A 226,785-nucleotide genomic window follows, 5' to 3' on the forward strand; every position below is an offset into this window, starting at 1 on the left:
TGTCCCAGTACGAGACGCCCTGGCCTGTCGAAGCCTATGTACTGCCGAAGTTGCCAGCCTTGCGAGGGGAATACGATCAATCGCTGAAATGACCGGGACAAAAGGAGAGGCGGGGTGGAGACGGAATTCAAGGAGAAAACGTACGAGAAATACTTTCCCCATGAAGTGGCACGTTTAACGAACATTATGTTCTCACCGAACCCCTGCGACGAAGCGCTGCTGGGGGTTGATGATGCCCTCTGGCTGGAAACGCGCCCAACATTGCACTAACAATCAAAAATGGACCCGCCATTGGGGACTGATCACCGTCAGCCCAATGCTCGGATAATTGCATAGAGCGCAACGGCGCCGAAAATGATCCAGCCCCATGGAATCTCGGCCTTTGGTTGTCGCGCGGGCCGATGGGGCCGAAGCGTGGTCGGCTGCGAGGATGATCCGGTTGATTGCCGAATCGTATTCAGAACGGCTTGGTTCCTGGACTGCGGCGGGATGGGCGACCGTGTTGGGCGAGGCACGGTAGATGTTCTGCCGGGCGAGCGGCTCGAACCAGGCCGCGACAGCGTGCCCAATCCTTCCAGGATGTGTCGATTATCGGTTACTTTCGATCCGCTGGAACTGGGGCTCCTGAGACGATGCCGTGCTTCGGTTTCAGTGATCTTCCGGATCTGGCTGTTCGACGTGATCGTGATCGACAGCGACGTGCCATAGCGGCCGGTGTATGCTGGATCGACTAGCCCTTGCACACTCAGCCACATTCCCACCCACGCCTGTGACGGTGCATCCGGCAGTTTGGCAAGTCCGTCGCTCCAAATGTTCAGCTTGACCGACTGCCGGGCATTGTCGAAGAAGACAAAGCAATAGGGCTTGCTGTATTTGGTCTTGGCTGCATGGACCTTCGTCACCTTGCCGACGAGTTCGATTCTATTGCCCACCTGTTTCGCCAGCAAGGCGAAGCTGGTCGCGTCGACCACCTCATAAGCACCGACATAGGCCGCCTCCTTCTTCCCTGCCCGCGCCTCCGCGGGCGTGCGGATCATGATCGCGGCGGCCGGGATGTTCCTGGCGGCAAGGAAATCTTCGAGCGTCGGAATACCTTTCACCGGTGCCGCACAGATGCTCGCGAGATTGGTGGTGTCGCGTGCCAGCGCAGGAACCGCCTCCAGATCGGCGAACGCGGCGGAATTTCCGGGATCGATGAAATCGTTCGCTGTGAGGATGATGTTTTCGCCGTTGGAGTATTTGGAGAATAGCTTTGGATCGTGAGCGATGGCCCGGAGGCTCAAATCGATCACGATGAACGAAAACCGATCCATGTCCGGTCCGAAGTCAGCTGCCGAGCGCTTCGGGTGCTGGAAATGCTTGTGCCCGAGTTCGGCGCCTTGTCCGGTTGCCATTGTCGGCACATAGATTCCGTCGTAATCGATAAGCTTCAGGCCCGACTTTACCAGCACGTTGCCATTCTGAAGATCGCCGTGCGCAAGCCTCTTTGACCGCAGGAACCGTTCAACGTCAATGAATTGCAAGCGCAGGCGTTCGATGCGTCCCTTGTCGGCATAGTTGTCTTCGAGGAACGATCCGAGCGTGTCGCCTTCCACCCAGTCCATCTTCACGATGGGATAGCGCCTGCCGTTCACCAGAATACCCGTCGGCTGGTATTCGAAGCCGACGAAGTACGAACCGCCCGCCGTCCGCAGACCTTTATCCACGTGCCCATAGCGGGCTTCCAGGCCCTTCGCTTCCTTATGGAAGCACCGGATTGCGAATTTCCGGTCCTGTGCCATCGCAGTGTAGGTGAGCGCGAATCCGCCGCCAAGGGCTATGGGAAGGCCCATGCCGTTGGTGGCGATCTTCGCTTTCTTCAGGACGGCATCGCCGAACGCGGTCTGCGGGTGCTGAACCGCGTCATTGTACTGGTCCATGGTCGGGTAGGCGGACACGGCGCCTCCTAACCGATCACGAGCAGGGTGGTGTCATCCCGCCGCATCGTGCCATCGCCGCGCGCGTCGTCGACCAGAGCGACGAAGTCAGCGCGCGTCCGAAGGGTCCGCAAGCGTTCCATCCGCTCGGGCCGGTCGGACAGAAGCCAGGCGCCAATGGCATCCGTCATGCAGAAGAGCTTCGACGCGCCGTCCAGCTGCCAGCGCGTCGTGAAGTCGTCGTCGAGGATCTCCCTGTTCCTGTCGTGGATGGTGGAAAGCAGAAGCGGGTTTGCCCGGAATTGCTCCGGTTCGCTGTAGGGGAACGTCGCGCTGATTTCCGTGCCGTCGTCCAGCACGGCAAGGGAATCTCCGATACCCACAATCGACACCCCGGCAGGATCGAACCGCAGGCCAAGGAGCGTGGCGAAGCTGCCCCGGTCGAACGCGGCTTGCGCGCTCCACGACATGGCGGCACGGTCGAAGGCCGCATGGTAGGAGGTGATGGCACGCGCCAGCCACGCTTCGTCAATGACCGGCTGTCGGACGTATCGGGAGACCAGAATGCGGGCCCACCGGCGTGACGCGAAGGACTCCGACGCGCCATCGCTGACGGCATGGATGCCCCTCAAATCGGAACACGCGATGGCGTCTTCGTTCAGGTGAGAATCCGCAATTTGCCTCCCCACCGTCCAGCGATGAAGGACGCGCATCGCATCACCGCAGGTTGCTGGCGCGTGTGCCTATATCGAAGAAGTCCACGATGACTTCATAGCCCGCCTTGTAGCCGAAGAAGCGTGACTCGCCGCTGACCGAGTCATAGCCCTTGTCCCGAGCGACCTGCACGAGGTGATCGGGGAAGGCGCTGGACATGCGGAATAGCAATCGACCGTATTCATCAAGGCCGCTGTCCGAAGCGGGAAACACCACCGGCTGACCACCCGTCGTCGAGATGTGCAGATTGAAGAGCAGGCATTCGCCGTCGCTAGTGGACATCTGCTTGAGGGCGTCCGCAATCGCCGACGGATCGCCATCGGTCGAAGCGCCGTCGGTGACGTGGATGATGGTGGGCGGATAGGACGACGGGTGCGCATCGCACCATTCCGCGATGGCTTCCGCCGCTGTTCGCATGGCCGCCGTCATCGGCGTGCCGCCCAGGCTTGTCGGATCAAACCAGACCGGAAACTTCGTCGGCTGGTTCACCAGCCCCCCGGCGCCATCGGGAACGCGCTTGACGCGCTCTTCGATCCGCAACGGATTGGCCTCAATGTCAGACAGGGAATGCAGGATTTTGCCTCCTAGCGGAGCAGCAAAACCCGAACGCACCGAATCCCCATAGGCGATCACGCCAACATCGAAATAATTCCGGACGCCGTCTGCGCGAGTGCACCGAATGACAAGCTGGTAGAGGGTCTTGTTCAGTACATCGGCTACGAATTGTGCCTTGGTTTGCTCCGTTTCCATCCTTTCATCCATCGATCCAGACTGGTCGATAACGAACAGGAACGCAGATGGGCTGGTTCGGCTGATTTCTGCTGTGTACATAAAGCACCCCGGTCATTCCCTTATGCCGTGTCAGGCCGTCGAATTTTGGACAAATTCAAACGTTGTCCTGCCAACACGGTGGACCATCTAGCGTTTAAGTTATCGGTGACTTGCACGATAATTTCAAGATCACGGTGCGTCTGGGAGTCGATCTGCTGATAACGACGCTGCGATGAAGATGCTACATCTTGTTCTCAACCACACGGTCGAGAAGGGAAACGACGGCCTCCCGAATGGTTCGAGACCCAGACCCAATTCGCCGCCGCCTTCGGCAAGGGGCTTGTGAGTAATGGCCGAGAAGGCTTCATGCACGCATTTTCTGACATGATAGGCCGACTGTGAATGTCGAGATTGAGCAGTGTGTGGTATTGCTGTTAATAGTTTCGGTAATATATCGCCTTCGCTTCGTCGTCCCGGCGGTGATCTATCTGCGCTTTTCCCTGCAAGCCGCCGCGCATTCCCTGTTCCGAGAAAATTACTCCCTGTTCCGGGGCATAGGGAATTTGCTTAAAATATATCGTAATTTCAATACGATAGTTGAGTAAAAAGTCCCGAACGGCGCCCGCAAGCAGCCGGGTTCCCTGTATTTTCCCTGATGATCAGGGAGCTCCCACAGAGACCGGTTCGCTGTCGATTGCGTCCGCCGCCATAACTATCTGGTTTTTCAGAATTTTCTAATTTTCGCCTGCCCGCCTGTGCGGGTTCAGCAGCAGCGAAAGCCGCCCTTGCCCGATCCGCCGTAGCGCGCGTTCTGCCGGTCGCGGAAGAATGCCGCATATGTCATCGGCTCCTGATCGGGATGGGTGCGGCGCACGTGGGCCACATAGGTCTCGTAGTCGGGAATGCCGACCATGAGGCGCGCGCCCTGGCAGAAGCACTTGCCGAAAGTGGCGAGGCTCTCGCGCAGGGAAACGGAGAGGGCGCCCTGATCGGCCGATACCGGCGGCACGCCCCTGCGTGTTTTGAGAAACGTCATGACACAGGCCTCCTTCGGGAACCGCACTTGAGACAACGGCTTCCCCTTCCTGACAAGCCGATGGCGGGGAGGAACGGCGCACGGGCCGCGCCTCCCCACGGGGCCGGTGAACTTGCGCCCACCGGTCCCGGCATCAGGCGGTAACGGTCGGCGCGCCGATTTCGTGCGCCGTCCAGCGGTCGGCGCGCCACGCACGCCAGCAGGAAACGATTCCGAACGCCAGAATGCTGACGACGACGAGCACGAAAAACCCCGCCAGGGCCGCGTCGATCCGGTCGTTGAACACGATCTGATGCATCTGGTCCATGTTCTTGGCGGGTGCCAGCAGTTCGCCGCGGTCGATGGCGGCGTTGAAACGATCCGCATGGGAAAGGAAGCCGACGCGCGGATCGGGATGGAAGATCTTCTGCAGCCCCGCCGTCAACGTGCAGACCATGAGCCAGCTCATCGGAATGATCGTCACCCAGGCATAGCGTTCGCGTTTCATCTTGAAGATCACGACGGTGCACAGCATCAGCGCCACAGCGGCGAGCATCTGGTTGGAGATGCCGAAGAGCGGCCAGAGCGTGTTCACACCACCCAAGGGGTCCGTCACGCCCTGATAGAGGAAGAAGCCCCAGAACGCGACGCAAAGCGCGGTCGCTACGACGTTACTCACCCACGAGGAGGTCTCGCGCATGGAAGGCACGGCCAGTCCCAGCAGGTCCTGCAGCATGAAGCGGCCGGCCCGCGTTCCCGCGTCCACTGCGGTCAGAATGAAAAGGGCCTCGAACAGGATGGCGAAATGATACCAGAACGCCATCATGGCCTTGCCGCCGATGACATTCGAGAAAATCTGCGCCATGCCGACCGCGAGCGTCGGCGCGCCGCCGGCCCGCGAAACGATGGTGTGCTCCCCGACATCCGCCGCCGTCTGCACGATCGTTTCAGGCGAGATCGGGAAGCCCATCTGCGTCACCGCCGCGGCCGCCGTTTCGGGCGTGGTGCCGAGGATGGCCGCCGGGCTGTTCATGGTGAAATACACGCCGGGGTCGATGATGGAGGCGGCCACCAGCGCCATGATGGCGACGAAGGATTCCATCAGCATGCCGCCATAACCGATGTAGCGGGCGTTGATCTCGTTATCGATCAGCTTGGGTGTCGTGCCTGATGAGATGAGTGCGTGGAAGCCGGACACCGCACCGCACGCAATGGTGATGAAGAGGAACGGGAACAGCGCGCCGGACCAGACGGGGCCCGAGCCGTCGACGAACCGCGTCAGCGCTGGCATGCGCAGATCAGGCGCGACGACGAGAATGCCGAGCGCAAGGCAGGCGATCGCGCCGATCTTGAGGAAGGTGGAAAGATAGTCGCGCGGCGCAAGCAACAGCCACACGGGCAGGATCGAGGCAACGAAGCCGTAGCCGATGAGCAGCCACGTCAGCTCCACGCCGGTGAACGTGAACCAGGCGGAAAGCGTCGGATCCTCGGCGATGTTGCGGCCGTAGATGATCGCCAGCATCAGCAGTACGAACCCGATCACCGAGACCTCGCCGATAGCGCCCGGCCGCAGGAAGCGCATGTAGATGCCCATGAACACGGCGATCGGAATGGTGGCGGCGACCGTGAACGTGCCCCAGGGGCTTTCCGCCAGCGCCTTCACCACGATGAGCGCCAGGACGGCCAGGATGATGACCATGATCATGAACGCGCCGACAAGCGCGATGACACCGGGGATCGGGCCAAGCTCGGAGCGCACCAGCTCGCCGAGCGAGCGGCCGTCACGGCGCATCGACACGAACAGCACCATGAAGTCCTGCACCGCGCCGGCGAGCACCACGCCGGCCAGAATCCACAGCGTGCCCGGCAGATAGCCGACCTGCGCGGCCAGCACCGGCCCGACGAGAGGTCCGGCCCCCGCGATGGCCGCGAAGTGGTGGCCAAACAGGACGTGCTTGTTGGTGGGCACGTAATCAAGGCCATCGTTATGGCGCACGGCGGGCGTGGGCCTATTGGGATCCAGCTGCATCACCTGGCGGGCGATGAACAGGCTGTAGTACCGGTATGCGATGAGATACACGGAGATCGCGGCAGCGACGATCCATAGCGCGCTGATGTGCTCGCCACGTTGCGTTGCAACGATGGCGAGGCTCAATGCGCCGATCAGGCCGAGAACGACCCATGGCCCATGTTGCCGTATGTGTGCTGACATGACGATATCTCCAGACGTAGCTGCTTTGTTGCTTTCATTGTCTGGGCGCCTGGCCCGGCAAGCACGGTATCATATTGTCGCAGCTTGAGAAACGTCGCTCTGGCGGGTCCGGCTGGCAGAAGGCGGCGACCGGACGGCTGGCGGGCACGGGTCGGGCGTGCTGGCAGCCATGGACAGACAGCCGTGCCGGCCCGTTCCGCGCACCGCGTGCCGGCAAGTCCGTAGAAGAGAACGGCCATGCCGTTCGTGGCCGGCACCGGTTCGGGATGGATGGCATGCGCGGAAAGACGCGGCCTCTCGCGGTCCGACTTGATGTCAACACGCGCCACAAGTCTGCCGTCGGGAAGGAGGGGGAGCACGTAATAGCCGCTGGCGCTATTCGGCCGGAACATAAATCTCGATCCGGCGATGGTGCTGACATATGGGCAGGGGGAGGCACCCTTCGGTGACCTCCCCCTGTACTGTTTGTTGTATCGCTGGGCTGACCGGCTTATGCGACCAGGTCGTAGCCGACGATCTGGCCGAGGTCGCGGATCGCGGTCGTGCCCACCAGGTCGAGTTCGACCACGTTCTCGATCGACAGGTTGCCTTCCGCCATGTTGCTCACCGTGCGCAGGCCCGTGGGGTTCAGCATCGTCAGCGCGTTGCTCAGCCCGTTGATGTTGCCCGTGCGGTCGCCCGTCTGCACGACATACCAGTTGTCGTCGAAGCGGAACGCCGCCACGCTGTTCTGGCCCATCACGCTCGCCACGTAGGTCGTCGCCAGCGCCACGTCGTTGGTCAGCGAACTCAGCATGTTCGAGATCGTGTTGGTCAGCACGCCGTTGGTGAACGCCTGCGAGGTGCCGCGGCCGCTCGCCTGCTGGTGCACGCCAAGGCCGTCGAACGCCAGCTTGTCGCCTTCGCCGATGTTGAAGTCGGTGACGAGGTCGATCTGGCGCGCGCCGGACTGGTCGGCGGCATCGAACAGGAAGGTGTCGGCGCCCTTGCCGCCGGTCATGACGTCACGGCCGGCGCCACCCCGGATGACGTTGTCGAAGGCGTTGCCGGTGAGCGTGTTGTCGCCCGCGCCGCCGAAGAGGCGGCTGTCCTTCGCGGCGTCGAGGAGGGTGCCCTGCTCGATGTTGTCGGGCAGGACGACGGTGGCCTTCTCGCCGTCGTAGAACACGCGGTCGATGGCGTCCGTGCCGAGGACGGGCACCAGCGCGTCGGCATCGTGCAGGTAGATGTCCTTGCCGCCGAACTGGTTGGCCGAGATGTCGTAAAGTACGCCTTCCTCCTGGTCACGGATGTCGAACTGGATGTAACCCGAGGCCATATCGCCATCGGTGTCGGTGACGGTAAAGCTGATGCGCAAGCGCAGCGCATCATCCGCGCCCGACAGGCCGGCATCGGGGTGGTCGAGCGTGCCTGACAGCGAAACAGTGTAGGCACCGGTCTCGGTCGCGGAAACGCGGAACACCTCATTGCCGTCCGAGGCGCGGCCGATCAGGGTCAGCGGGCCCTTATCCTCGTGCGATACCGAAACCGGCAGGCCGTTGGAGGTCAGCGGCACCACCGTGGTGCCGTTGCCCACGTCATAGGCGCCGCCTTCCGGTCCCCAGCCGAGGTCCGTCACCACGCCGTTGTTGGCCCCGCCGTCGAACTCGAACTGGCCAGTCTTGCTGGTGACCGCGTCGCCTTCCAGGAGCCAGACATCGCCGGAATAGCCCGCCGTCGGCACGGTATCCAGCTCGGCGACCTGCACGGTCACGGTGGCGTTGGCCGTGCCGCCCTTGCCGTCGGTGACGGTGTAGGTGAACGTCGCGCCACCCGAGAAGCCCTCCGCAGGGGTGAAGACGACATTGCCATCGTCGTCCAGCGCCACGGTGCCGCCGGCACCAGCCGTGACCGACCGGATGGTGAGGGTGTCGCCGTCGGCATCGGTGTCATTGGCCAGCAGAACCGAGGCCTTGATCGTCAGGGCCGTGCCGTACTCCGTGTCGAGGTGCCCGTCGTCGGAAGCAACCGGGGCACTGTTCGGAGCGCTGACGGTCAACCTGACCTTGGCCTCGGTGCTGCCGCCACGCCCGTCGTTCACCAGGAAGGTGAAGCTGTCCTCGCCAGTGAAGCCGGTCGCGGGCGTATATTTGTAGGTGCCGTCCGTATAGACCAGGACCGCGCCATGGGACGGCTCTTCCCGAAGGCTGAAGATCAGCGATGCGTCACCATCCGGATCCGACGCCGTGAGCCGGCCGCTGATGACGGCATTCCTCAGGCCCTCGGCGTTGACGTCCACGGCATCCGGCGCCCGGTTGTCCGGCAGGGAATCGCCCACGTTGGCGATCTTGACGAAGTGAACGTCGTCCAGCGCCACGCCCGCGCCCCACGAGTCCGGCGCGCCGGTGTCGATGAATTCCAGCCTGTTCGAGCCGTCGCCGGAACCGCCGACCACGTCGAAGCTGTAGGTCGTCCAGCTGGCGCTGGTCTGCGGGGGGAGGCCGTTGAAGATTTCCACACCGTTCCAGAGCACGCGCACGCCGTCGTCGTCCCGCACGTTGTCGGAGTCGGAGAGCGAGAACGTCACCCGATAGGTGGCGTCGGTTTCGACGTTGGCGATCGACTGGCCTATTCTGTGGCGGGCGGCGAGATTGGAGCTGTCCATATCGATCCAGAACCGGCCGTCCTTGGCGGTGACGCCGCCGTAGTTGTCCCAGTGCTGCTCGATGCGGTTGTTGTTGACGTTGGTCCAGCCGAGAATGGTGCCGTCGAGGTTCCGGTATCCCCAGTCGGAGGGACCGTTGTTGCCGGAGGATTCGCTCACGTCCTCGAAGCTGCCGTTGACGATGAGGTCGGTGCCGATCGCTACGCTGCTGTGCGCATTGGCGGTCTTGACGAAGTGGACATCGTCCAGCGCCGCGCCCGCGCCCCACGAGTCCGGCGCGCCGGTATCGATGAATTCCAGCCTGTTCGAGCCGTCGCCGGAACCGCCGATCACGTCGAAGCTGTAGGTCGTCCAGCTGGCGCTGGTCTGCGGGGGAACGCCGTTGAAGATTTCCTCGCCGTTCCAGAGCACGCGCACGCCGTCGTCGTCCCTCACATTGTCGGAGTCGGAAAGCGAGAACGTTACCTGATAGGTGGCGCCGGTTTCGACATTGGCGATCGACTGGCCGATCCTGTGGCGGGCGGCGAGATTGGAGCTGTCCATATCGATCCAGAACCGGCCGTCCTTGGCGGTGACGCCGCCGTAGTTGTCCCAGTGCTGCTCGATGCGGTTGTTGTTGACGTTGGTCCAGCCGAGAATGGTGCCGTCGAGGTTCCGGTATCCCCAGTCGGAGGGACCGTTGTTGTCGGAGGATTCGCTCACGTCCTCGAAGCTGCCGTTGACGATGAGGTCGGTGCCGATCGGCACGTTCACCGGCGTCGGCGACGAAACGGTCAGGCTCAGGGTCGCCGTATCCGTCCCGCCATGCCCGTCATTCACCAGGAAGGTGAAGCTGTCCTTGCCGATGAAGCCGGCCGTGGGCGTGTATTTGTAGGTGCCGTCCGTATAGACCCGGACCGTGCCGTGAGCCGGCCCTTCCCGGAGGCTGAAGACCAGCGAGGTGTCGCCATCGGGGTCCGATGCCGTGAGCCGGCCGCTGATGACGGCATTCCTCAGGCCTTCGGCATTGCCATCCACGGCGTCCGGCGTCCGGTTGTCCGGTGCGGGCTCGCCCACGTTGGCGGTCTTGACGAAATGGACGTCGTCCAGCGCCACGCCCGCGCCCCACGAGTCCGGGGCACCGGTGTCGATGAACTCCAGCCTGTTCGAACCGTCGCCGGAACCGCCGACCACGTCGAAGCTGTAGGTCGTCCAGCTGGCGCTGGTCTGCGGGGGGAGGCCGTTGAAGATTTCCTCACCGTTCCAGAGCACGCGCAGGCCGTCGTCGTCCCTCACGTTGTCGGAGTCGGAGAGCGAGAACGTCACCCGATAGGTGGCGCCGGTTTCGACGCTGGTGATCGTCTGGCCGATCCTGTGGCGGGCGGCGAGATTGGAGCTGTCCATATCGATCCAGAACCGGCCGTCCTTGGCGGTGACGCCGCCGTAGTTGTCCCAGTGCTGTTCGATGCCGTTGTTGAGGTCGGTCCAGCCGACGATAGCACCGTCGAGGTTCCGGTATCCCCAATCGGAGGGACCGTTGCTGTCGGAGGATTCGCTCACGTCCTCGAAGCTGCCATTGACGATGAGGTCGGTGCCGACGGGCACGTCCGCCGGGGAGACGGTCAGGCTCAGGGTCGCCGTATCCGTGCCGCCATGCGCGTCATTCACGACGAACGTGAAGCTGTCCTCGCCGGTGAAGCCGGCTGCTGGCGTGTATTTGTAGGTGCCGTCCGTATAGACCCGGACCGTGCCGTGAGCCGGCCCTTCCCGGAGGCTGAAGACCAGCGAGGTGTCGCCATCGGGGTCCGACGCCGTGAGCCGGCCGCTGATGACGCCGTTCTGCGGGCCTTCGGCGTTGCCGTCCACGGCATCCGGCGCCCGATTGTCCGGCGCGGGCTCGCCCACGTTGGCGATTTTCCGCAGCGACACTTCGTCGAGCGCGGCGCCAAACCAGTTCGCTGCTCCCGTGCCCTTGAAGATCAGCGTGTTCGAGCCGTCGCCCGCGCCGCCGACAAGCTCCAGCGCCACGGTTGCCCAGGCGTTGCTGCTCGGCATACCTTCAAAAATGACCTTGCCGCCCCACAGCACCTGGACGCCGTCATCGTCCGTCCTGGCGTCGCCGTCGGCGATCGAGAACTTGAGTTCGTAGATCGCGCCTTGCTCGACGCCGACGACCGTCTGGCCTATCTCGCTGAGTTTGCCATAGCCGTCCAGGTCGAAGAAGAAGGCGCCGTCCTTGGGCTTGACGTTGTTCTGGTTCTCGGGAGCGTTGACGATCTCGACGCGATTGCCGTTGATGTCGGCCCAGCCGGCGACGACGCCGTTGTCGTTGTAGTAGCCCCACCAGGCGGGACTCAGCTCGCCGCTGACCTCTTCGAAGCTGCCATTGATGCTCACATCCTCGAAGCTGCCGTTGACGATGAGGTCGGTGCCGAGGAGGACGCTTTGCGCGACGGTGAGGTTGACGGTTGACTCGACAATGCCGCCGCGACCGTCATTCACCAGGAAGGTGAAACTGTCGGCGCCGCTGAAGCCGGGAGCCGGCGTGTAGCGATAGGCGCCGTTCTCCTTGAAGACGAGCGTACCATGAGCCGGGGCCTCGCTGAGGCTGTAGGTCAGCTCATCGCCGTTGGCGTCCGTGGCCGCGACCTTGCCGATGAAGGGAATGCCCGGACTGATGAGGAGGTCGGCGCCCGGGGCTTCCGGCACGACGTTGCTCGGCGACGGCAGCATCGGGTCGGAGAGCTTCACGAGATGAACGTTATCGAGCGTGGCGCCGAAGCTCTCCCCCGCGCCCTCGAAGACGAGTTCGTTCGAGCCGTTGCCGGCCCCGCCGTTGACGATGAAGTGGAGCTTGCTGCCGGTGCCGGACGGGATGCCCTCATAGATCACCTTGCCGCCCCACAGCACGCGCACGCCGTCGTCACCCGTCGGGAGATCGGTCAGCGAAAAGCTGAGGCGGTAGATCGCGCCGGTCTCGGCGTCGGCGATCTTCTGTGCGAGGACGCCGTTGCCGAAGTCGCCGTCGGCGACGAGATCGGTGCCGATCGGGATCGTCGACGGAGCGGCGAGGGCAGGGGCGCTGGCCAGTTTCGCCTCAAGGTCCGGCAGCAGGGCGGCGACTTCGGCATCGGTCCCCGGCACGGCGAGCGCGGCGAGTTCGGCGCCGGTGAGCTTCAACCCGTCGGCGGTGGTGATCGAAGCGGGCTGGTGTGCGGGGTCGACGCCGTCGCGAAGAATGAGCGCGTCGCTGCCGGAGCGGATGATCAGGTTGTTGCCGTCGCGGATGACGGAGATATCAGCGGGAACAATCCCCTCGAACCGGATCGTGCTGGTGCTGTCGAGCGATACCAGATCGATGCCGTCGCCGGCGCGGAAGATCACCTCGTCGCCGGTCGCGACGATGACGTCGTTGCCTGCTCCGCCGTCGAGCACATCCTTGCCCTCGCCGCCGGAGAGGAAGTCATCGCCGCTGCCGCCGACAAGCCGGTCATTGCCGGCGCCGCCGAAGAGCAGGTCGTTGCCGCCGTCGCCATAGAGCACGTCGTCGCCGTCCCCGGCGCGCAGGATGTCGTCGCCCTGCATGGCATAGAGCCTGTCAGCGCCGGCGGTGCCGTTCACCACATCCCATCGTTCCGTGCCGTAAACCACGGTGGCGTCATTGACGAGCTTTTCGAGCGCCGGACGGGACCACTGCGTATTGTCGGCGATAATGCCGTCGACCCCCAGATTGAGGGCGTTCTGCACGTCGGCAAGCGTTCCGTCGACGGTCCAGCCGTTGACGACCAGGCCGGCCGCATGGGCGGCCGCGACCAGCTGCGGCGTGAGCAGACTCATCACGGGCGCGACGCCATCCGCATAGGTCGCATAATAGGCGATGTTCTCGGGGGTGAGGCTGCCACCCGTCAACTGGACCAGCGGGAGATTCACGCCATATTGCGGCATGAGCTTGTTGCGAACGTCGGGCAGCTCCGAACCGAAGCTCTGGATGATGATCCGCTCCGGATCGGCGAAATCGTGGGCGATCAGCGTCTTGATCGCCGCTTCGTGGGTTGCGTAGTCGGTGGACTTCGTCTCGATAAGGATGCCGAGCTTGCGACCGGTGTCGATGGACATTTCTTTCGTCAGCGCGATGAGTTCATCCAGCGTGACGATGGTGGGCACCTGCGCGCGCACTTCCGCGTAGGTCATGTTCGCGATTCCGAGTGCAAGGTCGTCATGATAGCTGACCAGCACGCCGTCCTTGGTCAGGCGGAAATCGGTCTCGGCATAGTCCGCGCCGTAGTTGAACCCCCATCTGTAGGCGTCGATCGAGTTGTCGAGATAGGGATTGGTGCCACGATGGGCGAAGAGAACAGCATCATCAGACATGGCTTCATCTCCAAGAGGCAGCAAGGGAAAGAGGCAACAAAAGACCGGCCCTGTCGCAGCGCTGCGACAGGGGGAGCAAGTGAAAGACTGGATGCGATCAGCGCGAGCCACGCCCTCCCGGGCGCGGTCTCCTGTCGGGGAGCTACGGCCTTATGGCCGCCTCCGAACTCCTGATGAACTGGACGCCGGCCCCGTCCAGCATGCGTCGAATGCGTGCGGGTGGATCGGCTTCGCAGAACACCATGCTCACCTCATCGATCCGGCCGCCATGCACGTAGGCAGGGCGGGTGAATTTCGAGGAGTCGAGGACGAGATAGGACCTGCGGCAGTTGCGAAGCATCGCCTGGCGCACGCGCACCTCGTCCTCGGAGAAATCGAGCAGCGACCCGTCCTCATCGACACCGGCGACCCCGAAGATGGCGATGTCGACCTTGTAGGACGCGAAGAAGGCATCGGCGGAGGGGCCGCAGACATCGAGGTCGCTGCTCCGTACGGTGCCGCCGGCGATCGCGACCGTGAAATCCGAGTTCTGTCGCGCCATCAGGGCGAGCGGCAGGTTATTGGTCACGATCTTCAGGTTGCGATGCGAGAGCAAGGCCTCTGCTACGAACTGCGGCGTGGTGCCGATGCCGAAAGACAGCGACACGCCATCGCTGACATGTCGCGCGACGGTGGCGGCGATGCTCTGTTTCGCGTCACTGTTCCACACACGACGATCCTTGAAGGCGAGGTTCTTGCCTTGCGTGATTTTTTCTATGCCGCCGTGCCGACGACGGGCGATGCCCTGGTCGCACAGGGCGACCAGATCGCGACGGATCGTCTGCGTGGCGACGGCAAAATGCACGGCCAGCTCCTCGACACTGATGAAGTCCCGGCTGCGCAGCATGTCGGCAATGGCCATCTGCCGCCCGCTGGAACCGGTAGCAATATTCGATTCAACATCTGCGGTGTTCATATGAGCTGTATACCTTCGAGGTGTGACGATCGCGCGACAGATTATGGTTACGGAATTTTTACCATACAGACCGTCTCTGGCCGGAATGGAGGAACAATATGCAGCCGCCGGGATGGCGTTGCAGCTTGTCGCGGTACCGGTTCAAGAGCTTTATGACGCCAGCAAAAAACCTGAAATTTATGGAGACCGTGATCCGGTTCACGCCCCTTTCCTATTATAGTGTAGCAGGGCTAACGTCTTATGGGGCCGCGATCGTATCGGCTGCACCTGTTTTCGGCCTTGTCGTTCCGGTCTGCAAAGCTGTGCAAAAATGAACATGGCGATGATAGAAATGTTCATTTGAAATTCATATGAATGTCATCGACGCGCTGTAGTCACGTCGGCAGAAAGTCCTCCGAGGGCAATCGTTGGCAGGGCGGCGTCGAGGCGCCGCCCCTGGACATGTCACCTGCGGCTTACCGCTATCGAGACCATTCATGAACGCCTCCACCTTCCTGAACATCCAGGGGCTCAGCCGACGCTTCTCCGCACGCTCCGGAGTCGGCGAGGTCTCGCTCGCGGTCGGGCGAGGGCAGTTCGTGGTGCTGCTCGGGCCCTCCGGCTGCGGCAAGTCGACGACGCTCCGGCTGATTGCCGGGCTTGAGACGCCCGATGCAGGGTCGATCGAGATCGACGGGCGCGATGTCACCGCGCTGCCGCCTTCCGACCGCAGCCTCTCCATGGTCTTCCAATCATACGCGCTCTTTCCGCACCTCGACGTGGCCGAGAACATCGTTTTCGGCCTGAAGGTGCGCGGCGTCGCGCGCGCCGAGCGCCGGCGGCGGCTCGATGAAGCGCTCGCCGTCACCGGGCTGGAAGGGCTGGAGGACCGCAAACCGGCGAAGCTCTCGGGCGGCCAGCGCCAGCGTGTGGCGCTGGCGCGCGCCATCGTCGCCGGGCACCCGCTCTGCCTCATGGACGAGCCGCTCTCGAACCTCGACGCGCAGTTGCGCCACAGCGTGCGTCAGGACATCCGCGCCTTGCAGAAGCGGCTCGGCATGACGGTCATCTACGTGACGCACGACCAGACCGAGGCCATGAGCATGGCCGATGTCGTCGTGCTGATGCGCGACGGACGCATCGAGCAGGTCGCCAGCCCGGCCGATATCTATGAGCGGCCGGCGACGACCTTCGCCGCGGGCTTCATCGGCTCCCCGCCCATGGCCATGCTGCCGGCGGATTTGCTCGGAGCCGCGGATTTGCCCGGCGCTGGAGCGGCGGCGGACCTCGTCTTCGGCATACGCGGCGAAGACATTTCCCTTCGCCGGCCGGGAGAGGGGCGGCTGGCTGCCCGGGTCCTCGGGCAGGAATTCCTCGGTGCCGAGACCTTCGTGAATCTCGAAGTCGCGGGGGCCGCCCGCCTGACCGCCCGTGTGCCGGGGCGCGTGGACACCGGGCAGGGCGAACACGTCTCCCTCGACTGGCCCCGCGAGGCGACCCACTGGTTCGAGCGCGCAAGCGGCAGGCGCTTCGCTCTCCCATCTTCACCCATCGATCCGCCGCGCGGCTCGCCGGCGGTCGTCAGACCAGCGAAAGGTTACTGACCATGAAAGCGCTTTTTTCCGGCCTGCTCCTCGGGCTGGCCGCCGTGGCGACGCCCGTCGCCGCCGCACCGGCCAAGCTCACCATGTATTATCCGATCTCTGTGGGCGGACCGCTCACTCAGGTCATCGACAACATGATCAAGGGTTTCGAGGCCGAGAACCCGGATGTCGACGTCGAGGCTGTCTATGCGGGCAATTATGACGACACGCGCATCCGCGCGCTCTCGGCCCTCAAGAGCGGCCAGCCGGCGCAGCTCTCGGTGCTGTTCTCGATCGACGCCTATGACCTGATCGAGCAGGACCTGATCGTGCCCTTCGAGGACGTCGCGACCTCCGAGGACGACCGCAAGTGGCTCGACAGCTTCTATCCGGCGCTGATGGCGAACGGAAAGATCGACGGCAAGACCTGGGGCGTGCCCTTCCAGCGCTCGACCATCGTGATGTACTACAACAAGGACATGTTCCGCGAGGCCGGGCTCGATCCCGAGCAGCCGCCGCGCACGTGGGACGAACTGGTCTCGGCCGCCCGGAAGCTGACCAAGGACGGCCGCTGGGGCCTGATGGTGCCCACCACCGGCTATGCCTACTGGATGTTCCAGTGCTTTGCCATCGAGAACGGCAAGGAGCTGATGAGCGCCGACGGCACCAGGACCTACTTCACCGATCCGGCTGTCGTCGAGGCGCTCGCCTTCTGGCGTTCGCTCTCGGCGGACAAGAAGGTCAGCCCGGAAGGCGCGATCGAGTGGGGCACGCTGCGTCAGGCGTTCACCCAGGGCCAGACCGCGATCATGTGGCACACCACCGGTAACCTCACCGCCGTCAAGAAAGAGGCCAAGTTCGATTTCGGTGTCGCCATGCTGCCCGCCAACAAGCAGCCCGGCTCGCCCACCGGCGGCGGCAACTTCTACCTGTTCAAGCAGTCGACGCCCGAAGAGCGCGCTGCCGCGCTGAAGCTGATCAAGTACATGACCGCCCCCGAGCGCGCCGCGCAGTGGTCCATCGCCACGGGTTACGTGGGCGTCAGCCCCGCCTCCTACGAGACGGATGCGCTGAAGCAGTACGGCAAGGAGTTCCCGCAGGCGGTCGTGGCCCGCGACCAGCTCAAGGTCGCGATCTCCGAGTTCTCGACCTATGAGACCGGCCGCGTCCGCGAGGCGCTCAACAATGCCGTGCAGGCGGCGGTGGTCGGCAGCAAGACCCCGCAGGCTGCACTGGAGGAAGCCCAGGCCATCGCCGACCGGCTCCTGAAGCCCTACCAGAAGAACTGATCCCGACCCGGGTTGCGGAGCCGGCGAAAGCAGTGTCCGGCCGTCTCCGCAGCCCTTTTCGCGCGAGGCAAGTCATGACGCACATGGTGAAGCAGGAGCGGCGGCGCGCCGCCCTCTACGGCTGGATGCTGCTCTCGCCGGCTCTTGTGTTGTTCACGACGTTCGTTTTCGCCCCGACCGTCGCGACGCTCTGGCAGAGCCTGTTCTCCGCCGGCACCCGGCGGCGCCCGCCGGCTTTCGTCGGCCTCGACAACTATGCCGATCTGATCGCCGATCCGGTGTTCTGGCGCGTGGTCGGCAACAATCTCCTCTACACCGGCATCGCCGTTCCGGCCTCGATCGCGCTGGCGCTCGGCATGGCGCTGTGGGCCAATGCCCGCATCCCGGCCCGGGCTTTCGTGCGTGTCGCCTATTTCACGCCGGCCATGCTGCCGATGATAGCCGCGGCGAATCTGTGGCTGTTCTTCTACACCCCGGGCTTTGGCCCCCTTGCCGCCCTCGGCCTCGGTTCCGTCAACTGGCTAGGCCAGCCCGAGACGGCGCTGTGGGCCGTCACCGTCGTGGCGGTCTGGAAGGAAGCCGGCTTCTTCATGGTCTTCTACCTCGCGGCGCTGCAGACGATCCCGCCCGACCTCAGGGAAGCGGCGCAGATAGAGGGGGCCGGCCGCTGGACCTACACGCGCCGCGTCGTGCTCCCGCTCCTGATGCCGACGACCCTTTTCGTGCTCGTCAACGCGCTGATCAATTCAGTGCGGCTGATCGACCAGCTCTTCATCCTGACCAAGGGTGGGCCTGACAACGCCTCCAAGCTCATTCTCTACTGGATGTGGGAGCTTGCTTTTTCCTATTTCGATGCACCGCGCGCTGCGGCGATGACCGTCCTGGTCCTGATGGTGCTTTGCCTCGTCGCGGTCGTTCAGTTCACCCTGATCGACCGGCGGGCTCATTACCGATGAGAGCGGCAATGCAACGCTGGCTTACCTTCGATACCTTCGGCGCGCTCGTCCTCGCGCTCGTCTGGATTTCCCCGCTGGCCTACGCGGCATGGGCGGCGTTCCACGACGTGCATGCGGCGGTGGGGCTCGATCTCTCCGCCCCCTGGACGCTGGAGAACTTTTACGCCGTCTGGCAGCAGGCGCCATGGCTCAGCTATCTGTTCAACACGGTCCGGCTCGTCACGATGGTGTTGGCCGGCCAGCTCGTGCTCTGCACGCTCGCGGGCTTCGCCTTCGCGCGTTTCGCGTTTCCGGGGCGCGATGTCGTCTTCATCGTCGTCCTGATGCAGCTCTTCATCCTGCCCGAAGTGCTGATAGTCGAGAACTACGCCATCGTTTCCAGACTGGGGCTGTTCAACACGACGCTTGGCATCGGGCTGCCCTACATGGCGAGCGCCTTCGGCATATTCCTGCTGCGGCAGGCGTTCAAATCCGTGCCGAAGGAGCTGGAGGAGGCGGCGCGTGTCGAAGGCTGCTCGTGGATGGGCGTGCTCTGGCGCGTCTATATTCCGGCCGCGCGCCCGGTTTACCTCGCCTATGCGCTGGTGTCGGTCGCGACGCACTGGAACAACTTCCTGTGGCCGCTGATCGTCACGAACTCACCGCAGACGCGCCCGCTCACAGTGGGACTCTCGTTGTTCGGCGCGCCCGAGAGCGGCGTTGACATCTCGCTGATCAGCGCGGCGACGCTGATGACCATCGCCCCGTTGCTCGTTGCCTTCATCATCTTCCAGCGCCAGTTCATGCAGGCTTTCCTGACGTCGGGCATAAAATAGTCCGGCCCGTCGAAGCGCCACCTCCGACAGGTGCCCGTTCATGTCCTGCCAGGTTTGCGTCACAACCCGCGAGCGGCAGTCAGAAATCGCTATTGCGCGCGAGCACGTCCAGAAGCTGGCTCGTATTGTCGACCGAAAACTGAACCCGCTCGCCCGGCCAGACGCTTTCCGAATAGGCAATCGGCGTGCCTTTCATGTCGACATCGACTTTTTTCGAGACGATCACCGGTTTGTCGAGGGATAGGTCAAGATGGCGTGCTTCTTCCGGTGTCGGCATCCTGACCAGAATATCGGTGCGCAGGCGGATATAGTCCGGAATGCCGTATTCGGCGAGGATGAGGCTGACGCTTCGCCCGTCGCGCCGCGCCTTGTCGAAACCGGGGAAACGGCGGACAGGATAATAGGCGTTCGAGAAGTTTATCGGTTCCTCGTCTGCAAGACCGCGCCGGACGATGTGATAGACCGGCTCGCCGCGCGGCAGCCGCAACGCCTCGGCAACGCTGGCGGAAGCAGGTATCTCCTCTTCACGGATCGCCTGCCCGAAGGGCTCCCTGCCTTGGTCGAGCAGGTTTTGCGAGAAGCGTGTGCGCTCGGAAAGACGATATTCGAGGCGTCCATCCCTCACGAAGGTGCCTCTGCCTTGTTCGACCTGCACCAGGCCGCGACTCTGAAGGCGGGAGATGGCCCGGCGGATGGTATGGCGTCCGACGCCGAACCGCTCCATCAGATCCGCCTCCCTGGGAAGCTGCGTCTTCGGAGACAGCCGGCCGGTCAATATGTCATGGGCAATATCTTCCTCGACCTGCTGCCACTGCCCGTGAGACGGTTTGCTCGTCATTCCTTCTCCGATTGATTCGGCTTGCTTCAAATTCATTCGGATATTCAATACCTTTTGAATGACTCAGTTGCAATCGCCGCTACATTTCCGTCACTGTCATTCCTCCGAAAAGCCCGGCAAGTAGGATAAAAACAAGAGCTGCCGAGCCGGGCGGGCTTCACACGGCTGTTATCATGCGGCGCTAGAAGGCATCCGAATGATATATGCATCATTCGGATGCTCAGGAGCGGAAAATGTTCGAAATCAGTCGCCGCCAATTCATGGCCGGCGTGGCGGTGTCAGCGGGCGCGGGTGTGATGAAGAGCGCGCCGGCGCGCTCGGCCGATGCGGCGGTCGAAGTCTCCAGCCCCTGGGGCGCCGACAAGCCGTTTCAGAAGGTCGTCGATGCCTTCAACGCCAAGAAGCTCGGCGTGACCGTGACCAATCGCTTCGACGGCGATTACGAGTCGGCGATCGCCAAGGCCGTCGCCAGCACCGCCGCCGGCCGCCCGCCGGCGATGATGATCACGGGCTGGAAATTCGGATATTTCGCCAGGCGTACCCTCGGCGTGCGTGACCTGCGCGATATCGATCCTGCCCGCGCCGGGGCGATCCTCGCCAACTTCCGTCCGTCCGTGCTGCCGCTCGTGACCATCGACGGCGCCGTGATCGGTCTGCCGTGGGCGATGTCCACCCCGATCACCTTCATCAACAGCAGCTTGTGGCGGGAAGCGGGCCTCGACCCGGCGCTGCCGGAAAATCCCGATACGCAATGGCTTTATGAAAACGCCCGCAAGCTCGATGCGGCGCTCAAGGGCAAGCACCCCACCTACCGCTCGGCGCTGGCGCTCTCCAACAACGAGTGGACGAGCCAGTCCTTCATCCAGAATGCCGGCGGCTACATCATCGATCCGGACGGCAAGCTCGCCCTCGACAGCCCGGAGGCCGTTATCGGCATGACGGAATACTGCGCGCCGGCGCACGAGGGGCTGTGGATCCCGGTCAGCGGCAAGGAGCAGGACGCCTCCTTCGAATCCGGCGCGCTGGCCATCTGCACCACGAGTTCGACGCGCGCGGCGACCTTTCCTTTCGGCCACGCGAAAGCGGTCACCGCCAAGTTCCCCGGCCTTGCCGGCCATCCGCGCAGGCTCAACAGCGGGGGCAACTTCCTGGCCGTCTATGCCCGCAACAAGGAGCAGGCCGAAGCCTCGCTCGCCTTCCTCGAATTTTGCGCCTCGAAGGAGGGCCAATCGATCTGGGCGGCGGTCGGCTATCTCAACACCTCGCTCCACGACGTGCCGCTGATCAACGACTTCATGAAGCCCGCCGCCGCCCAGCTTGCGGATGGCCTGACGGCCGAGACGATCTGGCCGGGCAAGCGCGGCCTTGAAGGGCAGGAGGTATGGCGCAAATGGGTCTCGCGCATGCTGCTGAAGGAAGTGACGGTGCCCGACGGGCTGAAGGGCGCCCATCAGGAACTGGACGTGTTGATCTCCGGCTGATCGGTCCGGCCATGCGTATCAGCCTGAGAAGGCTGGCCCCCTATTTCTTCGTGGGGCCAGCCGTATTGTCCGTCGCGGTGTTCCTCTATGGCCCGCTCATCGCGTCCGCGGTGCTGTCCGTGCTCGACTGGAACCTGCTTTCCTCGGACGTCAGCTTCGTCGGCACGAGGAATTATGCGGCGATGTTCAGTAGCGTCGATTTCAGGCTGTCGGCCTGGAATACGCTGCTCTATTGCGCCATCCTCATCCCGGCGCAGATCGTGCTGCCGCTCCTTCTGGCGGTGATGATCCATGCGGTGCGCCGTTCGCCGCTACAGGGCTTCTATCGCGGCAGCCTGTTCCTGCCGACGATCGTCGCCTATTCCGTCGCCGGGGTGGCGTGGTCCTGGATGCTGAATCCGGTCAACGGACTGTTCAACGAACTGTTCGGCTATTTCGGCTTTCCGAAATCGCGCTGGCACACCGATCCGGATCTGGCGCTCCTGTGCGTCTGTCTCGTCACCTTCTGGAAGACCTTTGGCCTCAACATGCTGCTGTGGCTGGCGGCGCTCGCCAATATCCCGCCGGAGCTGCGCGAGGCTTCGCAGCTCGACGGGGCCGGTCCGGGCCGCCATTTCTTCACGATCAGCCTGCCGCTGATGACGCCCACGGCCTTCTTTATCAGCGTCACGACGCTGTTCCATGTCCTCGACGACATCGTGGGCGTCATCGATGTGCTCACCCACGGCGGTCCGGCGGGGCGGAGTTCGAGCCTGCTCTATTTCCTCTGGCAGCAGGGGTTGCAGTTCTTCCAGTTCGGACAGGCGAGCGCGGTCGCCGTCATCATCATCGTTGTCGTGCTGGTCGCCACCTGGCTGCAGTTCCGTCTCGGCGAAAACAAGGTCCATTACGGATGAGCGCCGCCCTGTTTTCCCGCGCGTTTCACCGGGCGGTGCTCCACGGCGTGTTGCTGATCACAAGTCTGGCGACCGTCTTCCCGCTGATGTGGATGATCACGGCGGCCTTCACGCCGAACGACCTCATCACCGCGCGCGCCATCCGGTTGTGGCCTGAGGAGCCGACGCTTGCGAACTTCGCGGAGGCCGCGAGCCGCCATCCGATCTGGACATGGCTCTGGAACTCGATCCTCACCGCCACGCTGATCACGGTCGGGAAACTCGTTCTGGCCGTTCCCGCCGGCTTCGCCTTCGGCCGGATGTCCTTTCCGGGTCGGCGGACGCTGTTCTGGTTCGTGATAGCAACCATGTCCTTTCCTACGGTGCTCGCCATCATTCCCACCTATATCGCCGTGGTGAAACTGCAGGCATTCGACACCTACGGCGCCATGATCGTGCCGTCGATTCCCTATATCGGCTTCTATGTCTTCTACATGCGGCAGGCATTCCGGTCGTTGCCGTCCTCCATGTTCGAGGCGGCGCGCATGGATGGCGCCGGGCTGTGGCGGCAGTTCACGGAAATCGGCATCCCGAACGTCCTGCCGGCTATTGCGGCGCTGTCGGTGATTTCATTCATGGGCGCATGGAACATCTATCTGTGGGGCCAACTCGTTCTCGAAGACCGCTTCAAGAAGACGCTGACCACGGGCATAGCCGCTTTCGCCGATCTGGAGGGCGCCGACCGGGTCTGGGGGCCGCTGATGGCGACCAGCCTGCTTTCGGTGGTGCCGGTGCTGCTGATCTTTCTGCTCGCGCAGCGCTTCATCGTCGAGGCGCTGGCACCGGGCGCGGACGAGCGATAGGCAGGACGATGCACCGGGTCGTCGTCATAGGCGGGGTCCATCACGACCGCATCTGGCAGCTCGACGAACCGCTGACACGGGGGCGGCGGCTGCGGTTTTCGGCGCGCGGCATCCGGATCGGCGGCGGTGGCTTCCACACGGGTTGCCAGCTTCTCGAACGCGGCGCGGCCGTCACCATGGTCACGTCCCTGGCGCAGGACGAAAAGGGCCTTGCGGCGCTTGCGGCGCTGAAGGAGGCGGGCTTCGATACGCGCCACGTGACGATGACGCCGGGTGAGACCGTGCCGCTGGAAATCCTGCTCGAACCCGACGGCGAAAGAACGATTCTCGCCCGCGCCCACCGTTCCGCCAGGCTGTTCTCGGCGAACGGGCCGCTTATGGGGGACGCCGTCTATATCAACGCGCTCCGGCTTGACGAGGCGCTGGTCGCGACGCTCCGCGACATTCCGCTTGCGGTGTCGCAATTGCCGTTGGGGCCCGCCGTGCCACGGCCGGTCGACTATGTCGTCTCATCGCGCGCCGACGCCGGCGCCGATCTGCCGTCCGCGTGGCAGCGTGCCGTCGCGATCGCCGGGCCGCGGCTGAAAATGCTGGTGCTGACCGACGGGCCGCGCCGCATCGCCCTTCATGACGGCCACCGGACAGTCGAGGTCGAGACGGCGCCCGCGGTGACGGGTGTCAGCACCATCGGCGCCGGCGACCGTTTCAGCGCCGCCTTCCTCCTCGGGCTGCTCGACGGTCTCGACGAGGCCTTGGCGGCGTCGACGGCCAGCCGGACGATCGCCGACTGGCTGCGCCGGCGGCAATTCCCCTGAAGCACGCCGGCGGCTTCTCTCCTGACGAATTACACATAACTGTCACCCGAAATTGCTACCGAAAAACATCCGAATGATTTAATGATTCATCCGAATGATAGAGGCAGGCATAGAAATTTCAGGCCGCCCCGGGAGGGGACAGTGGCAGGCCGTGGACGGGCGGACCGGCCGGGCGGACGTATCCGCTTCGCGATCACGCATGTCGACACGAAATCGCATGAAAGGACAGGCAATGATTGAACCAGGGGCCGGCGATCCGGTCATCGGGCGCTACCGGCATGGCGAGGCGCTCGGCATTTTCGCCGCCAGCCGGCCCGATGCCATCAAGTCCTGCGCGGAAGAGGTGCTCGCCGATCTCGGCGAGGTCTCCGTGCTCGCCAACCGCACCGGGCTGGCGATGCTGCCTTTCACCGACACGGTCCGCAACACGGCTTTCCATCTCGGCGAGGTGCTGGTGGCGGAGGCCCATATCCGTGTGCCGGAACGCGGCGTTGAAGGCTATGGCGCCGTTACTGGCCGCGATCTCGAACATGCCATGGCTATCGCCGTCCTCGATGCCGCCATCGCGGCCGGACACCGGACGGATGCCATAACCGTGTTTCTCGACGGCGAATGGCGCCGTCAGCAGGAAGACGACCGCGAAAGGCTGCGCAAGGTCGAGGCAACGCGCGTCGAGATGGAGACCTTCTGACCATGAGCCTTGAGCTTCTCCCGACGGCCGCGGAAAGCCGCACCAACGCCGCTTTCGAGGAACTGATGTGGGCGCTTGCCCGGCCCGGCCTCATCCGGCGTCTTCCGCTTGCCGGTTTCGCGGCGTTGGCCGAAAGCCTGATCGACCGTGAATGCAGCTTTCATGTCCGGCATGATGCGGCGCTGGCCGAAAGGCTTGCCGAAACCGGCGCGCGGGCTGTTTCCCTCGCTGACGCCGACTATGTCTTCGCGCCGGCCGGCTCGCCGGAGGACGTGACGGCACTGGCGGGGCTGCGTGTCGGCACGCTCTCCTATCCGGACGAGGCGGCGACGCTGTTCGCGCCGGCGCATTTTGGCCAGGAGCCGGCCGGCCGGGGGCCGCGCCTGCGCCTTTCCGGGCCGGGCATCAGGGAAGCGATCACGCTGCAAGCGGGTGGCGTCGATCCCTCTTTCTGGCCGATGCGCGAGAGCGCTATCCGCTATCCGCTCGGCTTCGATCTCTATCTTGTCGACGGCGACGGGCTGATCGGCATTCCCCGCTCCACGAAAGTCGAGGTATTGTAATGGCCTATGTGGCAACCCGCGGCGGCGAGCGCGCCATCGAACAGGCCGAGAGACTCTACCGCGCGGATATCGGCGCGATCGGCCGCGAACGGGTCGAGGCGGTGCGCGACGGCCTTCCCTATCTCGTCGACCGTCTCATGGGCGAGGCATCGCTGTACGAGCCCGATCTCGCGGCGCTCGCGCTCGCCCAGTCCGGCGGCGATCTCTACGAGGCCCTTCTGCTCCTGCGCGCCTATCGCACCACGCAGCCGCGCCTTGCGGTGGCCGAGCCCGTCCGGCAGGCAGACCTTTTCACAGTGCGGCGCATCTCCGCCGCCTTCAAGGATATTCCAGGTGGGCAGATTCTTGGGCCGACGCTCGACTACTCCCATCGCCTCCTGCAGGTCGGCGTGCTGAACGGGGAGGAATATCGGCCCGCGCCCGTGGAGCCGGCGGCTGAACCCGCCCCGGCCACCCAACCCTCGCTCGCCGAGTGGCAGAAGGCGCAGGACCTAATTCCGGACCATCCGGCCGAATCCGTCGAGCCCGACGAAATCCCGGACATCACCCGCGAGCCCCTGCTTTTTCCCGTGAGCCGCGCCCACAAGCTGCAAAGCCTGGCGCGCGCGGACACCGGCGGCACGCTGGCGCTCGGCTATGCGACCATGCGCGGCTATGGAGCGGTGCATCCCACCGTCAACGAATTGCGTCTCGCCGAGGCTCCGGTCAGGATGCGCCACCCGTGCGGCACCGTCTTCAGCGCCGGGCGTGTGCGCGTCAGCCAGACGGAGGTGGTCTCCAAGTCGGGCGGTAGCCTGCAGCTCGGATTTTCCGCCACCTTCGGCTGGAACGAGGTGAAGACGATCGCCGCCGCGACGCTCGACCTGGCTTCCGGCCAGCCCGATCCGCATCCGGCCTCGAACGAGGAATTCATCCTCTATCACACCGAAGCGGTCGAAAGCTCCGGCTTCTGCGTGCATTTCAAGCTTCCCCATTATGTCACCTTCCAGTCCCACCTCGATGCGTTGCGCCGCGTCAAGGCGGACCGGCAGCAGGCTGCCGCCATCGCCGCCGAAGAGGAAAGTCGCCACGAAACGAACGAGGCCGTGCCGTGAAACTCAGTGAACTGACCAGGCCGTGGTCCGCCTTCAGCTACGGCTTTCTCGACGAATCGGCGAAACGGGAAATCCGCCGCCGCATCCTCAAGGCCATCGCGGTACCGGGCTATCAGGTGCCTTATGCCAGCCGCGAGGTGCCGATCGCGCGCGGTTGGGGAACCGGTGGGCTGCAGGTGACGCTGACGCTCCTGAAGCCGGACGCGGTCGTCAAGGTGATCGATCAGGGCGCCGACGATTCCGTCAATGCCAGCAGCATCCGCAAATTCGTGAGCCGCGTCGGGGGGACGGTCGAAACCGGGGACACGACGCAGGCGACGCTCATCCAGTCGCGCCACCGCATCCCCGAGGAAAAGTTGCGCGAGGACCAGATCCTCGTGCTGCAGGTGCCGAACCCCGAGCCGCTGCGCCCCGTCCAGCCGGATATGTCCGTGGCCCGCGAGATGCATGCGGACGCCGATTATGGCCAGCTGTGGCTGATCCTGTACGAGCAGCTCGTCAGGTCGGGCAGGATCATGCAGGGCGCGAGCTATCCGAGCATGGTTAACGGCCGCCATGTCATGACCCCTTCGCCGATCCCGCGCTGGGACGTGCCGAAGCTGAACCGGGCGGATCACCTGACGATCCTCTCGGCGGGGCGCGAGAAGCGCATCTACGCCGTACCGCCTTATACCAGCGTCGAACCGCTGGTGTTCGACGACGTGCCCTATCGCGTCGAGGACCATCAGGACAAGGCCTGCTGGCGCAGCGGCGTCAGGGGCTTCTTCATGAACGAACTGCCGCAGGAAGACGGCTCCTCGCTTTACGAACTCTCCGACAGCCATTTCGGCATCAAGCATATCCGCAAGGCGGCAGGAGAGGCGGTCTCGATCGGTGAGACCTGGTACAGGAACGGAAGGATGGCTCGATGACTGCTCCCGGTGTCGCTGCCCCGACGGGCCTCGAACGTCAGCCGCCGCGGCTGATGCTCGCCAGGCCGATCCTGACGATGCGCGGCGTCGCGCGTCGCTACGGCGACGTGCAGGCGCTCGCCGGCGTCGATGTCACCGTCTATCCGGGTGAGGTGCTCGGCATCGTCGGTGAATCCGGTTCGGGCAAGTCCACCTTGCTCAGGATGATGAATCTGGAGGACACGCCGGACGCCGGCACCTATCATCTGGCGCTTGCCGGCCGGGAACCCGCGGGTCCCGATGGCCGCAACCTCTTCACCCTCGACCGCTTCCAGAGGCGGATGCTGCGCGCGATTCACATCGGCATCGTCTACCAGAATCCGCATCTCGGGTTGAGAATGGGCCACACCAGCAGCGGCAATGTCGCCGAACGTCTGCTGATCGCCGGGAATCGCAACTTCGCCGAACTGCGCCAACGCGCGCGCGAAGCGCTGGAGGCATCGGAGTTTCCGGTCGCGCGCATGGACGCGCGGCCGAATACGCTCTCCGGCGGCATGCAGCAGCGTGTGCAACTCGCCAAGGCGATCGCGCTCGAACCGGCGGTGCTGTTGCTCGACGAGCCGACCACCGGCCTCGACGTCAGCGTGCAGGCGCTCGTCCTCGACACGCTGAAACGGCTGCAGCGCGACCGCGCCATCACCATGGTTCTCGTGTCCCACGACCTCGGCGTCATACGCACAATGGCCGATCGTGTCATGGTGATGCGCTGCGGGGAGGTGGTCGAGGAAGGGCTCGCGGACCAGATCTTCCAGGATCCGCAGCATGAATATACGCAACAGCTCGTGCACGCGAAGCTCTGAAGGAGGACGCCATGAACATACACGCCTCCACATCGCGCGCGCCCGCACCGGTGCTGCGCGTCGAAGGGCTTTCCAAGCAGTTCGAGATGCACCACCTGCAGCGCACGCTGTTTGCCTTCGACAACATCGGCTTCCGGCTCGACGAGGGCGAGTTCATCCTGCTCACGGGTGAAAACGGCGCCGGCAAGTCGACGCTGCTGCGCACGCTCTACCGTTCCTATCTGCCGCGTGCAGGCCATGCTTACTATCACACGCGCGAAGGCGTGATCGACCTCGCCGCGGCAGCCGACGTGGATATCGCCGTCTTGCGCCGCCGCGAAATCGGCTTCGTGACGCAGTTTCTCAATGCCCGCCCGCGCGTGGCCGCCGAGGAGATCGTCGCCGAGCCGCTGCGGCTCGCCGGCACGCCCCACGCCGAGGCGCTGGAGCAGGCGCGCCGATGGCTGACCGCCTTCGGGGTCAAGTCCCAGCTCTGGCCGGCCTATCCGTCCACCTTTTCCGGCGGCGAGCAGCAGAAGGTCAATCTCGCCCGCGCCCTGATCCTGCCGCAGCGTCTGCTGCTGCTCGACGAGCCGACCGCCTCGCTCGACCGCGACGCGCGGCGGGCGCTGGTCGAGCGGCTGGCGGAACTGAAGGCGTCCGGCGTGGCGATGATCGGCGTCTTTCATCATCCGGAAGACGTCGCCAGCCTGGTCGACCGGGAAATCAGACTGGAAACCATACGGATCGCAGATGGGGCAGACGATGTGGCTGAGTGATCTCGAAATCGTGCTTGCAGACCGCGTCATCGAGCGCGGGGCCGTGAGAATCGAGGACGGATGGATTGCCGAGATCCGCGAAACGCCGGTTACGGGCGCGGATTTCACCGGCGGCGGACGGCTGTTGTTGCCGGGCTTCATAGACATGCACGGCGACATGATCGAGAAGGAGGTCGAGCCGCGCCCGAACGTCCGCATGCCGCTGGAACTCGGCATCTATGAACTCGACAAAAGGCTGGCGAGCAGCGGCATCACCACCGCCTATGCCGCGCTTTCCTTCAACGCCGGCAATGTTCAGGGCCATATCCGCTCGGAAGACAATACCCGCAGGCTGATCGAGACGCTGATGGCGATGAAGGGCGAGCTGCTCGTGGACCATCGCGTCCACGCGCGCTTCGAGGTCACCTTCACCCGCGCGCTCGGGGTCGTCGAGGCCCTCCTGCGGCAGGGCGCGGTCGATCTGATCTCGCTGATGGACCACACCCCCGGACAGGGTCAGTATCGCGACATCGAAAAGCACATCGCCCATGTCGCCGCAGCCCGGAAGATCGGCACGGCGGAGGCGGCCGAACACGTCCGCCAACGCATCGCCCAGCGGGACGAGGCGGGTGACAGTATGGAAGTGGTGCAGGGGCTGGCCGGACTTGCGCGCGAGCATGGCGTCATCCTCGCCTCCCATGACGACGACAGCGCCGCGAAGGTGGCGCTGCTGCACGGGCTGGGCGTCACGATCAGCGAATTTCCCGTGACGATGGAGGCCGCCGCCGAGGCGCGGCGTCTCGGCCTGGCAACCGCGATGGGCGCGCCGAACGCCCTGCGCGGCCTTTCCTACTCCGGCAACCTGTCGGCGCGCGAAGCCTTCGCCGCCGGTCTGCTCGACATTCTCGCCAGCGATTATCATCCCCCGGCGATCCTGCCGGCCGTGCTCGCCCTCGGCGAGACAGGCACCGGCGGCCTGCCCGCGGCTGCGGCGCTGGCAACCGCCAACCCGGCCGCAGCCCTCGGCCTTTCGGATCGCGGCCGGATCGCGGAGGGAATGAGGGCAGACCTCGTCATCGCCGAAAGGGGGCGCATCCCGCGTCTTCGCGCGACCATCAGGGGCGGGCGGCCGATCTGGTCGGACGGGGTCATCGGCCCCTTGCCCGCAACGACAGCCTGACGATAGCGGGCATGATCCCGGAAGGTGCGACTGCAGGCATATCCGGAAAGGCTGAGCAAGGTTCTCCTCAGAATACGGACCAGTTCATCTGCCTGCACAAAATCTCGAGCGCTTCGGTTCCCAGCAGCGAATTGCCCTGCTGATTGAGGCCCGGCGACCAGACCGCGATGGAGGCAATGCCGGGCACGATCGCCAGAATTCCGCCACCCACGCCGCTCTTGGCCGGCACGCCGACGCGGAACGCGAAGTCGCCGGATCCGTCGTAATGGCCGCAGGTCATCATCAGCGCGCTGATGCGCCGGGTGCGCTCGGGCGCCACGACCTGGCGGCAGGTCACGGGATGCCGGCCGCCCGAGGTCAGGAAAAAGCCGGCCCGCGCCAGTTGCCGGCACGACATCGACAGCGCGCATTGGTGATGGTAGACGCCGAGCACATGCGTCGGCAAATTGTCGAGGTTTCCGTTGGCCTTCAGCAGGTTCGCGAGTGCCGCGTTCGCGAAGCCCGTCGCCATTTCAGCCTGCGCGACGTGGCGGTCGACGGAGATGCGGTCGTCGTCCGCGAGCGATTGCACGAAGCGCAGGATTTCGCCGATGGCTTCCTTGGGTTGATGCGTCGCAAGCAGCACATCGGCGATGACGATCGCTCCCGCGTTGATGAACGGATTGCGGGGAACGCCCTTTTCGTGTTCGAGCAGAACGATGGAGTTGAATGCGTCTCCCGAGGGCTCGCGCCCGACCCGGCTCCACAATCCGTCGCCCTTCTTGCCGAGCGCCAGCGTCAGCGAAAAGACTTTCGAAATGCTCTGGATGGAAAATTCTTCGTCCGCATCGCCCGCCACCAGCACCGAATTGTCGCGCAACACGACCGCGATACCGAATTTTCGTGGATCGATCCGGGCGAGCGGCGGAATGTAGCGCGCCACCTCTCCGCGCTCGACGCGGCTGGCCATCTGCTGGACGATGTCCGGCAGCATTCCGGCCAGACGGGCGTTCAGACCGCCGTCCGCCAGATCGCTGTCCGTATGCTGTCCCGCGTGAGGCATGGCGGCCGTCCCGGTCGATGGTCGCTGCCGCGGCGTTCCAAACCGGCCGCCGCGGCAAAATGGGCGCATTCAGCGCCTGACGTCATAATGCCGCGTTTCAGGCAGCATGGCCATCGCCACGAGGCTGATGATGCTGGTGCCGACCACGTACCAGGCCGGCGCCACCGCGCCGAAAACGCCGATCAGCCAGGTGATGATGAACTGCGTCGTGCCGCCGAACAGGGTGGCGCCAACGGCGTAGATCAGCGAAACGGCCGTCGCGCGCAAGGCGATCGGCATCATCTCCGGAATGGCGATGAGGCTCGCGGCGCCGGTCATCGACGTCAGCGCCGTGATCGTCGCCGTGACGAGCAGCAGCACCGAGGCATCCTTCGAATCCGACAGCCAGGTGAACAGCGGCACGATCGCGAGAAGCAGCAGGACGCGCGGCCAGATCATGACGTGCTTGCGGCCGTACTTGTCCGCCAGATAGCCGGAGATCAGTGCGAAGACGAAAGTCGCCGTGCCGCCGAGTACGGTTGCAGCCTGGGCGAGCGTCGGGGAGAGCTTCAGCGTCTGGATGGCGTAGGTCGTCATGTAGTTGCCGACCTGGGTGGAGACCGTCGTCCCCAGCATGACGAGAATGCCGAGCGTGAGATAGCGTGCCTGTTGCCTGACCACGGAGGTGACGATCTCCGTGCCGCTCTTGTCGCTCGGCTTTTCCAGCGTCTCGGGCAACGAGCGGCGAATGTAGAGGGCGATCGGAATGAGTGCCAGGCTGAGGAGGAACGGCACACGCCATCCCCACGCCGCGAGGTCCTCGGGGGAGAGCGACCACGAGACCAGAACGCCCATAAGGCCGCCGACCACCACCGCGATGCCCTGGCTTGCGAACTGCCAGCTCGCATAGATGCCGCGCTTGCCGCTCGGTGCCGCCTCGATCAGCATGGAGGATGCCGGGCCGACCTCGCCGCCGAGCGCGAGGCCCTGCAACAGACGACAGGCCAGCACGATGATCGGCGCGGCGATGCCGATGCTGGCATAGCTCGGCGTTGCGGCAAGGCCCAGGGTGCCGACAGTGATCAGCGAGACGGTGAGGATCATCGCCGCGCGGCGGCCCGCCTTGTCGGCGAAAGCACCGATCAGCACGCCGCCCAGCGGGCGGGTGAAGAAACCGACGCCGAAAACCGCGACGGAAGCCAGCAGGCTCGCCGTTTCGCTGCCCAGCGGGAAGAATGTCTTGCCGATGTAGACGGCAAAGAAGGAATAGACGATGAAATCATAAAATTCGAGCGCGTTTCCCGCGACCGCCGCGGCGACCGCCTTCACCGGGACGGGCGTCGTGCCCGCACCGGTAAAGGCGCCCCCTGCCATCGTAGCGGTCGCTACGTTATTGTTGTTCATGAGCTTGCCCCGTAATAGCCGTTTCAGGAGAAGGAGCCGGGCCTCCGTCCGGACGAAGATTGACGAACGGGAGCCGTTTTCCGATCCCGGTTAATGGAAAACGGCCCCATGCCTTGCACCTCAGGCCGGCGAAGCGGCCTCCAGATATTTTTCGACGAGCGCCGTCCAGTAGACCGCGCCGGGGACGATGTTGGCGTCGTTGAAGTCGAACCGGTCGCTGTGAAGCGCGAAGTCCTTCGTCGCATCCGCGCCGGCGTTGCCGATGAAGATGTAGGAGCCGGGCCGCTGCTCCAGCATGAAGGCGAAATCCTCGCTCGCCGTCAGCGGCGTCGTCTGCTCGACAATGCCCGCATGGCCCGCCGCCTCGCCCGCCACCTCGCGGCCGACCCGGCGGGCGAACGCGGTCTCGGCGGCCGTATTCACCAGCGCGGGGTAGCCCCGGCGATAATCGACCCGCGCCTCTACGCCGAAACTGGCCGCCTGGGCCTTGACGAGCGCCGTGATCCGCTCCTGCAGCAAGTCCCTGACGGCGGCGCTGAACGAGCGCACGGTGAGTTCAAGCCTTGCGGTTTGAGGAATGACGTTGTCGGCCGTGCCCGCCTGCATCACGCCGACCGTGATGACGCCCATCTCAAGCGGATCGACGTTGCGCGCCACGATGGTTTGCAGGGCCATGACGATCGCCGCCGTCGCGACCACGGGATCCGCGGCCTTGTGCGGTGCCGCGCCATGTCCGCCGCGTCCCTCGATCGTGATGATCACGTTGTCGGAGGCAGCCATCATGGCGCCGTCGCGAAAGTTGAGCTGCCCCTGCGGAAGGCCCGGCATGTTGTGCATGCCGAAAATGGCATCGCAGGGATACTTGTCGAACACCCCTTCCGCGATCATGCGGGCGGCGCCGCTGTCCGGCTGGCCATATTCCTCCGCCGGCTGAAAGATCAGGTTGACGGTTCCCTCGAAACGGCTCCGTTCTGCAATCGCTTTCGCCGCTGCGAGCAGCATCGTCGTGTGGCCGTCGTGCCCGCAGGCATGCATGACGCCGGCGTTGACGCTGGCATACGGAAGGCCTGTTTCCTCCGCGATGGGCAGCGCGTCCATGTCGGCGCGCAGGCCGATGGAACGCGGACCGTTTCCGCGCCGCAACTGGCCGACAACGCCCGTCCCGCCGATATTCCGCTCGACCGCATAACCCCAACGGGCCAGAAGATCGGCCACGATGCCGCTCGTCCGATGCTCGTGAAAGGCAAGCTCAGGATGACGGTGAAGATCGTGACGCAGCGCGATGAACTCGCCGGCGTTCCGCCGGACCAGTTCGCTTATCTCTTCCATGACTGAAACTCATCCTTTGAGAGCGGGACGATCTGTCATCATCTCTCTTCCTCCCGCCTTTTTTTTTTTCTATGCAATTGCTTACAGGAAATGGCATCCGCTTTCCGGATGACGCGCCGAAGCATGTTCCGATCATTCCCGAACGAAAAACACTTCTGATCGAAGAGCGCTCGCACAGAATGGCTCACGCTAAGATCGGCCTTCCTATTTGTCTAATGAATAGTAATTTTATATATGATGCATATCAGGAATGGATTTGAAGGGTCGGCATGAATATCCAGCAGCTACGACATTTCGTTGCGCTCGCCGAGCGGGGATCGTTCACACGTGCCGCCGCTCACGCCCATCTGACGCAGCCGGCGTTGTCGCGCAGCATCGCGCAACTGGAAGCCGAACTCGGCATGAAGCTCGTGGACAGAATCGGCCGGCGCTGCGAGGTGACGGCCTTCGGAAGCGTGATTCTCGAACATGCGCGGCGCGTTCTCTTCGAGGCGGATGAACTGGTGAAGGTGGCCCGGCAGCAGATTGCCGGTGAGGCGGGCCGTATGCTGATCGGGCTCGGGTCCACGCCGAGCGCGCTTCTGACGGCACCATTGCTCGGCCGTTTCGCGGAAGCCGGCCGGCCGCTTCACGTTCTGCTCCTGCACGGCGCGATACCGCAGCAGGTCCAGGCGCTGCGCGAGCGTAAGCTCGATATGCTGGTGGTGGAGGTGCGAGGTGTCATGCCGACAGTGGATCTGCAGATCGAGCCCATGCCGATCCTGCGAACCGGCTTTCTCGTCAGGCCGTCCCACCCCCTGCGACATCGCCCCGCCGCGTCGTTCGACGATCTGCAGCCGTGGCCGCTGGCGACGACGCTTCTGGCGGAAGAGCAGATCCGTATCCTGACGACGCTTTATGGCCCGCATGCGCATCCCGACGAGAGTGTCGCCTTCCATTCCGACGCCATCGATGGACTGCTGCAGACTGCGAAGACCAGCGATACCATCTATTATGGCGTGCTCGCGCCGGCCCATTCGGCCATCCTCGGCGGCGAACTGGTGGAGCTGCCGATCCATCCGGCGCCCGATCCCTCGCAGTTCGCCATCGTGCGTCTGGCGGGGCGCTCCATGCCACCCATGTTCCCGTTCATCCGCGAACTCGTCCGCAGCCTGATGGACGAATGGAGCGCCATCTGACTGCACCGGTCGGCGCCGGCAGTAAGGATTTCAGATCAGTAGGTTACCGGGACACCGCGCCGGCCGTGCGTTGCCTCCGGTTTCCGGATCGCCGGATCGGGCCTTGAGGGCCCATCGCGCCGTGCAAGCGTTGGGCGCGTCGATCGCGGGCGCTCTCCGTTTCAGCGTCCCGCGCCGGCGCGGCCACGGCCGAGCAGCCAGATCAGATATGGGCCGCCGAGCAGGGCGGCGAACAGGCCGAGCGGTAGCTGGTAGGGAAAGGCCACCATGCGTGACAGCCAGTCGGACAGCATCATCAGCCCGGCACCGATCAGGACACTGCCCGCCATGCAGGGGAGGGGGCGTGCGAGGCCGATGAGCCTCGCCAGATGGGGGGCGATCAGGCCGATGAAACTCAGCGGACCGACGAACAGCGCGGCGGTCGCCGTCAGCAGGCCGGCGAGCGCGATCAGCGCCGCATGGCTTCGCCGCACCGGAACGCCCAATGCCCGTGCGGTCACGGCGCCGAGCGGCAGGATGTCGAGCCAGCGGCTCATGAACGGAAGCGGCGCGAGCAGCGCCAGCGCGGCGAGCCCCGCCAGCAGCGCCTGTTCCGGAGCGGCCATGTTCACGGAGCCGCTGATCCAGCGCAGCAGCGCGAGTGCCTGCACACCGCCGGTGGCGATCACCGCCGTCAGCACGGCCGAACACAGCGCGCCCATGGCGACGCCTCCGAGCAGCAGGCGCTCCGGGCCGAAACCGCTGCGGGCGGCGATCGCGAGCATCAGCACAAGGACGATGACGGCACCCGACGCGGAGGCCGCGAACTGGATGCCGATGCCGGGATCGTCGACGAGATAGAGTACCGCAGTGAGCCCCACGCCCGCGCCGGTGCCGACGCCGAGGATCTCGGGACTGGCGAGGGGATTGCCCGTGACCCGCTGCAGCAGCATGCCGGCGCCGGCCAGCATCGCGCCGCTCGCGGCGGCGATACCCATATGCGGCGCCCGCCATGTCAACAGGTCGGCGAACAACGCGCCGGTGGCGATCGTCCAGCCGTCCGGTCCGCGGCCCGCCACAAGGCCGACAGCCGCCATGCACAGACAGGCAACGACGATGACGGCGACCAGTCGCCACGGCCGCTCGCTGCGCGCTCCCGCGGCAAGGGCGGCGTGCAGCGACGGCCACTCGGCCATGCGGATGCGCGGCAGAAGCCACAGCAGCAGCGGGCCGCCAAGCAACGCCGTCGCCGCGCCGGTGGGGATGCGCTCGCCATTGCTGCCCGCGGTCAACTGGATGCAGCCGTCGGTCAGCCACAACAGGATCGCACCGATGAGCGGAGCGGCGACCATGCGCGCCCGCAGCGTGCGGGCGCCGCCGAGATGTGCAAGCGTGGGCGCGGCCAGGCCGACGAAGCCGATCACGCCCACCTGGGCGGTCACGGTCGAAGCGAGCCATACCGCGAGCGCGATCACCATGAGCCGCATGGTGTCGACGGCCAGCCCGAGACTGCGGCTCGCCGCGTCGTCCAGCCCGAGAATGGCGAGTGGCCGCAGCAGCAGCGCGGCAGCCGCCGTCACGATGACCAGCCGGGTGGCGATGGCCGTGGTGGCACCCCAATCCTGCTGGGTGAGCGAGCCGCCGCCCCAGATGAACAGCGAGAACATGTAGTCGCCATTGGCGAGGATGAGCGCCGTGCTGGCGGCTGTTGCCGTCAGCGCCGTCATCATGCCGGCGAGCACCACGGAAACGGGCTCCAGCCCCCGCCGCCAGGTCAGCGTCAGGATGAGCGCCGCCGCGCCGAGGCCGCCCGCCAGCGCGACCCCCTCGCGTGAGATCGCCATCAGTCCCGGGGCTGCGATGGTGGCGGCCGCCATGGCGAGCTGGGCGCCTGCGGCGATGCCGAGCGTCGACGGTTCGGCCAGCGGGTTGCGCAGCACCCGTTGCAGCAGCAGGCCGGCAAGGCCGAGCGCCGCCCCCGATACGAGCGCCACGGCGGCGCGGGGAAAGAGACCGTGCGTGAGGATGACCCGGCCGATGTCCTGCATGGGCGGCGCGGCGAAGGCGGGATCGGACAGGTGCAGCACTATCCGCGCCGCGAACAGCGCGGCCGCGAGCAGGGCCATCGCACCCCAGAACAGCCATGGGCGGGCGGATCGGCGCTCACGTGCGAGATTCTCGGCCAGACTTTCAGCCAGACGTTCACCCATGAGAGCGTCCGCCATCAGAAACGCTCCCGTCGCCGTTCAGGGGGGCGGCGAGGAGTTGCGCGAAGCGGCGGGCGGACGGCAGCGCGCCGAAATGATTGACGGGTGCCATAAACGTCACGCGCTTTTCCCGCACCATGGGCAGCGCCCGCCACAGGGCGCTCGTCGCCAGGACGCGGCGGACTTCGGGAGGCGTCGGCTCCACGACGACCAGCCGTGCCTCGGGCACGCGCGCCAGCGCCTCGATCCCGACAGGAGCGGCGGCGGAATAGCTTGACGCGCCTTCCCATGCATTGGCGAAGCCGAGCATGCCGAGCACATTGCCGAACAGGCTGTCGTCGCCGAAGGCGCGGAAATGGCGCGCATCGCCCAGGCTGACGACGAAGACCGGGCGTCGCTCCGCGCCCGAAAGACGCTCGCGGATCGCGGCGAGTTCGCGGCGGGTGCCGTCGACGACGTTTCTTGCCTCGTCCGTCAGGCCGAGACGCTCGCCCAGCGCCGCCGTGACCTGCTCGGCCCGGGGATAGGGCGGCTCGCCGTGTCGGAACACAGTTGCCGAGAACACCGGCGCAATGCGTTCGTAGAGCGGCCTCATGTGTTCATAGAAGTTCGAGATCAGGATGAGGTCGGGCTGGACGATGCGCAGCAGCTCGAAGTTGGGCGTGCCGCGCAGTCCGAGATCGGTGACGCTGTCGGGCACGGCCGGCACGATCACCTGCCTGCGGAACTGGATGAGTTCTGTTGCCGCCACGGGTATCATGCCGAGCGCCAGCGCCGTTTCCAGCGTCGCCCAATCGATCGCCGCGATGCGTTGCGCCGTTCCCCGCGCCAGCGCGGCATTCCCGAAAGCCATGCCCGCCAGGGCAAGCGCCGCGCGGCGCGTTATCGCGTGACGATGCATGGCCGTTCACTCAACGTAGGCAATCGGCCTGCCGGTTCCGGGATGCGGAAATATCCCCATGCGCAGGCCATAGAGTTCCTCCAGCACGGCAGACTTCATGATCGCCTCGGGCGCGCCGCGTGCCATCAGCGCCCCGTCGCGCAGCGCGAGGATGTCGTCGCAGATCGCGGCGGCCATGTTGATGTCGTGCAGCACGACCACCGCGCCAAGCCCGCGCGAGCGGCTGAGTCTGCGCACCAGCGACAGCATCTCCGCCTGATGGGCGACGTCGAGCGCCGAGGTCGGTTCGTCGAGCAGCAGGCAGCGGGTATCCTGCGCCAGCATCATCGCAAGCCAGACCCGCTGGCGCTCCCCGCCCGACAGGCGGTCGACGAGCCGGTCGCGAAAGCCCGCAAGGCCCGTATCGGCCAGCGCCTCGTCCACCTTCAGCCGGTCGCGCGCGGTGAAGCGGCCGAGCGCTCCGTGCCACGGAAAACGGCCGAGCGCCACGAGTTCCGTCACCGTCATGCCCTCGGCGGGCGGCGTGAACTGGGGCATGTAGGCGACGGAACGGGCAAAATCGCCCGGGTTCCAGCTCCGGATGTCCTGCCCCATGAAGCAGAGACGTCCGCCGGTCGGATCGAGTTGGCGCGCCAGCATCCGGATGAGCGTGCTCTTGCCCGAGCCGTTGGGACCGACGAGACCGTGAATGCGCGCGGGTGCAATCGACAGCGTGAGGCCGGGAAGGATCGTGCGGGAGCCCGCGGAAAAACCGACCCCCTCCAGCTCGTAGAGGGGGACGGTTGAAACATCGGCGCTGTCGATACGGGATGTCATAAATCGATATGGGCCTTGAACTTGAACACGCGCCCCTCGGCATAGCCGCACGAGAACTGGGTCTGGCAGCTCGCGACGTACTTCTTGTCGAAGAGGTTCGTTATGTTGAGATCGGCGCCCCAGTTGTCGCGCTTGTAGCCGATCCGGGCATCGAACACCGTGGCCGACGGCACCTTCAGCGTGTTCGCATTGTCGACCCAGGAGGAACCGACATAGCGGACGCCGCCGCCCAGCACGAGGCCCTTCAGCATGCCGCTGTCGAAGGTGTAATCCACGCCCAGCGCCGCCTGCTGCTCGGGGACGATAAAGGGTGTATTGCCGATCAACGACGTGTCGGCGTCGTCCGTGATCTCAAGATTGAAGGCGGTGAACGACGCCAGCACGCGCAGGTTGTCGGTGATGTTGACCTTGGCTTCCAGTTCCACACCCTGGGAGTTGACCTCGCCGATCTGGGTTTCGGCAAGATAAGGCCCGGTGATGACGTTCTGGCGCGTGAGATCGAAGAAGGACACCGTGAACAGGCCGTCGACGAAAGTAGGCCGGTACTTGACGCCGACTTCGTACTGATGCCCGCTCTCCGGTTTGAACATGTTGGTGGCGAGCGAGGAACCGACCGAGGGCAGGAAGAAGGTCGCGACGCTCGCATACGGCGTGATGCCGTTGTCGAACTCATAGGCGAGACCGGCGCGGCCGGAGAATTTCGCGTCCGTGCCCTTGAATTCGGGCGTGCCCTTGGCCTTGGTGTCTACATAATCGTAACGCCCGTTCAGCGTCACGATCCAGCCGTCGCCGAAACGCAACTGGTCCTGCACGTAGAGACCGACCTGATTCTGCTTGATGTTCTGATCGATATACGCGCTGCGCAGGCCCTGCAACGCGCCGTAGACGGGAAATACGGCGCTGATGGGCGTTGCCGCGCCCGTGGCCTGTATCTGGTTCATGTCGACATACTTGTAGTCGAGCCCGAACAGCAGCCGGTGATTGATCGGCCCGGTGTTGATATCGCCCTCGATCTGGTTGTCGACGGTCACAGTCGTCAGATCGGTCTTGTGGCCGAAGTTGATGCGCTCAAGGAGAAAATCCGGGCCGGCGGGAACCGCGGAAAAGCCCTGATAGCCATAGGCATAGAGCGAGCTTTCCTCGATGTCGGCGTAGCCGAACCGGAAGTTCTGCCGCACGGCCCAGCGATCGTTGAGGGCGTGCTCCAGCTCGTAACCGACGCTGACCTGCTGGCGTTCGTAGAAATCGATGTCCGGCTCGGTGAAGTTTGCGTCGCGGCGGATGCGCCCGAAGGGTGCCGGGCGCACGGTGCCGATATAGGGAAGGAAGGCACCGCCGCCGTGGTTCTGGTCGAAGAATGTATAGTTGCCGAGCACTGTCAGGGTGGTGTCGCCCGTGGGCCGCCAGGTGAAGCTCGGCGAGAAGGAGCCGCGCAACTCGTCGGCGAAATCCGTATAGCCATCGCCGCCGATGAAGATGCCGGAAAAGCGGTAGTCGAACTTGTCGGTCAGCCGGTCGCCGATGTCGACGCCGAGATAGGCGGTGCCCGCGTCGTTGATGCCGGCCTCGAAGTAGCGCTTGCGCTCGCCCGTGGGGCGCTTGCTGATGTAGTTGACGATGCCGCCCGGATTGCTGCCGCCGTAAAGCACGGAGGCCGGCCCACGCAGGACCTCGATACGCTCCCGATTGAAGGTGTCGATGTAGAAGCCGGCGAAGGCATAGCTGAACAGCGGCAGGCCGTCGAGATAGGTGCCGCTCTGCGTCGCCTGGAAACCCCGGATGAACATCCAGTTGGTATCGCTGTCAGGCCCGAAAGGCTGTGTGAACACACCTGGCGTGTAGCGCAGGGCCTCGTCGACCTTCTGGGCGCCCTGATCGTCGAGCTGCTGGCGGCCGATGACCGAGACCGACTGGGGAATGGCCTCGATGGGTGTGCTGATTTTCGCGCCCGTCGCGGTGCGCCGCGCGACATAGCCGTTGACGGGACCGGTCGCCGATTCGCTGCCTGCGGTCGCCTCGATGACCACCGGATCCAGTGTGGTCCCCGACGCGGCCTCCTGCCCGAACGCGGACCAGGACAGGCCAATCGTGAACAAAGCGGTCGTATACAGGAGTGTAAAGCTTGAGCCGGGGCGCGCTGCCATCGTCATTCTTCCGCACGTCGCCAGAAGCCGTCACGCTGCGGCGCAACCGTTTCATGGCAGTCCATCTTGTCGCACGGCGTGTGTAGCATCGACCGCCGGATACTGGATTGAACGTTCTTGTGCTGGATCGGACGATTCTGGCTTGTTGTGGACGCCGGGGCGGAACATTCCCGACGGCGGGAGACGGGAAACGGAGCGTGCGGCGACGTGGTCGCGCTTCCAGGCTGCGGGTGTCGTTCCAACCATCTTGCGGAAGATGCGTGTCAGATGCGCCTGATCCGCGAAGCCCGTCATGGCGGCGACATCGGGCAGCGAGGCATCCTGATGTTCAAGCAGTTTCTTGACCTTCTCTATCCGCGCCCGCATCAGCCAGCGATGCGGCGGGAGGCCTGTCGACGCCTTGAAGGCGTGGCTGAAATAGGATTGGGACAGTCCCGTGAGTTCCGCGAGTTCCTCAAGCCGGATCTGACGCAGGCAATTGTCCTCGATGTAAGCGACGGCGCGGCGCAACTGCCATTGCGACAGCCGGCTGCGCGTGCGCGGCTCCTTCTTCTCCAGCTGAAGAACCGCCGTCAGCAATGCATTGATCAGGCCGTCTCCGTACATGTCGTCCAGACCGCTCGGCTGCATGCATTCTTCCGCGGTCAGGCGCGCAAGCCGGAGAACCCGGTCGTCGGCGAACATCAGGCGCGGCGTTTCGAGGCGCCGGCTGTCGACCTTCTCGCCCATCCGCGTCTCAAGGGCACGCCTGTCGAAATGGAGATCGAGATGCCTCAGTCGCCGCAGCGGCTCGGCGCGCGACCAGATGCGCAAGTCCGCCGGAATATAGCAGATGGGGTTCCCGCCGGCGCTCGCGGCGTGATGGACGGCGCCGTCGGCCGAGTCGACGATGTCGATCCCCGCATCCGCCATTCCGGTGCCGGCGGTCTGTTCCAGAACGATGAACAGGCGCGGGTCTGGCGATACGTACTCGCCCCAGGCGCCCCCCGGGCAAGCAACCTCCCAGACATCCGCGACCACGCCGCTCCACGAACGCCAGCTCAGGGGGGAGACGACCTCGACCCCGACATGAAAGCTCTGCATCCGGGGGCGGAAAGACATGGCAAGAATCCGTTTGGCTCACAGAATTTATTTAGAATAGTTATATTTATGGTCAGCATAGCTCAACTAGTCAGCATTCGTTATCACAACGAGCGGCGGTTGCAAATCTATATTATATTTTAATTATAATTCATCTAACTATAGTTATACGAGAGCGGGTGCGAAATTTCGGTGGGGAAGTTTCTCTCACGCCGGAGGTGAAATTCCGGTCCGGGTATCGACAACCACGCCATCATCTCTCAAGAAGAAAATATTGTTTCAGGCGCCCAAAGAAAAAATGCGTCAACGACCTTCTGCAGGCTTCGGCTTTTTTGACTACGATAGTTTTTCCATCGTCTTTGCCAAACAAGCCACTCTATTGCGAGCCCTCTTATGGAACTGAACCGTCGTCATTTCTCGTCTCTCCTTGCTGTTTCCGCGGCTTCTCTGGCCGGTGGCCCATGGTTTTCCCGGCCTGCGCGTGCCGAAGAGCCTGTCCATGGCGGCACGCTCGTCTTCGTGCAGTCGGAGCAGCCGACCAATCTGGTCGCGCTGCTGAGCCCGGACGTCTCGCGCGACGTCAGCGGCAAGATCGTCGAGGGATTGCTGGACTACGATTTCGACCTGAAGCCCATTCCGCAGCTCGCGGTTGCATGGGAGGTGAGCGAAGACGGCCTGCGCTATACGTTCAGGCTGCGGCAGGGCGTCAAATGGCATGACGGCAAGGACTTCACGTCCGCCGACGTGGCGCATTCCATCGGCATTGTCAGCGAGAGGCATTCCCGCGCGCGCAGCACCTTCGCCAACCTCGCCGAAATCCAGACGCCGGACGACCATACCGTCGTGCTGCTGCTGTCGCAGCCGGCGCCGTATCTGCTCGGGGCGCTGCCCGCGTCGGAGGTTCCGATCGTCCCGAAACATCTCTACGAGGGCAAGGATCCGGGCACGAATCCGGTCAACGCGCGGCCCGTGGGCACCGGGCCGTTCGTCTACAAGGAATGGGTTCGCGGCAGCCACATCCTGCTTGAGCGGAACCCGAACTATTGGGACCAGCCGAAGCCTTACGTCGACCGCATCGTCTTCCGCACCATCACCGATCCGGGCGCGCGCACCATTCTGTTCGAGACCGGCGAGGCGCATATCGCATCGACGGGCTCGGTGCCCCTGAGCGAGTTGAAGCGGCTTCTGGCGCTGCCGCACCTTGAGATCACCACGAAAGGGCAGGCTTTCAACGCCGGGGTGACACGGCTGGAATTCAACCTCGACAACGATTATCTGAAGCGCCTGCCGGTGCGCCAGGCGATCGCCCACGCCATCGACAAGCAGGCAATCCTCGATACCGTCTTCTACGGTTATGGCGCCGTCGTCGACGGGCCGATCAGCGTGGATCTGCCGACCTTCTTTTCCGGCGACCTGCCGCACCATGCCCACGATCCGGCCAAGGCCGAGAAGCTCCTCGACGAGGCGGGACTCCCGCGTGGCGAGGGCGGTACCCGCTTCAAGCTCATCGCGGACCCGCGCAACCTCTACAACACGGATGTCAAGATCGCCGAATACATCCGTTCGGCCCTGGCGAACGTCGGCATCAACGTGACGATCCGCTCGCAGGATTTCGCTTCCTATATCAAGCGCGTCTATCGCGACAGGGATTTCGAGCTGATCATCAATTCTATGACCAACACGTTCGATCCCACAATCGGTGTCCAGCGTCTTTACTGGTCGAAGAACTTCAAGCCCGGCGTGCCGTTCTCGAACGCCTCCCATTACAGCAACCCGGAGGTCGACAGGTTGCTGGAGGAAGCAGCCGTCAGCCCGGATCAGACGCGGCGCGTGGCGCTTTTCAACAAGTTCCAGCAGATCGTCGCCGCCGAACTGCCGGACATCAATCTGCTCAGCAATTATTCGTACACGCTCTCGCACAAGAGATTGCGGCAACATACGGTTTCAGCGACCGGCATATACGGCAATTTTGCCGACGCCTACTTCAGCAAGGCCTGAACGCCGCTGTGCAAGTCCCTGTCGCGACGGCGGCCCGGGCCGCCGCGCGCCTTGTGCCCGCGACCGGCACGCCGAGAGGGCCGGCGGCGCCGTTTCACGCGCGGAACACAAACGCGGCGCCGCAGGCAATCAGTGCGAACCCGATGACATGGTTGACGGTTATCGCCTCTTTCAGCCACAGGACGGAAAAGCCGGAGAATACGGCAAGCGTGATCACTTCCTGCATCGTCTTGAGCTGGGCCGTCGAATAGACCTCGCTGCCCATCCGGTTCGCGGGGACGGCAAGGCAATACTCCATGAACGCAATCCCCCAGCTCGCCAGGATGGCGATCAGCAGCGGAGAGGATTTATATTTCAGGTGGCCGTACCATGCGAATGTCATGAAGACGTTCGACACGATCAGCATCACAGGGGGCAGCAGCGTGTTCAGGTTGAGCGACATGGTTGGCCTCGGAGGTTGCGTCACAAGGCCATAGCATCGGAATTACATCGGGCGGAAGCAGGGGCAACCACGAAATCCGGATTGCCCGTCAAGGCCGAGAGCGGTCCGGACGGCGGCGTCGATATCGTGCCCGCCGCCGAAGCCGGCGCCAGGAGTATCGCGCGCGTATCCTCTCCTGAACGCGGATGCTTGACGGACGGCCCTCGGGGATGTTTGCGTTCCTGGCGGAGGGCACCCGACAATTTCCGCATGAAGGAGGAAACAATGACAGTCCTGAAGGATCCGACGCTTTTTCGCGAGGCGGCGCTCGTCGCGGGTGAGTGGATCGAGACCGGCGAGGAGGCAATCACGGTCACCGATCCGGCGACCGGCGCGGCGATCGGAAGGGTACCGAGGATCGGCGCGGCCGACGTGCGCAGGGCGATCGCAGTAGCGGCCGCCGCGCAGCGGGAATGGGCGAGCCGCACCGCCAAGGAGCGTTCGGACGTGCTGCGCCGCTGGTTCGAGCTGCTGCAAGCCAACAAGGAAGACCTCGGGCGCATCCTGACGCTTGAGCAGGGCAAGCCGCTGCCGGAGGCGATCGGCGAGATCGGCTATGGCGCGAGCTTCATCGAGTGGTTCTCGGAAGAGGCGCGGCGCGTCAACGGCGACATCATTCCCGGCCACCAGCCCGACAAGCGCATTCTGGTGTTCAAACAGCCCGTCGGCGTGGTGGCGGCTATCACGCCGTGGAACTTCCCCAACGCCATGATCACGCGCAAGGCCGGGCCGGCGTTTGCCGCCGGTTGCGCGATGGTGCTGAAGCCCGCCTCGCAGACGCCGTTCTCCGCCATCGCGCTCGCGGTTCTGGCGGAACGCGCGGGGCTGCCGGCCGGCCTCTTCAGCGTCGTCACCGGGTCGGCCTCCGAGATCGGGGCGGAGTTGACGGCCAATCCGACCGTGCGCAAGCTCACCTTCACGGGGTCGACGGAGATCGGCGTTGCGCTCTATCGTCAGAGCGCGCCGACGGTGAAGAAGCTCGGACTCGAACTCGGCGGCAATGCCCCCTTCATCGTGTTCGACGACGCGGATATCGCTGCGGCCGTCGAGGGCGCCCTCATCGCCAAATACCGCAACAACGGGCAGACCTGCGTCTGCGCCAACCGCATCTACGTGCAGGACGGTGTCTACGACGCTTTCGCGGAAAAGCTCGCGCAGGCCGTGTCGCGGCTCAGGACGGGCAACGGTTTCGACGAGGGCGTGACACTCGGCCCGCTCATCGACGCGGCGGCGCTGGCCAAGGTCGAGGAGCATGTGAGCGACGCCGTGAGCAAAGGCGCCCGCATCCTGCTGGGCGGCAAGCCTCACGCTCTTGGCGGCACGTTCTACGAGCCGACCATCCTCGCGGACGTGACGAAGGAAATGGCGGTGGCGCGGGAGGAAACTTTCGGCCCGGTCGCGCCGCTGTTCCGCTTCGCCGACGAGGCCGACGTCATCGCGCAGGCGAACGACACCGAGTTCGGCCTCGCCTCCTATTTCTACGCGAAGGATTTGTCGCGCGTGTTCCGCGTGGCCGAGGCGCTGGATTACGGCATGGTCGGCGTCAACACCGGGCTGATATCGACGGCGGAAGCGCCGTTCGGCGGCGTCAAGCTCTCGGGGCTGGGGCGCGAGGGATCGCGCTACGGCATCGACGAGTTCCTCGAACTGAAGTACGTGTGCCTTGGGGGCGTCAGGCCGGCGTGAGATCAGACGCCCGCGCCATTCAAAGCCGGGTCTTCGGCCCATCCAGAGCCGTGCGACCCGGCGTATGCCCGATCGACTTATGACGTCTTGCGCACTAGCAGCCCGTCGAGCCGGTTCGCCAGATCGTCGGAGATGTCGAAGCCTTCCTTCGCGGCGCGGGTGCGGTTGGCGTGCCGGCGTTCGCCGGGCAGGCGCACGGCGGGGTCCGAGTGCAGATGTGCCACGAAGGCTGCGAAGCGCTCCGCAACATCCCCGCCGGACGTGGCCTCGGGCGAGAGAACGAGCAGGAACTGGCCGGCGTTGGAGCTTGCCGCCCCCGGATAGGCGGCGGAACGGTCCTCGAAGCCGAAGGCGGCGCCTGTCATCGCCGCCGCCATTACCTCCACCATGACCGCGATGGAAGCGCCCTTGTGGCCGCCGAACGGCAGTAGCGGCCCGCCCGCCAGGATTTCCGCCGGGTCGGTCGTAGGCTCGCCTGCGCGCGTCAGCCCAACTCCAGGTGGCAGCGGCCGCCCCTCTTGCGCGTGCAGCCGCACGTCACCCAGCGAAAGCTGGCTCGATGCCTGATCCCAGGTGATCGCACCGCCCTTTCCGTCCGGGAAGGAAAACGCCATGGCGTTGGTGCCGATCAGCGCGCGGGCCGCGCCATACGGCGCCATCCGGGGGCGGGAATGGACGAAGTTGAAGGCCACGAAGCCCAACTCGGCAAGCGGTTCGACATCGCACCACAGCGCGCCGATGTGATGCGAGTTGCGCGCGCAGAGGGCGGCCATGCCTTCCGCCGCCGCCATGGCCGCCAGCCTGTCGCGTGACAGCCGTGCCGCGACGGGGGTGAAGCCGTTGTTGCCCTCGGCGCGCAGCAGGCCGGGCTTCACCTGCCGGATGTCCGGCTGGGCGGCGGGGTCTGCCCAGCCGGCGCGGATGGAGGCGACATGGTCGGGGAGGCGTGCGAGGCCATGGCTGCGGCTGCCGTCGCATTCGGCGCGCACCAGGCAGTCGGCCACGATTTCCGCCACGTTATCCGCCGCGCCATGGAGGATCAGGATATTCCGCGCAAGCGCCAGGGCGTCGGTGGGCATGAAATGTCTGGCCATGAGGCTGTCCTTTCGCAAATCGGTCTGGGCCGTTCGGGGCCCGGCGCGATCATAGGCGCATTGGCACACAATCGGATATGGCCTTCGCGGCCCGGTTGATCGCGCCCTGTTCACGGAAACTTTTTTACTAAATTTGTGGGAAGGAGGTATTTTTTCCATGCGTCCGCGCGGCGGCGCGTGTAAGCATGGCGCCCGGACAGGGACGCCTTCCTCCGGGATGCGGCCGCTCCTGTCTTCGCCATGACGATCCGGTGCGTCCATGAATCCAGATTTCCTGTTGTCTCCCCGGCAACAGCCCGTGAGCAGCTATTTCGACAGGCGGGCGGAGCCCGCTCCGGCCACGCAGCCGTTCGCGGCCGGAACGCGGTCGGATGTGATCGTCGTCGGCGCCGGCTATACCGGCCTGTCGGCGGCGCTTTCGCTGGCTGAAGCCGGGACGGAGGTGACCGTCATCGACGCCCGGCATGTCGGCTGGGGCGCGTCGGGCCGGGCCTGGGGGCAGGTGGCGGCGTCCGCCAAGTTCATGCCCGCGCAGGTGGAGGCCGATTTTCCGCCCGATGTCGCCGCGCGGATCAACGCGGCCGGCGCGGGCGCGCCCGATCTCGTTTTCGGCCTCGTCGAGAAGCACGGCATGGAATGCGATGTCGTCCGCTCCGGCAACCTGATCGCCGCGCATGTTCCCTCGCGGGAAGCGGGCCTCGCGCGCACGGTCGCGGACCTCGCCCGCCGGGGTTATCCGGTGGAGCTGCTGGAGGGCGCGGCCTGCCGCGAGGTCATCGGCAGCCCGCGCTACCGGGTGGCGCTCCACGACCGCCGGGGCGGCTCGCTCAATCCGCTGGCCTACGCGCGGGGGCTCGCCCGCGCGGCGATCGCGGCCGGCGCCCGCATCCATGAAGGGGTCGCCGTCACCGGCCTGCGGCGGGAGCAGCGGGACTGGGTCGTCGCCACCGGCAGCGGCGAGGTCCGGGCGGGCGCGGTGCTGCTGGCGACGAACGCCTTCACCAGCAGCCGGCTCTTCCCCGGCATCGGGGAGGAGGTGTTCCCGGTCCGCGCCTATCAGCTGGTCAGCGAGCCGCTGACGGCGGAGCAACTGGCGACGGTGCTGCCCGCCCGCCAGTCGCTCAACGATACGCGCAAGCTCTTCTCGGGCATCCGCGTCTGGCCCGACGGCCGGCTGCAGATCGGCGTCGACGGCCCGCCGTTCGACATGGCCGGGCAGGCGTTCCTGCGCGCCGGCAGCAGACGCATCGAAATGACCTATCCGCAGTTGAAGGGTCTCAGGTGGCAGGAAGGCTGGGGCGGCTGGGTGGATATGACGTCCGACGAGTACCCGAGGCTGCATGCGCTGGCGCCGGGGCTGTGGTCGGGATACGGTTTCAGCGGCCGGGGGATCGCCATCGGCACCGTCATGGGCCGGGATCTGGCCGCCTTCGCCCTCGGCCGCCCGCAGGATGCCGTGCATCCGGTCACGCCGCTGCGGCCGAAAGTCTATCATGCGATCCATCGCCAGCTGATCGGGGCGCTCGTCATGTGGTACCGGTTACACGACGCCGTTTCCGACGCGCGTTTCCCGCGCCTCGGCGAGCAGGCTTCGCCCGCCCGGGCCACACACTGAATTCGCCGCCCCGTCCACCATCCGGGCGTCCGGCGTCCCGACGCAATGCAGGAGAACAGGCATGTATCCCATCATCGAATTCGACCGCTCCGAAACCCGCAGCGCCGCCTTCCTGCCGTGGGTGGATTCGGAGAATGCCGACCTCGCGAAAAATGCCTTCTTTTCGCGCGGGTTTTATTACACACGCAACGACGCCCACGGCGCCTTCGCCGGCGAGGCCGAGTTGAAGGCTTTCGACGGCCCGGTCGACGGGCTGTCCGTCGACCTGTTTCTCATCGTCGTGGCGGGTGAGATCACCATTACCGACGCGAAGGGCCGGGTCACGAAGCTTGCGCCGGGCGATACGGCCGCCGTGCCGCGCGGCCTGAAGGCGACGTGGGCGCAGCCGGCGGGCACGCGGATTTTCTTCATGCTCCACGCCGACCTTCCTGCCAGCCCTTCCGTGCCTGTGGAGAACGCCGACGATCTGGCGGTCATCGTGCCGAAGCTCGACGCCGCGCTCGACCCCATCGACGGTCCGGCCGCGGATCTCATCCTGACGTCGCCCCATCCGACCGTCGGCCGCAAGGTCATCTATACGGGCGCGGACGGCCGGTTCAGCGTCGGCCTCTGGGAGGCGTCGGCGTACACGCGCAAGCTCGCCGCGTTCGGCGACTACGAGCTGATGTACTTCGTGCAGGGGGAAGTGGAGATCACCAACGCCATCGGCGAAAGCCGCCTGTTCCATCCGCATGAGCCTTTCATCGTCGACCGTGGTGTTTCGAACGCCTGGAAGACGACCGGCTATGTCCGCAAGGTCTATTGCAAGGTCAGCCCGAAACCGGCAGTGTGACTGCCGCTCTCGCGATGATACGGGCTGCCGTTTTCGCTGTCGGGCGAGATGCCCTTTCCGGTGGGTCCCGAGTGTCCGCAGCCATCCAGTCAGGAGCAAGAAATGAAGAGACGTGAATTCATGGGAGCGATCCCGCTCGCCGCGGCGGCGGTGCCGTTCGCTGCCGGCCTCGTCACACCGGCCGCCGCCCAGAGCGCTGCCGGCAGCACCTGGGACAAGGTGGCGCAAGGCAAGGTGCTGCGCATCGGCGCGGCGCTGCTGGAACCGTGGTACTTCAAGGACACCACGGGTTCGGACGCGCCGGGCGGCGTCGTCGCCGGTGGCACGACGTGGCGTGGCATCTGCCCGGCCTTCGCGGCGGAAGTCGCCAAGGTACTCGATGCGCGCCTCGAAATCGTCGAAACCACCTGGGGCAACGCCGTCGCGGGCCTTCAGGCCGGGCAGTTCGACACGATGTTCATGCTCGACGCCACGCCGACGCGGGCGCTCTCGGTCGATTTCGTCCAGACGCCGATGCTCTGGTATCCGATGTCGCTCATCGCCACCGATGACATCAACGTCACCCGCTGGTCCGATCTCAACGACCCGAAGTTCTCCATCGGCGTCGCCCTCGGCACGAATTCCGACGAGTACCTCACGTCGATCGCGCCGAAGGCCAACATCTCGCGCTTCCAGAACAGCGCCGAAATCTTTGCCGCCTTCCAGTCCGGCCGCACCAACGCGGGGGTGATCTCGGCCGTCTCCGCCGACCTTGCCCGCGCGCGCATGGGTGTCGGCAAGACCATCGTGCTCCAGCCGGCAGTGTCGATCCCCGGCGGCATCGCCGTGCGGAAGGAGCCGGACTCGCGCTGGCGCGAGTTCCTGAATGTCTGCGCCGCCTATTACTACAACACCGGCAAGACGCAGAGGCTTTACGAGGATTTCCTGCGCTTCCGCAACATCGACCCGGCGACTGCCGTGCCGGTGCAGCGCGAACTCTGGTAAGGCCATCGCGGCGCGGTGCCCGCGCTGCGGTTTTCAGACGGGACGGGGTTTCGGGAACAGCATGAATTATGAATGGGACTTCGCTCCCGTCTTTCGTAACATCGATCTGCTGGTGCAGGGGGCGTACGGCACGTTCGTGCTCGTCGCCCTCTCGCTCGCCGTCGCGCTGCCGCTGGGGCTCGTGCTGGCGCTGCTGCGCATGTCGCGGATTCCCGTCGTCGGGCACCTGGCGGGATGTTACGTCGAGATATTCCGTTCCGCCCCGGCGATCGTTCTCATCTACTGGTTCTTTTTCGCCTTTCCGATGGTCGTCGGGCTGAGATTCAGCCCCACCACGGCGGCGGTGCTGGCTGTGGGCCTTCAATCGGCGGCGTTCTTCTGCGAGGTGTTTCGCGCCGGCATCGGCGCCGTGCCGCGCGGCCAGTGGGAGGCGGCTTCCGCGCTGGGGATGCGCAAGCGTACTCTTTTCGTGTCGATCATCCTGCCGCAGGCCGTGCGCAACATGCTGCCGATTTTCCTCAACCGGCTCATCGACGTCATCAAGACCACGGCGCTCGCTTCCATCATCGCCTATGGCGAAATCGTTTATCAGGCTTCGCAGATATCCTCGCGCACCTACAGGCCGATCGAAACCTACACGGTCCTCGGGGGCATTTTCTTCGTCGTGATCTTCATCATCAGCCTGATCTCGCGGCAGTTGGAACGCCGCCTGCAAAGGGCCCACGCCAGATGACCTACAAGTGGGATTTCTCGTTCCTGTGGAACTATCGGCACGTGCTGGCGGAGGGGCTGCTCAACACGGTCTACCTGTCGCTCACGGTGCTTGCCTGCGGGCTGGTGCTGGGTGCCGTCCTCGCGGCGGCGCGCATCTCGCGTTTCGCTACCCTGCGCGCAGTCGGCTCGGTCTATGTGGAACTCTTCCGCAACGTGCCGGCGCTGGTGCTGCTGTTCTGGTTCTTCTACACGATCCCGGTGCTGACCGGCATCCAGAACGGCCGGTTCCTCACGGCGGCCGTGGCATTCTCGCTCTACAGCGGCGCCTACTTCTGCGAAATCCTGCGCGGCGGCATCCAGTCCATCGATCGGGGGCAGTGGGAGGCGTCCATCGCTCTCGGCATGACGTTCCGGACGGTTTTCGGCAGCATCATCCTGCCGCAGGCGATCCGGCGCACGCTGCCCGCGCTGACGAACGAGGCGATCGAGGTGTTCAAGATCAGCGCCGTCGCCGCGACGATCGCCTATCCGGACGCGCTCTACCAGGCGAAGCTCATCAGCGACACAGAATATCGCCCGGTGGAGGTTTACACCGTCATCGCCGTCCTGCTGACGGCCATCATACTCGTGCTCAGCGGCTTGTCCTACGCACTGGAGTACAAATTCAGCAAGTCGAACTGAGGTTGCCCGATGAGCATGATCGCCGCGCGAAACATCCATAAGAGCTTTCAGTCGCAGGACGTGCTGAAGGGGGTCGACCTCGACATCGGGAAGGGAGAGACCGTCGTCCTGCTCGGGGCGAGCGGTTCCGGCAAGAGCACGCTCTTGCGCTGCCTGAATTTTCTCGAAATGCCGACCTCCGGCGAGGTCTGCCTGGACGGCAAGCGGGTCGGCACGCCGGACGCGGGCGGCCGCATGCGTTACTCGGAAACCGAGCTGTGCCAGCTGCGCCAGCGCGTCGGCATGGTTTTCCAGCAGTTCAACCTCTTTCCGCATCTCACGGTCGAGTGGAACGTCATGATCGCCCAGCGGAAGGTGCTGGGCCGCAGCGAGGCGCAGGCGCGGGAGCGGGCGCGCTACTATCTGGAGAAGGTCGGGCTGGCCGAAAAGATCAACGAGTATCCGGCGCGCCTTTCCGGCGGCCAGCAGCAGCGCGTCGCCATCGCGCGTTCGCTGGCGATGGAACCGGATGTCATGCTGTTCGACGAGGCGACCTCGGCGCTCGATCCGGAACTCGTCGGCGAGGTTCTGCAGACGATGAAGAACCTCTCGGGCGAGGGCATGACGATGCTGATCGTGACACACGAACTCGGCTTCGCGTACAATGTCGCGCACCGCATCGTCTTCCTGCACGAAGGCACCATCATCGAAGAGGGCACGCCGGACGAGATACTCGTTCACCCGAAGAGCGAACGCACGAAGGCGTTCCTGCGCGGCCACACCGTCTTCCGCCTTCCGCAGCCGGAGGAAACAGCATGACAGCCACGAGCGCGACCGACACCGACACGGCGCTCCCCGGAGAGCCGACGCTTCTGCATCATCTGGCGATCTTCGCCCGGGCGGTCGCCGTCGGGCGGTTTTCCGATACCGTGCTGACGGAAGCAAAATACTGTCTGCTCGACACCGTCGGCTGCATGATCGCGGGCGCGCGCCTTCCGGAGGGCAGGGCGTTCGCGCAGGCAGAAGCCGGGATTTCTCCAGCAGCGCCCGGCATTCCGGCCGCGCACGTGCTGGGCTTCGATCTTCGCCTCACGGAGGCGGGCGCCGCGCGCGTCAACGGCTATACCGGCGACATCCTGGAACTGAACGACCTGATCGGTGGCCACGCCAGCATCGGCGCCGTGTCGGCGGCGCTCGCCCTTGCGGAGACACAGGGTCTGTCGGGCGTGCAGACGCTGCGCGCGCTGATCGCCGGAATCGAGATCACCGCCCGCGTGAACATGGGCTATCGCGAGAGCAACGACGGCCGCGACAATCGGCCCTTCACCGACGTGGGAATTTCGTCTGAAGGCATTCCCTCCACCATCGGCGTCAGCGCCCTTACCGCCGTCGCTCTCGGGCTCGACGAGGTCCGGACCTGCGCGGCGCTGGGCATTGGCGGCACACTGGCGGGCTGGTGTCCGGTCGAGGTGCTGTTCGGTGTCGGCGGCACCATCAAGCCTGTCATGTTCGGCGGCTGGCCGGCGACCGTCGGCATGCTGGCGGGACGCTATGCCGCTGCCGGCGTCACCGGGCCGACGCATCTTCTCGAAAGCCCGGTAGGGCTCTACGCAACCCTCGCCAAGGGCCATGATCCGGAAATCGTCAAGGGCTCACGGGGCTGGCAGCTCGAACGTCCCCGGCGCAAATGGCACGCCTGCTGCGGTTTCATCCATGCTGGTGTCGACGGGGTGGCGGCGTTGCGCCATCGCTACGGGCGGCAAATCTTCGAGGGCGCGACGGTCGAAATCGGCGTCGTCCCGCCCGTTGCCACGGTGATCTCTTCCGCCAAGCTGCCGGAGACGGAAACCGAGGCGCGCTTCAGCGGCCGCTATAACGTGGCGCTCGCCGCCGCCGGCGCGGACCGCATCGTACCCACCCATGCGGCGAAGGCGGCCGAGTTTCTTGCCGATCCGTTCGTGACGGCGATGATGGCGCGAATCCGTTATGTCGGCAACGACGAACTGCCCCATTTCTCGCATTCGCATGTGCGCGTGCTCGGCCCGGACGGCGAGGCGAGGGCGGAACAGCGGATTTCGGGCTACAAGGGCTCCGCCGCACAGCCGCTCACCCACGCCGAGGTAATGGAGAAATTTCTCGATCTCGCCTCGCCCGGGCTGAAGGAGCCGCGGGACTATATGGACAAGGTGCTGACGCTGGAAACGCAGCAGAGCCTGTCTTTCCTGTATGATGACATCCACGCCCAACGGATTTGAGCGGCGTGCCTGGAATCTGTCCTGTTTACGTTGAAACAGGACAGATTCCAGGTTCCTTATCTTGAGCGAATTCTGATCGGAACAGCGCCTATAGCATTTCGACATTTCATTGAAACGCCAGAATAATATAAGTTTTTGATATTACGCGCTTTCTTCACGCAAACCGGTATCCGCTTTGCTTGAAAACGCTTTAGCCGACGATGCGGGCGTCCAGCACATTCGTGCCCGCGAGTGCGGCGACGAGCGCGGGGGCGGCTGTTGCCAACACGACGAGGTCGAGCCGTTCAAGTCCCGCTCCCTCTTCGAGCAGCAGGACGTAACGCGCCCGTTCGCTCGCGCACTTCCTCGCGGGATCGAATGGGCCGCGCGTCACCTCCGCCCTGAGCGGGCGCCGCACCATGACGTTGAAATCGAGGAGCCCGCCGCCCTCCAGCAGCGCAGCGGCAGGAACGTCGCCCGGAAAGGCGAGGGGATTGCTGGCCGCGTCCAGGCGGTGCTCGTTTTCACCGACGGTCAGAACCATAGCGCCGTCACCGTCCACAACCGACAGGACGCGGTCTACGCCAGGAAAGGCGGAGAAAGGGCCGGAGGCCGCCACAATGGCCGTGCTGATACGCCAGGAGAAGCTCTCGAAATCCGCGCCGGGCGGTGCGACGACGATCTCGGCTGTTTCGCCGCCGCCATTTTTCCAGGGGCGGAACCGCCTGTCCGCGGCCCGAAGAACTCCCGAAGCTGTCATCCCGTTCAATCCTCCGATAAATATCCCGTGCAATTGTGCCGCCGCAACGCATTGTCCTATCCTTGGGGGGCGGTCGCGGCGGTTCCCCGGACAGCGAGCCTGTCCCCGGATCAACTGCTCCGGTCATGGCCGCTTTCCGTGCTGACGCGATGGCCGGGGCGGAACGCCACCCGCACGGTAGTGATGGGGCCGAGATCGTTCCAGGTGGTGCGGTGCAGGATCAGCAGTGCCTGCCCCTGCCGGGTCTGCAGCAATCTCGCATCACGGCGGTCGGCGTTCTCGGCCGAGAATGTCAGCTCGGCCCGCAGATAGGGTGCGTTGCGCACCAGCCATTCGTTGGCGTTCAGATGGCGGAAATCGGCCTGCTCCAGTCCGGGTGCCGCCTGCGGATTGATCCAGCGGTCCTCCAGCTGGAAGGGGAGTCCGTCGCCATAGTGCACGGCCCGCAGGTGAACCAGGATCCGGCCTTCAGGCAGGTCGAGCCGGTTTGCGATCTCCGCCGGGATGGGGCTGCGCCGCTGCGCCACCACGCGATGGCTGTAGGCCATGCCCGCCTGCTCGACCTGCTCGCGCACGACGGGAATCGAGAACGTGGCCTTGCGGACCGGATTGACGGTGACCCGCGTGCCTGCACGGCGCCGGCGGTCCAGCAAGCCCTCGTCCGCCAGCAGTTGAAGCGCCTTGTTGACCGTTGCCCGCGCGGCGTCGAACTCCGTGGCCAGATCGGCCTCGTCCGGGATTCTGTCGCCCTGGCTCCATTCGCGCTCGACGATGCGGCGCCGTACCTCGTTGGCGATGCTTTGCGCCTTGGGTACGGTCGCGCCTGCTTGCTTGTCCGTCACATCTGCTCCCTCACTTTGCCGATGCAGGCCAGATAGCCGGCCACGATCCGGTCGCGCTCCACGTGGCGCCCGTCGCGAACGACGTGACGTCCCGCCGCCCAGACATCGCGTACCAGCCTGTCGTCGCCGGCGAAGATCAGGCTGTCCAGCATCTCGTCGCCCCTGCGGCCGAACATTACCGCATTGTTCAGCGATACGGCACAGAGGTCCGCCCAGAGCCCCTCGCGGATGGCGCCGGTGTCGCGGCCGGCGGCCGAAGCGCCGCCGTCCAGTCCCACTTCGTAGATCACCCGCCCGGTCGAGCGTTCCGGCTCCGCCAGAACGGCACGGGCCGTGTCGCGCAGACGCTGGCTGTACTCAAGCGTGCGCAGCTCCTCGACAAGCGAGATGCGGATATTGCTGTCCGAGCCGAAGCCCAGATGTCCGCCCGCGTCCTTCCAGACCGTGCCGTTGAAGATGCCGTCGCCGAGGCTCGATTCGGTGATCGGGCAAAGGCCCGCCACCGCGCCGGTCGCGGCGAGGCGACGGGTCTCGTCCCCGGTCATGTGGGTGAGATGAATCAGCGTCCAGCGCCGGTCGGGGGCGTGGTTGTCCAGAAGCCACTCGACAGGGCGGCGGCCGTAGGCGGCGCTGATTTCCTCGATCTCTGGGATCTGCTCGGCCAGGTGCATATGCAGCGGGCGGGCGGGGCGAAGGCTTTCGCACAGCTTCAGCGCTTCGGGCGATACCGCGCGCAGCGAATGGGGCGCGACGCCGACGCCCGCGTCGGCGGGCAGGGCGCGCAGCGCGGCCTCGGCGCCGTCGAGCAGGCGCTGGAATTCCTCGGGCGTTGTGCCGAAGCGGTTCTGGCCAGGGCCGAGCGGGCGACGGTCCACACCGCCAAACTGGTAATGCACCGGAAGCAGCGTCAGTCCGATGCCGGTCCTCGCCGCCGCCGCCGCGATGCGTTCGGACATCTCGGCGAGATTGTCGTAATGCCCGCCGCCGGGGCGATGATGCAGATAGTGGAACTCGACATTGGTGGCGTAACCGGCCTCCAGCATCTCCATCTGCACGAGCGCCGCGATGGCCTCGACGTCGTCGGGCGTCAGGTGGTCGAGGAAGCGGTACATGATCCGCCGCCATGTCCAGAACGTGTCACGCGGTTCCGGTCCGCGCGCCTCCGACAGGCCGGCCATGGCGCGCTGGAAGGCGTGGGAGTGAAGATTCGCCATGGCGGGGAGCAACAGGTCCACCTGCTGGCCATTTGGCGCGGTCCCGGCCTCGACCTTGCCGATCCGGCCGCCCGAATCCAGTGCGATGCTTACGTTTTCCGCCCATCCGTCCGGCAGCAGCGCGTGTTTCGCCCAGAGTGCCTTCATCATCATCCCCTTGCCGCAAATTGTGCCATGCGTTGCTTCAATTTTATCCATAACAGGAAAATAAGTTTAGACATAGAGTGTCGATTATGTTTAGACTTATCTCACAGTCAAGAGCGGCGTCAGTGCCGCCGCGAGAATACTTTTCGACAAGCCGGGAGGCGCACGGGATGCAGATTCTCAGCAATGCCACGGTTGCTGCCATGGGCGACTCGTCCCCGGCAGCGGCGGGCGGCGCATCGCAGGGCTACGGCCTTGTCGAGCGCGCCGCGGTCGCGATCGAGGACGGGCGGATCGCCTGGGTCGGCGCCGAGGCGGATATTCCGGCCGACTATGCGGGTGCCGCTCGCCAGGATCTCGGCGGACGGCTGGTGACGCCCGGCCTGATAGATTGCCACACCCATGTCGTCTTTGGTGGAGACCGCGCCCGCGAGTTCGAGATGCGGCTGGAGGGCGCGAGCTATGAGGAGATCGCGCGCGCCGGCGGCGGCATCCTGTCCAGCGTGCGCGAAACGCGCGCGGCGGATGAGGAGGCGCTGCTGGCCTCGGCCCTGCGGCGCGTGGATACGCTGCTTTCAGAGGGTGTGACGACGCTGGAGATCAAATCCGGCTACGGGCTCGACATCGACAGCGAGCTGAAGATGCTGCGCGTCGCCCGCCGGATCGGCGAGGCCCGCAGGGTGACGGTGAAGACGACATGGCTCGCCGCCCACGCCGTGCCGCCCGAATACAGGGACGACCGTCAGGGCTATATCCGCGACGTCGTGATCGCCGGCATGGAACGTGGCCATGCGGAAGGGCTGATCGACGCGGTGGACGGCTTCTGCGAGGGGATTGCCTTTTCACGCGAGGAGATGGCGGCGATCTTCGATCGCGCCGCCGGTCTCGGCCTGCCGGTCAAGCTCCACGCGGAGCAGCTTTCCGATCTTGGCGGCGCCGCCATGGCAGCGCGGCACGGCGCGCTCTCAGCGGATCACCTTGAACATCTGGGCCAGGATGGCGTCGATGCCATGGCTGAATCCGGCACCGTCGCCGTGCTGTTGCCCGGCGCCTTCTACACGCTGCGCGAGACGCACTATCCGCCCGTGCAGGCGTTGCGCGATGCCGGCGTGGCGATTGCGCTGGCGACGGATTGCAACCCCGGGACATCGCCGTTGACGTCGATCCTGCTCACCATGAACATGGGGGCGACGCTGTTTCGCATGACGCCCGCCGAATGCCTCGCCGCCGTCACCCGCAATGCGGCGCGGGCGCTGCGTCTTCCGGATCGCGGCCGTATCGCGCCCGGTCTGCGCGCCGATCTGGCCATCTGGGATGTCCGGCATCCCGCCGAACTGACCTATCGCATCGGTTTCAATCCCCTTCATGCCCGCGTTGTCGGAGGCGAACTTGTCTGAACTGATCCTCACCCCCGGCGAAACCACGCTTGCCGAGTTGGAGCAGGTCTGGCGTCATGGCTTTGCCAGCCGCCTGGCCGTTCGTCTGGCCGACAGCTCCCGGCCCGGCATTGCCGCCTCGGCCGCCCGGATCGCGGCCGCCGCCAGCGGCGATGCGCCGGTCTATGGCGTGAACACGGGTTTCGGCAAGCTTGCCTCGATCAAGATCAGGGCCGAGGACACTGCGACGCTCCAGCGCAACCTGATCCTGTCGCATTGCTGCGGCGTGGGCGAGCCGGTCGAGCCGGAGACCGTGCGTCTCGTCATGGTGCTGAAACTGCTGTCGCTGGGGCGCGGCGCATCGGGCGTCCGCCCGGAGGTCATCACGCTGATCGAGGCGATGCTGGCCGAGGGCGTCCTGCCGGTGATCCCGTCACAGGGTTCGGTCGGCGCCTCTGGCGATCTCGCGCCGCTCGCGCACATGGCCGCGGCCATGCTGGGCGAAGGCCGGGCGACTTATCAGGGCCGTGAGATGCCGGGTGCGGAAGCGCTGGCCGCTGCCGGGCTGCAACCTGTCGTGCTGGCGGCGAAGGAGGGGCTCGCGCTGATCAACGGCACGCAGGTGTCCACCGCCTTCGCGCTGGCGGGGCTGTTCGACGCCTTCGCCTCGGCGCGCGCTGCGCTGGTCACCTCGTCGCTGTCGACCGATGCGATCATGGGCTCAACGGCGCCGTTCCTTGAGGAAATCCACACCCTGCGCGGCCATCGCGGCCAGATCCTCGCGGCGGGCGTGATCCGCAACCTGATGGAAGGCTCGGAAATTCGCGAGAGCCATCGCGAGGGCGATACCCGCGTGCAGGATCCTTACTGCATCCGCTGCCAGCCGCAGGTGACCGGGGCTTGCATCGACCTGCTGGCGCAGGCCGCGCGAACGCTGGAGACGGAGGCGAATGCCGCCACCGACAACCCGCTGGTGCTGACGGATGCCGGCCTGATCGTCTCCGGCGGCAACTTCCATGCCGAGCCGGTCGCTTTCGCCGCCGACCAGATCGCGCTGGCCATCGCCGAGATAGGCGCCATCGCGCAGCGGCGCGTCGCGCTGATGGTGGACCCGGCGCTGAACCACGACCTGCCGCCGTTCCTGACGCCCGATCCCGGCCTTAACAGCGGCCTGATGATCGCGGAAGTGACCAGCGCGGCGCTGATGAGCGAGAACAAGCATCTCGCCACCCCGTGCTCGACCGACTCGACACCGACCTCCGCAAACCAGGAAGATCATGTCAGCATGGCCGCCCACGGCGCCCGGCGTCTGAGGCGGATGAACGCCAACCTCGCGCAGATCCTCGGCATCGAGGCGCTCTGCGCCGCTGCTGGCGTGGAGTTCCGCGCGCCGCTGAAAACCTCGGCCACGTTGCAGGCCGTCATCGCCAAACTGCGTGAAACCGTGCCGGCCCTCGCGCAGGACCGCTATCTCGCCGCCGATCTCGCGGAGACCGCGCGGCTGGTGCGGGAGGGCGTGCTGACCGGTGCCGTTCCCGCCAGATTGCTTGAAGAGGTGCGCGCATGATTCCCGTCGACGTCGTCGCAGGCGACAGCCCCGTCATTCTCGGCCTGCCGCATACCGGGACCGACCTGCCCGAAGACATCCGCGCGAAGCTCAACCCGCGCGGTCAGCTCCTTGCCGACACCGACTGGCATATCGACCGGCTCTATGACGGGCTGTTGCCGGGCGCGACCACGGTGCGGGCGACGTTCCACCGCTATGTGATCGACGCGAACCGCGCTCCGGACGACGCGAGCCTCTATCCCGGCCAGAATACCACCGGCCTTGTTCCCGTGACCGATTTCGACGGCGAGCCGATCTGGACCGATCTGCCGACCGCTGAGGACATCGCCGACCGGCGGCAGCGCTTCCACGCGCCCTATCACGCCGCGCTGGCGGCCGAGATCGGGCGGGTGCGCGCGAAACACGGCGTGGCAATCCTCTACGACTGCCACTCGATCCGCAGCCATATTCCGTTCCTGTTCGACGGCATCTTGCCGGACTTCAACATCGGTACCAATGTCGGCGCGAGCTGCGATCCGCGGATCGAGGCCGCCGTGCGTGAGGAGGCCGCGGCGACGGACCGCACGTGGGTCGTCAACGGCCGCTTCAAGGGCGGCTGGACGACGCGCCAGTATGGCCGGCCGGGCGAGGGTGTCCACGCGATCCAGATGGAACTCGCGCAATCGACGCATCTCGCGACCGAGGTCCCGCCCTTCGCCTATGACGAGGCGAAAGCCGACCTGCTGCGCGTGACGTTGCGGGCGATCCTCGCGCGGCTTGCGGCGCTTGCACCGGAGCTTCGGGCATGAGCGGGCCGCAATCGAAAAAACCCCTTGCGGGGATCAGGGTGCTCGATCTTTCCCGTGTGCTGGCGGGCCCCTATTGCACCGCGTTGCTGGCCGATCTCGGAGCCGAGGTCATCAAGCTGGAGCCGCCCGCCGGCGACGACTATCGCCACGTCGGGCCGTTCAGGGATGGCGAAAGCGCGCTGTTCATGCTGAACAATCGCGGCAAGAAAAGCCTCGCGCTGGACCTGAAGCAGCCCGGCGATCTGGCGCTTGCGCAGGCCATCGCCGCGCGTGTCGACGTGGTCGTCGAGAACTTCCGTCCGGGCGTCGCGGCCCGGCTCGGACTCGGGGCGGAGGCGCTGCGCGCGGCCAATCCGCGGCTGATCTACTGTTCGATTTCGGGCTTCGGTCAGCACGGGCCGTTCAGGGACCTGCCCGCCTATGACCTCGTCGTGCAGGCCATGTCGGGGCTCATGGCGGCAACCGGCGAGGAGGGCGGTGCACCGCTCAAGACGGGCGAGAGCATCGCCGATCTGATCGCCGGGCTGTTCGGAAGCTGGTCGATCATGGCCGCGCTCGTGCAGCGCAACGCGACGGGCACGGGTGCCACGCTCGATGTCGCCATGTACGACGCGCTGTTTTCCATGCTGACCACGAGCCACGCCCAGCATCTTTTCGCGGGCGAACTGCCGCAACGGGTCGGGAACCGCCATCCCCTGTCCACGCCGTTCGGCTGCTTCGCGACCGCGGACGGGCAGGTGGTGATCGCGGTGCTGAACGCGAAGCAGTTCACGACGCTGGCCGGCCTGATCGGCGCGCCCGAGGCGGCCGACGATCCGCGCTTTGCCAGCGATTCGAGCCGCACCGCCCACGAACCGGCGCTGAAGGCGCTGATCGAAAACTGGTCGCGCGGCTTGACGACCGAAGAGGCCGTCGCCGCGCTGTCGGCCGCCGGTCTGCCGACCGCGCCGATCTGGGACATCGCCCGGGCAGCCGCGAGCGGCCATGCGGAGGCGCGGGAACTGGTGAGCCGCCTGCCACACCCCGTGCTGGGGCAGGTCCCCGCAGTCGGCCAGCCCGTGCGCTTTGACGGCGAGAAGCCCGTGGCGGCGAACGCCGCGCCCCGCCTGGGCGGCGATATTGAAGCCGTCCTGCAGGAATTGGGACTGGAGAGAACCGCATGAACGACGATTGGACCATGCTGTCCGACGAGGAACGGCTGTTCTGCGAGGTGCTGGGCCGCCTTTGCGCCGAACGGATAGCGCCGCGCGCCGGGGAAACCGACGAAACCGCCGCCTTCGTCCACGAGCAGCTCGGATTGCTCGGCGAGGCGGGGATGATGGGCGCCAACCTGCCGGAGGAATACGGCGGCAGCGGCATTTCCGCCCCCGCGCTGTTGCGGGCGGTGGCGATCGTCGCCGGAGCCTGCGGGTCGACGGCATCGGCGCTGACGGCTCATTATCTGGCGACCGACTCGATCCTGCTCGGCGGCACCGAGGCGCAGAAGCGGGAATGGCTGCCGCGCGCGGCAAGCGGCGAGGCGCTCGGCGCTTTTGCGCTGACCGAGCCGACCGCGGGCTCCGATCCCGCCGACATGAAGACGCGCGCCCGCCGGACGGAAACGGGCTGGCATGTCACGGGCGCGAAATGCTTCATATCGAATGGCGGCGTGGCGGATTTCATCGTGCTCTACGCCGTCACCGATCCGGAAAAGGCGCACCGCGGCATCTCCGCCTTCATCCTGCCCGCGGGCACGCCGGGGCTTGAGGCCGGTCCGGCGGAAAGGACCATGGGGCTGAAGGGCGGCCATGTCTTTACGCTGAACGTCGACTGCCACCTTCCTGCGGACGCGCTGCTTGGCGAGGAGGGCAGGGGCTTCCGCACCGCTATGCAGGTGCTGGACAACGGCAGGATCGAGGTCGCGGCCCAGTGCCTGGGCATGGCCGAGGCGGCGATGACGGCCGCCATCGCCTACGCCAGGGAGCGCGTGATCGGCGGTCAGCCGCTCAGCGACCGGCAGGGCATCCGCTGGATGATCGCCGACATGGGCGTGGCCTACCGCTCCGCGCTGTTGCTGGCGCAGGATGCGGCCCGCCAGCGCCAGCAGGCCCATGAGCGGGGAGGGCGTTTCTCGCTTGCCTCGTCCATGGCGAAGCTCGCGGCCTCCGAGGCGGCGGGCAGGATCGCCGACACCGCGCTGCAACTGCACGGCGGCTACGGCTTTACCCGCGACTTTCCCATCGAGAGGATCAACCGCGATCTGCGCATCATGCGGATCTACGAGGGATCCAGCGAAATCCAGCGCAACATCATCTCCGGCAACATGCTGGCCTGACCATCGGAGCGAGATATGGACGACCCACGCCACAACACCCGCGACATCTTTCCGCCGACCGGTCCCGAGATCACCGCGAAAAGCTGGCTGACCGAAGCACCGATGCGGATGCTGATGAACAACCTGCATCCCGACGTGGCTGAAAAGCCGCATGAGCTGGTCGTCTACGGCGGCATCGGCCGCGCCGCGCGGACGTGGAAGGACTTCGACCTGATCGTCGAGAGCCTGAAGAAGCTGGAAGCGGACGAGACGCTGCTGGTGCAGTCCGGCAAGCCTGTGGGCGTGTTCCGCACCCACAAGGACGCGCCGCGCGTGCTGATCGCGAACTCGAACCTCGTGCCGCACTGGGCGACCTGGGATCACTTCAACGAACTCGACCGGAAGGGGCTGGCGATGTACGGCCAGATGACCGCGGGTTCGTGGATCTACATTGGCTCGCAGGGCATCGTGCAGGGCACATACGAGACCTTCGTCGAGGCTGGCCGCCAGCACTATGACGGCAGTCTGAAGGGTAAATGGATCCTCACCGGCGGGCTCGGCGGCATGGGAGGCGCCCAGCCGCTCGCCGCCGTGATGGCCGGCGCCTGCTGCCTCGCCGTCGAATGCGACGAGACCCGCGCCGATTTCCGCCTGCGCACGCGCTATGTCGATGAAAAGACCCAAAGCCTCGATGAGGCGCTGGCGATGATCGACCGGTGGACCAAGGCGGGCGAGGCGAAATCCGTGGCGCTGATCGGCAACGCCGGCGACGTCTTCCCGGAGCTGGTCAGGCGTGGCGTGCGACCGGACATCGTCACCGACCAGACCTCGGCGCACGACCCGGTGCACGGCTATCTGCCCATAGGCTGGACCGTCGCCGAATGGCGGGAGCGCCAGGAAACCGATCCGAAGGGCGTCGAGCGGGCAGCCCGCGCCTCGATGAAGGTGCAGGTCGAGGCCATGGTGGCCTTCCACGCGCAGGGCATTCCGACCGTCGACTACGGCAACAACATCCGCCAGATGGCGCTTGAGGAAGGGCTTGAGAACGCCTTCGCCTTTCCCGGCTTCGTGCCCGCCTATATCCGCCCGCTGTTCTGCCGCGGCATCGGCCCCTTCCGCTGGGCGGCGCTGTCGGGCGATCCGGAGGATATCTACAAGACGGACCGGAAGGTGAAGGAACTCGTCGACGATCCGCACCTGCACAACTGGCTCGACATGGCGAGGGAGCGCATCAGCTTCCAGGGACTGCCCGCCCGCATCTGCTGGGTCGGCCTGGGCCTGCGTCACAAGCTCGGCCTCGCGTTCAACGAAATGGTGCGGACGGGTGAGCTGAAGGCGCCGGTCGTGATCGGCCGCGACCATCTCGATTCGGGTTCCGTCGCCTCGCCCAACCGCGAGACCGAGGCAATGCGGGACGGCTCCGACGCCGTTTCCGACTGGCCGCTGCTGAACGCGCTGCTGAACACCGCCTCGGGTGCGACATGGGTGTCGTTGCATCATGGCGGCGGCGTCGGTATGGGCTTCTCGCAGCATTCCGGTATGGTCATCTGCTGCGATGGCAGCGAGGATGCCGATGCGCGTCTCGCCCGGGTGCTGTGGAACGATCCCGCCACCGGGGTGATGCGTCACGCCGACGCAGGCTATCAGATCGCCATCGACTGCGCGCGCGAGCACAACCTCAACTTGCCGGGTATCCTTTGACTTCGGCGCGCGCCGCTGATTAGCTGCGGCGCGCGTCCAAATGCACAACAATGAAGCCAATTCACTGAGGAGAACGATATGACCATTATGAGAATGCTCAAATCCGCCGTATTCGGCATCGCGGCTCTTGGCCTCACCGTCCCGGCCATGGCCGATCAACTGGCGGCCGTCAAGTCGGCTGGCAAGATTGTCACCGCCACCGACATGCACTACGCGCCCTTCGACATGCTGGTGAACGGCGAATATCAGGGCATGACCAAGGACCTGTTCGATGAGGTCAGCAAGGAAATCGGAGTCGCGCCGCTCTATCAGGACATTCCGTGGACGGCCGAACTGCCGGGTCTTGAGGTCAAGAAATTCGACATCGTGATCGCTCCCGTGACCATTACGCCCGAGCGGCTTGAGCGCTATGCCTTTTCCCTGCCGATCGCGGATGCGACCGTCTCGCTGGTCAAGTCGGCCAGGAATGACAAGCTGAAAAAGCCCGAAGACATCAAGGGCAAGATTGTCGGCGTTCAGCAGGGCACGGCGCAGTTCCGCCAGCTTGAGGCCTATGGCAAGGAACTCGGCGGCGTCACCGTCAAGGAATACGGCACGACCGACGAGGCATACGCCGACCTCGCCGCCGGCCGTCTGGACGCCGTAGCGGGCTCGCTGCCGAATCTGACCTATCTTGTGAAGAACCGCCCGGAGACCTTCGCGCTGTTCGAGCCTGCCTCGTTCGGCAAGCCGACCTATTTCGCGTGGGTGCTGCGCAAGGATGCGGATAGCGACAGCTTTGTCAAAGCCATCAACAGCGCGCTGCTGAAGATGACCGACGACGGCCGCGTCAAGGCCATCCAGGAAAAATGGCTGGGCAGCTATACCGAGCTGCCGCGTGAGGTTCCGACGAAGTAAGTCGCTTGCGGGCGGGGCCTGCCCCGCCCGTGTCCTCCGGCCCAAGGCGAGGGGCGCATGTTCTCGATTCCGGTTTTCCTCGAAAGTTTCTGGCCGCTGTTCTGGGCGGCGCGCTATACGGTGCTGATTTCCGTGCTGGGTATCGCGCTCGGGCTGGTGATCGGGACGCTGATCTGCGCGGCCCGGCTGTCGCCCTACCGCTGGCTGCACCGCTTTGCGGCGCTCTGGGTCAGTTTCCTGCGCGGCGTGCCTTTGCTGGTGCAACTGCTGGTGTTCTACTACGCGCTGCCGGTGATCGGGCTCGACGTGCCGGCGCTCGCCGCCGCCGTCATCACGGTGGGCGTCTGCGCCAGCGCCTATATCTCGGAAATCTGGCGCGGCGCGATCGCGGCCTTGCCGAAGGGCCAGGCGGAAGCGGCGGTCGCCATCGGCATGACCCCGCGCGATGTCTGGGCCCGCATAATCCTGCCGCAGGCGTTCACGCTGTCGCTGCCCGCCCTCGTCAACGAACTCATTCTGCTTGTCAAGGCGTCGTCGCTGGTTTCGGTCGTCGGTATTCTTGAGATCACCCGCGCCAGCCAGGCGCAGGCCGCGACCACCTTCCGCCCGCTTGAAGTCTATATCGCGGCTGCGTGCTGCTATCTGCTGCTCAACCTGTGCCTTGCGGCACTCGGGCGCTACCTCGAACACAGGACGGCCGTCTGATGGACTGGAGCATCCTGCAACAATACGGCCCGGCGCTGCTGAAGGGTTTTGGCAACACAGTCCTGTGCTGGCTTCTGGGCACGGTCTTCGGCATGGCGCTGGGGCTGGTCATCGCGCTGCTGCAGCGCTATGGATCGCGCTGGCTCAACTGGATCATCCAGGTCTATATCGAGGTCATCCGCGGCACGCCCTTTCTCGTGCAGCTCTTCGTCCTTTATTACGGCGGTCCGCTGATCGGATTGCGGCTCGATGCGCTGCCGGCAGGGCTTCTCGGCCTGACGATCTACGGCAGTCCTTATTTCGCCGAGATTTTCCGTTCGGGCTTCCGCGGCGTGCCGCACGGCCAGATCGAGGCCGCCCGTGCCATCGGCATGTCCGAGCCTGCCATTGTGCGCCGCATCCTGCTGCCGCTCGGCCTCGTCTCGTCGCTGCCGGCGCTGGTCAACTTCTCGATCATCCTGACCAAGGAAACCGTGATCCTGTCGATCATCACGGTGCCTGAGCTGATGTATCAGGTCCAGCGCATGTCGACCGAGACTTTCCGCTATGTCGAGGCCAATCTGGTGCTGGCGTTGTTCTTCTGGGCGCTGGTCGAGGCCATCTCGCGCGTTGGCCGCAGGCTCGAAACGCACGTCACGAAACATCTGATCGAGAGGACGTAAGATGCTTGCCGCGTCATCCGTCGAGATTCGCAAGGTCAACAAGCATTTCGGTCCCTTCCATGCGCTGAAGGATGTGGACCTGGTGATCGAGCCGGGCAAGGTGAACTGCCTGATCGGGCCTTCGGGTTCGGGCAAGTCCACGCTGCTGCGGTGTATCAACTTCCTTGAGGAATACGACTCGGGGGAAATCCGTATCGACGGCCAGTTGATCGGTTATGAAGCGCCCGGCAAGAAGATGTCCGGCCGCAGGCTGCGCGAGATGCGGCGCTCGATCGGCATGGTGTTCCAGCAGTTCAACCTGTGGCCGCACATGACCGCCAGGGAGAACGTGGCCGAGGGGCTGATCCGTGTGCGTGGCATGTCGAAATCCGAGGCCCATGAACGCGCCGCCGAGGCGCTGACGAAGGTGGGGCTCGCCGACAGGATGACGAACCACCCCGCGCGCCTGTCTGGCGGCCAGCAGCAGCGCGTGGCGATTGCCCGCGCCATCGCCATGGAACCACGGCTGATGTTGTTCGACGAGCCGACCTCCGCGCTGGATCCCGAACTGGTGGGCGAGGTGCTGAATGTCATGAAGACGCTCGCAGGCGAGGGCATGACCATGGTCGTGGTGACGCACGAGATGGGCTTTGCCGCGCATGTCGCCGACAAGGTGGCTTTCATGGAGAAGGGCGAACTGGTCAGCGTGGATATCCCCGATCGCATCCTGCACCATCCCGAGGATGCGCGCATCCAGTCGTTCCTGCGCACCTATCACGAGCGCAACAATTTCTGACGCCCGCTTCCTCCAAAGCGCCGCCGATTTCGGGATTGATCGTCACGAAGCGAATGCCGCCTGCCGGGGAACGAAAACAAACTCGGCCGGCGAACCGGCATCGCCTCATGGCCGCCGGTCTCTCCGCTCCCGCCCTTGCCATTGCACTTGTTGATAGCTCATGACATGGGCTATGCCACAAAGTGATGCGGCCTGACCGGATCGATGATCGTGTCAGGAGGAAAGGGAGGGATCATGGACATCTCGCAGCTCGTGACGCTGGTCCATGTCGCCGAGCTTGGCAGCATCAGCAAGGCGGCGGATCGCCTGAACACCGTTCAGCCTGCGCTGAGCCGGCAGATCCGGCTTCTGGAGCAGGAACTCGGCGTCTTGCTGTTCGAACGGCACGGGCGCGGAATGACCATTACCGAGACGGGGCAGGATGTTCTTGACCACGCGGTGAGGGTGCTGGCCGAGCTTGATGCCATGCGCCGTTCCGTGGAGGAGGGGCGGACCTCCTTCCGCGGGATGGTCCGGATCGGCACCACGCCCACGGTTGCCGAAATCATCACCGTGCCCCTGATGCAGCGCATCCGTCAGGCGCATCCCAATCTGAACATCCGCTTCTCCTCGGCTTTCAGCGGCTACCTTCTCGACTGGCTGAAACGCGGGGAACTCGATATCGTCGTCACCTACGATCCTCCCCCGGCGAAGTCGCTGCGTGTGACGCCCGTGATGATGGAGCAGCTCTATCTTGTGAGTTCGCGTCCGGGGCTGTCGCCGGACAGGCCCGTTCAGTTCGCGAAGCTGGCCGACGAGCAGCTCGTGCTGCCCAGCCCGCGCCACGGCCTGAGAGAGATCTTCGACGAATGCGCCAGACGGGCCGGGATTGTCTATACCCACGTCGTGGAGGCCGATTCCTTTGCGGCGATGACGGACCTCACGTGTGCCGGTTTCGGCGCCACGATGCTGCCGCTCGCGTCTATCCACCGCATGATCCGCGAAGGCCGGCTGTTCGCGGCGCCGCTCACGGACCCGACACCCGAACGCAAGCTTGTCGTCTGCTACTCGGCGGACAGGCCCGTCAGCCCCGCCGCGCGCTATGTCGGCAATACGTTCATTGAAATCGCGACCGAGCTGGTGAATGCCGGCGTCTGGGGCGGCCAAATGCTCGCTGCCAACAAGCAGATATAGAATATTGCTATACCTCGAAGAGAAAAATAGCATTTTTTGATTTCTTCCCGGCACGTTACGACTATCCGGATAACGAGGCGCGGAGGATGCCATGCAGATGAACGGAACCGGACACGACGCCGGGAGACTGGCAGTAGAGTCTGCCGCGCGTTCTGCCGCCCTGCGATGGCGTTCATTTCAAGAACCGCTTCCTGGCGGCCCCCGGCTGTCAGCCGATCCGACGTGACGCAGCAGAAGCGGCGATAGCAGGGAAAAAAACGATGAGCGGCTTTGAAAGATTTTTCAACACGGTGAACGGTGCGCCGGTGCAGAGCACGACGGGACGCTGGTTCATTTCGGAAAATCCGTATACCGGCGAGCCGTGGGCCGAGGTGCCGCAGTGCGGCGTCGCGGATGTCGAGGCTGCGGTCGAGGCTGCGCATGCCGCCTTCACCACCGGCCCGTGGGCGACACTGACGGCCACGGCGCGGGGCAAGCTGCTGCGCCGGCTGGGCGATCTGATCGCGCGCGATGCCGAGCGGCTCGCGAAGCTGGAAACCCGGGACAACGGCAAGCTCTATGCCGAGATGTCCGGCCAGGTGCGTTACCTGCCCGAGTATTATTACTACTTCGCCGGCCTCGCCGACAAGATCGAGGGCGGCGTGCTGCCGCCCGACAAATCCGATGTCTTCATCTACACGAAGCACGAGCCGCTCGGCGTCGTCGTCTGCATCACGCCGTGGAACTCACCGCTGCTGCTGCTCACGTGGAAGCTCGCGGCCGCGCTGGCGGCGGGCAATACGGTGGTCATCAAGCCGTCCGAATTCACGTCGGTGTCGACGTTGGAGTTCGTGAAGCTGGCGGAGGAAGCGGGCTTCCCGAGCGGTGTGATCAATACCGTCACCGGCTATGGCCACGAGATCGGCGCGGCGCTGGTGGAGCATCCCAAGGTCGCCAAGGTCGCCTTCACCGGCGGCGACGCCACCGGTGCTGCGGTCTATGCCGGGGCGGCGAAGGGGCTGAAGCACGTCACGCTGGAACTGGGCGGCAAGTCCCCCAACATCATTTTTGAGGACGCCAATCTGGACGACGCGGTGAAGGGTGCCATCTCGGGCATCTTCGCCGCCTCTGGCCAGACCTGCATCGCGGGCTCGCGCCTGCTGGTGCAGCGCTCGGTCTATGACGAGGTATCGCGCCGTGTCGTGGACTTCGCCGCAGGCGCCCGTCTCGGCGATCCGATGCAAGCCGACACGCAAGTCGGCCCGATCACCACGCAGCCGCAGCGCAAGAAGGTGCTCGACTATATCGCCGTGGCGAAGGCGGAGGGGGCGGAGTGCCTGCTGGGCGGCAAGGTGCCGGCGGATTCGGCGCTGAAGAACGGCTGGTTCGTGGAACCCACCATCTTCGGCAATGTCACCAACGACATGCGCATAGCCCGCGAGGAGGTGTTCGGCCCGGTGCTGTCGATCATTCCCTTCGAGGACGACGAGGACGCGATCCGCATCGCCAATGACACGATCTACGGCCTTGCCGCCGGCGTATGGACGCAGAACATGCGCCGCGCCGTCCGCATGGCCGACGCGCTGAAGGCCGGCACGGTGTGGGTGAACACCTACCGCGCCGTGAGTTTCCTGGCGCCTTTCGGCGGCTACAAGAAAAGCGGCATCGGGCGCGAGAACGGCCAGGAGGCCATCTACGAGTATCTGCAGACCAAATGCGTCTGGCTGAACCTGGCCGAGGGCGTTCCGAACCCCTTCGTGCTGCGGTGAACTTTTTCGAGTGAGGCGATGCAAACCGTGTCAGACCAGTATCAGGATATCCGTGACGCCATCCGCGATCTCTGCGGACAGTTTCCGGCGGAGTACCACCGCAAGGTCGACGAGGCCCGCGCCTATCCGGAGGAATTCGTCGACGCGCTCACGAAGGCGGGCTGGCTTGCGGCGCTCATCCCGGAGGAATACGGCGGCTCGGGGCTGGGGCTGACCGAGGCGTCCGTGATCATGGAGGAGATCAACCGCGCGGGCGGCAACTCGGGCGCCTGCCACGGCCAGATGTACAATATGAATACGCTGGTGCGCCACGGCTCGGAGGAGCAGCGCCAGCGCTATCTGCCGAAGATCGCCTCGGGCGAACTGCGCCTGCAATCCATGGGCGTGACGGAACCGACGACCGGCACGGACACGACCAAGATCAAGACGACCGCCGTCAGACGAGGCGACCGTTACGTCGTCAATGGCCAGAAAGTCTGGATCAGCCGCGTCCAGCACTCCGATCTCATGATCCTGCTGGCCCGCACCACGCCGCTGGCCGACGTGAAGAAGAAGTCCGAAGGTCTGTCGATCTTCATCGTGGACATCCAGGATGCGATGAAGAAGGGGATGGAGGTCCGCCCGATCCTCAACATGGTGAACCACGAGACCAACGAGCTGTTCTTCGACGAGCTGGAGATCCCGGCGGAGAATCTGATCGGCGAGGAGGGGCAGGGCTTCAAGTATATCCTGACCGGCCTCAACGCCGAGCGCACGCTGATCGCCGCCGAATGTATCGGTGACGGCTATTGGTTCGTCGACAAGGTATCCGAATACGTCAAGGAGCGTGTCGTGTTCGGCCGCCCGATCGGCCAGAACCAGGGCGTGCAGTTTCCCATCGCCGAAGCCTTCATCGAGGTGGAAGCCGCGAACCTGATGCGCTTCGAGGCCTGCCGCCTCTATGACGCGCACCAGCCCTGCGGCACGCAGGCCAACATGGCGAAGTATCTCGCGGCCAAGGCATCGTGGGAGGCGGCCAACGCCTGCCTGCAGTTCCACGGTGGCTTCGGCTTCGCCTGCGAGTACGACGTCGAGCGCAAGTTCCGCGAGACGCGGCTTTATCAGGTCGCGCCGATCTCGACGAACCTCATCCTCTCCTATGTGGCGGAGCATGTGCTCGGCCTGCCGAGGTCGTTCTGATGGCGGGTGAGCAGCTTCCACTCAGCGGCATCACCGTCGTCGCCATCGAGCAGGCGGTGGCCGCGCCGTTCACGACGTCGCGCCTCGCGGATGCCGGGGCGCGCGTCATCAAGATCGAACGGCCGGAAGGGGACTTTGCCCGCGGCTATGACGACGTCGCCGGCGGGCTGTCGAGCTACTTCGTCTGGCTGAATCGCGGCAAGGAATCGCTCACGCTCGACCTGACGAAGCCCGAGGGCAAGGCGCGGCTCGCCGAATTGCTGACCGGTGCTGATGTGCTGGTCCAGAACCTGAAGCCCGGTGCGCTCGACCGCCTCGGCTTTGATCACGAGCGGCTCTCGCGGGAGTTTCCCAGGCTGATCACGTTGTCCATCTCGGGTTATGGTGAGAGCGGGCCCATGGCCTCGCGCAAGGCCTATGACCTGCTGATCCAGGCGGAATCCGGCCTGTGTTCGGTCACCGGCGGGCCGGAGAGCCCGGCGCGCGTGGGCATCTCGATCGTCGACATCGCCACCGGCGCCACCGCCTACGCGGCGATCTTGGAAGCGCTGATCCGGCGATCCGTTACCGACAAGGGTGCTCATATCAGCGTCTCGATGTTCGACGTCATGGCCGACTGGCTGACCGTGCCGCTGCTCAACCACGAAGGCGGCAGGTCGCCGAAGCGGATCGGTCTCGCCCATCCCTCGATCGCTCCTTACGGCGTATTTGCGACGGGCGACGGCAAGCAGATCCTGATCTCGGTGCAGAGCGACCGCGAGTGGCGCAATCTGGCCAGGGTTTTCCTCGGCGACGAGGCGCTTGGGACCGATCCGCGCTTCGCCACCAACGTGGCGCGGGTCAGCAACCGCGCCGGGACCGATGCCGTGGTGGCGGCGGCCTTTGCCGCGCGGACGGGCGAAGAGGCGTTGGCGGACATTCAGGCTGCGGATGTCGCGTTCGCCTCGGTCAACAACATGGAAGGGCTGTCGCGCCATCCGCACCTGCGGCGGATTACGGTTGAAACGCCCGCCGGTCCGGTGTCCTATCCCGCGCCGGCACCGGTTTTCGCGGGCGAGGAACGTCGTTATGGCGCGGTTCCGGCGCTCGACAAGGAGGATCTTTGATGGCTGTCGACATTGTGCAGTTGCGGGAATGGATCGGGCGCGAGGAGAGCGCTTCCGAGGTGGTGACGCCGGAACTGGTCCGCCGCTTCAACGCCACGCTCGATCTGGACGGCTGCAGCCTGCCCGGCGATCCCGCTCCGCTGCTGATCCATCTCTGCCTTGGCCAGCCGGCTGTTCCCGGCGCGCAGCTCGGGTCCGACGGTCATCCCGCCCGTGGCGGCTTCCTGCCGCCGGTGCCGCTGCCGCGGCGGATGTGGGCGGGCGGCGCTTTCGCCTTCCACGACGACATCCGTGTCGGCGAGACGGTGACGCGCACATCCCGCATTCTCGACGTGGCCCTGAAGGAGGGCCGCTCCGGACAGCTCTGCTTCGTCACCGTGGAACACCGCATCGGCGCCGGCGGTCGCGACGTCATCACCGAGCGGCAGGACATCGTCTACCGCGACGCGGGGAGCCCGAAGCCGGCCCCCACCGCAGCCCCGGCCGCCGCGCCGGAAGGGGCGCATCGCCGCCTGATCGTGCCGACGACGACCTTGCTGTTCCGCTATTCGGCGCTCACCTTCAACGGCCACCGCATTCACTACGACGCGCCCTATGCGCGTGACGTCGAGGGCTATCCCGGGCTTGTCGTCCACGGGCCGATGCAGGCGACGATGCTGCTCCATCTCGCCGCCGACATCGGCGGCCGGGCGCCTGCGCGCTTTTCGTTCCGCAGCCTGTCGCCGCTGTTCGACAACGCGGACTTCATTCTCGATGCGGCGGAGGACGGCGCGGCCCTGAAGCTCTGGACGGCCCGCGTCGGCGGCCCGGTGGCGATGGAGGCCAAGGCGGAATGGTAGGCCGCGGAATGGTAGATCTGGCTTCGATCCGCGCACCCCTCTTCGTGCCGGCCAACCGCCCCGAGCGTTTCGCCCGGGCGGCGGCGTCGGGCGCTGATACGGTGATCCTCGACCTGGAGGATGCCGTCGCCGCCGATGCCAAGGACGCAGCGCGGGCGGTGCTTGCGTGCGATTTCACCGACCTGCCGGTGATCGTGCGCATCAACGCGGTGGGCACGGTCTGGCATGAGGCGGATGTCGCGGCGGTGCGGCAACTGCCTCTCGCGGCGGTCATGCTGCCGAAGGCGGAAGATCCGGCGATGCTCGCATCGGTCTCATTGAAGCTCGGCGGCGATATCCCGCTGATCGCGCTGGTCGAGAGCGCGCGCGGCATCGCCCGGGTGCAGGCCATCGCCGCCACTCCCGGTGTGGCGCGGCTCGCCTTCGGCTCCGTCGATTTCTGCGCCGATCTGGGCTGCGTCCATCTGCGCGAGGTTCTGCTGCCGGTGCGGCTGCAACTCGTGCTGGCCTCGCGTTTGGCCGGAATCGCCGCGCCTGTCGACGGCGTCACGGTGCAGCTTGACGATGTGGCCGTCGCCCACGACGACGCGGCCCACGCCCGGGCGCTCGGCATGACGGGGAAGCTGTGCATCCACCCCAGACAGGTCGCCGAAGTGAAGCGCGCCTTCGCCCCGACGGAGGCGGAGGTTGCCTGGGCGCGGCGGGTGCTGGCATCCGGCGACGGCGCGGCCTCGGTCGATGGCGCCATGGTCGACGAGCCGGTGCGCATCCGCGCCCGCGCCATCCTGACCGAGGTGGGATGAATCATGTCCGATCTGCCGCAGCTTGTCCTGATCCCCGGCTTGCTCAACGACGCCGATCTCTGGCGCGACCAGATCGCCGGCCTGTCTGACGTCGCGCGGCCGGTTGTGGCCGACATCACGCGCGGCGAAACGCTGTCGGCACTGGCAAGCGGCGTGCTCGCCGGCGCCGAGGGCCGGTTCGCGCTCGCCGGGTTCTCGCTCGGCGGGATCGTGGCGCTGGAGATCATGCGCATCGCGCCCGAACGGGTGAGCCACCTTGCGCTGCTCGACACGACGATGCTGCCCGACAGCCCGGACCGCGCGCAGGAGCGGCGGCGGCTCATCGCCACGGCGCGTAACCCCGGAAAATTCCATGGCTTCGGCGAGCATCTGCTGCACACTTATCTCGCGCCCGAACACCTCGGCAACACGGAGATGGTCGAGCGGGTGCGCGCCATGACGGCGCGGCTAGGCCCCGAGGTGTTCGCCCGCCAGAGCCTGATTGACCGCCCCGACAGCCGCGCGACGCTTGCCCGCCTGCGTTGCCCTGTGCTGGTGCTGTGCGGGGAGCATGACGCGCTGACGCCGCCGGAACTCCATCGCGAGATGGCGGTCGCCATTCCCTTCTCGCGGCTCGATATCGTGCCCCATGCCGGCCACCTCACACCCATCGAGCAGCCGCAGGCGGTGACATCGGCCCTGCTGCATCTGCTGCGGAGTTGATGGCAGTCAGCGGAACAGGGTCACGGGGAGATCGTGAAACACGGTCTTCCAGCCATGAGACGTGGAGCGCAGGGCGCATCTTGCTGATGGGCCGCATTCATCCCGTTCGCCGCCGGTCCGCAGCCCGACCAACGCGCGCCTTGCCCGTTAGAGCGCATTCCGATCAGATAGAATCATCTGATCGATCAGAATTCGCTCAATATAAGGAACCTAGAATCTGTCCTGTTTCAACGTAAACAGGACAGATTCTAGCAGCACGGATGTTTGCTGCATCGTTGCCGTCAGCGATTCCTGAACACGGGCTTGCGCTTCTCGGCGAAGGCCGTCATCCCCTCGCGTCTGTCCTCGGTGGCGAAGGTGGTATAGAGCAGGCGCCGCTCGATGTAGATGCCTTCTGCGAGGTGGGTTTCGTAGGCGGCGTTCACCGCTTCCTTCGCCAGCATGACGATGGGGCGCGACAGGGTGGCGATCTTAGCGGCGAGCGCCACGGCCTGCGCCAGATACGTGCCCGGCGGCACGACGCGGGATACGAGGCCCATGGCGAGCGCCTCATCGGCGGCTAGCGTCCGGCCCGTCAGGATCATGTCCATCGCCACCGCCTTGCCCACGATGCGCGTCAGCCGCTGTGTACCGCCGGCGCCGGGGATGATGCCGATCTGCGTCTCCGGCAGGCTGAAGCGTGCCGTTTCCGAGGCGACGATGATGTCGCACATGAGGGCGAGTTCGCAGCCCCCGCCGACGGCATGCCCGGACACAGCCGCGACCGTTGGCTTGCGCACGCGCGAAAGGCCCTCCCACGAGGCGGTGATGAAGTTCTCGCCATAGACTTCCGCGAAAGTCTTGTCCCTGATTTCCTTGATGTCGGCGCCCGCCGCGAAGGCGCGCTCCGAGCCTGTCACCACGATGGCGCCGACCGTCTCGTCCGCGTCGAACGCGGCGGCGGCCGACGAGAGTTCGGCTGTGAGCCTGCCGTTCAGCGCGTTCAGGGCCTCCGGCCGGTTCAGTGTGATGATGCCGACCGGGCCTTCGGTCGCGACGAGAATGGTCTCATAGCTCATGACGTTTCGGTGCTCTCAGCGATGCGGATGACGATCTTGCCCAGACGGGCGGGATGCTCCAGCCGCGCAAAGGCGGCTGGCACTTCGGTGAGGGGAAAGACGCTGTCGATCAGCGGCGTGAAACCGCCGCTCTCCCAGGCGCGGATCAGGCGGCGGAACTCCTCCATGTTGCCCATTGTCGAGCCGTGAACCGACAATTGCCGCACGAACAGCCGCTGGATATCGGCGGACGGATGGGCGCCGGTCGTCGCCCCGCAGGTAACGAGGTGCCCGCCCCGGGCCATCGACCGCAGCGAGGCGCCCCACGTCTTTTCGCCCACGTTGTCGATCACGAGGTCCGCACCTTCGCCATCCGTCAGCGAAAGCACCGCCTTCGCCACGTCGGCGGTGCGGTAATCCACGGCGTCGACGGAGAGCGCGCGGAAATGCGCCAGCTTGTCCTCACCGGTGGTCGTCACGATCACGCGGGCGCCCGCCATGCGCGCGAGTTGCACGGCGGCATAGGAAACGCCGCCGCCGGCGCCCTGCACCAGCACCACGCTGCCCGGCCCCGCGGGGGCCTTGCCGAACACCATCCGCCACGCCGTGAGATAGGCGACCCCCAGCACCGCCGCCTGATCGACATCGGCATCCGGGCGGAGTTTCACCAGGGAGCGGGCAGGCAGGGAAATCTGTTCCGCGAAAGTGCCGTCGCGATGTTCTCCCGGAATTCGCGCGGTCCGGCAGAGTGGCTGGTCGCCGGCCAGGCAGTGCCGGCAGACGCCGCAGAACTCGTAAGGGTAGAGCAGAACGCGCTCGTCCGGTCTGACGCCCGCGTCGATGTCGGCTTCCATGACCTCGCCCACGCCGTCGACGCCCATGACCTGCGGCAGGCTATGGGTGATGCCGGCGCCGTTGTCGCGCATATAGAGATCGACGCGGTTGACCGATGCGGCGAGCATCCGCACCCGCACCCCGCCTTCCGGCTGCGGCGGCGCGGGTATGTCGTCATACACGACGCCGGCGGCGCCGCGCTCCTTCAGGACGATGGCTTTCATGAGCGGCCCTCCCGCAAATCATGTAAACATATTTGCATTTTATGATCAAGAGCGCCTCCACCGGAGAACGCTGTCATCCGCCAGCGCTATGGTAACCCACTCCCGTTGCATGAAGCGGGCGGATACCATGAACGGCAACTTATTGTCGTAACGACGTCGGGTTTACGGGTTCGGCTTTTTGCCTGCGCGCGCCGGTTGCCGCGGGAGGCTTCCGGCGGCGGATCATTCCGCCGCGGCGGCCGTCCCGGACACAGGCTGCGCTTCCGGGTCGAGCGCCTTGAAATTATGCAGCATCTTGTCGAGGTAGTGGATCATGTGGATCTTGTCCTCGGTGGAGAAGCCCGTCAGCGCCTCGTCGTAATAGTCGGCGATCACGGAACGCATATCCTTGTCCCAGAGGCTGCGGCCCTTGGCTGTAAGACGCACGAGGCGCGACCGATTGTCGTTCGCATCCACCGCCCGCTCGACATAGTCGAGCACCTCAAGCCGCGACAGCACGCCCGCGAGATTCTGCCGGCTGACCAGCAGGAACGCCGCGAGGTCTCCGACAGCCACCCCGTTCTCGAAGGCGGGCCGCGTCAGCGCGCCGAGAACGGCCCACTGCTGGGTGGTAATGCCATGCTCGTCCAGCGCCCGCGTGCCCGTCTTGTGCAGCATGTTGGCGCATTGATAGAGCCGGAAGAAGAGCCTGTTGCTCAACCCGACGGACAGCCCCCCGAATGCGTCAACATCTTTCGTCATGGCGCCAGTCTTGCCTGCGGCGGCCAGGCAGTCAAGAGACGTGCCGCATTAAAAATAAGGTAAATATATTGACATAAAAGTTGGGCCGGGTTACGAAGATTGCCGGGGAGGTCGATCCATTTCTGGATGCGACAATGGCTTCAAATCCGCAGAAAAAGCGGTTTTGTTGACGGAATCCTTATGGCCTTAAATCAGCAATGGAGGCATCTGTGAGGGGCTTGAAAGGTAAAGTAGTTGTCGTAACAGGCGGCGCAGGAGGCATCGGTTCGGCGACCGGCCGGCGATTCGCGGAAGAGGGGGCCCGTGTCGTCGTGGCCGATATCGGCGCCGAGGCGGCCGCCCGGGCGGTTGATGCCATCCGGAGCGCCGGCGGAGAGGCAACGGCGCTTGCCGTCGATCTCGTCGATTACGAAGCGACTGCCGCCGCAGTGGCAAATGTCGAGGCGGAGTTCGGTCCGATCGATGTGCTGGTCAACAACGTTGGCTGGGATCTGTTCGTGCCCTTCCTGAAATCCGAACCCGATTTCTGGACGAAGATCATCGATATCAACCTGCGCGCCGTGCTGAACATTACCAAACCCGTTGTTGCCTCGATGGTGGCGCGGGGTGTCGCCGGCCGGGTCGTCTCGATCGGTTCGGACGCCGGGCGCGTGGGATCGTCGGGCGAATCCGTCTACGCCGCCTGCAAGGCGGGCGTCATCGCCTTCTCGAAGACGCTGGCGCGCGAGCATGCCCGCCATGGCATCACATTCAACGTGGTTTGCCCCGGCGTGACCGAGACGGCGATGCTGGAGAGCTTCATGGAAGCGGCGGGCGACAAGGAAAAGCTGCGCGTCGCCTTCACCCGGGCCGTGCCGCTCGGCCGGCTGGGCAAGCCCGACGATCTGCCCGGCGCGATCCTGTTCCTTGCCTCCGATGACGCCGCCTTCATCACCGGGCAGGTGATCTCCGTCTCCGGCGGCCTGACGATGCACGGCTGAAAGGACGAGCCATGACCTATACGGATATTCTCTATGAAGTGAAGAACGGTGCCGCCTGGATCACCATCAACCGGCCCGACAAGTATAACGCCTTTCGCGGCCACACGGTGGATGAGTTGATCCACGCGGTCCAGACCGCCGGTTGGGATCGCAAGATCGGCGTGATCGTGCTGACGGGCGCGGGCGACAAGGCCTTCTGCACAGGCGGCGACCAGTCGGCACACGATGGGCAATACGACGGCCGGGGCGTGATCGGGTTGCCCGTCGACGAGTTGCAGAGCCTGATCCGTGACGTGCCCAAGCCGGTGATCGCGCGCGTCAACGGCTTCGCCATCGGCGGCGGCAACGTGCTCGCCACCGTCTGCGACCTCACCATCGCCTCCGAAAAGGCGCAGTTCGGCCAGGTGGGCCCCAAGGTCGGTTCGGTCGATCCCGGTTTCGGCACCGCCTATCTCGCCCGCATCGTCGGCGAGAAGCGCGCCCGCGAAATCTGGTACCTCAACAGGCGCTACACCGCCGCCGAGGCGTTGGCCATGGGGCTCGTCAACGCCGTCGTTCCGCACGAGGAACTCGACGCCGAGGTCGATCGCTGGGTGGCGGAGCTGATGGAGCGCTCTCCCACCGCGCTGGCGCTGGCCAAGGTGTCGTTCAACGCCGACAGCGAAAACATCCGCGGCATCTCGGCCCTCGGGATGCGGGCGCTCAGCCTCTACTACGAGACCGACGAGAGCAAGGAAGGCGGCATCGCATTCCGCGAGAAGAGAAAGCCGGATTTCAGGAAATTCGGCAAGTAACGAAGAAAAATGAGCCTGATGGTCCAGTAACCGGGGAGGAAACATGCATCCCACGATCTTCGACACGGCGGAATTGAGCGATCTGCGTGACCTCGCCCGCAAGTTCGCGACGGAAAAGCTCGCGCCTGGCTATCAGGCGCGCGAGAAAGCCGGTGCCTTCGGCAAGGAACTGGTGCGCGAAATGGGCAGCCTCGGGCTGATCGCGCCTGAACTGCCGGAGCAATTCGGCGGGCTCGGCGCGGGCGCGATCTATTCCGGCGTCATCATCGAGGAAATCGCCAAGGCGGACTTCAACTTCGGCTACGTGAACATCCTCGCGTCGCTGAACGGCCAGATCCTCGCCAGTTTCGCCAATCCGGACATCCGGCGGGAGTGGCTGCCGAAGCTCACGGCGGGGGAGATCATGATCGCCATCGCGCTCACCGAACCGCGCGGCGGGTCGGATGCTGCCAATCTCGGACTGCGCATGGAACGCGCGGGCGATCATTATATCATCAATGGCGAGAAAACCTCGATCTCGGCCGCCGATCAGGCGGCTGGCGCGGTTGTCTTTGCCCGCACCGGCCGGCCGGAGGACAAGGCGCGCGGCATCTCGGCGATCTTCGTGCCCATGGACACCCCCGGCATCAGCACCACCCGCTTCACGGATGTCGGCCAGCACGCGATCGGGCGCGGCTCCATCTTCTTCGACAACGTGAAGGTGCCAGCGGAGAACCTGCTCGGAGACGAGGGCACGGGCTTCGTGCAGGTGATGCAGGGCTTCGACTTCTCTCGCTCGCTGATCGGGCTGCAATGCCTCGGCACTGCGCGGCAGAGCCTCGATGAAACATGGGCCTACATCGGCGAGCGCCATGCCTTCGGCAAGCCGCTCGGGGCGTTCCAGGGCATCACCCACCAGCTCGCGGATTTCGATACGCGGATCGAGGGCGCGCGGCTGCTGAGCTACAACGCACTCTGGCTCAAGGACAATGACTTGCCGCATGTCGCCGAGGCGGCGATGGCGAAGTGGTGGCCGCCGCTGCTCGCCTATGAGGCGATCCATTGCTGCCTGCTGATCCACGGCCACGCCGCCTATTCCAGCGAACTGCCGTTCGAGCAGCGCTTGCGCGATGTGCTCGGCCTGCAGATCGGCGACGGCACCGCGCACATCATGAAGAACATCATAGCCCGCGAGCGCGCGGGCCGGGCGGCCGTGGCTGGCTGAACCCGGAAAGGGGAGGAAGCAAGCGATGAAATTCGATGCAGTACTGATCGAACCGCGCCGTGCAAGAATGGAAGCGGAAGGATTATGGCGCGGCAAGACCTTGCTCGATTATTTCGATGCCTGCGTGGCCGAAAGGCCCGATGCCGTGGGACTGACCGCCGTCACCGTCGCCACGGGCGATCGGCGCGATCTGACCTATGCCGGGATCGACCGTCTCGCGTGGCGCGCGGCGGCCGGCCTGCGCGGACTCGGCCTCGCCAGGGACGACGTGCTGGCCTGCCAGTTGCCGAACTCGTGGGAATTCGTCGTCCTCTACATCGCCTGCCGCCGGCTCGGCATCGTCTTCAATCCGGTGATGCCGATCTTCCGTGAGCACGAGCTGCTGTTCATGCTCCGTCACGGCGAGGTCAGGGCCTTCGTCGTGCCGCGGACGTTCCGCGGTTTCGATCACGAGGCGATGGCGGAGCGGATGCGGCCCGACCTGCCGGACCTCGAACACGTCATCGTCACCGGAGGAGAAGGGCCGAACGGCTTCGACGCCCTGCTGCTCGATCCCGCGCTCGACGACATACAGGACCTCGCGGCGATCAGCGCGCGCGACCGCGGCGACGCCGATGACGTGTGCCAACTCATTTATACGTCCGGCACCACGGGCGAGCCGAAGGGTGTGATGCACACCGCCAACACGATGTATTCCAATCTCGTGCCCTACGCGGAGCGTCTGCGCCTTGGCGCATCGGACGTCGTGTTGATGGCCTCGCCGATGGCTCATCAGACAGGCTTCATGTACGGCTTTCTGATGCCGGTGATGCTGCGCGCCCGCATGGTGCTCATGGATGTCTGGGACAAGGCGGTGGCGGCGCGGCTGCTTGAGAGCGAACGGGCGACCTTCACCATGGCCTCGACGCCGTTCCTCATGGATCTGTCGAACGCCGTGGAGGAGGCGGGAACAGATGCCTCGTCATTGCGCATTTTTCTCTGCGCCGGCACCGCTATCCCCGGTCCGCTCGTCGAACGTGCGCGCGGCGTACTCGGTGCAAAGGTCATTTCCGCGTGGGGCATGACCGAGAACGGCGCCGTGACCGTCGTCGCACCGGACGATCCGGACGAACGCTCGGTCAATACCGACGGCTTCGCCTTGCGCGGCATGGAGCTGCAGGTGCGCGGCGCCGACGGACTGCCGGCGCCGGCCGGCCACGAGGGCGAGCTTTACGTGCGCGGCTGTTCCAACTTCGTCGGCTACCTCAAACGTCCGCAATGGAACAACACCGACCCCGAGGGCTGGTTCGACACCGGCGACATCGCCCGCATGGACGAGCAGGGCTACATCCGTATCTGCGGGCGCTCCAAGGACATCATTATCCGCGGCGCGGAGAATATCCCGGTCATCGAGGTCGAGGCGCTGCTTTACAAGCACCCGGCGATACACCAGGTGGCGGTTGTCGGCTATCCCGACGCGCGGCTGGGCGAGCGCGCCTGCGCCTTCGTGGTGCTGAAGGGCGGACAGAGCTTCGACTTCGCTGAAATGACCCGCTTTCTGGAGATGCAGCGGCTGGCGAAACAGTACTTTCCCGAACGGCTCGAAATCCGCGACAAGCTGCCAGCGACCGCGTCGGGCAAGATCCAGAAGTTCGCGCTGCGCAACATCCTGAAGGCCGAAACCGGGGGCGGGGAAGCATGAACGGCACACCGCCCGCGATCTCGATCCGCCGGGCAACATGCGCCTGAATCGCGTCTGCGCCACCGGACAAGGCACACGACCCCGTCAGGCCCACAGTCTGGCGGGGATTGTTCCGATCGCGGGTTCCGATCAGAATTCGCTCAAGATAAGGAACCTAGAATCTGCCCTGTTTCAACGTAAACAGGACAGATTCTAAAGGCCGTTTCCGCCGGCGGGCAGGCTCATGCCGACGACCATCTCGCCGTCCTCGTCCAGCCCTTCCTCAAGAAAGCCTGCGGCACCATAGAGGCGGCGCGCTCCCTCGTTGTCCGGCATGTAGCAGATTGAGACCCGGCGCACATGGCCGAGCGTGGCGATCTCCTCCAGCGCCGCGCGCAGGGCGGCGCGTCCATAGCCGCGGCCCTGAACGGCGCTGTCGATCATGAAGCGGTAGATCCGCGCCTCGTCGTCGTCCGCCGGCGCCTCGTACATGAGAAATCCGACGATGCGCGCCTGCGCCATCACAACGCGGGGGCGGGCGTCGGGATCGTGATCGGCCTCGTCGAGCGACTCGGCGTTGCCCGCCAACCAGTCCACTTGCCCGGGCGCAAGTTCGAGGGCTACCACGGCCTCGCGGTTGGCCGCCGTCACGGGAACGAGGCGAACGGCGGGCGGCGGAGAGGTTTCGCGGTCCATCGTCTCGCCGTCCCGGGCTTCAGGCAGCGTCCGCCCGGGAAGGGGCGACGTCGCGGACCGGCGTGAGAAGGCGGTGAAGCTTCGCGGGGTTGCCGCGCCACGCGGTACCGGCCTCGATGGTCTCGCCCTTCATGACGAACGAATCCGCGTCCACCACCGCCCCGTCGCCCACGCTCACGCCGTAATGGATGAAGGCAGCCGGCGCGAGGGTGCTGCCGCTGCCGACATGCACGCGGTCGGACTTGAACACGCCTTCTTCCAGCGAATGCGCCTGAATGACGCAGGCTTCGTTGAGGGTTGCGCCGTCGCCGATCTCGACCAGCGAGCGCTCTGTGATGATGCTGCCGGCATCGTAAACCCGCCGGCCGACCTTCGCGCCCATGAGGCGCAGGATCATCGGCCGGAAGGGCGTGCCGCCGAACAGGCGGGCGACGGGCGAGTCCGACAGCTTCCAGTGGCGTTCGTGCGACCAGAAGCGGGGATCGTAAATGGTGACCATCTGCGGCCTGAGCCGCCCGAAGCCGAGGCTCGCCCGTTCGAGCAGGATGAAGAACGGAATGACGATGGCCGAGGTCAGGATCGTCGCCACGAAAAGCGCCGCCGCCCCCCACTCCGCGTAGTAGTTGAGCGCCCGGTCCCAGATCAGCATGCTCACGAACAGCGCGAACCATTGCCCCACGAGGTAAAGCAGGGCGGTGGCGGCGTTGTGCCGGTTCTTGCCGGGCAGGCGCCTGCTCCGCTCGCCCTCGTCGAAAGAGCCGATCAGCGCCTTGTCGCGTTCCACCATGCGCGGGATCGCGAAGGAAGGCGAACCGAGCAGGCCGACGTTTTCCCTCACCGGGCCGTCGACCGGGATCATGACCTTGGTGCCGAGCAGGCAGTTGGCGCCCGTGCGCGCATCCGGCGGGTAATAGATGTTGTTGCCGAGATAGTTGCGCTCGCCGATCCGTGTATGCTCCAGGCGGAAGGCAGATGCGGACTTGTACATGTTGATCATGGACAGGCCGTCCGACACGATGGTGCCGGCGCCGACCTCGCACAGCAGCGGGTTGTCGTGCTGCTGGTTGGTGCCGAAGTTGGAGCCGGTCTGCTCCACCTTGTCGAGGTTCCAGCCGATGGCGCGCATGTAGTGCACCACCGCCGAGCTGTCGCCGAACACCACGTTCAGGAAGCGGGAATTGCTCGACCACGCCACCAGCGTCTGCAACCAGAAATGGACGCCATAGAGCGAGTAGGTCCGGCCCGGCTTCAGGAACGGCCGGAACAGGCGTGGCAACACCGCCCCCGAGGCGAGTATCACGGCGATGGAGCCGAACAGCGTGATGGTGGAGGAGGCCAGCACGAGGCCGACCGTTTCCTCGAAGTCGTCGCTCACATATTCCCAGGCGCTCAGGAAAAGCAGGGGCAGCGGCGTGACGACGGCAAACAGCCCGACCAGCTGGACCGCCTCGTAGAGGATGCGGCGGGCCTTCGAGCAGGGCATGTCCGGAACCTTGCGATAGTCCGCCGTCGTGGGCACTGCCGGCGAGCCATGCCACGTCTCGCCCGCCGGAACGCTCTGTCCGCTCTGGAGCGACGAGGCGTGGCCGAGCTGCGCGCCGTCGCCCATGGCGGTGTGGATGTCGAGCACGCTCGCCTCGCCTACGAACGCGCCCCGCCCGACGTTCACCGGCCCGGTGTGGATGTAGCCCGACTGCGCGCGATAGCCCAGAACGATGGAATCCTTGCGCAGGATGGCGCTGTCGCCGAGGGAGATGAGATCCGTGCAGACCGGGACGAGGCGGCATTCGATGGCGGTGTTGCGGCCGAGGCGAGCCCCGAGCAGTTGCAGATAAAGGCTGTAGAGCGGGCTGCCGCGAAACAGCACCACGGGCGCGCTGCGGATCAGCGTCTTCACCACCCAGAAGCGATAGTAACGCACGCTCCAGATGGGGAAGGATTCCGCTTTCCAGCGGCCGATCAGCAGCCATTTGCCGATGATTGAGATCGCCGACATGCCGAAGAACAGGGCTGCCGCCAGCACCGCGCAACGCAGATAGAGATGCAGCGGCTCCTCAAGCTTGACATAGACCCAGTCGAGGCCGCGATCGAGCGCCCATAGCCCGAAGAAGCTGTAGATTCCGTAGAAAAATAGCTGGGCGGCGCCGCAGGTCCAGTAGGCGAGGGCCGAGGCTTCGTGCGTTGGCTCGGGCTCGACAGGGGTCGCGGCCTCCTGCTCCGGCCTGCGCAGATGCCGCGCGAGGCGCGCCACGCTGGGATGAAGGTAGATGTCCCGCATGGAGGTGGCAGCCCACCCCTCCCTCGCGCGCACGCGGGTGCAGAACCACGCCATGAGCAGGGAGTTGGCGCCGAGGTCGTCGAAGAAATGGTCCTCGACGGACACTTCGTCGAGTTTCAGCACGTCCGCGAGAATGCCCGCCAGAAACCGCTCGTCGTCGTTGGCAGGCGGCACCACCGGCCGCTCGGCGGAAAGCCGCGTGCTCGTCGGCTTCGGCAACTGCCGCAGATCGGCCTTGTTGGAGACCGTCATGGGAATGGTCGGCAGTTCTTCCAGATAGGCCGGCACCATGTAATCCGGCAGGCGCCGCTTCAGCTCCCGGGCGATGTCGGCGCGGGAGAGTGTGGGGAGGCCGCTCTTGAGCGCGTAATAGGCGACGAGTTCCACACGGCCGGGCTCGACTTCCCAGGTCGTGGCGGCGGCTTGCCCGATGGCCGGCTGGTCGAGCAGCACGGCCTCGATCTCGCCGAGTTCGATACGGTAACCGCGAATTTTCACCTGCGTGTCGATGCGTCCGCGATACTCGATCTGGCCCTGTCCGTTGATGCGCCCGAGGTCGCCCGTGCGGTAGATGCGCCTCGACGGGTTGTTCGGCAGGTCGAGGAAATCCGGGACGAACTTCTGCTGGGTGAGGTCCGGCCTGTTGAGGTAGCCCACCGCGAGCCCGATGCCGGCGATGCCGATCTCGCCGAGTTCCCCAGGTGCCGCGAGAGCAGGCTCCGCCGGATCCAGAATGACGATGGAGTATGTGGGCAGCGGCGCGCCGATGGTGACCGCGCCGTCCGGCGCGAGCACGCCCATCGTCGCCGTCACCGTCGCCTCGGTGGGGCCGTAGGTGTTAAGGATTTGCCGCCCCGGCTTCGACCAGCGCACCACGAGATTGTGCGGGCACGCCTCGCCGCCCACGAGCAGCAGGCGCAGGCCCGGCACCTCGCTTTCGATGGAGGAGAGCAGCGTCGGGCTGCAGGCCATGCAGGTGACGGCGTTCGTCCGCAGGAAGTCAGCCAGCTCCTCGCCGATGAGGGTGAGGCTGCCCGGCGCCGGCACCACCGTCGCGCCCGCCGCCAGCGGCACCCAAATCTCCTCCACCGAGAAGTCGAAGGCGATGGTCATGCCCTGATAGACGCGGTCGCCCGGCCTGTAGCCGTAGCTGGCGGCCGCGACGCGCACGAAGTTGCAGATGCTCCGGTGCTCGACCGCCACACCCTTCGGCTTGCCGGTCGTGCCGGAGGTGTAGAGGATGTAGCAGACCTTGTCCGTCGTGGCCGCCACCTCGTGGGCCAGCAGCGGCGCGCCGGATTGCGCGTCGACCTCGGCCGCGACCGCGTCAAGCAGCACGTGGGGCACGTGCAGTCCTTCCACCCGGCTCTCGTAAGCGCGGATCGTGACCACGAGGCCGACTCCCGCATCCTCCAGAATGAAGGCGATCCGCTCCTGCGGGAAGGCGGTGGCGAGCGGCACATAGGCGGCCCTTGCCTTCATGACGGCGAGCAGAAGCGCGTAGGTCTCGGCGGAGCGGTCGAGCAGGAGGCCCACCCGATCGCCGGGCTTCACGCCCCGCTCGACGAGGAGGCGCGCGAGCTGGTTGGCGCGCGTCTCGATTTCCCGATAGGTCCAGGTGCGCCCGCCGTCGATCACGGCCGGACACGGGCCGAAGCTCTCCACAAGCTGCTCGAACAGCCCGTCCAGTCGCTCGACGGGACGACCCTGATCGGCGAAATCGGCGCCCGCCAATATCTGGGGCCGCGTGTTCGCCATTGCCTCGTCAGCCACCGCAACAGGCGCCGGCTCGTTACCCGCACTTGCTGCCGCGGCGTCCTCGTCGAACCCGCGGCGACCGATCCCGTGGACCATTTTTCACTGCTCTGATCTTGGGATCGGAACGGGCCGATCCGGCATTGCCAAGACTGCGCAAGACGAGTTCAAGCGCCGGCGTCCCCCGGAGCCTTCCGGCACCGCTGAACTGCCCGCGCGACCGCCTTCCGCAGACTCACCCCTTGCTGGCCGCAGACGGTAATTGAAGCCTCGATAAAAGGAAAGTGCGTCTTTGGTGAGCAAACGCCTGATAAAACACCGGCTGTTTCGGGTCTTCAGCCCCGCTCAGGCGCCGGTGGGGATCGCCGGCAGACGGGCGGCGGCAGGTCGCTGTCCCGATGTTATGCTACATCTTTATGGCATATATGCCTGTTTCTGTGCCATGATAGCCAGGTATCGAATGAGGAAAGACTGTGGAACAGGTGGAACGATCCGGCCAGGCGCCGGCAATGCCCGCGGTGGCGGACGATATCCTCTCGGCTGAGGCGCCGAGGGCGGCGGCCTTCATCGTCACCGTTTACGGAGACGTGGTCGAGCCGCGCGGCGGCACGCTCTGGATGGGTACGCTGATCGAGGTCTGTTCCGCGCATGGCATCAGCGAGAGCCTGGTGCGCACGGCGGTATCGCGCCTTGTGGCATCGGGCCGGCTCCTCGGCGAGCGCGGCGGCCGGCGCAGTTTCTACCGCCTGACGTCCGCGGCGCGGCGCGAGTTCGCGGCCGCGGCCCGCATCCTCTTCGCGCCGCCGCCGCCCGCTGCCGGCTGGCTGCTCTGGGCCGACGCCGCCGATGAACTGCCGCGAGACCCGTGGGCGCGGATCGGGCCGGGACTGGCACTGGCGCCGGACCGCGCGGATCTCGACCCTCCCGACGGCTTGTTGATGCGCGTGGAGACGCTGAAAGGCGCCGCCGCCCTGCCGGAATTTGCTGCGAGATACTGGGAACTCGATGGAATCGCAAACAGTTATCGCGCCGTGATCGACCGGTTCGCGCCGCTGGCGGAGGCGCTTTCCGGCGGCTACGGGCCGGACGGCGCCGCCGCGCTGGCGCTCCGCCTGCGGCTTGTCGACCAATACCGCGCAGTAGCGCTGCGCGATCCGCGCCTGCCATCCGCCGCGCTGCCCGCCGACTGGCCGGGGCGGCAGTGCAGGGCGCTTTTCGTCACGCTCTACCGTACGCTAGCGCCGGCATCCGACATTTATATCGGGCGGCATTTCCAGGACGCAGACGGCTTGCTGCTGGCCTCGACCGAGGGGACGGCACTGAGACTGGAAAGGCTCGAACGTGAAGAATATCACCCAACAGATTGATTCTGAATAATAAAAATTTTCATTCCGCTATCAGGCCTCAAAACATCACATTATAATTGTTATTTTTATGTTGCGCGTGATGTATTTTTGATGCCTAATACATCGACCGATCGGTCACTGAATGCAGCGCATATCGGCGACCTAAAGAACACAAGGGAGGAATGACATATGCCGGAAGCCTTCATCTGCGATGCCGTGCGCACGCCCGTGGGCCGTTATGGCGGGGCGCTGGCCTCCGTGCGGGCGGACGATCTGGCCGCGGTGCCGCTCAAGGCGCTGGTGGAGCGCAATCCGGACGTGGACTGGTCTGCCGTGGACGATCTGATCTACGGCTGCGCCAATCAGGCGGGCGAAGATAACCGCAACGTGGGCCGCATGGCGGCGCTGCTGGCGGGCCTGCCCGTGGGGGTGCCGGGCACGACGGTGAACCGGCTGTGCGGTTCGGGCATGGACGCGGTCGGCATGGCCGCGCGGGCCATCCGGGCGGGAGATTGCGATTTCGTCCTCGCCGGCGGCGTGGAAAGCATGACGCGCGCGCCCTTCGTTATCCCGAAGGCGGAAGCCGCCTTTTCGCGCGCCAATGCCATCTACGACACCACCATCGGCTGGCGGTTCACGAACCCGGCGCTGAAGAAGGAATTCGGCACGCATTCCATGCCGGAGACGGCGGATAACGTGGCCGTCGATTTCGGTATCAGCCGCGCCGATCAGGACGCTTTCGCGGTGCGCAGCCAGCAGCGCTGGGCTGCCGCTCAGGAGCGGGGTGTGTTCCGCGACGAGATCGTGCCGGTCACGATCCCGCAGAGGAAGGGCGATCCCGTCGTCGTCGACACCGACGAGCATCCGCGACCCGGCGTGACGCTGGAGGCGCTGGCGAAGCTGAAGGGCGTGAACGGTCCGGACCTGACGGTGACCGCGGGCAACGCCTCGGGCGTCAACGACGGCGCGGCGGCGCTGCTGATCCTGTCCGGCGCGGCGGCGGAGAAGCAGGGGCTGACGCCGAAGGCCCGCATCGTCGCCATGGCGGCGGCGGGTGTCGAGCCGCGCATCATGGGTGTGGGGCCGGTGCCCGCGGTGCGCAAGGTGCTCGCCCGCACGGGGCTTGGCCTCGACCGGATGGATGTCATCGAACTCAACGAGGCCTTTGCTGCCCAGTCGCTCGCGGTGCTGCGCGCACTCGGCCTGCCGGACGATGCCGCGCACGTGAACCCCAATGGCGGCGCTATCGCTCTCGGCCACCCGCTCGGCATGTCGGGCGCCCGTCTCGTCACTACGGCGACGTATCAGCTTCATCGCACCGGCGGCCGCTATGCGCTCTGCACCATGTGCATCGGCGTGGGTCAGGGCATCGCCGTCATCATCGAACGTGTCTGAAAAAGGGAGGTTTCGGTCATGTACGCACAGGTTATCAAGTCCGAGGGCGCGAAGCCGCGCGGGGAGATGTCGCCGGAAGAGATCGCCTTTCAGGAGCGCATCGATCGGGGCGAGAAGATCGAGCCCAAGGAATGGATGCCGGAGGGTTATCGCAAGACGTTGATCCGCCAGATCGGCCAGCATGCCCATTCCGAGATCGTCGGCCAGCTCCCGGAGGGCAACTGGATCACCCGCGCGCCGACGCTGGAGCGCAAGGCGATCCTGCTCGCGAAGGTGCAGGACGAGGCCGGCCACGGGCTCTATCTCTACTGCGCGGCGGAGACACTGGGCGTCAGCCGTGACGAGCTGCTGGAGAAGCTGCACAACGGCAGCATGAAGTATTCGTCGATCTTCAACTATCCGACCCTGAACTGGGCCGATATCGGCGCGGTGGGCTGGCTCGTCGACGGCGCGGCGATCATGAACCAGGTGCCGCTGCAGCGCACCTCCTTCGGCCCCTACAGCCGGGCAATGATCCGCATCTGCAAGGAGGAGAGCTTCCACCAGCGTCAGGGCTACGACATCATGATGAAGATGGCGCGGGGCACGCCTGAGCAGAAGGCCATGGCGCAGGACGCGCTGAACCGCTTCTGGTATCCGGCGCTGATGATGTTCGGCCCGTCCGACAAGGATTCGGTCCATTCCGCGCAGTCGATGGCGTGGAAAATCAAGATCAACACCAACGACGAGCTACGCCAGAAATTCGTCGACCAGACCGTGCCGCAGGCCGAATACCTCGGCCTGACCGTCCCCGATCAGCACCTGAAGTGGAACGAGGAGAAGGGCGGCTACGACTTCTCGGAGCCCGACTGGAGCGAGTTCTACGACGTCCTCGCCGGCAACGGCCCCTGCAACAGGGAGCGGCTCGGCGCGCGGGTGAAGGCGTGGGAGGACGGTGCCTGGTTCCGCGACGGTCTCGTCGCCCACGCGGAGAAGGCCGAGGCGCGTCGCGCCGCTGCGAAGATCGCTGCCGAGTAACGCCGAGGACCGATGAATAACGGCGGGCGGCCGAAGCCGCCCGCAGCAAAAAAACTGGGAGGATTATCGAATGTCCAGCGAATGGCCCCTCTGGGAAGTATTCATCCGCGGTCAGCACGGGCTCAACCACCGCCATGTCGGCAGCCTGCATGCGCCGGATGCGGAAATGGCGATCAAGAATGCCCGCGATGTCTATACACGCCGCAACGAGGGCGTGTCGATCTGGGTGGTGAAATCGGTCGATATCGCGGCCTCCAGCCCCTCCGACAAGGGGCCGCTCTTCGAGCCGTCGAACTCGAAGGTCTATCGCCACCCGACCTTCTTCGACATTCCGGAAGAAGTGGGGCATATGTGATGGCCGCGATCATTGCCGCGGTCGATCGGGCCGCTTTCTTCGAGTTCCTCACCCGGATGGGGGACAATACCCTGATCCTCGGCCACCGCGTATCCGAATGGTGCGGGCATGCTCCAGTGCTGGAAGAGGATATCGCGCTCGCCAACACCGCGCTCGACCTCATCGGGCAGACCCAGCTCTGGCTCGGCCTCGCCGGCGAGATCGAGGGCAAGGGCCGCAACGCCGACAACCTCGCCTTCCTGCGCGATGCCGGCGGGTTTCGCAACGTGCTGCTGGTCGAGCGGCCGAACGGCGATTTCGGCCAGACGCTGATGCGCCAGTTCCTGTTCGACGCCTGGCATCACGGGATGCTGACGGCGCTGACCGCCTCCGCCGATCCGCGCGTGGCGGAGATCGCGGCGAAGGCGCTTAAGGAGGTGTCCTACCATCTGGAGCGTTCGAGCGATCTCGTGATCCGTCTCGGCGACGGGACGCCCGAGAGCCACAAGCGGATGCAGCAGGCGCTCGACGACATCTGGACCTATACCGGCGAACTCTTCGTCGCCGATGAAACCGATCGGGCGATGGCGGAGGCGGGTATCGCGCCCGATCCGGCGCGCCTCAGGGCGAAATGGGAAGAGATCGTGACCGGCGTGCTGACCGAGGCGGCGCTGAAGATTCCGGCGACGGGTTATGTCCACAAGGGTGGCAGGCGCGGCGTGCATACCGAGCATCTGGGCTACATCCTCGCCGACATGCAGTTCCTGCAGCGCGCCTATCCCGGCGCGGTCTGGTAGGAGGCGACGATGCCCGCCGTCACCAAGCCTTCCACCGAAGAGGTCTGGCGCTGGTTGTCGGAGGTGCCGGATCCGGAAATCCCCGTGATTTCCCTGACCGATCTGGGGATCATCCGCGATGTCGCGTGGGACGACGATACGCTGGTCGTGACCGTCACGCCGACCTATTCCGGCTGTCCGGCGACGACGGTGATCAACCTCGACATAGAACACGCCCTGCGCGGCCGGGGGATCGGGAAGCTGCGGCTGGACCGCCGGCTCTCACCCCCCTGGACCACAGACTGGATCAGCGAGGCCGGCCGCGAGAAGCTCAAGGACTACGGCATCGCGCCGCCCATCGATGGCACCGCGGCGGACGGGCGGCTCGTGGCGAGAGCGAAGCGCCTTGCCGAGGGGGCCAACCTCGCCATTGCCTGCCCGCGCTGCGGCTCGACCCGGACCGAGAAAGTGAGCCAGTTCGGCTCCACCCCCTGCAAGGCCAGCTATCGCTGCCGCGACTGCCTGGAACCCTTCGACTATTTCAAATGCATCTAAGAATGCGGAGGTAACGCCGAATGGCCCGTTTCCACTCCCTTGAGGTCGTCGATGTGCGGCGCGAGACCCGCGACGCCGTCGTTGTGACCCTTAAACCCCGGCCCGAGGATGAGGGCGCCTTCGACTTCATCCAGGGCCAGTATCTGACCTTCCGCCGCGACTTCGACGGCGAGGAGCTGCGTCGCAGCTACTCGATCTGTGCCGGCACGGACGAAGGTTGCCTGAAGGTCGGCATCAAGCGCGTCGACGGCGGCGCCTTTTCGACATGGGCAAACGAGAACCTCGCGGCCGGCGACACGATCGAGGCGATGCCGCCGATGGGCAAGTTCTTCGTGCCGCTGGACCCGCAAAGCGACCGCCACTATCTCGGCTTCGCGGGTGGCTCGGGGATCACGCCGGTTCTGTCGATTGTCAAGACGGTGCTGGCGCGCGAGCCGAAGTCGCGCTTCACGCTCGTCTACGCTAACCGCCAGATCAGCTCGATCATGTTCCGCGAGGAGCTGGAGGACCTGAAGAACCTCTATCTGGGCCGGCTTGCCGTGCTGCACGTGCTGGAAACGGAGGCGCAGGAGATCGACCTGTTCACCGGCCGCATCGACGCGGAAAAGGTGCAGGCGCTGTTCGCGCACTGGATCGACGTCAACTCCGTCGGCACGGCCTTCATCTGCGGGCCGGAGCCGATGATGCTGGCGATAGCGGCCGCGCTGCGCAACCACGGGTTGGCGGATTCGCAGATCAAGTTCGAACTCTTCGCCTCCGGCCAGCCGGGGCGCGCCAGAGCCAAGGCTGTCTCCCGGGTCGCCGTGGAGCCGGGTTCCGGCACCGAGGCCACGGTGACGCTCGACGGCGCAACCCGCACCTTCCTCATGCCGCGGCAGGGACAGAGCCTGCTCGACGCCGCGCTCGCAGCCAATCTGGACGCGCCCTATTCCTGCAAGGTGGGTGTCTGTTCCACCTGTCGCTGCAAGGTGGTGGAGGGTGAGGTGGAAATGGCCGTGAACCACGCGCTGGAAGACTACGAGGTGCGCGCGGGCTACGTGCTTTCCTGCCAGTCCTTCCCGCTGAGCGAGAAGCTCGTCGTCAGCTACGACGAATAAACAGCGGGGAGAAAATTATGTCCGACGTCATGAACATCGATGATTATCTGGCGCAGGGCGGCGTGTTGACCTCGCCTGACAACGTGCCCGCCCGCTATCGCGGGGAGCTGCTGCGCCTCATGTCCTCCTTCGTGGACAGCGAGCTTGCCGGATCGGCCGGCTTCGCCGGCGCCATCAACTTCGCCCCCGGCATCAAGGAGCGCATCGCCGCGAGCCGCATCACGCTGGAGAAGGCCGATCACGCCGAGCGCGTGCTCAACGTAATGGGCTCCTTCGGCACCGACACCCGTCGCTATCAGACGCAGCACGACTGGGCAGCGCGGGTGGCGCGCGACGCCGATTTCGGCGCGGCACGCACAGGCGGGGACATGCGGCTGTCCGTCTTCCGCTATCCGCTCGATGGCTGGACTGACGCCGTGGCGATGAACGTGCTGATGGGGCTGGCGACCGGCGTGCAGCTCACCGAACTTACCCGCGTCTCCTATGCGCCGCTGGCTGAGGTTTTCCGCGAGATCGCGCCGCGCGAGGCACGCCATGCGGAGCTTGGCCTCGAAGGGCTCGAACGCATCGCCGCGGCTGATGAGGGCAGGGCTGAGGCCCGTGCCGCCGTCGCCTACTGGCACCCGCGCGTGGCGGCCACCTTCGGCGTGGCGGGCTCGGCGCGCTACGGCACGCTCGCCCGCTTCGGCCTGCGCCACACGCCGAACGAGACGCTGCTCGCCCGCTGGGAGGGGCTGGTGGCGGAGAAGCTTGGCCCGCTCGGCCTGAACTGACCGCGCGTCTCCCGCGCCGCTCCCCTGAACCCATGAAGGAAGTATCCATGACGACCCTGGCCCGCGCTCCGCGCCGTCTCGAAAGCTATGTCTGCGGAAGCTGGACCGCCGGCGCGAAGGAGGGGCAGCCCCTTCTCGACGCCGCGACCGGCGAGACCGTGGCTTTGATCGATTCCACGGGACTCGATTTCGCCGCCGCGCTCGCCTACGGCCGCGAAGTGGTGGGCCCGAAGCTGCGGGCGCTGTCGTTCCACGAGCGCGCCGGGCTGCTCAAGGCGCTGGGCACGGCGCTGATGGAGCGGAAAGAGGAGTTCTACGCCGAGAGCTTCCACACCGGCGCGACGCGCGCCGACGGCTGGGTAGACATCGAGGGCGGCATAGGCACCATGCTGTCCTACGCATCGAAAGGCCGGCGGGAGCTGCCGAACACGCGCGTGCTCATCGACGGGCCGGTGGAGCCGCTGTCGCGGGACAACAGCTTCTCGGCCCAGCATATTCTGACGCCGCTCCAGGGCGTGGCGGTGCATATCAATGCCTTCAACTTCCCCGTCTGGGGCATGCTGGAGAAGGTCGCGCCGGCGTTGCTCGCGGGCGTTCCCTGCGTGGTCAAGCCGGCGAGCCAGACAGCCTATCTCACCGAACTCGTGGTCCGGCGGATCGTGGAGACGGGTCTTCTGCCGGAAGGCGCGCTGCAGTTGATCAGCGGCTCTGTAGGCGACCTGCTGGATCACGTCACCGGGCAGGACGTCGTCACCTTCACCGGCTCGGCCGGAACGGGGCGGAAGCTGAAGGCGCATCCGGCGGTCGTCGCCAATTCCGTTCGTTTTACGATGGAGGCCGACAGCCTGAACGCCTCCATCCTCGGCCCGGACGCCGTGCCGGGCACGCCGGAGTTCGACCTGTTCGTGAAGGAGGTCGTGCGGGAGATGACGGTGAAGGCGGGGCAGAAATGCACCGCCATCCGCCGCGTCATCGCGCCGCGCGCACACGTGCAGGCGCTGGTCGAGGCGCTGCGCGGGCGGCTGGACAGGACGGCGGTGGGCCTGCCGGCGGAGGAGGGCATCCGCATGGGGCCGCTGGCCTCGCTCGGCCAGCGGGAGGAGGTGCGTGCCCGCATCCGCGAGCTGCAGGCCGACGCAGAGATCGTCGCCGGCGATCCCGACGATGTGCGCGTGGCGTCGGGCGATGCGGAGAAGGGCGCCTTCCTCAATCCCGTCCTGCTCTACGCCGATCGGCCCTTCGAGGCGGCGGCGGTGCATGACGTGGAGGCGTTCGGCCCGGTTTCGACCGTGCTGCCCTACGATACGCTCGACGAAGCGGTGGCGCTGGCGCGCAAGGGCAAGGGCTCGCTCGTCGCCTCCGTCTTCACCGACGATCCGGCAGTGGCGGAGGAAGTGGCGATCGGCACTGCGCCGTTCCACGGCCGTGTGCTGATCGGCAACCGGGCCTCGGCCAAATCCTCCACCGGCCATGGCTCGCCGCTCGCCGGCCTCGTCCATGGCGGTCCCGGCCGCGCCGGCGGCGGCGAGGAACTGGGCGGCATGCGCGGCGTGACGCATTACATGCAGCGCACGGCAGTGCAGGGCGCGCCGCGGCTCCTCTCGGCCGTGACGGGACGCTGGATCGAGGGCGCGGAGGTGCAGCAGGGCATCCACCCGTTCCGCAAGTCGCTGGCGAAGCTGAAGATCGGAGACCAGCTCGTGACGGAACGGCGCACCGTGACGCAGGACGACGTGGAGCATTTCGCGCACTTCACCGGCGACACGTTCTACGCCCACATGAATGAGGAAGCGGCGAAGGCGAATCCGTTCTTCGACGGGCGTGTGGCGCACGGCTACCTGATCGCGTCCTTCGCTGCCGGGCTCTTCGTCGATCCCGCGCCGGGTCCGGTGCTGGCGAACTACGGCGTCGACAACCTGCGGTTCCTGACGCCGGTGTATTTCGGCGACTCGCTGCAGGTGCGTCTCACCTGCAAGGAGATCAATCCGCGCGCGACCGCCGAGCACGGCGAGGTGCGCTGGGATTGCCAGGTCACCAACCAGAACGATGCCGTGGTGGCGCAATACGACGTGCTCACCATGGTCGCCAAGGACTGGCCGCAGGCCTGACGTCGACTCAGCGGACGGCCTTGATCCCCTCAAGGATCAGGGTCGTCGCCACGTCGGCGTAATCGTCGCGGCTGATGCGGCCGCCTTCCTTGAACCACATGTAAACCCAGTTCATCATGCCGAAGAGCGACATGGTCACGGGCATCAGCAGCGGGCGCTCCTGCCTGTCGAGCCCCGGATTGATCTCGCGCAGCACGGCCGAGAAGTGGCGCACGATGCGCCGCTCGATTTCCGTGATCTCGGCCCTCTGCTCTTCCGACAGCGCCGAGGTAGCGTTGAGCTGCACCTTATGCTCGTTGTCCGCCCCGCGGTAGTTCTCCAGCACCGCGCCGACGAGCCGCCGCAGCCGCTGTTCGGGTGGCAGGTCCGGCTCATCCGCCGCCAGGATGGCGTCCTCCAGTTCCTCCAGATGCGTCATGATGATCGCGAGGATCAGCGCATCCTTGCTGGGGTAATAGTGATAGAGCAGCGCCTTCGAAACCTGCGCGTGGGCTGCGATCTGCGACATGGAGGCCTTGTCCATGCCCTGTTCGGCGAATACGGCCGCGGCATTGTCCACAATGCCGCGTTGCTTCTCCTCGAAGTCTGCCGCCCGTGTCCGAGCCATACCTGTCACTGTCCTGATTGTGGAGTGTAAAAAGGGGGGCTTACGGCCCCCTCTTTAATGGCAATGCGTGCCGATGTCATCGGCACGGGGGATTTATTCTTTCGGCCGGTTGTCCAGCACACGCCTGGCCTTGCCCTCCGAGCGACAGATCGCCTGCGGGTCGCGTATCTCGATCCGCGTCGTGACGCCTACGACGCTTTTGATGTGATGGGCGAGTTCCTTGCCCGATTTCGCGCGCGCATCATCGGTCGCCATGTCCGGCGTGCATTCGACGTGGACCGTCATGTTATCCATGCGGCCCGCGCGGGTCAGCTCGATCTGGAAATGGGGCGCGAGGCCCTTGCACTTCAGGATCTGCTCCTCGATCTGGGTCGGGAAGACGTTCACGCCGCGCAGGATGATCATGTCGTCGCTGCGGCCGGTGATCTTCTCGATGCGGCGCACCGACCGCGCCGTGCCCGGCAGCAGGCGCGTGAGATCGCGGGTGCGATAGCGCACCATCGGCAGGCCTTCCTTGGTGAGCGTGGTGAACACCAGTTCGCCCAGCTCGCCGTCCGGCAGCACTTCGCCCGTGTTCGGGTCGATGATCTCGGGATAGAAGTGGTCCTCCCAGACGTGGAGGCCGTCCTTCGTCTCGACGCATTCCTGCGCGACGCCCGGGCCCATGACCTCCGACAGGCCGTAGATGTCGACGGCATGCATGTCGAAGGCTTCCTCGATCTCCAGCCGCATCGCGTTCGTCCACGGCTCGGCGCCGAAGATGCCGACCGAGAGCGAGCTTTGCCGCGGATCGACGCCCTGGCGGCGGAACTCGTCGAGGATCGACAGCATGTAGGACGGCGTCACCATGATGATGTCCGGCTTGAAATCGGTGATCAGCGTCACCTGCCGCTCGGTCATGCCGCCCGAGATCGGCACCACGGTGCAGCCCAGCCGCTCCGCGCCGTAGTGCGCGCCGAGGCCGCCGGTGAAAAGCCCGTAGCCATAGGCATTGTGCAGGATGTCGCCCGCCCGCCCGCCGGCGGCGCGAATGGAGCGCGCGATGAGATTAGCCCAATGATCGATATCGGACTGGGTGTAGCCGACGACGGTCGGCTTGCCGGTGGTGCCGGACGAGCCGTGAATGCGGACGAGCTTCGAACGCGGCACGGCGAACATGCCGAAGGGATATGTGTCGCGCAGATCCTGCTTGGTGGTGAAGGGGAAGCGGGCGATGTCGGCAAGCGTCTTCAGTTCCTCGGGATGCACGTCGTGCTCGATGAACCGCTTGCGGTAGAAGGGCGAATTCTCGTAGGCGTGCTTCAGAGACCGCTTCATGCGGTGAAACTGCAAGGCTGCGATCTCGTCTCGGGAGGCGATTTCGATCGGGTCGAGATCGCCGGGACGGGGAGACAGGTCCTTCATTTTTTCCTCCCAGAAGGTTGTATGGTTTTATATCAGGCGCGGTCCGGCAGGTGCGTGCCCTTGACGGTGCGGGAATGGCCGCGCAATTCGGCGATGTGGTCGCCGGCTTCGTTGGTGACGCGCACGTCGTAGATGCCGCCGCGGCCACGGCGCGATATCTCCCGCGCAACGGCGATCAGGCGGTCGCCGACGAAGGCGGGTGATATATAGGTGATCGACGCCTGCTGGCCGACGGTGCGCTGGTTATAGCCGTTGCAGGCAAAGGCGAAGGCGCTGTCGGCGAGGGTGAAGATGTAGCCGCCGTGGCAGGTGGTGTGGCCGTTGATCATGTGTTCGGTCACGGTCATGCTCAGGGTCGCTTCGCCGGGCGCGACATGGTCCAGCCGCATGCCGAGCCGCCGGCTGGCGGCGTCGCCGTCCCACATCGTCCGGGCGCAGGCTTCGGCCAGTTCCTGTGAGCTGAGGTTGCTGACGTCCGTCATTGGCCGCGAAACTCCGGCGTGCGCTTTTCCAGAAAGGCGGTCACGCCCTCGCTATAGTCGGCGGTGCGGCCGGCCTCGCGCTGGCAGTCGCGCTCCAGATCGAGCTGGGCGTCGAACGATTGCGTGCCCGCGGCCTGAATGAGGCGCTTGGTGAGGCCGAGGCCGATGGTGGGGCCCGCCGCGAGCCGGGCGGCCAGCGCTTCGGCCTCTCCCATCAGCTCGGCGTCGGGCACGGCCTTCCAGATCAGGCCCCAGGCGGCGGCGGTGGCGGCGTCGAGCGGCTCGGCTGTCAGCGCCAGCGCCTTGGCGCGCGGCTCGCCCAGAATCCGCGTCAGGCTCCAGCTTCCGCCTGCGTCCGGGATGAGGCCGATCCGGGAGAACGCCTGGATGAAACGGGCCGATTCGGCCGCCAGCACAATGTCGCAGGTGAGAGCGATATTCGCGCCGGCGCCGGCGGCGACGCCGTTGACCGCGCAGATTACCGGCTTTTCAAGGGCGCGAATCAGCCGCAACGTCGGATTATAGAACGTCTCCAGCGTATGGCCGAGATCGGGCGCGGGCCCGCCCTTTCGGGGATCGCGGTCGCCCAGGTCCTGTCCGGCGCTGAAGCCGCGGCCCGCGCCCGTCAGCAGGACCGCCCGCACCTCGGGCTCGTCGTGAGCGCGCCGGAACGCGGCACACAAAGCCAGGTGCATTTCTTCATTAAAGGAATTAAGCTTTTCCGGGCGGTTCAGCGTCACCCGAAGAACGCCGTTCTCCCGCGCCACCAGCACGGTGTCGGAATGCCCCATGTCATCCTCCCAATAACAGGCGCGGCCTTTTCGCCACGCTTCGGCAACCTTGAAAGGTACCGTTAAAAAATCAGTTGCATAAACCGACCGGCCGGTCAATGATAATCCAAAAATCGGGGAGGACACCGGCATGGAAAGTTTGTTCGACCGCCATAGCGGTCTGCTGCAGGATGCGCTGAAAGCGAACGAGACGCGCGGATTCTGGTCGCCGTTTCCGGAAGTTCCCAGCGGGAAAATTTATGGCGAGACCGCCCGCGCCGATGCCGGGGCGGACTTCAACGCGCTTCTCGGGAGGCCCTTCGTCCTGCCCGGCCATCCGGAGAGCCGCCGCGTCGGCGCCGAGGTATCTCCTTGGGGGCCGGAACTCGGCATCGGTTACCCGGCGGCCGATTCCGCCGCGCTGCTGGCGGCATCCGCATCCGCGGCGGCGGAATGGGCCGCGTCGGCGCCCGAGACACGGGTCGGCATCTGCCTCGAAATCCTGACCCGGCTGAACCGCGCGAGCTTCCTGTTGGGGAACGCGGTCATGCACACCACCGGCCAGGCCTTCCCGATGGCCTTTCAGGCGGGCGGGCCGCATGCGCAGGACCGGGGGCTGGAGGCCGTGGCGGTGGCTTATGCCGAGATGACGCGGGCGCCACGCGAGGCGCTGTGGGAGAAGCCGCAGGGCAAGGCCGCGCCGATCGTGCTGGAAAAGCACTGGCGCGTGGTGCCGCGCGGCATCGCGCTGGTGATCGGCTGCAACACCTTCCCGACCTGGAACTCCTATCCCGGCCTTTTCGCCAGCCTTGCAACGGGCAATACCGTCATCGTCAAGCCGCATCCGGCGGCGGTGCTGCCGCTGGCGCTGACCGTGAGGGCGGCGCGCGAGGTGCTGGCCGAGGCCGGCTTCGACCCGAACGTGCTGCTGCTCGCCGCCGACGAAGCCGGGGCCGAAGTCACAGCCGGTCTGGTACGCGCGCCCGAGGTCGCCATCATCGACTTTACCGGCTCGAACGCCTTCGGCGACTGGATTAGGGCCAACGCGGGCGAAGCGCTGGTGTTCACGGAGGAGGCCGGCGTCAACTCGATCGTCGTCGCCGCGACCGGGGACTTCGCCGGCATGTGCGCCAACATCGCCTTCTCGCTGTCGCTCTACAGCGGACAGATGTGCACGGCGCCGCAGGACATCTTCGTGCCGGTGGACGGAATCGAGACCGACGAGGGCCGCAAGAGCCTCGATGAGGTCGCCGCCGGCATCGCCGCGGCGGTCGACGCCCTGCTCGCCGATCCGGCGCGCGCCGTGGCCGTCTGCGGCGCCATCGCCAACCCGGCCACGCTGGACCGTGTCGCGGCCGCGAGACACCTCGGCCGCATCGTGCGCGACAGCGCGCCGCTGCCGGAAGGGCGCAGCGCCACGCCGCTCATCCTCGCCGTCGACGCTGCCGAAACCTCGGCACACGAGGAGGAACGCTTCGGGCCGATCTCCTTCATCGTCGCGGTGCGGGACGCGGAGGCGGGCATTGCCGTAGCGGCGGAACTGGCCCGGCGCAAGGGCGCGATCACAGCCGCGCTCTACGACACCGACGAGGGGCGCATCGCGCGCGCCGCCGACGAGTTCGCGCGGGCGGGGGCGAACCTTTCCGTCAATCTCACGGGCGGCATCTACGTGAACCAGAGTGCGGCCTTCAGCGACTATCACGTCACGGGTGCGAATCCGGCGGGCAACGCCAGCCTGACCGATGCCGCCTTCATTGCCGGGCGTTTCCGTCTCGCCATGTGGCGGCGCCCCAGGGCGGCCTGAGACAGGCCGCACGATCAACGGCCCTGCAACGGCCGAACATTTCAAGCAACTCTCTGGGAGGAGAAACATGAAATTCATGAATACGATAGAGAAAGATTCATCCAGGCTGAATCGGAAATCCTCTATATCAGGTTGTTTTTGCATCAGGTTTTTCCGGAAAACGATATCCGGTCTTCGGCTTGATGCACTGGCTCTCGGCGCGCTCATGGCCTCCGGCTTTGCCGGGACTTCCGCGCTCGCCGACATCCGGATCGGCGCAACGGTTTCCGAGACGGGGCCGGCGGCCTTTCTCGGCGATCCGGAAGCCAGAACGCTGCGGCTGCTGGTGGAAAAGATCAACGCGGCCGGCGGCGTGAACGGCGAGCAGCTCAAGCTCTTCCTTTACGACGACGGCGGCGATCCGAACAAGGCGCGCACCTTCGCCACCCGCCTTGTCGAGGACGACGAGGTGCAGGCGATCATCGGCGGCACCACCACCGGCACGTCGATGTCCATCATCCCGATTGCCGAGGAGGCCGAGATCCCCTTCATCTCGCTCGCCGGCGCCATCGAGATCATCGACCCCGTGAAGGAATGGGTGTTCAAGACACCGCACACCGACCGCATGGCCTGCGAGAAGATTTTCGCGGACATGAAGAAGCAGGGCTACACGAAGATCGGCCTGATCTCGGGCACCGACGGCTTCGGCGCCTCGATGCGCAAGCAGTGCCTCGATGTGGTGGGCGGCTACGGCATCGAGGTCGTCGGCGACGAAAGCTACGGCCCGCAGGACGCCGACATGACGCCGCAGCTCACGAACCTTAAGGGCAAGCCCGGCATCCAGGCCATCCTGAACCCCGGTTTCGGCCAGGGACCGTCGATCGTGACCCGCAACTACGCCCAGCTCGGCATCAGGCTGCCGCTCTACCAGTCGCACGGCGTGGCCTCGGACGGCTTCATCGCACTCGCGGGCAAGGATGCGGCGGAGGGCGTGCGCCTGCCGGGCACCGCGCTGCTGGTCGCGGGTCTGCTGCCGGACGGCGATCCGCAAAAGCCCGTGGTGACGGCCTATATCGAGGACTACAAGGGAAGCCACGGCACGGCGCCGACGACCTTCGGCGGCTATGCGCATGACGCGCTGCGCATCTACGTGGACGCGGTGAAGCGGGCGGGATCGGCGGAGCCTGCGGCGGTGCGCGACGCCATCGAGGCGACATCCGGCCTCGTCGGGACGACGGGCGTCGTTACCTATTCGCCGAAGGATCACCTCGGGCTCGATCTTTCGGCCTTCCGCCTGCTGGAAATCCGCAACGGCAGCTGGGCGCTGGCCGAGTAACCTGACCGTAAGCGACTGTGGCCGGCCGGGCGATGCGTCGTCCAGCCGGCCACAGGAAGCTCCGCTTCTCCCAGAGTCCCCGCATCCCGTCGGAGATACGGCCATGCCCGAACTCATGCAATTCCTTCTGTCCGGTGTCACGGTCGGCGCGGTTTACGCGCTGGTCGCGCTCGGCTTCACGATCATCTACAACGCTTCCGACGTGGTGAACTTCGCCCAGGGCGAGTTCGTCATGCTCGGCGGCATGGTCACTGTTTTCGCGCATCATGCGGGCCTGCCGCTGCCGCTCGCGGCGCTGATCGCCATCCTGTCCACGGCGGGCATCGGCGTTGCGCTGAACAAGCTCGCGATCGAGCCGGCGCGTGGCGCGCCGGTCGTGTCGCTGATCATCATCACCATCGGCGCCTCGATCTTCATCCGGGGCGTGACGCAGCTCGTTTTCGACAAGCAGCTCCACCGCTTTCCGGCCTTTTCGGGCGACGAGCCGATCCGTGTGCTGGGAGCGACGATCCTGCCGCAGAGCCTGTGGGTGATCGCCGGCGCGGTCGCGGTTTTCGTCGGGCTGTGGCTGTTCTTCACCAGAACGCTGATCGGCCGCGCTGTGCTGGCGACATCGAACAACAGGCTCGCGGCGCGGCTCGTCGGTATCAATACCGGCTGGGTGATGACCCTTTCGTTCGCGCTCTCGGCTGGCATCGGTGCGCTCGCGGGCGTGCTGGTGACGCCGATCACGCTGGTCTCCTACGATGTCGGCATCGCGCTCGCGCTCAAGGGATTCGCGGCTGCCATGCTGGGCGGCATGGGCAACCCGAAGGGGGCGCTCGTGGGCGGCATCCTGCTCGGCCTTCTGGAGGCGCTGACGGCCGGCTACGTCAGCTCGCAATACAAGGACGCGGCGGCCTTCGTCGTGATTCTCGCCGTGCTCTTCGCGATGCCGCAGGGTCTCTTCGGCAAGAAATCGACGGATCGGGTGTGACCATGCGGCTTTCCGAAAAACAGTGGACGCTCCTCATCCTGGCCGCGCTGATCGCGCTGTCGCCGTTCTTCTTTCCGTCAAGCTATTATTATCGTGTCGGCTCGCTGATCTTCGTCAACGGCCTTGCGGTGACGGGCATCGTCATCCTGACGGGTTATGCGGGGCAGATCAGCCTGGGGCACGCGGGCTTTGCCGGCATCGGCGCCTATGCCTGCGCGCTAGCGCCCGCGCACCTCGGCCTGCATCCCGCACTGGCGCTGGTGCTGGGGGCGGCTATCTCCGGGGTGCTGGCCTTTCTCGTCGGGCGGCCGATCTTGCGGCTGAAGGGCTATTACCTAGCGGTGGCGAGCCTCGGCCTCGGCATCCTCGTGGCGATGGCGCTCGCCAACGAATCCTGGATCACCGGCGGACCGGACGGGATCAAGGTGGCTGACCTCGGCCTGCGGGCCGTGCTGAAGAGCCAGGGGCTGGACCTGTCGAACACCGAGTTCTGGTACGCCTTCACCGGCCTCGCCCTGCTCATCGGCGCGTGGCTGGCGCTCAACCTGCACGACAGCCCGACCGGCCGGGCGCTGCGCGCGCTCCACGGCTCCGAGATCGCGGCGCGGACGGTGGGGATCGACGTGGCACGGGCGAAGCTCGCGGCCTTCGTGATATCGGCCGTCTACGCCTCGGTATCGGGCTCGCTGCTCGCCCTGCAGAACAGGTTCATCACGCCGGATGTCGCCGGCTACATGCATTCGATCGAGATGGTCACCATGGCCGTGCTCGGCGGCGCGGGCTCGGTGCTGGGGGCGATCTTCGGCGCCGGAATCCTGACGATGCTGCCGCAGGTGCTGACAGTCTTCGCGGAGTACGAACAGCTCATGCTCGGCCTCGTGATGATGCTGGTGATGATCTTCATGCGTCAGGGCCTGCTGCCGTCGGTGCTGCGCCTGATCCGGGGGAGGGGCGAATGACGGTGCTGCTGGAAATCGAGGGGCTCGGCATCAGTTTCGGCGGCTTGCGCGCCGTCAACGACGTGAGCTTTCGCGTCAACCCCGGCGAAATCGTCTCGGTCATCGGGCCGAACGGAGCGGGCAAGACGACGTTGTTCAACATGATCTCGGGGATCTACAAGCCCGGCGCGGGCCGAGTGCGGCTGATGGGCGAGGACGTGACCGGTATCTCGCCGCATCTGCTGGCACGGCGCGGCATGTCGCGCACCTTCCAGAACCTGCAGATATTCCAGTCCATGACCGTGCTGGAGAATGCCGTCGCGGGCTATCACCTGCAGGAAAGCGGGTCGGTGCTGGCCGATCTTTTGGGCCTGCCCGCATCGCGCCGGCGGGCGGCTGCGGCCCGCGAGGGCGCCCGCCAGCTGCTGGAGCGCGTGGATCTTGCCCGCGCGGCCGAGATGGAGGCGGGCAGCCTTTCCTACGGCGCACTCAAGCGGCTGGAGATCGCCCGCGCGCTGGCACTGAACCCGAAGGTTCTGCTGCTCGACGAACCGGCCGCCGGCTGCAACGCCGTCGAAACCGAGGAAATCGATCACCTGATCGCCGAGGTCGCGGCGTCGGGCGTCGCCATCCTGCTGGTGGAGCATGACATGAAGATGGTGATGCGCATCTCCCGGCATATCGTGGTGCTCGACCACGGCGAGAAGATCGCGGAGGGCGACCCGGCCACGGTCAGCCGCAATCCCAAGGTCATCGAGGCCTATCTCGGCACGCAGGCGGAGGACGCCCATGCTCACGGTTGAGGGACTGCGCTCGCGCTACGGGCGCATCGAGGTGCTGCACGGCATCGATCTGCATGTCGATTCCGGCGAGATCGTCACGGTCGTGGGCGCGAACGGGGCGGGCAAGACGACGCTGTTGCGCTGCCTCTCCGGGGTGCAGCCGGTCGCCGGCGGCAGCATCACCTTTCGCGGCGAGGCGCTGACGCCGGTTCCCGCTCACAGGCGCCTGAGCCGCGGCCTCGCCCAGTCGCCGGAAGGGCGGCAGATATTCACCAATCTGACGGTGGAGGAAAACCTGCGCCTCGGCGCCTTCCTCTACAGCGACGGCAGGGTGGAGAAGGACATGGAGGATGCCTTCGGCATGTTTCCTGTCCTGAAACAGAAGCGCAACCTGGCCGCCGGCGGACTCTCGGGCGGCCAGCAGCAGATGCTGGCCATCGCCCGCGCGCTGATGGGGCGCCCCTCCTGCCTGCTGTTGGACGAGCCGTCGATGGGCCTCGCCCCCATCCTCGTGCAGCAGATTTTCGACGTGGTAAAGGGCCTCAAGGCGCTCGACGTGACGGTTCTGCTGGTCGAACAGAACGCCTTCGGCGCGCTGAAGATCGCCGACCGGGGATATGTGATGGAAACCGGCCGCATCACCATGGAGGGAACGTCCGAGGCCCTGATCGCCGATCCGCGCATCCGCGAAGCCTACCTGGGGATTTAATCGATATGCCAATCGTCAGCATCGCCCGCGAGGGCGACATCGCCGTCGTCACCATCGACAACCCGCCCGTCAATGCCTTGTCGCAGGCGCTGCGGCAGGCACTTCTGGAGGCAGCGGAAACGCTCGATGCCGACCCCGACGTGCGCGCGGCGGTGCTCCTCTGCGCCGGGCGTACTTTCATCGCCGGCGCGGACGTGACCGAGTTCGGCAAGCCGCCGCAGCCGCCGCATCTGCCCGATGTGATCGCGCGGATCGAGGCGGCGGCGAAGCCATGGGTGGCGGCGATCCACGGTTCGGCGCTGGGCGGGGGCCTCGAAGTGGCGCTCGGCTGCCGGTTCCGTGTCGCCGTGGCGGATGCCAGCGTCGGCCTGCCGGAAGTCACGCTCGGCATCGTGCCCGGCGCGGGCGGCACCGTACGCACCCCGCGTCTTGCAGGCGCCGTGGCGGCCGTGGAACTGGCGACGACCGGCAAGCCTGTCCGCGCGCCGAAGGCACGGGATATCGGTCTTGTCGATGCGGTGGTGGGGGGTGACCTGCGTGCGGCCGCCATCGCCTTCGCGCGTGAAGCGCTCGGCAAGCCGCTGCCCGGGCCGGCCTCCCGCCGCGCCGTGGAGGTGCCCGATCCGGCCTTCTGGACCGGGCAGGAAGCGGCGATCGCCAAACGCGCGCGCGGCGAGATCGCGCCGCTGAAGGCGCTGGCCTGCGTGCGCCATGCCGTCGAGGCGCCATTCGACGACGCCATGGCTTTCGAACGCGAGACCTTCCTTGCGCTGCGCGGCTCCGCGCAGGCCGCCGCCTTGCGCCATGTCTTCTTCGCCGAACGCGCGGCGCCGCGTCCGGCGCATCTTGCCGGCGTCGCGCCGCTGCCGGTCCGGCGCGCCGGCGTTATCGGCGGCGGCACCATGGGGGCGGGGATCGCCGCCGCGCTGCGCGACGCGGGTCTGCCGGTGACGCTGATCGAGCGCGACGAGGAGGCGGTCGCACGTGGCCTCGCCAACGTCGGTGCCATTTTCGAGGGCGCCGTGAAGCGTGGCCGGCTGACCGACGCCCAGGCCGCCGACCGCATGGCGGGCATTTCCGGGACGGCTGACCATGCCGCGTTGGCCGATGTCGACCTGGTGATCGAGGCGGTGTTCGAAGAGATCGGCGTGAAGCGGGCGGTGTTCGCGCAGCTCGCCACCGCCTGCCGCCCGGATGCGGTGCTGGCCACGAACACCTCCTACCTCGACCCGCGCGCCATTGCTGTGGGCTTGCCGAACCCCGGCCGCTTCATCGGGCTGCATTTCTTCAGTCCCGCCAATATCATGAAATTGCTGGAGATCGTGCCGGTGCCGGAGACCGCGCCGGAGACACTCGCCACCGGCTTCGCGCTGGCGCGCAGCCTCGGGAAGGTTCCGGTCCAGGCGGGCATCTGCGAGGGCTTCATCGGCAACCGCATCCTGAAGCGCTACCGTGCGGGGGCCGAGGCGCTGGTCCGCCGCGGCGTCGCCATCGCGGCGATCGATGCGGCGATGCGCGACTTCGGCTTCGCCATGGGGCCGTTCGAGGCGCAGGATCTCGGTGGGCTCGACATTGCCTTCCTGCAGCGGGAAGGAGCGCGCGCCGCCGGGCGGGACACGCCGGAGACGCTGGGCGACATCCTCGTGCGCGCGGGCCGCAAGGGGCAGAAGACGGGCGGCGGCTGGTACGACTACGCGCCCGGCGAGCGCAAGCCGCTGCCGTCAGTGACGGTCGCCGAACTCATCGCCCCCGCCGTCGCGGGTGGCGAGACACTGCCGCGCGCGGCGATCGCCGACTATCTGGTGGCGGAAATGGCGGCCGAAGGCGCGGCGATCCTGGCGGAAGGCATAGCGCGGCGGCCCGAGGACATCGACCTCGTGGAAATACACGGCTACGGTTTCCCGCGCTGGCGGGGCGGCCCGATGCATCTGCGCGGCGCCGTGGGGACGCAGCGGTGAAGCATGCCTCTTGCCGACCGGAAAAGGCGAGATGATTCGACGCATCCGGCAGGCCGTCGGAACTGCTCTTCCGCCGGCCTGCCGGTGATGCCGCAAAATGGGAATTGCAACAAAACTGTCACATTAACCGGTCACAACGAGAGCGGCCGGTTCCCCGCTCATCAGACAGGATTTGTGTCATGTCGCTATCCAGCAGTTCCCAGACCCGGACGGAGGGGCTTCCCGTTCTCGCGACCGATCCGGCCGAGGTGGCCCGCATCGCGGCCTCGATCGACATCGGCGATCGTGCGGCCGTCGCCACTTACGGCGATGGCGCCCAGCGCGACGTCACCCGCTACGTCGACAACATTCTCTCCCAGATCCAGTCCAAGGACATCGGGGAGGCGGGCACGCTGCTTAGTGAAATCCTGCTGAAGTCGAAGGATCTCGATCCTTCCTCCATCAACCAGAGGGGCTTCCTGTCGCGCCTCTTCAGCTCCGCCGAGCGGGAGATCGAGAAATTCTCGATCCGCTTTCAGGACGTCGCCAGCCAGATCGACCGTATCGGCCTGCAGCTCGACAAGCACAAAGACGTGCTCACGCAGGACATCGCCCTGTTCGACGACCTTTACGAGCGCACGCTGACGTCTCTGCGCGGCCTCGAAGCCCATATCGAGGCGGGCAAGTCGTTCGCCGAGAGCTACAGGGCATCCACCCTGCCGGGATTGCAGCAGGAGGCGACGGACTCGGGCGATGCCATCGCGGCGCAGCGATACCGGGACGCGCTGCAGGCCCTCGACCGGCTGGAGAAGCGCGTCTATTATCTGCAGCAGGCGCGCCAGATCGCGCTGCAGCAGCTGCCGCAGATCCGCATCATCCAGTCCGGCGACCAGACGCTGATCGAAAACCTGCAGGCGACGACGACGCTGACCGTGCCGGCGTGGAAGCAGAAGATGGTCATCCTGCTCGGCCTCCACCGCCAGCGCAAAGCCCTGGAACTGCAGGAGGCCGTCACCGACGCGACCAACACCATGATCCAGCAGGCCGCCGAGATGATGAAGGATCAGGCCATCGCCATCGAGAAACAGTCCCAGAAGGGCATCGTCAGCATCGACGCGCTCCAGAAGGCCAATCAGGATCTCGTCGACACCATCCAGTCGGTCATCAGGATACAGCAGGACGGGCGGCAGCAGCGCGCCGAGGCGGAAAAACAGCTTGAGCACATGACGGACGACCTGAAGAAGGCTCTCACGTCAGCCTGAGGAAACGGCCATGCGCAAATTTATCGCGGCTTTCCTGTGCCTGCTGGCGCTGGCTGCATGTTCGGACAGCACCCCGCCGGAAACGTTCGCCGTCGTCGCCGGTTCGGAAAACCGGGATCTCGAACCCATCGTTCAGGAGTTCTGCACGAAGCAGGGGCATGCCTGCTCCGTCACATATCTGGGGTCGCTCGACATCGGCCTTTCGCTCGCGGATGCGGAACCGAAATATGACGCGGTATGGCCGGCGGCCAGCATCTGGATCAGCATATTCGATCAGGAGCGCAAGGTCCGCCATCTGGCCTCCATCGCCCAGAACCCGGTCGTCCTCGGCGTGCGCGAATCCCTCGCGCGCGATCTCGGCTGGATCGGCCGTGATGTCTCGATGGCCGACATCGTCGCCGCCATCAGGAACGGCAAGCTCGACTATCTGATGACGTCCGCCACACAGTCCAACTCCGGGGCTAGCGCCTACCTCGCCATGCTCTCCGCCGCCGTCAGCCACGGCGACACGATCAGGCGGCAGGACCTCGACGACCCTGCCGTCACGGAGACGGTGAGGACACTGCTGCGGGGCATCCGGCGCTCCGCCGGCTCGTCGGGATGGCTCGCCGATCTCTATCTCGCCTCCGCGCGGCAGGGTGTCCGCTACGACGGCATGTGGAATTACGAGGTCACCATCCGCGACGTCAACAACCAGCTCCGGACCGAGGGCAAGGAACTGCTCTACGCGATCTACCCGACGGAAGGCGTCGCCGTTGCGGACTCGCCGCTAGGCTTCGTCGACCGGAAGGGGGGGCAGGAGACGGAGGCGTTCTTCCTGAAGCTCCAGGCGCACCTGACCTCGCCGGAAGTTCAGAAACGCATCGCGGAATCGGGGCGCAGGCTTCCGTTCGGCTCAGCCTCCACCGCCACGCCGCGGGCGGAGCCGGAGTGGAACTTCAATCCGGAAAAGCTGATCTCGACGATCCGGATGCCCGAGCCCGGCGTCATCAGGCAGGCGCTCGACCTTTACCAGGGCGCGTTGCGCCGGCCGTCGATCACGGTCATGTGCCTCGACTACTCGGGCTCGATGCAGGGCGACGGGGAGCAGCAACTGCGCGAGGCCATGAGCTTCCTGCTGACGCCGGAGCAGACGAAACGGCATCTCGTGCAGTGGTCGCCGCAGGACCGCATCGTCATCATTCCGTTCGACGGCTCGCCGCGCGCCGAATACCAGTCGACGGGCGCGGAGGCCGAGCAGGGCGCCATGCTCACCGCCGTCAACACGCAGGTCGCGGGTGGCGGAACGGACATCTACGCCTGCGCCACCCGGGCGTTGCAGCGCATCGACGACCTCAACAGGAACGAGGAATACCTGCCGGCCATCGTGATCATGTCCGACGGGAAAAGCCAGGGCGGTGCCCAGGCCTTCCGGCGGGCGTGGGACGCCAGCACGAAGCCGCCGGTGTTCGGGATCACCTTCGCCGACGCGAACGAGCAGCAGCTCAAGGAACTCGCCGACGAGACCGGCGGCCGCGTCTTCGACGGGCGGCGAGACCTGATCGACGCCTTCCGGTCGATGCGGGGGTATAATTGATGGCCGCACCTTCCCCGAACGACTGGCGATGGGTCGCGGGAGGCATCGTCGGCGCACTGAGCGTGCCCGTTCTCACGCTCGCCGCGGGCGTGCCGCTGATCGTGTCGTCGGTCATAGCCGCGCTGCTCTTCCTCGGCGTCTCGCTGCTGCTTTCGCCGAGGCGGCTGTTCGAGGGCCTGTCCTTCAAGGGCGTGAGCAAGGGGCAGCTCGAATTCGCCGCCGACCTGATCAAGGAGGGGGACGCGCATGTGCGCAGGCTGCGCGTGCTGGCGCGGGACATGCCCGGCAACGACATGAGGGCGCGGCTCTCCCATCTCGCCGAAACGGGTGCGCGGATCCTGTCGCTGATCGAGAAAAGCCCGGGGAAGGCGCCGTCCGTGGGGCGCTTCGTCAGCTACTATCTGCCGCAGACCGTGCGCATCGCGGAGGGATACCTCATGGTCCACGGGCAGGAGCGGCCGGACCCCGACCGGCTGAACGAACTGTCGGGCGTCGTGGACAGGCTTGACAGGGTCTTCGACCAGTACGCGGGCACGCTCGTGGAAAGCGAGCTGTCGACGCTGGACGTGCAGCTTCGCCTGATAGATGCCTCACTCAAGCAGGACATCAAGGAATGACACTATCGCGTCGCGCTCTCGGGGGCGCCCTGATCGGCGCCGGAATCGTCGGAACCGGCGCCTATGTGGCGCTGCGGGACAACCCGCTCCTGCGCGGACTCACGGGCAACGCCACCGAACTCAGGGGCTTCGTCGGCGGCGAGAAGCAGCCGTATCTCGCCAACCCGCAGGTCGTCGATCTGCTCAGGCGGCACGGCATCGTTCTGCACAGCACCATCGCCGGCTCGGTCGAGATGGTGCGGCAGCGCTCCCTCATCGACCAGCGGCCGGATTTCCTGTGGCCGTCGTCGTCGGTGATGACGGAAATGGCGAAGATGAGCGGCCTGTCCATCGTGAGGGACCAGACGATCCTCAACACGCCGATCGTGATCTATTCCTGGAGCGGCGTTGTCGAGGGCCTCGTCGGCGCGGGGCTCGTCACGCGCACGGCGGACGGGCATTACGAGGTCGACACGGGCCGGCTGATCGGGGCCATCGCCTCCCGCGCCCGCTGGCAGGATGTCGGCGTGCCGTCCCTCTATGGCGCGATCCGCATTTCCTCGACGGATCCGAACCGGTCGAACTCGGGCTTCATGTTCGCGGGCCTCATGCTCAGTGCGCTGACGGGCTCGGTGCCCGACGCAGGCGATCTCGACAAGCATTTCGCAACCGTCAGGACCGTCTTCGAGCAGATGGGCTTCAAGTCGCCGAGTTCGGGAAAGCTCTTCGACCAGTACATCGCCGGCGGTCCCGGCAGCGAACCGATGATCGTGGGCTACGAGAACCAGCTCGTGGAATGGGCGCAGGCCGACCGGACGCGGTGGGAGCGCATCCAGGCGGGCAAGGGGGCAAGACCGCTCCTCATCTACCCGCGCCCGACCGTCTATTCCGCGCATCCGCTGCTCGCCCTCACCGGTGAGGCGACGGCGCTGATAGACGCGCTGCTCACGCCCGAGCTTCAGGCCATCGCCTGGACGAACCACGGTTTCCGTGGCCCCCTCGGCGAGCAGACCGCCTCGGCCCCGCCCGGGCTCGCCGAGCTTCTCATTCCCGAGGTCAGCGCCACCCTGCCTTTGCCGGGAGCGCCTGTGATGCTCGACCTCATCCAGCGTCTCGATGCCGGAACCTGAGTCCGCGCCATCGCCATAACCCTTGCCATAACCCTTGCCATAACCCTTGCCATAACCCTTGCCATAACCCTTGCCATAACCCTTGCCATAACCCTTGCCATAATCCTTGCCGAACGCCTCGTCCGGCCGATCCGCCGGGCGGCGCGCTACGGCTCCATCTTCCGGACGCGCGTTCCGGCTTCGCCCTCAAGTATCGCGCGCGCGTCTTCCAGCCGGCCGATCCCCGCCACGCGCCCGCCGGTGGCGGCGAAGGCGCATGCGGCCTCGACCTTCGGCCCCATCGAGCCGGCCTGGAAGGAAAGTGCGGAAAGCATCGCGGGCGTCGCCTCGCGGATCGCGCGCTGGCCGGGCGTACCCCAGCCCTCATAGACGGCCTCGACGTCGGTCAGCATCAGGAATGCGTCGGCGTCGAGCTGGCCGGCGAGCAGGCCGGCGGCGCGGTCCTTGTCGATGACGGCCTCGATGCCTTCGAGTTCGCCGTCCTGGTTGCGGATGACGGGAATGCCGCCGCCGCCCGCGCAGACGACGATGACGCCCGCGTCGACCAGCAGGCGTATCGCGCCGATCTGCGTGATGCGCTTCGGCAAGGGGGAGGGTACCACGCGCCGCCAGCGCCCCTTCACCTCCTCCACCATCGGCCAGCCATGCGCGGAACGCGCCCGCGCGGCTTCCGCATCGTCGTAGACGGGACCGATCGGCTTCTGCGGCCGCGCAAAGGCGGGATCGTCCCGCTCCACCTCGATCTGGGTCAGCAACGTGGCGAGCCTGGTGTCAGCGGGCAGCGCGTTGGCCAGCTCCTGCTCGACCAGATAGCCGATCATGCCCACGCTCTCGGCGCCGAGGATGTCAAGGGGGTAGGGCGCTACGTCCTTGTATGCAGCCGCCTGCAGGGCGAGCAGGCCGACTTGCGGCCCGTTGCCGTGGGCCACGACGACGGTGTGATCGCGCGCGAGGTCCGCCAGCGCGGCCGCGGCCTTGCGGACATTGGCGCGCTGCACCTCCGCCGTCATCGGCTCGCCGCGTCTCAGCAGCGCGTTCCCTCCAAGGGCGACGACGACGCGCATCTCACGACCCCAGCGTGGAAACGAGCACGGCCTTGATGGTGTGCATGCGGTTCTCCGCCTGATCGAAGACCACGGAGGCCTTGGACTCGAACACCTCCTCCGCCACCTCCATGCTTTCGATGCCGTATTGCTGGAATATCTTCTCGCCGATCTCCGTCTCGCGGTTGTGGAAGGACGGCAGGCAGTGCATGAACTTGGCATGGGGGTTGCCCGTCGCGGCCATGACCTCGGCGGTGACCCGGTAAGGCGTCAGCAGCTTGATGCGCTCCGCCCAGACGGAATCCGGCTCGCCCATCGACACCCAGACGTCGGTGTAGACGAAGTCGCTGCCCTTGGCGGCTTCCACCGGATCCTCGGTAATGGTGATCGTCGCGCCCGTGGTCCGGGCGATCATCCGGCACTGCTTGACGAGTTCCTCATCCGGCCAGCACGCTTTCGGCGCAGCGAGGCGGACATCCATGCCGATCAGCGCCGCGCCGGTGAGCAGCGAATTGCCCATGTTGTTGCCGGCATCGCCCAGGAAGCAGAAAGCCGTCTGCGACAGGTGTTTGCGCGTGAACTCGCGCATGGTCAGGAAATCGGCGAGGATCTGGGTCGGGTGGAATTCGTCCGTGAGGCCGTTGTAGACCGGCACGCCGGAATAGGCGGCGAGTGTCTCGGCCTGCTCCTGCCCGAACCCGCGATACTCGATCGCGTCGTAAAGGCGGCCCAGCACGCGGGCCGTGTCCTTCATCGACTCCTTCTTCCCGATCTGGGTGCCGGAGGGGCCCAGATAGGTAACGTGCGCGCCCTGATCGTAGGCGGCGATCTCGAAACCGGTGCGGGTGCGCGTCGAGTCCTTCTCGAAGATCAACGCGATGTTCTTGCCTTTGAGCTGCTGCTGCTCGTAGCCGCCGTATTTGGCCTGCTTGAGCGAGGCCGCGAGCCGCAACAGGAAGCGGATTTCGTCGGGCGTGAAGTCGAGCAGCTTGAGGAAGCTGCGGCCTTTCAGATTGACGGGCATCTTACATCTCCCAAGGCGTTTTCAAGCAAAGAGGGTTCTGGGTGTGTCGAGATACGGGTTAGGCCTGGCCGAAAATGACGGGTTTCGATAACCGGAGCGGAACGGACTAGATGTCGATCAGTGCCGGAAGCGCCGAAATCCGCCGTTTGCAGGCCAGCGTCACCCAAAAGTCTCCATGCCCTACACAGGGTCGCGGATCAGCGGGCACGTCATGCAATGGCCGCCGCCCCGGCCGCGGCCCAGTTCCGAGCCAGGCACGGTGATGACCTCGATGCCGGCCTTGCGAAGCTGCGTGTTCGTATAGGTGTTGCGGTCGTAGGCGATGACGACTCCCGGCTCGATCGCCAGCACGTTATTGCCGTCGTCCCATTGCTCGCGCTCGGCGACATAGGTGTCGCCGCCGGTCTCGACCACGCGCAGCGCCTTCAGGCCCAGCGCCTCGGCCGCTACCTCGGTCAGCGGCCGCTCCTCCTTGCGCACATCGATCTGCCATTCCTTCTCGCCGGGGCGAATGGAATAGGGCTCGATCTTCGCGGCGACCTCGGCGAAAACCGTCACGAGATCGCGGTCGCAGAAGCTGAAGACCGTGTCGAGGTGCATGGAGGAGCGTTCCACCGGCAGCTTGCAGGCGATGACGCGCTCCGCGCCGCCCTGCGCGAACAGCGCCCGCGCGAGCTGGCTGACGGCCTGCGGCGTGCTGCGCTCGCCCATGCCGACCAGGACGACGCCGTTACCGACCGGCATCACGTCGCCCCCCTCAAGCGTCGCGAGACCGTGGTCGTTGTCCGGATCGCCCCACCAGATCGGGAAGCCCGCGTCGCGGAAATCCGGATGGAAGCGGTAGACGGCGGCGACATTGATGGTTTCGAGCTTGCGCGCGTTCCAGTGCATCGGGTTGAGCGTCACGCCGCCGTATATCCAGCACGTGGTGTCGCGGGTGAAGAGATGGTTGGGCAGCGGCGGCAGAACGAAGTCCTCCGGCCGCAGGGTGGGCGCGAGCAGGCCCCGGGCGTCGACGGGCAGTTCCGCGCGGTTCATGCCGCCCATGAGGATCAGCGAGAGCGCGTCGGCATCGAGCGCGGTGAGATAGGCCTTCAGGTCGTCCGCGAGGCCGACGCCGACGGTGTCCTCGTTCACCCGCCGGTCGAGCAGCCATCGGCGTGCTTCCGGGTCCTGCAGCGTCTCCACCAGCAGCTCGCGCAGGAACACGACTTCCACGCCCCGGTGGCGCATGGCATCGACGAAGGTGAGATGCTCGACGCGGGCCTGCTTGACCCAGATGACATCGTCGAAAAGCAGCTCGTGGCAGTTCGTGGGCGTGAGCCGGGCAAGGGCGTTTCCGGGCCTGTGGACGAGGACCCGGCGCAGCTTGCCGACTTCCGAGTGGACGCCGTAAGTGATGGTCATGGCATTCTCCTTCAGGCGAGCAGGACGGCGATGCTGAGGCATGCCGTGATGATGACGGTGAGGATGAGCAGCAGCGGCCACATGAAGCGTAGCCAGCGTTCGTAGGGGACGCGGCCGATGGCGAGCGCGCCCATCACTACCGCGAAGGTGGGGTTGATGAGGTTCACGAGGCCGTTGGCCGACTGGTAGGCCGTCACCACCAGCTCGCGCCCCACGCCGGCGAAATCCGCCACGGGCGCCATGATCGGCATCGACAGCACCGCGAGGCCGGACGAGGACGGCACGAAGAACGACATCAGCACCTGCAGCCAGTACATGACGTTGATGAAGGCGACCTTGCCGAGGCCGGCGACCGAGAGTTCCGCCCAATGCAGGATGGTGTCCGTGATCTTGCCGGCATCCATGACGACGACGATGCCGCGGGCGAGGCCGATGATGAGCGCGACGCCGAGCAAATCCCGCGAGCCATTGACGAAGGACTCGACGAAGCTCTGCTCGCCGGGGCGGGTGATCAGCCCGATCAGGATCGCCGAGGCGAGGAACAGGCCGCTCATCTCGCCCATCCACCAGCCGCCCTTCAGCACACCCCAGATCATGACCACGAAGGTGATGCCGAAAATCGCCAGCACGAGCTTGTGCATGCCGGTGAAGTCGGTCCGCTCGCCCCGGTGCGCGCTGAGGAAGAATTCCTCGTTCGAGGCCTTCATGTCATAGACCAGCGACTTCGAGGGATCGCGCTGCACGCGCGCCGCGTAGCGCATCACGTAGACCACGCAGGCCAGCCAGCACAGGCCGAGGATGACGAAACGCAGCACGATGCCCTGGGTGAAGGGAATGCCGGCGGCGTCCGACGCGATGACGGTGGCGAAGGCATTCACCGTCGAGCCCAGCACGCCGACACCCGCGCCGAGCAGGATGACCGCCACCGCCGTTATGGCGTCGAAACGGGCCGCGATCATGATCGGGATCAGCAGCATGTAGAAGGCGAGCGTCTCTTCGGCCATGCCGTAGGTCGTGCCGCCGAAGGCGAAGAGCCCCATCAGGACGGGGATCAGCCATTTCTCGCGCCCCTTGAGCGCGATCATGGCGCTGCCGATGCCGGAATTGATCGCCCCCGTCGCGGTGACGACGCCGATGAAGCCGCCGAGGATGAGCACGAAGACCGCCACATCAACGGCGTTGGCCTGATTGGTGGCGGGATTGTAGAGCCCGCCGATGGGCGCCATGATGACGTCAAAGAGGCCCTGCGGGTTCGCCTCCGTCTCCGCGTAGGTTCCCGCGACGGGTACTTCGCGGTTGAGCGCGGGATTGAGGACGCGGTTGTATTGCCCGGCCGGGATGATCCACGTCAGCGCCGCGACCAGAATGATCAGCCCGAAGAGGATCGTGAAAGCGGTAGGGAAACGGAACCTCTGTGACTCTGCTGTTTCTGTTGTTTCCGGAGTATCGTTCATATCGCTCGTTCCGTATCGTTGTCGAAAACCGGTGAGTGCGACTGTCGAGGCTGATTTTCCCAATGGAATCGTCGCGTTCGAGCCTCGTGCGTTTTTTGGATGAAGGACTCCAGCAACAGCCGGGGGCTATTGCTGCCTCCATACGCGGCTTCACGGCCACACCTGCCGCGAAGACTTGTCGATCCCGAGCGGCGTCGGGAGCAGGTTTCACGGTTCGGGGCGGTCACCAAGAGAGCGCCTGCCACTGTGGGCGCCGTAGAGCGGCGGGACCGGCGCCGCGAATTCGGCGTCCGGCTTCTATCCGCCGTCCTGTTCGCCATCCGCCATGCGGCGATCAACGATAGCAACATCATCCGACGATCGCCGGAGGAGAGCATTGATCGTTGTCATGGTTTTCCACGCTGCCAAGGATGGGAAACGGTGCGGGCAACCCATGTGGTCCGGGCAAACCCATGGCGTTTGCCGCGTGCCCGACGTGTGAAAACAAGAATTTATATGAGAGTGCATGATATATAGGAATTTTATTCACTTGTTCTTTGCCGTGACTATCGCAGCCTGTCGGCCTTTCCCGGCCCGATCGCTTGTATCACTGCGGGCTGGATGTTCTCCGTGAACCGGTTTCAGGGTAGCCTTGGAAGAGACGGGCGTCCCGCTCCCGGGTCGTCATCACAGGCCGCGAACCGATTGACAGGAACGCCATGACTTTTCCAAACGGACTATGCGCCTTTCCGATCACGCCCGCCGACCACGCCGGTCGTGTCGATATCGCGGCGCTGCGCAGGCTGGTTGCCCGGCTTTCGGACGCACAGGTCGACTCCATCGGCCTGCTCGGCAGCACGGGCGTCTACATGTACCTGACCCGTGACGAGCGGCGCCGGGCGGTGGAAGCCGCGCTGGACGAAATCGGTAGCCGCACGCCTGTCGTCGTCGGCATCGGTGCGCTCAGGACCGACGAAGCGGTGGGGCTCGCGCAGGATGCGAGGGCCATCGGCGCAGCCGCGGGGTTGCTGTCGGCCGTCTCCTACACGCCGCTCGCCGACGAGGAGGTGTTCGTGCATTTCTCCACCGTGGCGCGGGAGAGTGGCCTGCCGATCGTCATCTACGACAACCCCGGAACCACTCGCTTCCGGTTCACGCCGGAGCTGGTCGCGCGCCTTGCCGCAGTGCCCGGCATCGTCGCGATCAAGAACCCCGGCTGGGAGCCCGATGAAACGGCGCGCCATCTGGCCGGGCAGCGCGGCATCGTCCCGGCCGCCTTTTCCATCGGCTGCAGCGGCGACTGGATGGCGACCGAGACGATGATCGCGGGTGCCGACACGTGGTATAGCGTGCTCGCCGGCCTGTTTCCGGAGGTCTGTCTCGGCATCGTCACAGCTGCCCAGCACGGTGACGCCGCCGAAGCGCGCCGGCTTGACGCAGCGCTCGCGCCGCTCTGGAATCTGTTCAGGCAATTCTCCAGCCTGCGCGTCGTCTATGCGCTTGCCGACCTGCTCGACATTTGCCACGTGGAACCGCCGCGGCCGATCCTGCCACTTCCCGATGCAGCGAAGCAGCAGGTCGCCGAAACACTCGCGCGCCTGCCGGCCGGCATCACGCGATGACCGGGCGCGGCGCCAGCTCACGCTTCGCCGTCGCGACGACTTCCCGCGTCAGATCGGAAAGCCGGTCGGCGGCAAGGCGGCTGACTTGCCAGAACAGCGGGATGTCCAGCGCGGTGCCGGGAATCAGCTCCACCAGCCGGCCTGACGCCAGATGCTCTCTCACCAGCAGGGCGGGGTTCAGGCCCCACCCCATGCCCGCCAGACCGGCATCGACGAAGCTTTGCGTCGAAGGCAACCAGTGGGTCGGATAGGTGACGCTCCGGCCCAGCGCCTGGCGTATCCATGCGAGCTGAAGCCGGTCCTTCTGATTGAAGGTGAGGCCTGGCGCCCGGGCGATGGCCTCAGGCGTCACGCCGGACGGGAAGTGGCGTTCGACATAGTCGGGGCTGGCCGTCGCGTGGTAACGGAGCGCACCCAGAGGGGTGACGCGGCATCCCTGAACCGGCTTCGCGAGGGAGGTGACGGCCGCCAGAACGCGGCCGCGCTGCAGCCATTCCGCCGTATGGTCCTGATCGTCGACCGCGACGTTCAACAGGTAGGCGGAGTTGCGCGTGAAGGCGGATATGGCCGTAAGGAACCATGTTCCAAGGCTGTCTGCATTGGCCGCGACGTTGAGCGTGACCCTCTGCATGGGCGCGGCCGGATCGGCCAGCCCCGGCAGATGCCCGGTCAGCTCCTGTTCGAGCATCCCCACATGCTCCATATGCCGGCAGAGCCATGCGCCCTTTTCGGTTGCGACGCATGGCGTGCCTCTTTCGATCAGTACCGTGCCGAGCCGCTCCTCAAGCTGCTTCACGCGCTGGGAGACGGCCGAGGGCGTCACGTTCAGGGCTCTGGCGGCCTTCTCGAAGCTGCCTGTCTGCACAACCATCGCGACGGCATTCGCGGCGGGATAGTCGATCATGGATTAGCTCTGCTTAATCCGGGTTACTCGATTTAAGTATGCTGATCACAGGATCGCAGCTACCACAAGTCCCGTGAATCGGCGGGGATGGTCCTGTAGCAATGAATCTTTCGGTTTTTTTCGCAGGCATGACGATGGGTCTGAGCCTGATCGTCGCCATCGGCGCGCAGAACGCCTTCGTGTTGCGGCAAGGTCTGCGCAACGAGCATGTCTTCGCCGTCTGCCTCGCCTGCGCGATGTCCGACGCGATCCTGATCGTGGCGGGTGTATCCGGCTTCGGGAAAGTGGCAGGCTGGCTGCCGTGGTTCGATCCCGCGATGCGCTATGGCGGCGGCGCCTTCCTGATCTGGTACGGCGCCAGAAGCCTGCGCTCCGCCCTGCGTTCCACCGAAGCGTTGACGGTCGGCGCCTCGGCGGAGAAACGCGACCTTGCGAAAACCCTGCTGGCCTGCCTCGCCATCACCTGGCTGAACCCGCATGTCTATCTCGATACGGTCGTCCTGCTCGGCACGATCTCGACGCAGTTCCCCGGCTTCGAGGTTTCTTTCGCGGCGGGCGCGATCTCGGGATCGTTCCTCTTTTTCTTCTCACTCGGTTATGGCGCAACGCGGCTCCGGCCGGTTTTCGCCAGGCCGTCGGCATGGCGGATTCTGGAAGGGATCATCGCCGCTGTCATGTGGGCGATCGCGTTCAAGCTCATTGCGGGCGTTTGAGGCGCTGTGTCCGGGCGCTCTCATGCTGCCAGCGTGTTCTTGTAAACGATGCCGGCCTTCATGATGAGCTGCATGCGGCGTTCCGGATCGCCGATGATGCCGATGTCTTCGAGCGGATTGCCATCCACGACGAGCAGATCGGCGTGGGCGCGGGCCTCGATCAGCCCCAGGTTGCCGGGATAGGGGTTGCGGGCGCCCGACAGCGCCAGCAGCGCGGCATTGCGGCTGGTGGCCAGCCTCAGCACGTCGACGTTCGACATCCAGCGCGCAAGCTTGGCGATCTGCCGGCCCTGCGTCGCCGTCTTTGCCGGGCTGAACAGGATATCGGTGCCGATGGCGACATTGACATCGTATTGCCGGGCCAGTTCGAAAGCGCGGACCGTGCCTTCGGCGATGGCCTTTTGCTGGGCCTGCTGCTCCGGCGTTGACTGGGGGTTGGCGTCTTCGTCCGCCAGAAAGGGCTGGAGGCTCCACCAGGCGCCTGCATCGGCGATGTGTTTGGCCGTCTGCGCGTCGGCAAGCTGGCCGTGCTCGATGCTCTTCACGCCGCAGGCGAGGGCGCGTTCGATTCCTTCGGGCGTGTAGACGTGGGCGCAGACGTAGGTGCCCCAGTCGGAGGCAGCATCGACAGCCGCCCTGATCTCGGGCGCGGTGAACTGGATCGAGTCCAGCGGATCGTAAAGCGACGAAACCCCGCCGCCGACCATGATCTTCAACTGACTCGCCCCCAGCAGCAATTGCTCGCGGGCGCGCTTCAGGACCTCCGGCACGCCGTCGGCGATGATGGCGATCCCTTCCTTTTCCGCCGGGCTGAGGGGCGCCGCCGGTGCGCTCGGGATCTGGCTGCGGAAACGGAAATCGCCGTGGCCAGCGGTCTGCGAGATCATCGCCCCGGAGGGAAAGATGCGCGGACCGGGAAAGCGCCCCTCGTCGACGGCCCGCTTGAGCGCGAAGGTCGGCCCGCCGACATCCCGCACGCTGGTGAACCCGCGCAGCAGCGTGCGCCCGGCCTCCTGCACCGCGAGCAGGTGGATGTAGGCGGCATCGGCGGTCATCGCGACAGCCTGCGGCAGCGCGGCCATGAAGCTGTGCCAGTGCGCGTCGATGAGGCCGGGCATGATCACCTTGCCCGCGCAGTCGATGACCTGCGCGTCTTCGACGGCTTCTCCGCGAGGGATGAGCGCCGCGATGCGTCCTCCGGCGATGGCGACGTCGCGGCCGTCGATCAGCCCGGCGGAAACGCCGTCGAAGATCCGCGCGTTGGCGAGCACGATGGTGGCCGGCGCTTCGGCCGCGAGCGGCGTCGCCTGCCCGAGCGCCCCCGCTGCCAGCGTGGCCGTGACCCCTTTCAGAACCGCGCGCCGGGAGAGCGCGTCCTCCATGGTGCAGACCACGCGCCGCGCCTCCGCGCCATGACAAAGGCAAGCGCCTGCGAAATGCCCGTAGCGCGTTTTCAGACGAATGATCATGGTCTCTCCTTTGCCGGCATGGTAGGCGAAACTGCACGGTTCCCGCGCCGTTTGCCGGGCTGTCCCAACGAGCTGCCTAAGTCCGTTCGGGCGCAGTATCGTACAGGCGCGTTATATGAACGTGAAATCGTGAAGTCGCGGTCGAATTTTCCGGGCGATTCCGGCGCGGTTCAGGGCGCGCGATGCCGATCGCGCTGGCACGGCGGCCGCCGATGCATTAACATTCTATCAGGCCCCGTCCGCAGGGCCGGTCACATCGACTGAGTGTAAACGCTACAGGTATCAGCAGCCTTCTTCGCGGGAGCCGCCTTTCACGGGCAGGCGCCCATGAGGGAGGTCTGCCGGCGCACGTTCCTGCAACCGCCACGCCGCGGTCGCAGTCCGGATCGCACGGCATGGCCCATCGATAAGGGGGAACTGAGCTATGCATTCACATCAAGAAGCCATCGGAATATGGAAGGTTTTATTGCTGACCGCGGGGGTGACGGTGCTATCCTCCTCCGCCTATGCCGCATGCATACTTTATGAACATCGGGACTATCAGGGGGCCCAATACCGGCTCAATGACGGTGACGCGATGATCATGAAAAGGGGCGAGACCGTATGCACTTCGGTCAGCCACGGTCCCGGCGGGGGATGTGTCTACTATGAACCGTCGTGGAACGACGAGCTCTCGTCGTTCAGGGTGACGAACGGATGCACGCTCACCTTGTACGAGAATTTCAACAGGAAGGGCGCGCGCTTCCGGTCGAACCGGAGCTACCGTTATGTCGGCGGCGCCTGGAACGACGAGGCATCGGAAGCCTATTGCTCCTGCCGTTGACGCGATGAACTCCGGACAGCGGGGACCTCTCCCGTTTTCCATGGGCCGGGCCAGCCTGTCAACGAAACGAAGCATATCCGTGACAGGGTATAGAGCGCGTTCTGATCAAATAGAACTGACTGGTTAATAAGCATTCGATCAAAATCATAAATTTTAGTCATGTTATCATTTCCCTGAAAAGACGAAGTGATCTATGCAGCAACACGGTGCACGCCCATGATCAAGATCCCGTTCCTGCTGCTGGGCCTGTTCTGCCTGTTTCTGAGCCTGCTGGTCGCGGGCGGCAGCGCGGGTGCGCTCGGCATTTTCGAGGCGGAGAAAGGCCCCGGCCTGGGTCTCGCGGCCCTGTGCTTCTTCTGCGTGCTGCCTTGCTACAGCTATGCCATCCTGACTTGCGAGGTGCTGCAGCTCGGCGCCGTCAGTGGCCGGCTTCAGACGGTCGTCGCGCTTGTGGGCTCCATCGTGGGCCTGCTCTTCGGCCTCTATTTCATCGTCAAGGCCATCACGCTGCTGTCGGTGATGCTGGCCCTGTTCCTCGCGGTGCCTTTCGGCACCATCGCCTACATGGTGATCTGGGGCACATTCGATACGGGGACGAGCCGGATTGTCCTCTCGCTGTTCATGACGGTGCAGATCATCGGCGCCATCTTTCTCGTGGTCGCGGCGCCGACCATCGTCAAGAACGGCAAGCTCGTCGCGCTCACGGCCGTGACGCTGGCTTTCGCCTTCATCCTCGGCCTGCTGCACGGGCTCGTGCCCAATCCGCTCGTCTCCATCGTGGATGCGCTCGCCGCCCTCGTCATCAGCATCGTGGCGACGATCTGGATGCTGCCGCTCCTGATCGGCGGCATTCTGTCCCTGGTTCGCGTGGTGCGCGCGGTGGCGTGAGGGGCGCCCGTCAATTCCAGGTCACGCGCGGCGTGCCGCCGCCGAGAGCCTCGACGGTGAAACAGCCGCCGCCCGGGCCGATGGCGAAGGTCGCCTCGTCCGTCAGCCTCTGGTTTTCGCAGCCCGAGGTGGGGACGGCGGCATCCGCGCGGCGCAGGCACAGCACCATCGGCATGGGCTTGCCGTCGGCGCGCGGATCGAGGCCGCTGAGGCTGATCCGGGCGCCGTTGCCGGCCGTGAGCCGGGCGCGGGCAACCCGGTTCTTCTGTGCGGACTTGCCGACGAACAGCGCGCCACCGCCGCACTGGTTTTCCGTGGCCGCGACGGGTGTGGCGCCGGGCGCGAGCGGCGAGAACAGGGCGCCGAGCACCTCGAACGGCCACGGCGCCCCCTCGCTGTTCATCCGGTCTTTCCAGTCCGCGCTGCCGTTGCCCGTGGGCACCAGCGCCGCGCCGGCACCCATCGCGACAAGAAACACGATACCGAGCAGGATCAGTCCGATGATGACAGGGCGCATGAGATGCTTCCGGTTCGCTGGCGCTCAATACTGTAAAACACGACGGATCACTGCCGGCGGAACTGTTCGGTCTCCGATCTGTCCGGCCGTCCGCTGTTGTCCTTGAAGGCCGTGGCGGTCGTGACGTTCAGTTGGTCGTTCGTCGTGTCGAGGCGGAACGACATCGTCCGCGTTGCAAACCCCTGATCGTAGAAGGCGCTGTAACGGTTGGGGAGCGGGCGGGCGACATAGGTAGTACCACCGGGCCGGCGCCAGCGGGTCTGCCGCAGCGGCGTCGTTCCCCAGTCGCAGTTGGTGGGCGAGCATTTGCCCCAGACATGCACCGTATCGTTGGCGATGACGATCTGCGGAATGCTGCGCGTGTTCGCATTCACGTTGATCCACGTCCCGGTAATGGCCGGCGTGGCCGTGGTCTGGTCGCCCGGTTCCTCCTCCTCCACCTCCGGCTTCGGCCAGAAAGCATAAGTGAGGCCGCCGGCGACGCCGATCACCAGCACGGCGGCGACGGCCACGGCCCACCATGGAAAAGGCTTCTTGGCCGGCGGCGGCGCGGCGGGCAGCGCCGGCACGGTGAAGGCGACGGGGCGGCTTTCCACGGAATCCGTGTCGGATCCGTTTTCGAGCGCCACCCGCAGCCGGAAGGAGGATGCCTTCGGCGCGGCGCCGGCGGGCGCGGCGATCGCAAGCTTGACGGTATGTACCTCACGCGGGCCGAAATCGACCGTATACAGCGTGGGGTTGGTGACGGAGGCGCCTTCGAAGCGATAGAGGGCGCGTTCGGCCTCCTCGGCCGGCAGGACGCTGAGGCTCGCCGTGAGGTTCTGCCCGGTCAGATTCTCGACCGTGAAGGCGACGAGTCCGTTGTAGGTGCCCTTGACCTCCGCGGCCTCGGCGAGGACCGCGTTCGGCGGCGGGTCGCTGATCTGAAAGCTTGCCATGTCGGTTCTCCTCAAGTGCCGTCCGGTCCGGCGGGTAAAATGTCGAGTTCGTAGGTCACCCACGCAGGCCGCTCGCCGGCGACGATGCGCGCGACGAGGTCCAGCCTGTGGGCAGCATCCGCCGGTATGCCCACACAAATGTGAAAGGCGCTCCTCTGTCCGGTCCGTGGATCGACCGGATTTTCGGTGATCGTGAAGCCGCTGACGCCGGTCGCGCATTCGAGCAGGGTAACGAGCGCCTCGCTGGTGCCGCGCAGCCGGGCGCATTCCGCCGCCACGCTCACGAGCTTGCGCAGGGCGTCCGGGTCGATGCGCGTCTGCACGCGGGCGGCGCCGTCGTGTTCCAGATAGGGGCCGAGCGCCAGCCAGCGCGCCAGCATGGCGACGAACGCATCCGGCGCGTAACGTGGATCGAAAGAGATGTCGAGTCCCGCGAGCACGGCTTCCGTCGGCGCGTGCATCTCCTCCATCACGGCGAGCAGCGCGGCCAGCACGGGACTTGCCGGAAGGGCGTCGCGGTAGATTTCCGGCAGCAGGCCGGCGATGGCCCCGGCTTTCATTCTGTCGCTCCCGGCCGGAATCCGCGTCCAGCCGCCCGGGAACGCGGCAGCATGTCCGGCTTTCTGTCCCGGCAGGTCAAAGGCTTTCTCCGGATTCGGAGGTGATCGTGAGTTCGATCGCTCCCGGGCGGAACAGCCAGTGCCGGGGCAGGGGCACCTTGTCGTCGAAGACGTCGCTGCCGATCTCCGCATAGGTGCGGCCGAGATCCGCGCTGCGGTAGATGCCCGCCTCGCCGCCGAAGAACAGGAACGGCACGTCCGTCTCCGACGGGCCGATGGCGGCGCCGCGCACCGGCGGCAGACTGCGGCGCTCGTCGACCGGGGGCAGGCCGCATGAGATCGCGGGGGGATCGCTCCAGCGGGCGTCGCGGCCCGGACGGCAGCAGAGAATGCCGCCCCGGTTGCTGCCGGCGATGGCGATATCGTCCCAGAAGTCGAAGGCTTCGCAGCTGCCATGCGTCCAGCCGTCGCTGAGCGCCTGCCAGCCGGTCGGATCCTCGCTGCCGTCGAGGCGGATGCCGATGCGCATGGCGCCCTGTCCCGGCTCGCCGCCGGCGGCGGCGAAGCCCGCCCAGAGGAAGGTCTCGTTGCCAACCTGCTGGAAGGCGAGGCTGCTGACCGGCCGCCCGGTCGTGTTCGGCAGGCGGCGGAACGTGCCGCCGCCGACGGCGATGAAAATGCCCAGCCCTTCCCGCGCCGCCACGGCGATGAGGTGCAGGCCGGAGAGATGGCGCGCTGTCGCCAGCGCCTCGAAGCCGCGCTGGTCCTCCCGTCGCTCCGCCTCCGTGGCGCCGCGCACGGGCACGGGCTCCGCCGCCGTCACGGTGGAAAAGCGGATGCGCTGGAGCATGTCGCGCCCGGCGATGAACAGCACCGGCATGCCGTCGAGTTCGCTCCAGGCGACATCGCGGATTTCGTTGGGGAAGACGAAATGCAGGAGCGGCGCCTGCGTGCCCTGCGCCTCGCGCCGCGTATCCCGCCAGCTCTCGCCGCCATCCTCGGAGATATAGAGGATGTAGGTGGCGCGGCCCGCTTCCTCCCGCCGCGAAAAGGCCGCGACCTTGCCGGGCAGGAAGGGCGCGGTGCGCACGCCGAGAAAGGTTTCCCGCGCGGCTTCCCCGGCGGCCGGGTCCAGAACCGTTTCCCAGCTTTCGCCACGGTCGAGACTGCGGAACAGGGCACGGCCGGCGGCGAAACAGGTCGTCTCCTGACAGCGGTCGCGATGGATGTCGACGATCATTTCGGACGGCGCGTCGCCGGTGTGGAACCGCAGGCGCTCGGCATAGCGCACGCCGGGCTCGCGCGTCAGGGTCTCATAGATGTCCGAGGCGCGCAGCGGCTGGCCGAACGCCCATTGGCCATCGGGCGCGAGCAGGGCCCGCAGGGCGCCGGTCAGCCGCGCACGCACGGCGGCGGCGTTCTCGAATTCGGACACGACGAGATGCGCGGAGAGGTCTAGCTTGCGGCACCGCGCCCACTCGACGTGGGTCTCGACGCCCACCGGCCGGCGGCGGCGGATGAGGGTCTCGACATCGGCGAGAAGGCCGGGGCTCTGGCGCGAGGCGAGCGTGTCCGCATCCGTATCCGCCGCGTCGAGCTTCGGCACGATGAGCACATGCACGACGCCCGGCCTGCCATAGGCCCACAGATCGCGCTGCGCATAGGCTCTGGCGCGGGCGATGCCCGGCACCTCGCGGGCGACGTTCTCGAAATCGCGCGTCGTCACCGCGGAGCGTAGCACGCGCACCGCCTCGCTGCCGCGGGCGATCGCATCGGCGACCGGCTCCTTGTCCTCGCCGCCGAAGGCCGGCTCCCGGTTTTCGACGCTCACCTGCGGAACAGGCGTCTTCATCACCGTCAGGGTGCCCGGCAGCACATTCCCCCTGACGCCGCCGCCGCGCAGGTACCAGGCCCGGATCTGCCGGTCCTTCGCGGGGCCCGCCCGGCTTGGGCGGGTCTGGTCCGCCAGCGCGCCGGCCGCGGCGGCGCTCGGCATGAAGATGATCGTCCCGCGCAGCCTGTCCGCGGCGAAGACCTGCGCGTCCGGAGCGAGGCCGGCGAAGGATTCGACTTCCCGCCACAGCGCGAAGGTTCTGCCGTCGATGCGCACTTTCTCCAGATCGCTTTTCTCTCGGCCCTGCGCGCTGTCGTCGGGGCCGAGTTCGACGGCGACCCGCAGGTCGTCTCCCGCCACCGGCCGGCGCAGGATGGGGCCGCGCCGGACGGTGTGCGCCTGTCCGAATGCGCCGGTGCCCGTGCCGAGCACCTCCGCCTCAACCCGCTCGGCATGGAGCGCGCGCACCTCCACTGTTACCTCCGTGTCCGGCGCGTGCCGTTGCGGAAACGCCGCTTCCGAGAGCGTGTGGAAGGTAACCGAGCCGCTCTTGTCGCTCACCGCCGTGCCGCGGGGAATGACGAGGCGGCCTGCATCGACGGCCTGTGGCGACAGGCGGAACGTGAGCGTGACCGTGGCCGGCGCCGGCGCGCGCGGGGCGACGCCCAGCAGGTCGAGCAGCGCGTAATGAACCTTTTCCGGCAGGCGGTTCAGCCGGTAGAGCATGATGTCGGTGAGATGGGCGAAAAGCTCAACGAGCGTGATGCCCGGATCGGAGGCATTGCGGTCCGTCCATTGCGGGCAGCGCTCGTCGATGAGGGCGAGCGCCTCGCGCAGGAGATCGTCATACCGGCGGTCGTCGAGTGGCGGATAGGTGAGCATCAGGCCGCGTCCCCCGTCAGATCCAGACTGAATTCGAGCCGTTCGGCGTGGCGGGTGGCGCGCACCCGATAGTCGAGATGAACGAACAACGTGGCGCGCGCCGGATCGTCCGTTCCCGTCGCGCCGGCACGCGGCCCGGCATCGAGATGAAGGATTTCCGCGCGCGGCTCGAAACGCAGCAGGGCCTGGCGCACGTAGTGAATGGCGAGGCCCGCCGTCGTCGCGTCATTGGGGTTGAACATCAGCCGGTGCAGCGGGCAGCCGTAGTCCGGCCGCATGACCCGCTCGCCCGGCCGCGTGGCGAGCAGGATCAGGATCGATTGCCGCACGTGCTCGTTCTCCTCGATGAGCGCCACGCCGCCCGTGGATGAGACCGCGAGGCCGAGGCTGCGGTCGCCCGGCCCTTCTGAGGGGGCGGGCGCCGCCAATCGGGAGAGACCGAGAAAGGCCCAGCCGCCAGCCATATCCTGCTTCCTCGTGTTCGGTTTTCCGGTGTCGTGTCACCCTTCGACGATCGCGATCCAGTTCTGGCCAGCGCTCGCGACATGCCAGGGAGACAGATTGACGTTCATGTAGTCGGTCGCGCCGCTGGCGCTGTCGAGCGCGATGCCGAGGCCCTCGATGGCGACGAATTGCGAATGGCTCTTGCTGTCGTTGACGGTGGCGATGGCGCGGCAGCGCTTGATGCCCGCCGCCTCCGCACCGCCGATGCAATGGGCGACGGAGCGGCCGTCGAAGTCGCCTTTGACGAGAACCGGGATGCCGTCGACCGTCACCCAGTCCTGAATCGGATCGAAGGTGACCGTTCCGGCATGGACGCAATGGCATTGCGCCTGCTCCGTGCACAGCAGGGTCATGACGTCCTCCGTTCGAACTGCACCCTGGCGGCCTGAATGGTCAAGGTGCCGCCGACGGCCGCGATGGTCAGATCGCCGGCGACGACGAGTTTCGACGCCGCGCCGAGCTGCAGGAGGTCGCCGCGTTGGGTGGAGAGCGAAAGCAGCGTCTGCTGGCCTCCGAGGACGAGCCGCTGGTTGCCGCCGGACGCCAGCACGAGCGCGCGCTTGTCCTGCGTCGTGGTGCCGCGCGGCAGCCGCGTGTGGCCGTAAAGCCCGCCGAGAATGATGCCCTGCGCGAGATCGCCCTGCGGAAACAGGACGACGACCTGATCGCCGACATCGGGCAGGACGGCCGCGCCCTTGCCGGCGCCCGCGCCGGCCACGAGCACGCTGAAGAAGCCGGGTTCGAGATCGCCGAGCGCGGGCAGCTTCACCTTGCAGCGGGCGCCGCCCTCGGGGTCCTGAATGTCGGTCACCTCCCCCAGCGTGACAACGGGCGCGTGCGGCTGCTCCGGTTCGTGGGGCAGGGCGGTGGAAAACGTGCTCGTGGCGCCCGTGGCGGCATCGAAATGATGCACGACCTCAGTGACGACCCCGATGGGCGACGTTTTGGTGTCGAGACCGTCAAGCCGCAAGCGCAGGCCGGGGGCGAGATCGGGGTCGGCGAGGACGGTTCCGCGCAGCACGGTTTCGCGCGCCACGGCGCGGTCGAACGCCGCCTGTGCCTGCGCTTCCAGTGCAGCCTGGGTGCCCGCCGGGCGGTTGGTGGCGTGCAGCAGCCCCTGATCCTGCTCCAGCGCGGGCAGGCCGTAGCTGTCGAGGTCGATGCTCTGGTCCTGACGCGCCAGCGCCGCCTCGGCCGAAAAGGAGGTGGCGGAATAGGGGTCCCAGCCCCTGCTGCGGCTGGCGCGCGCGGCCTGTTCGCCGCTCTTTTCGATCGTCGCCTCAAGCAGGTTCTTACCCCACGTGTAGGCGCGCGGATCCTCGCACCCGGCCAGCGAGACGAGGCGCAGACAGGTGCCGTCGAGGGTGGCGTAGAGGCCCTGTTCGCCGCCGAGCGCGAGCAGCGCGGCCAGGTCGCTCGTGCCCGCCTGCACGAAACGTCGGGGCGGGGTTTCCTCGTCGCAGGCAAAGGTGAAGTCCAGCTCCGCCGCAGCCTCTTCCCACAACGCCGTCAGCCGCGCGTTTTCGACGACCCTGAACCGCCGGCGTAGCCGCAGGGCATGCAGCGCGTCATGCGCGCGGACGAGCAGCCGGCTGACGCCGCCCGCCGGATACCGCTGCTCCTGACCGGTGATCGTGCCCCTGAACAGCAGCCGGCCGTCCGCCGTGGCGACGGCAAGCGCGAGGCCGGCCTCGCACCGTTGGCCGAAGCCCGGCGGCGGCGCCTCGATCGTCAGCTCCGCAAGGGCCGGAACGTTGAGCGCGCGGCGGATGACGAGGCGCGAAAGCTGGTGCGCGGCGGCTTGCGGCAGGGGCGCGCCGCCGAGCGTGACGACCGGCAGGGCCTTGCCGGAAAGCGCGCCGCCGATGGTCGTGGCGTTCGTCATCGTTCCGTCCCTCCCACGGCCGAATTGCCGGATGCCGGCGGCAGGGCGATGACCTGTCCCGGTTCCAGATGCAGCGGATCGGCGATGTCGTTGTGGTCGGCGACGATCCGCCAGTCTGCCGGATTGCCGCTGTACTCCGTGCCGATCCGGTCAAAACGCGGGTTGGGTATGCCGTTCTCGTCGACTTCGACGGTGATGTGCCGGGCGAAAGCCTCGCCGGGCGACAGGGCTGCCGGCGGCGGCTCGAAGAACGAGGCTGTTTCGAGCTGCGGCCCGCCGACGGCGCGCGGCGGCGTCAGGGTTTCCGGCAGGCGGCGCAGGCGCATGCGCAGGAACGAGCGGCGTGGCCGGCCTTCGCCGTCGAAACGCTCGAACCGCTCGGCGACATCGGTGACGACACCGAGAATGTTCCACGAGCGGCCCCAGATGAAGCGGACCTGCGGCACGACGCCGGCACGGTGGTCGGCAGCGGCGTTTTCCGCGAGGTTCCAGAACGGCCGCGTCAGGTGGCGCACGTCGGCGGGGCGCGGCGCATCGAGCCCGGGCAGCGCCGCGCCGGATAATGGCGGCTCTGCCGCCGCAGGCTCCGTCTCGGCGCGTGCGATATCCCCGCCCGGCTGCCGCAGTGCCTGCGCGTCGATGAGATCGATATCGAACAGAAGATCGAGCGTGAGTTCCGTGACGCCGCCGCCCGTGGCGATCAGCGGCGTGTCGGAGAGGCCCGGCCCCGTCACTGCCCCCGCGCCTGCCGTCAGGGGACGCAGGCCGCTGGCGCGGGTGAGTGTCAACTGCTCCGGATTGAGCAGGGCGGAAATGCGCTCGCCGGTGGCTTCGATGAGGAAAAGCGCGCGTTCCATCAGCTTTCCTCCTGGATGCGGATGAGCCGGCGCATATCGTGCGCCGGCGTCTCACTCCCGGTGTCGCCCGGCGCTGGCGTCGGGGCAGGCGGCAGGACGGGCCAGAGATCGGCGTCGAACGTCTCGCGCCACTTGACGGCGGCCCCGGGCTTCCGGGGGGACGGGGCGGGTGGCAACGGCGCGCGCGAGGAAACGGAAGCGGCCGGGCCGTTATCCCTCCGCTGCCAGCCCGCGAGGGCCGGCCGCGCATCGGGGCCCGGCGACTGCCGATCCCGGCCGAAAATCTTCTGCCAGATATTGTGGAGGCCGGGCTTTCGCGTGAACGCCGTGGCCGGTGCGGGCGGCACCTGCGCCGGACGGGCTACGTTCGCCGGCGGGCGGCGCATGCCGGTTTCAAGATCCGCCGGTGTTCGCGGAGGCGTGAAATTGGCGGCCACGGTCTCGCCTGGTGATCGTGGTGCGGTGCCGAAGGCGGGGCGCTCGGCAAAGGCTGCCGGCGGCGGGACGGGTGCGGCGGGCAGTCCGGCGGCCGGGATTTCCTTTCCCGCACCATCGAGCGGTGTAATCGCCCGCAGCAGGAAACGCGGCGCGCGGCGGGCCGTGCGTGGCTCTGCGGAAAAAACCGGTCGGGCGGCGGGCGCGAGAGCCTGTTGCGTGGGCGCTGCGACAGCGGAAGCGGCGGGTGCAGGCGTTGCCGTCTCGAAAAGAGGGGCGGTCACCGACCTTTCCGTGGTGGCGTGGGGCTCCGGAACCGCGCGGCGGCTCTCCCGGCGCGGAGCGGCGGCCGCCTGTTTCGTGGTCATCCGCTCCTGGCGCGGTGCCTGTTGCGGGGATCTGTTGCGGGCCACAACTTCAAGCCATACGTCCGGCGCGTCCGGATAAAGCTCGCGCAAGTCGTCCATCGCCGCGCGCAAGGATGCCGCTTCGGTCCTTGCCGCCATTCCGCGCGTCATCGCCGTGGCGAGCGCGCGCCAAGCCCGCCGCGCGCCGGCGAGAAACCGGACCAGCAGACGGGTGAGATGGCGTGTGGCAGCGGGCGGCGTCATCGTCTCACTCGGCCCGCAACTCGTCATACGCGAGTTTGAGTTCGGCGAAGGCGATATCGCGGCCGAGGCCGTCCAGCGCCGGGCCATGCCACTCGCACGGCCAGGCGCTGAGCAGATTCCAGCGTAGAGCTTCGGTGACACCGTCGGTTTCGAGCAGCAGGATCGAAACGTTGCGCCGCTCGATCCGCCCCTTGGCTATCGCGCTGATCCAGTTCCACAAATCCGTGGATTTGGTCAGGCCGTGGCGCAGCGTCACCTCTGCATATTCCACCGGGCCGGGCAGGGAGCGCACCGCCTGCCCGTCGCCGCCGGGCCGATAGCGGATGGGATGGATGCGCATGGCGAGGCCCTGAACCGAGAAAAAGGCGGCTTCGGTGACCCCGCCGATCTCAAGGCGGAAATTGAAATTGCGATAGGGATCGATCGGGCCGGAAGATTGCGCGCTCGCCATGTCTTAAGCTCCTTCGCGGAATTGTGTCATCGGGCTTTAGAGCCCGCACGGGCGCGTGCGGCTCATGCAGCGCCGGAGGCTTCCTGGGCTGTCGGCAGGCCCGCCATCTGCCCGATCTCGAAAATGACGAACTCCGCCGGTTTCACGGGGGCGACGCCGATGACGATGGTGACGATGCCCTGATCGACGTTTTCCTGCGGGTTGGTTTCCTCGTCGCATTTGACGAAGAAGGCCTGCTCCTCCGTCGCGCCCATGAGCGCGCCGCGCCGCCACAGGTTGACGAGGAAGGCGTGGACGTCGCGCCGGATGGACTTCCACAGGGGTCTGTCGTTGGGCTCGAACACGACCCAGCTCGTGGAGCGGATGATGGATTGCTCGATGAAGATCAGCAGCCGGCGCACCGGGACGTAACGCCAGTTGGACGCCGGCGCCGCGAGCGTGCGCGCGCCCCAGACCACGATTCCCTGATCCGTGAAGAAACGGATGGCGTTGACGCTCGCGAGGTTGAGCTTGCCCTGTTCGGCATTGGTCATGTGCTGGCTGAGGCCGAGGGCGCCGCGCACGGGCTCGTTGGCCGGCGCCTTGAATATGCCGCGCTGGACATCCGTGCGCGCGTAGATGCCCGCGATATGGCCGGAGGGCGGGATGAGCACGGGTTCCTTGCGATCCGTCGCCAGACAATCGCGCACCACAAGCCACGGAAAATAGAGCGCGCCGAAGCCGCGCGGGGAGGCGGGCGCCCGGAGGCCGGCGCGAGGCGCCGCCGGTGCGTCGGTCTCGTCCGCATCCTGCCCTGCCACGGCGGGCGCCGCGACCTGGCCGACGGTCACCAGCGCGTCGAGATCGACCCGCGCCGGCCCCGGCGCGTCGACGATGGCGAAGCGGTCGCCCTGCCTCTCGCAGGAGCCGATGAGGATGCCTGCGGATTCAGTGTCGCTGAAACCCGGCGCCGCCACCATGGCTATTTCATCGTAGGGCAGCAGCGCGTCGACCGCCGCCTGCAGCGATCCCTGCGCGCCGAGATTGACCACGTAGCAGCGCGTGCCGCCGTTGAGGAAAAAACCGAAAACGGCGTTGGCGAGATGGTTGGGCTCTGCCGACCGGTCTCCGAACGCGGCGCGGAAGGCGCTGAAGCTGTTGACGGGTTTGGGTTCGAGTGGAAACGCTGCGGGATCGGGCGCGCGCCCGATGAAGGCCGCCGTCGTGGTCGTCACGCCCTGGATCGGCCGCGTCCCGCTGTCCTTCTCCTCGATGTAGACACCGGGATAGGAATAACTCACGCTCATGATCACTCCTCCGCAAATCCGTCTCGTCGTGTTCGGTGCGCTCCAGTGTCCCGGTCGATCCCGAAAGCGGCGGTCGCTCTATTGCATGAGCCCGTCGATGGGCATTTCCACGGTTATGGTGCCATGCGCCGGCACGATGACCTCGTGCCGCGCGGTCTTGAAGCCGACGACGAGCTTGATGGCACGCCCGCCGGGCAGGCCGGTCAGATGAAAACGCCCGCGATGGTCGGTGCGGACCTGCTGCTGCTGGCCGACGACGGCGATGTCGGCCTCGGCGAGCGGCAATCTGCGGCCGGCCGCCGTGGTGCCGACAAGCTCGCCGTGGAGATCGGCAAGCGCCTCGCTCACGACACGCGGAGGCGCCAGCACGGGCCGAGCCGCCACGGTCTGCCGCTCCCGTGCGAAAGGCACGTGCAGAAGCATGGCGAGACACGGCGGCAGGCCGCATTGCCGGCTCATCGCCAGCGCGGCGTCGCGCGTATCGAGACCGACCTCCTGGCTGTCGCCGGCGCCGTCGCGCCAGCGCCCCTCTTCCAGCAGAAACGCGAGGTCCCCCGCCAGCGCCGCCGCCTTCAGACAATCGGCCTCGGCAACGAAGAGGAGAAGCGATACCTCCACCAGAGCAATGTTCCGGCGCCCGAGCGGCCCGGTTTTAGGCTGGACATTGCATAGCAACAGGCCCGCGCCCCCCGTGGGGAGCCGCGCCGGCGCCGAGAGGTCCGGCATGGACAGAAGATGCACGGGCTCAGGCGCAATGGCATCGCCGAGCCATTGGTGAAACGCCGCCAGCGATTGCGCAAGCGATGCCATTGCCGCCCCTCCGCCGGATCAGGCCGTTTCTTCTCGCATGACAAGCAAAGTTTTTATTCAAACACACGCAAAGCAGTCATTCTTCGCGTGAGAATGTCCCGGAACCATGTGTATTTTTATGATTTCATCCAGTCCAATACGTTATCCCCTGCCGCAGCGCAGGGTATATTGACCGGTTTTGCTATAAGACACCCTTGTAGGGAATCTTCTTCTTGCAGCCCGCGAGGGTATTGTAGTAAAATACTTGAGCACAAAAATGATTTTGATAATAGCACGCTTAAGCTCAAATTCAAGCATAGGCCCCGAAATAAATCGCCGCGCACGGCCGCTCCGATGCGCGGGCCTGCAAGCCTGCGCGTCGGCCGCCGTGCTCGGCAAGAAGGGAAGATAGCGTCCGCCTGGGCGGATTCAGCGGATCGTGTGTCAACCCCCGAACAGGCGTTCGAAGAAGTTCTTTTCCCGCTGCGGCCGGGGCTGTGCCTGCGGCGCCGGTGCGCGCAGGTCGACGGGCGGCTGCAATGACGCGGCGGGCGGGGGCGGCGCGTCCGGCGGCAGCTCGCTGACCGGTGCATCCCACGGGCTGCCGGGCAGGGGGGCCGGCGTCACGCCCTTCAGCGCCTGCACCATGAAAGTGCGCCACGCCTCGGCGGGCAGGGTGCCGCCGGTGACGTTCTTCGTCGGCGAGTAATCGTCGTTGCCGAGCCAGACGCCGGTGACGAGCCCGCTCGTGTAGCCCATGAGCCACGCATCGCGCGATTCCTGGGTGGTGCCCGTCTTGGCGGCGATCTCGTAGCCATCGATCGCCACGCGCCGCGCCGAGCCGGAGGTGACGGCCTGATGCAGCATGTAGTTCATCATCGACGCATCGTCCTCGCTCAACACGCGCCCGAGATCGTAGGGCTGGCGCTGGTAGACGGGCTTGCCGTCAACGGTCTTCACGTCGCGGATGATCCACGGCACCACGCCGACGCCGCCGTTGGCAAAGGCCGCGTAGGCGGCGGTGAGTTCGAGCGGGCTCACTTCCGACGTGCCGAGCGCGATGGTGGCGTTCGCGGTGAGCGGCGAGGTGATGCCGAGGCGCTGCGCCGTCTGCGCGACCGTCTTGGGCCCCACCTCGACGGCGAGCTTCACCACCACCGTGTTGAGCGATTGCGCGAGGGCGGTGGCCAGCGTCACCGGGCCGCTGTAGCGGCGGGAGAAGTTCTGCGGCTGCCAGCCGTTGATGTTCACCGGCGTGTCCTGCCGCACGGTGCCCGGGTTCATGCCGCGCTCCAGCGCCGTCAGGTAGACGAAGGGCTTGAAGGCCGATCCGGGCTGGCGGCGGGCAGTGGTCGCGCGGTTGAACTGGCTCGCGGCATAGCTGCGTCCGCCGACCAGGGCGCGGATCGCGCCATCGTTCGACATCGCCACCAGCGCGCCCTGAGAAACGCGCGCCTCCGCGCCTTTCTTCGCGATGACATCGGTCAGCGCGCTCTCGCCGGCGCTCATCAGGGCGCGGTCGATGGTGGTGCGCACCACGACATCTGTTTCCGCCTTGCCGATGAAGTCGTCGAGCACATCCATCACGTAATCGGCGGCGTAGTTGGCATTGCCCGTGCCGCGTGGCTTGACGGTTTCGGCCGGTGTCATCAGCGCGCCCTTGGCCTGTTTGTCGGTGACGAAGCCGAGTTCCGCCATGTTGGTGAGCACCAGCTGCGCCCGCGCCTGCGCCGCCTGGGGATTGCGCGTCGGCGACAGGCGCGAGGGCGCCTGCACGAGGCCGGCGAGCATCGCGGCCTCCGCCAGCGTCACCTCCTTGGCGGGCTTGCCGAAGTAGCGCAGCGCCGCCGCCTCCACGCCATAAGCGCCCGCGCCGAAATAGACGCGGTTGAGGTAGAGCGCGAGAATCTCGTCCTTGCTGAAGTTCTGCTCCAGCCAGACGGAGAGGATCGCTTCCTGAATCTTGCGCGAGACGGTGCGATCCTGCGTCAGGAAGAGGTTCTTCGCCAGCTGCTGCGTCAGCGTCGAGCCGCCCTGCGACACGCCGCGTGCGGTCACGTTGCGCACAAGCGCACGCGCGATGCCGAGGGGATCGATGCCCCAGTGATCGTAGAAGCGCCTATCCTCGATGGCGACGAAGGCCTGCGGCAGATAGGGCGGCAGTTCCTTCAGCGTCACCGTGCGGCCGCCCATGTCGCCGCGATTGGCGAGCAGCGAGCCGTCCGCCGCCAGCACCGCGATGTTGGGCGGGCGCTTCGGCACGGTCAGCGTATCGATGGGGGGAAGCTGGGCGAAATGATAGGCCACCACGCCGCCCACCGCGATCGCAGCCCAGAGGCCGAGGACGACGATCGTCGAGAACAGCGTGCCGACAAGCGTGCGACGACGCCCCGTCCGGCGTTTGCGGGCGGGCGGACGCCCGCTTGCCGCCGCCTTCCTCGCGCCCTTGCCGCGTCCCGCTGCCGCCATCGATATCCCCTCGCTGCTCACGTCCGGTCCGGGTTGCGACGGTCCCTGGCCGGCTGGCGAAGGGGCCCGCACGAGACGGTCCTGCGCCGACAGGCGCCATTCCTGCGTGCCGGAGGCTGCCGCGTCGTCGCGATCCCCGTCCGCCTCGAAACGGGGCTCCTGCCGGAACCCGCTGCCTTTGCCGTAACCGTTGCCCTGCGTCATCTCACCGGGATGTCTGTTCGCGCGACAACGCGCGCCGCTGCTTCCAGCTTCTCTTCTGGCATCCTAATTGTGGCAGATTAAGGGGACGTTGCCGCCGAACCCGCGGCCCGTGCCGGTTTGTGCGTGGAATTTGCGCGATACGCCACGCCGCCGCGTTTGAAATTGCGCTTTTCACGGCGCATAACAAATCAAGACGGAATTGTGCGACAGATGTTGCAGAATGCGCTGCCGGATATCAACAGTTTGCCGTCCGGAGGTAAAATCTGCTAACGCATGATGCCGTGATATATTGAAAAATTATGCGCCAACCGTCGCGGGCGGCGCGTTCTTCTGCACGAGAGTCCCATGGCCGCTGCCTCTTCCGCCAAGACCGCGATCATCACCGGCGTGACCGGACAGGATGGCGCCTATCTCGCGCAATATCTGCTGGAGCGCGGGTATCGCGTGGTCGGCGCTGTGCGGCGCACGTCGTCGGTGAATCACTGGCGGCTTGCGGAACTCGGCCTGCTGGACCGCGCCAGTCTGGAACTCGTCGATTTCGACCTGGGCGATGCCACCAGCGCCATCCGCCTCGTGGCCGAGCACCAGCCGGACGAGATCTACAACCTCGCCGCGCAGAGCTTCGTCAGCGTCTCGTTCAAGCAGCCGCTGGCGACCGCCGACATGACCGGCCTCGGTGCCCTGCGTCTGCTGGAGGCCGTGCGCATCGTGAAGCCGGATACGCGCTTCTATCAGGCGAGCACATCGGAGATGTTCGGCAAGGCGCAGACGCCCCGGCAATCCGAGACGACGCCGTTCTATCCGCGCTCGCCCTATGCCTTCGCCAAGCTGATGGCGCACTGGGCGACGGTGAACTACCGGGAGAGCTACGGCATCTTCGCGGTTTCAGGCATTCTCTTCAATCACGAATCGCCCTTGCGCGGCAAGGAGTTCGTCACCCGCAAGATCGCCGATCACGTCGCGCGCGTCTCACTCGGCGAAACGGCGCCGCTGGAGCTTGGCGCGCTCGACGCGCAGCGCGACTGGGGCTATGCGCGCGAATACGTCGCCGGCATGCACGCCATGCTCCGGCATGAGCGCCCCGATACATTCGTGCTGGCGACCGGGCGCACGTCGAGCGTTCGCCGTTTCGTCGAACTGGCGTATGGCGTCATCGGCCTCCCGCTCGTGTGGGAAGGGGAGGGCGCGCGGGAACTGGCGCGCGACGCGCACACGGGCGCCGTGCGCGTGCGTGTCAACCCGCGTTTCTACCGCCCGGCGGAAGTGGATTTGCTGCTCGGCGATTCCGGCAAGGCCGAACGCGAACTCGGCTGGCACGCGCAGACCGGGCTGGAGACGCTGTGCGAGATCATGGTAAAAGCGGATATCGAACGCAACCGTCAGGGTCGCTCGTTCTGACCGGCCGTTTCGGCCGGGATCCGTGGTTCTTCTATCGGAGAGAGCGCCCATGCGCGTGCTCGTCACCGGCGAGGAGGGTTTTACCGCCCGCCATCTCGCGCCGCTGCTCGTTGCCCACGGCCACGAGGCGCTGCCGCTCGCGGCCGACCTGACGCGGCCGGCGGAGGTGGCGCAGCGCGTCTCGGCGCTGATGCCGGACGCCGTCGTGCATCTGGCGGCCATCTCGTTCGTGCCCGACAGCACGGACGCCCGCGTCTACGCGGTCAACACGGTCGGCACCGTGACGCTGCTCGATGCGCTGGCCGGGCTGGCGCGGCCGCCGCGCCGGGTGGTGCTGGCGTCGAGTTCCCACGTCTACGGCACGCAGGCGGGCCGGCTGGCCGAGGATGCGCCGCTGCAGCCGGTCACACACTACGGCGCCTCGAAGCTCGCCATGGAATGCGTCGCGCGGCCGTACCGGGAGCGTCTCGGTGTCGTGATCGCCCGGCCGTTCAACTACACCGGCGTCGGGCAGGGGGAGCGTTTCCTCGTGCCCAAGCTCGTCGCCGCCTTCCGCGCCCACTTTCCCGAATTGCGGCTGGGCAACCGGAATGTCGCACGCGACTTTTCGGACGTGCGTCACATCGTCCGCGCCTACTTCGCCCTGCTGACGGCGGACGACGTCGAGGCGGTCTACAATCTGTGCTCGGGCCGGCCTGTCACCATAGAGGCGCTTCTGGCCGCACTGGAGGCGCAGACCGGCCATCGGCCGCGGATCGTCACCGACTCCGCCCTCGTGCGCCCCAACGAAACGCCCGTCCAGTACGGCGATCCGGCGCGCATGGAGCGCTTGCTCGGCACAGCCGCGCCGCCGGTGGAGGACGTCCTGCGCTGGATGTTGCGGCAGCCCGCCTGAAGCGCTGCGTGCCGAGGCGCTGACGAAAGCCTGTGGAAAAGCCGGCGCGGAGGGGCTGTCCTGCGGCTTTTTGTGCCGTCCCCCGATACGAAACTGTCATCCTTTGGCCGTTATATGAATACTGCATGGGTGTGTGCGGCGTCGGCGGTCGATTCGCGATAAAATATGTGGATTGACGGCGCGATACAAAAAGCGTGCCGCTTTTCAGGCGATATCGTGCGTTAACAAACAGATAGCGCGGCGGCTACATTTTTATTCCGTACTGGCTGCATCATGAATGCCATTAAATCTATTGTCTAAATCTATTGTCTATGTTAATGTACAAATGTAAGATAGTTTCCATTCGTTCCTGCTGCACGCGCGGCCTGGGACAGTTGAATGATAAAGGAGAGCTGACGCGGGATGGTGTCGGGATTTGAGCGGGCGGGGTCTGGCGGAGACGATATCTGCCATGGCTGATGTTCTCAAGCCGTCCGTGATGGAGAAGAAAAAGAAGAATTGCCGGCGCCAATTCGGGGCGCTGCCGTTGCGCATGAGCGATGACGGCCGGATCGAGGTGATGATGGTCACCTCGCGCGAGACCCGCCGCTGGATCGTTCCCAAGGGCTGGCCGATCAAGGGCCTGTCCGGCGCGCAGACGGCCGCGCGCGAGGCGCAGGAGGAAGCCGGCGTACTCGGCATCACGGGCAAGAGCCCGGTGGGCGGCTATCTTTACGACAAGCGTCTCAAGAACGGCAGCAGCGCGCGCTGCTATGTCGAACTCTATCCGCTCTGGGTGGTGGACGATATGCCCCGCTGGCCCGAATATGGCGAGCGCGAGATCGAATGGCTGCCCGTCGACCAGGCTGCGGAACGCGCGGGCGACGCCTCGCTGGGCGAACTGCTGCGCGCGGTCGGCGACAAGGGGTTGCCGCGTTCCTCCCACAAGCTTTATCGCAAGGCGGCGCGCAAGGCGCGGCGCACGCAGGCCCAAGGCGATTTGCGTTATCGTTGAGCCAGAGCCCGCTGTTCATATTGCTTTGGATGCCCGGCTGTTCACCCTTCCCGGCGCAGCTGTTGCAAAACATTGCGATTGCGTGACCTTCCGAAAAATCCCGTTTCCCTCCGTCCGAAAACCGGTTACACACGGAGATTGCGTGGCGGGTGGCGGCGCTTGATGAGTGGACGGAAGATGGAGCGAAGTGGCGTCAAGCCCGACAAGGCGGATACGGCAGGCGTGAGCGAGAATCGCAGCAAGGCGGAAATCCGCAAGGAAAGCGGCTTTCTCGATACAGTGAAGGTGGTCGCGCAGGCGCTGCTGATCGCGCTCGTGGTGCGCTCCCTGCTGTTCCAGCCTTTCAACATCCCGTCCGGATCGCTCATCCCGACACTGCTCGTGGGTGACTACCTGTTCGTGTCCAAATATGCCTATGGCTATTCGCGCTTCTCGTTCCCGCTCGGTATCGTGCCGTTCGAGGGGCGTATCCTGGGCGCGGAGCCGAAGCGCGGCGATGTCGCGGTATTCAAGTTGCCGAAGGACAATTCCACCGACTATATCAAGCGTGTCATCGGCCTGCCGGGCGATACCTTGCAGATGATCGATGGGCGGTTGTTCATCAACGGCAAGATGGTCGAGCGTGAGCGCATCGGCAACTACCGGGACGACGAGGACACCACGCCCGGCACAGGGCCTGAGGTGCCGATGTACCGCGAGACGCTGCCCAACGGCGTGAGCCACGTCGTGATCGAGCGCTATGGCGACCGCGGCCCGTGGGACAACACGCCGCTCTACAAGGTGCCCGAGGGACACTACTTCATGATGGGCGACAACCGCGACAACTCCGCCGATTCGCGCGACATGAGCACCGTGGGCTATGTGCCGTTCGACAATTTCGTCGGCCGCGCCGAGGTACTGTTCTTCTCCATTGACGGCGTGCCGGCGTGGCAGGTGTGGAACTGGCCGACGGCCGTGCGCTGGGAGCGCCTGTTCAGCCGGATACATTGATGCCCGATCTCGCTTCGCTCCAAGAGCGCCTCGGCTATGTCTTCGCCGACGCCGGTCTGCTGGATATGGCGCTCACCCATGTCAGCGCGATCCCGACGCAGAAGATAAAGTCCTACCAGCGGCTCGAATTCCTGGGCGACCGGGTGCTCGGCCTTGTGGTCAGCAACATGCTCTACGCAACCTTCCCCAACGCCGAGGAAGGCGAGTTGTCGCGCCGGCTCGCGGAACTCGTGCGCAAGGAAAGCTGCACGGAGGTGGCGCGCGGCTGGCAGGTCGGCCCGCTGCTGCGGCTCGGCGAGGGCGAGATCACGTCGGGCGCGCGCGACAACGCCGCCATCATCGCGGATGTGTGCGAGGCGATCGTGGGCGCCGTGTTTCTCGATGGCGGCTTCGACGCGGCGCAGGCGCTGGTCGAGCGGGCGTTCGAGGCGCGCATGCACGCCCCGCGCCGCCCGCTGCGCGATGCCAAGACAGCGCTGCAGGAATGGGCGCAGGGCCGGGGGCTCGCCGCGCCCACCTATGAGATTACAGACCGCAGCGGCCCGGACCACGCGCCGCGCTTCCGCGTCGCTGTCCGGGTCGATACCATGTCGCCCACGGAAGGGCAGGGCACCTCGAAACGCACCGCCGAGCAGGACGCCGCCGCCCGCTTCCTGTCGCGCGAAGGAATCCGGATCAGCCAGTCATGACGGACGAAAACCCGCAGCAGCCGCAACCGTATGAAGCTCCGCAGACGCGCTGCGGCTTCATCGCCCTCATCGGCGCGCCGAACGCCGGCAAGTCCACGCTGCTCAACGCGCTCGTCGGTGGCAAGGTGTCCATCGTCTCCCACAAGGTGCAGACCACGCGCACGCTGGTGCGCGGGATCACGATCGAGGGCGATGCGCAGCTCATTTTCGTCGACACGCCCGGCATCTTCCGCCCGAAGCGCCGGCTCGACCGCGCCATGGTGACCTCGGCCTGGGGCGGCGCGGGCGACGCGGACGCCGTGTGCCTGCTGATCGACGCCCGCCGTGGGCTGGACGAGGAAAACGAGGCCATTCTCGACAAGCTGCCGGACGTTCGCCGGCGCAAGATCCTGATCCTGAACAAGATCGACCTCGTGCCACGCACGGCGCTTCTGGCGCTGGCGGAAAAAATCAACGCGAAGCTGCCCTTCGACGAGACGTTCATGATCGCCGCCCTTAACGGTGACGGCGTGGCGAGCCTGCGCAAGCGTCTCGCGGAGCTGGTGCAGCCGGGGCCATGGCTCTATCCCGAGGACCAGATGTCCGACGCGCCGCTGCGCCAGCTCGCGGCCGAAATCACGCGGGAGAAGCTGTTCGAGCGCCTGCACGACGAACTGCCCTATGCCTCCACGGTCGAGACCGATCAGTGGACGGTGCAGAAGGACGGCTCGATCCGGGTCGAGCAGACGATTTTCGTGGAACGCGAGAGCCAGCGCAAGATCGTGCTCGGCCATCAGGGGCAGGCCATCAAGGCCATCGGCTCGCGCGCGCGCGTGGAAATCGGCGAGATCGCGGAGGCGAAGGTGCATCTCTTCCTGTTCGTCAAAGTCCGCGAGAATTGGGCCGACGACCCTGCTCGCTACCGCGAGATGGGGCTGGAGTTTCCGCGTGGCGGATGATATCAGCTGGCAAGTTTTCCGTTTGCCAGAGTAATCGCTGGCCGGATCGGTGCTTTGTTGGAGACTGGCGCGATGCGTTCCGGCGACGACAGGTTTTCTGCCGTTCTTTCCTATCTTTTTGCATTCATACTCGGGTCATATATCAGCCTGGCCGTCTTCCCCGCCGATTTCATCTGGCCGGCAGCGGTGGCGCAGCATCCGTTCCATCAGGATTTCTCGCAACACGTCGTCGGCCAACGCTATTTTATTGCCGATGCATGGCGCTGGCCCCCGTTCGAGGTGCCGTCCCTCAACTTTCCCGATGGCGTCCATGTCGGGTTCACGGATTCGATTCCGGCGCTCGCCGTGCCTCTCAAGCTGCTGTCGTTCCTGCTCCCGCCCGGCTTCCACGGCTTCGGCCTGTGGTACATTCTCGCATGGATCCTGCAGCCCGTTGCCGCCGTCTGGTGTCTGCGCGCGGCCGGCGAACGGCGGTTGCTGCCAGCCGCCTGCATCGCCCTGATCGCCATCAGCATGCCGACATGGTGGAGCAGGTTTCTTCATGCGTCGCTGTGCGGTCATTTCCTGATCTGGATCGTGCTGGGCACGTATTTCCACCTGCTGCGCGACAACCGGGCGCTCCATTGGGTGTACGCGGCGCTCGTGCAGATCGTGATCCTGTTCGTGCATCCCTACCTGTGGGCGATGACGGCGGTCATCCTGTTTGCCGTGCCGCTCACGTATTTCTTCAACGGCGACAGCCGCTGGCGCACCTCGCTGCCCGCGAGCGTGCTCGCCGTTGTGGCGAGCGTCGCGACGGCATGGGCCACCGACTATCTCGGCGCGCACGGCGGGCATGGCTACGGCATCTACGGCATGAACCTGCTGTCGCCCTTCTGGCCCGCCGGTTCATCGCTGCTGCCCTTCGGCCTGCCCATGCTCTACACATCGCCGGAGGGGGCTTGGGAGGGATACCAGTATCTCGGCGCTGGCATGCTGGCCGGCCTGGTGTTGCTCGTTCTCGCGCGGCGCAGCGCCCTGGTGGGGGACCTGCGCGCCAACATCGGCCTGGTGCTGGTGTCGCTCTTCCTGACGGTCTTTTCGCTATCCAGCACCATCGGGATCGGCGGTCGCATCTTCCCGAACGTCTACGCGACGAACGGCTTCCCGTCTTTCATCGAATCGCTGTTCGACCATTTCCGCTCGTCCGGGCGCATGTTCTGGCCCGTGGGATACCTGCTCGTCCTCGCGGTCGTGATGGGGCTGGCGCGAATGGGCAACGCCGTGCTCGGGACGGTGCTGCTGCTCGCGGTCGCCGTGGTCCAGTTCGCCGACAACCGGGATGCGCGCGCGACGCTGGCCTCCAGCCTGCGCCACGATCGGCCGGCGTGGCTCTTCGATGTCGGGCGCGTGCGGGAGGCGGTTTCGAAGGCCTCGGTTCTCCGGATCTATCCGCGCTGGGAATGCGTGCCGACTGCGGACATCCCGGCCGAGCACCAGAGCATCACCCAGTTGCTGACCGTCGCTTCCGAGACAGTCGTGCCGGTCAACACGATGTACGTGGCGCGCTGGCACAACATGCGCAACTGCAACGACGAGCAGGAGGCCGCGGAGCCCCTGGCGCCGGGCGAGGTGCGCATTCTGGGCGTGACCGTGCGCGACCGTTACGGCCCGCACATTCCGGAGGCGGATCGTTACTGCCAGCGTGTGGACCAACTGCTGCTGTGCAGCCGTCCCGCTTCGACACAAGGCGGGTAATCGGCGGGTAATGATGCTCCTGCGGACAGCGAAGGTGCCCCGATTTCAGCGTGCCGGGTGATGTGTCGGCGCAGAAGGACGGGGCGGGCGGCCGTTCACTCGCCCGCCGTCGCCTTCTTCGCGGTGCGGCTGCGCGCGGCCTTGGCCGGCTTGGCCGCATCCGGCTCCGCGTCGCTTTCGGTGTTAGCCGCCGTCTTGCTGGCGGCCGTCCTCCGGGCGGTCGTCTTTCTGGCGGTTCCGGCTGTTGTCTTGCTAGCCGCCGCCTTGCCGGCGGGCTCCTTTTCGGCAGCGGTCTTGGCCGGGGCCTTCTTCGCGGGCGGTTTCTTCTTGCCCGCCACCCGGCGGGCACGGATGAGGGCGACCGCTTCCTCAAGGGTGTAGCTGTCGGCCTCCACGCCCTTGGGCAGCGTGGCGTTCGTGGTGCCATCGGTCACGTAGGGGCCGTAGCGGCCGGCCTTCAGCGACAGGGTCTTGCCCGTCTCCGGCTCCTCGCCCAGCACCTTGCCGGGATCGGAAGAGCCGCCGCGCCGCCCGCCGCCCTGTTCCTTGGCGATGATCAGGTCGATGGCGCGGTTGGCGCCGATTTCCAGCACGCTGTCGTCCTTGCCGAGGCTGGCATAGGTCTTGTCGTGCTGCACATAGGGGCCGAAACGGCCGATGCCGGCCTTGATCGGGTTGCCGCTCTCCGGATGCGTGGCGACGGTGCGCGGCAGCGACAGCAGCTTGAGCGCGATGTCGAGATCGACGTTGTCGGGCGCGAACTCGCGCGGCAGCGTCTGACGCTTGGGCTTTTCTTTCGGCGTGGCTTTCGTCTTCCGGCCCTTTTTCGGCACGTCGCCGCTGCTTGCCTCAGGCGTCTCCGGTGCCTCGGGCGCGTCCGGCGCGTCGCCGCCGAGCTGCACATAGGGGCCGTAGCGCCCATCGCGCAACGAGACCTCCAGGCCGGTTTCGGGGTCGGTGCCGAGCACACGCGGCCCGCCGTCTCCGCCCCCGCCTTCGCCGTCGCCCGAAAGCTGGCGCGTGTAGCGGCATTCGGGATAGTTCGAGCAGCCGATGAAGGCGCCGAACTTGCCGATCTTCAGCGACAGCCGGCCCGAGTTGCAGGCAGGGCAGGCGCGCGGATCGCCGCCGTCGGCGCGGGCGGGGAAGATGCGCGGCGCCAGCACGTCATTCAGCGAATCAATAACTTGCGTCATGCGCAGTTCGCGCGTGCCCTCGATGGCGGCGATGAAATCGCGCCAGAAGTCGCGCAGCACTTCTTTCCAGTCGATCTCGTGATTCGACACGCGGTCGAGCTTTTCTTCGAGGTCGGCGGTGAAGTCGTACTCGACATAGCGGCTGAAGAAGCTCTCCAGAAACGCTGTGACGATGCGGCCCTTGTCCTCCGGCACGAGGCGCTTTTTGTCGAGACGCACATATTCGCGGTCGCGCAGCACGGCGAGCACCGCGGCATAGGTGGACGGGCGGCCGATGCCCAGCTCTTCCATGCGCTTGACGAGGCTCGCCTCGGTGAAGCGCGGCGGCGGCTCCGTGAAGTGCTGGGTGGCGCGAATCTCGCGCTTGTCGAGCGAATCGCCCGCCTTCATGGCCGGCAGGCGGCCGCCGTCCTCGTCCGCGTCGTCGTCGCGCCCTTCCTGATAGAGCCTCAGGAAGCCGTCGAACACCACGACCTGCCCGGTGGCGCGCAGGTCGAGCACGCGGGCGCCCACCTGCGCCGTGATGTCTGCGGTGGTGCGCTCCAGCCGGGCCGATTCCATCTGGCTCGCGAGGGTGCGCGTCCAGATCAGCTCATAGAGCTTTGCCTGCTCGGGGTCGAGATAGCGCGCCACGGCATCGGGCGCGCGGCCGGGGTCCGTGGGGCGGATGGCCTCGTGTGCCTCCTGCGCGTTCTTGGCCTTGGTCGAATACTTGCGGGGGGCGTCCGGCACGTAGGCATCGCCGAAGGTGCGGCCGATGACCGCGCGGGTGGCGCTCACGGCCTCTGGCGCCATGTCGACGCCGTCCGTTCGCATATAGGTGATGAGACCAACGGTCTCGCCGCCGATCTCCGTGCCCTCGTAGAGGCGCTGCGCGAGCTGCATGGTGCGCGCGGGCGCGAAGCCAAGCTTGCGCGAGGCTTCCTGCTGCAGCGTGGAGGTGGTGAAGGGCGGCTGCGGATGGCGCCGCGCGGGCTTCGCCTCGATATTGGCGACGGTGAAGGCGGCGGTTTCCAGCGCATCCTTGAAGGCCTGGGCTTCCTCGCCCTTGCCGATGTCGAGGCGGGTGATCTTCCTGCCGTCCGCGCCGACGAGGCGCGCCTCGAACGTGGCGCCCTCGCGTGTCGCCAGAACCGCGATGAGCGACCAGTACTCGCGCGCCACGAAGGTCTCGATCTCGCGCTCCCGGTCGCAGACAAGCCGCAGCGCCACGGACTGCACCCGCCCGGCCGAGCGCGCGCCCGGCAGCTTGCGCCACAGCACCGGCGACAGGTTGAAGCCCACCAGATAATCGAGAGCACGGCGTGCCAGATAGGCATCGACGAGTGCCTGGTCGATCTGGCGCGGATGCGCCATGGCGTCGGCGACCGCGTCGCGCGTGATGGCGTTGAAGGTCACGCGCTCGATCGGCAGGTCCTTCAGCAGTTTCTTCTGCGCCAGCGCCTCGATGACGTGCCACGAGATGGCTTCGCCCTCGCGATCCGGGTCGGTTGCGAGGATGAGCTTATCGGCGCCCTTCACAGCGCGCGCGATGTCCGCGACGCGCTTGGCGCCGCGGTCCTCAAGTTGCCACACCATGGCGAAATCGGAATCGGGATCGACCGAACCGTCCTTGGCCGGCAGGTCGCGGATGTGGCCGAACGATGCCAGCACCTCGTAATCCGGGCCGAGATATTTGTTGATCGTCTTCGCTTTGGCAGGCGATTCGACGACAACGACCTTCATGATTCCATCCCCGACGGCTGAAAAACGATTGCACTTGAGTTTTGTGCAACGGGCGGGATAAGTGGGGGCAAAAGGGGCGCAAGTCAAATGCTGCGGTGCACCTCTTTCCAAAAAGATCGCGGTGTGCCGCCGTTCCGGCGATCATGCAAGCTGCCCGTTCCCGTTTCCCGCAAGGCGTCACATGACTGGCATCCCGGACGCAACATCCTGTATACGCTCGCTGAATCGGGCCACGCGGATGGCGCTGCCGGTGCTGCTCGCCTATGCGATATTCGCGCATCTCATCGTCGTCTCATTCGGTACGGTTACGCTGGCGGCAGGGCTGCCGTGGGGGGCCGGAGCCGCCGGCACGCTTGCCGCCGGGCCTTTCGCCGCCATGCTGTGCCATCCGGGCGCGCTCGTGGAAGAGGCCTCGCCCGGCAAGCGCCCCCCGGGCGATATGCCACACGGCAAGCAGCACTGGTGCTGCGGTCCATGCCTGTTACAAGGGTCGGAGCCTTGGGCACCGGCGGCTGCTTTCATTACCTTTTCCCATGAACGCGCTGCTTCCGTCATCCGCTGGCACTCCGGGCGCGAGACGGCGCTGGCTTCGTTCGCGGTCGTGCCGACAGCGCGCGGCCCACCCGCCGCCGTCCGCCGGACATGAAGAATCACAGATCCCGGTCCGATCGAATGTGAATGGACCGGGGATTCCGTAACAAATCCGAAGCAACGCAACCGAATCGCCGTTACGCTTCGACCGTTCGCCGTCGAACTGCGGGGCTGGAGCCGCGCATGGATATCCGGTTCTGGACATCCGGTTCGACGCCGCACCGTGGATTGCGCGGATCGACGACCGCGCCAGGGAGACAGATCATGACTGCATTCATCCATGCCACCCACGCCCGCCGCCTTGCCCGTGTTCTGGCACAGGCGTCGTTCGCGACCGCGCTGGCCGTCGCGGGGGCGGGCGCTCCTGCCGCTTTCGCCCAGTCGTCCGCTCCGGCGCACGGCGCACAGCAGCAGGCGGAGCAACACACCGGCATCGCGATAGAACAACCGTGGTCGCGCGCGACCGCCAAGGGCGCCCGCGTCGGTGGCGGCTATCTGGGCATCACCAACACGGGTAACGAGGACGATACGCTCCTCTCCGGCTCGACCGACGTTGCCGAGCGCGTTGAGATTCACGAGATGGCGGTCGTCAACGGCGTCATGAACATGCGCAAGCTCACGGACGGCCTTGCCGTCCCCGCCGGCCAGAGCGTCGCGCTCAAGCCGGGCAGCTATCACATCATGCTCATCGGCCTGAAGCGCCCGCTGCGCGAAGGCGAGACGTTCGACGCCAGCCTTGAGTTCAGGAATGCCGGGACCGTTCCCGTAACCTTCACGGTACGCGGCATCGGCGCGCGCGACGCCGATGGCCACCAGGGCATGCAGGACAAGCCGAAGGGGCACTGACGTGAAGGGGCACTGACATGCCGCGACGGGGACGGAAACTCCGTCCCCGTCGCGGCGATGGTTCTCCAAGGCGGTCGCCGCCTTTCGTGCCAGATGGCGTGGGCGCGGCGATTGAGCGAAGCGCAGCGATATCCTACGCCCGCTGGGCGGAGGGGACGAAGCGCATGGTGAATATCCGTCCAGCTACCGCGCGGCCGAAGGACGAGGTAAACTGCAGCGGCGTGCATGCGTTGAAGGCGTCCGCAATGGAGTTCAGAAACGCGCGCGCCCGCTTGTCGCTTTCGCCGAGCCGGGCGAAAGTGATGCGCGGCGGCCCCATGAGCGAGCCGTCACGCCGGAAACTGAAGCGTGCCGTGGCGGAAAGCCCTTCGGTGCCGTGCGGTGGCTTCCAGCAGGCCATGAGTGCGGGGCCGATGCCCCTTGGCGTGTTGATCTCTGCCGCTGACGCTGCCGCTGTCGTGAGGGAGGCGACGCCAAGCGAAGCCGCTAGCAACGCGATGCGGACCGCCCGAGGCCATGCGGCCGCCGGTGACGCCGAGACAGCACGCGAACCTGCAGGCGCGGGACCGTGCAGGGCAGAGAGCCGATCGACGGGACGCATGTTTTTCTCCTCGGTCTGAACCTGCAGCGCAGAATACATCACAAGGCGAAAAATTGGATGCGCGGGCGGAAACTTTTATGCCGCGCCACCGCAGCCCCGGGATAGCGACGCCTGAGGACGGGCTCGCCGCTCGCCGGGCCACCGAATCACACACGCAGGGACGCGAGTTGCTCCCCGGCGGAGACCGCATCCGGCCTCGCGTCGGCGGTAAACTCGCGCGAGGAGATCAGGTTCCGCCAGGCTTCCGCGACGTTGACGGACTGACGGAAGAACTCCTCGAACGCCGCCTGCTCCAGCCCTTCGAAGGACAGATGATCGGCATAGATCAACCGGTTTTCCTGCCTGTCGAGCCCGATTGCACCCGTGCCGACGAGAAGCCCGGCGAGATTGACCTCAAGCAGATTGGCATAACGCTCCGTGTCGACCGCTGCCGGCAGGTTGCCGATCACGGACAGCAGGATGAGGTGTCTTTTGTCAGGATCGTATTGGGCGTCGATGACGATGTCGTCGAAGGTGAGGCGGATGGCGTTATTGTCGTCCAGCTTCAGATCCGGAAGCCCCAGCTTGCGGCCGAATTCGGAAAACAAAAACGTTGGGTCAGCGAGGGTCGACATGCCCATGTTCTCCCTTGAAAAGGCTGAAACAGGTAATAGAAAAGAAAACATTCAAAACGATGCGTATTTTAGGGGAGCTAACGACAATGTCAAACCGCGCCAAAGAATTACCGCAAGTAAAAATAAATCATAATGAAAATATTTATTTTATTTTCACATTATAAATTCATTTATACATATAATATATAATAATTATTATATGTATACAAGATAAATATTATATCTTGAGGTAAAAATTTTTTACTGACAGAGATATACAATGCAACGACATTCCGCAGCGAGCACGCAGACGCTCATTGTCCGGCGTCGGAGTGTGTTCCCGGATTGCCGGTGCCGTCCGTGGAGGGAGAGGTCGTTTCCTTGCGTGCGGCTTCGAAGCGCGCCTCTTCTGCCTTGTGCCTGTACTGCGAGCAGACAAGCCAGCCCTTGGCTGGGCGCAGCACCGCAAGGCAGCCGATCAGGATGAGCGGGAAGGTGGTGAAGAAGTGCACCCACAGCGGGGCGCCGAACGTCATCTCCAGCCAGATGCCGAAGGCGAGCGCCGGAATGCTGCCGATCCACATGGCGAAGAACGCCGGACCGTCAGCGGGATCGGCGAAGGAATAGTCCAGCCCGCAGACCTCGCAGCGCGGGGCGAGGCTCAGGTAGCCCTTGAAGAGATGGCCCTCGCCGCAGCGTGGACAACGGCCGCGCAAACCCAGCCGGAAGGCGCTCTCAGCCGATTCGGGGATGTCGTATTGGGTCGTCATCGAGAAAGCTCCTGAAGAAAACTCCCGCAAACGTCAGGCGGCCCTGTCGACCTTGTCCGCGTCCGCGTCGCCGTGCAGCGTCCGCGACAGGCGCGATCGCTCGAAAAGGATCACGACGATGATCGCGAACGCAAGCGGCAGGATGAGATAAAGCAGCCGGAAGACCAGCAGTGCGGCGAGAATGTCCGACTGCGAGAGCTGCTCGTTGGCCATCGCGTTCAGGAACACGAACTCCAGCACGCCGAGCCCGCCCGGCGCGTGCGAGATCAGCGCCAGCGAGAAGGAAGCGAGAAACACGCCAAGCACCACGAAATAGCCGGGGTTTCCGGCATCCGGCAGCGCAAAGTGAATGATGGCCGCAGCGCCGATCAGTTCCAGCGGCGCGGCCATGAGCTGGCGCACGGTGATGCGCAGGCGCGGATAATAGACGGCGAACTTGCCGATCTTCAGCGGCTTGAACTCGCGCCACGAGCCGAGCACATAGAGCGCGACGAGGGCGAGCAGACCGAAGCCCACGAGACGCGCCAGCCACACCGGCGCATCGATGAAGCGCAACACGATTTCCGGCTCGCCCACCAGCACGAGCCCGCCGAGCAGCACGGTGCCGAGCGCGAAGGTGAACGAGCACAGCGCGACGAGCACGCCGACCTCGGCAAGGCTCAGCCCCATGCTGCCGTAAGCGCGGAAGCGCACCATCGCGCCCGAGAGCACGGAGGCTCCGATGTTGTGGGACAGCGCATAGGTGGTGAACGAGACCAGCGACACCACGACCCACGAAATCTTGCGCCCCAGGTGCAGCAGCGCGATCCGGTCGTACCAGGCGAGCGCGCCGTAGGCGACAAGGGTCGCGAGCACGCACAGCATCCAGCGGTGCGCGCTGATGTTGGCCACGCTGTCCCACACCTCGCTGGCCGAGATGTCTTTCAGTTCCTTGAACAGAAGCCAGAATGAAAAGACGACCGCGATAAGGCCGATGACCGGCCAAACATACTCAAGCTTCTTCTTCATTGGCTCTCTGGCATCTGATTCCGGGCGGCGGCAAGTCTGGACATCAAGCCTCGACATCATGTCACAGGGGGGCCGGACGACAGGCCTTCGTCGCAAATCGAGGACGGCGGGACAGGTTCCGGGCAGGCCGGCACCCCGCGACGCGCCGACAGCGCCGCAAGTCATCTGTGCCCCACGCGCCCGTTCGCCGCAAGAGGAATTCGCCTTCGGGCGCATTCGTCGCAAGGCGAAGTTGCACTGCGGCAATCTTGTTTCACACCGTTGTCGGGGAAAAGCGGTGGCGTGACGTGGACGCGGCAGTGTATTTCTGTCATTTATGACGTCGACGAGTCTTGCTGGGGCGACGGCGTCGTCGTATCCGTGCGGGGAATGCATAAAAGGCACGACGCCGGACCACCGGTGCGCGCGATAATCGGAATGTATGGCGGCGGGCGGAACGATCCGCGGCGGCGCCATTCAGCGGGTGGGGCTGTCTTGGCTTATTTTGTCGACCAGTTTGTCAACGGGCTGACGCTTGGTGCTGTGTACGGCCTGATCGCCATCGGCTACACGATGGTCTACGGCATCATCGGCATGATCAACTTCGCCCACGGCGAGTTGTTCATGATCGGTGCATTCATTTCCCTCATCGTGCTGCTGCTGCTGGCCCAACTCGGCGTCGCCTCCGTGCCGGTGGCCATTCTGATCACGCTCGTCCTGTCGGCGGCGTTCACCGCCCTGTGGGGTTATGTGGTGGAGCGGATCGCCTACCGGCCGCTGCGCGGCGCCATGCGCCTCGCGCCGCTCATCTCCGCCATCGGCATGTCGATTCTGCTGCAGAGCTTCGTGCAACTGGTGCAGGGCGCCGGGCAGAAGTCGCTCGCGCCCATGATCACCGGCCGCGTCGTCGTCGGCGAGCTGGACGGCCAGCCCGTGGAGATCGCGGTCGTGCGCATCGTCATCATCGCGGTGACGCTGGTGCTGATGACGGCCTTCAGCCTGTTCGTCGCCCGCACCAGCTTCGGCCGGGCGCAGCGCGCCTGTGAGCAGGACCAGAAGATGGCGAAACTGCTCGGCATCAATGTCGACCGCGTCATTTCGCTCACCTTCGTCTCGGGCGCGGTGCTCGCGGCGGTGGCGGGGTTGCTCTATACGGTCTACTATGGCTCGATCGATTTCTTCATCGGCTTTCTCGCCGGGCTGAAGGCGTTCACGGCGGCGGTGCTCGGGGGTATCGGCTCGCTGCCGGGGGCGATGCTCGGCGGATTGCTGATCGGGCTCATCGAGGTATTCTGGGCGGGTTATGCGACGGCCGAATACAAGGACGTCGCCGTGTTCGCCATCCTCGTGCTCGTGCTCCTCTTCCGGCCGACCGGCCTTTTGGGTCGCGCCGTCGTCGAGAAGGTCTGAATGCAGGTTCGACCTTCGCATCAACCAGAATCTAGCGTGGTCCAGACACGAATCGGGAGAATCATGATGAAAATGTCAGCGAAAAAGGCTCTGGCCGGCGTCTGCATGCTGGCGCTTCTCGCGGGGGCGACCGCCGCGCGGGCCGATGTGACCATTGCGCTCGGCATTCCCGCCACCGGCGGGCAGATCGCGGCGCTCGGCGCGCAGGCGAAGCTCGGCGCGGAAACCGCTGTCGCGGCCATCAACGCCAAGGGCGGCATCAACGGCGAGAAGATCGACCTGCAGATCGCCGACGACCAGTGCGACCCCAAGAACGCGGTCTCCGCCGCCAACCAGGTGGTGTCGCGCGGCATCAAGTTCGTGCTGGGCCACCTGTGCTCGGGCGCGTCCATCGCCGCTTCGGACGTCTATAACGACGAAGGCGTGCTGATGCTCACCGCCTCCGCCACCGCGCCCGATCTCACCGAGCGCGGTCATCCGCTCGTCTTCCGCGCCAACGGCCGCGACGACCAGCAGGGCTCCGTGGGTGGCAAGTTCATCGCCGAGAAGTTCAAGGACAAGCGCATCGCCATCGTCGACGACAAGCAGGTTTACGGCCAGGGCCTGGCGCGCGAGGCCGGCAAGGTGCTCGCGGCCGCTGGCATCAAGCCGGTCTATGTCGGCACGATCAACGCCGGCGAGCGCGACTATTCGGCGCTGGTCAGCCGCCTGAAGGACGAGAAGGTCGATGTCGTCTACTTCGGCGGCTACCATACCGAACTCGGCCTGATCGTCCGTCAGGCCCGCCAGGCCGGCCTCGACACGCGCTTCATCGGCGCGGACGGCATCGCTGCCAACGAATTCTGGTCCGTCGCGGGCGAGGGCGGCGCGGGCACGCTGTTCACATTCTCCGCTGACGCCAAGGACAAGCCGAGCGCGCAGGAAGCCTACGCCGAGTTGAAGAAGGGCGGCGAGCCGGACAATTTCGCCTTCTACTACTATGCCGCCGCGCAGACGCTGGCCAAGGCCATCGCCGACGCAGGCAAGGACCCGGAGAAGGTTGCCGAGAAGCTGAAGTCCGAGAGCTTCGACACCATCGTCGGCACCTTCCGCTTCGATGCCAAGGGCGATCTGGTCGATCCCGAATATGTCGTGTTCGAGTGGAGGGACGGCAAATACGCGCCGACGAAGCTCTGACCTTATGATGCAACATGATGCAACCCGCTCCCGCCCGACAGGCGGGAGCGGGTGGTTACAGAATGACAGATGTGTTTCATAACAAGAACAACTGCCGGAAGATCATTACATGAGCCTCGCCGCCGCCCGTGACACCCACGATCCGGAAGCCCGGTCGCTGTTCGTTGCAGCGCTGCGCGAGGCGCTCGTCGCCGGCATCATCATGGTCGGCCTCGCGCTGCCGCTGGTGGGGTTCGAGCTGGAAAACCAGACGGGCGGCGGCGTCGCCATCGACTATCGCTTCGACTGGGTGGCGATCGCCGCGCTCGTCACGTTCTTTGGCCGTTTTGCGGTCGCACTGTCGCGGCCCTATGTCGCCAGTGCACTGGGGCGGCAGAAGAGCGTCGCTGGCACGCCGGTGCGGCGGACGGCGCTGCCGAGCGGCGTGACCTCGGCGCATCTGGGGCTCGTGCTCGGCCTCGTGGCACTGGCGCTGCCGTTCCTGCCGATCGCGGACCGCTACATCGTCGACACGGCGACGACGGTGCTGATCTACGTCATGCTGGGGCTCGGGCTCAACATTGTCGTCGGTCTAGCGGGGCTGCTCGACCTCGGTTATGTCGCGTTCTATGCGGTGGGGGCTTATTCCTTCGCACTGCTGTCGACCATCTACGGGATGTCGTTCTGGCTTTGCCTGCCGGTCGCGGGGATCATGGCTGCCTTTTTCGGCATCCTGCTCGGCTTTCCGGTGCTGCGCCTGCGCGGCGACTATCTCGCCATCGTCACGCTCGGCTTCGGCGAGATCATCCGTGTCGTGCTGATCAACTTCGATGTGCTGACCGGCGGCCCCAACGGCGTCGGCGGCATTCCGCGTCTTACGTTTTTCGGCCATCCCTTTGCCAACCGCGCGCAGGATGGCGTGACGCCCTTTCATGAGCTGTTCGGCATCGCCTACGCGCCGATCCACCGTGTCATCTTCCTTTATTACGTGATCTTCGTGCTGGTGCTGATCACGGCGTTCGTGTCCATGCGGCTGCGGCGGCTGCCCATAGGCCGTGCGTGGGAAGCGCTGCGCGAGGACGAGATCGCCTGCCGCTCGCTCGGGCTCAACGTTACCCGCGTCAAGCTGTCGGCCTTCGCTATCGGCGCGATGTTCGGCGGCTTCGCCGGCACGTTCTTCGCGGCGCGTCAGGGCCTCGTCAGCCCGGAGAGCTTCACCTTCTGGGAATCGGCGCTGGTGCTGATGATCGTCGTGCTGGGTGGGCTCGGCAGCCAGACGGGCGTCGTCATCGCCGCCATCGCGGTCATCGCTATTCCGGAGTTCTCGCGCGACCTGGCGCAATTTCGCATGCTGATGTTCGGCGCGGCGATGGTGGCGCTGATGGTCTGGCGTCCGGGCGGCATCATCGGCACGCGCGCGCCGAGCGTGCGGCTGGGCGGTGGTGTTCCTTCGCCGTCCGGAAAGGCGTGAATTTCCCGCCGGATGTTCTAGACTGACAAAGACGGCTGTCCGCGGACGAGGCCTGCAACAAGGGATGGGAGTTTGACATGATAAGGACTGTTGGCGCGGCGTTCGCGCTGCTGCTGGCCGGTGGTGTCTGGGGTGCGGACAGCGCAGCCGCGCAGACGCAGACGGTGGCGATCACCTCCATCGTCGATCACCCGGCCCTCAACGCCGTGCATGAGGGTGCGGTCGCGGCGCTGGCCAGAGCCGGCTTCAACGAGGGCAAGGAGATCAAGGTCGTTTTCGAGAGCGCGCAAGGCCAACCGGCGACGGCGGTGCAGATCGCGCGCAAGTTCGTCGGCGAGAAGCCGGCCGTGATCATCGGCATCTCCACGCCCTCGGCACAGGCGCTGGCTGCGGCGACGAAGTCCATTCCGGTGGTGTTCAGTGCCGTGACCGATCCGGTCGGCGCGCAGCTCGTGGCCTCCGCCGATAAACCTGGCGGCAACGTCACCGGCGTGTCGGACCGCGCACCCACCGAGGACCAGGTGGCGCTGATTCGGGAACTGACGCCGGACGCGAAGACCGTGGGCGTGCTGTTCAATCCCGGGGAGCCCAATTCCGTCACCGCGGTCAAGGAACTGAAGGAAGCGGCGGCGAAGATCGGTCTTTCGGTGGTCGAGGCGCCTGCCACCAAGACGGCGGAAGTGCAGGGCGCGGCGCGCTCGCTCGTCGGCAAGGCGGATGTTGCCTTCGTCCCAACCGATAACACCGTCGTCTCGGCGCTGGAGGCGGTGACGGGCGCCCTGATTGCGGCGAAGATCCCGCTCTACGCGGCGGATACCGACAGCGTGGCGCGCGGCGCGTTCGCTTCTGTGGGCTTCAACTATCGCCAGGTGGGTGAGCGCACCGGCGAACTCGTGGCGCGCATCCTGAAGGGCGAGAAGCCGAGCGACCTGCCCGTTCAATTTGCGCAGGGCACGGACCTCTATCTCAACAAGGGCGTGGCCGGGAAGATCGGTGTCACCCTGTCTGAGGCGGCCGTGAAACGCGCGGTGAAGGTGATCGACTGAAGGGGGCTGCCGGTGCTCCAGAGGGGGTGCCTGCGCTTGAGGAAAAAATTGACAAACAGGGCGTCGGCGTGCTTTCGCACGCCGATATCCTTTATTGAGCAGGTGTTCGCAGAATCATGAGCAGCATCGCCCTGTTGGGCGCCATCGAACTCGGATTGATCTATGCGCTCGTCGGTTTGGGCGTTTATCTGTCGTTCCGGGTGCTCGATTTTCCCGATCTCACCGTCGACGGCTCGTTTCCGCTGGGCGCGGCCGTCACCGCCGTGCTGCTCGTTGCGGGGGCCGATCCATGGGTGGCGACGGGGGCGGGCGTTGTCGCCGGGGCGCTTGCCGGGTTCGTCACCGCCTTCGTGACGGTGCGCTTCGGCGTGCTGCATCTGCTGGCGTCGATTCTCACCATGATCGCGCTCTTTTCCGTCAACCTGCGCATCATGGGCCGCCCGAACATCGCGCTGCTGACCGAGGCGACGGTGCTGACGCCGTGGCTCAGTGGCGGCACGTTCGGCGGGCTGGTTGCGGATGAATACGTGCGCCCGCTGTTTCTCGCCGTCGTCGTGCTCGCCGCCGTGGCGCTGGTGGCGGCGTTCCTGCGTTCGGAGGCCGGGCTTGCGATGCGCGCCACCGGCGCCAATCCGCGCATGGCCCGTGCGCAGGGCGTGCGCACCGGCGTGCAGATCATCGTCGGCGTCATGCTCTCCAACGGGCTCGTCGGCCTTGCTGGGGCGCTTTTTGCGCAGACGAACGGCTTCGCGGACGTCACCTCCGGCGTGGGCACCATTGTCGTGGGGCTGGCGGCCGTTATCGTGGGCGAGACCTTCATTCCGCGCCGGCGCATCTTCTGGGCGCTGGTCGGCTGCGTGGTCGGGGCGGTCATCTACAGGCTCGCGGTGCAGACGGCGCTTTCCATCGATTTCCTCGGCCTGCAGGCGTCCGACCTCAACCTCGCGACGGCGCTGCTGGTGCTGGTGGCGCTGGTGCTGCCGAAGCTGCGCCACAGGGTGCGCACGAGGGCTGCATCATGATCGAGGTTCGCGATCTCGTCATCACCTTCAATCCCGGCTCGCCGCTGGAGCGCAAGGCGCTGCGCGGCATTTCGCTGCGGCTCGGAGAGGGGGATTTCGTCTCCGTCATCGGTTCCAACGGCGCGGGCAAGTCGACGCTGCTTGGCGCCATCGCCGGCGATATGCTGCCGACCTCCGGCCGCGTCCTGCTCGGCGGCAGCGACGTCACCCGGCTGCCGGCGGAGGCACGCTCGCGCCATGTGGCGCGCGTGTTTCAGGACCCGCTCGCCGGCAGTTGCGGCAATCTGTCGATTGCGGAAAATCTCGCGCTCGCGGCCTCGCGCGGGCAGCGGCGCTCCTTCCTGCCCGCGTTGCGCCAGTCGCGACTGTCGAAGATCCGCGCGCGTATCGAGGAGCTGAACCTCAAGCTTGAAGATCGCCTCGACCAGCCCATGGGATCGCTCTCCGGCGGCCAACGCCAGGCGCTGTCGCTCGTCATGGCGACGCTGGCTCCTTCAAGCGTGCTGCTGCTTGACGAACATACGGCGGCGCTCGATCCGCGCAACGCCGAATTCGTGCTGGGACTCACCCGTGATCTCGCCGCCCGCTTCCGGCTTACGGTGCTCATGGTCACGCATTCCATGCGCCATGCGCTCGATATCGGCACGCGCACGGTGATGTTGCACGAGGGCCGCATCCTCCTCGATGTCGCGGGGGCGGAGCGGGCGGGACTGACGATCGAGGACCTACTCGACCAGTTCCGCCGGGCACGCGGGGAGGCGCTGGCGGAGGACCGCCTGCTGACCGGTTGATGCTCCTGCGCATGTCACCACCGGGGCGCGGGCCGGCAGGCACTGCGCAGAAGCTCGTGCTGGTGCAGATGTTGCGCGCGGCGGCGGCACTGTTCGTGGTATTCCACCACGCGCAGTTCGACGCCGCGCATTTCGCCCCGCAGGGCGGTTTTACGCCCAGCCGCGCCCTGCCGTGGGAGGCGGGCGTCGACATCTTCTTCGTCATTTCCGGCTTCATCATCGTCCATTCCTCCCGCCGTCTGTTCGCGGCACCGGGGGCGGGCATGACGTTCCTGAAACGCCGCCTCATCCGCATCGTGCCGCTCTACTGGCTGGCGAGCGCGGCCTTTCTGGCTGTCAGCCTGTCGCTGCCGGCGGTGTTGAACAGCCCGAGGCCCGGCTTGTCCGAGGTCATCGCTTCCTTCCTGTTCTGGCCCTATGTCAACAGCGCCGGCGTGGCCCAGCCCATGCTGTCGCTCGGCTGGACGCTGAACTACGAGATGGCCTTCTATCTCGTGTTCGCGCTCGCCATCGCCCTGCCCGGCCGGCATGCGGTGCTGGCGGTCGCGCTGTTCCTGTCCGCGCTTGTGGGTCTTGGCACACTGGTTGCGCTGCCGATGCCGCTGGCGTTCTGGGCGGATTCGCTGGTGTTCGAATTCGTGTTCGGCATGGGGATCGCCCTGTTGCGCGAGGCGGGCGGCCGTCCCGGCATCGTCCTGCGCGTGGTGCTGTTCTCGGCGGCTATCCGCATGCTGCAGGCCGATCTGACCCAGGATGACATCGTCCGTGCGGTCGCGTGGGGCGTGCCGGCGGCGATGCTGGTCATGGCTGCGGTATACGGCCCGGAGCCGCGCCATCCGCCGCTTCTCGGCCGCCTGATCGTGCTGCTGGGAGACGCTTCCTACGCGCTTTATCTCTTCCATCCCTTTGCATTGCGTGCAACCCGGCTTATCCTTTCGGGCATGGATGTCGGACCGTGGGGCTACGTCGCCATCGCCTTGCCAATGGCGATGATGCTGGCGGTCGCGGTGCATCTCCTGATCGAACGGCCGGTGATGCGCGGGTTGCGTCGGCTGTTGTCGGACGGGAACGGGGGAGAGGAGCGTGAGCGAAGACGTTGAGAACACGGCAAGAGCGCGCCGAAAGGCGCAACTGATCATTCCAGTGGTTAATCTGCGCGAGGTCCTTGAACCTAAAACGAACGGCAAGGCGGACGGTGAGGCCGTTCCCCATGGCGCCGTACCGGACCTCATCCCCGTGACGACGAAGCCGCCGGCGAAGGCGCCGTCGGCCGCGCCGGACAAGGCTGAAGATAACGAAAAAGCCGGGAAGGGGCCGGAAGCAGGCGCTGCGAAACCCGCCGCGCCATCTGCTGCATCTGTCTCCGCGCCGCCGCCTCCGAAGCCGGCGTCTCCCCCGAAAGCGGCTGAGGGGGCGGGGCAGAAAAGCGGGAGCTGGCTGTTCCCGTTCCTTGCCGGCGTTCTTGCCGGCGCGGCCGGGTTTTACGCCGTCTTGTGGCTGCGCGCGCTCATCTGATCGTCCGTTCGCCGATTGTGGCGATGGCGCCGGTCTGCGGATCGTGGCCGCGCGTGGTCAGCGAGATCGCGGAGCGGGCGCCGTCGGGCACGATGTGAAGCAGGTGATAGCCGGCCCTGTGGTCATGGGTGCCGCTGACCGCCGACACGGAGGGCGCGCCGAGAATCGGCACCGCCGATCCGCCGGGGCCAGGTATCGTCGCGAGAGATGTCTTGTGGTTATGGCCGTGGAGGATGATTTCCGCGCCGGCGCGCGCGACGGTTCTTTCGAATTCGGCCGCGTCGGTGAGGCCGCGTCCGGGTTTCGCCCCGCCGAGATGGGGCGGATGGTGCACCATCACGACCCGGCACAGGCCGGCGCGGCCGAGGTCGGCGAGAATATCCGCGAAAGCGGCGAGCTGCGCCGTGCCCAGCGTGCCGCTGGCGAGGAAGGGCAGCGTCGGCACGCCCGAGGAGAGGCCGATCAGCGCCACGCCATCCCGCTGGCGAACATAGGGAAACCTGCTCGCCGCCGCGCCGTCGCCCGTCATCCACGGCCCCAGCCAGTGCCGCATCGGCGCGAGCGCGGCGCGTACATAGGCATCGTGATTGCCCGGCACGAAACTCACGTGCCCGGGCGCGCCCAATTGCTCCAGAAACGCCCGCGCGAGAGGGAATTCACCGGCAAGGCCGATGTTGACGATGTCGCCCGTCATGGCGATATGGTCCGGCCGGTGGCTTCCGATATCCGCCAGCAGGCGCGATAGCAGCGGCATGTCATGCGTGCGCGAACGCCCGCGCTTCCAGTTGATGAATCCCGTCAGGCGCTTGTTCAACAGCTCATGCAGCAGCACGGGCGGCAGCGGGCCGATGTGGGCGTCTGAAAGATGGGCGATGAGCATGGAACCTCCGGGGGCAGCATCCCGTGTTTCGTCTCGCCAATCCCCGCCGCCCCGTCAAGCCTTCGCACGGATGAGATGGACAGTGCGCCCTCGTGATGATAGATGGCGCTTCGGAAGGGTAGTGGTCATGACGATGTTCCGGATTTCCTGGCGACGACGATGCGCATCCATGCGTGTTGCGGCCGCGCGTGTCTCGGCGCGCGTGTCGTCGTGCATCGGGCTTTCCGCGCCGGCCTGAACCCGTCTGCCGGCGTGGGGCGCGATGCCTGGTCCGTCGTCCTCATGGCTGCCGTTTCCGGTGGTCGAAATCCGGTGATTCCCTTTCATGACTTCTCTTGTGCTGACCATTCGCCACGAATATCCCTCGGACTACGACGCCATCGAGCGCATGCACGAGCGCGCTTTCGGCCCGGGCCGCTTCGCCCGCACGGCCTATCGCCTGCGCGAGGGCGCGCCGCCGGTGGCGGACCTGTCGTATTGCGCCCTCGTCGGCACGCTGATCGTCGGCTCCGTGCGGCTGACGCCCGTTCGCGCGGGAGACGCGCCTGCCCTCGTGCTCGGGCCGTTGACGGTGGAGCCCGCGTTCAAGGATCGCGGCATCGGCGCTGCACTGATGCAGACGTCGCTCGATGCGGCAAAGCAGGCGGGGCATCGCCTCGTCGTGCTGGTCGGAGACGAGCCGTATTACCGGCGGTTCGGTTTCCGCGTCGTGCCGGCTGGCCGGTTGATCCTGCCGGGGCCGGTCGATCCGGCGCGCTTCCTCTATTGCGAACTGGGCGAGGGCGCGTTCGAGGCGGCGCAGGGCGCGGTACGGGCGTTGCCCGCGGCGGCGTGAGATATTTCCGCGCCCGGTGAGGCCGGAAGGCGCTATGCCTTCCGGCGCCGGCTTTCCATGATCCACGCCGCGAGCACCGCCCAGATGAGCAGCGCGAGGCCGGCGAGGCCGATGCCGAGCGGGAACTCGCGCACGCCCCGGACGATGGCGCTACCGCTGGGACGCAGGCCGATCCAGTTATCGCCGGCGAAGGTCGACCCGGCATGGACGAGTTCGATGCGCGGCACAGCCGGCGCGCCGTCCACACGCCGCACGGAACCGCCCGTGGCCTGCGCCAGCGGCGTGAGGCGCTGGGTGTCGCTGAACACATCGGTAAGCTCGCGCGGATTGTCGGGGCCGGCGTTGACGAAGGCGGAAAGCGTGCCGTCCGTCAGCCGGTAAAGGCCGAGCTGTCGGTTTTCCACGGTGGCGGAAAAGAGGCCGGGCTTGACGGGCGTGAGCGTCACGGTCTGCGTCTGCCCGTCGGGTGCGGTCAGCGTGACGGGGGCCGGCGCGTCCGCCATGGTCTGGCGCTCGATGGCAATGAAGCCGTCGTGTGCGGTGGCGCGTAGCGCCTCTTCCTCCAGCGCCGGTTCGCGCATCAGCCAGTGAGAGAGGCGGCGCAGCAGATCGACATGCGGCCCGCCGCCCTGGAAGCCGCGCGCCCATAGCCAGGCGTGGTCGGACAGCAGCAGCGCGATGCGCCCGCGCTTGTGGCGGGAGAGGATGAGCAGCGGCAGGTTGTCCGCGCCGTCCATCAGCGTTTCACCCCCGTGCACGTGCGCGCCGATCTGGCGCAGCCACGTGCCCCAGCTCGCCTGCGTGCCGGCGGAGGCGCCGCCCGGCAGGTCGCGCGTGACGGGGTGGCGTCCGCCCGTAGCGGTGACATGGGGGCGGAAATCCGTCTCATGGATCCGCCCGTCCGGCGTCGCCGGCAGGATGGCGCCGAGCGACGTCCGCGCCACGCTCGACGCGCCCGAAAACTCGGGGCCGGCGGCAAGCAGCAGCGCGCCGCCCTGCCGCACGTAGTCGGCAATGTTGTCGTAATAGATGGGCGGCAGCACCGTGAGATTGGCGTAACGGTCGAAGATGATCAGGTCGAAGTCCTGAATCCGTTCCTGAAACAGCGCCCGTGTGGGAAAGGCGATCAGCGACAGCTCGTTGATCGGCGTGCCGTCCTGCTTTTCCGGGGGGCGCAGGATCGTGAAATGCACAAGATCGACGTTCGCGTCGGATTTCAGCAGGTTGCGCCAGGTGCGCTCGCCTGGGTGCGGCTCTCCCGAAACCAGCAGCACGCGCAGCTTGTCGCGCACGCCCTCGATGGTCAGCACGGCACGGTTGTTGGCGGCGGTGAGTTCGCCGTCCAGCGGCTCGACCTCCAGTTCCAGCACGTTGGGACCGGGGTGCTCGATGGGAATGGAGAGCGGCGCCGGCCGCCCGGCCGGGGCCTGCACGGAGCCGAGCAGGGTGCCGTCGCGGCGCACCGTCAGGCGCGCCGTGCCGGGGCCGCCGCGCTCGTCGATGAGCACGCGGATGGTCTGGCTGCGGCCGACGATGCCGAAGCGCGGCGCGTCGACGAGCGCCACGCGCCGGTCGCGTTCCTGCCGCTCGCCGGTGACAAGCGCGTGCAACGGCGCGGTGAAGCCGAGTGCGTTCACACTTGCCGGGATGTCGTGGACAACGCCGTCAGTGATCAGGATCGCGCCCGCGACACGCTCCGCCGGTACATCGGCCAGCGCGCGCGACAGCGCGCCGAAGAGCCGCGTGCCGTCGCCGCCTTCACCTTCCGCCACCTCGATCCGGCGCAGCTCGATGCCGGGCAGGGCGCCGATCTGCCGGGCGACGGCTTCGCTCACCGCCGTCGTCTGTGCCTCGCGCGGCCCCAGCTTCTGTGAGGCGCTGCGGTCGGTGACGGCGACGACGATGTCGTTGAGCGGCTCCCGCTCCTCCGATACGAGGGCGGGGTTGGCGAGCGCGCCGATGAGCAGCGCCATCGCCACGCCGCGCAGCAGACCGCTCCACAGCCCGCGGCGGATGGCGGCGGCGATGCAAACGGCCAGCGCGGCCACCGCGAGCCCGGCGAGGACGGCTGGCGGCAGCAGGGGCGAAAAGCCGAGGGTGGGAAAGGCGTCCGCGATCATGCCGGCATCCTATTGCCCGAGCCGGTCGAGAAGTGCCGGCACGTGCACCTGGTCGGCCTTGTAGGAACCGGTGAGCACGTACATGACCATGTTCATGCCGCCGCGCGCCGCCATCTCGCGCTGGTCCGGATCGGCACCGACAGTGGGGTAAAGCGGGTTGCCGAAGTCGTCGAGCGCCCAGGCGGCCGCGAGGTCGTTGGCGGTGATGATGATCGGCGACACGTTGTCGCCGCTGCGCACCGGGCGCGGCTCGCCCTCCGGCGCGGGCGGCAGCGCCTCCACCCACGTCTGTCCGGTGGCGTAGCGGCCGGGGAAGTGGTCCATCAGGAAGAAGGTCTTGGTCAGGACATGGTCGGGCGGCACAGGTTCGAGTTCCGGCACGTCGATGCCGGCCAGCATCTGCCGCAACCGCGCCGTCTCGGGCGTCGGCGAGCCGCCACCGGCGCCCTGGCTCCAGGCGTCGCGGGTGTCGAAGATGACCGTGCCGCCTGCCTTCATGTAGGCATCGATCTTGCGCAGCGCCGCCTCGGAGGCCGGCGGAGCATCGGCGGCGATGGGCCAGTAGATCAGAGGATAGAAGGCCAGTTCGTCGGTCGCCGGATCGACGCCGACGGGATCGGCCGGCTCGAACGACGTGCGGAACGCGAGTTCCTGGCCAAGCCCGGCCAGGCCCGCCCTGCTCGTCTCGTCCACCTCCCCGTTGCCGGTGAGGACATAGGCGAGGCGCGTGTGAAGCGCCGCCTGACGGTCGATGTCGGAGAGCGGCGCCTGCGCGAGGGACGGCGCGGCGGGCAGGGCGAGAAGCGCCGCCGCGAGCAGAAGCACCGGCAGGGCGGAGCCGGCCCCTGCGTATGTCAGCCGTCCGCGCCGCCTGCCGCCGAGCAGGGCGCCGATCAGCGTATCTGCCATGAAAAGAACCAGCGCGGCCAGCAGCAGCGGCAGGCGCAGGTCGAAGCTCTGCGGCGAGGAAAGGGGTTTGACGGCACCGGCGAGCGGGCCGAGATCGAGCGGCGCGAGGCGGTCGCCGTCGCGCAGGACGTTGAGCGCGAGCGGTGCCTCGTTGGTGCCGTAGAAGCCCGCCGGGTGATCGCGCGAGGCGCTGACGGCGCCGTTGCGGGGAACAGGCCGCGCGGTCGCGGGCGGGCTGCGGAAAGCGCCGAATCCGTCGAGCACGCGCAGCGGCGAGACGGTTTCCGCGGAGGCGCCCGGCGCATCGGCCGCGGTGTTGTCCTGTGCGGCGGCGTGGCGGCCGGCCATGGCGATGATACGGCGCAGCATCTCGACGAAGGTGCCCGACAACGGCAGGTTCGACCACGTGGAATCCGCCGTCACATGCACCAGCACGATCAGCCCCTCGCCGCGCCGGTCGGCGGTGACGATGGGCGTGCCGTCCGACAGGGCGGCCCACGTGCGCCGGTTGAGATCGGCATCGGGCTCGGCCAGCACCTGCCGCATCACGGTGATCTCCTGCGGCGCGTCGAGCCCCTGGAACGGGCCTGTCTCCGGGAAGGGTGCGAGCGTCTTCGGCGTATCCCACGAGAGGGCGCCGCCGATGGTGCGCTCGCCCTGCCGCAGGCGTACCGGCACCAGCGTCTCGTCACTGTTGGCCATGCGCGGGCCGGCGAAGCGCAGCAGTACGCCGCCGCGCTCGACGAAGGCCTCCAGCTTCGCGGCCGTCTGGCGGTCGATGACGCCGATGTCCGTGAGGGCGATCACGGTCGCGTTCTCGTCGATCAGGCGCGCGACGACATCGGGCAGCGCGCCGCGCGGCTCGCGCAATTCGGCGAAGGGTTCGAGCGCGCGGGCGAGATAGAAGGTCGGCGACAGCAACGGCTGGCTCGCCGTATCCGCGCCCGCGCCGGAAATCAGCCCGACCCGGTGTCGGCGCTGGCGGTCGTCGACAAGTGTCACCGCGCCGGCCGATGCCTGCCCGGCGATGTCGACGCGCGCGACGGCGTTGCGAATTTCGATCGGCAGATCGAACAGCGCCGTCGCCTCGGTCGCGCCGTCTCCGAAAGCGAAGGCGGCCTCGCCGAGGGGAAGGCTGCGGAAATCGACCGCCCGCAACCGCCCTTGCGCGGGGGCACGGGGGTCGGCGCGGGTCACCGTCACCTCCAGCCCGTCGCGCGTGTTGCGGCTGCCGGCAAGGGCAAGAGCGCCGGCGAAGGGCTCCGCGCGGACATCCAGCGCGCGCGCGCCGCGCAGGGCGTCGAGGCGCGCGGCGAAGGTCGCCTCCGCGTCTGCTATACCCGCGCCTGCAGCGCTGACAGCGGTGCCGTCGCCGACCCAGGCGATGGCCGCATCGGCATGGGAGTCGAGAAAACGCCGGATGGATTCGAGGTGCGCGGCGCGCTCCGCCACATGGGGGCGCGGCTCCAGCGCCCGCAGCCGCTCGCCTGCGTCGGCCCCGCTGTCGAGCGCGATGTCGCCCGGCGCGTCGGCGAGGCCCACGAGCGCGACGGGCCGTTTGTCGCGGCTCGCGGAGGCGAGAATGTCGCGGGCCGCGCTCACCCGCGCCGGCCAGTCGTTCGCGGCCGAAAAGCCGTTGTCGAGCAGCAGCAGCACCGGCCCGTTGCCGGGCATGGCGGGCAGCGGGTTCCATGCCGGCCAGGCGGCGGCGAGAATGATGAGCGCCGCGATCAGCAGCCGCAGCAGCAACAGCCACCACGGTGTACGCGCGGGCGTCTGGCGGTGGGGTGCGAGGTCCAGCGCCAGCCGCAGCGGTGGGAAGGCGATGCGGCGCGGCGCGGGCGGCGTGATGCGCAGCAGCAGCCAGAGCGCCGGAAGGCCAGCGAGCGCGAGTAGCGTCAACGGTGCGGCGAAGGCGAGCGGCAGACCGAGAAAATCCAGCCCGAACATGTCACGCGCCCCCGTTGCGCCGGCTGGCAAGCAGCGTCAGCACCCTGAGCGCCGCCTCGCTCGCCGGTCTGTCCGTATGGTGCACCGTGAGCGTGAAGCCGTAGCGCGTGAGGATGGCACGCAGGCCTTCGCGATGCGCCTGGAAACGCCGCCGGTAATCCTCGCCCCATCCGGCCGCGTCGCCCAGATGCAGGCGCGCGCCGCTTTCAGGATCAATGAGTTCCGTCTGGCCGCTAAACGGAAATGTCTCCTCCACGGGATCGACGACAAGCAGCACATGGCCACGCGCGCCGTTTGAAGCGATGAATGAGATAGTCTCTTCAATATCCTGCAATGGAACGAGAAAGTCGCCGATGAGCAGAGGCTCGCTGCGTTGACGTAGCGGCGCGGCGGGCGGCAGGTCCCGGTCGGCGCCGGCAACATCCGCCGCGAGGGCTTCGGCGATCTGTTCGCTGATATGACGGGAGGCGCGCGGGGCGAGCAGGCCGAGGCAGCCGACGCGCTCACCGGCGGCGACCAGCGTGTCGGCCAGTGCCAGCCCCAGCACGACGGCGCGTTCCACCTTCGGCGCACGCGCCAGTGACGAGGCGAACGCCATGGACACGGAACGGTCTATCCACAATTCGATGGTCTGCGCCGCCTCCCATTCGCGCTCGCGCACGTAGAGCTTGCTGTCGCGGGCGGAGCGGCGCCAATCGATCCGGCTGGCGGATTCGCCGGAAGTGAAGGGGCGGAACTGCCAGAAGCTCTCGCCCGGCCCAGCCCGGCGCCTGCCGTGAATGCCATGGGCAAGGCTCGTCGCCACACGCCGCGCTTCCAGCACGAGACGCGGCAGGCGGGCGGCAAGCTCGCGCGCTCTCCCGCGCTCTCCCGTTCCGGGAAAACGGCTGCGGTCAGGCAGGATCGCCACTTGCGCCATGCTCATAGGCCTGTTCAGGAAATAAACGTATCAAGTTGCAAATCAATCAGTTTATTCGTCAGATGCGCGCCGCGAGCCGGGCGATGATACCTTCCGCCGTCTCGCCCTCCGCGCGTGCGGCGAAGGTGAGCGCGATGCGATGCTTGAGCACGGGTTCGGCGAGTGCGCGCACGTCTTCCAGCGAGGGTGCGAGGCGCCCCTGTACCAGCGCGCGGGCGCGGGCGGCGAGCGTCAGCGCCTGGCTGGCGCGCGGTCCCGGCCCCCAGGAAAGCTTGTCCGCGACAGTCTGCACCTCAACCGGCCCGTCCCCGCCGGGGCGGGCGGAGCGGACGAGATCGAGAATGGCCTCCACGACGCTGTCGCCCACCGGCAGACGTCGCACGAGGCGCTGGATACCGACGAGCGTCTCGGCGCCGAAGGCGGCGGAAGCCTTCGCCTCCTGCGTGCCGGTGGTTTCCAGCAGGATGCGCCGTTCGGTGTCGCGGTCCGGATAGCCGACGTCGATCTGCAGCAGGAAGCGGTCGAGCTGCGCCTCGGGCAGCGGATAGGTGCCCTCCTGCTCGATCGGGTTTTGCGTCGCGAGAACGTGGAAGGGATGCGGCAGATCGTGGCGCACGCCGGCAACCGTCACGTGGCCTTCCTGCATGGCCTGCAGCAGGGCCGATTGCGTGCGCGGGCTGGCGCGGTTGATCTCGTCGGCCATCAGCAGCCGGGTGAAGATGGGCCCGCGCACGAAGCGGAAGCTGCGCTGGCTGGATGTCGACTCGTCGAGGATTTCGCTGCCGAGGATATCGGCGGGCATCAGGTCCGGCGTGAACTGCACGCGCTGGCTGTCGAGGCCGAGCACGGTGCCGAGCGTCTCCACCAGGCGCGTCTTGGCGAGGCCCGGCGCGCCGACCAGCAGCCCGTGGCCGCCGGCGAGCACCGTGACGAGCGCGAGTTCCACGACCCGTTCCTGCCCGAAGATGACGGCGCCGATCGCCTCGCGCGCACGTGCGATCGCGGCGAGCGCTGATTCCGCCTGCGCGACGATGGCGGTGGCGGCGATGGTGGCATCATCGGGCGCTGTGGCGGTCATCGTTTCCGTTCCTGTGCAACCTGGCGTTTCTCTGCGGTCTGGCGTCGTCAGAAAAGTGGATACCACTTTTTCGGCCTGAAAACGCCCGAACCGGTAAACTAGTGCTATTCCCGCGATTCAGCGAGTCGCAGAATGCCGGCGCGACTCGCCCTTCTGTTGTGGGGCGCCCGTGCGGCGCCAGTCAAGCGCCACCGCGGAGAATCAGGCCGGTCATGACTATGTTATGATGTTAACCCGTGTCATGAATCGGGCGATGCAAAAAAACGGCAACCGTGCATGCATATGGCTGTACCGTGCGTTGACGGGTGACGCCATTCCGGGAGGCGAAGATGACAAGAGCGCCAGAGATGCAGCCGGCGGGCGGCGATCCGGCCGGTGTTCAGCACGACGCGCCGGAAGGGCTGGCGCGCCTGCTTTCGGCTGCGCGCGGCGCGGGTGCGCGGGAGGGTGTGGAGCGCTGGAATCCGCCCGATTGCGGTGACATCGATATGCGGATTGCCGCCGACGGCGCCTGGCTCTACCAGGGCACGCCCATCGGGCGCGCGGCGCTGGTGCGCCTCTTCGCCTCCATCCTGCGCCGCGAGGGGGAGCGCTACGTCCTCGTCACGCCTTTCGAAAAGGTGGGGATAAAGGTCGACGACGTGCCGTTCCTTGCCGTTGAAATGGCCGTCGATTCCGTGTCGCGCCGTGTGCATTTCCGCACAAACGTCGACGATGCCGTGGAGGTGGGCGAGGCTTGCCCGCTGTGTTTCCGCACGGACGCCGCCGGCGGCTTCCGCCCCTATGTGAAGGTGCGCGGCGACCTGTGGGCGCGGCTGACGCGCGCGCTGGTGCCCGATCTGCTGGCGCTGGCGGAGGAGCGCACGGTCGACGGCCGCATGATGGTGGGCATCCCCTCCGGCGAGGCGTTCTTCCCCATCGCCGAACGCTCCGCCTTTTTCAGCGAGGAGCTGGCGTGACAAGCCTGAGTTACACCGACGACGATCTCATCGCCCATCTGAAGGCGCGCCTGGTTCGCGACCCGCCGGACCGGTCGGCCCCCCACACGGGGGGAGACCACGCGCTTGGCGATCCGCTGCCGTCCATCTCTCCCATCCGCCCTGCCGCCGTGCTCGTGCCGCTCATCCCGCACGAGGCGCCGTCGGGGGTGCGTTATACCATGCTGCTGACCCAGCGGGCCGCCACACTGCGCCAGCACCCCGCGCAGATTTCCTTTCCCGGCGGCAAGATCGATCCGGAAGATCCGTCGCCGCTCGCGGCAGCGCTGCGCGAGGCGGATGAGGAAATCGGCCTGCCGGCTTCACTCGTGTGCCCGCTCGGCTATCTCGACGGCTATCTGTCAGCAACCGGCTATGCCATCGTGCCGGTGGTGGGGCTCGTCGATCCGCGCTTCACGCCGCGACCCAACCCGGAAGAGGTCGACGACGTGTTCGAGGTGCCGCTCGATTTCCTCATGGACGTCAACCACCACGAGCGCCACGCGCGCGAGTGGCACGGTACGCTGCGTCATTATTATGCAATGCCGTGGGGCAAGCGCTATATCTGGGGAGCAACGGCGGGAATCATCCGCAACCTCTACGAAAGGCTTTACGGGCCATGAAAGCATGTCCGAACTGCGGAACGGCGCGATGAGCAGAGCGGTTTTCGAGGCGCTCGTCCTGTTTCTCAGCCCGTTCTTCCTGTTCGGCATCTATCTCTTTCTGCGCCGGCGCAGCCCCTTCACCCGGGAGGCGTGGGACGGCCACGTGCCATGGCTCGTCATCGCGGGACTTGCCGTCGCCATCGTGGGCTTCGTCATCGCCGGGCTGACGGCCGAACGAAACGCGGGCGCCTATGTGCCTTCGCATCTGGAGGACGGCAAGCTGGTGCCGGGGCACTTCCAATGAGCCTGCCGCAGTGCGTCCGGGATCTGCTCGGTGACGCGGTGCTGCGGCGCGTGCTCGCGGCGGTGGACGCCGAGGGCGCGGATACGCGCGTCGTCGGCGGCGCAGTGCGCAATGCGCTGCTCGGCGTGCCCGTCAAGGACATCGACTGCGCGACGACCGCCCACCCGCGCGATGTCATGCGTCTCGCGCGGGCAGCGGGGCTGAAGGCGGTGCCGACCGGCATTGAGCATGGCACCGTCACCGTCGTCGCGGACGGGCGCCCGTTCGAGATCACCACCTTGCGCCGGGACGTCGAGACCGACGGCCGCCACGCGGAGGTGGCCTTCGGAACCGATTTCGGCGAGGATGCGCAGCGGCGCGACTTCACCATCAACGCCCTTTATCTCGACAAGTCCGGCCGCATCCACGATTTTACCGGCGGCCTCGCGGATATCGAGGCCCGGCGCGTGCGTTTCATCGGCGATGCCACGACACGCATCCGCGAGGATTTCCTGCGTATCCTGCGATTCTTCCGCTTCTCGGCCGAGTATGGCGCGGCGGTGCTCGACGCGGACGGTTTCGCTGCCTGCATCCGCGAGCGGGCGGGGCTGTTCCGCCTGTCGCGCGAGCGTGTGCGGGCGGAATTGCTGCGCATCCTCGTCGCGCGTCGCGCGGCTGCGGTGGTCACGGCGCTGAGCGACGCGGGCCTGTTGTCCATGATGACGGGCGGCGTCGCGGAACTCGGCCGCTTCGCCCGTGTTTGCGGCCAGTCGGAAGACGCCACGCTGCGACTTCTCGCCCTTTCGGTTTCGGTGGCGGAAGATGCCGACCGGCTGCGCGAACGACTGCGGCTGTCGAATGACGAACACGAGCGTCTGTCGAAGGCGGCGGCGCTGATCGCGCATCTGCACGGAAGGCCGGAGGCGCTCGACACCCGGACGCTGCGCCGCCTCGTCGTGCTCCACGGCGTTGCCGCTGTCGCCGATGCGCTGGCCATTGTCGATGGCGAGCCGCGCCCCCGTGTGGAAGAAGCGGCGCGCGCGCTGCTGGCCAGCTTCGCGAAGGGTGAAGAGGCCGTGCCGCGGTTTCCGTTGACGGGCAAGCATGTGGCGGCGGCGGGCGTGCCGCCGGGGCCGCGAATGGGGCAGGTGCTGGAGCGGGCGAAGGCGCTTTGGCTCGCCGCCGACTGTCCGGCCGACAAACCGCAACTCGCGGCGCTGCTCAGGCTGGCGGTCGGCGAGGTTTCAGGTGAGGGGGGCGGGTGCGCCGATGGCGCGCCGGTCGAGATTCTGCGATAGCAGGCAGAGGCCGAGCCCGCCCGCCGCCAGCACGGCGGAAACCAGCGGCAGACTGCCGTAGCCCGCGCCCAGCGTCAGCGCGGTGCCGCCGATCCAGGCGCCGCCCGCGTTGCCGAGATTGAAGGCGGCTTGGTTCAGGCTCGACGCCAGATTCGGCGCCTCGCTCGCCGTATCCACGACACGAAGCTGGAGCGGCGCTGTCACCGCAAAATCCACGATGCCCCAGACGAAGATCACCGCGACGGCGGCCTGCCATATCGGAGCCGCGAAATGCAGCGCCACGAGCAGGGCGATAAGCCCGGTGAAAATACCGACGAGCGACGACATCAGCCGCCAGTCGGCCAGCCGGCCGCCGAGGAAGTTGCCGATCGTGATGCCCACGCCGAACAGCAGCAGCACCCACGTCACGTGATGCGGCTCAAGTCCCGAGACCTCGCGCAGCAGAGGCGCGATATAGGTGAAGACGCAGAACAGGCTGGCGGAAGCGAGCACGCTCATGCCCATGGCAAGCAGCACCTGCGATTTGCCGAGCACGCGGAACTCGCGCATGATGCTCGCCTTGGGGTTGGCGATGTTCGCGGGGACGAGCAGCACGAGCGCCAGCGCCGCCGCGACGCCGATCAGCGCAACGGCCCAGAAGGTCGCGCGCCACCCCCACTGCTGGCCAAGCGCCGTGCCGGCCGGGACGCCGAGGATGTTGGCCAGCGTCAGGCCGCCGAACATCAGCGCCACCGCCTGCGCGCGCCTGTTGCGCGCCACGAGGCCCGCCGCCACCACCGCACCGATGCCGAAGTAGGCGCCGTGGCAGAAGGCCGTCACCACGCGCGCGCCCATCAGCAGCCAGTAGCTGGGCGCGATGGCGCACAGCACGTTGCCGAAGATGAACACACAGGTGAGGGCGATCAGCGTCGCCTTTCGCGGCAGGCCGTTTGTGGCGATTGCCACGATGGGCGCGCCCACGACCACGCCGAGCGCGTAGCCGGACACCAGATGCCCCGCAGCCGGAATGCTGACGCCGAGGTCTTGGGCGACTTCCGGCAGCAGGCCCATGATGACGAATTCGGTTGTGCCGATGCAGAACGATGCAGCGGCGAGAGCAAGCAGGGACAGGGGCATGAAGGCGATTCCGGCCGGCAGATGCGTTGCCGCGCCACGGCGCGGGCAGGGTATTCAGTTCGGACGGTAAGCGTTATCGAATTCGAATAGTAAAACAATCGCCCATGTTGCAGTGCAGCCATGCCGCGCGCAAAGGCGGATTCCATACGAATGTCATGATCTCAGGCTGGAAGCGGAATCTGCCCCGCCAACAGTGCGCCGAGCACGGCCGCCAGCAGCACCGTGCCGTCGTGCAGGGCCAGCACGAGACGGGACGGCGGGCCGTTTTCGTGCAGCCATTGCGTGGTGCCCGCGACGCAGACCGACCAGCCCGCGCCGAGCAGCGCCAGCGCCAGGGTGAACGCGGCCGCCGTTTCCGCGGCTGCGAAAACCGGCACGCCGAGTGCCAGCAGCAACAGGCCGCCCAGCGCCACCAGCGGTGGTGTCACGCCCTGCGGGAGATGCGCGGTGAAGAGCGCGGGCGCGTACATCGCCACCATATGCCAGGAGATGCCCGCGAAGATGAGGCCGGGGGAAAGGCCGCACCCGGCCATGGCGAGAGGAGCGGCGGCCATCAGCATGGTCATGACCATCCATGCCACGACGCCGGCGAAGGTCGCGCCGATCACCGTCCGCCAGTCCTGCGTGCGCGCGGCTGGCATTTCGGCCGCCTGCGCTTCCGCCATCTGTGGGGAGACGGACGGCAGGGTCAGCGCCAGCGCGAAAGCGCCGACCTGCGCAACCGCTGCCGCCAGCGCCGTGCCGACGAACAGGCGCGGTGCGGCGAGGCCTTCCGCGAAGCCGGCGAGCGAGGGTGCGATCAAGCCGACGAACGCGCCGGCGCCGAACACGGCGGCGATAGCCGCCCTGCGGTCGGCGGGGCCGGTGACGCTCGCTGCCGCGTGGCGGTAGAACAGTCCGAAACCGTTGGAGATGCCAAGCCAGAACGCGCCCAGCATCAGCGGGATGAACTGCTGGTTGAGGAGCGCCCAGGCGGACATGATACCCCCGGCGATGCCGAGGCTCGCGCCGAGCGCGAAGGCCGCGCGGCGACCGAAGGCGTCCATCAGGAAGGAGGCAGGAAAGGTGGCGACCGTCGCGCCGATCAGCATGGCCGCATAGGGCAGGGGAGCCATCCACGGCCGCGGCGCGAGAAACGCCCCGGCAAGCGGCAGCGTGCCAACCATCAGCACCTGCGACAACACCGCAAGCGCAAAGCCCGCCGCCAGCCGGTTGACATGGCGGCTCACGGCACGATCATCGATCAGCACGGAGGGCGCGCACAGGCAGGCGAGCCTGCCGGCGCGGGCCGTGAACTCGCCGATCGGCAGGCTCATCCCCGCTGGTCCGGGCGGGCGGCGGGGGGCAGGTCGTCGTCGCTCAGCACGCGCAGGCTCGCGCCTTCGAGATCGTCATACTGGCCGTTGCGCATGCACCACATGAAGCAGGCGAGCCCGCCGAGGCCGAGCGTCAGCGCAAGCGGCACAAGAATGAGCAATACGGTCATGACAAACCCTCCTGTATTGCGACGCCCGGCGGTGCCGTCACGGCGGGCTCCGCCCGTGCGTCCCTGTCCGCGCCGAGGCGGGCGCGCAATGCGTTCGCCGTCACCAGCAGCGACGAGCCGGACATCGCCACCGCCGCCACCAGCGGCGTCACCTGGCCGAGGAAGGCCAGCGGCACCGCTATCAGGTTATAAATGGCGGCGATGCCGAGGTTCTGCAACATCAGGCGCCGCGCCCGGCGGCTGACCCTCACGGCGGCGAGGACGGGGGCGAGGCGGTCGCCGAGGAAGACGCCGTCCGCCTGCGCCTGCGTGAGATCGGCCGCCGTCACCGGAGACAGCGAGACATGCGCGGCGGCAAGCGCGGGCGCGTCGTTAAGGCCGTCGCCCACCATCAGTACCTTGCGGCCTTGCGCCTTCAGCGCGGCGAGCGCCGCGATCTTGTCCTGCGGCTTCAATCCGCCCCGCCAGGCCTCGATGCCGAGCTGCCCGGCCACCGGCGCCACCGCATCGGGCCGGTCGCCGGACAGCACGATCAGCGACAGGCCCTGGCGCGCAAGCTCCCGCGCCACCCTCACCGCGTCGGCGCGCAGCGTCTGGCGGATTTCGAGCAGCGCGCGCCGGTCGCCGAGCATCACCGCGACGAGCGAGGTGTCCGCGCCGGAAGGCTGCGGGTGGTCCGTGAAGCCGCAGAAGGCCGGACTGCCGAGCCGGGTCTCCACGCCGCCCGCGACGGTGCGCACCCCTTCACCGGGATGCTCCTCCACCGCCTCGAAGGGCGCGGCGCGGCCGGCTTCCCGCGCGACAGCGGCGGACAGCGGATGCGAACTCGACAGAGCCAGCCGGCCCGCGACCGCGAGGAGGTCTGCCGGCACGTCGGGGGCATTGGCGACACGCGGATCGGGCACGGTCAGCGTGCCGGTCTTGTCGAAGACAATGGTGTCGGCCTCCGCCAGCCGCTCCAGCGCATCGCCGGAGCCGAGCAGGAGATTGGCCCGGAAAAGCGTGCCCGCGGCTACAACCTGCACGGCGGGAATGGCAAGCGCCAGCGCGCAGGGACAGGTGATGATGAGCACCGCGATGGCCGTGATCGCCGCGTCGTGGAAGGAATGGCCGGTCAGCATCCAGACGACCAGCGTGATCAGTGCCGCGCCGTGGACGATGGGCGCGTAGGCGCGGGCGGCCCGGTCCGCCAGGTGCAGGTAGCGCGAGCGGCCCTCCTGCGCGGCTTCGAGCAGCCGCTCGATGTCGTCGATCAGCGTGGCTTCGCCCGCGGCGGTGACCTCCAGCGTCAGCGTGCCGTTGCGGTTCAGGCTGCCGGCGTACACGGTGTCGCCGGAGGCGACGTCGCGCGGGTGCGTCTCGCCGGTGATGAGGCTCTCGTCGACGGCGCTCTCGCCCGAAAGCGCCCGGCCGTCCGCCGGCACGCGCTCACCCGGCAGCACCTGCACGCGCTCGCCGGGCCGCAACGCCTCCGCCGGGGTGAGGGTCAGCGTTCCATCGGCCTCGACGCGGCGGGCGGTCGCCGCCTTGAGGGCCGCGAGATTGCCGGCGACCGCGCGCGTCTTGCGGCGCATGGCCTGATCGAGCACCCGCCCGCACAGCAGGAAGAACAGCAGCGTCACGGCGGCGTCGAAATAGGCATTCTCGGCGTGGTTCATGGTCTCGACGATGGACATGCCGAGCCCCAGCATGATGCCGAGCGTGATCGGCACGTCCATGTTGAGATGCCGGCTGCGTATCGCCCGCCAGGCGCTGGAGAAGAACGGCTGCCCGGCATAGGCTGCCGCCGGCAGGGCGATCAGCGCCGAGATCCAGTGGAACATGTCGCGCGTTTCGGGCGTGATGTCGGACACGTTGCCCGCCCATACCGAAACCGACAGCAGCATGACGTTCATCGACGCGAAGCCCGCGACGGCGAGGCATTTCAGCAGGTGCTGCATGCGCTGCGCCTCAGCCTCTTCGGCCTCACGCGCGACATAGGGCTGGGCGCGGTAGCCAAGGCGGCGAAGGGCATCGAGAATGGCGGAGGGTGTGAGTCTCCGCTCGTCCCAGTTCACCGTGAGCCTGTGGCGGCTGTAGTTGACGCGCGCGCCGACAAGGCCCGGCAATTCCTGCAGCCCGTGCTCGATCTCGCCGATGCAGGCGGCGCACGTCATGCCCTCGACAGCCAGGTCGAGGCGCGCCGCGCCGTTTTCATGGCGGATGAAGCCGGTCAGGTCGAGGGCGGCGGCTGTCATGGACTCTCTCCCAGAGCGCGTTCCGATCAGAATTCGCTCAAAATAAGGAATCGAGAATCTGTCCTGTTTCAACGTAAACAGGACAGATTCTAGTTCAGCACCACGCGGCTCGACGAGCGGAACATCTGCTCGCCGTTGCGCTCGATATCGAGGTCGAGGTTCCAGTTCCCGGGCGTGACAGCGATGTCGGCCTCATAGATGCCGTTACCCCTGTCCGCGAGCGGGATCGACCGATCGCGCCGCGAATCCGTCGGGTGGGCGAGGACGAGTGTCGCTTCGAGGCCCGCGAGCGGCCGTCCCTGCGCATCCCTCACGGAGACGGAAGTCGCGCCGGTTGCGACGCAGGCATGTTGCGGCACGAGGCATCCGTGACCGCCGGCGGGCTTCAGACCGACCGTGCCCGCGCGATGCGGCAGCATGACGTCCACCTGCCAGCCGAGCGCCTTCTGCGCCTCGGCGGCTTCGCGGTCCCGGGCGAAGTTGAGGCCGGCGCGGTAGCTGCTGATCTTTTCCGCGCCGCCGTGCGTGGAGATGGCGGCCCGGATCATCACGACATTGACGGCGGCGACAGCGCCGAAGAAGCCGATCAGGCACAGCAGCACCGTGCGCCCCGTCAGGCGGCGCTCGCGCCCGCGACGGGGGCTGACGGGCGCGGGGGAGGGCATGGTGGTCGGCATGGATCTGTTCCCCTGTTAACGGCCGAAGAAGTGGTCGCGCGCGCTGGCGCCCGACGTGCCGCTCTCGTCCCTGATCCGGAACACGATATCCGCATTGTCGGGCGCCGTGCCGCGCGGCTCGTCGTGAATGGTGACGAAGGCGCGCACCTCCCGCGTCTGGTCGGGACCGATGGTGAGGGCCACACGCCCGTCCGCCGCGTCCTCATCGCCGATCGCGGAGAGCTGCGCGCCGGGCAGCGGCGTGCCGTCCGGACGCATGACGGTCAGCTCGAAAGTGCGTGCATCGCGGTTCTTGTTGATCACCCGCAGCGTGTAGGCGTTGCGGACGGAGCCGTCGGAAAGGCGCACGAACACCGGGTTGCGGTCATGCAGCACATTGATGCCGGCCGTCGAGCGCGTGAGCAGCGTATAGAGCATCGCGCCGCCGACGACGGCGATGATAGCCACATAGGCGAGGGTGCGCCAGCGGATGAGGCGGACATGCGTCGGCTTGCCCTCGGTGCGGGCGCGGACGTTGCGGTCCGTGTCGTAGGCGATCAGGCGCGTCGGCCGGCCGATCTTCTCCATCACCGCGTCGCAGGCATCGATGCACAGCCCGCACTGGATGCAACCCAGCTGGCTCCCGTGGCGGATGTCGACGCCGGTCGGGCAGACGTTGACGCATTGATAGCAATCGATGCAGTCGCCGGCGGCCTCGCCCTTGGCCCGCAGCGCTGCGTTGCGCTTCACCGAGCCACGCGGCTCGCCGCGGTCGTAACGGTAGGTGACGTTGAGCGCCTCCTCGTCGGTCAGCGCCGCCTGGATGCGCGGCCACGGACACATGTAGAGGCAGACCTGCTCCCGCATGTGGCCGGCGAGCGTGTAGGTGGTGAAGGTGAGGATGCCGATCCAGACATAGGCCATCGCCGGCGCGGTAAAGGTCGCCAGTTGCCACACGAGCGTCGGCGCGTCGGCGAAATAGAGCACCCAGGCACCGCCGGTCCACCACGCGATGATCAGCCAGAGCGTATGCTTGGCCGTGCGCCGAAGGATCGTATCCAGCGTCAGCGGCCCGTTGTCACGCTTGATGCGGTCGCGCCGGTCGCCCTCGGTCAGGCGCTCCACCGCGAGGAAGAGGTCCGTCCAGACGGTCTGCGGGCAGAGATAGCCGCACCAGACGCGCCCGGCGACGGCGTTCATCAGGAAGAGGATCAGCGCGGCGAGGATCAGCAGGCCGGTGATATAGTAGAACTCTTGCGGCCAGATCTCGACACCGAAGAAATAGAAGCGCTTGGTGACGAAGTCGATCAGCACCGCCTGGTTGGGCGCGTCGGGGCCCCTGTCCCAGCGTACGAACGGCAGCAGGTAGTATATGCCGAGGGTGACGACCAGCACGATCCACTTGATCCGCCGGAACGTGCCGTGCACCTTCTGCGGATATATCTTCTTTTGCGCCTCGAATAACAGCGGTTCGTCGCTGGAGGGCGTGGTGGTGTCGATGACGCGGGTCGTCGCCATGGCGCTTACTCGAATTTAAATCGTTACATCATGTGCCGCACGGGCATGAAGTGTTTCCGGTGGCAAGGCCCACCGGAAACCGGTGTTACTCGCCGCCGCCCAGCGTGTGGACGAAGACGGTGAGGGCCTTGATAGTCGTATCGTCGAGGCGGCCCTGCCAGGCCGGCATCACCGAGCCATGGCCGTTCCAGACGCCATCGATGATGGTTTCGCGCTCAGGACCGAACAGCCAGATGCCCGTGGTGAGATTCGGGGCGCCGAGTTCCCGGCTGCCCGTGCCGCCGGCCTGGTGGCAGGAGGCGCAGTTGTCCGCGAAGATTTTCGCACCCGTCGTCAGGTTGGCCTTGTTCTCCACCGGCAGGCCGGAAAGGGAGCGCACGTAGTCGGCAACCGCGACGATGTCCGCGCGCGGGATCATGCCGTCGCGGCCGAAGGCGGGCATGTCGCCAACTCGCGCCTCATCGTGGCCGGAGCGGATGCCGAAGCGGATCGTCTGCTCGATATCCGCGAGCGTGCCGCCCCAGAGCCAGGCGTCGTCGTTGAGGTTCGGATAGCCCTTAGCGCCGCCGCCGCCCGCGCCATGGCAGGGTGCGCAGTTGTCGCCGAACGCCGGCCTGCCGAGTGCACGTGCGAAGCTCAGCAGCTCAGGATCGGACTCGATCTGTGCCGTCGTGGAATCCTCAAGGCGGGTCATCATCGCGCTGCGCTGCTCGCGCAGATCGTTGAGCTGTTCCGCCACCTGCTCGCGCGAACTCCAGCCGAGAATGCCGGGCGTGAAGGAGGAGATGAGCGGCCACGCGGGAAAGGCGATCCAGAAGCCGATCGCCCACACGATGGTGGCGTAGAACACCCACAGCCACCAGCGCGGCAGCGGGTTGTTGAGTTCCTGAATGCCGTCCCACTCATGGCCGGTGGTGGAGACGCCCGTCAGGGAGTCGACCTGCGGGGCATGGCCGTGGTCGGTCGTGTCGGTGTGCGCCATGATCCTCAGTCCTCCCGCAACGGAATGCGCGCGGCCTCTTCAAACCCCTGCTTGCGCGAGGGGGCGAGGGCATAAACCAGAATGGCGATGAATACGCCGATGAAGTAGAGCAGGCCCCATGTCTGGGCGAACCCTGCAAGCATTTGGTAGGTGCTCATGTTCGCCTTCCCGCTACCGGATGTTGGCCTTGTTGTCGTACAGCTTGAAGTCGACCTGGGTGCCCAGGTGCTGCAGGTAGGCGATCAGGGCATCCGCCTCCGTGACGCGGCCCGGGTTGCCGTCGAAGTTGCGCGCGACAGCGTTGGGGTAGCGCGAGCGCAGGCCGTCGACGTCGGGATCGTCGAGCGTCGCCTGGATGGTGACGTCCGCCGTCGCCCGCTCGATCATCTCTTCCGTATAGGGCACACCCGCAACGCGCAGCACGCGCATGTCGTCGGAAATGCGGCTGAAGTCGAGTTCCCGCTGCTCAAGGAAGCCGTATGGCGGCATCACCGAGCCGGGTACCACTGACTTGGGATCGCGCAGATGGTCGCGGTGCCAGCCGTCCGAATACTTGCCGCCGACGCGCGCCAGATCGGGTCCGGTACGTTTGGAGCCCCACTGGAAGGGGTGATCGTACATGCTCTCCGCAGCCAGCGAGTAGTGGCCGTAGCGCTCCACCTCGTCGCGCAGCACGCGGACCTGCTGGCTGTGGCAGTTGTAGCAGCCCTCGCGGACGTAGATGTTGAAGCCCGCGAGTTCCAGCGGCGACCTCGGACGCATGCCGTCGACCGTCTCGATCGTGCTTTTCAGGTAGAACAGGGGAACCGCCTCGACGAGGCCGCCTATGGCGACCACGATGACGATGCCGAGGAGCAGAATGATCGAGTTTTTCTCGAAGATCGCGTGTTTTTGCCAAAGCGACATGGTCGTCCTCATTCAGCGGGCGTCAGCGCCGGCTTGGCGGCGGTTTCGGGAACGGTATCGGCAGCCTCGCCGTACTTAACGGTCATCCAGAGGTTGTAGGCCATGATCAGCGCGCCGATCAGGAACAGGATGCCGCCCAGTGCCCGGATCAGGTAGAAGGGGTGCATCGCCTCCACGGTCTCGATGAACGAGTATTCAAGGAAGCCGAGGCTGGTGTAGGCACGCCACATCAGGCCCTGCAGGATGCCTGCCACCCACATCGACGTGATGTAGAGCACGATGCCGATGGTGGAGATCCAGAAGTGCAGCGAGACCAGACGCAACGAATACAGCCCCTTGCGATTCCACAGCCACGGGACGAGGCAGTAGAGCGTGCCGAAGGAGATGTAGCCGACCCAGCCGAGCGCACCGGAATGCACGTGGCCCACGGTCCAGTCCGTGTAGTGCGACAGGGCGTTTACCTCGCGCACCGACATCAGCGGGCCCTCGAACGTCGCCATGCCGTAGAAGGCGATGGCCACGACCATGAGACGCAGGACCGGGTCCGTGCGCAGCTTGTCCCACGCGCCGGAGAGCGTCATCAGGCCGTTGATCATGCCGCCCCACGAAGGCATCCAGAGGATGATCGAGAACGTCATGCCGAGCGTCTGCGCCCAGTCGGGCAGGGCGGTGTAGTGCAGGTGGTGCGGACCTGCCCAGATGTAGATGAAGATCAGCGCCCAGAAGTGGATGATCGACAGCCGGTAGGAATAGACCGGACGTTCCGCGCGCTTCGGCACGAAGTAATACATGATAGCCAGGAACGGCACCGTCAGGAAGAAGCCCACGGCGTTGTGGCCATACCACCACTGGATCAGCGCGTCCTGCACGCCGCTCCACAGCACGTAGGATTTCGGCGAGAAGATCGACACCGGGATCGCCGCGTTGTTGCCGAGGTGCAGCACCGCGATGGTGATGATGAAGGCGAGATAGAACCAGTTCGCCACGTAGATATGCGGCTCCTTGCGGCGCGACAGCGTGACGAGATACACCAGCAGATATGCAACCCAGACGACGGTGAGCAGCAGGTCGGCGTACCATTCCGGCTCGGCGTATTCCTTCGACTGCGTGATGCCGAGCAGGTAGCCCGTGCCGGCGATGACGATGAACAGGTTATAACCGAGCACGACGAACCACGGCGCGATGTCGCCCGCGAGGCGGGCATGCGACGTGCGCTGCAGGACGTAGAACGACGACCCGATCAGCACGTTGCCGCCGAATGCGAAGATCACCGCGGAGGTGTGCAGCGGGCGCAGGCGGCCGAAGTTGATCCAGTGGAACAGGTTGAGTTCCGGGAACGCAAGCTGCAACGCGATGATCACGCCAACCAGAAAGCCGGCAATGCCCCAGACCACCGCCGCGACGGTGGCGAACTTGACCGGCTCGAAGTTGTAGTTCGGCCGGCCGTCGATCTCTCGCGGCGGCAATTCCGCCGGGCGGGCGTAGAATCGGTCGATGATCTTGAACACGCCCCACGCGCTTGCTGCCGCCAGCAGAAAGGCGTGGAACGAATATTCCGTCGTATGGGCCTTCGCCCCGATCAGGATGAACAGAAACGTGAACGCAGCCAAGGCGGCGGCCGTTCCGGCCTCGCCGAATGTCATACGCTTCTGGGGTGCGATCGCTTGCGCCATGGTGTCTATCCGCCACTTGTGTCGTCGCCGGGGCCTTATGTCCGGACATCAGCCTGCCCAGCTTTACAATCGTTACAGCTTTGGTCTGCGTTGCGTATCGTCTCCTTGATTAGAATCAATTTTTTTTGAAAGAGGACGCTCCGTCGCACCCTTGATGCACAAGGCATTTCGGACAGCGGCATTTTGGCGCGCACCCGCCTTTCCGGATGTGATATGGCGCAACGCGAAGACTGCGGAATATGCTATCGTCGCGCGACGACAGGCGTTTGTCGCGGCGGGCCCTGACCGGTGAGGAAATGAAGCCATGAAAGCGCGGGATATCCTGACAGCCAATGTCATCACCGTTGGAGTCGATGCGCCGCTGGCGGAGATCGCAGACCTGCTCGTCCGCAATCGCATCGGCAGCCTGCCGGTGCTCGACGCGCACGACCGGGTGGCGGGCGTCGTCTCGGAGGACGATTTCCTGCGCCGTATCGAGACCGGCACCGAGCGGCGGCGCTCGCGGCTGGCGGAGTTCTTCACGAGCGATGCCGTGCTGCAGCAGGATTACGTGCGCTCGCGCGGATTGCGGGCAGGCGACATCATGCGCACCGACCAGCCCCGGATCGGTCCCGATGCCGAACTCGCCGAGATCGCCGACGTTCTCGAACGCCACAACATTCACAGCGTCCTGGTAGTGGAGGGCGACAAGCTCGTCGGCATCGTCAGCCGCAGCGATCTGGTGCGCGCCTACGCTTCCGTGGCCGATACCCGCGCGCAGCCTACAGAGGGCGACCGCGCCATCCGTGAGGCGCTGCTGCTGGAACTCGCCAGCCAGCCGTGGGGCCGGCGGCTCGAAAACACCATCGTCGTCACCGATGGCATTGTTCACCTATGGGGACAGGCGGTCTCGCCCACGGAGCGCGCTGCGCTGCGCGTTGCCGCGGAGCGCATTCCTGGCGTCCGCACGGTGCAGGATCACACCACGCTGACCGGCCCGGCATCGTTTGTGGAATAAGACATCAGGCCGGAAAATGGACGGAGCCGCAGCGCGGCTCCGATTTTCCATGAGCGTTCGATTTTCCATGAGCGAGAGCGTCCGATTTTCCATGAGCGAATGCTTATCGGGCTGACGCTCCCATGTGCTCGGAAAGCGCTCCGGCGATAGGCTGCTTCCCGTGGCGGCTCAGTTCTTCCAGCTCGTCATAACCGCAGTGATGGCGTCGCTCAGGGCATTGTTGAGAAACGGCTTTTCCACAATCGGAATGCCCTGCGCCTGCGCCCGGTCGCGCAGGGTGGTGCTTGGATAGCTGGTAATCAGGATTGCCGGCATGGCGGAGCGGCGTTCGAGCGCCAGCGAGGCGAGCATGTCGAGTCCGCTTGCGCCGGGCATCTTTTCGTCGACCACGAGGCAGGCGTTGCTGGGCAGGTCGTGCGCTTCCAGAAACTCCGTCGGGCTGGTGTAGCAACGCACGGCGTATCCCTCGATTTCGAGCGCGAACTTGAGGGCGCCGAGCACAGCTGGATCGTCGTCGATGATGAGCACCATCTTCTTCTCGACGATCAGCCTGCTCTCCGACGGCGCGTATCCCGTGCCGTCATTTCCGGTCCGGTCGCTGTTTCCCCTCGCTCTGCCGGCGGCGCTGATGCCGGACGTCGCGTACCCTAGCCACGTCAGTAGGCCACCCCCCGCATGCGGGCGATATTTCTCCCCACCGGAGCATTTATTGAAGTTGTTCACGGCACGCCACCATGTCCAGACCGCTCCAGACATTGCATCGGTTCCAACCCGCAGCCGCGGTGCCGTCCATTCGCCGGTACCGCGCCGGCATCGATCGGCGCAACAGGAGTCTGCGTCATTTCGCCATAGTCCGCAAACGGATGCCTTGACCTGCATCAACCATCCGGCATCGCTCACAGATCAGGATGCTCCGGTCTCGCCGGCGAGATTCTGCCCGGAATCCAGCGCGTTACTGCTGACGAGCGCCATGCGGACGAGATGCGACAGGCTGGCGGCGTTCATTTTCGTCATCACATGAGCGCGATGGACCTCGACCGTGCGCGGGCTGATTCCTAGCGAGACGGCGATATGCTTGTTGGTGAGACCCTTCACCAGCCCGTCGAGCACCTCACGTTCCCGGCTGGTCAGCGTCTGCAGCCGCTCGTTGATTTCGCAGGCCTCGGCGGTCGCCCGCGGCGAGGCCCTGCTACCGTCGAGCGCGATGCGGATGGCCGCCAGCAGCGTCTCGTCATCGAACGGCTTTTCGAGGAAATCGCTGGCGCCGATCTTCATGGCGTCGACGGCGAGCGGAATATCGGCGTTGCCGGTGATGACGATCACGGGCAGGTCGATGCCCTTTTCCTTCAGGATGCGAAGCAAATCTATGCCGCTGATGCCGGGCATGCGCACGTCCGTGACGATGCAGCCGCCGAGTCCCCAGGGCCGCTGCTCCAGAAATGCCTCTGCGGAAGGATAGGTCAGGACGGTCAGGTTCATGCCTTCCAGCAGGAACGAAAGGGAATCGCGCACTGATTCGTCGTCATCGATCACATGGACGGGGCCACTACGCATGCTCCGGAGACTCCTCTTGGGCCGAGCGAAGGGTGAAGCGAAAGATAGTGCCGCCGCCGGACGCGCCGTCAGCGTTGATCTGGCCGCCGTGGGCCTCCACGATGGTGCGCGAGATCGACAGTCCCACGCCCATGCCGTTCTGTTTCGTCGTCACGAAGGGCTGGAACAGGCGCCTCGCGACATCGGGCACAAGGCCGGGTCCCGTATCTTCGACGCTCACTTCCACCATGCCGTCTTCAATCGGCTTCGTCACGACGCGGATTTCCCGCACATCGGAATCCTGCACCGCCTCCAGCGCGTTGCGCAACAGATTCACGAGCACCTGCTGTATCTGCACCTTGTCCGCCAGCACCCACATGGCGCGGGGATCGAGGTGGTAGGTGACGCGCGTTCCGTATTCGCGGGCGCCGACAAGCGCCAGCGCGCTTGCCTCCTCGATCACCTTGGTGAGGTTTTCCACACGCCGCTCGCTTTCGCCGCGCGCCACGAACTCCCGCAGGCGGCGGATGATCTGGCCGGCGCGCAGGGCCTGGTCGGACGCCTTCTCCAGCGCGTCGCGGATGCGTGTGGCGCGCGGCTCGTCATCGTTCTCCAGCAGGCGGCGCAGGCCGCGCAGATAGTTGGCGATGGCGGTCAGCGGCTGGTTCAGTTCGTGCGCCAGCGTGGAAGCCATTTCGCCCATCGCCGTCAGACGCGAGATGTGGACGAGTTCCGCCTGCAGATCCTGCAGCCGCGTCTCCGTCTTCTGCCGCTCGGTCAGGTCGCGGACGAAACCGGTGAAGAAGACATCGCCGGGCGCGGTTGTTTCGCCGACAGAAAGTTGCATCGGGAAGGTGGAGCCGTCCTTGCGCTGTCCCATGACGACGCGGCCGATGCCGATGATGCGTTTCTCGCCGGTCCGCAGGTAGCGTTCCATGTAGCGATCGTGATCCTCCCGGTAGGGAGAGGGCATCAGGATCGAGACGTTCCGGCCCATCACCTCCTCGGCGGTAAAGCCGAACAGGCGCTCCGCCGCGCGGGAGAAGGAGTGGATGCGCCCGAAACGATCGATCACGACCATGGCATCCGGCACCGTATCCAGAATCGAGCGCAGATGCGCCTCCCGGGCGAGCAGGTCCCGCGCCGCCGTGTCGGCTTCGGGCGCCTCCTGGTGTTCGTTCCGGGTGCGCAGGCGCTCGCCGTAGTACGCCATGCCGAGGCCAACCAGGGCGAAGGCGGCGGCGGCGGCTATATCGGCCTGCGCCTCGCCCGGCGCATGATCAGTGAGCGCGCCGGCGACTGCCAGCGCTACGGCGGTCGCGACCACGCCGGGACGGAAACCGCGCTCGCATGCGAACAGAACGGCGAGGAGCAGCATCGGCTGTAGCAGCAACGGTTCGTCGCCAAGCTGAAAGACGAAGCCCAGCATGCCAACGAAGGCGACCGCGAGAAGCCCTCGTCCGTAATAAAGATAAGGCACGCGCCTGCCGACGCGGGCGGGTGCCAGCGCTTGCGCCGCTCCGGAACGGATACGGAAAAGCGGGCAGGCGGAAACCCCGTCCTCCGGCGAGTTGGCAGCTTTCGCAGAAACATTGCGCTGCCGCAAGGCATCCGGGACCTGCGGCGGGTAATAATCTTTCCCGGCGCCTTGTTTCTGGGCGCCCCCGGGTTCGTTTCGGGACAGACGGTCGATCATCGTTGGTCTCTGTTTCGCTCAGGTCCGGTGATCCCGGTCGGGCGTCGTTCCGGTGCGTCTCTCGGGCGGCCGCGAACCGCCGCGCAGGCTGGCATGATTTTGCCGCAGGTCGTTGCCCGCTACCTTGCGCCGACCGCATAAAGGGTTCAACATCCGGTACTACGGGATTTCCCTTACGCAGTCGACCGGATTCCGCGTCACGCGGGACGGCGATACACAAAGGACATGACGAAGGGAGACGACATGTCCAGCATCCTGCAAACGCCCCAGACTGTCACCACCGCCGCTATCCCTCTTCCTGCCTCTCCGGTGAACCTCGCCGACGCGAGAATACGCGGGCAGTGGCGGCCTTCCGCCGAGCAGATCGCCGACTGGTCGCTCGACGCGCGGATCGTCCATATGTTCGCCGAGATCGGGACGCCGGGCACGGTCGCCCGCAATGGCGAATTGTACGCGGAAGACGACGCAGTCGACAATCTTTACAGGATCGAAAGCGGCGTCATCCGTACCTGCAAGATCCTGAACGACGGACGTCGGCAGATCGACGGCTTCTACATGGCCGGCGACATCGTCGGGCTGGAATTCGGCCGCCGGCACCTGTATTGCGCGGAAGCCGTGTCGCGCGCCACCTTTCGCGTCGTACGGATGCGCACGGTGCACGCGCAGATCGAGACCGGCGGCGACATGTCCTGCGCATTGTGGGAGATGACGGCACGTGAGCTGTACCGCTCGCAGCAGCACATCCTGCTGCTTGGCCGCCGCAGCGCGCAGGAGCGGGTGGGCTGCTTCCTGCTGGCGATGGCGAACCGGATCGTCGGCAAGGATGTGCTCGATACTGCCGGCGCGGCGTTCGATCTGCCGATGTCGCGTCAGGACATGGCCGATTATCTCGGCCTGACGATCGAGACGGTTTCACGCACGTTCACGCAACTGGAGGCCACGGGCGTGATTGCTCTCGAGTCGGCCCGGACGTTGCGCCTCTGCAACCGTTCGGTGCTCCGCGAGATGAACGGTTGAGAGCAGATCCGATCCCTTTCGGGACCGGGTCATCCCCACGGCCCCCTTTTCCGGGGAGGGGGCTGGTTGTCTGTTGGGCGGCGGGCGTTCCATCTGTCGCGCCACCGGCGGCTCCAGGGGCCGCCGGCGTCGGTGCCGGGCTCCGGAGCGGCGTCGGTCGTCGCCGGTTCTGTGCCGGGAACGGGCAAGGGCTCGCTCGGCAAGTGGCCGCCGGCATAACGCACCAGCGCATCGATCCTGTCCCCGATGGGCGGGTGTGTCGCGAAAAGGCTGCTGAAGCCGGTGCGCGGGTTATCGATGCACATTTCCATGACGGCAGATGGCGCGGCGGGAACGTCGCTATGGCCGGATATCTTCAGCAGCGCCGAGATCATCGCGTCCGGGTTTTTCGTCAGTTCTACCGCTCCGGCATCCGCGAGATACTCGCGCGAACGCGATAGCGAGAAGCGGATGGCGATGGATAGCACCCACGCCAGAACCGCCAGCACCAGCGCGACAAAGATGGCTAGCGCCGCGCCGCCGCCCTTCCGGTCGTTGTCGCGGGAGGACGAGCGCATGGGTGCGAACCGCAGCCAGCGGAAGAGCATCTCGCCGAAAAACGAGACCACGCCGGCGATGATCATCGCCGTCACCATCAACTGCACATCCCTGTTGCGGATGTGGGTCAACTCGTGGGCGAGCACTGCCTCGATCTCGGCGCGGTTCAGCGTCGCCAGCAGGCCGCGCGTGACGGTGACCGTATACTGGTCTTCGTTGAGGCCGGAGGCATAGGCGTTCAGCGCATCCGTTTCCATGACGGCGAGGCGGGGCGTGCGCAGGCCGCGCGAGATGCACAGGTTTTCGAGCAGCGCATAAAGCTCGGGCGCGTCGGCGCGCGTGATGTCGTGCGAGCCGGTGATCGCGCCGAGGATTTTCTGGTGAAAGAAGTAGGCGATTCCGATCCACGCGAGCGCCGCCAGCGTGGCGACGGGAATCGTCGTGACGAAGCCGTCCAGCGCACGACGGACGAGCACATCGAAAGGCGCGTTCGCCGCGAGCGCCTCGCCGGCCAGCGCGCCCGCGAACACGAGCACATACACCAGCAGGAATAGCCCCGCTATCAGCAGCGCGGAACGGACACGGTTGGCCCGGATATGCGTATAGATCCCGAACGCGGCCATTCAGCAACCGTCTATCAGAATTTCACCGTCGGCGGCGCGTCGAGCTGCTGGCGCGCCGTCTCGCCCACGTCGAAGAACTCCCGGTGCGTGAAGCCGAAGTTCCGGGCGAACAGGGTGGCGGGAAACGATTCGATGGCGGCGTTGTATTCGCTCACCGCGTTGTTGAAGAAGCGCCGCGCGGCCGCGAGCTTGTTCTCGATATCGGAAAGATCGAGCTGCAATTGTTGGAAATTGCCGCTCGCCTTGAGGTCCGGATAGGCTTCGGCCACGGCGAGGAGCCGGCCCAGTGCCCCCGTCAGCGCCTGCTCGGCACTGGCCTGTCCGGCGGAACCCTGCGCCTCAAGGGCAAGCTGGCGCGCCCGCGTGACCGAATCGAGCGTCTCGCGCTCATGCACGGCATAGCCCTTCACCGTCTCGACGAGGTTGGGAACAAGGTCGCGGCGCTGCTTGAGCTGCACGTCGATATCGCCGAATGCCTGATTGACCCGCTGCCGCAGGGACACCAGCCCGTTGTAGACGAAGACGGTGTAAAGCAGGAGTGCGACGATGACGCCGAGGATGATCCACATGACGGCCCCCTTGGAGCGTTGCAATGATGGCAACTTATGGCGAACGGCGCCGACGCCAGTGTGACACAGGCCGCCCGCGCGTAGAAGGGCCGTGCGGTTTTTTCGTCAGCCGTCCTCGCCCGGCTCGCTGCCGGGCGGCGCTCCGCCGGATGTCGCCGGAACATGGGCCTCCACATGGGCCGTTGCCGCGGCGTCCGGGTGGCGCCCGCGGGTTCCTGACGCCCGCAGCGCCATGCCGCCTACCTCAAGCCCCACTTTGCCGCTATCCTGATTATCGAAGCGGAAGATGATGCCGAACGAATGCCAGTTGTCAGGCGGGACGCCATAGTAACGGACGATGTCTCGCAGGATCGGTTCCAGCCTCCGGGCGATATCCAGGCGGCGCTCCAGATCGCGATCGAGTGCCTGCAGCACCTCATTGATGTCGATCATTTCATCGAACGCCATGACTTGCGGCGTGTCGTCGTCGGACATGCGTTCTCCTCAACCTGCGGGGGCGTGCCCCCGTCACTCCGCCGCCAGATCGGAAACTGTCGTTCGGCAATTTTCCGCCCGCATATCCGGCGTAGCGGATAATAACAGGCAATCGCGGCCGGTGTATATGTTCGCAACGCGACTCTGATCCGGCAAAGCGGTGGTTCCGCCGGGCGCGAAGGTGCGCTATTGCTCTGTCATCGCCGCCGGCAGGGCCGGCGAAGGATCGCGAACGCGCACCATATAAATATATCACAGCATGACAGGCAAAGGCGAGCGATGCCAGACACGCAAAACTATATCCGCCGGATATTGACGTCATCGGTCTATGACGTTGCCATCGAATCTCCGCTCGATCCGATGCGGCGTCTGTCGCAGCGCATCGGCACGCCGGTCTTCCTGAAGCGTGAGGACCTGCAGCCGGTCTATTCCTTCAAGCTGCGCGGCGCCTATAACAAGGTGGCGCAACTTTCGGCGGAGGAACGCGCGCGCGGCGTCATCTGCGCCTCGGCCGGCAATCACGCCCAGGGCGTGGCTCTCGCCACCCAGAAGCTCGGCATCCGTTCCGTCATCGTCATGCCGCGCACCACGCCCGGCATCAAGGTCGCGGCTGTGCGCAATCTCGGCGGCGAGGTGGTGCTGTTCGGCGACGCCTTCGACGACGCGCGCCGCCACGCGATGGAACTGGAACGCGAGCAAGGCCTCGTCTTCGTCCACCCCTACGACGATCCGGATGTGATCGCCGGGCAGGGTACGGTCGCGGTGGAGCTGCTGCGCCAGCATCCGGGGCCGCTGGAAGCCGTTTTCGTGCCCATCGGCGGCGGCGGCCTGGCGTCGGGCATCGCGCTCTACATCAAGTTCCTGCGCCCCAATGTGAAGGTGATCGGCGTCGAGCCCGACGACGCCGCCAGCATGAAGGCCGCCATCGCCGCGGGCGAGCGCGTGGTGCTGCCGCATGTCGGCCTGTTCGCGGACGGCGTCGCCGTAGCGCAGGCGGGCGTGGAGACGTTCCGCATCTGCCGTGAACGGCTCGACGGCATCATCACCGTTTCAGGCGACGAAATCTGCGCGGCGATCAAGGACATCTTCGACGACACCCGCGCCATCGCCGAACCGGCCGGCGCGCTGGCGCTCGCGGGGCTCAAGCGCTACCGCACGCTGCCGGAGGCCGGCAACGGCCCGTTGATCGCCATCAACTCCGGCGCCAACCTCAACTTCGATCGCCTGCAGCACGTGGCCGAACGGGCGCAGGTCGGCGAGCGGTCCGAGGCGCTGATCGCCGTTACCATTCCCGAGCGGCCGGGCAGCTACCGCCAGTTCATCCGCCTGCTGGGCGACCGCCAGATCACGGAGTTCAACTACCGTTATGCGGCCGGCGCCGATGCCCATATTTTCGTCGGCGTGCAGCTGCGCGACGGCGAGCGGGAGCGGGAACAGATCCTCGCCCTGCTGAAGGAGCGTGATTACCCGGCGATCGACCTCTCCGACAACGAGCTTGCGAAGCTGCACGTCCGCCATATGGTCGGTGGACGGGCGGCCTCGGTGGGCAACGAACTCGTCTACCGGTTCGAATTTCCGGAACGCCCGGGCGCGCTGTTGCGCTTTCTGGAGGTGCTGCGCTCGGACTGGAACATCTCGATGTTCCACTATCGCAACCACGGCACGGATTTCGGCCGGGTGCTCGCGGGCATCCAGGTGGAGGAGGCCGACCGGCCCGCATTCGCCGGTTTTCTGGAGGAGCTTGGCTATCCCTGGTGGGAGGAGACGGACAATCCCGCCTACCGGCTTTTCCTGGACGGAAGCTGAAGCTAAAGTTTCATATCCGTCCGGATATTCGCCACATTGCACGCGCCTTTTTGGATGGTCGAGTTACCACACCGGCGGGCGTTCTATCGGGCGGCCGCCGGGAGATGTCAGGCGCTTCTACCGGCGGCATATGCGATGGCTTTCCCTCCCCACCCGAATGAAGAATCGTCGCCGACACCCTCGGCCGGTTTGCTGGAAATCGACCTCGCGGCCATCCGCGCCAATTACCGCCTGTTGCAGGCGCGGCTGGGGCAGACCCAGTGCGCCGGCGTGGTGAAGGCGGATGCCTACGGCCTCGGCGCGTCGCGCGTCGCGCCGGAACTGCACGCTGAAGGCTGCCGCCACTTCTTCGTCGCGCATTTCGACGAAGCGCTGGCGCTGCGGCCTGTGCTGCCGGACGACAGCACTCTTTATGTATTGAATGGCCTCACGCGCGACGCCGTCGGCGCGTGCGCGCAAGCGGCGGTCGTGCCGGTGCTCAATTCAGCCGATCATCTCGCCGCGTGGCGCGCGGAGGCAGCGCGGCTCGGCCGCATCTTGCCCGCCGTCGTACAGATCGATACCGGCATGTCGCGCCTTGGCCTCGCGCCGGCGGAGGTGCGGACGCTCGCGCAGAACGCGCGGGCTTTCGAGGGGCTCGACATCCTTTTCGTCATGAGCCATCTCGCCTGCGCCGACGAACCGGCACGTGCCGCCAATGCCGAGCAACTCGCCAACTTCCGCGCCGGCCACGATGTCCTCGCCTCCCATTCCGCCTTTGCTCGCGCACGCCGCTGTCTCGCCAACTCCTCCGGCATCTTCCTGGGGCAGGACTATCATTTCGACATGGCACGTCCCGGCGCGGCGCTCTACGGCATCAATCCCCTGCCGGGGAGGCCCAATCCGATGCGCCCGGTCGTGCGCCTCCACGCACGTGTCATCCAGACGCGGGCGATCCCGCGCGGCGTCCATGTCGGCTACGGTTACACCTTCGAAGCGCCTGCGCCCGTGCGCGTTGCCACGCTGTCCGTGGGCTACGCGGACGGCTGGCTGCGCAGTCTGGGCGGGCGCGGCACGGTCTACCTCGACGGTCACCGCCTGCCCATACTGGGCCGCGTGTCGATGGACAGCATCTCGGTAGACATCTCCTCGCTGCCGGAAGGCGCGGTCGGCACGGATGCACGGGTCGAACTGATCGGCGACCACCAGAGCGTCGATCAGGTGGCGGACGCGGCCGGCACCATTGGATACGAGATCCTGACATCGCTCGGTCATCGCTACAGGCGCATCTATAGCGGTGAGGCGCGGGCCTGACTTCCGGCCGGATTTCTTAACATCGAGAGAGTCGTGATCCCATGAAAGTGATTGTTCTGGGCGCCGGCGTCGTTGGCGTGACCTCGGCCTGGTATCTGGCGAAGGCTGGCTGCGACGTTACCGTCATCGACCGCCAGCAGGGGCCCGCCCTTGAAACGAGCTTCGCCAACGCGGGGCAGATTTCACCCGGCTATGCCTCGCCGTGGGCATCGCCTGAAATTCCGCTGAAGGCGTTCAAATGGCTGTTCATGGAGCACTCGCCGCTGATCCTGCGGCCTCGGGCGGATGCCGCCATGCTGGCGTGGCTCGTGCAGATGCTCGGCAACTGCACGCCTGCGCGTTATGCCGCCAACAAGGCCCGCATGGTGCGCATAGCCGAATATAGCCGCGACTGCCTCGATGCGTTGCGGGCAGAAACCGGCATCGCCTATGACGAGCGCACGCAGGGCACGCTGCAGCTCTTCCGCACGCAGAAGCAGCTCGATGCCGTCGGCGGCGATATCGAGGTTCTGCGCCAGTACGGCGTGCCATTCGAATTGCTCACGGTCGACGGTTGCGTCACGGCGGAGCCCGCGCTTAAGCATACGCGCCACAAGATCGTCGGCGGTCTGCGCCTGCCCCGCGACGAGACGGGAGACTGCTTCAAGTTCACCAATGCGCTGGCGCAGCAAGCCGCCGGCGCGGGCGTGACTTTCCGCTACGGCGTCGAGATCCTCGGCCTCAGTGCCGAAGGTGACCGCGTCACCGGGGTGCGCACGGCGGACGGTATCGAGAAGGCCGACGGTGTCGTGGTGGCGCTGGGCAGCTTCTCGCCCCAGTTGCTGAAGCCACTCGGCCTGCGCCTGCCGGTCTATCCCGTGAAAGGTTATTCGATCACGGTCGATATCGCCGATGCGGAGGCGGCGCCGGTTTCCACGGTGCTGGACGACAGCTACAAGGTCGCGATCACCCGCCTCGGAGATCGCATCCGCGTCGGCGGCATGGCGGAAGTGTCCGGCTATCAGATTGCGCTGCATCCGGACCGTAAGGGCACGCTGTCACTTGTGCTGCACGACCTGTTCCCGCATGGCGGCGATCCGGCCCCTGCGCAGCTCTGGTCCGGCCTGCGGCCGATGACGCCAGACAGCACCCCGGTCATCGGCAAGACGCGCTTCGCTAATCTCTACACCAACACAGGTCATGGAACGCTGGGCTGGACGATGGCCTGCGGATCGGGAAAAGTGCTGGCCGACATCGTGACGGGTGCGGCGCCCGAACTCGACGTGTCGGATCTTTCTCTCGCCCGCTATGGCGCGGGGTGATGGCTTGTCCCGCTTTTCGGGGTCACGCCCTGGCTGCAGCCGCCTGACGGAACTGTGCCAGCACGAAGACGCGGATCGCGGAAGACAGGTTGCTGTCTCCGCGCGCTGTGTCGATGTCGGCGATCAATGCCGCTACCGATGTCTGACGGTTTTCGGCAATCTCGCGCAAGGCGTCCCAGAACGGCTGCTCCAGTGATACGCTGGTGCGATGCCCGGCGATCATGACCGAACGCTTGATAACGGTCTCGCTCACGCCGGTTGCGCTCATGCTGCTTCCGCTCACGCCTTGCCGTCGTCATCGGAACGCGATCGGGCGGCATCGGTTTCCGCGAGGCGATGCCCGTCGAGACGGCGTTCGTCTTTCTCGCGCGTGGCGGAGGAGAGCGTCCGCTCAGCCTTCGGCACGCCGGAGCGCAGGCGGTTCTCCGCCGCCTGCGCTTCCTTTTCCGATCTGGCGCGCGCCTTGCGGGCACGGCGCAGGTTGATGAGTTCGGCCATGGCGGCGGCGGTCAGTGCGGGGCCAGCATGTCCTGCGGGCGGACGACGGCATCGAACTCCTCGGCCGTGACCTTGCCGGACTTCAGCGCTTCCTCGCGAAGGGTGGTGCCGTGCTTGTGGGCGGCCTTGGCGATGTCCGCCGCAGCGTCGTAGCCGATCTTCGGCGCAAGCGCCGTCACCAGCATGAGCGAGCGCTCCAGCAGCTCCGTGATGCGCTCCCGGTTGGGCTGAATGCCGACGACGCAGTTGTCGGTGAAGCTCACGGCGCCATCGGCGAGCAGCCGCACAGACTGCAGGAATACATGGACGATGACCGGCTTGTAGACGTTGAGTTCGAGGTGGCCCTGGCTGCCGGCGACCGAGATCGTCGTGCCGTTGCCTATGACCTGCGCGGCGAGCATCGTCACCGCTTCCGACTGCGTGGGGTTGACCTTGCCGGGCATGATCGACGAGCCGGGCTCGTTCTCCGGCAGGGACAGCTCGCCGAGGCCCGAACGCGGGCCGGAGCCGAGCAGGCGGATGTCGTTGGCGATCTTGAACAGGGCGGTCGCGACGCTCACCAGCGCGCCGTGCGCGAACACGACGGCATCGTTGCTTGCCAGCGATTCGAACTTGTTCGGCGCGGTGACGAAGGGCTGGCCGGTGATTTCCGCGACCTTGGCGGCGAAGCGCGCCGCGAATTCCGGATGGGCGTTGAGGCCGGTGCCGACGGCCGTGCCGCCCTGTGCCAGAGGATAAAGGGATTCGATGCCCTTCTTCACATGGCGGATGCCGGTTTCGACTTGCGCCGCGTAGCCGGAGAATTCCTGGCCCAGCGTGACGGGCGTGGCGTCCTGCAGATGGGTGCGGCCGATCTTGACGATGTCCCCGAACTCTTCCGACTTGGCGACGAGCGCCTTGTGCAGATGCTCCAGCGCCGGCAACAGGCGATTGCTGACGTCGAGCACGGCGGCGATGTGGATGGCAGTCGGGAAGGTGTCGTTCGACGACTGGCCCCTGTTGACATGATCGTTCGGGTGGACCGGCGTCTTGGAGCCGAGCGGCGCGCCGAGCAGCTCGTTGGCGCGGTTGGCGATCACCTCGTTGGCGTTCATGTTCGACTGCGTGCCGGAGCCCGTCTGCCAGACGGCGAGCGGGAAGTGGTCGTCGAATTTGCCCGCGATCACTTCGTCCGCCGCGGATGCGACAGCGTCGGCCACCTTGCCGTCGAGCACGCCGAGATCCTTGTTGACGAGCGCGGCCGCGCGCTTCACCAGAGCGAGCGCATGGACGAGAGGCAGCGGCATCTTCTCCGTTCCGATGCGGAAATTCTGGAGCGAGCGCTGGGATTGCGCGCCCCAGTAACGATCGGCGGGAACCTCGATCGGGCCAAAGGAATCGGTTTCGGTACGGGTCTGCGACATCGGGCGCTCCTCGGAAGGGCGATACGCTTCCCCGGGAAGCGCTCGCTCAAAACCACATGCGCAAGGCACCACCGCAACCCTTCGCGATCCACGATCCCGAACCGGCCAGCGATGCTTCGCTCTCTCGTCTGGGCGCAACCAGGTGGCCATGCCCATTGGGGAAGTGGTATAGCCGCAGCCGTAGCGTCTCGCAAAGGGGGTTAAGAAGGATCGTTGCGGATCGGGTGACGAATCAGTGACTTTGTCACGCCTTGCCCGGTCAGGTGTTCTTCTTGCGGAATGCGTCGAGCCGCACTACCTGCGCACCGGTCTGCTCGCCGTCGCCTGCGGGCTGGTCGGCGTCGCCATCCTCGCCAGCGCCCTCGGGAGCGGAAGCCCGCTCCTGCGCCGGCGTCTCTTCCGTCGCCACGGTTCCGTGCGACGAGGAGACGGTGTCGTCCAGCTGTCTGTCGTCCGTCTCGCCGGGGCGGACTGGCGGGGCGATCTCGAAAATGCGGCGGGGGAAGGTGGCTGGCGTAACCTCTCCGGCGGGAACGGAATCGGTTTCCGCCTCATCCGCCTCGTCGTCGTCAAGTGTGTCGAGATCCGTCTCGAAGCGCAGGCCGAAATCGACGGAACGGTCGAAGAAGCCGGTCAGCGCGTCGAACGGCACCACCAGCTTCTCCGGAATGCCCTTGAACGACAGCCCGACCTCGAACGCCGTTTCCGAGACCGAAAGGTCCCAGAACTGGTGCTGGAGCACGATCGTCATCTCGTCCGGATACTCGGCCCGCATGCGATTCGACAGCCGGACGCCGGGGTGGCGCGTCAGGAAGGTGATGTAGAAATGATGGTCGCCCGGCAACCCGTCCCGCGCCACATCGGCCAGCACCTTGCGGACGACGCCGCGGAGGGCGTCCTGGACGTGGAGGTCGTAGCGGATGAAGTCCTGAGCCATGGAACGGATGCCTGAAAAATCCCGATGCAGAATCCGCATCTCCGGGCAACGTTGATGCCAGACTTGCAGGGGGCAGCGCAAGCCCTGAAAAGCATATTCCGATCCGCCCGTTCGACCGTCCTGCGAAAGGGAAGTGGAGGCTTCTGTTGCCAGGTGCCTCCGAACCCCGCCCTACGGGGCTAACCGCAGGGACTTTGAATCGATTACCGGTACCGCATTACGCGGCGACAGCAACCGGAGCATAGTTGTCGTTGGCAACTATTGTTTCGGCCCGATGACGGCGGAACCATGCCGAACGAAAGCACACCCTTTACACCCTCGTCGATCCTGTTTCGCCCCCGCCGAAACCCGGCCTTCTCAGGCGTGTGCCGGGCTTTGGTGGAGGCGCCGGGTACCGCCCCCGGGTCCGAATGGTTTATTGCGATGACCGTTTATCGTCATAGCCGTCTTGCGACGGCAAAATGAATATAGGGGCTATTCATCCCGGATGGAAGAGGCCATAATCTGGAATAATTCCAGATAGGATGCGCTCTCCCCAGCGATTTTGAGCCGTCTTCTTTCTGCGCGACAGGCGACTGTGCTAGCGTCACCGCCAGCGCGTTTTTCCGCGCCGGGCTGCAGCGTTTCGTTGGGGAGATGTGATCGTGCGCGCCTATCTCGATCTGCTCGATCGCATCCTGCGCGAGGGGAAGCACAAGGATGACCGCACCGGCACCGGCACGCTGTCGCTGTTCGGGGAGCAGGTGCGCTTCGATCTGACGCGGGGCTTCCCGCTGCTGACCACCAAGCGCGTCCATCTGAAATCCGTCATCCATGAATTGCTGTGGTTCCTGCGCGGCGACACCAATGTCGCGTATCTGCACGAGCACGGCGTCACCATCTGGGACGAGTGGGCGGACGGGAACGGCGATCTCGGCCCGGTCTACGGCAAGCAGTGGCGGGCGTTTGCCGGCGGGAACGGCGAGACGGTCGACCAGATCGCCTGGGTCGTCGAGGAAATTCGCCGCAATCCTGATTCGCGCCGGCTGGTGGTGAGCGCGTGGAATCCGGCTGACATCCCGAAGATGGCGCTCGCGCCCTGCCATTGCCTGTTCCAGTTCTACGTCGTCGACGGTAGCCTCTCCTGCCAGCTCTACCAGCGTTCGGCGGACGTGTTTCTGGGCGTGCCCTTCAACATCGCGAGCTATGCGCTGCTGACGGAACTGATCGCCCATGTCGTCGGGCTCAAGACCGGCGAGCTGGTGATGACCTTCGGCGACGTGCATCTCTACCTGAACCACATCGAGCAGGCGCGCACGCAACTGGCGCGGGAACCGCGCGCGCTGCCGCGCCTCTCGATCGATGAAAGGGTGACGTCGGTGTTCGACGTCCTGGCGGAGGATATCACCGTCGCGGGCTACGATCCCCACCCGGCCATCCGGGCGCCGGTTGCGGTGTGAGCGATGGCGGAACGGGCGTCGCGTCATCCGCTGGTCATCGTCGCCGCCGTCGCGTCTAACGGCGTCATCGGCGTGCGCAACACCTTGCCATGGCGGCTTGGCAGCGATCTGAAGCGATTCCGCGCGCTCACAACGGGCAAGCCGCTGGTGATGGGCCGGCGGACGTTCGAATCGCTGCCGCCCGCCCGCCCGGGCAAGGACGGCGCCCCGGCGCTGGGCCGGCTGCCCGGCCGGCCGCTCGTGGTGCTGAGCCGCTCCGCACTTCCGGTGACGCCCGAGGACGGGGAGGTCGCACGCGCCTGCGATCTCGACGAGGCGCTGGCGCTGGCGGATGCCATGGCGATGCGCGACGGCGCTGATGAAATCGTGATCGCCGGCGGCGGCGACGTTTTCGCGCAGGCGCTGCCGCTCGCCGAACGTCTCCATTTGACGTGGGTCGATGCCGCGCCGGACGGCGATGCCTTCTTTCCGGCCATTCCGGCCGACGTGTTCCGGGAGGTTCGTCGCGAGGCGCACGCGCCGGGAGAGCGGGACGACCACGCCTTCGCCTTCGTCGACTACGAGCGACGGCGCGCTGACGCGATATGACCTTTTCCCGAATCGTCATATCACTCTTGTCGGTCTGTCCGCGCGCCGCCGTTTACGGAACCGGCGCGCGCTTTTCCGGACCATGCGCCGGCGATCGACGCATTAAGGGAGTTTTGGAGCTTGACGGGGCCGCCCGCGCCACCCAAGTTGCGGGCATCGTATTGAAAGATCATGCCGAAGGCATGCGGGCGCGGACGTCCCGCCTGCGGGCGGAACACCAGAACAGGGAATGGCTGACTTATGCCTTGGAGTAACCAGAGCGGCGGTCCGTGGGGCCAGAAACCACAGGGACCATGGGGCACCGGGCCGCAAGGCGGCGGCGGGCAACAGCCCGATCTCGAGGATATCCTGAGACGCGGTCAGGACAAGCTGAAGGGCATACTCCCCGGCGGGGGCGGCGGAGCGCGCGGCATCGCCGTGGTCGCACTCGGCGCGGTGCTGCTGTGGCTCGCGACCGGTTTCTACACGGTGCGCCCGGACGAGGTCGGCCTGAACCTGATTTTCGGCAAGTTCGTCGGCAAGACGGGCGAGGGGCTGCGCTACAACTTCCCCTATCCGGTCGGCTCGGTGATCAAGCCGCGCGTGACCACCGTCAATACGATCGAGGTGGGCCAGCGCACGGGCGATACGTCGCAGCGCATCTCGCAGCGCGAGGTGCCCGAGGAAAGCCTGATGCTCACCGGCGACGAGAACATCGTCGACATCAACTTCACCGTGCAGTGGCAGGTCAGCCCCAGCAGCCCGGAAAACTACGTGTTCAACCTCAAGAACCCCGATGCCTCCATCAAGGCGGTGGCGGAAAGCGCCATGCGCGAAGAGGTGGGCCGGCGCAACATCCAGGCCGTGCTCACCACGGACCGCGGCCCCATCGAATCCGAGGTGCGCAGGCTGATGCAGGCGCAGCTCGACGAATACGGCGCCGGCGTCGAAATCCGGCAGGTGCAGTTGCAGAAGGTCGACCCGCCGCAGCAGGTCATTGATGCGTTCCGCGACGTGCAGGCCGCACGGCAGGACCAGGACCGTCTGCGCAACGAGGCGGAAACCTATGCCAGCCGCGTCGTCCCGGAGGCGCGCGGTGAGGCTGCCCGCATCACCCAGGCGGCGGAAGGCTATCGCGAGAGCGTGGTGGCGGACGCGCGCGGCGCGGCGGGACGGTTCACGCAGGTGTATGAAACCTACAAGGCCGCGCCCGCCGTGACGCGCGAGCGTATGTTCATTGAGACGCTTGAGAAGGTGCTCGGCAGCACCGACAAGGTCATTCTCGACCAGAGCGGCACGCAGGGGGCGCTGCCGCTGTTGCCGCTCGGCGCGCTGCAGGTGCCGGGCGTGTTGCAGCCGCAGGCCGGCGCGGCCGCGCGGCCGCCGGCGCAGGCACCGCAGGCCGGAACGGTCATTCAGCAGGGAGCCGCCCGATGAACAGCCAGACCCTGAAGATCGCCGGCGCGGTGATTCTCGCGATCGTGGTATTCGTGCTTTACACTGCGACCTTCATCGTCCACCAGACGGAACAGGCGCTGGTGCTGCGCTTCGGCGGCGTGCGCTCCGTGGCGACCGAGCCTGGACTCTATTTCAAGCTGCCGCTAATCGAGACCGTGGTCGACATCGACAACCGCGTGCTCGACCTCGACCTGCCGGAGCAGGAAGTGATCGCCGCCGACCAGAAGCGGCTCGTGGTCGACGCCTTCACCCGCTACAAGGTGACGGACGCCGTGCGCTTCTATCAGACGGTGAACAACATCGCCGGCGCCAACCTGCGGCTCGCCAACATCATCAACTCGACAGTGCGGTCGGTGGTGGCGGAGGCGACGTTCACGGATATCGTGCGCACCAACCGCGCCGGGCTGATGGGCGAAATCCGCGATGAGGTGAACAGGCAGGCGCAGGGCCTTGGCCTCACCGTGATCGACGTGCGGCTGCGCCGCGCCGACCTGCCGCAGCAGAACAGCGAGGCGGTCTTCCAGCGCATGCAGACGGAGCGCCAGCGCGAGGCGGCGGACATCCGCGCGCAGGGCTCGCAGCTCGCGCAGGGCATCCGGGCGCGCGCCGACCGTGACGTGACCGTGATCAAGGCCGACGCCAACCAGCAGGCGCAGCAGACGCGAGGCGAGGGCGACGCGCAGGTGAACAGTATCCTGGCGGAGGCGTACAGCCGCGACCCCGAGTTCTTCGCCTTCTTCCGTTCGCTGCAGGCCTACACCACGAGCCTCGTCGGCAGCGGCACGCGCTGGGTGCTCTCGCCCGATTCGCCGTTCTTCCGCTACCTCGGCGGCCCCGGCGGCACGGCGACGCCGCAGGCGTCTTCCGGAAGTACGCCCGGGCAGTAAGCAGTTTGAAGCGGCGGGCGCCCCAGCGGGCGTCCGCCTTTTTCGTGGATGCGGCGGGACAGCCGCCCACGCCGGTGTGATTATGTTGGCCGTGAGCCCAAAGAGCCTTTATCTTTGCGTTCGGCCGTGATCTTTTTACCAGAAGAAGAGCGAAGCATCGGCCATGGCGCGACCAGGGAGATCGCAGCCGCGGGGGCCGGCCGTTTCGCCGCGTTGCCGGGAGGGGCTTGACGGCGAATGACAGATTTTCTTGCCGCTTTCGGGCTGCTGCTTGCGCTGGAAGGCATATTCTTCGCCGCGCTGCCCGGCGTCGCCCGCCGGGTGCTGAGCGAGGCGGCGGATTCGCCGGTCGAACGCATGCGCCTCGTCGGCATCGTGTTCGCCGTCATCGGCGTCGTGGTGGTCTGGACGGTGCGCCGCGGTGGCCTATTATAGCTGAATGTCGAACGTCGGAGCGGCCTGCCCCTTCACGGAAACGCCGGCCCGTTCCATCTTTCCGTTTTTCACTGCTCCGGACGGAAAAGCCCGTCAGGCTCGTTCCGGAAAGGCTCTGGGCACCGCAGCACCATGCACGACACCGCACACGCTCCCCGACGATTCGAAACGCCGTTCACGCATGAGGCCGCGAGGAGCGGCGTGTGCCTGTGGCGCGGCGCCGTGCTGGCCGCGGCGCTGATGCTCGGCATGGCCGGCGCGCCCGCCTTCGCGCGCGGGCCGGAGGCCATCGCCGACCTCGCCAGCGAGGTGATGGACGCCGTCGTCAATATTTCCGCCGCCGAGACGGAAACCGTCACGAAGCGGGGGGAGGTGCCGCCCGCCATTCCCGGTTCGCCCTTCGGTGACCTGTTCGACGAGTTCCGCAAGCGTCGCAATGAGGGCGGGCCGCGCCCACGGGGCGCCGAATCGGCGGGTTCGGGCTTCGTGATCGACGAATCGGGCATCGTCGTCACCAACAATCACGTGATCGGCGAGGCGAACGACATCACCGTGGTGTTCACGGACGGCGCCAAACGTAAGGCGGAGGTCGTGGGGCGCGACGACAAGCTCGACCTCGCCGTGTTGCGGGTGAAGACCGATAAGCCGCTGAAGGCGGTGAAGTTCGGCAATTCGGAGAGCCTGCGCATCGGCGACTGGGTCGTAGCGATCGGCAACCCCTTCGGGCTCGGCGGCTCGGTGACGGCGGGCATCGTCTCCGCCCACAGCCGCAACATCGAGCAGGGACCCTACGACGACTATATCCAGACGGACGCCGCCATCAACCGGGGCAACTCGGGCGGGCCGCTGTTCAACCTGAAGGGCGAGGTGATCGGCATCAACACGGCGATCCTGTCGCCCTCCGGCGGCTCGGTGGGCATCGGCTTCGCGGTGCCGGCGGAACTTGCGGCGCCAACCGTCGCCCAACTGCGGGAGTTCGGCGAGACGCGCCGCGGGTGGCTCGGCGTGCGCATCCAGCCCGTGGACGAGGACACGGCGGAGGCGCTCGGCCTCGGTGGCCAGGATGGCGCGCTCGTCGCCAGCATCGACGGCAAGGGGCCGGCCGCGAACGCGGACATCAAGACGGGCGACGTCATCGTGCAGATCGACGGCAAGCGGGTGAAGGAGCCGCGCGACCTGTCGCGCACCGTCGCGGCGATGCCGGTCGGCAAGCGCGTCGACGTAACGCTGCTGCGCGACGGCAAGGAACGCAAGGCTTCGGTGACACTGGGCCGCCTTGAGGACGGCGAGAAGGCGCAGGCCCAGGCAGCGGGAGAGACCAGCAAGGCACGGTCCGGCCGGACGCTGGGGCTGCGCCTTTCGGAAATCGACGACGAACTGCGCCAGCAGTATGCGCTGGCGGAGGACATCAAGGGCGTTGTGGTGGTGGAGGTTGAGCCCGATTCGCCCGCCGCCGACAAGCGCATCGAGCCCGGCGACGTGATCACGGAAGTGGGCAAGTCGCCGGTGACGGCGCCGGCGGAAGTGGAACGCCGGCTTGAGACGCTGCGCAAGGAAGGCCGCCGCTCGGCGCTGCTGCTGGTGACCGGGCGCGACGGCGACGTGCGTTTCGTCGCCATCCGGCTGGAGGAATGATCAGTCGGCCGCGAAATCCTCGCGCTTGTAGCCCTGGATATAGAGAAGTGCGCTGAGATCCGCCTTCTCGACGCGGGCGTGTGCGGCCGCGGCCACGGCCGGCTTGGCGCGGAAGGCGACACCGAGGCCGGCTTCCTCCAGCATGGCGAGGTCGTTGGCGCCGTCGCCCACCGCGAGCGTTTCGTGCAGCGCGAGGCCGTGCGCCTCCCGCAGCTCGCGCAGGGTGGCGAGCTTGGCCTCGCGGCCCAGAATCGGCTCCTCGACGACGCCGGCCAGATGCTCCTCCTTCACCACGAGGCGGTTGGCGCGGTGCTCGTGGAAGCCGGTGAGCAGCGCGATGCGGCTTGTGAACAGGGTGAAACCGCCCGACACCAGGCAGGTGTAGGCGCCGTGCGCGCGCATGGTGCGCACGAGGCGCGCGCCGCCCGGCGTGAGCGTGATGCGCTCGGCGACGATGCGGTCGACGACGCCGACCGGCAGACCGCGCAGCAGCGCCACGCGCTCGCGCAGCGCCGGCTCGAAGGCCAGCTCGCCACGCATGGCGCGCTCCGTGATGGCGGACACCTTTGCCTTCAGGCCGACGAAGTCCGCCAGCTCGTCGATGCACTCCTGTCCGATCATGGTGGAATCCATGTCGGCGAGGAAGAGCTTCTTGCGCCGGCCGAGAAGGGGCTGGACGATGACGTCCACAGGCGCGTCGGCAACCGATTCGCGCAGGCGGTCGGCAATGGCGCGCGGCGAATCGCCCGGTTCCGGCGTAAACACGAGATCGGCCGCGATGCCGGCATCGAGCCAGCGGGCCGGCGGCGTGCCCGGCAGGGCTTGCGCCGCGCGCCGAACGACGGCATCCGTGAGGGCGGGCGCGGCCGGATTCGCGACCAGCGTCGCGACATAAGGCGTGACGGGCGGCTGGGGCGTAACGGGCGATTGATCGACTGATGTCATGCGAACCAACAATGATTGAGAACGAAGAGCGGCACGGGACGCGGGCTATCCTCATCGCAGGCCCGACGGCATCCGGCAAGTCTGCTCTTGCGCTCGCGCTCGCGCAACGGTGCGGCGGCGTGGTGGTAAATGCCGATTCGATGCAGGTCTATGCCGGTTTGCGAATCATCACCGCACGGCCGACCGAGGAGGAGGAGCGGCTCGCGCCGCACCGGCTCTATGGCCATGTCGACGCGGGCGTGAACTATTCCGTCGGGCGCTGGCTGGAGGACGTGACGGCGGCACTCGCCGACGTGTGGCGGGCCGGCGGCCTGCCGGTCGTCACCGGCGGCACGGGGCTCTACTTCAAGGCGCTCATCGAAGGATTGTCCGAGATACCGCCCGTGCCGGAGGAGGTGAGGGCGCAGGTGCGCGAGCGGGCGGCGGGGCGCGAGACGCCCCTGCTCTATGCGGATTTCGCGGCGCGCGACCCGGAAACCGCGCTGCGCATAAGCCCCACGGACCGGCAGCGGATATTGCGCGGGCTGGAGGTGCTGGCGGCGACGGGACGGCCGCTCGCCTCCTTCCGCAACATGCGGCGGGCGGGGCCGCTCGCGGGGCTGGCGGTGCGGAAGGTGTTTCTCGCGCCCGGACGGGCGCAGGTCAACGACCGGATCGACGCGCGCTTCCTCGCCATGATGGCGGCCGGCGGCCTCGATGAGGTGCGGCATCTCGCCGCGCGCGGGCTCGATCCGGCGCTGCCGGCCATGCGGGCGCACGGCGTGCCGTGGCTCATCCGCCATATCCGCGGCGAGATCGGCCTCGACGAGGCGGTGGCGGGCGCGCAGGCCGATACGCGCCACTACGCCAAGCGGCAGTTCACCTGGTTCCGGCACCAGCTCGGCGGTTTCGAGTGGCTGACGCCGGAGGAGGCGGCCGACAGGCTGCCGGCCGGCGCCTGACCGTCAGAGGGCGGCGAGATCGGCCGGCATATCGGCCTGCAGCACGACGACCTTGGTGCCGAGCGGCACGCGGCTGTGCAGGTCGATGATGTCCTGGTTGAGCAGGCGGATGCAGCCGCTCGACAGCGACAGGCCGATGGAGGACGGGTCGTTGGTGCCGTGGATGCGGTAGAGCGTATCCCGGTCGCCCTGATAGAGGTAGAGGGCGCGCGCGCCGAGCGGGTTGTCGAGGCCCGGCGGCATGCCTTTGCGGTATTTCTCCAGCTCCGGCTGGCGCTTGATCATTTCGGCGGGCGGCGTCCACACCGGCCATTCGGACTTGCGGCGGATGGTGGCGCGGCCGTTCCAGTCGAACCCGTCGCGGCCCACGCCGACGCCGTAGCGGATGGCGCGGCCTTCCGGGCGCACGAGGAACAGGAAGTGGTTGCCGGGATCGACGACGATGGTGCCGGGCTCCTCCGGCGTATCGTAGGCGATCTCGCGGCGGAAGAACTGCGGGTCGATCTTCACGAGATCGATGGCGGGAACGGGGAAGCGCTCGGATGGAATCTCGGCATACATGCGCACGAAACCCGGATCGATGCCGGGAACTGCCGACTCGATCACGGGTGGGGACTGGGTCACGCAGCCTGCGGCTGCAAGGGGGGCACCGAAAACGAACACACGCCTGCTGATCGCGAACATCATATCCTCAAGACTGACAACGTTTGTGATGGGCCTCGCGCGAAGTGAAGGCAATTTCAAGACGTGTGGGCCGACGAAAGGTTCCATCTGCGACATGGTGCCCCAAATCCCTTAACGTGTGGTATTTTCATCACGAATATCAAGCGCTTCGCTTCAATTTCCCGTGATTGCGGAACCTGATGCGAATCGAAAAATAGGAAAATAATCCTTGACAGCGTGACGCTGGTCCGCTATGTTTCAGCCATGCTCAGAAAGTGTGTCCGGATGGCGCGGCCATTGACCGGGCAGCGTGCGGGCCGGACCCGTTGTCGATGAGGCAGCCTCGTCGACAGCGGGTTTTTTCATGGGCCGGTTGTCCGCGCCCGAAACGAATGCCGATTACCGACATCATGAACGAGGAAGGGCCATGCCTCAGCCTGATCGTGCCGCCCAGGTGGGCGGCGGCGACGATGACCTCTGGAAAGAAGCGCGCCGCCTCTACGAACAGACGAACACGCCCGCGCAGGATATCGCGGCGCTGCTCGGCAAGTGCAGCACACGCGCGCTCTACCGGCTCGCGGAGCGGCGCGGCTGGGGCAAGCGGCCGAAAGGCGGGAAGCCGGAAGGGCGGGCGCCGGCGGACGGCGGCAAGCTGGAACGCGCGGCGAGCCTCAACGGGCGCCGGCAACTGATCCAGAAGCTGGAAAAGACAGTGGCCCGCGAGATCGCCGCCATCGACAGCCGCGTGCGGGAATACGCGGCCGAGACGGGTGGCGGCGCGCCCGGCGCCGACCACGAGCGCCGCGCGCGGGCGCTGGCGACGCTGGCGCGCACGCTGCGGGAACTCGCGGCCATCGACAGGGCGGACGCGCAATTGGCGGAAACGCAGACCGGGGAGGACGAGGATGAAGAATTCCCGCGCGACGCCGCGGCGCTGCGCGACACGCTTGCGCGGCGCCTTGAGCAACTGTCTCGCCAGCGGCCAGCTCGGAGCGTTCCTCGCGACCTGTGACGCGGCGGCGCTGCGCTATCTCATGCATGCCTGGGCGGATGTCTGGGCGCGCGACGACCAGTTGCCGCCGGACTGCGCGCAGGGCGGCGGGGACTGGACGACGTGGCTCGTGATCGGCGGGCGCGGCGCCGGCAAGACGCGCACGGGCGCGGAATGGGTACGGGGCATGGCGCTCGGCCTGCCGCCGTTCAGCGGGCGGCCGGTGGCGCGCATCGCGCTGGTGGGCGAGACGATCGCCGACGTGCGTGAGGTGATGGTGGAGGGCGTCTCGGGCGTGCTCGGCGTGCATCCGCGCGGCGAGCGCCCGGCGTGGATACCGACGCGCCGCAGGCTGGAATGGCCGAACGGCGCGGTGGCGCAGGTCTTTTCGGCGGAAGACCCGGAAGCGCTGCGCGGCCCGCAATTCGCCGCCGCCTGGTGCGACGAACTCTGCAAATGGCGGCAGGCGGAGGAAACCTGGGACATGCTCCAATTCGGCCTGCGGCTCGGCGAACACCCGCGCCAGCTCGTCACCACGACGCCGCGCCCTGTGCCGCTGCTGAAGCGGTTGCTGGCGGACCCGCGCGCCGCCGTCACCCGCGCCGCGACGCGCGCCAACGCCTGGAACCTCGCGCCAGCGTTTCTCGATGCCGTGGTGGGGCGCTACGCGGGCACGCGGCTCGGGCGGCAGGAACTCGACGGCGAGCTGATCGAGGAGCGGGCGGACGCGCTGTGGACGCGCGCCATGATCGACGCCGCGCGCATCGACGCGCCGCCGCCGCTGGCACGCATCGTGGTGGCGGTCGATCCGCCCGCAACGTCGGGCAAACGCGCCGACGCCTGCGGGCTGGTGGTGGCGGGACGCGACGAGGCAGGCCTGTTCCACGTGCTGGAAGACGCCACCATGGAGCGCGCCCGGCCCGCCGAATGGGCGGCGCGCGCCATCGCGCTCTACCATCGCCATGGGGCGGACGCGCTCGCCGTGGAGGTTAATCAGGGCGGTGAAATGGCCATCGCCGTATTGGGCGAGGTCGACGCCTCCGTGCCCGTCACGCCGGTGCGCGCCACGCGCGGCAAGTACCTGCGCGCGGAACCCGTCGCCGCCCTCTACGAACAAGGCAGGGTGCGCCACGCCGCCGCGTTCCCGGCACTTGAAGACGAGATGACCGATTTCGGGCCCGGCGGGCTCTCCAACGGCCGCTCGCCGGACAGGCTCGACGCGCTCGTCTGGGCCATCACCAGCCTGATGAGCGTGAAGAGCGGCGCGCCCCGGATCAGGCGGCTGTGACGGCTGGACTACGTCGGCGTCCGCCGGGCTTCACGCTTTTTTGAAGAGAGCCTCGCATTGGCTCGGGCGCGCGTTCGCGCTTGCCGCGCTTTGCGCGGGAGAGGGCGGCGCGCCCCGGATCAGGCGGCTGTGACGGCTGGGCGACGTCGGCGCCCGCCGGGCTTCACGCTTTTTTTGAAGAGAGCCTCGCATTGGCTCGGGCGCGCGTTCGCGCTTGCCGCGCTTTGCGCGTGAAGAGCGGCGCGCCCCGGATCAGGCGGCTGTGACGGCTGGACTACGTCGGCGTCCGCCGGGCTTCACGCTTTTTTTGAAGAGGACCTCGCCTTGGCTCGGGCGCGCGTTCGCGCTTGCCGCGCGTTGCGCGGGAGCGGGCGGCGCGATGTTCCGGGCGGTTTTGAAGGGAGAAGGGGATGAGCGATATCGGTTCCGCCGGCGGGTTTGCCGAGAACCTGACGGCGAGCGTGGAGGGTGCGCGGGAGGCGATGCTCGACCTTGAAGACGTCGCCCAGCGCTTCGGCAATACCGTCACCGGCGTGTTCTCGCGCGCCGTCGTCAACGGCAAGCAGTTCGACGACGTCGTCCGGACGCTCGGCACGCGGCTGACGCAACTCGCCCTGCAGGCGGCGCTGAAGCCGCTGGAAACGGCGGTGACATCCGGGCTGGGAAGTCTGCTCGACAAGGGTGTCAGCGCGGGCATCGGCTCGCTTGGCACGGCGCTGTCCGGCAACCTGCTGACGGCGAGCGCGGCGGGCAATGTCGTCGCGGGCGGCGCGGTGCGGCCCTTCGCCGACGGCGGCGTCATCGCCGCGCCGACCTATTTCCCGCTCGGGCGTGGGACCGGGCTCATGGGCGAGAAAGGCGCGGAAGCCATCATGCCGCTGACGCGCGGCCCGGATGGCAAGCTCGGCGTGCAGGCTGCCGGCGGGGGCGCGTCGACCGTCAACGTCACCATCAACGCCAGCGACGCGGAAAGCTTCCGCCGCTCCGAGGCGCAGGTCGCGGCCGCGCTGGCGCGAGCCGTGGCGCGCGGGCGGCGCGGACTGTAGCGCTCACCGAAAGCATCGCGCCGGCGCCATCGGATCGGCACGGCCGTCCATCCCGAAACATCAGGAAACGATCATGGCTTCTTTCATCGGCCGCCTTTTCGGCGGCGGAGGGCGCGCGGCCGCGCCCGTTCAGGAGGCTTCCGGGCCGCCGGAGCGCAAGACCTCGCGCACGGCCGCGCTGTTCGCCGTCTCGGAGCCCGGCCGGCCGCTGTGGACGCCGCGCGATTATCAGGCACTTGCGCGGGAGGGTTTTCAACGCAACGCCGTGGTACACCGCTGTGTGCGGCTCGTGGCGGAGGCGGCGGCTTCCGTGCCGCTGCTGCTGAAGGCCGGCCGGCGCGAGTTCGACACGCATCCGCTGCTGTCGCTCATCGCGCGGCCCAGCCCGCGCGAGGCGGGAACGGCGTTTCTGGAGGCGGTGTACGGCCACCTGCTGGTGGCGGGCAACGCCTATGTCGAGGCGGTTTCGCTCGACGGCACGCCGCGCGAGCTTTATGCGCTGCGGCCCGACCGCATGCAGGTGGTGCCGGGGCCGGACGGCTGGGCCGCGGCCTACGACTACCGCGCCGGCCACAGTGCTGTGCGTTTCCGGCAGGAGGGGGAGGTGCCGCCGATCCTGCATCTGCGGCTGTTCCATCCCGCCGACGATCACTATGGCCTGTCGCCCATGGAGGCGGCGGCTGTGGCGCTCGACATCCACAACGCCTCGGCGGGGTGGAACAAGGCGCTGCTCGACAACGCGGCGCGGCCCTCCGGCGCGCTGATCTACGCCGGGCCCGACGGCGCCAACCTGACGGACGCGCAGTTCGAGCGGCTGAAGGTGGAACTGGAGGCGCAGTTCCAGGGGGCGGCAAACGCCGGCCGCCCGCTGCTGCTGGAAGGCGGGCTGGACTGGCGGCAACTGTCGCTGACGCCGGCGGAGATGGACTTCGCGGAAGCGCGGGCCTCCGCCATGCGGGAAATCGCGCTCGCCTTCGGCGTGCCGCCGCTGATGCTCGGCCTGCCGGGCGATTCCACCTACGCGAACTACGCGGAGGCGAACCGGGCGTTCTGGCGGCAGACGGTGCTCCCGCTGGTGCGGCGCACCGCGCAGGCCATGGCGCACTGGCTGGCGCCCGCCTACGGCGGCGGCCTCTCGCTCGACCCCGATCTCGACAGCATCGAGGCGCTCGCCGGCGAGCGCGAGGCGCTGTGGCGGCGCATCACGGCGGCGGATTTCCTCTCCGCCGACGAGAAGCGCGAGGCCGTGGGCTACGGGAAGGGAGACCGGCGATGACGGACATCGTGACGGAGCTGCCGGCTGCCGTGCTCGCGCCGGTGGCGGAAAGCCTCATCGCGCGCGGCGACCTCGCCCATCTCGCACTGTTCCTGTGGGCGGGCGGCGCCTCGGCGCTGCTCGTGCTGACGCTGCGCGACCTTGCCGGCGCCAACCGGCGTTTCGACGCCTTCGTGCGCGAACTCGCGCGCTTCAATCGCCGCCACGACGGGGAAGACGGCTGACAAGGAGAATTGACCATGGCCCGTTCGATCAACCGCGCAAGGCCGGTGCCGAAGCGCGCCACCGCGCCGCGCAGGCCGGCGCCGCAAAAGGCCGACGAGGCGATCTCGGCCTTCATCCGCGTGCTGGAGCGGCTGGACGCCGCGCCCGCCGCGCCGCTGCCCACGGGGCTGGGGGCGAAGCAGAACAAGGCGCTGGACCGCGCGCCGGAGGGCCGGTGATGGAGGAACATCTGGTGACGGGCCGTCTTGCCGGCGGGCTGCGTCTTGCCGGGCGGCTGCCGGAGCTGAAGGCGGTGCCGAGCGTGATAGGGCCTGTCGACGGGGAAGGTGTGTTCGAGGGCTACGCGAGCCTTTTCAACGTGCCGGACCTCGGCGGCGACATCATCGAACCCGGCGCCTTCGCGGCGAGCCTCGCGCGGCGCGGTGCGGCGGGAGTGCGGCTGCTGTGGCAGCACGACCCCGGCGAGCCGCTCGGCACCTGGCTGTCGCTCGTGGAGGACGCGCGCGGGCTGAAGGTGCGCGGGCGCCTGAGCCTCGACGCGCGGCGGGCGCGGGATGTCGAGGCGCTGCTGAAAACCGGAGCCGTGGACGGCCTGTCCATCGGCTTCCGCACGGAACGCGCGCGGCGGGAAGCCTCCGGCGTGCGCAGGATATCCCGGCTCGACCTGTGGGAGGTCTCCATCGTGACCTTTCCCATGGCGCCGGGAGCACGGGTGCTCGCCGCGGCGCCCGCGACGAAAGGCAACCCGCCGCTGGCCGAGGCCATCCGGCGGGTGACGGCCGAACTTCATTCCTGAACGGAGATATGCCGATGACCGTTGAATACGATGTTGCCACGCTGCCGACCGGCGCGCCCGAGACCAAGGTGGCGCACGACAGGGCTTCGCATGGCGAGGTTGCCGCCGCCTTCGCGGAGTTCTCGCGCGCCTTCGCCGCCTTCCGCGAGGCCAACGACGCGCGCATCGACGCGCTGGAGACGCGCATGGCCGGCGATCCCGTGATCGAGGACAAGGTCGCGCGCATCGACCGGGCCGTGGACGAGACCAAAGGCAGGCTCGACCGGCTGATGCTGGAGGCGCGCCGGCCCGCGCTCGCAGGGATCGAGGGGCGCGCCGCCGATCCGGTGGTGGAGGAGCACCGGAGTGCGTTCGCCGGCTACATGCGGGGCGGCGAGACGGCTGGACTGAAGGCGCTGGAGCTGAAGGCGGGCGGCGCCCGCGCCCTCTCGGCGGGATCGGGGCCGGACGGCGGCTATCTGACGCCGGCGGCGGTGGAGCGGGACGTGCTGGCGCGCCTCGGCGACATCTCGCCCATGCGAGCGCTCGCCTCCGTGCGGCTTATCTCCGGCGCGGCCTACAAGGGCGCGGTCACGAAGACGGCGGCGGGCGCCGGCTGGGTCGCGGAGACGGGCGCGCGGGCGCAGACCGACACGCCCGTGCTGGCGGAACTCGACTTTCCCGCCCTCGAACTCTACGCGCTGCCCGCCGCGACGCAGACCCTGCTCGACGACGCGGTGGTCAACATCGAGGAATGGCTCGTCTCGGAGGTGGAAACGGCGTTCGCCGAGCAGGAGGGCAGAGCCTTCATCGAAGGCAGCGGCACGGGCCAGCCGAAGGGGGTCGTCAAGTATCCGACTGCCGCCCACGCGGACTGGGAATGGGGCAAGCTCGGCACCACCGTGACGGGCGCATCCGGCGCATTTCCGGCGAGCAACCCGGCCGATATCCTGCTCGATCTCATCTACAGCCTCAAGGCGGGCTACCGGCAGAACGGCGTCTTCCTGATGAACCGGAAAGTGCAGAGCGCCGTGCGCAAGCTGAAGGGCGGCGACGGGCACTACCTGTGGCAGCCGCCAGCCACCGCCGACCAGGCGGCATCGCTGTTCTCTTTCCCCATCGTGGAGGCGGAGCATATGCCGGACATCGGTGCCGACAGCCTCTCCATCGCCTTCGGGGACTTCCGGCGCGGGTATCTCGTCGTGGACCGCGCGGGCGTGCGCGTGCTGCGCGATCCGTATTCCGCCAAGCCCTACGTGCTGTTCTACACCACGAAGCGCGTGGGCGGCGGCGTGCAGGACTTCGACGCCATCAAGCTGCTGAAGTTCGGCACTTCCGCCGCGCCCGCGGCAGGCGGTTAACGCCACTCCGCCGTGCGGCCCCAGCGGTTCAGGGTGCCGTCGATGAAGCCGCGCTGGGGGGCGACGAGCACGCCCTGCGTGTAGAGGCCGCACTGGCTGTTGCCCGCGCCCTTCGCCCAGGTGGAGACGGCGATGACGGCGCCGTCTCCGCGCACGATGGGGCCGCCTGAGTCGCCCTGGCAGACGCCCGCGCCGGGGCGCTTCCCGAGCCCGGACGGATCGGCCGCCCACAGCAGGATCTTGCCCGGTCCGTAGGGCTCGACGGTGACGAGTTCCGCCGCGCGGAAGGTGCCCATCGTTTTCGGGTCGCCCTCCGCCGCCGTGCCCCAGCCCAGCGCGGTGACGGGCGTGCCGGCGCGCGGCAGCTTCGCCGCGCTGAGGGCAGCCGGCGCGAAACGGGCGGGCAGGGGCGCGGGCAGGCGGATGAGGGCGAGGTCTATGGAGCGCTGGCGCGCCTCTATCGCGCCCGCGTTGTAGCCGCCGTGCGTCGCGACCTCGGCGGGCTCCAGCAACACCGGCTCGCCGGAGGGGTCGCGGAAATGGACGCGGATCTCGCGCCCGCCCGCGACGCAATGGCCGGCGGTGAGCACCGCATCCCGCGCCAGCACGATGCCGGAACACACGCCGCCGCCCTTCGACAGCACCATCACGGTGCGCGCCTTCAGCGGGCCGCCGTTCTCCGCGCCGCGGACGATGGCGGCGGCCGGCGTGGCGGCCAGACCAGCAACAAGCGAGGCAACGACCGTTGCCACCGCGACATGCACGCGCGCGTTCACGCGCGCCGATTTCCGAAGGATCATCATGACCCCGCTTCTCCTGACCGGACCGGCAGCCGAGCCGGTGACGCTCGCCGATATCAAGGGTTACCTGCGCCTCGACCATGACGACGAGGACAGGCTCATCACATCGCTTATGACAGCCGCGCGGCTGATGGTCGAGGCCGAAAGCGGCCGTTGCCTCGTCGCGCAGACCTGGCGGCTGGTGCTCGACCGCTGGCCGGCGGCAGGCCCGATCCGGCTGCCGCTTTCGCCCGTCATCAGGCTCGACGGCGCGCGCGTGTTCGATGCGGCGGGCGCCGCGACGGCGGTGCCGGCGACGCATTTCCATGTGGATACGCTCGCCGAACCGCCGCGTCTTATGCCTGCGGCGGCACTGCCGGCGCCGGGACGGCCGTTCTCCGGCATCGAGATCGATGTCACGGCCGGCTACGGAGAGGCCGCCGCCGACGTGCCGATGCCGCTGCGGCAGGCGGTGCGGGCCATCGTGGCGCGCTGGTACGAGCATCGCGGCGACGGCACCGGCGAGGTGCCGGCCATTCCGCCCGAGGCGCTGGCGCTGATCGCGCCCTACCGGCGCGGGAGGCTGTGAGATGGCGGTGCGCGGAATCGGCGAGCGGCGGCGGCATTTCTGGCTGGAGGCGCCGGTGGAGCAAAGCGACGGCGCGGGCGGCGTGGTGCGCCGCTACGCACGCCGCGCCCGCCTGTGGGGAACGCTGGAGGCGGTCGGCGCGTCGTCCGGCGCGGCGCGGGAGGCGGCGGAGCGGCGGGAGATCGCCACGACGTGGCGTATCGTGACCGGCTTTAGGGCCGATATCGACGGCCGCAGCCGGCTGCGGCTCGGCGGCCGTGTGTTCGCGGTGCTGTCCGCCGCCGACCCCGACGGGCGGCGCCGTGGCCTCGTCGTGGTGGCGGAGGAGATCACGCCATGAGCGGGGCGGAAGCGAAAGGGCCGGTGCTGGCGCTGCGCGAGGCCATCGTCACGGCACTGGCGGGGGATGCGGCGCTGACGGCGATGCTCGGCGGCGCGACGATCCGCGACGAGGTCCCGCGCGGCGCGCGCGGTGTGTACGCCGTGTTTTCGGAAACGCGGCTGCGCGACTGGTCGACGGGCAGCGACCAGGGCCACGAGCAGGACGTCGCCATCAGCGTGTGGTCGGTGGAGGGCGGGGCGCGGATGGCGCTGCGCGCGGCGGCGCGGATCGGCGAACTGCTGGACGGAGCGGCGTTGACGCCAGACGGCCACCGGCTGGTGAACCTGCGGGTCACGTCGTCCGAAACGCGGCGCGATACACGCGCCGACCGCTCCCGCGTGGTGCTGCGGCTGCGGGCGGTGACGGAAGTACTCTCAACCCGGAATTGATGGAGGAGCGGATGGGTGCCCAGAAAGGCAAGGACCTGCTGCTGAAGGTCCGCGACGGCGGCGGCGTCTTCGTGACGGTGGCGGGCCTGCGTGCCCGCCAGATCGCGTTCAACGCGGAGGCCGTCGACGTGACGCACGCGGAATCCGTCGGGCGCTGGCGTGAGCTGCTGGCGGGGGCGGGCGTGCGGCGCGCGGCGGTGACGGGCGCCGGCGTGTTCAAGGATGAGGCGTCCGACGCGCTTGTGCGCCAGAGCTTCTTCGACGCGACCATCGCCACCTGGCAGGTGATCGTGCCCGATTTCGGGCGGATCGAGGGGCCGTTTCAGGTGACGAGCCTCGAATACCGCGGCGACCACGCCGGCGAGGTGACGTTCGATCTGGCGCTGGAATCGGCCGGCGCCCTCGTTTTCAACGCATTGTGAGGACGGTCATCGGGAGGACGATTATGGCCAATCGCAGACGGGGCGAGATCGAGGCGGTGCTCGCCGGAGAGCGCCATAAGCTGGTGCTGACGCTGGGCGCGCTCGCGGAGCTGGAGGGCGCCTTCGGCGTCGCGGACCTCGCGGCGCTCGGCCGGCGGCTGGCGGCGGGCGGGCTCTCGGCGCGCGATATCACGCACATCCTGCAGGCGGGACTGCACGGGGCGGGCAGCAGCCTCGACGCCTCCCGCCTGCCGGTGGCGCGGGCACTGCCGGAAATCTTGCGCGCCGTGACGGAGCTGCTCACCGCGACCTTCGGGCAGGAGGAAGCCGCAGGCGGGCCTTCGCACGCCGTTGACGCGGCGCGGCCTTTTCCGTGGGAGGAGGCGATGCGGCTGGGTTTCGGCGTTTTGCGGCTGTCGTCGCGCGCCTTCTGGGGCATGACGCCGCGCGAGCTGGCGGCGGCGTCGGCGGGCATCTATGGGCCGCCGCGCGCGCCGCTTTCCGGCGGGGAGCTTGCGGCGCTGATGCGCGCCTTTCCGGACGACACGGGAGCATGACGATGCCGGCAGGTTTTCATGAAGTGCGCTTTCCGCTCGATGTAACGCCCGGTGGGCGCGGCGGGCCGGAATGGCGCACCGACGTTGTGACGCTCGGCTCCGGCGCGGAGCATCGCAACGCGCGCTGGGTGCAATCGCGCAGGCGCTACGACGCCGGCTACGGCATCAAGACGCTCGATGCGCTGCACGCAGTGCTCGTCTTCTTCGAGGAACGGCGCGGCAGGCTTTTCGGCTTCCGCTGGCACGACCGGATGGATTGCCGCTCGGGAGCGCCCTCGCGGACACCGGCCTTCACCGACCAGCGGATTGGCACCGGCGACGGCGCGGCGCGGACGTTCCAGCTCGTGAAAAGCTACGGGACGGGCTACGCGCCTTATGTGAGGCGGATCGCCAAACCGCTGGCAGGAACGGTCTCCGTCGGCCTCGATGGAGCCGCGCTGCCGGCGGAGGCGTTCGATGTCGACACCGCGACGGGGCGCGTGACACTCGCGCAGGCGCCGCAGGCGGGGGCGGCGGTGACGGCCGGGTTCGCGTTCGACGTACCCGTGCGCTTCGATACCGATGCGCTTGGCATCGATTTCGCGGCGTTCTCGGCCGGCGTCATCCCGGCCATTCCGCTCGTCGAAATCCTGGATTGAAAAGGAGGCGCCATGCGCGCGCTATCGGATGGGCTCTCGTCGCACCTCGGCGAGGGCGTGACCACGCTTTGCCGCTGCTGGAAGCTGCTGCGCCGCGACGGCACGGCCGCGGGTTTCACCGACCACGACCGCGATCTGCATTTCGCGGGTGTGACCTTTCTGGCCCGCTCCGGACTGGAGGCGGCGGAGGCGACGGCGGAGCTGGGCTTCGCCGTTTCGGGCGGCGACGTGGCGGGCGTGCTGGCGGCGGCCAGCATCACGGAGGAGGATCTCGCCGGCGGGCAATATGACGACGCGGGTGTCGAGACGTGGCTCGTGAACTGGGCGGACGTCGCGCAGCGGCTGCTGCTCGACGTCGCGTCCATCGGCGAGATCAGGCGCACCGAGCATGCCTTCACGGCGGAGCTGCGCGGCGCGATGCACCGTTACGATCAGGAGCAGGGCCGGGTCTACCGGGCGGATTGCGCGGCCGATCCCGGCGACAGCCGCTGCAGGGTGGCGCTCGACGCGCCGCATCTGCGCGCGGCGGGAACGGTGGAGACGACGGACGGGCGGCTCGGCTTCTCGGCGGCGGTGCTCGGCGGATACGCGGACGGCTGGTTCACGGGCGGTGTGCTGACGTTTCAGGGCGGCGCGAACGCCGGCGTCACCGCCGGGGTGAAGGCGCACCGGGGCGCGACGCTGCAATTGTGGACGCCGGCGGCGAGGGCAATCGCGGCGGGCGATGCGTTCGCCGTGACGGCTGGCTGCGACAGGAGTTTCGCCACCTGCCGGGCGAAGTTCGGCAACGCGGTGAACTTTCGCGGCTTTCCGCACATGCCCGGCAACGATTTCGTCGTGCGCTACCCGTCGCAGGGCGAGCCGGGGCTCGACGGCGGGAGCCTGTTCCGATGATCGCGCGCGCTGCCATTGTCGCGCAGGCGCGAAGCTGGATCGGCACGCCGTACCTGCATCAGGCGGCGCTGAAGGGCGTGGGCTGCGACTGCCTGGGGCTCGTGCGCGGCGTCTGGACGGCGCTGTACGGCCGCGCGCCGGAAACGCCGCCGCCCTACAGCGCCGACTGGGCGGAGGCGGGCGGCGTTGAGACCCTGCGCGACGCGGCGCTGCGGCACCTCCGGCCGGTGAGCCCGGACGCCATCCGGGCGGGCGACGTGCTGCTGTTCCGCTGGCGCGCGCATGTGCCGGCGAAGCACCTCGCCATCGCCAGCGAGGCGGGGCCGGACGGCGCGCGCATGGTGCATGCGCACGACGGCGCGGCCGTGTGCGAGGTGGCGCTGTCGGGGTGGTGGCGGCGGCACCTCGCCGGCGCCTTCTCGTTTCCCGATTCTCTCGACCAGTGAAGGAGGGCGCGGATGGCGACGCTTGTGTTGCAGGTGGCGGGGGCGGCCGTAGGCGGGCTCGTCGGCGGACCCGTGGGGGCGATTGCCGGGCGGGCGCTCGGCGGACTCGCCGGGGCGATGATCGACAGCACGCTGTTCGCGCAGGGCGGCGGCACGCAATACCGCGAGGGGCCGCGCCTGGCCGACATGGACGGGCTGACCTCGACGGAGGGAGCGCCGGTGCCGCGCGTCTACGGGCGGGCGCGTATCGGCGGGCAGCTCATCTGGGCGACGCGGTTCGAGGAGAACGTCGAGCACGAGGTGACGCGCAGCAGCGCGCGCGGCGGCAAGGGCGGCGGCGCTAAAAGGCAGACGACCGTCACGACCACCTATTCCTACTATGCCAACCTTGCCATCGGCCTGTGCGAGGGCGAGATCGCGCAGGTGCGGCGTGTGTGGGCGGACGGGCAGGAACTCGATCCCGAAATCGCCTTCCGCGTCTACAGGGGCACGGAAGACCAGCAGCCGGACCACCTGATCGTGGCCAAGGAGGGCGAGGCGAATGCGCCCGCCTATCGCGGCCTCGCCTATGTGGTGTTCGAGCGCCTGCCGCTCGCGGAATACGGCAACCGCGTGCCGCAGTTCTCGTTCGAGGTGGTGCGGCCGGCTAACGGGCTCGGGGCGCGGATCAGGGCCGTCGAGGTCATTCCCGGCGCGTCCGAGTTCGCCTACGACACGGCGGCGGTGGTGCGGCTGGGCGCGCCGGGGGTGAGCGTTTCCGAAAACCGGCACCAGCGCGAGCGGGAGGCGGATGTGCTCGCCTCCTTCGATGCGCTCGCGGCCGTCTGCCCCAACCTGGAACGGGTGGCGATCGTCGCGAGCTGGTTCGGCGACGACCTGCGCGCGGGGCATTGCACGATCACGCCGCGAGTCGAGCATGCGGCGAAGGAAACCCACGGCGGCGAATGGTCCGTGGCCGGGTTGACACGGGCGCAGGCGCGGACGGTGAGCAGCGTGGACGGCGCGCCGGCCTATGGCGGCACGCCTTCCGACGCCTCGGTGAGGGCGATCATCGCGGAGGCGAAGGCGCGCGGCTGGGCGGTGACGCTCTATCCCTTCGTCATGATGGACGTGCCGCCCGGCAATGCCCTCCCCGATCCGTACACGGGCGCGGCCGGACAGCCGCCCTATCCCTGGCGAGGGCGCATCACCTGCGATCCCGCGCCCGACCGCGCCGGCACGGTTGACGGCACCGCGGAAGCGGCGGCGCAGGTGAAGCGGGTCTTCGGCGCGGCGGACGGCCCGGGCCTGCGGCGGCTGGTGCGCCATTACGCAACGCTCGCGGCGGAGGCCGGCGGCGTGGATGCCTTCGTCATCGGCTCGGAACTCGTGGGGCTGACGCGCGTATGCGCGGCGCCCGGCGTCTATCCGGCCGTCGCGGAACTCGTGGCGCTCGCGGCGGAGGCGCGCGCCATCCTCGGTGCGGGCACCGCCATCACCTACGCGGCGGACTGGACGGAATACGGCGCGCATGTGCGCGACGGCGGGCGGGAAGTGCGCTTCCCGCTCGATCCGCTGTGGGCGGACGCGAACATCGACGCGGTGGGCATCGACTTCTACGCGCCGCTCTCGGATTGGCGCGACGGCACAGGCCATGCCGACGCGCGGGAAGCGGAGTCCGTCCACGATCTCGACTACCTCCGGCGCCGGGTGACGGCGGGCGAGGGCTTCGATTGGTATTACGCCAACGCCGCCGGGCGGGCGGCGCAGCAGCGCCTGCCTATCACGGATGGCGCTCATGGCAAGCCGTGGATATTCCGCCAGAAGGACATCGCCGGCTGGTGGGGCAATGCGCACGTGGAGCGCGTCGACGGCGTCGAAACGGGCGCGACCGCATGGGTGCCGTGCGGCAAGCACGTGTGGCTGACCGAGATCGGCATTCCGGCGGTCGACCGCGGCACCAACGGGCCGAACGTGTTTCCCGATCCGAAATCCTCGGAATCGGCCTATCCGCCGTTCTCGCGCGGCACGCGCGACGACCTGATCCAGAACCGGGGGCTGACGGCGCTGCTCGATGCCTACGGCTCCGGCGGGACGGCGGCCAATCCGCTCTCGCCGCGCGACGGGTTGCCGATGGTGCCGGCTGACCGCGTGTATGTATGGACGTGGGACGCGCGGCCCTATCCGGCCTTTCCGGCGCTGACCGACGTGTGGCGCGACGGCGGCAACTGGGAGACGGGGCACTGGCTTACCGGGCGGCTCGACGGGCTGACGCTGGACGGCCTCGTCGCGGCGGTGATCGCCGACTGGGGCCTGTCGGCCGCCGACGTCATGCTCGACGGGGAACTCGACGGCTATGTCGTCGACCGGCCCATGTCGGCCAGGCAGGTGCTGGAGCCGCTGGCGAGCGCCTTCGGCTTCCATGCCGTGGCGAGCGGCGGGGCGGTGCGCTTCCGCGCCAACGCGGGGCCTGCCGCCGTCGCGCTGGCGGCGAGCGAGATCGTGCCGGACGGGGAGGGCGCGGGCATCACGCTGCGGCGGGCGCAGGAAACGGATCTGCCAGGCGAGATCAGGCTCGGCTACACGGACGGCGACCGCGACTATCGCCGCTCCGCTGCCGTCTCGCGCCGTGTCGCGACGGGCAGCCGGCGCTCGGAAGGGCGGGAGCTGGCGGCGGTGCTGCGGGCAGGGCTGGCGCAGCATCTGGCCGATACGGGATTGCAGGCGCTGTGGGTGGGGCGCGAGACGGCCGCCTTCGCGCTTTCCACGCGGCAGGTAAGGCTGGAGCCCGGCGATGTCATCGCGCTGCCGGTCGGCGGGGAGACGCGGCCGTTCCGCGTTTCCCGCATCACGGACGGGGCGGTGCGGCAGGTGGAGGCGCATGCCGTGGAGCCTTCGCTGCAGCGGGACGCCGTGCCGACGCTGCCGCGCCCGCTGCCCGCCGTTCCGCAACTGCCGGGGCCGCCCGCCGTCACCGTGCTCGACCTGCCGCTCGCGACCGGTGAGCCCGCGCCGCTGCAGGCGATGGCGGTGTTCGCCGATCCGTGGCCGGGGCGCGAGGCGATCTGGCGCGCGGGCGATGGCGGCGGCTTCGCGCTGCATGCCGTCGCGGAGCTGCGCGCCATCGCGGGCGAGACGCTGACGCCGCTCGGGCCGGGGCCGCTCTGGCGATGGGATATGGGCAACAGCGTCGACGTGCGGCTGCGCGGCGGACTGCTCACCAGCCTCGACGACGCGGCCGCGCTGGCGGGCGGCAACGCTGTCGCCGTGCAGGGCGCGGATGGGCGCTGGGAAATTCTCTGCGCGGCGCGCGCGGAACTGGTGGCGGCGAATACGGTGCGGCTGTCGCGGCTGCTGCGGGGGCTGGGCGGCTCCGAAGCGGAGGCGGCGCGCACCGTGGCGGGCGGGGCGGCGGTCGTCGTGCTCGATTCCGCGCTGGTGCCGCTGACGACGGATGCGGGCGAGATCGGGCGGCCGTGGCGCTATCGCGTCGGGCCGGCTTCCGGCGATCATGCAGGGCCGATGGTCGTGGAAGTCACGGCCGCCGCGACGGCGCAGGCGCTGAAGCCGCTGGCGCCGGTGCATCTTTCCGCCCGCCGCACGGCGGACGGGATCGCCATCGGTTTCATCCGCCGCGCGCGGACAGGCGGAGACAGCTGGGAACTCGCGGAGGTGCCGCTGGCGGAGGCGATCGAAGCCTACGAGATCGACATTCTCGCCGGCGACACCGTGAAACGCACGCTCTTCGCCACGGCGTCGCCGGCGCTCTATCCGGCGGCGCAGGAACTCGCGGATTTCGGCTCCGCGCAGGGCGCGATCGGCGTCGCGGCGTTCCAGCTCGGCGCGACGGTCGGGCGTGGCTTTGCGGCGCGGGCCACGTTGAAGGTTCTCTGAAAGGATATCCCACCATGAGCGAGACGACGAAACTGCGGCTGCCGCTGTTGGCGGCGGCGCAGGCGCAGAAACACGTCACCCACAACGAGGCGTTGCTGAAGCTCGACGCGCTGCTGCATCTGGAGGTCATCGACCGGGATCTCGCCGCACCGCCTCCCGGCCCCGCCGACGGCGACCGCTATATCGTGGCGGCCGGCGCGTCGGGTGCATGGGCGGGCGAGGACGGCCATGTCGCCGTGTGGCAGGACGGCGTCTGGCGCTTCCACGTGCCGCAAACCGGCTGGCGGGCGTACGTGCGCGACGAGGGGGCGCTCTGCGTCAAGGCCGACGCCGGCTGGTTGGCGCTCGGCGCGGGCGGAGGGGCGTTGCAGAACCTGACGCTGTTCGGGCTCGGCACGCAGGCGGACGCCGAGAACCCGTTCGCGGCGAAGATCGGCAAGGCGTTGTGGACGGCGAAGACAGTGGCCGAGGGAGGCACCGGCGACCTGCGCTACACATTCAACAAGGAATCGGCCGCGAACGTGCTCTCGCTGCTCTTCCAGCGCAACTGGTCGGGCCGGGCGGAGATGGGGCTGATCGGCAGCGACGACCTGCAGGTCAAGGTCTCGGCGGACGGCGCGACATGGCGCGAGGCGCTGCGCATCGACCGCGCGACGGGGCGGGTGACGTTCTCGCAAGGCATCGCGCCGCGCGCGTGGGTGACGCTGACGGACGCCGCGACCGTCGCCATCGACGCGGCGGCCGGCGACAAATTCCGCCTGACGACGAGCGGCACGCGGACGCTGGGAAAACCGACCAATCTCACGGACGGCGTGCGCTTCCTGCTGCGCGTCATCAACAGCGCGGCGACGACGCTGACGCTGAACGCGGCCTATGCGCCGCTCTCCGGCAGCGTGCCCGCGCTGCGCACCGGAGCGGGGCAGGGCAACACCTTCGACTGCGTCTACGACGCGGCCGCCGACAAGATTTTCTATGCCTGGTACTGACGGACGGGAGACTGCCTTGAGCTGTGCGAAGGGGCGCGTTCCGCGCCACGATTTCCACCTGCGGCGCGGCGACAGCGCCACCATCGTCCTGCGTTTCAGGACGCTGTCGCAGACGGGCGCGACGCGCCTGCTCGACCTTGCCGAAAGCGACATCACACTCGCCGTGGAGTGGCCCGGCGGCGGGCTGGTGCGCCGTTCCGGCAACGGAGGGCTTGCCGTCGACGCGCGTGCCGGCACGGTCGCCTGGCGGCCGGAGCCCGGCGAGACGCGCGCCATTCCCGAAGGGCGCGTCGCCACCTACCGGCTCCTGCGCGAGCTGGTGGACGGCGAACGGCGCACGCTGCTGACGGGCTTCGTCATCGGTGCCGGAACCACGGGCGAAGGAGGAGATGCTGACGATGTGTGACAACGACTGCGCGACGGTGGTCGAAATCCTGATCCCCGGCCCTCAGGGACCGGGCGGTGTGGGCAACAGCGGCATCGGCGGCTATTCCGTCGCCGTCGAGAACGCCGCGGAAGGCCATATCCTCGTCTTCGACGGGGAGGTGTGGGAAAACCGCCCGCAGCCGGCGGGACAGGGCGACATGAAAAAGGCCGTCTACGACGCGGACGGCGACGGCAAGGTCGACGTGGCCGCCGTCGCGGACGCGGTGGCGTGGGCTGGCATCGCGGACGTGCCGCAGAGCTTTCCACCTGCTGCGCACGCGCACGACACGGCGCAGGTGACGGGTCTCGACGCAGCGCTGGCCGCGAAAGCGCCGCTCGACTCGCCGACCTTCACCGGCGTGCCGACCGCGCCGACGGCGGAGCCGGGCGCGAACGGCGGGCAACTCGCGACAACGGCGTTCGTGGCGGCGTCCATCGGCGCATTCGAACCGGCGGTGACGTGGGACGCGATCGCCGGCCGGCCGGAAGCCTATCCGCCCGCCACGCACGGCCACGGCATGGCGGAAATCGCCGGCCTCGGCGAGGCACTCGCACAAGCGGGCAGGATCGCCGGGCCGGAGACGACGCTCGCGGGCGCGCTCGCCTACTTCGACGACACCACCGGCGCGCTGCTATCATCCGGAGACGACACGATGACGAGCCTGACCACCGCACTGGAGGCGATTGCCGGGGCGATCGCCGAGCATCCGGGCACGACCCCTTCCGCGCCGACGTGGGAGATGCTGACCGGAAAGCCCGCCGCATTTCCGCCCGCGGAGCACCTGCATCCGTTGTCGGACGTGACGGGTCTCGACGCGGCACTGGGCGGAAAGGCGGACGCTT

General features: G+C 66.7%; 207 protein-coding genes, 1 other RNA gene and 1 pseudogene (1 of these 209 only partly in view). 125 read left to right on the plus strand and 84 right to left on the minus strand.

The genetic code is table 11. The features are described from left to right. The first annotated feature begins 114 nt into the window (after window positions 1-114). Entirely contained in the window at window positions 115-270 is a 156-nt protein-coding gene (locus tag FHS82_RS06910; RefSeq protein WP_166950309.1) for a hypothetical protein, read from the plus strand. A 38-nt stretch (window positions 271-308) separates the two neighbouring features. On the opposite strand, the gene FHS82_RS06915 is transcribed toward FHS82_RS06910, so the two are convergent. The 7 genes from FHS82_RS06915 to FHS82_RS06945 form a co-directional block, all read right to left on the minus strand. Next, complete coding sequence (locus tag FHS82_RS06915; RefSeq protein ID WP_166950311.1) at window positions 309-1,937, minus strand: protein kinase family protein; 1,629 nt, start codon at window positions 1,935-1,937, stop codon at window positions 309-311. Between the two features lie 8 nt (window positions 1,938-1,945). Further along, a complete protein-coding gene (locus FHS82_RS06920; RefSeq protein WP_166950312.1) occupies window positions 1,946-2,629 on the minus strand; it encodes a protein phosphatase 2C domain-containing protein in 684 nt (227 codons plus the stop codon). Window positions 2,630-2,633: 4 nt separating this feature from the next. After that, entirely contained in the window at window positions 2,634-3,461 is an 828-nt protein-coding gene (locus tag FHS82_RS06925; protein ID WP_166950313.1) for a vWA domain-containing protein, read from the minus strand. A gap of 703 nt (window positions 3,462-4,164) precedes the next feature. Further along, window positions 4,165-4,437: a YbdD/YjiX family protein gene (locus FHS82_RS06930; protein WP_166950314.1), complete on the minus strand. Its 273-nt coding sequence runs from the start codon at window positions 4,435-4,437 to the stop codon at window positions 4,165-4,167. Window positions 4,438-4,570: 133 nt separating this feature from the next. Then, window positions 4,571-6,628 (minus strand): carbon starvation CstA family protein, encoded by a 2,058-nt coding sequence (locus FHS82_RS06935; protein ID WP_166950315.1) that lies wholly within the window; start codon window positions 6,626-6,628, stop codon window positions 4,571-4,573. Between the two features lie 490 nt (window positions 6,629-7,118). After that, a complete protein-coding gene (locus FHS82_RS06940) occupies window positions 7,119-13,622 on the minus strand; it encodes an Ig-like domain-containing protein (protein ID WP_166950316.1) in 6,504 nt (2,167 codons plus the stop codon). A 142-nt stretch (window positions 13,623-13,764) separates the two neighbouring features. Further along, window positions 13,765-14,577, minus strand: coding sequence for a DeoR/GlpR family DNA-binding transcription regulator (locus FHS82_RS06945; protein ID WP_166950317.1), 813 nt, complete (start codon window positions 14,575-14,577; stop codon window positions 13,765-13,767). Between the two features lie 476 nt (window positions 14,578-15,053). On the opposite strand from FHS82_RS06945, the gene FHS82_RS06950 reads away from it, so the two are divergent. The 4 genes from FHS82_RS06950 (at window position 15,054) to FHS82_RS06965 (ending at window position 19,199) form a co-directional block, all read left to right on the plus strand. After that, the gene (locus tag FHS82_RS06950; RefSeq protein ID WP_166950318.1) at window positions 15,054-16,160 is read left to right on the plus strand and encodes an ABC transporter ATP-binding protein; all 1,107 of its coding nucleotides are present in this window, start codon (window positions 15,054-15,056) and stop codon (window positions 16,158-16,160) included. 2 nt (window positions 16,161-16,162) lie between these two features. Beyond that, window positions 16,163-17,428, plus strand: coding sequence for an ABC transporter substrate-binding protein (locus FHS82_RS06955; protein ID WP_166950319.1), 1,266 nt, complete (start codon window positions 16,163-16,165; stop codon window positions 17,426-17,428). Between the two features lie 74 nt (window positions 17,429-17,502). Next, complete coding sequence (locus FHS82_RS06960) at window positions 17,503-18,384, plus strand: carbohydrate ABC transporter permease (protein ID WP_166950321.1); 882 nt, start codon at window positions 17,503-17,505, stop codon at window positions 18,382-18,384. A gap of 8 nt (window positions 18,385-18,392) precedes the next feature. Then, window positions 18,393-19,199: a carbohydrate ABC transporter permease gene (locus FHS82_RS06965; protein WP_166950323.1), complete on the plus strand. Its 807-nt coding sequence runs from the start codon at window positions 18,393-18,395 to the stop codon at window positions 19,197-19,199. A 79-nt stretch (window positions 19,200-19,278) separates the two neighbouring features. Here FHS82_RS06965 and phnF read toward each other — a convergent pair whose 3' ends face one another. Next, on the minus strand, window positions 19,279-20,037 hold the full coding sequence (gene phnF, locus FHS82_RS06970; protein WP_166950326.1) for a phosphonate metabolism transcriptional regulator PhnF: 759 nt from the start codon (window positions 20,035-20,037) through the stop codon (window positions 19,279-19,281). A gap of 233 nt (window positions 20,038-20,270) precedes the next feature. Here phnF and FHS82_RS06975 point away from each other — a divergent pair, with 233 nt between their 5' ends. From FHS82_RS06975 to FHS82_RS07020, 11 genes are all read left to right on the plus strand, one after another. Next, window positions 20,271-21,518, plus strand: coding sequence for an extracellular solute-binding protein (locus FHS82_RS06975; RefSeq protein ID WP_166950330.1), 1,248 nt, complete (start codon window positions 20,271-20,273; stop codon window positions 21,516-21,518). An 11-nt stretch (window positions 21,519-21,529) separates the two neighbouring features. Further along, complete coding sequence (locus FHS82_RS21085; protein WP_246225167.1) at window positions 21,530-22,414, plus strand: carbohydrate ABC transporter permease; 885 nt, start codon at window positions 21,530-21,532, stop codon at window positions 22,412-22,414. After that, window positions 22,411-23,256 carry a carbohydrate ABC transporter permease gene (locus FHS82_RS06980; protein ID WP_246225169.1) on the plus strand — a complete coding sequence of 282 codons (846 nt, stop codon included), beginning with the start codon at window positions 22,411-22,413 and terminating at the stop codon, window positions 23,254-23,256. The genes FHS82_RS21085 and FHS82_RS06980 overlap by 4 nt, the downstream gene beginning before the upstream one ends. 8 nt (window positions 23,257-23,264) lie before the next feature. Further along, window positions 23,265-24,071, plus strand: a complete 807-nt coding sequence (locus FHS82_RS06985; protein ID WP_166950333.1) for a PfkB family carbohydrate kinase — start codon at window positions 23,265-23,267, stop codon at window positions 24,069-24,071. A gap of 232 nt (window positions 24,072-24,303) precedes the next feature. Further along, window positions 24,304-24,762: a phosphonate C-P lyase system protein PhnG gene (locus FHS82_RS06990; RefSeq protein ID WP_166950335.1), complete on the plus strand. Its 459-nt coding sequence runs from the start codon at window positions 24,304-24,306 to the stop codon at window positions 24,760-24,762. Window positions 24,763-24,764: 2 nt separating this feature from the next. Further along, the gene (phnH, locus tag FHS82_RS06995) at window positions 24,765-25,325 is read left to right on the plus strand and encodes a phosphonate C-P lyase system protein PhnH (protein WP_246225171.1); all 561 of its coding nucleotides are present in this window, start codon (window positions 24,765-24,767) and stop codon (window positions 25,323-25,325) included. Further along, window positions 25,325-26,419 (plus strand): carbon-phosphorus lyase complex subunit PhnI, encoded by a 1,095-nt coding sequence (locus tag FHS82_RS07000; RefSeq protein WP_166950338.1) that lies wholly within the window; start codon window positions 25,325-25,327, stop codon window positions 26,417-26,419. The genes phnH and FHS82_RS07000 overlap by 1 nt, the downstream gene beginning before the upstream one ends. Then, window positions 26,416-27,330 (plus strand): alpha-D-ribose 1-methylphosphonate 5-phosphate C-P-lyase PhnJ, encoded by a 915-nt coding sequence (locus FHS82_RS07005; RefSeq protein WP_166950341.1) that lies wholly within the window; start codon window positions 26,416-26,418, stop codon window positions 27,328-27,330. The genes FHS82_RS07000 and FHS82_RS07005 overlap by 4 nt, the downstream gene beginning before the upstream one ends. Further along, entirely contained in the window at window positions 27,327-28,169 is an 843-nt protein-coding gene (locus tag FHS82_RS07010; RefSeq protein ID WP_166950352.1) for an ATP-binding cassette domain-containing protein, read from the plus strand. Before FHS82_RS07005 ends, FHS82_RS07010 begins: the two co-directional genes overlap by 4 nt. A gap of 11 nt (window positions 28,170-28,180) precedes the next feature. Then, a complete protein-coding gene (locus tag FHS82_RS07015) occupies window positions 28,181-28,927 on the plus strand; it encodes a phosphonate C-P lyase system protein PhnL (protein WP_166950355.1) in 747 nt (248 codons plus the stop codon). After that, window positions 28,914-30,086 carry an alpha-D-ribose 1-methylphosphonate 5-triphosphate diphosphatase gene (locus FHS82_RS07020; RefSeq protein ID WP_166951358.1) on the plus strand — a complete coding sequence of 391 codons (1,173 nt, stop codon included), beginning with the start codon at window positions 28,914-28,916 and terminating at the stop codon, window positions 30,084-30,086. The genes FHS82_RS07015 and FHS82_RS07020 overlap by 14 nt, the downstream gene beginning before the upstream one ends. Window positions 30,087-30,153: 67 nt before the next feature. Here FHS82_RS07020 and FHS82_RS07025 read toward each other — a convergent pair whose 3' ends face one another. The 3 genes from FHS82_RS07025 to FHS82_RS07035 all read right to left on the minus strand — a co-directional run bounded on the left by FHS82_RS07025 (window position 30,154) and on the right by FHS82_RS07035 (window position 33,840). Next, on the minus strand, window positions 30,154-31,059 hold the full coding sequence (locus FHS82_RS07025; RefSeq protein WP_166951360.1) for a glutaminase: 906 nt from the start codon (window positions 31,057-31,059) through the stop codon (window positions 30,154-30,156). Between the two features lie 138 nt (window positions 31,060-31,197). After that, a complete protein-coding gene (locus FHS82_RS07030; RefSeq protein WP_166950358.1) occupies window positions 31,198-32,511 on the minus strand; it encodes an MFS transporter in 1,314 nt (437 codons plus the stop codon). A gap of 120 nt (window positions 32,512-32,631) precedes the next feature. Next, complete coding sequence (locus tag FHS82_RS07035) at window positions 32,632-33,840, minus strand: M20 aminoacylase family protein (protein ID WP_166950361.1); 1,209 nt, start codon at window positions 33,838-33,840, stop codon at window positions 32,632-32,634. Window positions 33,841-34,109: 269 nt separating this feature from the next. Here FHS82_RS07035 and FHS82_RS07040 point away from each other — a divergent pair, with 269 nt between their 5' ends. Further along, window positions 34,110-35,018, plus strand: coding sequence for a LysR family transcriptional regulator (locus tag FHS82_RS07040; protein WP_166950363.1), 909 nt, complete (start codon window positions 34,110-34,112; stop codon window positions 35,016-35,018). 161 nt (window positions 35,019-35,179) lie between these two features. Here the strand turns inward: FHS82_RS07040 and fhuB are convergent, their stop codons facing one another. The 5 genes and pseudogenes from fhuB to FHS82_RS07065 all read right to left on the minus strand — a co-directional run. Continuing rightward, window positions 35,180-37,222: a Fe(3+)-hydroxamate ABC transporter permease FhuB gene (fhuB, locus tag FHS82_RS07045; RefSeq protein ID WP_281351102.1), complete on the minus strand. Its 2,043-nt coding sequence runs from the start codon at window positions 37,220-37,222 to the stop codon at window positions 35,180-35,182. After that, entirely contained in the window at window positions 37,200-38,105 is a 906-nt protein-coding gene (locus FHS82_RS07050; protein ID WP_166950365.1) for an ABC transporter substrate-binding protein, read from the minus strand. Before FHS82_RS07050 ends, fhuB begins: the two co-directional genes overlap by 23 nt. Window positions 38,106-38,111: 6 nt before the next feature. Next, on the minus strand, window positions 38,112-38,921 hold the full coding sequence (locus FHS82_RS07055) for an ABC transporter ATP-binding protein (RefSeq protein WP_166950367.1): 810 nt from the start codon (window positions 38,919-38,921) through the stop codon (window positions 38,112-38,114). Next, window positions 38,918-41,065, minus strand: coding sequence for a TonB-dependent siderophore receptor (locus FHS82_RS07060; RefSeq protein ID WP_166950369.1), 2,148 nt, complete (start codon window positions 41,063-41,065; stop codon window positions 38,918-38,920). Before FHS82_RS07060 ends, FHS82_RS07055 begins: the two co-directional genes overlap by 4 nt. Window positions 41,066-41,266: 201 nt before the next feature. Next, a pseudogene (locus FHS82_RS07065) lies at window positions 41,267-42,166 on the minus strand (helix-turn-helix domain-containing protein); the annotation flags it as partial. A gap of 372 nt (window positions 42,167-42,538) precedes the next feature. Here FHS82_RS07065 and FHS82_RS07070 point away from each other — a divergent pair. Further along, window positions 42,539-44,143, plus strand: coding sequence for an ABC transporter substrate-binding protein (locus FHS82_RS07070; protein WP_166950374.1), 1,605 nt, complete (start codon window positions 42,539-42,541; stop codon window positions 44,141-44,143). Between the two features lie 94 nt (window positions 44,144-44,237). Here FHS82_RS07070 and FHS82_RS07075 read toward each other — a convergent pair whose 3' ends face one another. Further along, complete coding sequence (locus FHS82_RS07075; protein WP_166950376.1) at window positions 44,238-44,585, minus strand: DMT family protein; 348 nt, start codon at window positions 44,583-44,585, stop codon at window positions 44,238-44,240. A gap of 264 nt (window positions 44,586-44,849) precedes the next feature. Between FHS82_RS07075 and FHS82_RS07080 the strand changes: the two genes are divergently transcribed. Beyond that, complete coding sequence (locus FHS82_RS07080) at window positions 44,850-46,310, plus strand: NAD-dependent succinate-semialdehyde dehydrogenase (RefSeq protein WP_166950378.1); 1,461 nt, start codon at window positions 44,850-44,852, stop codon at window positions 46,308-46,310. A 77-nt stretch (window positions 46,311-46,387) separates the two neighbouring features. On the opposite strand, the gene FHS82_RS07085 is transcribed toward FHS82_RS07080, so the two are convergent. Next, a complete protein-coding gene (locus FHS82_RS07085; RefSeq protein ID WP_166950380.1) occupies window positions 46,388-47,404 on the minus strand; it encodes an Ldh family oxidoreductase in 1,017 nt (338 codons plus the stop codon). 259 nt (window positions 47,405-47,663) lie between these two features. Between FHS82_RS07085 and FHS82_RS07090 the strand changes: the two genes are divergently transcribed. The 7 genes from FHS82_RS07090 (at window position 47,664) to FHS82_RS07120 (ending at window position 54,464) form a co-directional block, all read left to right on the plus strand. After that, entirely contained in the window at window positions 47,664-49,019 is a 1,356-nt protein-coding gene (locus tag FHS82_RS07090; RefSeq protein ID WP_166950382.1) for an NAD(P)/FAD-dependent oxidoreductase, read from the plus strand. Window positions 49,020-49,080: 61 nt separating this feature from the next. Beyond that, window positions 49,081-49,851 carry a cupin domain-containing protein gene (locus tag FHS82_RS07095; protein WP_166950384.1) on the plus strand — a complete coding sequence of 257 codons (771 nt, stop codon included), beginning with the start codon at window positions 49,081-49,083 and terminating at the stop codon, window positions 49,849-49,851. Between the two features lie 102 nt (window positions 49,852-49,953). Next, window positions 49,954-50,835 (plus strand): transporter substrate-binding domain-containing protein, encoded by an 882-nt coding sequence (locus tag FHS82_RS07100; protein WP_166950386.1) that lies wholly within the window; start codon window positions 49,954-49,956, stop codon window positions 50,833-50,835. 61 nt (window positions 50,836-50,896) lie between these two features. Further along, window positions 50,897-51,568 carry an amino acid ABC transporter permease gene (locus tag FHS82_RS07105; protein ID WP_166950388.1) on the plus strand — a complete coding sequence of 224 codons (672 nt, stop codon included), beginning with the start codon at window positions 50,897-50,899 and terminating at the stop codon, window positions 51,566-51,568. Next, window positions 51,565-52,230, plus strand: coding sequence for an amino acid ABC transporter permease (locus FHS82_RS07110; RefSeq protein ID WP_166950390.1), 666 nt, complete (start codon window positions 51,565-51,567; stop codon window positions 52,228-52,230). Before FHS82_RS07105 ends, FHS82_RS07110 begins: the two co-directional genes overlap by 4 nt. A gap of 15 nt (window positions 52,231-52,245) precedes the next feature. After that, window positions 52,246-53,028 carry an amino acid ABC transporter ATP-binding protein gene (locus tag FHS82_RS07115; protein ID WP_166951366.1) on the plus strand — a complete coding sequence of 261 codons (783 nt, stop codon included), beginning with the start codon at window positions 52,246-52,248 and terminating at the stop codon, window positions 53,026-53,028. Next, on the plus strand, window positions 53,025-54,464 hold the full coding sequence (locus FHS82_RS07120; protein WP_166950392.1) for an MmgE/PrpD family protein: 1,440 nt from the start codon (window positions 53,025-53,027) through the stop codon (window positions 54,462-54,464). The genes FHS82_RS07115 and FHS82_RS07120 overlap by 4 nt, the downstream gene beginning before the upstream one ends. A 190-nt stretch (window positions 54,465-54,654) precedes the next feature. Here FHS82_RS07120 and FHS82_RS07125 read toward each other — a convergent pair whose 3' ends face one another. The 3 genes from FHS82_RS07125 to FHS82_RS07135 form a co-directional block, all read right to left on the minus strand. After that, entirely contained in the window at window positions 54,655-55,203 is a 549-nt protein-coding gene (locus FHS82_RS07125) for a HutD/Ves family protein (RefSeq protein ID WP_166950394.1), read from the minus strand. A 110-nt stretch (window positions 55,204-55,313) separates the two neighbouring features. Further along, entirely contained in the window at window positions 55,314-56,045 is a 732-nt protein-coding gene (hutC, locus tag FHS82_RS07130; protein WP_166950396.1) for a histidine utilization transcriptional repressor HutC, read from the minus strand. Beyond that, window positions 56,042-57,406, minus strand: coding sequence for a formimidoylglutamate deiminase (locus FHS82_RS07135; RefSeq protein ID WP_166950398.1), 1,365 nt, complete (start codon window positions 57,404-57,406; stop codon window positions 56,042-56,044). Before FHS82_RS07135 ends, hutC begins: the two co-directional genes overlap by 4 nt. Window positions 57,407-57,573: 167 nt before the next feature. On the opposite strand from FHS82_RS07135, the gene hutI reads away from it, so the two are divergent. The 17 genes from hutI to FHS82_RS07220 all read left to right on the plus strand — a co-directional run bounded on the left by hutI (window position 57,574) and on the right by FHS82_RS07220 (window position 75,717). After that, a complete protein-coding gene (hutI, locus tag FHS82_RS07140) occupies window positions 57,574-58,800 on the plus strand; it encodes an imidazolonepropionase (protein ID WP_166950400.1) in 1,227 nt (408 codons plus the stop codon). Continuing rightward, entirely contained in the window at window positions 58,793-60,346 is a 1,554-nt protein-coding gene (gene hutH, locus FHS82_RS07145; protein WP_166950402.1) for a histidine ammonia-lyase, read from the plus strand. Before hutI ends, hutH begins: the two co-directional genes overlap by 8 nt. Next, window positions 60,343-61,134 (plus strand): N-formylglutamate deformylase, encoded by a 792-nt coding sequence (hutG, locus tag FHS82_RS07150; protein ID WP_166950404.1) that lies wholly within the window; start codon window positions 60,343-60,345, stop codon window positions 61,132-61,134. The genes hutH and hutG overlap by 4 nt, the downstream gene beginning before the upstream one ends. Continuing rightward, window positions 61,131-62,297, plus strand: coding sequence for a CaiB/BaiF CoA transferase family protein (locus FHS82_RS07155; RefSeq protein WP_166950406.1), 1,167 nt, complete (start codon window positions 61,131-61,133; stop codon window positions 62,295-62,297). Before hutG ends, FHS82_RS07155 begins: the two co-directional genes overlap by 4 nt. Then, window positions 62,294-63,448 (plus strand): acyl-CoA dehydrogenase family protein, encoded by a 1,155-nt coding sequence (locus FHS82_RS07160; RefSeq protein WP_166950408.1) that lies wholly within the window; start codon window positions 62,294-62,296, stop codon window positions 63,446-63,448. The genes FHS82_RS07155 and FHS82_RS07160 overlap by 4 nt, the downstream gene beginning before the upstream one ends. A gap of 15 nt (window positions 63,449-63,463) precedes the next feature. Beyond that, window positions 63,464-65,128, plus strand: coding sequence for a urocanate hydratase (hutU, locus tag FHS82_RS07165; RefSeq protein ID WP_166950410.1), 1,665 nt, complete (start codon window positions 63,464-63,466; stop codon window positions 65,126-65,128). Window positions 65,129-65,206: 78 nt separating this feature from the next. Continuing rightward, window positions 65,207-66,025, plus strand: coding sequence for a transporter substrate-binding domain-containing protein (locus FHS82_RS07170; protein WP_166950411.1), 819 nt, complete (start codon window positions 65,207-65,209; stop codon window positions 66,023-66,025). Window positions 66,026-66,082: 57 nt separating this feature from the next. Then, window positions 66,083-66,730, plus strand: a complete 648-nt coding sequence (locus tag FHS82_RS07175) for an amino acid ABC transporter permease (protein WP_166950413.1) — start codon at window positions 66,083-66,085, stop codon at window positions 66,728-66,730. Beyond that, complete coding sequence (locus FHS82_RS07180; protein ID WP_166950415.1) at window positions 66,730-67,392, plus strand: amino acid ABC transporter permease; 663 nt, start codon at window positions 66,730-66,732, stop codon at window positions 67,390-67,392. Before FHS82_RS07175 ends, FHS82_RS07180 begins: the two co-directional genes overlap by 1 nt. 1 nt (window position 67,393) lies before the next feature. Beyond that, on the plus strand, window positions 67,394-68,167 hold the full coding sequence (locus FHS82_RS07185) for an amino acid ABC transporter ATP-binding protein (RefSeq protein WP_166950417.1): 774 nt from the start codon (window positions 67,394-67,396) through the stop codon (window positions 68,165-68,167). Window positions 68,168-68,401: 234 nt separating this feature from the next. After that, window positions 68,402-69,340 carry a LysR family transcriptional regulator gene (locus FHS82_RS07190; protein WP_166950419.1) on the plus strand — a complete coding sequence of 313 codons (939 nt, stop codon included), beginning with the start codon at window positions 68,402-68,404 and terminating at the stop codon, window positions 69,338-69,340. A gap of 260 nt (window positions 69,341-69,600) precedes the next feature. Next, window positions 69,601-71,088: an aldehyde dehydrogenase gene (locus FHS82_RS07195; protein WP_166950421.1), complete on the plus strand. Its 1,488-nt coding sequence runs from the start codon at window positions 69,601-69,603 to the stop codon at window positions 71,086-71,088. A gap of 18 nt (window positions 71,089-71,106) precedes the next feature. After that, window positions 71,107-72,267 carry an acyl-CoA dehydrogenase family protein gene (locus tag FHS82_RS07200; protein ID WP_166950423.1) on the plus strand — a complete coding sequence of 387 codons (1,161 nt, stop codon included), beginning with the start codon at window positions 71,107-71,109 and terminating at the stop codon, window positions 72,265-72,267. Continuing rightward, window positions 72,267-73,373, plus strand: coding sequence for a CaiB/BaiF CoA transferase family protein (locus FHS82_RS07205; protein WP_166950425.1), 1,107 nt, complete (start codon window positions 72,267-72,269; stop codon window positions 73,371-73,373). Before FHS82_RS07200 ends, FHS82_RS07205 begins: the two co-directional genes overlap by 1 nt. Beyond that, window positions 73,373-74,212, plus strand: a complete 840-nt coding sequence (locus tag FHS82_RS07210) for an HTD2 family dehydratase (protein ID WP_166950427.1) — start codon at window positions 73,373-73,375, stop codon at window positions 74,210-74,212. Before FHS82_RS07205 ends, FHS82_RS07210 begins: the two co-directional genes overlap by 1 nt. An 8-nt stretch (window positions 74,213-74,220) precedes the next feature. Further along, the gene (locus FHS82_RS07215; RefSeq protein ID WP_166950429.1) at window positions 74,221-75,015 is read left to right on the plus strand and encodes an HpcH/HpaI aldolase/citrate lyase family protein; all 795 of its coding nucleotides are present in this window, start codon (window positions 74,221-74,223) and stop codon (window positions 75,013-75,015) included. Window positions 75,016-75,018: 3 nt separating this feature from the next. Beyond that, window positions 75,019-75,717: an alpha/beta fold hydrolase gene (locus FHS82_RS07220; protein ID WP_246225173.1), complete on the plus strand. Its 699-nt coding sequence runs from the start codon at window positions 75,019-75,021 to the stop codon at window positions 75,715-75,717. 281 nt (window positions 75,718-75,998) lie between these two features. On the opposite strand, the gene FHS82_RS07225 is transcribed toward FHS82_RS07220, so the two are convergent. The 3 genes from FHS82_RS07225 to FHS82_RS07235 form a co-directional block, all read right to left on the minus strand. Next, on the minus strand, window positions 75,999-76,775 hold the full coding sequence (locus FHS82_RS07225; RefSeq protein WP_166950431.1) for an enoyl-CoA hydratase-related protein: 777 nt from the start codon (window positions 76,773-76,775) through the stop codon (window positions 75,999-76,001). Beyond that, entirely contained in the window at window positions 76,772-77,812 is a 1,041-nt protein-coding gene (locus FHS82_RS07230) for a zinc-binding dehydrogenase (protein ID WP_166950433.1), read from the minus strand. The genes FHS82_RS07225 and FHS82_RS07230 overlap by 4 nt, the downstream gene beginning before the upstream one ends. A gap of 222 nt (window positions 77,813-78,034) precedes the next feature. Further along, a complete protein-coding gene (locus FHS82_RS07235) occupies window positions 78,035-78,553 on the minus strand; it encodes a MarR family winged helix-turn-helix transcriptional regulator (RefSeq protein ID WP_166950435.1) in 519 nt (172 codons plus the stop codon). 209 nt (window positions 78,554-78,762) lie between these two features. Between FHS82_RS07235 and FHS82_RS07240 the strand changes: the two genes are divergently transcribed. From FHS82_RS07240 to aliA, 4 genes are read left to right on the plus strand one after another with little or no spacing between them, the layout of a single operon-like run. Further along, window positions 78,763-79,533 carry an SDR family NAD(P)-dependent oxidoreductase gene (locus tag FHS82_RS07240; RefSeq protein ID WP_343042526.1) on the plus strand — a complete coding sequence of 257 codons (771 nt, stop codon included), beginning with the start codon at window positions 78,763-78,765 and terminating at the stop codon, window positions 79,531-79,533. An 11-nt stretch (window positions 79,534-79,544) separates the two neighbouring features. After that, window positions 79,545-80,327 (plus strand): 2-ketocyclohexanecarboxyl-CoA hydrolase, encoded by a 783-nt coding sequence (badI, locus tag FHS82_RS07245; RefSeq protein ID WP_166950437.1) that lies wholly within the window; start codon window positions 79,545-79,547, stop codon window positions 80,325-80,327. Between the two features lie 43 nt (window positions 80,328-80,370). Then, window positions 80,371-81,531 (plus strand): cyclohexanecarboxyl-CoA dehydrogenase, encoded by a 1,161-nt coding sequence (gene aliB / locus FHS82_RS07250; protein WP_166950439.1) that lies wholly within the window; start codon window positions 80,371-80,373, stop codon window positions 81,529-81,531. A gap of 25 nt (window positions 81,532-81,556) precedes the next feature. After that, complete coding sequence (aliA, locus tag FHS82_RS07255) at window positions 81,557-83,212, plus strand: cyclohexanecarboxylate-CoA ligase (RefSeq protein ID WP_166950441.1); 1,656 nt, start codon at window positions 81,557-81,559, stop codon at window positions 83,210-83,212. Window positions 83,213-83,404: 192 nt separating this feature from the next. Here aliA and FHS82_RS07260 read toward each other — a convergent pair whose 3' ends face one another. Then, on the minus strand, window positions 83,405-83,887 hold the full coding sequence (locus FHS82_RS07260) for a GNAT family N-acetyltransferase (RefSeq protein WP_166950443.1): 483 nt from the start codon (window positions 83,885-83,887) through the stop codon (window positions 83,405-83,407). A gap of 19 nt (window positions 83,888-83,906) precedes the next feature. Then, window positions 83,907-88,019, minus strand: coding sequence for a Pls/PosA family non-ribosomal peptide synthetase (locus tag FHS82_RS07265; protein ID WP_166950445.1), 4,113 nt, complete (start codon window positions 88,017-88,019; stop codon window positions 83,907-83,909). A 374-nt stretch (window positions 88,020-88,393) separates the two neighbouring features. On the opposite strand from FHS82_RS07265, the gene FHS82_RS07270 reads away from it, so the two are divergent. The 9 genes from FHS82_RS07270 to paaZ all read left to right on the plus strand — a co-directional run bounded on the left by FHS82_RS07270 (window position 88,394) and on the right by paaZ (window position 97,321). Further along, on the plus strand, window positions 88,394-89,287 hold the full coding sequence (locus FHS82_RS07270) for a PaaX family transcriptional regulator C-terminal domain-containing protein (RefSeq protein ID WP_343042527.1): 894 nt from the start codon (window positions 88,394-88,396) through the stop codon (window positions 89,285-89,287). 168 nt (window positions 89,288-89,455) lie between these two features. Beyond that, window positions 89,456-90,661, plus strand: a complete 1,206-nt coding sequence (gene pcaF / locus FHS82_RS07275) for a 3-oxoadipyl-CoA thiolase (protein ID WP_166950447.1) — start codon at window positions 89,456-89,458, stop codon at window positions 90,659-90,661. An 18-nt stretch (window positions 90,662-90,679) separates the two neighbouring features. Beyond that, window positions 90,680-91,678 (plus strand): 1,2-phenylacetyl-CoA epoxidase subunit PaaA, encoded by a 999-nt coding sequence (gene paaA / locus FHS82_RS07280; protein WP_166950449.1) that lies wholly within the window; start codon window positions 90,680-90,682, stop codon window positions 91,676-91,678. A 70-nt stretch (window positions 91,679-91,748) separates the two neighbouring features. Next, the gene (paaB, locus tag FHS82_RS07285) at window positions 91,749-92,033 is read left to right on the plus strand and encodes a 1,2-phenylacetyl-CoA epoxidase subunit PaaB (protein WP_166950451.1); all 285 of its coding nucleotides are present in this window, start codon (window positions 91,749-91,751) and stop codon (window positions 92,031-92,033) included. Then, entirely contained in the window at window positions 92,033-92,809 is a 777-nt protein-coding gene (paaC, locus tag FHS82_RS07290) for a 1,2-phenylacetyl-CoA epoxidase subunit PaaC (RefSeq protein WP_166950453.1), read from the plus strand. The genes paaB and paaC overlap by 1 nt, the downstream gene beginning before the upstream one ends. 9 nt (window positions 92,810-92,818) lie before the next feature. Continuing rightward, window positions 92,819-93,343, plus strand: coding sequence for a 1,2-phenylacetyl-CoA epoxidase subunit PaaD (gene paaD / locus FHS82_RS07295; protein ID WP_166950456.1), 525 nt, complete (start codon window positions 92,819-92,821; stop codon window positions 93,341-93,343). Between the two features lie 20 nt (window positions 93,344-93,363). Then, the gene (gene paaE, locus FHS82_RS07300) at window positions 93,364-94,440 is read left to right on the plus strand and encodes a 1,2-phenylacetyl-CoA epoxidase subunit PaaE (protein ID WP_166950458.1); all 1,077 of its coding nucleotides are present in this window, start codon (window positions 93,364-93,366) and stop codon (window positions 94,438-94,440) included. Window positions 94,441-94,457: 17 nt separating this feature from the next. After that, window positions 94,458-95,213: a Phenylacetic acid catabolic protein gene (locus FHS82_RS07305; RefSeq protein ID WP_166950460.1), complete on the plus strand. Its 756-nt coding sequence runs from the start codon at window positions 94,458-94,460 to the stop codon at window positions 95,211-95,213. A 47-nt stretch (window positions 95,214-95,260) separates the two neighbouring features. After that, window positions 95,261-97,321 carry a phenylacetic acid degradation bifunctional protein PaaZ gene (gene paaZ, locus FHS82_RS07310; RefSeq protein ID WP_166950462.1) on the plus strand — a complete coding sequence of 687 codons (2,061 nt, stop codon included), beginning with the start codon at window positions 95,261-95,263 and terminating at the stop codon, window positions 97,319-97,321. A gap of 7 nt (window positions 97,322-97,328) precedes the next feature. Here paaZ and FHS82_RS07315 read toward each other — a convergent pair whose 3' ends face one another. The 4 genes from FHS82_RS07315 to paaG all read right to left on the minus strand — a co-directional run bounded on the left by FHS82_RS07315 (window position 97,329) and on the right by paaG (window position 100,605). Next, window positions 97,329-97,928, minus strand: coding sequence for a TetR/AcrR family transcriptional regulator (locus FHS82_RS07315; RefSeq protein WP_166950464.1), 600 nt, complete (start codon window positions 97,926-97,928; stop codon window positions 97,329-97,331). 93 nt (window positions 97,929-98,021) lie between these two features. Then, window positions 98,022-99,332 carry a phenylacetate--CoA ligase PaaK gene (paaK, locus tag FHS82_RS07320; protein ID WP_166950466.1) on the minus strand — a complete coding sequence of 437 codons (1,311 nt, stop codon included), beginning with the start codon at window positions 99,330-99,332 and terminating at the stop codon, window positions 98,022-98,024. 32 nt (window positions 99,333-99,364) lie between these two features. After that, a complete protein-coding gene (gene paaI / locus FHS82_RS07325) occupies window positions 99,365-99,814 on the minus strand; it encodes a hydroxyphenylacetyl-CoA thioesterase PaaI (protein ID WP_166950468.1) in 450 nt (149 codons plus the stop codon). After that, a complete protein-coding gene (gene paaG / locus FHS82_RS07330; protein WP_166950471.1) occupies window positions 99,811-100,605 on the minus strand; it encodes a 2-(1,2-epoxy-1,2-dihydrophenyl)acetyl-CoA isomerase PaaG in 795 nt (264 codons plus the stop codon). The genes paaI and paaG overlap by 4 nt, the downstream gene beginning before the upstream one ends. A gap of 130 nt (window positions 100,606-100,735) precedes the next feature. On the opposite strand from paaG, the gene paaN reads away from it, so the two are divergent. The 11 genes from paaN to FHS82_RS07385 all read left to right on the plus strand — a co-directional run bounded on the left by paaN (window position 100,736) and on the right by FHS82_RS07385 (window position 113,609). Further along, window positions 100,736-102,388, plus strand: a complete 1,653-nt coding sequence (gene paaN, locus FHS82_RS07335) for a phenylacetic acid degradation protein PaaN (RefSeq protein ID WP_166950473.1) — start codon at window positions 100,736-100,738, stop codon at window positions 102,386-102,388. Window positions 102,389-102,593: 205 nt separating this feature from the next. Next, entirely contained in the window at window positions 102,594-103,703 is a 1,110-nt protein-coding gene (locus FHS82_RS07340; protein WP_166950475.1) for an ABC transporter substrate-binding protein, read from the plus strand. Between the two features lie 103 nt (window positions 103,704-103,806). Next, window positions 103,807-104,679, plus strand: a complete 873-nt coding sequence (locus FHS82_RS07345; protein WP_166950477.1) for a branched-chain amino acid ABC transporter permease — start codon at window positions 103,807-103,809, stop codon at window positions 104,677-104,679. 2 nt (window positions 104,680-104,681) lie between these two features. After that, a complete protein-coding gene (locus tag FHS82_RS07350) occupies window positions 104,682-105,638 on the plus strand; it encodes a branched-chain amino acid ABC transporter permease (protein WP_208394139.1) in 957 nt (318 codons plus the stop codon). Continuing rightward, window positions 105,635-106,420 (plus strand): ABC transporter ATP-binding protein, encoded by a 786-nt coding sequence (locus FHS82_RS07355; protein ID WP_166950481.1) that lies wholly within the window; start codon window positions 105,635-105,637, stop codon window positions 106,418-106,420. The genes FHS82_RS07350 and FHS82_RS07355 overlap by 4 nt, the downstream gene beginning before the upstream one ends. Continuing rightward, window positions 106,407-107,108: an ABC transporter ATP-binding protein gene (locus FHS82_RS07360; protein ID WP_166950483.1), complete on the plus strand. Its 702-nt coding sequence runs from the start codon at window positions 106,407-106,409 to the stop codon at window positions 107,106-107,108. The genes FHS82_RS07355 and FHS82_RS07360 overlap by 14 nt, the downstream gene beginning before the upstream one ends. 5 nt (window positions 107,109-107,113) lie before the next feature. Further along, window positions 107,114-109,066: a 3-hydroxyacyl-CoA dehydrogenase NAD-binding domain-containing protein gene (locus FHS82_RS07365; protein WP_166950485.1), complete on the plus strand. Its 1,953-nt coding sequence runs from the start codon at window positions 107,114-107,116 to the stop codon at window positions 109,064-109,066. A 179-nt stretch (window positions 109,067-109,245) separates the two neighbouring features. Continuing rightward, window positions 109,246-110,307 (plus strand): toxic anion resistance protein, encoded by a 1,062-nt coding sequence (locus FHS82_RS07370; protein ID WP_166950487.1) that lies wholly within the window; start codon window positions 109,246-109,248, stop codon window positions 110,305-110,307. A gap of 10 nt (window positions 110,308-110,317) precedes the next feature. Then, on the plus strand, window positions 110,318-111,883 hold the full coding sequence (locus tag FHS82_RS07375; RefSeq protein ID WP_166950488.1) for a substrate-binding domain-containing protein: 1,566 nt from the start codon (window positions 110,318-110,320) through the stop codon (window positions 111,881-111,883). Further along, on the plus strand, window positions 111,883-112,500 hold the full coding sequence (locus FHS82_RS07380) for a 5-bromo-4-chloroindolyl phosphate hydrolysis family protein (protein WP_166950489.1): 618 nt from the start codon (window positions 111,883-111,885) through the stop codon (window positions 112,498-112,500). The genes FHS82_RS07375 and FHS82_RS07380 overlap by 1 nt, the downstream gene beginning before the upstream one ends. After that, on the plus strand, window positions 112,497-113,609 hold the full coding sequence (locus tag FHS82_RS07385; protein WP_166950490.1) for a hypothetical protein: 1,113 nt from the start codon (window positions 112,497-112,499) through the stop codon (window positions 113,607-113,609). Before FHS82_RS07380 ends, FHS82_RS07385 begins: the two co-directional genes overlap by 4 nt. Before the next feature lie 146 nt (window positions 113,610-113,755). Here the strand turns inward: FHS82_RS07385 and arcC are convergent, their stop codons facing one another. From arcC to FHS82_RS07405, 4 genes are all read right to left on the minus strand, one after another. Next, on the minus strand, window positions 113,756-114,673 hold the full coding sequence (gene arcC / locus FHS82_RS07390; protein WP_166950491.1) for a carbamate kinase: 918 nt from the start codon (window positions 114,671-114,673) through the stop codon (window positions 113,756-113,758). 1 nt (window position 114,674) lies between these two features. Further along, the gene (gene argF / locus FHS82_RS07395) at window positions 114,675-115,676 is read right to left on the minus strand and encodes an ornithine carbamoyltransferase (RefSeq protein ID WP_166950492.1); all 1,002 of its coding nucleotides are present in this window, start codon (window positions 115,674-115,676) and stop codon (window positions 114,675-114,677) included. Between the two features lie 180 nt (window positions 115,677-115,856). Then, window positions 115,857-117,083: an arginine deiminase gene (arcA, locus tag FHS82_RS07400; RefSeq protein ID WP_166950493.1), complete on the minus strand. Its 1,227-nt coding sequence runs from the start codon at window positions 117,081-117,083 to the stop codon at window positions 115,857-115,859. 11 nt (window positions 117,084-117,094) lie between these two features. Continuing rightward, entirely contained in the window at window positions 117,095-118,537 is a 1,443-nt protein-coding gene (locus FHS82_RS07405) for a YfcC family protein (RefSeq protein WP_166950495.1), read from the minus strand. A gap of 698 nt (window positions 118,538-119,235) precedes the next feature. Here FHS82_RS07405 and FHS82_RS07410 point away from each other — a divergent pair. Beyond that, the gene (locus tag FHS82_RS07410; RefSeq protein ID WP_166950497.1) at window positions 119,236-120,138 is read left to right on the plus strand and encodes a dihydrodipicolinate synthase family protein; all 903 of its coding nucleotides are present in this window, start codon (window positions 119,236-119,238) and stop codon (window positions 120,136-120,138) included. Here FHS82_RS07410 and FHS82_RS07415 read toward each other — a convergent pair. Next, window positions 120,128-121,042, minus strand: a complete 915-nt coding sequence (locus FHS82_RS07415) for a LysR family transcriptional regulator ArgP (RefSeq protein WP_166950499.1) — start codon at window positions 121,040-121,042, stop codon at window positions 120,128-120,130. The genes FHS82_RS07410 and FHS82_RS07415 overlap by 11 nt on opposite strands. Before the next feature lie 101 nt (window positions 121,043-121,143). Here FHS82_RS07415 and FHS82_RS07420 point away from each other — a divergent pair, with 101 nt between their 5' ends. Further along, window positions 121,144-121,755, plus strand: a complete 612-nt coding sequence (locus FHS82_RS07420; protein ID WP_166950501.1) for a LysE/ArgO family amino acid transporter — start codon at window positions 121,144-121,146, stop codon at window positions 121,753-121,755. A 20-nt stretch (window positions 121,756-121,775) separates the two neighbouring features. Here FHS82_RS07420 and FHS82_RS07425 read toward each other — a convergent pair whose 3' ends face one another. Next, entirely contained in the window at window positions 121,776-123,224 is a 1,449-nt protein-coding gene (locus FHS82_RS07425) for a metal-dependent hydrolase family protein (RefSeq protein WP_166950503.1), read from the minus strand. Between the two features lie 424 nt (window positions 123,225-123,648). Here FHS82_RS07425 and FHS82_RS21335 point away from each other — a divergent pair, with 424 nt between their 5' ends. Then, on the plus strand, window positions 123,649-124,047 hold the full coding sequence (locus tag FHS82_RS21335) for a peptidase inhibitor family I36 protein (RefSeq protein ID WP_166950505.1): 399 nt from the start codon (window positions 123,649-123,651) through the stop codon (window positions 124,045-124,047). Window positions 124,048-124,263: 216 nt separating this feature from the next. After that, a complete protein-coding gene (locus tag FHS82_RS07435; protein ID WP_166950507.1) occupies window positions 124,264-124,935 on the plus strand; it encodes a hypothetical protein in 672 nt (223 codons plus the stop codon). Between the two features lie 10 nt (window positions 124,936-124,945). Here FHS82_RS07435 and FHS82_RS07440 read toward each other — a convergent pair whose 3' ends face one another. From FHS82_RS07440 to FHS82_RS07500, 13 genes are all read right to left on the minus strand, one after another. Continuing rightward, window positions 124,946-125,452 (minus strand): hypothetical protein, encoded by a 507-nt coding sequence (locus FHS82_RS07440; RefSeq protein WP_166950509.1) that lies wholly within the window; start codon window positions 125,450-125,452, stop codon window positions 124,946-124,948. A gap of 47 nt (window positions 125,453-125,499) precedes the next feature. Beyond that, window positions 125,500-126,390 (minus strand): hypothetical protein, encoded by an 891-nt coding sequence (locus FHS82_RS07445; RefSeq protein ID WP_166950511.1) that lies wholly within the window; start codon window positions 126,388-126,390, stop codon window positions 125,500-125,502. 11 nt (window positions 126,391-126,401) lie between these two features. Further along, window positions 126,402-126,950, minus strand: coding sequence for a phage tail protein (locus FHS82_RS07450; RefSeq protein ID WP_166950513.1), 549 nt, complete (start codon window positions 126,948-126,950; stop codon window positions 126,402-126,404). Window positions 126,951-127,026: 76 nt separating this feature from the next. Then, window positions 127,027-129,666 (minus strand): baseplate J/gp47 family protein, encoded by a 2,640-nt coding sequence (locus FHS82_RS07455; RefSeq protein WP_166950515.1) that lies wholly within the window; start codon window positions 129,664-129,666, stop codon window positions 127,027-127,029. Next, complete coding sequence (locus FHS82_RS07460; protein WP_166950517.1) at window positions 129,666-130,130, minus strand: GPW/gp25 family protein; 465 nt, start codon at window positions 130,128-130,130, stop codon at window positions 129,666-129,668. Before FHS82_RS07460 ends, FHS82_RS07455 begins: the two co-directional genes overlap by 1 nt. 36 nt (window positions 130,131-130,166) lie before the next feature. Then, on the minus strand, window positions 130,167-130,523 hold the full coding sequence (locus FHS82_RS07465) for a hypothetical protein (protein ID WP_166950519.1): 357 nt from the start codon (window positions 130,521-130,523) through the stop codon (window positions 130,167-130,169). Continuing rightward, window positions 130,520-132,055: a phage baseplate assembly protein V gene (locus FHS82_RS07470; RefSeq protein ID WP_166950521.1), complete on the minus strand. Its 1,536-nt coding sequence runs from the start codon at window positions 132,053-132,055 to the stop codon at window positions 130,520-130,522. The genes FHS82_RS07465 and FHS82_RS07470 overlap by 4 nt, the downstream gene beginning before the upstream one ends. Then, the gene (locus FHS82_RS07475; RefSeq protein ID WP_208394140.1) at window positions 132,052-132,912 is read right to left on the minus strand and encodes a CIS tube protein; all 861 of its coding nucleotides are present in this window, start codon (window positions 132,910-132,912) and stop codon (window positions 132,052-132,054) included. The genes FHS82_RS07470 and FHS82_RS07475 overlap by 4 nt, the downstream gene beginning before the upstream one ends. Then, a complete protein-coding gene (locus tag FHS82_RS07480) occupies window positions 132,912-133,958 on the minus strand; it encodes a hypothetical protein (protein ID WP_166950523.1) in 1,047 nt (348 codons plus the stop codon). The genes FHS82_RS07475 and FHS82_RS07480 overlap by 1 nt, the downstream gene beginning before the upstream one ends. 4 nt (window positions 133,959-133,962) lie before the next feature. Then, window positions 133,963-134,409 carry a phage tail protein gene (locus FHS82_RS07485; protein WP_166950525.1) on the minus strand — a complete coding sequence of 149 codons (447 nt, stop codon included), beginning with the start codon at window positions 134,407-134,409 and terminating at the stop codon, window positions 133,963-133,965. A 62-nt stretch (window positions 134,410-134,471) separates the two neighbouring features. After that, window positions 134,472-135,695, minus strand: a complete 1,224-nt coding sequence (locus FHS82_RS07490; protein WP_166950527.1) for a phage tail sheath family protein — start codon at window positions 135,693-135,695, stop codon at window positions 134,472-134,474. A 78-nt stretch (window positions 135,696-135,773) separates the two neighbouring features. Continuing rightward, complete coding sequence (locus FHS82_RS07495; protein WP_166950529.1) at window positions 135,774-136,505, minus strand: carboxypeptidase-like regulatory domain-containing protein; 732 nt, start codon at window positions 136,503-136,505, stop codon at window positions 135,774-135,776. Between the two features lie 423 nt (window positions 136,506-136,928). Further along, the gene (locus FHS82_RS07500; RefSeq protein ID WP_166950531.1) at window positions 136,929-139,157 is read right to left on the minus strand and encodes a transglycosylase domain-containing protein; all 2,229 of its coding nucleotides are present in this window, start codon (window positions 139,155-139,157) and stop codon (window positions 136,929-136,931) included. Window positions 139,158-139,502: 345 nt separating this feature from the next. Here FHS82_RS07500 and gmd point away from each other — a divergent pair, with 345 nt between their 5' ends. From gmd to FHS82_RS07535, 7 genes are all read left to right on the plus strand, one after another. Then, window positions 139,503-140,555 carry a GDP-mannose 4,6-dehydratase gene (gene gmd, locus FHS82_RS07505; RefSeq protein ID WP_166950533.1) on the plus strand — a complete coding sequence of 351 codons (1,053 nt, stop codon included), beginning with the start codon at window positions 139,503-139,505 and terminating at the stop codon, window positions 140,553-140,555. A 49-nt stretch (window positions 140,556-140,604) separates the two neighbouring features. Beyond that, a complete protein-coding gene (locus tag FHS82_RS07510; protein WP_166950535.1) occupies window positions 140,605-141,450 on the plus strand; it encodes a GDP-mannose 4,6-dehydratase in 846 nt (281 codons plus the stop codon). 451 nt (window positions 141,451-141,901) lie between these two features. Then, window positions 141,902-142,444 carry an NUDIX hydrolase gene (locus FHS82_RS07515; protein ID WP_246225177.1) on the plus strand — a complete coding sequence of 181 codons (543 nt, stop codon included), beginning with the start codon at window positions 141,902-141,904 and terminating at the stop codon, window positions 142,442-142,444. 177 nt (window positions 142,445-142,621) lie between these two features. Next, on the plus strand, window positions 142,622-143,434 hold the full coding sequence (gene lepB / locus FHS82_RS07520) for a signal peptidase I (protein WP_166950539.1): 813 nt from the start codon (window positions 142,622-142,624) through the stop codon (window positions 143,432-143,434). Then, window positions 143,434-144,123 (plus strand): ribonuclease III, encoded by a 690-nt coding sequence (rnc, locus tag FHS82_RS07525; protein ID WP_166950542.1) that lies wholly within the window; start codon window positions 143,434-143,436, stop codon window positions 144,121-144,123. Before lepB ends, rnc begins: the two co-directional genes overlap by 1 nt. After that, complete coding sequence (gene era / locus FHS82_RS07530; RefSeq protein WP_166950545.1) at window positions 144,120-145,061, plus strand: GTPase Era; 942 nt, start codon at window positions 144,120-144,122, stop codon at window positions 145,059-145,061. Before rnc ends, era begins: the two co-directional genes overlap by 4 nt. 72 nt (window positions 145,062-145,133) lie before the next feature. Continuing rightward, the gene (locus tag FHS82_RS07535) at window positions 145,134-146,798 is read left to right on the plus strand and encodes a DUF6311 domain-containing protein (RefSeq protein ID WP_166950549.1); all 1,665 of its coding nucleotides are present in this window, start codon (window positions 145,134-145,136) and stop codon (window positions 146,796-146,798) included. A 95-nt stretch (window positions 146,799-146,893) separates the two neighbouring features. Here FHS82_RS07535 and topA read toward each other — a convergent pair whose 3' ends face one another. After that, window positions 146,894-149,719: a type I DNA topoisomerase gene (gene topA, locus FHS82_RS07540; protein WP_166950552.1), complete on the minus strand. Its 2,826-nt coding sequence runs from the start codon at window positions 149,717-149,719 to the stop codon at window positions 146,894-146,896. Window positions 149,720-149,957: 238 nt separating this feature from the next. On the opposite strand from topA, the gene FHS82_RS07545 reads away from it, so the two are divergent. Further along, entirely contained in the window at window positions 149,958-150,365 is a 408-nt protein-coding gene (locus FHS82_RS07545) for a DUF2946 family protein (protein ID WP_208394141.1), read from the plus strand. Window positions 150,366-150,574: 209 nt separating this feature from the next. Next, window positions 150,575-151,156 (plus strand): copper chaperone PCu(A)C, encoded by a 582-nt coding sequence (locus FHS82_RS07550; protein WP_166950558.1) that lies wholly within the window; start codon window positions 150,575-150,577, stop codon window positions 151,154-151,156. 133 nt (window positions 151,157-151,289) lie between these two features. On the opposite strand, the gene FHS82_RS07555 is transcribed toward FHS82_RS07550, so the two are convergent. The 4 genes from FHS82_RS07555 to FHS82_RS07570 form a co-directional block, all read right to left on the minus strand. Next, complete coding sequence (locus FHS82_RS07555) at window positions 151,290-151,757, minus strand: hypothetical protein (protein WP_166950561.1); 468 nt, start codon at window positions 151,755-151,757, stop codon at window positions 151,290-151,292. Window positions 151,758-151,903: 146 nt separating this feature from the next. Next, the gene (locus FHS82_RS07560; protein WP_166950564.1) at window positions 151,904-152,371 is read right to left on the minus strand and encodes a type III secretion system chaperone; all 468 of its coding nucleotides are present in this window, start codon (window positions 152,369-152,371) and stop codon (window positions 151,904-151,906) included. Between the two features lie 293 nt (window positions 152,372-152,664). After that, complete coding sequence (locus tag FHS82_RS07565) at window positions 152,665-153,120, minus strand: DUF983 domain-containing protein (RefSeq protein ID WP_166950566.1); 456 nt, start codon at window positions 153,118-153,120, stop codon at window positions 152,665-152,667. Between the two features lie 33 nt (window positions 153,121-153,153). Further along, window positions 153,154-154,128: a lysylphosphatidylglycerol synthase domain-containing protein gene (locus FHS82_RS07570; RefSeq protein WP_166950568.1), complete on the minus strand. Its 975-nt coding sequence runs from the start codon at window positions 154,126-154,128 to the stop codon at window positions 153,154-153,156. Between the two features lie 474 nt (window positions 154,129-154,602). On the opposite strand from FHS82_RS07570, the gene FHS82_RS07575 reads away from it, so the two are divergent. From FHS82_RS07575 to FHS82_RS07610, 8 genes are all read left to right on the plus strand, one after another. Then, window positions 154,603-155,517, plus strand: a complete 915-nt coding sequence (locus FHS82_RS07575; protein ID WP_166950570.1) for an ABC transporter permease subunit — start codon at window positions 154,603-154,605, stop codon at window positions 155,515-155,517. Between the two features lie 63 nt (window positions 155,518-155,580). Next, entirely contained in the window at window positions 155,581-156,693 is a 1,113-nt protein-coding gene (locus FHS82_RS07580) for an ABC transporter substrate-binding protein (RefSeq protein WP_246225178.1), read from the plus strand. Between the two features lie 109 nt (window positions 156,694-156,802). After that, on the plus strand, window positions 156,803-158,143 hold the full coding sequence (gene livM / locus FHS82_RS07585) for a high-affinity branched-chain amino acid ABC transporter permease LivM (protein ID WP_166950572.1): 1,341 nt from the start codon (window positions 156,803-156,805) through the stop codon (window positions 158,141-158,143). A gap of 80 nt (window positions 158,144-158,223) precedes the next feature. Then, the gene (locus FHS82_RS07590; RefSeq protein WP_377700224.1) at window positions 158,224-159,189 is read left to right on the plus strand and encodes an ABC transporter substrate-binding protein; all 966 of its coding nucleotides are present in this window, start codon (window positions 158,224-158,226) and stop codon (window positions 159,187-159,189) included. A 116-nt stretch (window positions 159,190-159,305) separates the two neighbouring features. Next, window positions 159,306-160,211 (plus strand): ABC transporter permease, encoded by a 906-nt coding sequence (locus FHS82_RS07595; protein WP_166950576.1) that lies wholly within the window; start codon window positions 159,306-159,308, stop codon window positions 160,209-160,211. Beyond that, window positions 160,208-161,002, plus strand: coding sequence for an ABC transporter ATP-binding protein (locus FHS82_RS07600; protein ID WP_166950578.1), 795 nt, complete (start codon window positions 160,208-160,210; stop codon window positions 161,000-161,002). Before FHS82_RS07595 ends, FHS82_RS07600 begins: the two co-directional genes overlap by 4 nt. Next, on the plus strand, window positions 161,002-162,102 hold the full coding sequence (locus FHS82_RS07605) for an acyltransferase family protein (protein WP_246225180.1): 1,101 nt from the start codon (window positions 161,002-161,004) through the stop codon (window positions 162,100-162,102). The genes FHS82_RS07600 and FHS82_RS07605 overlap by 1 nt, the downstream gene beginning before the upstream one ends. Then, window positions 162,086-162,517 carry a hypothetical protein gene (locus FHS82_RS07610; RefSeq protein ID WP_166950580.1) on the plus strand — a complete coding sequence of 144 codons (432 nt, stop codon included), beginning with the start codon at window positions 162,086-162,088 and terminating at the stop codon, window positions 162,515-162,517. Before FHS82_RS07605 ends, FHS82_RS07610 begins: the two co-directional genes overlap by 17 nt. Here FHS82_RS07610 and FHS82_RS07615 read toward each other — a convergent pair. Continuing rightward, on the minus strand, window positions 162,510-163,397 hold the full coding sequence (locus tag FHS82_RS07615; RefSeq protein WP_166950582.1) for a metallophosphoesterase family protein: 888 nt from the start codon (window positions 163,395-163,397) through the stop codon (window positions 162,510-162,512). The genes FHS82_RS07610 and FHS82_RS07615 overlap by 8 nt on opposite strands. A 54-nt stretch (window positions 163,398-163,451) precedes the next feature. Beyond that, a complete protein-coding gene (locus FHS82_RS07620) occupies window positions 163,452-163,724 on the minus strand; it encodes a hypothetical protein (protein WP_166950584.1) in 273 nt (90 codons plus the stop codon). Between FHS82_RS07620 and FHS82_RS07625 the strand changes: the two genes are divergently transcribed. Beyond that, complete coding sequence (locus FHS82_RS07625; protein ID WP_166950586.1) at window positions 163,723-164,232, plus strand: GNAT family N-acetyltransferase; 510 nt, start codon at window positions 163,723-163,725, stop codon at window positions 164,230-164,232. The genes FHS82_RS07620 and FHS82_RS07625 overlap by 2 nt on opposite strands. Window positions 164,233-164,264: 32 nt before the next feature. Here the strand turns inward: FHS82_RS07625 and FHS82_RS07630 are convergent, their stop codons facing one another. From FHS82_RS07630 to FHS82_RS07645, 4 genes are read right to left on the minus strand one after another with little or no spacing between them, the layout of a single operon-like run. Continuing rightward, window positions 164,265-166,352, minus strand: coding sequence for a hypothetical protein (locus tag FHS82_RS07630; protein ID WP_166950588.1), 2,088 nt, complete (start codon window positions 166,350-166,352; stop codon window positions 164,265-164,267). A gap of 9 nt (window positions 166,353-166,361) precedes the next feature. Continuing rightward, complete coding sequence (locus FHS82_RS07635; protein WP_166950590.1) at window positions 166,362-169,211, minus strand: DUF4159 domain-containing protein; 2,850 nt, start codon at window positions 169,209-169,211, stop codon at window positions 166,362-166,364. A 1-nt stretch (window position 169,212) separates the two neighbouring features. Continuing rightward, window positions 169,213-170,130 (minus strand): DUF58 domain-containing protein, encoded by a 918-nt coding sequence (locus FHS82_RS07640; protein WP_166951387.1) that lies wholly within the window; start codon window positions 170,128-170,130, stop codon window positions 169,213-169,215. Window positions 170,131-170,188: 58 nt separating this feature from the next. Beyond that, window positions 170,189-171,208: an AAA family ATPase gene (locus FHS82_RS07645; protein ID WP_166950592.1), complete on the minus strand. Its 1,020-nt coding sequence runs from the start codon at window positions 171,206-171,208 to the stop codon at window positions 170,189-170,191. Between the two features lie 329 nt (window positions 171,209-171,537). Between FHS82_RS07645 and FHS82_RS07650 the strand changes: the two genes are divergently transcribed. The 4 genes from FHS82_RS07650 to FHS82_RS07665 are packed head-to-tail and all read left to right on the plus strand — an operon-like array spanning window position 171,538 to window position 174,371. Continuing rightward, complete coding sequence (locus tag FHS82_RS07650; protein ID WP_377700217.1) at window positions 171,538-172,167, plus strand: DUF1285 domain-containing protein; 630 nt, start codon at window positions 171,538-171,540, stop codon at window positions 172,165-172,167. Next, complete coding sequence (locus FHS82_RS07655; RefSeq protein WP_166950594.1) at window positions 172,164-172,808, plus strand: CoA pyrophosphatase; 645 nt, start codon at window positions 172,164-172,166, stop codon at window positions 172,806-172,808. The genes FHS82_RS07650 and FHS82_RS07655 overlap by 4 nt, the downstream gene beginning before the upstream one ends. Window positions 172,809-172,836: 28 nt before the next feature. Further along, window positions 172,837-173,094 carry a DUF6111 family protein gene (locus tag FHS82_RS07660; protein WP_166950596.1) on the plus strand — a complete coding sequence of 86 codons (258 nt, stop codon included), beginning with the start codon at window positions 172,837-172,839 and terminating at the stop codon, window positions 173,092-173,094. After that, window positions 173,091-174,371, plus strand: a complete 1,281-nt coding sequence (locus FHS82_RS07665; protein WP_166950598.1) for a CCA tRNA nucleotidyltransferase — start codon at window positions 173,091-173,093, stop codon at window positions 174,369-174,371. Before FHS82_RS07660 ends, FHS82_RS07665 begins: the two co-directional genes overlap by 4 nt. On the opposite strand, the gene FHS82_RS07670 is transcribed toward FHS82_RS07665, so the two are convergent. From FHS82_RS07670 to ccoN, 10 genes are all read right to left on the minus strand, one after another. Continuing rightward, a complete protein-coding gene (locus tag FHS82_RS07670) occupies window positions 174,318-175,487 on the minus strand; it encodes an MFS transporter (RefSeq protein ID WP_166950600.1) in 1,170 nt (389 codons plus the stop codon). The two genes, FHS82_RS07665 and FHS82_RS07670, sit on opposite strands and share 54 nt — an antisense overlap. 161 nt (window positions 175,488-175,648) lie before the next feature. After that, the gene (locus tag FHS82_RS07675) at window positions 175,649-176,803 is read right to left on the minus strand and encodes a sugar porter family MFS transporter (protein WP_166950603.1); all 1,155 of its coding nucleotides are present in this window, start codon (window positions 176,801-176,803) and stop codon (window positions 175,649-175,651) included. After that, window positions 176,800-176,973, minus strand: coding sequence for a cbb3-type cytochrome oxidase assembly protein CcoS (ccoS, locus tag FHS82_RS07680; RefSeq protein ID WP_166950605.1), 174 nt, complete (start codon window positions 176,971-176,973; stop codon window positions 176,800-176,802). The genes FHS82_RS07675 and ccoS overlap by 4 nt, the downstream gene beginning before the upstream one ends. Next, window positions 176,970-179,210: a heavy metal translocating P-type ATPase gene (locus FHS82_RS07685; RefSeq protein ID WP_166950607.1), complete on the minus strand. Its 2,241-nt coding sequence runs from the start codon at window positions 179,208-179,210 to the stop codon at window positions 176,970-176,972. Before FHS82_RS07685 ends, ccoS begins: the two co-directional genes overlap by 4 nt. An 89-nt stretch (window positions 179,211-179,299) precedes the next feature. After that, window positions 179,300-179,887: a FixH family protein gene (locus tag FHS82_RS07690; protein WP_166950610.1), complete on the minus strand. Its 588-nt coding sequence runs from the start codon at window positions 179,885-179,887 to the stop codon at window positions 179,300-179,302. 15 nt (window positions 179,888-179,902) lie between these two features. Beyond that, entirely contained in the window at window positions 179,903-181,384 is a 1,482-nt protein-coding gene (gene ccoG / locus FHS82_RS07695; protein WP_166950612.1) for a cytochrome c oxidase accessory protein CcoG, read from the minus strand. 85 nt (window positions 181,385-181,469) lie between these two features. Continuing rightward, window positions 181,470-182,366: a cytochrome-c oxidase, cbb3-type subunit III gene (ccoP, locus tag FHS82_RS07700; RefSeq protein ID WP_166950615.1), complete on the minus strand. Its 897-nt coding sequence runs from the start codon at window positions 182,364-182,366 to the stop codon at window positions 181,470-181,472. 5 nt (window positions 182,367-182,371) lie between these two features. Next, a complete protein-coding gene (locus tag FHS82_RS07705) occupies window positions 182,372-182,524 on the minus strand; it encodes a cbb3-type cytochrome c oxidase subunit 3 (RefSeq protein WP_166950617.1) in 153 nt (50 codons plus the stop codon). Window positions 182,525-182,537: 13 nt separating this feature from the next. Further along, window positions 182,538-183,272, minus strand: coding sequence for a cytochrome-c oxidase, cbb3-type subunit II (ccoO, locus tag FHS82_RS07710; RefSeq protein WP_166950619.1), 735 nt, complete (start codon window positions 183,270-183,272; stop codon window positions 182,538-182,540). A gap of 8 nt (window positions 183,273-183,280) precedes the next feature. Continuing rightward, window positions 183,281-184,945, minus strand: coding sequence for a cytochrome-c oxidase, cbb3-type subunit I (ccoN, locus tag FHS82_RS07715; RefSeq protein WP_166950621.1), 1,665 nt, complete (start codon window positions 184,943-184,945; stop codon window positions 183,281-183,283). Window positions 184,946-185,249: 304 nt separating this feature from the next. On the opposite strand from ccoN, the gene FHS82_RS07720 reads away from it, so the two are divergent. Then, a complete protein-coding gene (locus tag FHS82_RS07720) occupies window positions 185,250-185,942 on the plus strand; it encodes a CBS domain-containing protein (protein ID WP_166950623.1) in 693 nt (230 codons plus the stop codon). Window positions 185,943-186,110: 168 nt separating this feature from the next. On the opposite strand, the gene FHS82_RS07725 is transcribed toward FHS82_RS07720, so the two are convergent. From FHS82_RS07725 to FHS82_RS07735, 3 genes are all read right to left on the minus strand, one after another. Beyond that, a complete protein-coding gene (locus FHS82_RS07725) occupies window positions 186,111-186,698 on the minus strand; it encodes a response regulator transcription factor (protein WP_166950625.1) in 588 nt (195 codons plus the stop codon). 147 nt (window positions 186,699-186,845) lie between these two features. Then, window positions 186,846-187,496: a response regulator FixJ gene (fixJ, locus tag FHS82_RS07730; protein WP_166950627.1), complete on the minus strand. Its 651-nt coding sequence runs from the start codon at window positions 187,494-187,496 to the stop codon at window positions 186,846-186,848. Then, window positions 187,489-189,171 (minus strand): sensor histidine kinase, encoded by a 1,683-nt coding sequence (locus FHS82_RS07735; protein WP_246225181.1) that lies wholly within the window; start codon window positions 189,169-189,171, stop codon window positions 187,489-187,491. The genes fixJ and FHS82_RS07735 overlap by 8 nt, the downstream gene beginning before the upstream one ends. Before the next feature lie 243 nt (window positions 189,172-189,414). On the opposite strand from FHS82_RS07735, the gene FHS82_RS07740 reads away from it, so the two are divergent. Next, complete coding sequence (locus tag FHS82_RS07740) at window positions 189,415-190,188, plus strand: helix-turn-helix domain-containing protein (protein ID WP_246225183.1); 774 nt, start codon at window positions 189,415-189,417, stop codon at window positions 190,186-190,188. Window positions 190,189-190,217: 29 nt separating this feature from the next. On the opposite strand, the gene FHS82_RS07745 is transcribed toward FHS82_RS07740, so the two are convergent. From FHS82_RS07745 to FHS82_RS07755, 3 genes are all read right to left on the minus strand, one after another. After that, window positions 190,218-191,348: a M48 family metallopeptidase gene (locus tag FHS82_RS07745; protein WP_166950630.1), complete on the minus strand. Its 1,131-nt coding sequence runs from the start codon at window positions 191,346-191,348 to the stop codon at window positions 190,218-190,220. Window positions 191,349-191,362: 14 nt separating this feature from the next. Next, entirely contained in the window at window positions 191,363-191,917 is a 555-nt protein-coding gene (locus FHS82_RS07750) for a LemA family protein (protein ID WP_166950632.1), read from the minus strand. Window positions 191,918-192,022: 105 nt separating this feature from the next. Beyond that, entirely contained in the window at window positions 192,023-192,391 is a 369-nt protein-coding gene (locus FHS82_RS07755; protein WP_166950634.1) for a hypothetical protein, read from the minus strand. A gap of 249 nt (window positions 192,392-192,640) precedes the next feature. Here FHS82_RS07755 and ilvA point away from each other — a divergent pair, with 249 nt between their 5' ends. From ilvA to FHS82_RS07770, 3 genes are all read left to right on the plus strand, one after another. Further along, complete coding sequence (ilvA, locus tag FHS82_RS07760; protein WP_343042541.1) at window positions 192,641-194,197, plus strand: threonine ammonia-lyase, biosynthetic; 1,557 nt, start codon at window positions 192,641-192,643, stop codon at window positions 194,195-194,197. A 135-nt stretch (window positions 194,198-194,332) separates the two neighbouring features. Continuing rightward, complete coding sequence (gene alr, locus FHS82_RS07765; protein WP_166950638.1) at window positions 194,333-195,490, plus strand: alanine racemase; 1,158 nt, start codon at window positions 194,333-194,335, stop codon at window positions 195,488-195,490. 41 nt (window positions 195,491-195,531) lie between these two features. Further along, the gene (locus tag FHS82_RS07770; RefSeq protein ID WP_166950640.1) at window positions 195,532-196,791 is read left to right on the plus strand and encodes a D-amino acid dehydrogenase; all 1,260 of its coding nucleotides are present in this window, start codon (window positions 195,532-195,534) and stop codon (window positions 196,789-196,791) included. Window positions 196,792-196,813: 22 nt separating this feature from the next. On the opposite strand, the gene FHS82_RS07775 is transcribed toward FHS82_RS07770, so the two are convergent. The 5 genes from FHS82_RS07775 to ssrA form a co-directional block, all read right to left on the minus strand. Next, window positions 196,814-197,059: a ribbon-helix-helix domain-containing protein gene (locus tag FHS82_RS07775; RefSeq protein ID WP_208394142.1), complete on the minus strand. Its 246-nt coding sequence runs from the start codon at window positions 197,057-197,059 to the stop codon at window positions 196,814-196,816. An 11-nt stretch (window positions 197,060-197,070) separates the two neighbouring features. Further along, the gene (locus tag FHS82_RS07780; RefSeq protein WP_166950642.1) at window positions 197,071-197,289 is read right to left on the minus strand and encodes a DUF4169 family protein; all 219 of its coding nucleotides are present in this window, start codon (window positions 197,287-197,289) and stop codon (window positions 197,071-197,073) included. A gap of 11 nt (window positions 197,290-197,300) precedes the next feature. Continuing rightward, the gene (fumC, locus tag FHS82_RS07785; RefSeq protein WP_166950644.1) at window positions 197,301-198,692 is read right to left on the minus strand and encodes a class II fumarate hydratase; all 1,392 of its coding nucleotides are present in this window, start codon (window positions 198,690-198,692) and stop codon (window positions 197,301-197,303) included. A gap of 259 nt (window positions 198,693-198,951) precedes the next feature. Beyond that, window positions 198,952-199,629, minus strand: coding sequence for an SspB family protein (locus FHS82_RS07790; protein WP_166950646.1), 678 nt, complete (start codon window positions 199,627-199,629; stop codon window positions 198,952-198,954). A gap of 132 nt (window positions 199,630-199,761) precedes the next feature. Next, window positions 199,762-200,126: a transfer-messenger RNA gene (gene ssrA, locus FHS82_RS07795) on the minus strand. Between the two features lie 147 nt (window positions 200,127-200,273). Between ssrA and FHS82_RS07800 the strand changes: the two genes are divergently transcribed. The 6 genes from FHS82_RS07800 (at window position 200,274) to FHS82_RS07825 (ending at window position 206,050) form a co-directional block, all read left to right on the plus strand. Next, window positions 200,274-201,068: a thymidylate synthase gene (locus FHS82_RS07800; RefSeq protein WP_166950648.1), complete on the plus strand. Its 795-nt coding sequence runs from the start codon at window positions 200,274-200,276 to the stop codon at window positions 201,066-201,068. Window positions 201,069-201,071: 3 nt separating this feature from the next. Further along, the gene (locus tag FHS82_RS07805; protein ID WP_166950649.1) at window positions 201,072-201,656 is read left to right on the plus strand and encodes a dihydrofolate reductase; all 585 of its coding nucleotides are present in this window, start codon (window positions 201,072-201,074) and stop codon (window positions 201,654-201,656) included. Window positions 201,657-201,896: 240 nt separating this feature from the next. After that, a complete protein-coding gene (gene hflK / locus FHS82_RS07810; protein WP_166950650.1) occupies window positions 201,897-203,072 on the plus strand; it encodes an FtsH protease activity modulator HflK in 1,176 nt (391 codons plus the stop codon). Then, window positions 203,069-203,980: a protease modulator HflC gene (gene hflC, locus FHS82_RS07815; protein WP_166950651.1), complete on the plus strand. Its 912-nt coding sequence runs from the start codon at window positions 203,069-203,071 to the stop codon at window positions 203,978-203,980. Before hflK ends, hflC begins: the two co-directional genes overlap by 4 nt. Before the next feature lie 237 nt (window positions 203,981-204,217). Further along, on the plus strand, window positions 204,218-204,415 hold the full coding sequence (locus tag FHS82_RS07820; RefSeq protein WP_166950652.1) for a DUF2065 family protein: 198 nt from the start codon (window positions 204,218-204,220) through the stop codon (window positions 204,413-204,415). Window positions 204,416-204,547: 132 nt separating this feature from the next. After that, window positions 204,548-206,050, plus strand: a complete 1,503-nt coding sequence (locus tag FHS82_RS07825; RefSeq protein WP_166950653.1) for a DegQ family serine endoprotease — start codon at window positions 204,548-204,550, stop codon at window positions 206,048-206,050. Here the strand turns inward: FHS82_RS07825 and serB are convergent, their stop codons facing one another. Beyond that, entirely contained in the window at window positions 206,051-206,995 is a 945-nt protein-coding gene (gene serB / locus FHS82_RS07830) for a phosphoserine phosphatase SerB (protein ID WP_166950654.1), read from the minus strand. Window positions 206,996-207,006: 11 nt separating this feature from the next. On the opposite strand from serB, the gene miaA reads away from it, so the two are divergent. Next, window positions 207,007-207,936: a tRNA (adenosine(37)-N6)-dimethylallyltransferase MiaA gene (miaA, locus tag FHS82_RS07835; protein ID WP_166950655.1), complete on the plus strand. Its 930-nt coding sequence runs from the start codon at window positions 207,007-207,009 to the stop codon at window positions 207,934-207,936. Window positions 207,937-207,939: 3 nt separating this feature from the next. Here miaA and FHS82_RS07840 read toward each other — a convergent pair whose 3' ends face one another. Next, window positions 207,940-208,560 (minus strand): L,D-transpeptidase, encoded by a 621-nt coding sequence (locus FHS82_RS07840; protein ID WP_377700216.1) that lies wholly within the window; start codon window positions 208,558-208,560, stop codon window positions 207,940-207,942. Window positions 208,561-209,026: 466 nt separating this feature from the next. Here FHS82_RS07840 and FHS82_RS07845 point away from each other — a divergent pair, with 466 nt between their 5' ends. The 8 genes from FHS82_RS07845 (at window position 209,027) to FHS82_RS07880 (ending at window position 215,561) form a co-directional block, all read left to right on the plus strand. Then, entirely contained in the window at window positions 209,027-209,611 is a 585-nt protein-coding gene (locus FHS82_RS07845; RefSeq protein ID WP_166950656.1) for a hypothetical protein, read from the plus strand. Continuing rightward, window positions 209,505-210,878 carry a DNA-packaging protein gene (locus FHS82_RS07850; RefSeq protein WP_166950657.1) on the plus strand — a complete coding sequence of 458 codons (1,374 nt, stop codon included), beginning with the start codon at window positions 209,505-209,507 and terminating at the stop codon, window positions 210,876-210,878. Before FHS82_RS07845 ends, FHS82_RS07850 begins: the two co-directional genes overlap by 107 nt. A gap of 410 nt (window positions 210,879-211,288) precedes the next feature. Then, the gene (locus tag FHS82_RS07855) at window positions 211,289-211,924 is read left to right on the plus strand and encodes a phage tail tape measure protein (RefSeq protein WP_417715120.1); all 636 of its coding nucleotides are present in this window, start codon (window positions 211,289-211,291) and stop codon (window positions 211,922-211,924) included. Between the two features lie 73 nt (window positions 211,925-211,997). Then, window positions 211,998-213,200 carry a phage portal protein gene (locus FHS82_RS07860; RefSeq protein ID WP_166950658.1) on the plus strand — a complete coding sequence of 401 codons (1,203 nt, stop codon included), beginning with the start codon at window positions 211,998-212,000 and terminating at the stop codon, window positions 213,198-213,200. Continuing rightward, a complete protein-coding gene (locus FHS82_RS07865) occupies window positions 213,197-213,424 on the plus strand; it encodes a hypothetical protein (protein ID WP_208394144.1) in 228 nt (75 codons plus the stop codon). The genes FHS82_RS07860 and FHS82_RS07865 overlap by 4 nt, the downstream gene beginning before the upstream one ends. Window positions 213,425-213,439: 15 nt before the next feature. Further along, window positions 213,440-213,643 carry a hypothetical protein gene (locus tag FHS82_RS07870; protein WP_166950659.1) on the plus strand — a complete coding sequence of 68 codons (204 nt, stop codon included), beginning with the start codon at window positions 213,440-213,442 and terminating at the stop codon, window positions 213,641-213,643. After that, the gene (locus tag FHS82_RS07875; RefSeq protein WP_166950660.1) at window positions 213,643-214,221 is read left to right on the plus strand and encodes an HK97 family phage prohead protease; all 579 of its coding nucleotides are present in this window, start codon (window positions 213,643-213,645) and stop codon (window positions 214,219-214,221) included. Before FHS82_RS07870 ends, FHS82_RS07875 begins: the two co-directional genes overlap by 1 nt. Before the next feature lie 14 nt (window positions 214,222-214,235). Further along, window positions 214,236-215,561, plus strand: a complete 1,326-nt coding sequence (locus FHS82_RS07880; RefSeq protein ID WP_166950661.1) for a phage major capsid protein — start codon at window positions 214,236-214,238, stop codon at window positions 215,559-215,561. Here the strand turns inward: FHS82_RS07880 and FHS82_RS07885 are convergent. Further along, window positions 215,558-216,364 (minus strand): S1 family peptidase, encoded by an 807-nt coding sequence (locus FHS82_RS07885; RefSeq protein ID WP_377700215.1) that lies wholly within the window; start codon window positions 216,362-216,364, stop codon window positions 215,558-215,560. The genes FHS82_RS07880 and FHS82_RS07885 overlap by 4 nt on opposite strands. On the opposite strand from FHS82_RS07885, the gene FHS82_RS07890 reads away from it, so the two are divergent. The 12 genes in view from FHS82_RS07890 to FHS82_RS07950 are tightly spaced (at most 23 nt apart) and all read left to right on the plus strand, a layout consistent with a single transcriptional unit that may run on beyond the window. Next, a complete protein-coding gene (locus tag FHS82_RS07890; RefSeq protein ID WP_166950663.1) occupies window positions 216,363-216,929 on the plus strand; it encodes a head-tail connector protein in 567 nt (188 codons plus the stop codon). The two genes, FHS82_RS07885 and FHS82_RS07890, sit on opposite strands and share 2 nt — an antisense overlap. A gap of 1 nt (window position 216,930) precedes the next feature. Then, window positions 216,931-217,269 (plus strand): head-tail adaptor protein, encoded by a 339-nt coding sequence (locus FHS82_RS07895; RefSeq protein WP_166950665.1) that lies wholly within the window; start codon window positions 216,931-216,933, stop codon window positions 217,267-217,269. Next, complete coding sequence (locus tag FHS82_RS07900) at window positions 217,266-217,700, plus strand: DUF3168 domain-containing protein (RefSeq protein ID WP_166950667.1); 435 nt, start codon at window positions 217,266-217,268, stop codon at window positions 217,698-217,700. Before FHS82_RS07895 ends, FHS82_RS07900 begins: the two co-directional genes overlap by 4 nt. 11 nt (window positions 217,701-217,711) lie before the next feature. Then, entirely contained in the window at window positions 217,712-218,122 is a 411-nt protein-coding gene (locus FHS82_RS07905) for a phage major tail protein, TP901-1 family (protein WP_166950669.1), read from the plus strand. Between the two features lie 23 nt (window positions 218,123-218,145). Beyond that, window positions 218,146-218,679: a rcc01693 family protein gene (locus tag FHS82_RS21425; RefSeq protein ID WP_208394145.1), complete on the plus strand. Its 534-nt coding sequence runs from the start codon at window positions 218,146-218,148 to the stop codon at window positions 218,677-218,679. Between the two features lie 2 nt (window positions 218,680-218,681). Next, window positions 218,682-219,317 (plus strand): DUF2460 domain-containing protein, encoded by a 636-nt coding sequence (locus tag FHS82_RS07920; protein WP_166950671.1) that lies wholly within the window; start codon window positions 218,682-218,684, stop codon window positions 219,315-219,317. A 12-nt stretch (window positions 219,318-219,329) separates the two neighbouring features. Continuing rightward, on the plus strand, window positions 219,330-220,211 hold the full coding sequence (locus FHS82_RS07925; protein WP_166950673.1) for a DUF2163 domain-containing protein: 882 nt from the start codon (window positions 219,330-219,332) through the stop codon (window positions 220,209-220,211). Continuing rightward, window positions 220,208-220,657, plus strand: a complete 450-nt coding sequence (locus tag FHS82_RS07930) for a C40 family peptidase (RefSeq protein ID WP_166950675.1) — start codon at window positions 220,208-220,210, stop codon at window positions 220,655-220,657. Before FHS82_RS07925 ends, FHS82_RS07930 begins: the two co-directional genes overlap by 4 nt. A 12-nt stretch (window positions 220,658-220,669) precedes the next feature. Continuing rightward, window positions 220,670-224,530, plus strand: a complete 3,861-nt coding sequence (locus FHS82_RS07935) for a baseplate multidomain protein megatron (RefSeq protein WP_166950677.1) — start codon at window positions 220,670-220,672, stop codon at window positions 224,528-224,530. 14 nt (window positions 224,531-224,544) lie between these two features. After that, window positions 224,545-225,516, plus strand: coding sequence for a DUF2793 domain-containing protein (locus tag FHS82_RS07940; protein WP_166950679.1), 972 nt, complete (start codon window positions 224,545-224,547; stop codon window positions 225,514-225,516). Window positions 225,517-225,532: 16 nt separating this feature from the next. Next, window positions 225,533-225,922, plus strand: coding sequence for a hypothetical protein (locus FHS82_RS07945; RefSeq protein ID WP_166950681.1), 390 nt, complete (start codon window positions 225,533-225,535; stop codon window positions 225,920-225,922). Continuing rightward, window positions 225,915-226,785: the 5' portion of a hypothetical protein gene (locus FHS82_RS07950; protein WP_166950683.1), read on the plus strand. It continues 401 nt past the right edge of the window; only the first 871 of its 1,272 coding nucleotides appear in the window; the start codon lies at window positions 225,915-225,917; its stop codon lies beyond the right edge, outside the window. The genes FHS82_RS07945 and FHS82_RS07950 overlap by 8 nt, the downstream gene beginning before the upstream one ends.

The organism is Pseudochelatococcus lubricantis, assembly GCF_011762225.1.
Lineage (GTDB): Bacteria > Pseudomonadota > Alphaproteobacteria > Rhizobiales > Beijerinckiaceae > Pseudochelatococcus > Pseudochelatococcus lubricantis.

Excerpts from the sequence above, each read along its gene's own strand:
- FHS82_RS06920 (WP_166950312.1), bottom strand. The coding sequence starts at position 2,629 with ATGCGCGTCCTTCATCGCTGGACGGTGGGGAGGCAAATTGCGGATTCT.
- FHS82_RS06925 (WP_166950313.1), bottom strand. The coding sequence starts at position 3,461 with ATGTACACAGCAGAAATCAGCCGAACCAGCCCATCTGCGTTCCTGTTC.
- FHS82_RS06930 (WP_166950314.1), bottom strand. The coding sequence starts at position 4,437 with ATGACGTTTCTCAAAACACGCAGGGGCGTGCCGCCGGTATCGGCCGAT.
- FHS82_RS06935 (WP_166950315.1), bottom strand. The coding sequence starts at position 6,628 with ATGTCAGCACACATACGGCAACATGGGCCATGGGTCGTTCTCGGCCTG.
- FHS82_RS06940 (WP_166950316.1), bottom strand. The coding sequence starts at position 13,622 with ATGTCTGATGATGCTGTTCTCTTCGCCCATCGTGGCACCAATCCCTAT.
- FHS82_RS06945 (WP_166950317.1), bottom strand. The coding sequence starts at position 14,577 with ATGAACACCGCAGATGTTGAATCGAATATTGCTACCGGTTCCAGCGGG.
- FHS82_RS06950 (WP_166950318.1), top strand. The coding sequence starts at position 15,054 with ATGAACGCCTCCACCTTCCTGAACATCCAGGGGCTCAGCCGACGCTTC.
- FHS82_RS06955 (WP_166950319.1), top strand. The coding sequence starts at position 16,163 with ATGAAAGCGCTTTTTTCCGGCCTGCTCCTCGGGCTGGCCGCCGTGGCG.
- FHS82_RS06960 (WP_166950321.1), top strand. The coding sequence starts at position 17,503 with ATGACGCACATGGTGAAGCAGGAGCGGCGGCGCGCCGCCCTCTACGGC.
- FHS82_RS06965 (WP_166950323.1), top strand. The coding sequence starts at position 18,393 with ATGCAACGCTGGCTTACCTTCGATACCTTCGGCGCGCTCGTCCTCGCG.
- phnF (WP_166950326.1), bottom strand. The coding sequence starts at position 20,037 with ATGACGAGCAAACCGTCTCACGGGCAGTGGCAGCAGGTCGAGGAAGAT.
- FHS82_RS06975 (WP_166950330.1), top strand. The coding sequence starts at position 20,271 with ATGTTCGAAATCAGTCGCCGCCAATTCATGGCCGGCGTGGCGGTGTCA.
- FHS82_RS21085 (WP_246225167.1), top strand. The coding sequence starts at position 21,530 with ATGCGTATCAGCCTGAGAAGGCTGGCCCCCTATTTCTTCGTGGGGCCA.
- FHS82_RS06980 (WP_246225169.1), top strand. The coding sequence starts at position 22,411 with ATGAGCGCCGCCCTGTTTTCCCGCGCGTTTCACCGGGCGGTGCTCCAC.
- FHS82_RS06985 (WP_166950333.1), top strand. The coding sequence starts at position 23,265 with ATGCACCGGGTCGTCGTCATAGGCGGGGTCCATCACGACCGCATCTGG.
- FHS82_RS06990 (WP_166950335.1), top strand. The coding sequence starts at position 24,304 with ATGATTGAACCAGGGGCCGGCGATCCGGTCATCGGGCGCTACCGGCAT.
- phnH (WP_246225171.1), top strand. The coding sequence starts at position 24,765 with ATGAGCCTTGAGCTTCTCCCGACGGCCGCGGAAAGCCGCACCAACGCC.
- FHS82_RS07000 (WP_166950338.1), top strand. The coding sequence starts at position 25,325 with ATGGCCTATGTGGCAACCCGCGGCGGCGAGCGCGCCATCGAACAGGCC.
- FHS82_RS07010 (WP_166950352.1), top strand. The coding sequence starts at position 27,327 with ATGACTGCTCCCGGTGTCGCTGCCCCGACGGGCCTCGAACGTCAGCCG.
- FHS82_RS07015 (WP_166950355.1), top strand. The coding sequence starts at position 28,181 with ATGAACATACACGCCTCCACATCGCGCGCGCCCGCACCGGTGCTGCGC.
- FHS82_RS07020 (WP_166951358.1), top strand. The coding sequence starts at position 28,914 with ATGTGGCTGAGTGATCTCGAAATCGTGCTTGCAGACCGCGTCATCGAG.
- FHS82_RS07025 (WP_166951360.1), bottom strand. The coding sequence starts at position 31,059 with ATGCTGCCGGACATCGTCCAGCAGATGGCCAGCCGCGTCGAGCGCGGA.
- FHS82_RS07030 (WP_166950358.1), bottom strand. The coding sequence starts at position 32,511 with ATGAACAACAATAACGTAGCGACCGCTACGATGGCAGGGGGCGCCTTT.
- FHS82_RS07035 (WP_166950361.1), bottom strand. The coding sequence starts at position 33,840 with ATGGAAGAGATAAGCGAACTGGTCCGGCGGAACGCCGGCGAGTTCATC.
- FHS82_RS07040 (WP_166950363.1), top strand. The coding sequence starts at position 34,110 with ATGAATATCCAGCAGCTACGACATTTCGTTGCGCTCGCCGAGCGGGGA.
- fhuB (WP_281351102.1), bottom strand. The coding sequence starts at position 37,222 with ATGGCGGACGCTCTCATGGGTGAACGTCTGGCTGAAAGTCTGGCCGAG.
- FHS82_RS07050 (WP_166950365.1), bottom strand. The coding sequence starts at position 38,105 with ATGCATCGTCACGCGATAACGCGCCGCGCGGCGCTTGCCCTGGCGGGC.
- FHS82_RS07055 (WP_166950367.1), bottom strand. The coding sequence starts at position 38,921 with ATGACATCCCGTATCGACAGCGCCGATGTTTCAACCGTCCCCCTCTAC.
- FHS82_RS07060 (WP_166950369.1), bottom strand. The coding sequence starts at position 41,065 with ATGGCAGCGCGCCCCGGCTCAAGCTTTACACTCCTGTATACGACCGCT.
- FHS82_RS07070 (WP_166950374.1), top strand. The coding sequence starts at position 42,539 with ATGGAACTGAACCGTCGTCATTTCTCGTCTCTCCTTGCTGTTTCCGCG.
- FHS82_RS07075 (WP_166950376.1), bottom strand. The coding sequence starts at position 44,585 with ATGTCGCTCAACCTGAACACGCTGCTGCCCCCTGTGATGCTGATCGTG.
- FHS82_RS07080 (WP_166950378.1), top strand. The coding sequence starts at position 44,850 with ATGACAGTCCTGAAGGATCCGACGCTTTTTCGCGAGGCGGCGCTCGTC.
- FHS82_RS07085 (WP_166950380.1), bottom strand. The coding sequence starts at position 47,404 with ATGGCCAGACATTTCATGCCCACCGACGCCCTGGCGCTTGCGCGGAAT.
- FHS82_RS07090 (WP_166950382.1), top strand. The coding sequence starts at position 47,664 with ATGAATCCAGATTTCCTGTTGTCTCCCCGGCAACAGCCCGTGAGCAGC.
- FHS82_RS07095 (WP_166950384.1), top strand. The coding sequence starts at position 49,081 with ATGTATCCCATCATCGAATTCGACCGCTCCGAAACCCGCAGCGCCGCC.
- FHS82_RS07100 (WP_166950386.1), top strand. The coding sequence starts at position 49,954 with ATGAAGAGACGTGAATTCATGGGAGCGATCCCGCTCGCCGCGGCGGCG.
- FHS82_RS07105 (WP_166950388.1), top strand. The coding sequence starts at position 50,897 with ATGAATTATGAATGGGACTTCGCTCCCGTCTTTCGTAACATCGATCTG.
- FHS82_RS07110 (WP_166950390.1), top strand. The coding sequence starts at position 51,565 with ATGACCTACAAGTGGGATTTCTCGTTCCTGTGGAACTATCGGCACGTG.
- FHS82_RS07115 (WP_166951366.1), top strand. The coding sequence starts at position 52,246 with ATGATCGCCGCGCGAAACATCCATAAGAGCTTTCAGTCGCAGGACGTG.
- FHS82_RS07120 (WP_166950392.1), top strand. The coding sequence starts at position 53,025 with ATGACAGCCACGAGCGCGACCGACACCGACACGGCGCTCCCCGGAGAG.
- FHS82_RS07125 (WP_166950394.1), bottom strand. The coding sequence starts at position 55,203 with ATGACAGCTTCGGGAGTTCTTCGGGCCGCGGACAGGCGGTTCCGCCCC.
- FHS82_RS07135 (WP_166950398.1), bottom strand. The coding sequence starts at position 57,406 with ATGAAGGCACTCTGGGCGAAACACGCGCTGCTGCCGGACGGATGGGCG.
- hutI (WP_166950400.1), top strand. The coding sequence starts at position 57,574 with ATGCAGATTCTCAGCAATGCCACGGTTGCTGCCATGGGCGACTCGTCC.
- hutG (WP_166950404.1), top strand. The coding sequence starts at position 60,343 with ATGATTCCCGTCGACGTCGTCGCAGGCGACAGCCCCGTCATTCTCGGC.
- FHS82_RS07155 (WP_166950406.1), top strand. The coding sequence starts at position 61,131 with ATGAGCGGGCCGCAATCGAAAAAACCCCTTGCGGGGATCAGGGTGCTC.
- FHS82_RS07160 (WP_166950408.1), top strand. The coding sequence starts at position 62,294 with ATGAACGACGATTGGACCATGCTGTCCGACGAGGAACGGCTGTTCTGC.
- hutU (WP_166950410.1), top strand. The coding sequence starts at position 63,464 with ATGGACGACCCACGCCACAACACCCGCGACATCTTTCCGCCGACCGGT.
- FHS82_RS07170 (WP_166950411.1), top strand. The coding sequence starts at position 65,207 with ATGACCATTATGAGAATGCTCAAATCCGCCGTATTCGGCATCGCGGCT.
- FHS82_RS07175 (WP_166950413.1), top strand. The coding sequence starts at position 66,083 with ATGTTCTCGATTCCGGTTTTCCTCGAAAGTTTCTGGCCGCTGTTCTGG.
- FHS82_RS07180 (WP_166950415.1), top strand. The coding sequence starts at position 66,730 with ATGGACTGGAGCATCCTGCAACAATACGGCCCGGCGCTGCTGAAGGGT.
- FHS82_RS07185 (WP_166950417.1), top strand. The coding sequence starts at position 67,394 with ATGCTTGCCGCGTCATCCGTCGAGATTCGCAAGGTCAACAAGCATTTC.
- FHS82_RS07190 (WP_166950419.1), top strand. The coding sequence starts at position 68,402 with ATGGACATCTCGCAGCTCGTGACGCTGGTCCATGTCGCCGAGCTTGGC.
- FHS82_RS07195 (WP_166950421.1), top strand. The coding sequence starts at position 69,601 with ATGAGCGGCTTTGAAAGATTTTTCAACACGGTGAACGGTGCGCCGGTG.
- FHS82_RS07200 (WP_166950423.1), top strand. The coding sequence starts at position 71,107 with ATGCAAACCGTGTCAGACCAGTATCAGGATATCCGTGACGCCATCCGC.
- FHS82_RS07205 (WP_166950425.1), top strand. The coding sequence starts at position 72,267 with ATGGCGGGTGAGCAGCTTCCACTCAGCGGCATCACCGTCGTCGCCATC.
- FHS82_RS07210 (WP_166950427.1), top strand. The coding sequence starts at position 73,373 with ATGGCTGTCGACATTGTGCAGTTGCGGGAATGGATCGGGCGCGAGGAG.
- FHS82_RS07215 (WP_166950429.1), top strand. The coding sequence starts at position 74,221 with ATGGTAGATCTGGCTTCGATCCGCGCACCCCTCTTCGTGCCGGCCAAC.
- FHS82_RS07220 (WP_246225173.1), top strand. The coding sequence starts at position 75,019 with ATGTCCGATCTGCCGCAGCTTGTCCTGATCCCCGGCTTGCTCAACGAC.
- FHS82_RS07225 (WP_166950431.1), bottom strand. The coding sequence starts at position 76,775 with ATGAGCTATGAGACCATTCTCGTCGCGACCGAAGGCCCGGTCGGCATC.
- FHS82_RS07230 (WP_166950433.1), bottom strand. The coding sequence starts at position 77,812 with ATGAAAGCCATCGTCCTGAAGGAGCGCGGCGCCGCCGGCGTCGTGTAT.
- FHS82_RS07235 (WP_166950435.1), bottom strand. The coding sequence starts at position 78,553 with ATGACGAAAGATGTTGACGCATTCGGGGGGCTGTCCGTCGGGTTGAGC.
- badI (WP_166950437.1), top strand. The coding sequence starts at position 79,545 with ATGACCTATACGGATATTCTCTATGAAGTGAAGAACGGTGCCGCCTGG.
- aliB (WP_166950439.1), top strand. The coding sequence starts at position 80,371 with ATGCATCCCACGATCTTCGACACGGCGGAATTGAGCGATCTGCGTGAC.
- aliA (WP_166950441.1), top strand. The coding sequence starts at position 81,557 with ATGAAATTCGATGCAGTACTGATCGAACCGCGCCGTGCAAGAATGGAA.
- FHS82_RS07260 (WP_166950443.1), bottom strand. The coding sequence starts at position 83,887 with ATGGACCGCGAAACCTCTCCGCCGCCCGCCGTTCGCCTCGTTCCCGTG.
- FHS82_RS07265 (WP_166950445.1), bottom strand. The coding sequence starts at position 88,019 with ATGGTCCACGGGATCGGTCGCCGCGGGTTCGACGAGGACGCCGCGGCA.
- pcaF (WP_166950447.1), top strand. The coding sequence starts at position 89,456 with ATGCCGGAAGCCTTCATCTGCGATGCCGTGCGCACGCCCGTGGGCCGT.
- paaA (WP_166950449.1), top strand. The coding sequence starts at position 90,680 with ATGTACGCACAGGTTATCAAGTCCGAGGGCGCGAAGCCGCGCGGGGAG.
- paaB (WP_166950451.1), top strand. The coding sequence starts at position 91,749 with ATGTCCAGCGAATGGCCCCTCTGGGAAGTATTCATCCGCGGTCAGCAC.
- paaC (WP_166950453.1), top strand. The coding sequence starts at position 92,033 with ATGGCCGCGATCATTGCCGCGGTCGATCGGGCCGCTTTCTTCGAGTTC.
- paaD (WP_166950456.1), top strand. The coding sequence starts at position 92,819 with ATGCCCGCCGTCACCAAGCCTTCCACCGAAGAGGTCTGGCGCTGGTTG.
- paaE (WP_166950458.1), top strand. The coding sequence starts at position 93,364 with ATGGCCCGTTTCCACTCCCTTGAGGTCGTCGATGTGCGGCGCGAGACC.
- FHS82_RS07305 (WP_166950460.1), top strand. The coding sequence starts at position 94,458 with ATGTCCGACGTCATGAACATCGATGATTATCTGGCGCAGGGCGGCGTG.
- paaZ (WP_166950462.1), top strand. The coding sequence starts at position 95,261 with ATGACGACCCTGGCCCGCGCTCCGCGCCGTCTCGAAAGCTATGTCTGC.
- FHS82_RS07315 (WP_166950464.1), bottom strand. The coding sequence starts at position 97,928 with ATGGCTCGGACACGGGCGGCAGACTTCGAGGAGAAGCAACGCGGCATT.
- paaK (WP_166950466.1), bottom strand. The coding sequence starts at position 99,332 with ATGAAGGACCTGTCTCCCCGTCCCGGCGATCTCGACCCGATCGAAATC.
- paaI (WP_166950468.1), bottom strand. The coding sequence starts at position 99,814 with ATGACGGACGTCAGCAACCTCAGCTCACAGGAACTGGCCGAAGCCTGC.
- paaG (WP_166950471.1), bottom strand. The coding sequence starts at position 100,605 with ATGGGGCATTCCGACACCGTGCTGGTGGCGCGGGAGAACGGCGTTCTT.
- paaN (WP_166950473.1), top strand. The coding sequence starts at position 100,736 with ATGGAAAGTTTGTTCGACCGCCATAGCGGTCTGCTGCAGGATGCGCTG.
- FHS82_RS07340 (WP_166950475.1), top strand. The coding sequence starts at position 102,594 with ATGGCCTCCGGCTTTGCCGGGACTTCCGCGCTCGCCGACATCCGGATC.
- FHS82_RS07345 (WP_166950477.1), top strand. The coding sequence starts at position 103,807 with ATGCCCGAACTCATGCAATTCCTTCTGTCCGGTGTCACGGTCGGCGCG.
- FHS82_RS07350 (WP_208394139.1), top strand. The coding sequence starts at position 104,682 with ATGCGGCTTTCCGAAAAACAGTGGACGCTCCTCATCCTGGCCGCGCTG.
- FHS82_RS07355 (WP_166950481.1), top strand. The coding sequence starts at position 105,635 with ATGACGGTGCTGCTGGAAATCGAGGGGCTCGGCATCAGTTTCGGCGGC.
- FHS82_RS07360 (WP_166950483.1), top strand. The coding sequence starts at position 106,407 with ATGCTCACGGTTGAGGGACTGCGCTCGCGCTACGGGCGCATCGAGGTG.
- FHS82_RS07365 (WP_166950485.1), top strand. The coding sequence starts at position 107,114 with ATGCCAATCGTCAGCATCGCCCGCGAGGGCGACATCGCCGTCGTCACC.
- FHS82_RS07370 (WP_166950487.1), top strand. The coding sequence starts at position 109,246 with ATGTCGCTATCCAGCAGTTCCCAGACCCGGACGGAGGGGCTTCCCGTT.
- FHS82_RS07375 (WP_166950488.1), top strand. The coding sequence starts at position 110,318 with ATGCGCAAATTTATCGCGGCTTTCCTGTGCCTGCTGGCGCTGGCTGCA.
- FHS82_RS07380 (WP_166950489.1), top strand. The coding sequence starts at position 111,883 with ATGGCCGCACCTTCCCCGAACGACTGGCGATGGGTCGCGGGAGGCATC.
- FHS82_RS07385 (WP_166950490.1), top strand. The coding sequence starts at position 112,497 with ATGACACTATCGCGTCGCGCTCTCGGGGGCGCCCTGATCGGCGCCGGA.
- arcC (WP_166950491.1), bottom strand. The coding sequence starts at position 114,673 with ATGCGCGTCGTCGTCGCCCTTGGAGGGAACGCGCTGCTGAGACGCGGC.
- argF (WP_166950492.1), bottom strand. The coding sequence starts at position 115,676 with ATGCCCGTCAATCTGAAAGGCCGCAGCTTCCTCAAGCTGCTCGACTTC.
- arcA (WP_166950493.1), bottom strand. The coding sequence starts at position 117,083 with ATGACCATCACTTACGGCGTCCACTCGGAAGTCGGCAAGCTGCGCCGG.
- FHS82_RS07405 (WP_166950495.1), bottom strand. The coding sequence starts at position 118,537 with ATGAACGATACTCCGGAAACAACAGAAACAGCAGAGTCACAGAGGTTC.
- FHS82_RS07410 (WP_166950497.1), top strand. The coding sequence starts at position 119,236 with ATGACTTTTCCAAACGGACTATGCGCCTTTCCGATCACGCCCGCCGAC.
- FHS82_RS07415 (WP_166950499.1), bottom strand. The coding sequence starts at position 121,042 with ATGATCGACTATCCCGCCGCGAATGCCGTCGCGATGGTTGTGCAGACA.
- FHS82_RS07420 (WP_166950501.1), top strand. The coding sequence starts at position 121,144 with ATGAATCTTTCGGTTTTTTTCGCAGGCATGACGATGGGTCTGAGCCTG.
- FHS82_RS07425 (WP_166950503.1), bottom strand. The coding sequence starts at position 123,224 with ATGATCATTCGTCTGAAAACGCGCTACGGGCATTTCGCAGGCGCTTGC.
- FHS82_RS21335 (WP_166950505.1), top strand. The coding sequence starts at position 123,649 with ATGCATTCACATCAAGAAGCCATCGGAATATGGAAGGTTTTATTGCTG.
- FHS82_RS07435 (WP_166950507.1), top strand. The coding sequence starts at position 124,264 with ATGATCAAGATCCCGTTCCTGCTGCTGGGCCTGTTCTGCCTGTTTCTG.
- FHS82_RS07440 (WP_166950509.1), bottom strand. The coding sequence starts at position 125,452 with ATGCGCCCTGTCATCATCGGACTGATCCTGCTCGGTATCGTGTTTCTT.
- FHS82_RS07445 (WP_166950511.1), bottom strand. The coding sequence starts at position 126,390 with ATGGCAAGCTTTCAGATCAGCGACCCGCCGCCGAACGCGGTCCTCGCC.
- FHS82_RS07450 (WP_166950513.1), bottom strand. The coding sequence starts at position 126,950 with ATGAAAGCCGGGGCCATCGCCGGCCTGCTGCCGGAAATCTACCGCGAC.
- FHS82_RS07455 (WP_166950515.1), bottom strand. The coding sequence starts at position 129,666 with ATGCTCACCTATCCGCCACTCGACGACCGCCGGTATGACGATCTCCTG.
- FHS82_RS07460 (WP_166950517.1), bottom strand. The coding sequence starts at position 130,130 with ATGGCTGGCGGCTGGGCCTTTCTCGGTCTCTCCCGATTGGCGGCGCCC.
- FHS82_RS07465 (WP_166950519.1), bottom strand. The coding sequence starts at position 130,523 with ATGACCCTGCTGTGCACGGAGCAGGCGCAATGCCATTGCGTCCATGCC.
- FHS82_RS07470 (WP_166950521.1), bottom strand. The coding sequence starts at position 132,055 with ATGACGAACGCCACGACCATCGGCGGCGCGCTTTCCGGCAAGGCCCTG.
- FHS82_RS07475 (WP_208394140.1), bottom strand. The coding sequence starts at position 132,912 with ATGGAACGCGCGCTTTTCCTCATCGAAGCCACCGGCGAGCGCATTTCC.
- FHS82_RS07480 (WP_166950523.1), bottom strand. The coding sequence starts at position 133,958 with ATGACGCCGCCCGCTGCCACACGCCATCTCACCCGTCTGCTGGTCCGG.
- FHS82_RS07485 (WP_166950525.1), bottom strand. The coding sequence starts at position 134,409 with ATGGCGAGCGCGCAATCTTCCGGCCCGATCGATCCCTATCGCAATTTC.
- FHS82_RS07490 (WP_166950527.1), bottom strand. The coding sequence starts at position 135,695 with ATGAGCGTGAGTTATTCCTATCCCGGTGTCTACATCGAGGAGAAGGAC.
- FHS82_RS07495 (WP_166950529.1), bottom strand. The coding sequence starts at position 136,505 with ATGGCATCGCTTGCGCAATCGCTGGCGGCGTTTCACCAATGGCTCGGC.
- FHS82_RS07500 (WP_166950531.1), bottom strand. The coding sequence starts at position 139,157 with ATGACGCAGGGCAACGGTTACGGCAAAGGCAGCGGGTTCCGGCAGGAG.
- gmd (WP_166950533.1), top strand. The coding sequence starts at position 139,503 with ATGGCCGCTGCCTCTTCCGCCAAGACCGCGATCATCACCGGCGTGACC.
- FHS82_RS07510 (WP_166950535.1), top strand. The coding sequence starts at position 140,605 with ATGCGCGTGCTCGTCACCGGCGAGGAGGGTTTTACCGCCCGCCATCTC.
- FHS82_RS07515 (WP_246225177.1), top strand. The coding sequence starts at position 141,902 with ATGGCTGATGTTCTCAAGCCGTCCGTGATGGAGAAGAAAAAGAAGAAT.
- lepB (WP_166950539.1), top strand. The coding sequence starts at position 142,622 with ATGGAGCGAAGTGGCGTCAAGCCCGACAAGGCGGATACGGCAGGCGTG.
- rnc (WP_166950542.1), top strand. The coding sequence starts at position 143,434 with ATGCCCGATCTCGCTTCGCTCCAAGAGCGCCTCGGCTATGTCTTCGCC.
- era (WP_166950545.1), top strand. The coding sequence starts at position 144,120 with ATGACGGACGAAAACCCGCAGCAGCCGCAACCGTATGAAGCTCCGCAG.
- FHS82_RS07535 (WP_166950549.1), top strand. The coding sequence starts at position 145,134 with ATGCGTTCCGGCGACGACAGGTTTTCTGCCGTTCTTTCCTATCTTTTT.
- topA (WP_166950552.1), bottom strand. The coding sequence starts at position 149,719 with ATGAAGGTCGTTGTCGTCGAATCGCCTGCCAAAGCGAAGACGATCAAC.
- FHS82_RS07545 (WP_208394141.1), top strand. The coding sequence starts at position 149,958 with ATGGCGCTGCCGGTGCTGCTCGCCTATGCGATATTCGCGCATCTCATC.
- FHS82_RS07550 (WP_166950558.1), top strand. The coding sequence starts at position 150,575 with ATGACTGCATTCATCCATGCCACCCACGCCCGCCGCCTTGCCCGTGTT.
- FHS82_RS07555 (WP_166950561.1), bottom strand. The coding sequence starts at position 151,757 with ATGCGTCCCGTCGATCGGCTCTCTGCCCTGCACGGTCCCGCGCCTGCA.
- FHS82_RS07560 (WP_166950564.1), bottom strand. The coding sequence starts at position 152,371 with ATGTCGACCCTCGCTGACCCAACGTTTTTGTTTTCCGAATTCGGCCGC.
- FHS82_RS07565 (WP_166950566.1), bottom strand. The coding sequence starts at position 153,120 with ATGACGACCCAATACGACATCCCCGAATCGGCTGAGAGCGCCTTCCGG.
- FHS82_RS07570 (WP_166950568.1), bottom strand. The coding sequence starts at position 154,128 with ATGAAGAAGAAGCTTGAGTATGTTTGGCCGGTCATCGGCCTTATCGCG.
- FHS82_RS07580 (WP_246225178.1), top strand. The coding sequence starts at position 155,581 with ATGATGAAAATGTCAGCGAAAAAGGCTCTGGCCGGCGTCTGCATGCTG.
- livM (WP_166950572.1), top strand. The coding sequence starts at position 156,803 with ATGAGCCTCGCCGCCGCCCGTGACACCCACGATCCGGAAGCCCGGTCG.
- FHS82_RS07595 (WP_166950576.1), top strand. The coding sequence starts at position 159,306 with ATGAGCAGCATCGCCCTGTTGGGCGCCATCGAACTCGGATTGATCTAT.
- FHS82_RS07600 (WP_166950578.1), top strand. The coding sequence starts at position 160,208 with ATGATCGAGGTTCGCGATCTCGTCATCACCTTCAATCCCGGCTCGCCG.
- FHS82_RS07605 (WP_246225180.1), top strand. The coding sequence starts at position 161,002 with ATGCTCCTGCGCATGTCACCACCGGGGCGCGGGCCGGCAGGCACTGCG.
- FHS82_RS07615 (WP_166950582.1), bottom strand. The coding sequence starts at position 163,397 with ATGCTCATCGCCCATCTTTCAGACGCCCACATCGGCCCGCTGCCGCCC.
- FHS82_RS07625 (WP_166950586.1), top strand. The coding sequence starts at position 163,723 with ATGACTTCTCTTGTGCTGACCATTCGCCACGAATATCCCTCGGACTAC.
- FHS82_RS07620 (WP_166950584.1), bottom strand. The coding sequence starts at position 163,724 with ATGAAAGGGAATCACCGGATTTCGACCACCGGAAACGGCAGCCATGAG.
- FHS82_RS07630 (WP_166950588.1), bottom strand. The coding sequence starts at position 166,352 with ATGATCGCGGACGCCTTTCCCACCCTCGGCTTTTCGCCCCTGCTGCCG.
- FHS82_RS07635 (WP_166950590.1), bottom strand. The coding sequence starts at position 169,211 with ATGTTCGGGCTGGATTTTCTCGGTCTGCCGCTCGCCTTCGCCGCACCG.
- FHS82_RS07640 (WP_166951387.1), bottom strand. The coding sequence starts at position 170,130 with ATGGCGCAAGTGGCGATCCTGCCTGACCGCAGCCGTTTTCCCGGAACG.
- FHS82_RS07645 (WP_166950592.1), bottom strand. The coding sequence starts at position 171,208 with ATGACCGCCACAGCGCCCGATGATGCCACCATCGCCGCCACCGCCATC.
- FHS82_RS07650 (WP_377700217.1), top strand. The coding sequence starts at position 171,538 with ATGACAAGAGCGCCAGAGATGCAGCCGGCGGGCGGCGATCCGGCCGGT.
- FHS82_RS07660 (WP_166950596.1), top strand. The coding sequence starts at position 172,837 with ATGAGCAGAGCGGTTTTCGAGGCGCTCGTCCTGTTTCTCAGCCCGTTC.
- FHS82_RS07665 (WP_166950598.1), top strand. The coding sequence starts at position 173,091 with ATGAGCCTGCCGCAGTGCGTCCGGGATCTGCTCGGTGACGCGGTGCTG.
- FHS82_RS07670 (WP_166950600.1), bottom strand. The coding sequence starts at position 175,487 with ATGCCCCTGTCCCTGCTTGCTCTCGCCGCTGCATCGTTCTGCATCGGC.
- FHS82_RS07675 (WP_166950603.1), bottom strand. The coding sequence starts at position 176,803 with ATGAGCCTGCCGATCGGCGAGTTCACGGCCCGCGCCGGCAGGCTCGCC.
- ccoS (WP_166950605.1), bottom strand. The coding sequence starts at position 176,973 with ATGACCGTATTGCTCATTCTTGTGCCGCTTGCGCTGACGCTCGGCCTC.
- FHS82_RS07685 (WP_166950607.1), bottom strand. The coding sequence starts at position 179,210 with ATGACAGCCGCCGCCCTCGACCTGACCGGCTTCATCCGCCATGAAAAC.
- FHS82_RS07690 (WP_166950610.1), bottom strand. The coding sequence starts at position 179,887 with ATGCCGACCACCATGCCCTCCCCCGCGCCCGTCAGCCCCCGTCGCGGG.
- ccoG (WP_166950612.1), bottom strand. The coding sequence starts at position 181,384 with ATGGCGACGACCCGCGTCATCGACACCACCACGCCCTCCAGCGACGAA.
- ccoP (WP_166950615.1), bottom strand. The coding sequence starts at position 182,366 with ATGGCGCACACCGACACGACCGACCACGGCCATGCCCCGCAGGTCGAC.
- FHS82_RS07705 (WP_166950617.1), bottom strand. The coding sequence starts at position 182,524 with ATGAGCACCTACCAAATGCTTGCAGGGTTCGCCCAGACATGGGGCCTG.
- ccoO (WP_166950619.1), bottom strand. The coding sequence starts at position 183,272 with ATGTCGCTTTGGCAAAAACACGCGATCTTCGAGAAAAACTCGATCATT.
- ccoN (WP_166950621.1), bottom strand. The coding sequence starts at position 184,945 with ATGGCGCAAGCGATCGCACCCCAGAAGCGTATGACATTCGGCGAGGCC.
- FHS82_RS07720 (WP_166950623.1), top strand. The coding sequence starts at position 185,250 with ATGAAAGCGCGGGATATCCTGACAGCCAATGTCATCACCGTTGGAGTC.
- FHS82_RS07725 (WP_166950625.1), bottom strand. The coding sequence starts at position 186,698 with ATGTCTGGAGCGGTCTGGACATGGTGGCGTGCCGTGAACAACTTCAAT.
- fixJ (WP_166950627.1), bottom strand. The coding sequence starts at position 187,496 with ATGCGTAGTGGCCCCGTCCATGTGATCGATGACGACGAATCAGTGCGC.
- FHS82_RS07735 (WP_246225181.1), bottom strand. The coding sequence starts at position 189,171 with ATGATCGACCGTCTGTCCCGAAACGAACCCGGGGGCGCCCAGAAACAA.
- FHS82_RS07740 (WP_246225183.1), top strand. The coding sequence starts at position 189,415 with ATGTCCAGCATCCTGCAAACGCCCCAGACTGTCACCACCGCCGCTATC.
- FHS82_RS07745 (WP_166950630.1), bottom strand. The coding sequence starts at position 191,348 with ATGGCCGCGTTCGGGATCTATACGCATATCCGGGCCAACCGTGTCCGT.
- FHS82_RS07750 (WP_166950632.1), bottom strand. The coding sequence starts at position 191,917 with ATGTGGATCATCCTCGGCGTCATCGTCGCACTCCTGCTTTACACCGTC.
- FHS82_RS07755 (WP_166950634.1), bottom strand. The coding sequence starts at position 192,391 with ATGTCCGACGACGACACGCCGCAAGTCATGGCGTTCGATGAAATGATC.
- alr (WP_166950638.1), top strand. The coding sequence starts at position 194,333 with ATGGCTTTCCCTCCCCACCCGAATGAAGAATCGTCGCCGACACCCTCG.
- FHS82_RS07770 (WP_166950640.1), top strand. The coding sequence starts at position 195,532 with ATGAAAGTGATTGTTCTGGGCGCCGGCGTCGTTGGCGTGACCTCGGCC.
- FHS82_RS07775 (WP_208394142.1), bottom strand. The coding sequence starts at position 197,059 with ATGAGCGCAACCGGCGTGAGCGAGACCGTTATCAAGCGTTCGGTCATG.
- FHS82_RS07780 (WP_166950642.1), bottom strand. The coding sequence starts at position 197,289 with ATGGCCGAACTCATCAACCTGCGCCGTGCCCGCAAGGCGCGCGCCAGA.
- fumC (WP_166950644.1), bottom strand. The coding sequence starts at position 198,692 with ATGTCGCAGACCCGTACCGAAACCGATTCCTTTGGCCCGATCGAGGTT.
- FHS82_RS07790 (WP_166950646.1), bottom strand. The coding sequence starts at position 199,629 with ATGGCTCAGGACTTCATCCGCTACGACCTCCACGTCCAGGACGCCCTC.
- FHS82_RS07805 (WP_166950649.1), top strand. The coding sequence starts at position 201,072 with ATGGCGGAACGGGCGTCGCGTCATCCGCTGGTCATCGTCGCCGCCGTC.
- hflK (WP_166950650.1), top strand. The coding sequence starts at position 201,897 with ATGCCTTGGAGTAACCAGAGCGGCGGTCCGTGGGGCCAGAAACCACAG.
- hflC (WP_166950651.1), top strand. The coding sequence starts at position 203,069 with ATGAACAGCCAGACCCTGAAGATCGCCGGCGCGGTGATTCTCGCGATC.
- FHS82_RS07820 (WP_166950652.1), top strand. The coding sequence starts at position 204,218 with ATGACAGATTTTCTTGCCGCTTTCGGGCTGCTGCTTGCGCTGGAAGGC.
- FHS82_RS07825 (WP_166950653.1), top strand. The coding sequence starts at position 204,548 with ATGCACGACACCGCACACGCTCCCCGACGATTCGAAACGCCGTTCACG.
- serB (WP_166950654.1), bottom strand. The coding sequence starts at position 206,995 with ATGACATCAGTCGATCAATCGCCCGTTACGCCCCAGCCGCCCGTCACG.
- miaA (WP_166950655.1), top strand. The coding sequence starts at position 207,007 with ATGATTGAGAACGAAGAGCGGCACGGGACGCGGGCTATCCTCATCGCA.
- FHS82_RS07845 (WP_166950656.1), top strand. The coding sequence starts at position 209,027 with ATGCCTCAGCCTGATCGTGCCGCCCAGGTGGGCGGCGGCGACGATGAC.
- FHS82_RS07850 (WP_166950657.1), top strand. The coding sequence starts at position 209,505 with ATGAAGAATTCCCGCGCGACGCCGCGGCGCTGCGCGACACGCTTGCGC.
- FHS82_RS07855 (WP_417715120.1), top strand. The coding sequence starts at position 211,289 with ATGAGCGATATCGGTTCCGCCGGCGGGTTTGCCGAGAACCTGACGGCG.
- FHS82_RS07860 (WP_166950658.1), top strand. The coding sequence starts at position 211,998 with ATGGCTTCTTTCATCGGCCGCCTTTTCGGCGGCGGAGGGCGCGCGGCC.
- FHS82_RS07865 (WP_208394144.1), top strand. The coding sequence starts at position 213,197 with ATGACGGACATCGTGACGGAGCTGCCGGCTGCCGTGCTCGCGCCGGTG.
- FHS82_RS07870 (WP_166950659.1), top strand. The coding sequence starts at position 213,440 with ATGGCCCGTTCGATCAACCGCGCAAGGCCGGTGCCGAAGCGCGCCACC.
- FHS82_RS07875 (WP_166950660.1), top strand. The coding sequence starts at position 213,643 with ATGGAGGAACATCTGGTGACGGGCCGTCTTGCCGGCGGGCTGCGTCTT.
- FHS82_RS07880 (WP_166950661.1), top strand. The coding sequence starts at position 214,236 with ATGACCGTTGAATACGATGTTGCCACGCTGCCGACCGGCGCGCCCGAG.
- FHS82_RS07890 (WP_166950663.1), top strand. The coding sequence starts at position 216,363 with ATGACCCCGCTTCTCCTGACCGGACCGGCAGCCGAGCCGGTGACGCTC.
- FHS82_RS07885 (WP_377700215.1), bottom strand. The coding sequence starts at position 216,364 with ATGATGATCCTTCGGAAATCGGCGCGCGTGAACGCGCGCGTGCATGTC.
- FHS82_RS07895 (WP_166950665.1), top strand. The coding sequence starts at position 216,931 with ATGGCGGTGCGCGGAATCGGCGAGCGGCGGCGGCATTTCTGGCTGGAG.
- FHS82_RS07900 (WP_166950667.1), top strand. The coding sequence starts at position 217,266 with ATGAGCGGGGCGGAAGCGAAAGGGCCGGTGCTGGCGCTGCGCGAGGCC.
- FHS82_RS07905 (WP_166950669.1), top strand. The coding sequence starts at position 217,712 with ATGGGTGCCCAGAAAGGCAAGGACCTGCTGCTGAAGGTCCGCGACGGC.
- FHS82_RS21425 (WP_208394145.1), top strand. The coding sequence starts at position 218,146 with ATGGCCAATCGCAGACGGGGCGAGATCGAGGCGGTGCTCGCCGGAGAG.
- FHS82_RS07920 (WP_166950671.1), top strand. The coding sequence starts at position 218,682 with ATGCCGGCAGGTTTTCATGAAGTGCGCTTTCCGCTCGATGTAACGCCC.
- FHS82_RS07925 (WP_166950673.1), top strand. The coding sequence starts at position 219,330 with ATGCGCGCGCTATCGGATGGGCTCTCGTCGCACCTCGGCGAGGGCGTG.
- FHS82_RS07930 (WP_166950675.1), top strand. The coding sequence starts at position 220,208 with ATGATCGCGCGCGCTGCCATTGTCGCGCAGGCGCGAAGCTGGATCGGC.
- FHS82_RS07935 (WP_166950677.1), top strand. The coding sequence starts at position 220,670 with ATGGCGACGCTTGTGTTGCAGGTGGCGGGGGCGGCCGTAGGCGGGCTC.
- FHS82_RS07940 (WP_166950679.1), top strand. The coding sequence starts at position 224,545 with ATGAGCGAGACGACGAAACTGCGGCTGCCGCTGTTGGCGGCGGCGCAG.